Annotated in this window: 140 protein-coding genes and 1 rRNA gene (1 of these 141 only partly in view); 70 read left to right on the top strand and 71 right to left on the bottom strand. The window is 44.4% G+C overall.

Annotated features, from left to right (window positions below; genetic code table 11):
* The first annotated feature begins 31 nt into the window (after positions 1-31).
* The 7 genes from rrf to M1L62_RS09060 all read left to right on the top strand — a co-directional run bounded on the left by rrf (position 32) and on the right by M1L62_RS09060 (position 12,128).
* A 5S ribosomal RNA gene (rrf, locus tag M1L62_RS09090) occupies positions 32-143 on the top strand.
* Between the two features lie 627 nt (positions 144-770).
* A complete protein-coding gene (locus M1L62_RS09085; protein ID WP_254412723.1) occupies positions 771-2,684 on the top strand; it encodes a helix-turn-helix domain-containing protein in 1,914 nt (637 codons plus the stop codon).
* Positions 2,685-2,926: 242 nt separating this feature from the next.
* The gene (locus M1L62_RS09080; protein ID WP_254412722.1) at positions 2,927-8,434 is read left to right on the top strand and encodes a choice-of-anchor Q domain-containing protein; all 5,508 of its coding nucleotides are present in this window, start codon (positions 2,927-2,929) and stop codon (positions 8,432-8,434) included.
* 261 nt (positions 8,435-8,695) lie between these two features.
* The gene (locus M1L62_RS09075; protein ID WP_254412721.1) at positions 8,696-9,601 is read left to right on the top strand and encodes an ABC transporter ATP-binding protein; all 906 of its coding nucleotides are present in this window, start codon (positions 8,696-8,698) and stop codon (positions 9,599-9,601) included.
* Between the two features lie 2 nt (positions 9,602-9,603).
* Positions 9,604-10,374, top strand: coding sequence for an ABC transporter permease (locus tag M1L62_RS09070; RefSeq protein ID WP_254412720.1), 771 nt, complete (start codon positions 9,604-9,606; stop codon positions 10,372-10,374).
* A gap of 39 nt (positions 10,375-10,413) precedes the next feature.
* A complete protein-coding gene (locus M1L62_RS09065) occupies positions 10,414-11,445 on the top strand; it encodes a sensor histidine kinase (RefSeq protein WP_254412719.1) in 1,032 nt (343 codons plus the stop codon).
* On the top strand, positions 11,442-12,128 hold the full coding sequence (locus M1L62_RS09060) for a LytR/AlgR family response regulator transcription factor (protein ID WP_254412718.1): 687 nt from the start codon (positions 11,442-11,444) through the stop codon (positions 12,126-12,128). Before M1L62_RS09065 ends, M1L62_RS09060 begins: the two co-directional genes overlap by 4 nt.
* Before the next feature lie 143 nt (positions 12,129-12,271).
* Here M1L62_RS09060 and M1L62_RS09055 read toward each other — a convergent pair whose 3' ends face one another.
* The 4 genes from M1L62_RS09055 to M1L62_RS09040 form a co-directional block, all read right to left on the bottom strand.
* Positions 12,272-13,021 (bottom strand): response regulator, encoded by a 750-nt coding sequence (locus M1L62_RS09055; RefSeq protein ID WP_254412717.1) that lies wholly within the window; start codon positions 13,019-13,021, stop codon positions 12,272-12,274.
* 230 nt (positions 13,022-13,251) lie between these two features.
* Positions 13,252-14,358: a hypothetical protein gene (locus M1L62_RS09050; RefSeq protein ID WP_254412716.1), complete on the bottom strand. Its 1,107-nt coding sequence runs from the start codon at positions 14,356-14,358 to the stop codon at positions 13,252-13,254.
* A 39-nt stretch (positions 14,359-14,397) separates the two neighbouring features.
* Positions 14,398-15,108, bottom strand: a complete 711-nt coding sequence (locus M1L62_RS09045) for a hypothetical protein (protein ID WP_254412715.1) — start codon at positions 15,106-15,108, stop codon at positions 14,398-14,400.
* A 31-nt stretch (positions 15,109-15,139) separates the two neighbouring features.
* The gene (locus M1L62_RS09040; protein ID WP_254412714.1) at positions 15,140-16,012 is read right to left on the bottom strand and encodes a hypothetical protein; all 873 of its coding nucleotides are present in this window, start codon (positions 16,010-16,012) and stop codon (positions 15,140-15,142) included.
* Positions 16,013-16,261: 249 nt separating this feature from the next.
* Between M1L62_RS09040 and M1L62_RS09035 the strand changes: the two genes are divergently transcribed.
* Both M1L62_RS09035 and M1L62_RS09030 read left to right on the top strand, forming a co-directional pair.
* On the top strand, positions 16,262-18,010 hold the full coding sequence (locus M1L62_RS09035; protein WP_254412713.1) for a histidine kinase dimerization/phosphoacceptor domain -containing protein: 1,749 nt from the start codon (positions 16,262-16,264) through the stop codon (positions 18,008-18,010).
* Between the two features lie 102 nt (positions 18,011-18,112).
* A complete protein-coding gene (locus M1L62_RS09030; RefSeq protein WP_254412712.1) occupies positions 18,113-18,328 on the top strand; it encodes a RhiA family protein in 216 nt (71 codons plus the stop codon).
* Positions 18,329-18,456: 128 nt separating this feature from the next.
* Here M1L62_RS09030 and M1L62_RS09025 read toward each other — a convergent pair whose 3' ends face one another.
* Together M1L62_RS09025 and M1L62_RS09020 are read right to left on the bottom strand one after the other, a co-directional pair.
* The gene (locus M1L62_RS09025) at positions 18,457-19,254 is read right to left on the bottom strand and encodes an SDR family NAD(P)-dependent oxidoreductase (protein WP_254412711.1); all 798 of its coding nucleotides are present in this window, start codon (positions 19,252-19,254) and stop codon (positions 18,457-18,459) included.
* 42 nt (positions 19,255-19,296) lie between these two features.
* Positions 19,297-20,112, bottom strand: a complete 816-nt coding sequence (locus M1L62_RS09020) for a helix-turn-helix domain-containing protein (RefSeq protein ID WP_254412710.1) — start codon at positions 20,110-20,112, stop codon at positions 19,297-19,299.
* A 498-nt stretch (positions 20,113-20,610) separates the two neighbouring features.
* Here M1L62_RS09020 and M1L62_RS09015 point away from each other — a divergent pair, with 498 nt between their 5' ends.
* From M1L62_RS09015 to M1L62_RS08980, 8 genes are all read left to right on the top strand, one after another.
* Complete coding sequence (locus M1L62_RS09015) at positions 20,611-20,784, top strand: hypothetical protein (protein ID WP_254412709.1); 174 nt, start codon at positions 20,611-20,613, stop codon at positions 20,782-20,784.
* 78 nt (positions 20,785-20,862) lie between these two features.
* Positions 20,863-21,894 (top strand): alpha/beta fold hydrolase, encoded by a 1,032-nt coding sequence (locus M1L62_RS09010; RefSeq protein ID WP_254412708.1) that lies wholly within the window; start codon positions 20,863-20,865, stop codon positions 21,892-21,894.
* 430 nt (positions 21,895-22,324) lie between these two features.
* Positions 22,325-23,659: an NAD(P)/FAD-dependent oxidoreductase gene (locus tag M1L62_RS09005; RefSeq protein ID WP_254412707.1), complete on the top strand. Its 1,335-nt coding sequence runs from the start codon at positions 22,325-22,327 to the stop codon at positions 23,657-23,659.
* 82 nt (positions 23,660-23,741) lie between these two features.
* The gene (locus M1L62_RS09000) at positions 23,742-23,927 is read left to right on the top strand and encodes a hypothetical protein (protein WP_254412706.1); all 186 of its coding nucleotides are present in this window, start codon (positions 23,742-23,744) and stop codon (positions 23,925-23,927) included.
* Positions 23,928-24,004: 77 nt separating this feature from the next.
* Positions 24,005-24,355 carry a YciI family protein gene (locus M1L62_RS08995; RefSeq protein WP_254412705.1) on the top strand — a complete coding sequence of 117 codons (351 nt, stop codon included), beginning with the start codon at positions 24,005-24,007 and terminating at the stop codon, positions 24,353-24,355.
* 86 nt (positions 24,356-24,441) lie between these two features.
* The gene (gene ligA / locus M1L62_RS08990; protein WP_254412704.1) at positions 24,442-26,598 is read left to right on the top strand and encodes an NAD-dependent DNA ligase LigA; all 2,157 of its coding nucleotides are present in this window, start codon (positions 24,442-24,444) and stop codon (positions 26,596-26,598) included.
* 68 nt (positions 26,599-26,666) lie between these two features.
* Positions 26,667-27,494: a helix-turn-helix domain-containing protein gene (locus M1L62_RS08985; protein ID WP_254412703.1), complete on the top strand. Its 828-nt coding sequence runs from the start codon at positions 26,667-26,669 to the stop codon at positions 27,492-27,494.
* Positions 27,495-27,565: 71 nt separating this feature from the next.
* Positions 27,566-28,381 (top strand): oxidoreductase, encoded by an 816-nt coding sequence (locus M1L62_RS08980; protein ID WP_254412702.1) that lies wholly within the window; start codon positions 27,566-27,568, stop codon positions 28,379-28,381.
* A 21-nt stretch (positions 28,382-28,402) separates the two neighbouring features.
* Here the strand turns inward: M1L62_RS08980 and M1L62_RS08975 are convergent, their stop codons facing one another.
* A complete protein-coding gene (locus M1L62_RS08975) occupies positions 28,403-31,018 on the bottom strand; it encodes a histidine kinase dimerization/phosphoacceptor domain -containing protein (protein ID WP_254412701.1) in 2,616 nt (871 codons plus the stop codon).
* Between the two features lie 109 nt (positions 31,019-31,127).
* Complete coding sequence (locus M1L62_RS08970) at positions 31,128-33,176, bottom strand: sigma 54-interacting transcriptional regulator (RefSeq protein WP_254412700.1); 2,049 nt, start codon at positions 33,174-33,176, stop codon at positions 31,128-31,130.
* Positions 33,177-34,052: 876 nt separating this feature from the next.
* Between M1L62_RS08970 and M1L62_RS08965 the strand changes: the two genes are divergently transcribed.
* The 5 genes from M1L62_RS08965 (at position 34,053) to M1L62_RS08945 (ending at position 42,043) form a co-directional block, all read left to right on the top strand.
* Positions 34,053-36,752: a sigma 54-interacting transcriptional regulator gene (locus tag M1L62_RS08965; RefSeq protein ID WP_254412699.1), complete on the top strand. Its 2,700-nt coding sequence runs from the start codon at positions 34,053-34,055 to the stop codon at positions 36,750-36,752.
* A gap of 177 nt (positions 36,753-36,929) precedes the next feature.
* Positions 36,930-37,928 (top strand): alpha/beta hydrolase, encoded by a 999-nt coding sequence (locus tag M1L62_RS08960; protein ID WP_254412698.1) that lies wholly within the window; start codon positions 36,930-36,932, stop codon positions 37,926-37,928.
* Between the two features lie 38 nt (positions 37,929-37,966).
* A complete protein-coding gene (locus tag M1L62_RS08955; RefSeq protein WP_254412697.1) occupies positions 37,967-38,761 on the top strand; it encodes an alpha/beta fold hydrolase in 795 nt (264 codons plus the stop codon).
* A 180-nt stretch (positions 38,762-38,941) separates the two neighbouring features.
* Entirely contained in the window at positions 38,942-39,394 is a 453-nt protein-coding gene (locus M1L62_RS08950) for a carboxymuconolactone decarboxylase family protein (RefSeq protein ID WP_254412696.1), read from the top strand.
* A 240-nt stretch (positions 39,395-39,634) separates the two neighbouring features.
* A complete protein-coding gene (locus M1L62_RS08945; RefSeq protein ID WP_254412695.1) occupies positions 39,635-42,043 on the top strand; it encodes an ABC transporter permease in 2,409 nt (802 codons plus the stop codon).
* Between the two features lie 245 nt (positions 42,044-42,288).
* Here M1L62_RS08945 and M1L62_RS08940 read toward each other — a convergent pair whose 3' ends face one another.
* From M1L62_RS08940 to M1L62_RS08930, 3 genes are all read right to left on the bottom strand, one after another.
* On the bottom strand, positions 42,289-42,531 hold the full coding sequence (locus tag M1L62_RS08940; RefSeq protein ID WP_254412694.1) for a hypothetical protein: 243 nt from the start codon (positions 42,529-42,531) through the stop codon (positions 42,289-42,291).
* A 717-nt stretch (positions 42,532-43,248) separates the two neighbouring features.
* Positions 43,249-44,445, bottom strand: a complete 1,197-nt coding sequence (locus tag M1L62_RS08935) for a sensor histidine kinase (RefSeq protein ID WP_254412693.1) — start codon at positions 44,443-44,445, stop codon at positions 43,249-43,251.
* Between the two features lie 60 nt (positions 44,446-44,505).
* A complete protein-coding gene (locus tag M1L62_RS08930) occupies positions 44,506-45,156 on the bottom strand; it encodes a response regulator transcription factor (RefSeq protein WP_254412692.1) in 651 nt (216 codons plus the stop codon).
* A gap of 1,005 nt (positions 45,157-46,161) precedes the next feature.
* Between M1L62_RS08930 and M1L62_RS08925 the strand changes: the two genes are divergently transcribed.
* Together M1L62_RS08925 and M1L62_RS08920 are read left to right on the top strand one after the other, a co-directional pair.
* Positions 46,162-48,192, top strand: a complete 2,031-nt coding sequence (locus M1L62_RS08925) for a T9SS type A sorting domain-containing protein (RefSeq protein WP_254412691.1) — start codon at positions 46,162-46,164, stop codon at positions 48,190-48,192.
* Between the two features lie 355 nt (positions 48,193-48,547).
* The gene (locus tag M1L62_RS08920) at positions 48,548-49,300 is read left to right on the top strand and encodes a GntR family transcriptional regulator (protein WP_254412690.1); all 753 of its coding nucleotides are present in this window, start codon (positions 48,548-48,550) and stop codon (positions 49,298-49,300) included.
* Here M1L62_RS08920 and M1L62_RS08915 read toward each other — a convergent pair.
* The 10 genes from M1L62_RS08915 to M1L62_RS08870 all read right to left on the bottom strand — a co-directional run bounded on the left by M1L62_RS08915 (position 49,294) and on the right by M1L62_RS08870 (position 67,240).
* Complete coding sequence (locus M1L62_RS08915) at positions 49,294-50,004, bottom strand: SGNH/GDSL hydrolase family protein (RefSeq protein WP_254412689.1); 711 nt, start codon at positions 50,002-50,004, stop codon at positions 49,294-49,296. The genes M1L62_RS08920 and M1L62_RS08915 overlap by 7 nt on opposite strands.
* Positions 50,005-50,055: 51 nt before the next feature.
* Complete coding sequence (locus M1L62_RS08910; RefSeq protein WP_254412688.1) at positions 50,056-50,775, bottom strand: SGNH/GDSL hydrolase family protein; 720 nt, start codon at positions 50,773-50,775, stop codon at positions 50,056-50,058.
* 9 nt (positions 50,776-50,784) lie between these two features.
* The gene (locus tag M1L62_RS08905) at positions 50,785-53,310 is read right to left on the bottom strand and encodes a hypothetical protein (RefSeq protein ID WP_254412687.1); all 2,526 of its coding nucleotides are present in this window, start codon (positions 53,308-53,310) and stop codon (positions 50,785-50,787) included.
* 18 nt (positions 53,311-53,328) lie between these two features.
* Positions 53,329-54,834 (bottom strand): glycoside hydrolase 5 family protein, encoded by a 1,506-nt coding sequence (locus M1L62_RS08900; RefSeq protein WP_254412686.1) that lies wholly within the window; start codon positions 54,832-54,834, stop codon positions 53,329-53,331.
* A gap of 20 nt (positions 54,835-54,854) precedes the next feature.
* Entirely contained in the window at positions 54,855-56,471 is a 1,617-nt protein-coding gene (locus tag M1L62_RS08895) for a RagB/SusD family nutrient uptake outer membrane protein (protein WP_254412685.1), read from the bottom strand.
* Between the two features lie 18 nt (positions 56,472-56,489).
* Positions 56,490-59,507, bottom strand: coding sequence for a SusC/RagA family TonB-linked outer membrane protein (locus tag M1L62_RS08890; protein ID WP_254412684.1), 3,018 nt, complete (start codon positions 59,505-59,507; stop codon positions 56,490-56,492).
* 24 nt (positions 59,508-59,531) lie between these two features.
* The gene (locus M1L62_RS08885) at positions 59,532-61,181 is read right to left on the bottom strand and encodes a RagB/SusD family nutrient uptake outer membrane protein (RefSeq protein WP_254412683.1); all 1,650 of its coding nucleotides are present in this window, start codon (positions 61,179-61,181) and stop codon (positions 59,532-59,534) included.
* A 9-nt stretch (positions 61,182-61,190) separates the two neighbouring features.
* Positions 61,191-64,325: a SusC/RagA family TonB-linked outer membrane protein gene (locus tag M1L62_RS08880; protein WP_254412682.1), complete on the bottom strand. Its 3,135-nt coding sequence runs from the start codon at positions 64,323-64,325 to the stop codon at positions 61,191-61,193.
* Between the two features lie 88 nt (positions 64,326-64,413).
* Positions 64,414-65,916 carry an L-fucose/L-arabinose isomerase family protein gene (locus M1L62_RS08875; RefSeq protein WP_254412681.1) on the bottom strand — a complete coding sequence of 501 codons (1,503 nt, stop codon included), beginning with the start codon at positions 65,914-65,916 and terminating at the stop codon, positions 64,414-64,416.
* Positions 65,917-65,998: 82 nt separating this feature from the next.
* A complete protein-coding gene (locus M1L62_RS08870; protein WP_254412680.1) occupies positions 65,999-67,240 on the bottom strand; it encodes an MFS transporter in 1,242 nt (413 codons plus the stop codon).
* 591 nt (positions 67,241-67,831) lie between these two features.
* On the opposite strand from M1L62_RS08870, the gene M1L62_RS08865 reads away from it, so the two are divergent.
* On the top strand, positions 67,832-70,270 hold the full coding sequence (locus M1L62_RS08865; RefSeq protein ID WP_254412679.1) for an ABC transporter permease: 2,439 nt from the start codon (positions 67,832-67,834) through the stop codon (positions 70,268-70,270).
* A 111-nt stretch (positions 70,271-70,381) separates the two neighbouring features.
* On the opposite strand, the gene M1L62_RS08860 is transcribed toward M1L62_RS08865, so the two are convergent.
* Together M1L62_RS08860 and M1L62_RS08855 are read right to left on the bottom strand one after the other, a co-directional pair.
* Entirely contained in the window at positions 70,382-70,756 is a 375-nt protein-coding gene (locus tag M1L62_RS08860; protein ID WP_254412678.1) for an ABC transporter permease, read from the bottom strand.
* A 115-nt stretch (positions 70,757-70,871) separates the two neighbouring features.
* Positions 70,872-71,345: a hypothetical protein gene (locus M1L62_RS08855; RefSeq protein WP_254412677.1), complete on the bottom strand. Its 474-nt coding sequence runs from the start codon at positions 71,343-71,345 to the stop codon at positions 70,872-70,874.
* A gap of 232 nt (positions 71,346-71,577) precedes the next feature.
* On the opposite strand from M1L62_RS08855, the gene M1L62_RS08850 reads away from it, so the two are divergent.
* The 8 genes from M1L62_RS08850 to M1L62_RS08815 all read left to right on the top strand — a co-directional run bounded on the left by M1L62_RS08850 (position 71,578) and on the right by M1L62_RS08815 (position 85,265).
* On the top strand, positions 71,578-73,116 hold the full coding sequence (locus tag M1L62_RS08850; protein ID WP_254412676.1) for a redoxin domain-containing protein: 1,539 nt from the start codon (positions 71,578-71,580) through the stop codon (positions 73,114-73,116).
* A gap of 12 nt (positions 73,117-73,128) precedes the next feature.
* A complete protein-coding gene (locus tag M1L62_RS08845) occupies positions 73,129-74,055 on the top strand; it encodes a TraB/GumN family protein (RefSeq protein ID WP_254412675.1) in 927 nt (308 codons plus the stop codon).
* Positions 74,056-74,266: 211 nt separating this feature from the next.
* The gene (locus M1L62_RS08840; RefSeq protein WP_254412674.1) at positions 74,267-74,881 is read left to right on the top strand and encodes a RhiA family protein; all 615 of its coding nucleotides are present in this window, start codon (positions 74,267-74,269) and stop codon (positions 74,879-74,881) included.
* A gap of 353 nt (positions 74,882-75,234) precedes the next feature.
* The gene (locus M1L62_RS08835) at positions 75,235-75,822 is read left to right on the top strand and encodes an RNA polymerase sigma factor (RefSeq protein ID WP_254412673.1); all 588 of its coding nucleotides are present in this window, start codon (positions 75,235-75,237) and stop codon (positions 75,820-75,822) included.
* A gap of 86 nt (positions 75,823-75,908) precedes the next feature.
* Positions 75,909-76,991 (top strand): FecR family protein, encoded by a 1,083-nt coding sequence (locus tag M1L62_RS08830; protein ID WP_254412672.1) that lies wholly within the window; start codon positions 75,909-75,911, stop codon positions 76,989-76,991.
* A 182-nt stretch (positions 76,992-77,173) separates the two neighbouring features.
* Entirely contained in the window at positions 77,174-80,020 is a 2,847-nt protein-coding gene (locus tag M1L62_RS08825; RefSeq protein ID WP_254412671.1) for a TonB-dependent receptor domain-containing protein, read from the top strand.
* A gap of 82 nt (positions 80,021-80,102) precedes the next feature.
* Positions 80,103-81,749: an alkaline phosphatase PafA gene (gene pafA / locus M1L62_RS08820; protein ID WP_254412670.1), complete on the top strand. Its 1,647-nt coding sequence runs from the start codon at positions 80,103-80,105 to the stop codon at positions 81,747-81,749.
* Positions 81,750-82,145: 396 nt separating this feature from the next.
* A complete protein-coding gene (locus tag M1L62_RS08815; RefSeq protein ID WP_254412669.1) occupies positions 82,146-85,265 on the top strand; it encodes a sensor histidine kinase in 3,120 nt (1,039 codons plus the stop codon).
* A 63-nt stretch (positions 85,266-85,328) separates the two neighbouring features.
* Here the strand turns inward: M1L62_RS08815 and M1L62_RS08810 are convergent, their stop codons facing one another.
* Entirely contained in the window at positions 85,329-85,973 is a 645-nt protein-coding gene (locus M1L62_RS08810) for a LuxR C-terminal-related transcriptional regulator (RefSeq protein ID WP_254412668.1), read from the bottom strand.
* A gap of 732 nt (positions 85,974-86,705) precedes the next feature.
* Between M1L62_RS08810 and M1L62_RS08805 the strand changes: the two genes are divergently transcribed.
* The 11 genes from M1L62_RS08805 (at position 86,706) to M1L62_RS08755 (ending at position 97,732) form a co-directional block, all read left to right on the top strand.
* On the top strand, positions 86,706-87,308 hold the full coding sequence (locus tag M1L62_RS08805) for a LuxR C-terminal-related transcriptional regulator (RefSeq protein WP_254412667.1): 603 nt from the start codon (positions 86,706-86,708) through the stop codon (positions 87,306-87,308).
* Positions 87,309-87,493: 185 nt separating this feature from the next.
* On the top strand, positions 87,494-88,129 hold the full coding sequence (locus M1L62_RS08800) for a response regulator transcription factor (RefSeq protein ID WP_254412666.1): 636 nt from the start codon (positions 87,494-87,496) through the stop codon (positions 88,127-88,129).
* Between the two features lie 1,072 nt (positions 88,130-89,201).
* Complete coding sequence (locus M1L62_RS08795) at positions 89,202-90,020, top strand: phage tail-like protein (RefSeq protein WP_254412665.1); 819 nt, start codon at positions 89,202-89,204, stop codon at positions 90,018-90,020.
* Positions 90,021-90,188: 168 nt separating this feature from the next.
* On the top strand, positions 90,189-90,878 hold the full coding sequence (locus M1L62_RS08790) for a hypothetical protein (RefSeq protein WP_254412664.1): 690 nt from the start codon (positions 90,189-90,191) through the stop codon (positions 90,876-90,878).
* Positions 90,879-90,963: 85 nt separating this feature from the next.
* Positions 90,964-91,653: a hypothetical protein gene (locus M1L62_RS08785; RefSeq protein ID WP_254412663.1), complete on the top strand. Its 690-nt coding sequence runs from the start codon at positions 90,964-90,966 to the stop codon at positions 91,651-91,653.
* A 108-nt stretch (positions 91,654-91,761) separates the two neighbouring features.
* Positions 91,762-92,400 (top strand): hypothetical protein, encoded by a 639-nt coding sequence (locus M1L62_RS08780; protein ID WP_254412662.1) that lies wholly within the window; start codon positions 91,762-91,764, stop codon positions 92,398-92,400.
* 103 nt (positions 92,401-92,503) lie between these two features.
* The gene (locus M1L62_RS08775; protein WP_254412661.1) at positions 92,504-93,163 is read left to right on the top strand and encodes a hypothetical protein; all 660 of its coding nucleotides are present in this window, start codon (positions 92,504-92,506) and stop codon (positions 93,161-93,163) included.
* Positions 93,164-93,234: 71 nt separating this feature from the next.
* Positions 93,235-93,969: a hypothetical protein gene (locus tag M1L62_RS08770; RefSeq protein ID WP_254412660.1), complete on the top strand. Its 735-nt coding sequence runs from the start codon at positions 93,235-93,237 to the stop codon at positions 93,967-93,969.
* A gap of 143 nt (positions 93,970-94,112) precedes the next feature.
* Complete coding sequence (locus M1L62_RS08765) at positions 94,113-95,375, top strand: hypothetical protein (protein WP_254412659.1); 1,263 nt, start codon at positions 94,113-94,115, stop codon at positions 95,373-95,375.
* Positions 95,376-95,388: 13 nt separating this feature from the next.
* Positions 95,389-96,810, top strand: a complete 1,422-nt coding sequence (locus tag M1L62_RS08760) for a T9SS type A sorting domain-containing protein (RefSeq protein ID WP_254412658.1) — start codon at positions 95,389-95,391, stop codon at positions 96,808-96,810.
* Positions 96,811-97,117: 307 nt separating this feature from the next.
* On the top strand, positions 97,118-97,732 hold the full coding sequence (locus M1L62_RS08755; RefSeq protein WP_254412657.1) for a response regulator transcription factor: 615 nt from the start codon (positions 97,118-97,120) through the stop codon (positions 97,730-97,732).
* Between the two features lie 365 nt (positions 97,733-98,097).
* Here the strand turns inward: M1L62_RS08755 and M1L62_RS08750 are convergent, their stop codons facing one another.
* Both M1L62_RS08750 and M1L62_RS08745 read right to left on the bottom strand, forming a co-directional pair.
* Complete coding sequence (locus M1L62_RS08750) at positions 98,098-98,532, bottom strand: carboxymuconolactone decarboxylase family protein (RefSeq protein ID WP_254412656.1); 435 nt, start codon at positions 98,530-98,532, stop codon at positions 98,098-98,100.
* Positions 98,533-98,645: 113 nt separating this feature from the next.
* Positions 98,646-99,311, bottom strand: a complete 666-nt coding sequence (locus M1L62_RS08745; RefSeq protein ID WP_254412655.1) for an FMN-dependent NADH-azoreductase — start codon at positions 99,309-99,311, stop codon at positions 98,646-98,648.
* A 77-nt stretch (positions 99,312-99,388) separates the two neighbouring features.
* On the opposite strand from M1L62_RS08745, the gene pdxR reads away from it, so the two are divergent.
* Both pdxR and M1L62_RS08735 read left to right on the top strand, forming a co-directional pair.
* Entirely contained in the window at positions 99,389-100,852 is a 1,464-nt protein-coding gene (pdxR, locus tag M1L62_RS08740; protein WP_254412654.1) for a MocR-like pyridoxine biosynthesis transcription factor PdxR, read from the top strand.
* Positions 100,853-100,936: 84 nt separating this feature from the next.
* Positions 100,937-101,386 carry a GNAT family N-acetyltransferase gene (locus M1L62_RS08735; protein ID WP_254412653.1) on the top strand — a complete coding sequence of 150 codons (450 nt, stop codon included), beginning with the start codon at positions 100,937-100,939 and terminating at the stop codon, positions 101,384-101,386.
* 190 nt (positions 101,387-101,576) lie between these two features.
* On the opposite strand, the gene M1L62_RS08730 is transcribed toward M1L62_RS08735, so the two are convergent.
* The 10 genes from M1L62_RS08730 to M1L62_RS08685 form a co-directional block, all read right to left on the bottom strand.
* A complete protein-coding gene (locus M1L62_RS08730) occupies positions 101,577-103,238 on the bottom strand; it encodes a DUF4932 domain-containing protein (protein WP_254412652.1) in 1,662 nt (553 codons plus the stop codon).
* 81 nt (positions 103,239-103,319) lie between these two features.
* Positions 103,320-105,965: an ABC transporter permease gene (locus M1L62_RS08725; RefSeq protein WP_254412651.1), complete on the bottom strand. Its 2,646-nt coding sequence runs from the start codon at positions 105,963-105,965 to the stop codon at positions 103,320-103,322.
* A complete protein-coding gene (locus tag M1L62_RS08720; protein ID WP_254412650.1) occupies positions 105,965-106,297 on the bottom strand; it encodes a PadR family transcriptional regulator in 333 nt (110 codons plus the stop codon). The genes M1L62_RS08725 and M1L62_RS08720 overlap by 1 nt, the downstream gene beginning before the upstream one ends.
* Positions 106,298-106,601: 304 nt before the next feature.
* Positions 106,602-108,005, bottom strand: a complete 1,404-nt coding sequence (locus M1L62_RS08715; protein WP_254412649.1) for a TlpA family protein disulfide reductase — start codon at positions 108,003-108,005, stop codon at positions 106,602-106,604.
* 272 nt (positions 108,006-108,277) lie between these two features.
* Positions 108,278-108,781, bottom strand: a complete 504-nt coding sequence (locus M1L62_RS08710; protein ID WP_254412648.1) for an FKBP-type peptidyl-prolyl cis-trans isomerase — start codon at positions 108,779-108,781, stop codon at positions 108,278-108,280.
* Between the two features lie 184 nt (positions 108,782-108,965).
* The gene (locus M1L62_RS08705; protein ID WP_254412647.1) at positions 108,966-109,292 is read right to left on the bottom strand and encodes a DMT family transporter; all 327 of its coding nucleotides are present in this window, start codon (positions 109,290-109,292) and stop codon (positions 108,966-108,968) included.
* Entirely contained in the window at positions 109,292-110,155 is an 864-nt protein-coding gene (locus tag M1L62_RS08700; RefSeq protein WP_254412646.1) for an SDR family oxidoreductase, read from the bottom strand. The genes M1L62_RS08705 and M1L62_RS08700 overlap by 1 nt, the downstream gene beginning before the upstream one ends.
* Positions 110,156-110,228: 73 nt before the next feature.
* A complete protein-coding gene (locus tag M1L62_RS08695) occupies positions 110,229-110,792 on the bottom strand; it encodes a Crp/Fnr family transcriptional regulator (protein ID WP_254412645.1) in 564 nt (187 codons plus the stop codon).
* Positions 110,793-111,050: 258 nt separating this feature from the next.
* Entirely contained in the window at positions 111,051-111,686 is a 636-nt protein-coding gene (locus tag M1L62_RS08690) for an FISUMP domain-containing protein (RefSeq protein ID WP_254412644.1), read from the bottom strand.
* Positions 111,687-111,808: 122 nt separating this feature from the next.
* Positions 111,809-112,327, bottom strand: coding sequence for a hypothetical protein (locus tag M1L62_RS08685; RefSeq protein WP_254412643.1), 519 nt, complete (start codon positions 112,325-112,327; stop codon positions 111,809-111,811).
* A 291-nt stretch (positions 112,328-112,618) separates the two neighbouring features.
* Between M1L62_RS08685 and M1L62_RS08680 the strand changes: the two genes are divergently transcribed.
* Positions 112,619-113,209 (top strand): HD domain-containing protein, encoded by a 591-nt coding sequence (locus M1L62_RS08680; RefSeq protein WP_254412642.1) that lies wholly within the window; start codon positions 112,619-112,621, stop codon positions 113,207-113,209.
* A 76-nt stretch (positions 113,210-113,285) separates the two neighbouring features.
* Here M1L62_RS08680 and M1L62_RS08675 read toward each other — a convergent pair whose 3' ends face one another.
* Positions 113,286-114,299: a ScyD/ScyE family protein gene (locus M1L62_RS08675; RefSeq protein ID WP_254412641.1), complete on the bottom strand. Its 1,014-nt coding sequence runs from the start codon at positions 114,297-114,299 to the stop codon at positions 113,286-113,288.
* A gap of 481 nt (positions 114,300-114,780) precedes the next feature.
* On the opposite strand from M1L62_RS08675, the gene M1L62_RS08670 reads away from it, so the two are divergent.
* On the top strand, positions 114,781-115,986 hold the full coding sequence (locus M1L62_RS08670; RefSeq protein ID WP_254412640.1) for a cytochrome-c peroxidase: 1,206 nt from the start codon (positions 114,781-114,783) through the stop codon (positions 115,984-115,986).
* Positions 115,987-116,027: 41 nt separating this feature from the next.
* Here M1L62_RS08670 and M1L62_RS08665 read toward each other — a convergent pair whose 3' ends face one another.
* On the bottom strand, positions 116,028-116,930 hold the full coding sequence (locus tag M1L62_RS08665) for a PhzF family isomerase (protein ID WP_254412639.1): 903 nt from the start codon (positions 116,928-116,930) through the stop codon (positions 116,028-116,030).
* An 849-nt stretch (positions 116,931-117,779) separates the two neighbouring features.
* Between M1L62_RS08665 and M1L62_RS08660 the strand changes: the two genes are divergently transcribed.
* The 4 genes from M1L62_RS08660 to M1L62_RS08645 all read left to right on the top strand — a co-directional run bounded on the left by M1L62_RS08660 (position 117,780) and on the right by M1L62_RS08645 (position 127,148).
* Positions 117,780-120,830, top strand: coding sequence for a SusC/RagA family TonB-linked outer membrane protein (locus M1L62_RS08660; RefSeq protein ID WP_254412638.1), 3,051 nt, complete (start codon positions 117,780-117,782; stop codon positions 120,828-120,830).
* A 24-nt stretch (positions 120,831-120,854) separates the two neighbouring features.
* Complete coding sequence (locus M1L62_RS08655) at positions 120,855-122,396, top strand: RagB/SusD family nutrient uptake outer membrane protein (protein ID WP_254412637.1); 1,542 nt, start codon at positions 120,855-120,857, stop codon at positions 122,394-122,396.
* A gap of 68 nt (positions 122,397-122,464) precedes the next feature.
* The gene (locus M1L62_RS08650) at positions 122,465-124,750 is read left to right on the top strand and encodes an arylsulfatase (RefSeq protein ID WP_254412636.1); all 2,286 of its coding nucleotides are present in this window, start codon (positions 122,465-122,467) and stop codon (positions 124,748-124,750) included.
* A gap of 118 nt (positions 124,751-124,868) precedes the next feature.
* Complete coding sequence (locus M1L62_RS08645) at positions 124,869-127,148, top strand: arylsulfatase (protein WP_254412635.1); 2,280 nt, start codon at positions 124,869-124,871, stop codon at positions 127,146-127,148.
* Positions 127,149-127,274: 126 nt separating this feature from the next.
* Here M1L62_RS08645 and M1L62_RS08640 read toward each other — a convergent pair whose 3' ends face one another.
* Complete coding sequence (locus tag M1L62_RS08640; RefSeq protein ID WP_254412634.1) at positions 127,275-128,801, bottom strand: sulfatase family protein; 1,527 nt, start codon at positions 128,799-128,801, stop codon at positions 127,275-127,277.
* A gap of 56 nt (positions 128,802-128,857) precedes the next feature.
* Positions 128,858-130,390, bottom strand: coding sequence for a sulfatase family protein (locus M1L62_RS08635; RefSeq protein ID WP_254412633.1), 1,533 nt, complete (start codon positions 130,388-130,390; stop codon positions 128,858-128,860).
* Between the two features lie 202 nt (positions 130,391-130,592).
* Here M1L62_RS08635 and M1L62_RS08630 point away from each other — a divergent pair, with 202 nt between their 5' ends.
* Both M1L62_RS08630 and M1L62_RS08625 read left to right on the top strand, forming a co-directional pair.
* Positions 130,593-132,164 (top strand): sulfatase family protein, encoded by a 1,572-nt coding sequence (locus M1L62_RS08630; protein WP_254412632.1) that lies wholly within the window; start codon positions 130,593-130,595, stop codon positions 132,162-132,164.
* A gap of 73 nt (positions 132,165-132,237) precedes the next feature.
* Positions 132,238-133,134, top strand: a complete 897-nt coding sequence (locus tag M1L62_RS08625) for a TolB family protein (protein ID WP_254412631.1) — start codon at positions 132,238-132,240, stop codon at positions 133,132-133,134.
* A 33-nt stretch (positions 133,135-133,167) separates the two neighbouring features.
* On the opposite strand, the gene M1L62_RS08620 is transcribed toward M1L62_RS08625, so the two are convergent.
* The 9 genes from M1L62_RS08620 to M1L62_RS08580 all read right to left on the bottom strand — a co-directional run bounded on the left by M1L62_RS08620 (position 133,168) and on the right by M1L62_RS08580 (position 146,907).
* Positions 133,168-134,013: an alpha/beta hydrolase gene (locus M1L62_RS08620; protein WP_254412630.1), complete on the bottom strand. Its 846-nt coding sequence runs from the start codon at positions 134,011-134,013 to the stop codon at positions 133,168-133,170.
* A gap of 145 nt (positions 134,014-134,158) precedes the next feature.
* A complete protein-coding gene (gene metQ / locus M1L62_RS08615) occupies positions 134,159-134,980 on the bottom strand; it encodes a methionine ABC transporter substrate-binding lipoprotein MetQ (RefSeq protein WP_254412629.1) in 822 nt (273 codons plus the stop codon).
* 264 nt (positions 134,981-135,244) lie between these two features.
* A complete protein-coding gene (locus tag M1L62_RS08610) occupies positions 135,245-136,729 on the bottom strand; it encodes a sulfatase family protein (RefSeq protein WP_254412628.1) in 1,485 nt (494 codons plus the stop codon).
* Positions 136,730-136,739: 10 nt separating this feature from the next.
* A complete protein-coding gene (locus M1L62_RS08605) occupies positions 136,740-138,644 on the bottom strand; it encodes a sulfatase-like hydrolase/transferase (RefSeq protein WP_254412627.1) in 1,905 nt (634 codons plus the stop codon).
* Complete coding sequence (locus tag M1L62_RS08600) at positions 138,641-140,089, bottom strand: RagB/SusD family nutrient uptake outer membrane protein (RefSeq protein WP_254412626.1); 1,449 nt, start codon at positions 140,087-140,089, stop codon at positions 138,641-138,643. Before M1L62_RS08600 ends, M1L62_RS08605 begins: the two co-directional genes overlap by 4 nt.
* A 12-nt stretch (positions 140,090-140,101) precedes the next feature.
* Positions 140,102-143,566 (bottom strand): TonB-dependent receptor, encoded by a 3,465-nt coding sequence (locus M1L62_RS08595; protein WP_254412625.1) that lies wholly within the window; start codon positions 143,564-143,566, stop codon positions 140,102-140,104.
* A 200-nt stretch (positions 143,567-143,766) separates the two neighbouring features.
* On the bottom strand, positions 143,767-144,825 hold the full coding sequence (locus M1L62_RS08590; RefSeq protein WP_254412624.1) for a FecR family protein: 1,059 nt from the start codon (positions 144,823-144,825) through the stop codon (positions 143,767-143,769).
* Between the two features lie 91 nt (positions 144,826-144,916).
* Entirely contained in the window at positions 144,917-145,507 is a 591-nt protein-coding gene (locus M1L62_RS08585; RefSeq protein ID WP_254412623.1) for an RNA polymerase sigma factor, read from the bottom strand.
* A 152-nt stretch (positions 145,508-145,659) separates the two neighbouring features.
* Positions 145,660-146,907: a DUF2927 domain-containing protein gene (locus tag M1L62_RS08580; RefSeq protein WP_254412622.1), complete on the bottom strand. Its 1,248-nt coding sequence runs from the start codon at positions 146,905-146,907 to the stop codon at positions 145,660-145,662.
* A gap of 355 nt (positions 146,908-147,262) precedes the next feature.
* Here M1L62_RS08580 and M1L62_RS08575 point away from each other — a divergent pair, with 355 nt between their 5' ends.
* Both M1L62_RS08575 and M1L62_RS08570 read left to right on the top strand, forming a co-directional pair.
* On the top strand, positions 147,263-148,135 hold the full coding sequence (locus M1L62_RS08575) for a helix-turn-helix domain-containing protein (protein ID WP_254412621.1): 873 nt from the start codon (positions 147,263-147,265) through the stop codon (positions 148,133-148,135).
* Positions 148,136-148,281: 146 nt separating this feature from the next.
* Entirely contained in the window at positions 148,282-149,124 is an 843-nt protein-coding gene (locus tag M1L62_RS08570) for an SDR family oxidoreductase (RefSeq protein WP_254412620.1), read from the top strand.
* A 192-nt stretch (positions 149,125-149,316) separates the two neighbouring features.
* Here M1L62_RS08570 and M1L62_RS08565 read toward each other — a convergent pair whose 3' ends face one another.
* Genes M1L62_RS08565 through M1L62_RS08555 form a run of 3 tightly spaced genes read right to left on the bottom strand, consistent with a single transcriptional unit; the run spans position 149,317 to position 155,220 of the window.
* A complete protein-coding gene (locus tag M1L62_RS08565) occupies positions 149,317-150,849 on the bottom strand; it encodes a hypothetical protein (protein ID WP_254412619.1) in 1,533 nt (510 codons plus the stop codon).
* A 20-nt stretch (positions 150,850-150,869) separates the two neighbouring features.
* Positions 150,870-151,784: an SDR family NAD(P)-dependent oxidoreductase gene (locus M1L62_RS08560; protein ID WP_254412618.1), complete on the bottom strand. Its 915-nt coding sequence runs from the start codon at positions 151,782-151,784 to the stop codon at positions 150,870-150,872.
* A 58-nt stretch (positions 151,785-151,842) separates the two neighbouring features.
* Positions 151,843-155,220 carry a ThuA domain-containing protein gene (locus tag M1L62_RS08555; RefSeq protein WP_310589964.1) on the bottom strand — a complete coding sequence of 1,126 codons (3,378 nt, stop codon included), beginning with the start codon at positions 155,218-155,220 and terminating at the stop codon, positions 151,843-151,845.
* A 267-nt stretch (positions 155,221-155,487) separates the two neighbouring features.
* Between M1L62_RS08555 and M1L62_RS08550 the strand changes: the two genes are divergently transcribed.
* The 4 genes from M1L62_RS08550 (at position 155,488) to M1L62_RS08535 (ending at position 160,722) form a co-directional block, all read left to right on the top strand.
* Positions 155,488-156,216 (top strand): NUDIX hydrolase, encoded by a 729-nt coding sequence (locus M1L62_RS08550; protein WP_254412616.1) that lies wholly within the window; start codon positions 155,488-155,490, stop codon positions 156,214-156,216.
* A 307-nt stretch (positions 156,217-156,523) separates the two neighbouring features.
* On the top strand, positions 156,524-157,996 hold the full coding sequence (locus M1L62_RS08545) for an ankyrin repeat domain-containing protein (protein ID WP_254412615.1): 1,473 nt from the start codon (positions 156,524-156,526) through the stop codon (positions 157,994-157,996).
* Positions 157,997-158,001: 5 nt separating this feature from the next.
* Complete coding sequence (locus tag M1L62_RS08540) at positions 158,002-158,496, top strand: DUF2271 domain-containing protein (RefSeq protein WP_254412614.1); 495 nt, start codon at positions 158,002-158,004, stop codon at positions 158,494-158,496.
* Between the two features lie 27 nt (positions 158,497-158,523).
* A complete protein-coding gene (locus M1L62_RS08535; RefSeq protein WP_254412613.1) occupies positions 158,524-160,722 on the top strand; it encodes a PepSY domain-containing protein in 2,199 nt (732 codons plus the stop codon).
* Positions 160,723-160,757: 35 nt separating this feature from the next.
* Here the strand turns inward: M1L62_RS08535 and M1L62_RS08530 are convergent, their stop codons facing one another.
* The 4 genes from M1L62_RS08530 to M1L62_RS08515 all read right to left on the bottom strand — a co-directional run bounded on the left by M1L62_RS08530 (position 160,758) and on the right by M1L62_RS08515 (position 165,481).
* Positions 160,758-161,753 carry an FAD:protein FMN transferase gene (locus tag M1L62_RS08530; RefSeq protein ID WP_254412612.1) on the bottom strand — a complete coding sequence of 332 codons (996 nt, stop codon included), beginning with the start codon at positions 161,751-161,753 and terminating at the stop codon, positions 160,758-160,760.
* Positions 161,754-161,861: 108 nt separating this feature from the next.
* Entirely contained in the window at positions 161,862-163,388 is a 1,527-nt protein-coding gene (locus M1L62_RS08525) for a capsule assembly Wzi family protein (RefSeq protein ID WP_254412611.1), read from the bottom strand.
* A 777-nt stretch (positions 163,389-164,165) separates the two neighbouring features.
* Complete coding sequence (locus M1L62_RS08520; protein ID WP_254412610.1) at positions 164,166-164,564, bottom strand: Dabb family protein; 399 nt, start codon at positions 164,562-164,564, stop codon at positions 164,166-164,168.
* 44 nt (positions 164,565-164,608) lie between these two features.
* On the bottom strand, positions 164,609-165,481 hold the full coding sequence (locus M1L62_RS08515) for a 3-keto-disaccharide hydrolase (protein WP_254412609.1): 873 nt from the start codon (positions 165,479-165,481) through the stop codon (positions 164,609-164,611).
* A gap of 120 nt (positions 165,482-165,601) precedes the next feature.
* Here M1L62_RS08515 and M1L62_RS08510 point away from each other — a divergent pair, with 120 nt between their 5' ends.
* Positions 165,602-166,438: a helix-turn-helix domain-containing protein gene (locus M1L62_RS08510; RefSeq protein WP_254412608.1), complete on the top strand. Its 837-nt coding sequence runs from the start codon at positions 165,602-165,604 to the stop codon at positions 166,436-166,438.
* Positions 166,439-166,487: 49 nt separating this feature from the next.
* On the opposite strand, the gene M1L62_RS08505 is transcribed toward M1L62_RS08510, so the two are convergent.
* A complete protein-coding gene (locus M1L62_RS08505; RefSeq protein WP_254412607.1) occupies positions 166,488-167,486 on the bottom strand; it encodes a helix-turn-helix domain-containing protein in 999 nt (332 codons plus the stop codon).
* 175 nt (positions 167,487-167,661) lie between these two features.
* Here M1L62_RS08505 and M1L62_RS08500 point away from each other — a divergent pair, with 175 nt between their 5' ends.
* The 4 genes from M1L62_RS08500 to M1L62_RS08485 all read left to right on the top strand — a co-directional run bounded on the left by M1L62_RS08500 (position 167,662) and on the right by M1L62_RS08485 (position 172,709).
* Positions 167,662-169,998: a TonB-dependent receptor gene (locus M1L62_RS08500; RefSeq protein ID WP_254412606.1), complete on the top strand. Its 2,337-nt coding sequence runs from the start codon at positions 167,662-167,664 to the stop codon at positions 169,996-169,998.
* A gap of 22 nt (positions 169,999-170,020) precedes the next feature.
* Entirely contained in the window at positions 170,021-171,229 is a 1,209-nt protein-coding gene (locus M1L62_RS08495; RefSeq protein ID WP_254412605.1) for a DUF4374 domain-containing protein, read from the top strand.
* Positions 171,230-171,310: 81 nt separating this feature from the next.
* On the top strand, positions 171,311-172,486 hold the full coding sequence (locus tag M1L62_RS08490; RefSeq protein ID WP_254412604.1) for a PepSY-associated TM helix domain-containing protein: 1,176 nt from the start codon (positions 171,311-171,313) through the stop codon (positions 172,484-172,486).
* A gap of 37 nt (positions 172,487-172,523) precedes the next feature.
* The gene (locus tag M1L62_RS08485) at positions 172,524-172,709 is read left to right on the top strand and encodes a DUF4925 domain-containing protein (RefSeq protein ID WP_254412603.1); all 186 of its coding nucleotides are present in this window, start codon (positions 172,524-172,526) and stop codon (positions 172,707-172,709) included.
* A gap of 100 nt (positions 172,710-172,809) precedes the next feature.
* Here M1L62_RS08485 and M1L62_RS08480 read toward each other — a convergent pair whose 3' ends face one another.
* The 7 genes from M1L62_RS08480 to M1L62_RS08450 all read right to left on the bottom strand — a co-directional run bounded on the left by M1L62_RS08480 (position 172,810) and on the right by M1L62_RS08450 (position 181,762).
* Positions 172,810-175,179, bottom strand: a complete 2,370-nt coding sequence (locus tag M1L62_RS08480) for a TonB-dependent receptor (RefSeq protein ID WP_254412602.1) — start codon at positions 175,177-175,179, stop codon at positions 172,810-172,812.
* Positions 175,180-175,451: 272 nt separating this feature from the next.
* Entirely contained in the window at positions 175,452-177,008 is a 1,557-nt protein-coding gene (locus M1L62_RS08475; RefSeq protein WP_254412601.1) for a sulfatase family protein, read from the bottom strand.
* 636 nt (positions 177,009-177,644) lie between these two features.
* Entirely contained in the window at positions 177,645-178,532 is an 888-nt protein-coding gene (locus M1L62_RS08470; RefSeq protein WP_254412600.1) for a PhzF family protein, read from the bottom strand.
* A gap of 42 nt (positions 178,533-178,574) precedes the next feature.
* Positions 178,575-179,894: an APC family permease gene (locus M1L62_RS08465; RefSeq protein WP_254412599.1), complete on the bottom strand. Its 1,320-nt coding sequence runs from the start codon at positions 179,892-179,894 to the stop codon at positions 178,575-178,577.
* Between the two features lie 2 nt (positions 179,895-179,896).
* Positions 179,897-180,697 carry a mycofactocin-coupled SDR family oxidoreductase gene (locus M1L62_RS08460; protein ID WP_254412598.1) on the bottom strand — a complete coding sequence of 267 codons (801 nt, stop codon included), beginning with the start codon at positions 180,695-180,697 and terminating at the stop codon, positions 179,897-179,899.
* 3 nt (positions 180,698-180,700) lie between these two features.
* Positions 180,701-181,240: a carboxymuconolactone decarboxylase family protein gene (locus M1L62_RS08455; RefSeq protein ID WP_254412597.1), complete on the bottom strand. Its 540-nt coding sequence runs from the start codon at positions 181,238-181,240 to the stop codon at positions 180,701-180,703.
* 84 nt (positions 181,241-181,324) lie between these two features.
* Complete coding sequence (locus M1L62_RS08450) at positions 181,325-181,762, bottom strand: hypothetical protein (RefSeq protein ID WP_254412596.1); 438 nt, start codon at positions 181,760-181,762, stop codon at positions 181,325-181,327.
* A gap of 236 nt (positions 181,763-181,998) precedes the next feature.
* Here M1L62_RS08450 and M1L62_RS08445 point away from each other — a divergent pair, with 236 nt between their 5' ends.
* The 3 genes from M1L62_RS08445 (at position 181,999) to M1L62_RS08435 (ending at position 186,489) form a co-directional block, all read left to right on the top strand.
* Positions 181,999-183,021: a redoxin domain-containing protein gene (locus M1L62_RS08445; protein ID WP_254412595.1), complete on the top strand. Its 1,023-nt coding sequence runs from the start codon at positions 181,999-182,001 to the stop codon at positions 183,019-183,021.
* Positions 183,022-183,168: 147 nt separating this feature from the next.
* Positions 183,169-183,927: an AraC family transcriptional regulator gene (locus tag M1L62_RS08440; RefSeq protein ID WP_254412594.1), complete on the top strand. Its 759-nt coding sequence runs from the start codon at positions 183,169-183,171 to the stop codon at positions 183,925-183,927.
* 99 nt (positions 183,928-184,026) lie between these two features.
* Positions 184,027-186,489: a TonB-dependent receptor domain-containing protein gene (locus M1L62_RS08435; RefSeq protein ID WP_254412593.1), complete on the top strand. Its 2,463-nt coding sequence runs from the start codon at positions 184,027-184,029 to the stop codon at positions 186,487-186,489.
* 98 nt (positions 186,490-186,587) lie between these two features.
* Here M1L62_RS08435 and M1L62_RS08430 read toward each other — a convergent pair whose 3' ends face one another.
* The 3 genes from M1L62_RS08430 to M1L62_RS08420 all read right to left on the bottom strand — a co-directional run bounded on the left by M1L62_RS08430 (position 186,588) and on the right by M1L62_RS08420 (position 192,884).
* The gene (locus M1L62_RS08430) at positions 186,588-188,240 is read right to left on the bottom strand and encodes an alpha-L-rhamnosidase-related protein (RefSeq protein ID WP_254412592.1); all 1,653 of its coding nucleotides are present in this window, start codon (positions 188,238-188,240) and stop codon (positions 186,588-186,590) included.
* A 90-nt stretch (positions 188,241-188,330) separates the two neighbouring features.
* A complete protein-coding gene (locus M1L62_RS08425; RefSeq protein WP_254412591.1) occupies positions 188,331-189,824 on the bottom strand; it encodes a RagB/SusD family nutrient uptake outer membrane protein in 1,494 nt (497 codons plus the stop codon).
* An 18-nt stretch (positions 189,825-189,842) separates the two neighbouring features.
* Entirely contained in the window at positions 189,843-192,884 is a 3,042-nt protein-coding gene (locus M1L62_RS08420; protein ID WP_254412590.1) for a SusC/RagA family TonB-linked outer membrane protein, read from the bottom strand.
* A gap of 153 nt (positions 192,885-193,037) precedes the next feature.
* On the opposite strand from M1L62_RS08420, the gene M1L62_RS08415 reads away from it, so the two are divergent.
* On the top strand, positions 193,038-194,066 hold the full coding sequence (locus tag M1L62_RS08415) for a GntR family transcriptional regulator (RefSeq protein WP_254412589.1): 1,029 nt from the start codon (positions 193,038-193,040) through the stop codon (positions 194,064-194,066).
* A 20-nt stretch (positions 194,067-194,086) separates the two neighbouring features.
* On the opposite strand, the gene M1L62_RS08410 is transcribed toward M1L62_RS08415, so the two are convergent.
* On the bottom strand, positions 194,087-194,806 hold the full coding sequence (locus tag M1L62_RS08410; protein WP_254412588.1) for an NUDIX hydrolase: 720 nt from the start codon (positions 194,804-194,806) through the stop codon (positions 194,087-194,089).
* A 293-nt stretch (positions 194,807-195,099) separates the two neighbouring features.
* Between M1L62_RS08410 and M1L62_RS08405 the strand changes: the two genes are divergently transcribed.
* Complete coding sequence (locus M1L62_RS08405; RefSeq protein WP_254412587.1) at positions 195,100-197,664, top strand: TonB-dependent receptor; 2,565 nt, start codon at positions 195,100-195,102, stop codon at positions 197,662-197,664.
* A gap of 135 nt (positions 197,665-197,799) precedes the next feature.
* Here the strand turns inward: M1L62_RS08405 and M1L62_RS08400 are convergent, their stop codons facing one another.
* From M1L62_RS08400 to M1L62_RS08390, 3 genes are all read right to left on the bottom strand, one after another.
* Positions 197,800-199,089 carry an alginate export family protein gene (locus M1L62_RS08400; protein WP_254412586.1) on the bottom strand — a complete coding sequence of 430 codons (1,290 nt, stop codon included), beginning with the start codon at positions 199,087-199,089 and terminating at the stop codon, positions 197,800-197,802.
* A gap of 162 nt (positions 199,090-199,251) precedes the next feature.
* Positions 199,252-199,656 carry an RrF2 family transcriptional regulator gene (locus M1L62_RS08395; RefSeq protein ID WP_254412585.1) on the bottom strand — a complete coding sequence of 135 codons (405 nt, stop codon included), beginning with the start codon at positions 199,654-199,656 and terminating at the stop codon, positions 199,252-199,254.
* 13 nt (positions 199,657-199,669) lie between these two features.
* Positions 199,670-200,952 carry the 3' portion of a hypothetical protein gene (locus M1L62_RS08390; RefSeq protein ID WP_254412584.1) on the bottom strand. Its footprint extends 106 nt past the window's final position, so 1,283 of the gene's 1,389 nt are visible here — the last part of the coding sequence; its start codon lies beyond the right edge, outside the window — the gene reads right to left on this strand; the stop codon is at positions 199,670-199,672.

Raw genomic sequence — 200,952 nt, 5'->3', positions numbered from 1 at the left:
CTTCTCATACCACAAATCAACAGAAAATCTTGTTGGTGGCTATTGGCCCGGTGTTCACCTCTTCCCATCCCGAACAGAGAAGTTAAGCCCGGAACCGCCGATGATACTTGGGTCAAACCTGGTAAAGTAGGTAGCCGCCACAATACTATTATACAATCCCATCTTATATAAAGATGGGATTTTTTGCGTTTGCACCTCTTCCCATCCCGAACAGAGAAGTTAAGCCGGGGGCGCCTAGCCCGGAACCGCCGATGATACTTGGGTCAAACCTGGTAAAGTAGGTAGCCGCCACAATACTATTACACAATCCCATCTTTATATAAGATGGGATTTTTTTGTTTTGGGGATACGGATTTTATACTCATTACACTTCAAGGATCGCAATGCTCGTGCCGCCGATGGTTTTACCAGTCTATAAGCTGTATCAGTAAGCAGAAATGCAATATTGTAAAAAAAGATTTTTGAATCTGGAAGGCCAGCTGGATTCAAGCAACACTTTTCAAGGACATTGATTTTCGAAGATGTCAAAATTATCTTTAAAAACATTATCGCTATGTACGTTTAGCAAGAAGAGTTAGGGAACTTTCAACGTGTTGGGTCAGCGAATACTGCAATTGTCCAAACGAATAAATCACCCAACTTCAACCATATACGAAAAACAGAAATTTACGGTGACGGAAAAATAATAGGAGAGGTGTATATTGCATTCAGTTTAACAGTATGAAACAGAAATCTGGTTACAACAGTAGTTGTTTCTGAGCAAAAAACGAATGCGAACTGCGGATACCTCCTTTAAAATAGAGAAGCTTAATAAGATTATCGACGATAATTTCGACCAATCTGAATTCGGTATTGACAACATTTGCAAGGATTTAGGCCTTAGTCGGTCTCAACTTTACCGGCAGGTGAAGGAATACACCCAATTGTCGATCTCTCTTTACATCCGCAAAAGGAAAATGATTAGGGCGGCTGAACTGCTGAGATCGTCTCAGATGAAAACATCCGAGATTTCCTATTTGCTTGGCATCGACAGCCCGCAAAGCTTTAGTAAATACTTCGCGCAGGAGTTTGGTGTATCGCCGACAGCTTACAGGCGACAGGAAATTGTGGAGATGGAGGGTATCTCCGAGGAAAAGACAGTGATATTGCCGTTCGCCGCTCCGCTGGAAAGTGTGCTGTCAGAAGACACAAGGCCTCGTAAGATACCTGCCGCCATTTTCGGTAAAATCCGGCTAACGTTTTTAATACCGTTGCTCTTGGTTGCATCTGGTGCCGTTTTCTGGCTTCAAAATAGAGAGGTTGCGTGGGACTCGGAACAAGGTGCCACAATTTTCGAAAATTCCATTGCCGTGATGCCTTTTAAAAACCTGGGATCAGAAAAGACCGATTACCTGTGCGTTGGTGTACGCGACCAGATTCATGGATCCCTGGCACTGATTGAGAAGCTTAAGGTTATTGCCACTTCTTCCTCCGACCGTTATAAAGACACCCATACCCCCGTCGATACCATTGCCCAGGAGCTTGGGGTTAACTACCTGCTCGAGGGCTCGGTGCTCGTTGTAGATCAACAGCTCAGGATCAGACTGGAACTGGTCAGCACCATTGATCGTCGTACGGTATGGACAAAAACCTACGATAGTCAGATGACCGCCGTGTTCGGCCTGCTCAATCAGGTAGCGAAAGAGGTGAGTTTTGAGTTGAAACAGAAATTAAACGAGAATTTTGAACGCCAAAAGAATAGAAAAACAACAAATAATCTGTTCGCTTACAATGAATACCTGAAGGGGCGCCAGCTTATTCTTTCCCGGAAAAAAGAACAGTTGCTGGCCAGTGTGGTGCATCTGAACCGTGCGATACAGGCTGATCCCGGGTTTAGCGATGCTTTCGCTCAGCTAAGCGTTGCATACCACCTGATGGCAGAAAATGGCGTCATGCCGCGTGATTCCTGCATAAAACTTGGTGAGCGATACGCATTGACAGCCATCAGGATGGATCCGGACTGCGGGATGGCTTTTGCCGGCCTGGCCAACCTGTACCGTGAGCAACAGAAATGGGAACAAGCAGAGGCCGCGTACCGGATAGCACTGAGGCATCAACCCAATGATGCGATGATCAACTACTGGTTTAGCCTGCTGTTGCGGACGACGGGTAATGTGGATGAGGCCATGCGGTATAGCCTCAAAGCTGTTATTCTTGACCCATTACACCCTGTCATCCACGGCGGACATATGCTCAATTGTTTGTACGCAAAAGAAACCGGGCTTGCGCAAAAATATATAGACGAAGGAAAAGATCTTTTTGGGGAATCGTTTGCCTACCACTTGGGGTGTACCATCTTTTACACTGCCAGATTCGACTACAAAAGAGCCATGCAACATGCTCTCGAAACGGAACGTCTTAATCCCGGTGTAAAAATGGAAAACCAGATTATGTTCCTGAGGGCACGTGAGGGACGGACTGACGAAGTACTTGCTTATCTGAAAGCATTACCCGAAAGGTCAGAGAATGATGTCGCACGTTCCATAATTTATTCGGGATTGCGCGATAAAGAAAAAAGCATCCATTATTTGCTGAAAGCTACCACTAGCGGCCGCATTCCCGGTGACATCAAAGTTTCCCCTTTTTTCGATGTCATAAGGGGCGATCGGCGGTATCTGGTGACACTGAGAAAATTCGGACTGTAACGGGTGCGCCGTGCTGGTTGAGCTTTATCGAAGCTCTTTTTGACCAAATAGCCTAAATCTGCAATAATAACACACGTTTTTGGTCAGATAAGCCACATGTGAAAACCGTGTGGCCGGTACCTTTGCGTGTTCATTTTAAACCCAAGAGCACGTTCTCCCTCATCACGCGTAACTGGACCAACCCGACATAACCTCCTTCTGCCGAGGTTCAGGCCCAGGCGCGAACCATTGAAAAACTTTATATGAAAAGAAAAATTACACATTCCTTCCTGACAGCAAGTCTGCTGTTTTTTACACTGCTTGGGGGCACTCCTGCATTTGCCGACACCCGCTATGTGGATGCAGGCACTGGAAATAACGCCAATAGCGGAACCGCCTGGAACCAGGCCTACAAAACGCTTGCACATGCCATTCGAGAAGCGCACCAAACGCTTTCTATAACGGAAATCCGGGTGGCGAAGGGGATCTATTATCCAGAGGACAAAGCCGGCAATGGAACCAGTGACCGGCACAAAGCTTTTACGATTACCCGCAAGGGATTGGAGCTACTCGGCGGTTACCCGACAGGTGGTAACGGTTCGCGCGATTCAGATGCAAATCCAACGATCATGAGCGGGAATCTGGGTGCGCAAAATAACAACGCCGATAATGCTTACCACGTACTGATTACTGTTGGATCCGATATTGATGCCAGTCTGAAACTGGATGGTTTTACAATCAGAGATGGAAATGCGAATGGAGCATCAGGCGATCGAATTAATGTAAACGGTTATGATCTGATCCAGGATGCTCGTTCCGCGGGATGGTTTAATGTACATGGAAGTCCTGTACTGAACAGAATGAAAATCATAAATAACCGTTCTAACCAATGGGGTGGAGGAGTTTTAAATGTTGGGGGGAGCCCAACCGTAACCAACACGAGAATCAGTGAAAATTCCGCAGATATCGGTGGCGGATGGGTTAACAATGGAGGGAATCCCATCTTGAAAAATGTAGAGATTCGCGGAAACTCCGCTTATTTGGGAGGGGGGTGGTATAGCTTTGGAGGAAATCCTGTGATGCAGAATTCTCTGATTACTGAAAATTCAGCGGAACTAGGGGCGACAGCCTGGGGGCATAAAGAGGGTAGCATGACTCTGCTCAACTGTACGGTTGCCGGTAACATTGGCCCATATTCAATCAATCTTGAATCAGGTAGTATTGATATCCGCAATAGCATTATATGGGGTTCAAGCGACAAAGACTTTGCGAATCTCCCCGGGATTTCTTATACAAACTGTATTGCCAGAGGCAGTAAAAGTAGCGTCAATTGGAACGAATCACCGGGCAACAAAGGTGGAAATCTGGATATCGACCCATTGTTTGTGAATCCTGCTGCCGGGGACTACCGATTGCAGTTCTGCTCACCGGCTATCAATAGAGGTAAAACCTCATTGATTACGGATCAAAGCTTCCCAGACCTGGCGGGGAACGCCAGGGTTATCGGCTCAAACGTTGACATAGGAGCGTACGAGTATCAGGGCTCGCATCCTGGCCCAGGGACTATCTACGTGGATGCATCAGTGACTGCGACCGGAAACGGTGCCAGCTGGGCAACTGCTTTTCGATCTCTGGCAGAAGCCATTAAGCTGGCTCACGAGTCCTGTTTTGGCATAGATAAAATTCTCGTAGCAGAAGGTACCTATTACCCCGAGTACAAAGCCGGCAACGGCACCAGTGATCGCCACAAAGCTTTTACGATTACCCGGAAAGGGCTTGAACTGCTGGGCGGATATCCGGCGGGCGGCAACGGCACTCGTGATCCTGATGCGCATCCTACCATCATGAGCGGGAATTTGGGTGCGCTAAATAACAACGCCGACAATGCTTACCACGTACTGATTACTGTTGGATCCGATATTGATGCCAGCCTGAAGTTGGATGGTTTTACGGTTAGAGATGGAAATGCAGACGGAGGCTGGAAAGACTTTATCTCGGTAAACGACTTCGCTTCTGTTGGTAATTCCCGATGCGGAGGGTGGTACAACGTTCATGGTAGCCCCCAACTGAACAAGATGAAAATTACAAACAACAGTTCCTATGAATATGGAGGAGGCGTTTTAAACGAAGGAGGGAGCCCAACTGTAACCAACACAATTATCAGCGACAATATGGCGGAGAGGGGTGGCGGATGGTACAACTATCCGGGCAACCCCATCTTAAAAAATGTAGTAATCAGTGGGAATTTCGCGTCAGATCAAGGTGGGGGATGGTACAACAATGGAGGAAATCCTGTCATACAAAACGCTCTCATCATTGGAAACACAAACGGAGCCTTGAATAATAAAGGTGCCTCTGGGAACCCATCTTTACTAAATTGTACGATTGTCGGCAACGTGGGCAGTGGGAACTATTTTCAATACACGAGTGTCGCTAACAGCATCCTTTGGGATCTGAACAACAATTATGGTGGCACTCCTTCAAATAATTCTTATAACAATAGCATCTTAAGAGGCAGCGGAGGCAGCAGTCACTGGATGGGGCCAGTGGGTAGTGACAAAGGCGGTAACCTGGACATAAATCCCTTATTTGTGAATCCTGCTGCCGGAAATTACCGATTACAGCCCTGCTCCCCGGCCATTGAGGCAGGTAAAACTTCATTGATTACAGATCAAACAGTCCCCGACCTGGCGGGAAACACGCGTGTTATTGGCGCAAACGTGGACATGGGAGCGTTTGAATCGGTTGTTGCATTTTCTGGTGTGATTTACATAAAAGCCGGTGGAACGGGCAATGGAACCAGCTGGGACTGCGCAATGGGTGATCTGCAAGCTGCCATCAACTTGTCGTCAGGAGGCCAGCAGGTATGGGTAGCAAAAGGCACTTACCGACGGCCAAACAGCGGTGAGTATTTCCGGATGAAGGATAACCTGAAGATCTATGGTGGCTTCAATGGAGATGAAACAAGTCTCACGCAGCGGGATTTGACCAATATGTTGAATGCCAGTATTTTGCAGGGCCATGATACCCATGTGGTGTATAATAATGGAGAGAACGTTCAGTCATCCGCACTTTTGGATGGGTTTACCATTACCGGCGGGGGAGGCAATTTGGGCGGTGGCATCCGCAATCATGGTGCTTCGCCCACGATAAAAAACTGTGTGATCACTGGCAATACGGTGGGCTATCAGGGGGCTGGAATATTTAACTTCGCTTTTTCATCTCCCACTTTTATCAACTGTATTATCAGGGACAACAGGACATCCGTTGGCGGGGCTAGCTACAATTCCAACTCAAGCCCGAGGTTCATCAACTGCATCATCAGCAACAACACCGCTGAAAACGGCGCTGGTATATATAGTTTATCTTCTACTGTCACGGTTATCAATTGCACCATCGCCGGCAATGGTACCAGCGCTATATCCAGCACTGTTTCAACGGTTCTCGTACGCAACAGTATTGTCTACGGAAATGGCAGCGGGATCAATGCGGGCGATGTTCAATACAGCCTGGTGCAGGGCATGACCGGTACGGATAACCACAACTTGCCGGGTGATACCGACCCGCTTTTTGTAGACGCTGCCAGCGGCAACTACCGCCTGCAAACGTGCAGTCCGGTGATCAACAGGGGGAATAACGGTTACTATGCTACCGGACAAGATACCGACTTGTCAGCCATCACGACAGACCTGGATGGCAAAGCCCGTTTTTATAACGATCGCATTGTCGATTTGGGGGCCTATGAGCTGGAATACAGTACGGCTATCATTTACGTAAAGGAGGGTGGAACGGGCCCGGGAACACGCTGGGCATGCGCGACCGGGGATTTGCAAGCTGCCATTAAATCTGCAAATAGCGGTGATCAGGTATGGGTTGCCGGTGGGACGTATCAGGGCTCATTTAGTATGAGCGAAGGGGTGAAGATCTATGGTGGTTTCAAAGGAGATGAAGAAAGTCGCACCGAGCGGGATTTGAGAAATACTGCCTATTCGAGCACTTTGAATGGTGGTGGGACTCATTATGTAGTTTATAATGAACGGAACAACCTTACTTTCGAATCTGTATTGGATGGCTTTACCATAACCGGCGGTTATAAAAGCGGGATCTATAACTGGTCAGCCTCTCCGTCGATTGTCAATTGCATTATTAAGGGTAATTCGGCCGGGAACAACGGTGAGTATGGCGGTGGGATTTACAATCAGGAGTCATCGCCTTTTATTACCAACTGCCTTATTATCGGAAACAGGGGCCGCTACGCTGGGGGTGGCATAGCCAATATCAATTACTCCTCGCCAACACTGACCAACTGCACCATTGCCGGCAACTGGGCAGCGGGTAATAGTGGGGGAATCTACAACGAAACAGAATCATGGCCGGTTGTGCGCAATAGTATTGTTTATGGCAATTCCGGCGGCATCAACAGCGACAATGGTTCCGGTTATGAAAGTTATCACAACCTGATACAGGGAGTAACCGATACGAGCGACGGCAACATTGCCGGCTACGCCGATCCGCTGTTTACTGACGCTGCTAACGGCAACTATCGCCTACAGGCATGTAGCCCCGCTATCAACAGGGGGAATGACGACTATTACCGTGAAATACGCGGACAGAGGCCCGACCTATCGTACATCACAACCGACCTCGCTGGGGAAGTCCGGATATACAACGGTACGGTTGATATCGGTGCCTACGAATTTACAGGCACCCCAATAGCACCGGTACTTGCTGCTAACAAGGGTGAATTTATTGGGCAGATTTCGGGAAATACCCTGCTTGGTGTAAATGGTTCTGTCTGTACGGTGATTGCCCGTCTGATACCCAACGGTTCCTCGGCCGTTTCCGGTGAAGTAGCCGCGAAAGTTTGGGTAGAAACCAATCAGCCACAAAATTTCTTGAAAAGACATTACCAGATAACACCGGCGACGAACGCCCAGGCAGCGACGGCCCAGCTAACACTCTATTTTACCCAGCAGGAATTTGATGACTTCAATGCAGCGAATTCCATTAAGCTGCCTCTGAACGCGCTGGATGCGGAAAATTACAAGGCCAATCTTCGTATTGAAAAACGTTCGGGGACCAGTAACGATGGCTCGGGTTTGCCGGCATCCTATAACGGAACTGTGGTAACGATCAATCCACTGAACTCCTCGTTAAACGGAAGCATCGCCTGGAATACCTACGCCAGTCGTTGGGAGGTGAGTTTTGATGTGACCGGTTTTAGTGGATTTTTTGTGAAAACAACCGATACGCCTTTGCCGCTAAAATTGCTAAGCTTCACCGTGACCGAAGAGAAAGGCGCTAACCTGCTCAACTGGAAAACGGCGAGTGAAGTAAACACGCTGAATTTCGAGGTGCAACGCAGCGCGGATGCAAAAACGTTTACCCAAATCGGAACTGTCAATGCCCATGGTAACGGCAATCACCAGTACAGCTATCAGGACGCCACAAGTTACTACGGCAACGTTTATTACCGGTTAAGGATGAACGACATCGATGGTTCCTTTGCTTACAGCAAAATCATTTCGATAACGAATGGTGAAGCAAGTCGAGTTATGGTTTATCCTAATCCGGCAATCGAATTAATTGATTTAAAAGTTCCGCAGACGTTAATCCAAAGCAAAGCCACCTTGTACGATGTAACAGGAAGGCCACTCCAAAGTATAACCATTACCGGCAACATGCAACAGGTTTCCATAAAATCTCTCCGTAGCGGAGTTTACATTTTGAAGTTTGCCGATGGTACGGCGGAACGATTTGTAAAGGAATAGAGCACTTTCTACTGTGGCTGACCCATAAAAGGCTTTGGCTTTTTGGTCAGCCACAGTAGTTACGTAGGCATGCTGATATCATTTGTGGTAACTCAATAGTACTACACATTTGGAAGTTTAAGTCGATTTCACCGATCTTGATAAATTGCCTGATCCAAATTTTAACGCTTTGCAGATTGTTTTGCTCATTTGGCAGAATTTCGGGAGGTCATGTGATTTCACGTTTCTAATTTTAAGACGTTCAACCAAACAATTTTCAGCATGAATATTTTGGAAACGAATGGCTTATACCATCAATATGGTCGTGAGGAGCATGTTATCAACGGGCTTAACCTGTGCGTTCCACAAGGTAGCATCTACGGATTTTTGGGTCCAAACGGTGCTGGAAAAACAACAACACTGAGGATTATTCTCGGACTGATCAAGTGCGAAGTTGGGCAGATCCATATCTTTGGGAAGTCACTTGCGCATAACAGGGAGGTGATTTTGAAAAACATTGGTTCACTGATCGATAGTCCCTCATTCTATGGACATCTTACGGCTGCCGAGAATTTGCAGGTTTTTCAACGCATCTATCAATGCCAGAGATCCAGAATTAATGAGGTCCTGGAGGTGGTGGGATTGGCTCGCACTGGTAACAAAAAAGCAGGTCGTTTTTCGCTTGGTATGAAGCAAAGGCTGGGCATCGCCATTGCACTCTTGCACAATCCCAGGTTTTTGATCCTGGACGAGCCTACAAACGGACTTGACCCTAACGGGATGATCGAGATCCGCGAGGTGCTCCTTAACCTAAACCGGCAACAAGGGATTTCAATACTTGTTTCGAGTCACATACTCGCTGAAATGGAGAAACTGGTAAGTCACGTTGGAATCGTCAATAAGGGACAACTGATCTACGAAGGTTCACTTGGTCACTTGATGAATGAAAGACAACAAGGGTTGCAAACTATTTGGGAAACTTCTGACTCGGTTAAGGCAATGGAAATCCTGGACGGCAGGTACAATGCAAAGAAGCTGGACGAGAGCAGGCTGGTGATCAATGAACTGAACAGACTGGAAGTCAGTTTCGTCAATCGAAATCTGGTAGAGGCAGGTGTCTCGGTGTATGAGATAAACAGCAATAATAAAGACCTTGAAAGTATTTTTATTAACCTTATCGGCGATTAGTAATGGTTATTTTACACAGCATCCAAAGCGAGTGGATTAAGAAAAGTCATAGTTCTGCATCGTGGCTGACGGTATTTGGCGCCTTTTTTATACCCGTTATTGTCCTCGTCAGGAGAATATCAGATCCCCACAACTTGTTCGCAGCAAATGCTTCGGACAAAATTTGGAATATCCTGTATGCCCAATGCTGGCAGTATATGTCTGTTTTTGTGTTACCAATGGGGATCATCCTCACGGCCAGCCTGCTTGCCCAGATTGAGTTTCGAAATAATTCATGGAAGCAATTGCATACTACACCACAGAGCTTAACGGTAGTGTTTGTATCTAAATTTTGCATTGCAATCATGATGTTGATCCAGTTCTTTTTGCTTTTCAACGTCGGTATTGTACTCACCGGCGTTGTACCCGCGCTTTTTTTTCGGGATGTGCCATTCCCCGGCCAGGATTTTCCTTTTCAAGATTTTGTGATCGGGAATGCCAGGTTTTTCCTTTACTGTTTGCCAATCCTATCCTTACAATATCTGCTGAGCATCCAGGTCCGTAATTTTATGATCCCAATCGGTGTTGGTTTCGCATTGGTGATTGCGTCATTGATCGCAGTATCGTGGAAATATGGATATTTTCTTCCCTACACGTATTGTTCAAAGCGGTTTTTGCAAAATGACAGCCGTATTGATCCGGAAATCAATATTAAGATCTGGGCGATCGGATATTTTGTCCTATTTACCGTTTTAAATTATATCATATATATTAGGCGAAAGAATAGGGGATGATTTTTTGACGACCCGTATCAAATTGAAGCTGACAATCAAATGAAAAAACAGTTTAGCAAGTTGCTTCAACTAGGGTATTGGGGCTTGTACGCTATACTTCTTACGGTGTTATTCCTGCTTCTGACTTTTTTCCAGAAGCCACCGATGAACTTTATTTATTGGTGGCGGATCATGCTCGGTTTCGCCGTGCTTCCCGGGGTGATCGCTTTTTACGCCTCCCATACATTCCTGTTCTCTGTTTACCTGCGAACAAGAAACGCATTTTTGTTATTGCTGCTATTTATCCTTGCGGCGCTGATCGCTACGTTTGCCGGAATGACTGTCCTGACCCTGGTCATACATACAACTTATCTGACCAACGACGGAATACAGGGCGTCCTTGGTTTGGCTATTCCAATCGCATTTCTGGCATTGGTGAATGGTTTAATCGGATTTGTAATCAAGGGATTTGATTCCTGGTTCCACGATATTGAACTTAAAGAGGAACTGAATCAGAAAAATTATGAAATGGAGCTGGAACTTATTAAGTCCCAGCTCGATCCGCATTTTCTATTTAACACCCTTAATAACATTGATATACTGATCGAAATGGATAGCGCAAAAGCGTCCGGCTATCTCAACAAACTATCCGATATCATGCGATTTATGTTGTATGATTCAAAAACAGACAGAATACCCCTGACTAAAGAGCTGGACTACATTGAGAAATACATTGCGCTGCAAAGAGTTCGGACCTCCAATGATAAAGCCATAAATTACCTGGTAACAGGGGAGCCCGGATCAAAAATGATTGCGCCAATGCTGTTTATTCCTTTCATTGAAAACGCCTTTAAACACAGCAATTTGAGAGCTGTTGGCGCCGTCGATATAGGGTTTGTTATTGAGGAAAGAAAAGTGGTATTTACTTGCGACAATCTGTTTATAGCAAATGGGCCTTTTCAAAAGCGAGTGGGAGGACTAGGGAAAGAGCTGGTGGAAAGAAGGCTGGCCCTGCTTTATCCGGGTAAACATAATCTCGTGATTGTGGTTGATGAAAGTTATTATAGAATCAAACTTGAAGTGGAAGAATGAAGATTAACTGCATTATCGTAGAAGACGAGCCGTTGGCCATGGCGCGTTTACGGGATTACGTACATAAATTACCGTTGCTCAACTTGGTTGGAACGTTCGAAAACGGCGAAGATGCTTTTACTTTTTTAAAATGCAACGATGTAGATTTGGTCTTTCTGGATATCAATCTGGGTACGTTCTCGGGAATAAACCTGTTAGAATCTACGCGCATGGATTGCCAGGTGATTATCACCACTGCTTACCACGAGTTTGCATTAAAGGGCTTTGAATTGAGCGTAACCGATTATCTGCTCAAACCATTCACGTTTGAGCGGTTTGTCATGGCAGTGGATAAGGTCGTGTCAAGATTGGGGAAAATTATACATTCAGAAAAGAAGGGAATATTTGTAAAAACGGAAACCCGCCTGGACAGAGTGCCTCTGGATGAAATCCTATACATTGAGGGAATGAGGGATTATCGGCGGATTCATACCGTTAGAAAGAAGATTATGACGTTGCAGACCTTTACCGATTTTGAAAAAGAGATTCCGGCTCAAATTATTTGCAGGGTACACAAATCCTTTATGGTGTCCATAGATAAAATCGAATCGATAGAAAAGGAAAAAGTCAAGATCAATAATATTTTCATACCGATTTCGATTACTTATCGCAACAGTTTTATGAAAGTGATTAGACATTCATAATTTTATTGAGTTGGCGCAATGATAGCCTGCATGGCCACCATGATTTTAGTTTACCAGAAAATTCTACTCCCGGTGAGCTTATCATGTGGATGAAGCTGTTGCATTCCTCGCGCAGTTTTTAATTTTTCACTGTGCGCAATGAATTACTTCGTTCGAACCACTCTAAGCTTACTCATTAATTCTTTACGACCTGAGGTAGGTATACGGATTGGTTCATTGCTGCCCGCCATATACAAATGATTACTCTCCAGTCGGTCAAGATATCGTAAATTAATGACCAGAGATCTGGATAAACGATAAAAATCCGTAGTCATGAAATATTGAACCAGGTTTCCCAAATTTGTACTGATCAAATAAGGCTTTTCCTTACCCACCATAAATATGTAAACATAAGATCCCTCTGCACTTAAATACAGAACATCGTCGCGATTCACTTTTTTATAGCCCTTGTCTAAGGGAAGGTAAATGAGGTCGGACTCGTAATTTTCAAAGCCATTTTTTAACGGCGCCTGAAAATTATGATAGGCCATTTCAATCTGAAATATAAGCTCATCGGCTCTGAAGGGTTTGAGTAAATAAGCGGCCGGTCTTGTTTCTTTTGCCACCAAAAAGGTTTGCTTGTCAGAATTGGCGGTCAGGTATATGATTGGCATTTTATGAATGGAAAGTATTTGTTTGGCGGTATCAATACCATCCCGCACCGAATCCTTTAACCGGATGTCTACCAAAGCCAAATCAGGAGGCGTTGTGCTGACGATTTGGATAGCCTTGTCAAAGTTAGGAGCAACGGCAACTACCTCATAAGCGGCTTCTTCCAGTGTTTCCCGAAGATCCATGGCAATGATACCGTCGTCTTCGATAATGAGAATTTTAATGGGATGTTTTGGTGGCATGGATTGAAGAGGGGAGCTGATGTTAGTCTATAAATATAGAATATTATTACTTAATTATTTTGTTAAGTGCTGGGTTAATGAGCAGTGTATCTAAACTTTACGATGTAATGTTCCTAAAAAACATGTACCGGTGCCACTGAACTGATATCCGTACCCAAGTAGCTATTTTGTATATGGATGACCGTCTAATGCCCAATAGGCACCGGTTTTATGTTGCGTTTTATGTTCGATTACATCTTTTTGAGATTCGCAAATTGGCCTGCGACCGTGAGGTCATATTTCCCGCCTGAAGTACTACCGCCGAGGGTACCGCTGGGCCTTACCTGAATTCTGTAACTTCCCTTCGGCAAATCTTTACTAAGGTAAAACTGGGATTTTTGGGCGCCATATATTCCACCAATGTTATCCCCGGACTTGTCCTGAAGTTCGATCACTACATTCACGTCAGGAGAAGCGAGCTCTATGTCCAGTGGTGAATTCGCATCCGAGGTAATATCTATGCTATATATATGGAGTATCTCGCCAATTTTGCCGGCGTTCCATTTTTCCGATTTTGTTTCAGAACTGGAACTTACCCTTTTTAAATTTTTTGTTTTTCCGAAAATGTGCAGGTTGTAATTTCCTACACTACCTCTGCTGTCGGTACCGGCCATAACGGTATACACTCCCTTTTTGACAGCATAAAGAATGTACTCATACCGGCTCGATTGTCGTGCGGTAACGAGGGCTCCCAGGTTATCGTATAAAAAGAGAGACACCTCAGTGTCCGCGGACAACAATTCGATATCAATGGCAGAATTATCCTCAACTACTTCAAATGTATAAAAATGATTTTTAAAAGTTTTCTTGCCGGCCCCGCCTCCCAGAGGTCCCCAGTTTTGGGTCTCAGAACGGAGGGCTTGAAATGAAACGGGTTCAATTCCGGCTTTTGTTCCGGTTACTTTAAGGGAGAATTTTCCAATGGCCCTCCGGTCAGCACTTACGACAATTCGATAGATTCCGGGAGATTTAGCCGTGTAAGGCGAGGAAATCTGCCTGCCCTGCGTACTCGTTTCCACACGGTTGCCAATTGGATCAAACAAGGTATATTGTACATTGATATCCCCGGAAATCAACTCAAAGCTTACTACCTGATTGGCTGCGGCTACTTCAAATGTATAGAGGAAATTCTTGAACGAAGTATAATTCTCAAATCCCCCGGCCGTAGAGGCTGATGACCACTCACCATTCGCCAGGCCATCTTTCAGCTTGGTTTCTACTTCTTCAATGGGATCCTCTTTCCCCGGACAGCCCATTAATACCGTTGCGATTAATAACAAAAGGAATAAATTTTTCATAAAATATCAATTTGAAAATGAAATGAATGGCACAGGTAATTACAAGGCGTGATAGATAAGGCCCCGCACAATCTCTTTTTCAACCCAGGTAGGCTCGCGTTGATAGGTTCGTCTGACATTTACTTCCCAGGACCCTTCCCTGGAACCGGACACCAACCGCGGATTGTCGGAATTCACAAGGCCGGGTGTCCATACGACATCAAATGTTTTTCCGGGGCTTACAAATTGGTATCCCGGGAAAGGAGTGAAGCTGTCCGGTTCCTCCAAAGAGATGATTTTCAATTCGTCATAGCGTATTCCGGGGTCCCATTCTGTGGCCACAAACGTATCTCCTTCGTACACGAATTTATATCCGGTTGCTGGAATCCACAGGCCTTCGCCGGTATCTGACCAAGCTTTAAAATCAGGATGAAGCAGCCCGGGAGTCCATAATGTTTCTAGCCCTTTGGTCTGGTCGACAAACTGATAGCCGGGCATTGGAATCCAAACGCCCACTTTATCGGAGCTTTGAAGCTTATACTTCGGATGAGCCAAACCTGGCTCCCATGCTACGTCCAGATCCCGGGCTAAAAACCGGCTGTCTTCCGTTTTGCTATCCTGCCACAAAAAGCCAGGTTTGGGAGTGGCCATAAAAGGAGCAGACAAGGCAACATCCGATTTGAAAAAAATGATTAAATGCCAGCCGACAAGGATCAAAAAAATCAGTATCAAAACGCGCGTTGGATTGAGATCCAGTTTTTGAGACTTCATGATGTATCGAGGGTTTATTTGCTGTGATCACTTAGAATTTAAAGGCGATACCAACCCGCGAAGAAGATAGTCCGGTATATCCAAGTTCAGCGAAGGCAGCTACCTTTGGAACGAAATAGAATTTGGCTCCAACGAAGTAATTGGCAAAAATCCCGCTGCTGTAATTGTATCCGTAACCATAGCTACGGTCGTTCCAGCTAAAACTTTGGTAGCCCAGCCCTACGCCGGCATAGAGATCAACTTTACCAGATCTGATTTTAAGTATTCTGTTAAAATGGTAAGAACCACGTACTCCCAAATAGTAAGCTTTATAGCCCCAGTGTGAGCTGCTGTAATAATAATCGTTGTATCGTCCTGAATTGTAATCCAATTGGCCTCCCACCGAAATGTCTTTGTGGACGCCCGTTTCGAAAGAAACCCCGATCGGTGTGCCGTAATAATAGGAAGACAAACCAAGACCTACGTTTAACAATTTAGCTCTCTTGTTAAAACCTGAACCATAGGTTTTGGATGGTTGGCCGCCAGACTTTGAGGGGGTGGTTTTTTGTTCAACTGCCTTATAGTCGTTGGTGGGTGACGTCGCTGTTTTCTTAGGAGTATTTTCCTGTGATTGATTCTGAGGACCGATGGACTTCGGTGGAACGGGTTTGCTCGTTACAGCTTGTCCGCTTGTGCCCGCCGGCGCTTTCGAGATAGCAGGCTTTGCGGTACTTTTTTTTGCGGCAGTAGACTTACCCGATTTTGCCGCGGCAGGTTTCGCTGTGGAGGTTTTTGCCGCAGCCGGTTTTGCTGTCGATTGTTTAGCAGCTGCTGGCTTGGTTTGTGCATCAGCTTGATTTACAGCCGAACATAGAAACAAGCCCAATGCTAGTGTAACAGAGAGTGTGCAGAGATGTATTTTCATAGTTGAATAGAGGAAGAGGTGTGATCGGATGAGTCGACAATTAACTTTAGTAAACTTCTGCATTTAGGTGTTGTAGATCAATTCTGGATTGACGAACGGAAGGTTTCCTCCAACCAAGCCTGGTTTTCTTCTCATAAAGCCAGCATCGTTTATAGAAGTGTTAAGAAAAGCTGGTTCTATTTTCTATTTAATTTTAAAGTAAATCGCTGGTACTTCATATATTGGGGTGTATTTTTTCAACCCTTCTTCATGCATAGAAACCGTTCATTATCAGTGTTGTTGGGGCTATTATTGCTGATGCTTGCTCCCCTTTGTGCCCAGAAGCTGGAATACCCTAAAATAGCGCCCGATCGTTTGGCATTCATTCAGGGAGTATTGAAAGAAGCTGTTGCCAAAAAAGATTCACATATGTTGGCCGAAGCCTGGTATTTATTTGGAAAAACCTATGGCGGAGTTGGCGAGTACAGGGCGGCACAGCAATATTTTTTAAAGTCGCTTCAAATTCAGGAGCGTTATGGAGATTCATATGAACTTGGACGGATATACCTGCGCATGGCCGATGTTGAAGTATCCCAAAATCATTTGGAGGAAGCTTTGGACAATGTGAATCAGGCGCAAAAAATTTTCCTTCGGGTCAATTCGGAAAAGGGTATCATGAGTGTTTATGCATTGATGGCGAGGGTACAACGTTTGCAATGGCAGCAGGCTGCTACGCCCGATGCAGAAAAGTTGGATTCGTTACGCAGGCTTTATAAGACTGTTTTATCCATGGCGAATAAACAAAAAGATTCATTAATGATGGCTGAAATCGATCTGTATCTTGGGATTGTAGAAACTGAAAATAATCCTGAAAACGCCATTGTATTAATCAACAGAGCTTATAAATATTATTCTGTTAGAAATAAAAGTGGTACAACAACGGCGTTGGTCAGTGTAGCCCCCGCTTACCTTAAAACGGGCCAATATGCGTTGGCGTTGGATGCACTCACGAAGGCAAATACATTTTACAATGAAAACAACCTCAATGACCTGGAATTGCAGGTAGTCATTTTGAGAAATTATGTACTCTATTTTCAGACGATCGGGGATTGGAAAAATGCTTTTGAATATCAAACCAAATTGCATAAGGCAGAGAATAACAAACTTGTGGTGGACAGAGAAGGAGCTCTGGCCAGACTCAATATTGAATTCAATACCAAACAGCAGCAAAAAATGCTTGAAGTGCAACGAAAGGAAATAATACTTCGAAACACCAATCTTAAAACCCAGCAAAATTTAACTTGGGCGCTGTCCGCCTTACTGTTTACCGCCATTGCGGCGGGTACTGTTTATTTTAGGTTGTACAGGAAAAACCAAAGGACAAGCCAGTGGAATGCAGAGCTGCTTCAAGAACAGAATCACAGGGTTAAGAACAATTTACAGATTATTGCAAGCCTCTTGAATATGCAAGCCAAAAGGCTATCCGATGTTGCTGCTAGAAATGCTGTTGAAGAAACTCGTTTACGTGTAGAATCTATGGCGATTCTGCACCGTAAACTTTATGATGGTGAAAAATTTGCCGAAGTGGAACTCGATGGCTTGGTGAGTGAAGTAGTATATGGCGTCTTCAAATCCTACGGTTTTGAGGATATTAAACCAAGTTTTACTCTTGACACAATTACACTCCCTGCTGAGAAGGCAATCCGGTTTGGCCTTATTTTAAACGAACTTTCAACCAATGCCTGTAAATATGCATTCCCATATACCGAGCAACCGCAATTTAGGATCACTAGTGAATTGCTAAATAATAACCTTACGATTACAATTCAAGACAACGGTCCGGGTATTCTGTGGTCCGAAAGAGAATCAAGGCCTCTTATATCCGATACTAAAAAGGGGACGTTAGGAATGTCGTTAATTGAAACTTTGGTAACCCAGCTAAACGGGAAGAGTGAATTTAGAATTGCGAACCGTCAGGAAAACACCGGGACTGAGTTTTGGTTGAAGTTTAAATTGTAAACCTCCTGTTTGTATAAACATTTAATGCATGCTTCTTTTTTTAGTTAAAAACGTGACTTTACGTTTTTGATCTGTATTTGCCACCGAAATATCTAGTTTTCAATGGTCTGGTTTACGGGGGAGGTTAGTGTCCTGAGCGTTTCTACTGACACTACTACTGCTTTTAACCAGGCGAGTATAGGTATAGGCATGTCGGGTTCGGGCACGCTGGCGGTACAAGCTCAGCCCAACATGACTTTTTTCCATACGGCATTTTTTTCAATGAATGCCACAATTAATGAGGATGGTACCTGGACTGTTACGCAGGGGCTTGATTAAAAAATAGCGGTTGTATAGTATCACGGAAGTTCAGTGAATTTCAATAGATCGCCCTGCAAACAATAGTTGCGGGGCGAAATTCTTTTGACATATTGGGTACACGTATTGTATTATACGCGGTTATACCTTTATAAACATTTGATCGTCCCGCCATCAACCCGAAGGACGGCGCCGCTTATGTAGTTGGCAAACGGACTTGTGAGATAAAGGACGGCCCCCGCGACCTCTTCTGGAACGCCGAACCTTCCTGTGTCGTTTGGTATCAGGTCCTGCACTGCCCTGTATTTGATTTCTTCCAATTCTGTTCCCCAGCCAAACTTTGGCGCCGCATTCAGGAGCCAGTCTTCGACCATCGGGTTCATGATCGCACCGGGAGATACTACATTGGAAGTGATGCCCGTTTCTTTCAACTGACGAGCGAGAGATACCGACAAATTGTGCCTTGCAGCCAACGTGGCGTTGTAATGTGGCTGCTCTTTGATCGGCTGTATCGCGAGTCCGCCACCGATATGGATTACACGTCCCCATCCAAGTTCCTTCATTTGAGGCACGATACGGCGGATCATCCGGACGTAAGAGACCACATTCGCATTGTAGATATCCATCCAGTCATCGGACATTGCATCCGACCAGTTCTTGTGACTTACCGCACCGGCGTTGTTCACGAGGATGTCAATCTGGCCTCCTTGCAGTGCTGCCGAAGCGACCGCATCCGCACCCTGATCTGTGGAAAGATCGCCTATCGCGACTTCAGCCGAGCCACCAGCCTGTCTGATGCCTGTTGCGACCTCATTGGTACGCTGCTCGTTTCGCCCGTGAACCACCACCGAAGCTCCTTCGGCAGCCAGCATCCGTGCGATCGTCGCGCCCAAACCTGAACTGGCGCCTGTGATCAGCGCGCGTTTTCCTTTTAATTGTAAGTCCATTTTGTTTTTGTATTGGTAATAAAAATTGGTTTTAAAGTTGTGTCAGCCGGAATAGCCCTTCGTCGGTGCATTGCCAAACGCCTTTTTGTAAGCGAAGGAAAAGTGTGAGAGGTCGTTGAAACCGATTTCCAGATAAATGTCAGACGGTCTTTTGGCTTTTTCCTCGATCAGGTAATGCGCCTCTTGCAGTCTTTTTGAGACCAGCCATCGGCCGGGTGTCATGCCATAATGTTTGGCAAAATCCCTTTTGAAACCAGAAATGCTCCTGCCCGTTAAAAAAGCAAAGCGGTCGATGCCGACGTTATAGCGGTAATGTTTGTTCATGAAACCTTCCAGATCGATCTTTCCGGGCTGACTGAAATCAAAAAGCACATTTTTCAGTGAAGGATCGGTTTCCAGCAGGATCAGTACAAGCTCCCGGGCTTTCAGCTGGACCATCCTTTCCCGTAATTCATCATCGGCATGTATATAAGGGTCGAGCGAATCGATATATTTTTCTAAATACGGACTGGGTTTTAGCAGGAGTACATCTTCGCCCAAATAAGGGAAATCAGCAAATAGCTGATATTCCTGACTGATGCTCTTTAAAGTGTTTTGATCCAGGTGGATCGTCACAGACCGGAAACCTTCGCCGGCGGTTTTCTTGATATATCGGGTCAGCTGGTTTCTCCGAAAAAAACGATAGTCTCCGGGCTTAAATGAGTAGCGTTTGTCGCCCACCCAGATATCGTGCATCCCCGAGATGATGTAGCTGAATATATGATTAGAGACAAATGCTTCCCCTTCGATATTACCGTCCGCATAAAAGTTGTGAAATACACGCGGCCCGTTTTCTGTTGTCAAATTTTTTGTAGCCATTTCAATACGCATGATCAGTTCATAATCTTATTATGATTTCCAATACAAAGTTCGCTGATTGGGAGCATCTTTATTTTGCTGGAAAGTCCAATTTACTTTGTTCAAAAGTTCACGAAACATGCGTGGTAGGCGGCACGGATGAAGAGGTCTGGATTTTTCGGCATCCAAGTTTTCGTATTCACACGGTGAAAAATACCGAATTCTCCAATTACCGTGCATTCCTAAAACGAGTCCTTTGGATTACCTGGTAGTTCATGAAGACGAAACGTTGGGCCAATAGGAGCGTGGAGCGGTTTTTAGATTTTTCTGAAAATATGGACGTGCCCAACTCAGCCGGGAGGCTGTCCAAATCAGGTACAGATTTGCCGGATTGAAAGTAATAGGGCTGTTTATTTCTTGTCTCTGGTGATAGTTTTGAATCATCAAATCAGCAAAAAGAGCAGAAATAATGAAGACTGACAGAATATCCCGATACATCAAAATTAACCAACAGAAACCATGAAATGTGCTGCAACTAGTATCAGAAATCACCTGGCTGCTGGGTTTATAGCTTTTGCGTCGACAGTCTCCATTGCCACTGCAAAGTTTGAGCAGGATCAGCAAAGCTGCGGCATGATGATGGTTGAGCTGAAAGGCAAAAGAAACGAGTCGGATAAGAAAACGGACGATTGATGGCTTAGGCCAGGTCCCGCTTCGAGGTGATCGTCAAAAATGTATTATATCAAATTAACAGATAAGGTGAAAAAAATCATGAAAAATCAATTAACATTCAGTCGCAGTTTTCTGAAAAATATGGCTTTTGTATTCGCTGCGTTACAGCTCTTCGGATTGGCTTCGGTTTTAGCCGGACAGGTACAGGAGAATAATCAGGTGGAAAGTCCTTTCGATTATATCAAACAGGTGAATGCCGGCGTGCTTAACGTTGGGTATGTAGAAGCCGGCCCGGCCGATGGCGAACCGGTTCTGCTCATTCACGGGTGGCCATATGACATTTACAGTTATAAAGAGGTATCGGAAAAATTGGCGGCAAAAGGCTTCCGTGTGCTGATCCCTTATTTGCGGGGTTACGGAAGTACCCGGTTTCTGTCGCCGAATACGCCCCGCAACGGACAGCAATCGGCGCTTGCAGTGGATATGATCGCGTTTATGGACGCTTTGAAGATTAAAAATGCAATCGTAGGCGGTTTTGACTGGGGTGCTCGTACGGCAGATATCATGGCCGCGTTGTGGCCGGAAAGAGTGAAAGGGCTGGTTTCTGTAAGTGGGTATCTGATCGGTAGCCAGCAAGGCAACAAAGCACCTTTGAAACCGAAAGCGGAGCTGTCCTGGTGGTATCAGTATTATTTTGCAACGGATCGGGGAGCTGCCGGTTATGAGGCCAACACAAGCGAGTTTAATAAACTGATCTGGCAGACTGCTTCCCCAACATGGAAATTCAGCGATGAAACGTACAACCGTTCGGCCGCTTCTTTTGATAATCCGGATCATATAAAAATTGTCATAGACAACTACCGTTGGAGACTGGGCATAACAAAAGGGGAGGCAAAATATGATGCTCTGGAAAGTAAACTGGCGACGGCACCTGCGATCACAGTACCGTCCGTAACCCTTGAAGGAGATTCGAATGGCGCACCTCATCCTGATCCAAGTGCCTATGCGGTTCGTTTTAAAGGAAAATATGCACACCATACCATTACCGGTGGTATCGGGCATAACTTACCGCAGGAAGCGCCACAGGCATTTACAGATGCCATTCTGGAAGTGGCAAGCTGGACCAGATAAAGGATTTCTTTTTAGACACGAAAGCATCGGCAGAAACGCTGATGCTTTTTGTTTTTTTATTGATACGATAAACCCCATTCTCTTCTTTACAAATTAGTACAGGCTCTCTGAAAAATCGGCGGTATTTAGTGAACCTATAAGTTGTTCGACTGTATATGGTTAAAATAAAAAACTATGTAATTATGTAAGTCATTGTTGATGAGTTAGATACGATTCTGGCATACAGATTGTAATACTATATATACATCCGGCCTGGTATTCACTGGTGATACAGATCGATTTATCAGACCGATGTTACAACAACACGGATCAAGTCGGCTTAAAAATGACTTGCCCGTTATGTGAATCATGGTAAATCTTTTACCTGTAACGAGCTATTGAAATTAAAACAAGAGTTCAGGAATGATTGTAAACAAAAGAGATACTGAGAATGAAAACCGTTGATACATTCAAAAAACACATCGTAGTAATTGGGGGAGGGTTTGCCGGACTTAATCTGATCAGGCAGCTGTACAACAACCGTTTTTATCACGTTACTTTGATCGATAAAAATAACTACAATTATTTTACGCCACTGCTCTATCAGGTAGCGACGAGTTTTCTGGAACCTTCCAGTATCAGTTATCCATTCCGAAAACTTTTCAAAGGGAAAGATATTGCGTTCCGCATGGCGACGGTTATGGAGGTTGACACGGAAGACAATATTTTACATTTGAGTAATGGCAGTGAACTGCAATACGATTTTTTGATTTTTGCAGCCGGTACCAAAACCAATTTTTTTGGCAATGAAACGATCCGGCGAAATGCATTTTCTCTAAAAGGAATTGATGATGCTTTGTTTATACGGAACGAGCTGATCAAAACGATGGAGAAAGCTTCCCTTAAAACGGATCCGGTCGAAAAACAAAAGTTAATGACCATCGTGATTGCGGGAGGAGGACCAACAGGCGTAGAAGTTGCGGGCATGCTTGCGGAGATGAAAAGGCACATTCTGGGCATGGATTATCCCGAGCTAAATATGGAGGACGCTCAGATTTACGTAATTGACGGCTCGCCCTTTCTCCTGGCACCCATGAGTGACAAAACCCATGAAGCAGCTTATGAAGCACTCAGCAGCATGGATGTTCATATCAGATTAAAAACACAGGTTACACTTTTTGAAAACGATAAGGTTCACCTATCCAACGGTGAGATCATTGAGGCAAAAACTTTATTATGGGCGGCAGGCGTCATTGCTCACACATTTGAAGGAATTGATGAACACAGTCTTGGAAGGGGGAGAAGAATGGTTACCGATGCCTATAATCTGGTTCAGGGATATCATAATGTCTATGCTATTGGTGACATCAGCATCCAGTTTACCGACGGTGCTTATCCTGCCGGGCATCCCCAGCTCGCGCAACCGGCTATTCAACAGGGAAAAAGGCTTGCGAAAAACCTGCTGGCCATGGCCCAAGGAAAACCGTTGAAACCCTTTAAATACTTTGATCGCGGCGATATGGCGATCATCGGGAGAAGGTTTGCCTATGCTGATCTTTTCAAACATAAGTTTCATTTAGGCGGCCTGCTGGGCCTTTTAGGATGGCTGTTTATCCATTTGATATCACTGGTCAATTATGATAATATGCTCAAAACGCTTTACAGCTGGACGATTTCCTATCTCACATGTGATCAGTCTCTGCGTATGATCTTCCGGTCCGAAAACAGGGAGAACCGGGAAGTTTCACTAAGCGAACCGGTGACTGAACATAAGTTTACCACCTGAATTTTAGGTGCGTATATAATATTGCGTTATTTTTTTGGGTCGATTCAAATAACAGTTTCATTCAACTTTAAACTTCAATAAAATGAGCGATTTCCTATTATTCAGTGCCTGGGACCCGGCGAACGAAGATTCGGGTACACCAGGACATTTGGCAGCAGGCGCACAGCCATTTCATGAACAAAACACCATGGAAGGAAGTGAATTTATGGACGAGTCGCTCCGGATGACCGAGCAGCCACTTGCGCCTGATGAAGCGGAGCTTTTTTGAAAAGGACAATACTCTGAATGCACATTCTTTACCATCGTTACTCACAATCAATTTCTAACAATTAAACAATAATCAAAATGAGCGAATTCTTATTGGCGATCCACCGTGACATTACTCACCCGGACGCGAACCCTTCACCAGAACAAATGAAATCAGCCATCAAACCATATCAGGACTGGATTGCCAGCATTGCCGCTCAGGACAAGCTGATTGGTACGCCAAAACGTTGGGATGTGGACGGGCGTGTTATCAAAGCGGACAATGCTGTAACCAATGGCCCTTACGCAGAAGTAAAAGAATCCATTGGAGGTTTGTTCCTGATCAAGGCAAATGATTACGACGAAGCCGTAGAGGTAGCCAAAGGTTGTCCGATTATCCAGTACGGTGCCGTGGTTGAAGTCCGGATGGCCATTCCACCGGTGCAATAATAGTGCCCAGGTAATAATGTCCTGCTTTTTGACAGGACATTATTACCTGATTGATTAAATAAATTCCACTCTTATCTTTTGCCAGGATGAATCCTGAACAACGTATAAACGAGCTGGCCGGGCAGATCGACCGGTATAATTTCCAGTACTACCAGCAAAGTATTTCTGAAATTTCAGATATGGAATTTGACTTCTTGCTTAAAGAACTGGATGCGCTGGAAAAGAAATATCCGGAATTTAGACGTTCGGATTCACCGACGGCGCGGGTGGGAGGTACGATCACGAAAAACTTCAACGCGGTGTATCATCAGTTTCCGATGTTGTCGCTGGACAATACGTATAATGAACAGGATCTCCGTGATTTTGACGCACGTGTGCAAAAAGGACTGGCGGGCAAGTCTTACGAGTACATTTGCGAGCTGAAATTCGATGGTATTTCATTGAGTATTGCCTACGAAAATGGAATACTCGTAAGGGGTGTAACGCGCGGCGACGGCTTGCGTGGTGATGACATTACGAACAATGTTAAAACCATAAAGTCGCTTCCGTTGCATGTTAAAACAGAAAATCTGCCGTCGGCTTTTGAAATTCGCGGAGAGGGTTTGATGCCCTTTGGTTCTTTTCAAAAGCTTAATGAAGAAATGGAATCAACAGGCGAAAATCCGTATGCCAATCCAAGAAATGCGGCATCCGGATCGTTTAAATTACAGGATTCGGCCGAGACTGCACACCGGGAACTGGATGGCTATTTTTACTATTTTTTAAGTGCTGAAAATACCTTTAAAAGTCAGGAAGAAAGTTTACTTGTCCTACAATCCCTGGGTTTCAAGACTTCCCCCGGCTGGGAGAAAGTGACGGGTATTGATGCTGTGATCGGCTACATACACCATTGGGAGGCAAAACGCAGCACACTTCCCTTTGCGACGGATGGCATTGTGATCAAAATTAACTCTTTCGCGCAGCAGGAAGAACTGGGCATGACAGCAAAAAGTCCGCGTTGGGCAATCGCTTTTAAATACAAGGCCGAAAACAAATCGGCCGTTTTGAGATCGGTCAGTTTTCAGGTGGGAAGAACGGGAACCGTGACACCGGTAGCGAATTTATCAGCGGAAAGTGAGCGTACGGTGCCATTCGGCGAGGCTAAAGGCGTACACATTTCCGGAACTTATGTGAAACATGCGACGCTTCACAATGCCAATGAATTGCTTCGTCTGGATGTTCGGTTGGGTGATGTCGTTTTTTTGGAAAAAAGCGGAGAAATCATTCCTAAAATAACCCGCGTGGATGTAAACAAACGCAGCTTGTTCCAGACAGTACCAGTCGTTTTTCCTTCCTATTGCCCGGAATGTGGTTTCCCGTTGGTAAGGAATGAGGGCGAGGTTGCATTTTACTGCCCCAATGACAGCACTTGTCCTCCACAGCTCAAAGGCCGGATTGAGCATTTTGTAGCAAGAAAGGCCATGAATATTGATAGCCTGGGACAGGAAAAAATCGCATTGCTTTTTGATAAAAAACTGATCCGGAATTCGGCAGATTTATATGAATTGAGGTATGATCAGCTGATCGGTCTTCAAAAGGATATGAGTAATGAAGAAACGGGTGAGTCCCGCCCAATACATTTTGGGGTAAAAACGGTGGATAATATCCTGAAAGGAATTGAGCAGTCGAAAAACGCGGGTTTCAGGAATGTTCTTTTCGGATTAGGGATTCGTTTTGTAGGCGCAACGGTTGCCGCAAAACTCGCCGGCCATTTTAAAAATATTACATCGCTTCGGTCAGCAGGTTATAACGAGCTTATCGCCATTCCTGAAATCGGGGAAAGGATTGCACGAAGTATTCTTGATTATTTCACTGACACTGAAAACCTGCGGACCTTGGAACGTTTGCAAAAAGCAGGGCTGAAAATGACAACGGAAGAACAACCGGATCCGGCGGAGAGCGAAGTTTTGGAAGGGAAATCGTTTGTCGTTTCCGGCACGTTCGATGAATATCAGCGCGGGTCGTTGGTACATAAAATTGAAATGAATGGTGGACACGTTCAAAGCGGCGTTTCATCGAAATCGGATTTTCTGGTGATCGGAGAAAATTTCGGCCCGTCCAAACTTGAAAAAGCAAAAAAGCTCAACGTCTGGATCTTGTCAGAAAATGAATTTGGTGGCTTATTTCAACGATCCGGTGTCGGGACCCAGCGATATGTAAACAGACCGGAAACCGGGCGCAATTTTATGGACACAGCGATCTGAATATCTTCTTAGAAATATTTCCGTGAGCCGATGAGCGCAACAAATCATAGCAAACAGTATTTGGTGAAATGATGGGGCCTTCTGAAAACGCAGCAAAAACAGGAATCTTTTTTTCCTGCATTGAAAAAGAAAAACTGGTCACTGAGCAGCTTGTTCCGGAACATTTGTTGTTACATGTGTACACGGGAAAAATTACGATCACGACGGCGGATAAGTCCTATGTGCTCGCAGCGGGACAAACTGCCTTGTTTTCTAAAAATCAGCTGGCCAGGTTTACCAAAGAATCGGATGGCGAAAATACTTTCAAAGCAGTTACAGTTTTTTTTACGAAGGTGTTTTTACAGCAGTTTTACACAGGTTTTGCGCCATATCAGAAGACCAGTGATTTGATGATTTTGTACATTGAACCGCATGTTTTGCTGGACAATCTTTTTAAATCTGTTTCGCTCTATTCCGATTTGGAAGATGCGCTGATCTTCGATGAACTTTCCATGCTTAAAGTAAAAGAGGCACTCACCATCATCAGAGCGTTGAACAAAGACGTTGACATGCTGCTCTCTGATTTTTCCGAGCCCTATAAAATTGATCTTGCTGACTTTATGCTGAAAAATTTCATGTTTAAAATTTCAATTTCCAGGTTCGCATATCTTACGGGGAGAAGCCTCGCTACTTTCAAGCGCGACTTCGAGAAAATTTTCGGATATCCTCCGCAAAGGTGGTTAACCGAAACGCGGTTAAGGCATGCACATTTTCTCATTGCTGAAAAAAAAATGAAACCGTCGCAGGTATATCTGGAAGTCGGGTTTGAAAACTTTTCACATTTTACCTTCACTTTTCGAAAATTTTTTGGTTACACACCTTCTTCGCTTTTGAGCTCGCAAACACATAGTCTTTGAGCTTCTCGCCACAATGCGGCACCTGCATATCCTGTAATTTTGTTGGCATCAATACTAAAAACGGGATAAAAATGGAAGGGCAAGTTGTGTTAATCACCGGAGCATCTTCGGGTATGGGAAAAGAGACGGCTGAGTTGCTGAGTGCCAGCGGTTACAAGGTTTATGGAGCCGCCAGAAGAACTGAAATGATGCAGGACCTGAAAGAATCCGGCATCAAAATTTTGAAAATGGACGTAACCGATGATGTCTCGATCCGGAATGGAATCGATGAAATGATAAAAAGGGAAGGGCGGCTGGATATTTTGATTAACAATGCAGGTTTTGGTTTGTTTGGGGCGGTTGAAGATGTGCCGATGGATGATGCCAGATATCAGATGGAAGTCAATGTGTTTGGTCTGGCCAGGATAACCCAGCTTGTGTTGCCCTATATGCGGGCGCAGGGATTGGGCAAGATTGTCAATATTACTTCTACCGGTGGGAAATTGTCGAGTCCGCTGGGCGGATGGTATCACGCCAGTAAGTATGCGGTTGAAGCATTAAGTGACAGTCTGAGAATGGAGGTCAAACCATTTGGCATTGATGTCATCGTGATTGAGCCGGGCGCGATAAAATCGGAGTGGGGAGCTATTGCCATGGAAAATTTACAGAAGATTTCAGCCGGCAAAGCATATGAAGCACTGGCCGGGAAAATTGTAAAATTATCGGAAAAGCTGAAACCTAAAAATGAAGATCCGGAGGTAATTGCAGGACTGATACTAAAAGCGTTAACCGCGAGAAATCCACAAACCAGATATCACGCCGGGTATTTGTCGGGGACAATTTTATTTCTGAAAAAGGTATTGTCCGATAAGCAATTTGACATGCTGATGCTTAGCCAAATGAAGTAAAATTCTGTTCAACATCCCGTACTAGGTTTCGGTAACAGCCCGTGCGATTTTTTCATCAATAAATGTCAAACTGATTTGTACGCCACGATCCTGACTGATTTTCAGCGTCCCGTCAATCTGCTCACTCAAACCTTTGATCAGGCTCATCCCCAGTGTCCGGTTCTGGCCTGGATTCCAGTCGACAGGGAATCCGATGCCATCGTCGCCCACAATAAACTGGTACGTCTTATTTTCCTGTTCAACCAGTTCGATGTTTAGCATGCCAGCCCGATTGTCAGGGAAAGCGTATTTTAGCGAATTCGTTATCGCTTCATTGAGAATAAGGCCCAGAGGAACCGCCAGGGTAACGTCGAGGTCAATGGGAGATACATTGATGTTTTTATGGACGGTGTCAAACCGGTCAAAAGAGTTAATCAGATAATCGACGATTTCGTGGATGTAGCTGATCATGGGAATACTGGACTGCCGGTCGGTCTGATAGAGTTTCTGATGGATTACGGCCATGGCGTGCACCCGGTTTTGACTCTCCTGGATTGCCACCAATGCCTCCTTGTCTTTCAGGAAAGTACCTTGCAGATGAAGCAGGCTGCTGATGATTTGCAGATTATTTTTGACCCGGTGATGCATTTCCTTCAGCATCCATTCACGTTCTTCCAGAAGATGGTCTTTGTCAATAAGCAGCTGTTCTTTTTCCTGAACAACGAGTTCCAGCGAATAGTTTTTACGGTTTATCTCAATCTGTTTTTCCCGGAGCAGCTGGTTGCTCTGCTGTTTGATCTTGTAGCGGTTAAATCCCAGAGCCAGCAATAATGCCAGCAAAATGGCTCCCGCGATGATCGCGTTCCGCATGTTGGCCGCCTGCTGCAACTGATTTTGCTGGAGCTGACTTTGCTTTCGAAGCAGCTGAATATCCTGTTGTTTGAGTTTCAGATCCTGGTCCTTTTTCTCAGTTTCGTATTGAATGCTTAGTTGGGTAATCTGTTTACTGCGTTTTTCGTTAAAAATGGAATCGTTGAGTGTTTTGTATTGCTGGTAGTGCGCAATGGCCGACATATACTTGCCCTGGGCTGAATCTACTTTGAAACGCATCAGGTGAACTTCAATCTGATGGCTGGGTATAATCCGTTTCTGGGGAGCGGCAAGCAGTCGTTTTAAATACGGGTCAGCCTTGGTATACTGACCGCTCGATACATAAAACTGGCTGATTTTTCGCCAGGCGGTATACTGAAAGCGTACGGTAATCTGCTTGCTCCACGTAACACTTTTCAGATAATATTTTTCGGCCAGGTTGTATTGTTTCAAAGCACTGTAACAGGCTCCGTAACACTGCGCCATGAGCAGATTATCCTCGTAGGTGTATGGAATATTTTTGCGCGTAATATCTTCCAGAAACCACAGCGCTTCCAATGCTTTTCCCTGACTCAGCCAGGTGGTGACCATGCGGCTGGCCAATCCTACCTGAACGAATAACTTGCCCCGCTGCTGGCTGAGAAGCAAGGATTTCTGGTGGTAAGCCATACTTTTGTCAAATTGCCCCAGCTCGTAATACGCGTTTCCGAGCCGGTAATAGGCATAATCCAGCTCATCAGGCTGCCCGCTGCTTTCAACGCTTTTTACAACTTTCAGAATGTAAAACAGTTTTTGATTCAAATCGCCTTTGGCCTGGCTCAGGTCAGACATAAAATAATAGGCATTGGATAAATAACCGTACTCGCCCGGCATTTTGTAAACACTTTCCTCCGCCAGCTCGTGATAGGCTTTTGTCAACGGTTTGGAACCTATTTTTTCCTGAATGGCGAGCACTTCAAGCGCCTTAAGTTCGGCCTCTTTAGTGTCGCCTCCACTGAGCTGGAAATGTTCGTAACCCATTTCCATCAGGATAAGCATTTCCTGAGACCGGTCACCGATCTGACGGGAGATAGTCAAAGCTCGTTCCAGCGCCATCATATTTTCTCTGCAATCGTCACAGAAAGTAGTCGTAGCCAGTCGTAACAGTGCTTTGATTTCTCCGGTTTTGTCGCCTCTTCGCTGGCGGGCTTCAACAACCTTCATGAAGTAACTTTTACCCTTCTGCCAGTCGTTGCCCAGCAGATAAGCCACGCCGATCAGACACTCACTTTCTTCCATCCATTTTACATTGCGGATCGCTGCACTGGCCATTTCGGCCTGGCGAAAAAATGCAATTGCACTGTCCCGATCAGCCTTTTCCGTATAAGTTGGGCGGAGCTTATCCTTTCCGATTTCCAGTAACAGTTTGATGCTGCTGGTGTCACTCAACGTTTTCAGTAAAGGGAAAACCAGATTAATCTTCCGCTGTTTCGTGTAGGCTTTACCCAGAAGAAAAACGGCGTTATCGACGCCCTGATGATATTCAAGCTGATTACTTAAAGCAAGCGCCTGGTCTGCCAGGATAACAGCGCTATCCAGATCAAGTTTTGGGTCCAGGGTCCTGCTGGCATAGTAATCGCTCATTTTGAGCAGCTTTTGCACCCGGCTTGTTTCGTTCCGCTCGGAAAGTATTGATCTCATCACCCTGGCAGCCTCGGGTGTTGAGATCTTTTGTGCCTTTGCCGGACAGGCCAGGGAGACCAGCCACATTATCCCAAATAGCAAACAGATCGTTTTAAGATGAGGCATGGTTTTTAGTTAGGTATTCATACACAGAAAGCGTATTGCTCACCGATTAAACTTCCGGATGTTAATCCGGAAGGGTTATGGTTTGCCGGCAACCAATTGTTTTCGAAGATTAATAATCCGTTGGTCTCACGGTCAGCGTTTTCCGGATCCCCATTTTTTCAATGCGGTATTCCAGTGTCGTTGGTCTTAAATTCAGCAACTCCGCTGCGCCTCCAGGCCCGCGAATCCGTCCGTTTGTCTGATTAAGAATCGCCAGAATATAGTCTCGTTCGCTCGTTTTCTGCATCTCTTTCATTTCCGGTAAATCTTTGGGTAAGCTAAATGTGGGCAGCTGCCCGGCCGTATTATTTTCAGTTGGACTGGCCGGTAGATTCGGTGCAAACAAACGTTTTTGCAAGGGTCTGCCCAGGCTCAGAGGGGTTTGTCCGTCATTCAGAATGACAGCCTGCTCAATAACATTTTCCAATTCTCGGATGTTGCCCGGCCAGGTATAACTGCTGAGCTCGGACAACACGTTATCACTGAATCCCATAAACGATTTCTTTTGTTTCCTGGCCAGTTTCTGTGCGAAAAATTCAGCGAGCAGCGGTATATCCTCCTTGCGTTCGCGAAGCGGTGGCAAAGTCAATGGAAATGTGGCGAGTCGAAAGAAAAGGTCCATACGAAAACGGCCTTGTAAAACCTCTGTTTCCAGATTACGGTTGGTAGCCGCTATAATGCGAACATCAGTTTTGATTGACGTCTTTCCTCCGATTCGTTCAATTTCTTTTTCCTGCAAAACCCGCAGCAGTTTTGCCTGTAATTCCAGTGGCAGTTCTCCTATTTCGTCCAGAAATATTGTTCCCCCGTGTGCCAGTTCAAATTTGCCGATCCGCTTTTCGAAGGCACCGGTGAAAGCGCCTTTTTCATGACCAAACAACTCGGATTCGATAAGGTTCGCCGGTAGGGTGGCACAATTAATTTTGACTAAAATCTTCTCTTTTCGGGACGATTGGTTATGAATAGCCCGGGCAATTAATTCTTTTCCGGTACCGCTTTCACCCATAACGAGTACGGTTGTGTCGGTAGGAGCTACCTGCGTGACGAGTTTGAACAAATTCAATAGTCCTTCACTGGTGCCAACGATTTCTTCAAAGTTCACCAGTGTTTTTACTTCCTGCTGCAAATAAACATTTTCCTGTTTCAGTTTTTCACTGAGTCGTTCCACCTCTTCATAAGCCGCAACCCGTTCCAGGGTTAGCAGCAAGGGCTGTTCAAGCCTTTCGAGCAGAGCCTGATTTTGTGCGGGATAGGGTTCGGGAGTACGGTTTAAAAAACAAATGATAAAACTTTCGCCATTTCGAAGGGTAAACGGCAAAAGCAGGGAAGAGTTCAGCCGGAAGGTTTTTGACAGAAGCCGGAGGTACGGGTCATGCTCACCCCAGGCTTCCAAGGCTTCCTGCGCGAATCGGACAGGGCTCTTGGGCATGTTGTCGCCCAGTGGCAGTAACTCGAAAGGATCTTTCAATTTTGCCATTTGCTGTATCGCCAGCGGACTTAAAACCTGATATTCCTTGAACCCGACCCGGTAATAGTTGAAGGTTTGGATTACCTCCTGCCGTTGATGACGAATGTTCAGAAAATCGAACGGGATGTATTTCGAAAACAACTCTGCAGTGGTTAATAGTCTGCTCTCCCAGCTTCCTTTTTCAGATAAGGCTTCTGTCAGCGCGATCTGAAGGTTTTTTTCTTCCCGCAATTTCAGCTCAACACCATGCGAATGTCGGTAGCGACCGATTTCGAGCGCAGTTAGTACATCTTTTTCCCGAAAAGGTTTGACGATGTATCCGCTGGGCTGCGTGACTTTCACCGCTTCCAGTACACTCTGATTGTCATTGGCAGAAATGTAAATAAAAGGAATACTGATTTCTTCAAGCTGTTTGGCCAGATCAATACCAGTTTCGTTCCCTTTCAGATAAATATCAAGCAGGACCATATCAGGGCGTTCATTCCCGATAAGCAACAATGCCTTGGCAACCGAATTCGCGATTCCAATCACAGGATAACCAGCATTATGCAGTATGACTTCAAGATTGTTGGCGATGACATATTCATCTTCAACGATTAGAATCTTATAGTCAGAAGTCTGGCTGATCGAAGGATTGGATGATGGCTGCATAGTTTAAAAAATGTTACTGTAACACAAAATAACCATTTATGCGGCAAGAATTATACCTCATTCCTCCGTTTTCGAACCGCTGGGGGAATGTACGGCAGAATGGCCTGATGATTTTGTATGGTCAATGGCAAGCTAATTTACCAGTTTATTCGATGGAATAAATAGGTGCCGCTGCAAAGCATACAAGAAAGACCCTGAAATGTGCCGCCAGGCTGTATACAGGATCGTCAGGTATGTTATTTCTGAATAAGACGGGTTTAAATTAAAATTACTTCCCGTGCCGATTTTTGACCGGATTACAGATCTTATTCCCGGTTGTCTACCCGACAAATTCCGGAACACAGCGGAGACAAATAAAAATCATCACTACGGAGATTTGTGATAACTCCAGTTTTTTGGAGAAATCCAAAAAGAAGTTTCGTATCAGCGACCAATTGAAAGCTGCGGTGTATTTAACCAAAACATAATGCTCGCTGGTAACGGGTGACTGAGGAATGAGCAGCTGGGATTTTGTTAAAAAAGAGATCCGGCAAAACTGAAAACCTGCTAACTGTGGCGATTTTGGGCAGGTCGTATTCGGTTTATTGTCTGGCAGGTTAGCGCCTCCTTAGCACATATAATGGATGATGGATACCAGCGATTCCAACCTCCAGATTTTTGGACATCTTCGTGAATTTGGATTAATACAACGACTGGGGTTGTAAAATACCCCTAATAAGCGCCGTTTGGAGTGTTCAGGGTGATTTTTTATGATGGCATAAGCTTTGATATCTCTCGTTTGGTGAGGGTTTATTTGCAGTAACTGGAATTGAGCGTTGGTAAGATCTGATTCACCCCACATAGTCACGGTACCTCAAACAATAAATATGTTCTGAAATGAAAGGCTCAAAACGACCAGAGATTGACGGTGAAGACGAATTTACCGTTGTTTTAAAAGATCATTCGTCAGGCACGTTACATAATCAGATCGAATCATATGAAAGAGAGCGAAAAATTCTTCTGGATCTCAGCAATGACATTACAAAAGTCAGGGAGAAAAATGACCTGATTACGCTCTTTTCTTCAAGAATTAAGGGACTGTTCTATTTTACACATGCCATTGTCACTTTAATTGAGGATAACCAGCAGACCTACACACCCTTTCTTTTGGATCACTCTGCTTCGCCGATCAGAGATCATAGCGCCTATCCGGACCTTATTCATGCACATTTTCCTTTAAACGAGCCTTTTATCAGGCAGGTAGTAAATTCAGACGGGCCTGAATTTTTCCTGCTTGACGAGATCATGGACAAACCCGGGAGTCCCAAATTTTTAAGGATCAATCATGAAGCGGGGATAAGGGAAATCCTGATGACACCGCTGAGAAGCAAAATGCAGACCATCGGTTTTTTGCATATGTATTCCGACAGAAAAGACAGCTTTACCAGCGGGTTTAAGAACATTATCAAAGGGATAGCACCTCTGATTTCCAGTGGGGTTTCCAATATCATCAAAAATGAAGAGATCGCGTACAAAGAAAAAGTAAATGAGGTTTTGCTTTCTTTAAGCAATGAAATGGTCATGGTCCGCGACCGGAAAGACCTTTTGAAGGTGATCAATTTCGGGCTTAAAAAGTTAATCCCGTTCACCCATAGCGTCATGACTGTCCTGGACAAAACCGGCAGTACTTACAAGGCGTTTTTAACAGACGAAGAATCGCGGCTCAGGGAGTTTTCCAAATACAATGAGGCGATTTCCAATGCTTATCCGGTCAGCGACGGAATTTACGATTTGGCTTCGATGTCGGACAAGCCGGTTGTTTTCAACATGAAGTCTTTTGATATCAGCCAGGCTCCGCTATGGTTCCGCCTGAATTACATTGCCGGCGCGCGCGAAATGGTGATCAATATCCTTCCCGACGAGGGTGCGGGCAAGCACAGTCTGATCCTGTTCGCCACCCGGGAAAACACATTTGACGCAAAATCGCTCGATATCATCGGGCGTATTTCCAGCCAGCTTTCGATCGCGGCCAGCAATATTTCGGCCAATGAAGAAATAGTAAGCCGGGAGCAGGAAAAATCATTTTTACTGGATTTTAGCCAGAATATTGCCGGCGTTAAAACGAAGGATGAGCTCGAAGGCGTGATCACCAATGTGCTGCGGAATGTACTGAACATCAAGTTATCGGTCATCAGGGTCATCGAGGATGACGGGATAACGCTGAGCCCTTACATGGTGGGCAAGGACATGTTTTATGAAGAAGAGCCGGTTTTCAAGGAGCTTATTTCAAAAAATATAACCATTGATGAATACCTGACCGCACAGGTCCTCGGTAGTAAGGATCCAGTTATTTTCAATATCGAGGAGGAAGACCGCAAGGGTAAAAGCCCCAGGTATCTTTATTTATGGAAAAAAGCGGGTTTGAAAAACGCTTATGGAGCAGCGCTCCGTGTTGGTAATCAAAATGTGGGCACGCTGTGGTTATTGACCGACGAAGTCAATCTGACTCTGCTGAAAGGGATTTGTGCCCAGATATCCATCGCTATTTCCAACATCAGGGCCAACGAAAAACTGCTCACTTATAAGCAGCGGCTGGAAGTTGAAAATGATCATTTAAAGGAACAGATTCAGACGATCTACAATTTTTCCGAGATTGTCGGGAATGGCCAGGAAATGCAGAAAGTTTATCATCTGATCTCGCTGGTCGCGGAATCAAAGTCCTCGGTTTTGCTGCTGGGCGAAACGGGAACGGGAAAAGAACTGATCGCCAGGGCCATTCATAGCAGTTCGCCGAGGAAAAACAAGCTGATGATTAAGGTCAATTGTGCAGCTTTGCCGGCCAATCTGATTGAAAGTGAATTGTTTGGTCATGAAAAAGGAGCATTTACGGGCGCTACCGACAGGAGGATCGGGAAGTTTGAACTAGCCAATAACAGTACGCTGTTTCTGGACGAGATTGGCGAGATGCCTCTGGAAGCGCAGGTGAAATTGCTGCGCGTGATTCAGGAAAAGGAGCTGGAACGGGTGGGTGGTAAAAACACGATCCATGTTGACGTCCGTATCATCGCTGCCACAAACCGTAATCTGGAAGAAGAGGTAAAAGCAGGCAGGTTCCGGTCTGACCTTTTTTACCGGCTCAATGTTTTTCCGATCAGCCTTCCGCCGCTGCGTGACCGTCAGGAAGACATCGCTCCGCTGGCTAATTTTTTTGTTGGCCGGTATAGCAAGAACGCCGGAAGAAAAGTGAACGCGATTTCGCCCAAGGTTATCCAGGAGCTGAAAAGTTATCTGTGGCCAGGGAATGTCAGGGAGTTGGAGCATCTTATTGAAAGGAGTGTTTTGCTCGCGAGTGAGCCGATCCTGCGAGAGGTCCATTTACCAAAAGAAAGATCAGAAAAGAAAAATCCGGAAGTGGAACTTGTCAACAGAACCCTGGAAGAAGTGGAGCGGTCATATATTATCGATATCATAAAAAGATGCAGCGGGAAGTTGTCAGGAAGGGGAGGCGCAGCCGAATATCTGGATATCCCGGCCACGACTCTGCATTCGAAAATCAGAAAATTTGCTATTCAAAAAGTAGAATATTTTTCAAGCTAGATGGTAAGCAAAGGAGAATCACGGGCCGCAGAAACTTTCTGAAAACGGGTCGTCAGTGGCGCTCGATAAGGTTACGTTTAATGTTATGCGGTTCCCTGATCTCTTGTGCTTGTCCGTATCATCAAGGCTAATCTTTTTTATTTATAAATTTTATTTCACATCAAATCAAGTTGTTTTATGGATTCAATTAACAAGGCTGAACCGTTCAGCCTCGTCAACTATGCGGATGATCCGTACATTGACCGCAGTATAAAGGCATTTTTAAAAGTGTTGAATTCCGGTGGTGGGCCACCGTTGGAAAGTCTGTCTCCAAAGGAAGCGCAGTTAGGACTTGCCACAGCGCAGGCGTCCGTTGAAGTTGACCTTTCCGGCGTGGCAGTTACCCCGAAAACCATCACGTCTGACGGGTATGAAATCAGTTTAAATATTGTACGTCCGGCCGGGGTTACGGAGGTGTTGCCTGTGTTTATGTTTATCCATGGCGGTGGCTGGGTTCTGGGCGACTACCCGACGCATGAACGACTGGTACGTGATCTGGTTGTAGCGTCTGGTTTTGCAGCGGTATTTGTGAACTACACCCGGACGTCGGAGGCACAGTTTCCCGTTGCAATCAATGAAATTTATGCTGCCACCAAATGGGTTGCTGAAAATGGTTCAGAAATTAACGTGGATGGCAGTCGGTTAGCAGTCGTGGGTAATAGTGTGGGCGGAAATATGTCTACGGTTACGGCCCTGATGGCCAAGGAAAAAGGAGGGCCGGAGATTAAACTCCTGGTTTTGATGTGGCCCATCGTTGACGCCGATTTTGAAACAGATTCCTACCATCGTTTCGGCAAAGATCGTTTTCTGACTACTTCTCTGATGAAATGGATGTATGATTTATACATCCCGGATCCAGACAAACGTGGTGATATCCATGCCTCTCCGCTGAGGGCTTCGGTAGAGCAATTGCGTGGTTTGCCACCAACCCTGATTCAGGTGGCGGAAAATGATATTTTGCGCGATGAGGGCGAAGCATATGGCCGAAAACTTGACGAGGCAGGAGTTGTTGTAACGACCATCCGTTACAATGGTATGATCCACGATTTTGGACTCCTGAACGCCTTGGCGACGATCCCAACGGTTCGATCGCTGGTATTGCATGCCGCGGCAGAATTGAAAAAATACCTCAGTTAAATGATCAGGTCATTCTTTTATTTTTAATCAAATCAATCATGAGTAAATTAAACATCATTGCCAGCGGAATTCTATTGGGTTGTATTTTGAATGTTTCCCTGAGGAATCCGGTTCTGGCTCAGGCAAAAAAAGTTAAAAATGTGGTTTTGGTCCACGGGGCCTTTGCAGATGGTTCCAGCTGGGCAAAAGTTATTCCCCTGCTCGAAGCAAAAGGAATAAAAGTCATTGCAGTGCAAAATCCGCTTAGTTCATTAAAGGATGACGTGGCAGCCACCAAGCGCGCAATAGCGCTGATGACCGGCCCGGTGCTGCTTGTCGGGCACTCCTGGGGAGGTGTGGTCATTTCGGAGGCGGGTAATGATCCTAAGGTTGCGGGGATTTTGTACGTGGCTGCATTTGCGCCTGACAATGGACAATCGTTAAATGATGTGGCAAAAACCTCGCCACCGGCACCTGGAAATAACGAGGTCCGGCCGGACGCATCCGGTTTTCTTTCACTAACGCCAAAAGGTATTCACGAGGATTTTGCCCAGGATTTGCCAGAGGCGGAACGGAAGATCATTTTAGCGACGCAGGGAACATGGTCAGCCGCTGCGCCGGGCGAGAAAATTGATAAAGCAGCATGGAAAACAAAGCCTTCCTGGTACATTGTGGCTAAAAAAGATCGGATGATAAATCCTGATCTTCAGGTGAAAATGGCTAATAATATTAAAGCAACAACCATCGAGCTCAATGCAAGCCATATCCCGATGGTTTCGCAGCCGGGGAAAGTAGCATCCTTTATTATTGAAGCAGCAAGCGATGTAAGCAGAAAGGGGCTGGCTGCTAATTAATTTTCTGAAACAGCCGGGACATTACATATGTGGTTTCCGGCTGTTCTGAAAAACGCTTTTGAGGCCTTACGCATAATGATTTTTGGGGAACGAGGCATCCTGACATTGCTTTTCAGTCCGTCAAAAAATGACACGTTTATATTTCTACTAATAAATTTTTTACCATAACTATTCAAAACAATGGAACAACGACTTAATATTCAAGAAAAAGGACAAAATGCCCTTAAAACACTTTATGGCATTGGTAATTATTTAAAGAGAAGTTCAATTGAAATTGGACTCCAGGAAATAATTTGTTTTAGAGTCTCCCAGATCAACAGCTGTGCTTACTGTTTGGATATGCATTACAAAAATGCAAGGGCTAATGGAGAAACCGAGCAGCGTTTGTATGGTTTGAGCGCGTGGCAAGAAGCGCCGTATTATACGCCTCGTGAGAGAGCCGCACTTGCGTGGGCAGAAGCCGTTACAAAATGCGATGTCCCTGACCAGATTTATGGGGAAGCAAAAAGTCAGTTTTCTGACGAAGAGCTTATCGATCTCACAATTGTCGTCAGCAGCATCAATATCTGGAATCGAATTAACTTGTCTTTTCCAAATATACCGGGAACTTATCAGGTAGGGCAATTCGGTTAATAAGAAATTCGCTTATTTTTATCAATATGAATGCTCTTGTCGAATCAGTTTCTCCACGTCCCGGAACGGACATGCAGTGTCTGAAATCGAACATTTATGGAGAATATTAATTTACTAATAAATTAGTTGTCAGGTTTTTACAGATATTATTTTTCATGGCTTGGTTATTTGATAAATAAAATTGCTTTTACACACCGTGATGAATGTCATGGCAAAAGATTTGTAAATCGACCCGTTATTATGCTCCGCAACTACTTTAAAATAGCCTGGCGCAGTCTTGCCGGAAACAAGACCTACTCCGTAATCAATATTGGTGGACTTGCAGTTGGGATGACGGTTGCCATGTTGATTGGCTTATGGATTTATGATGAATTTTCATACAATAAGTGCCATGAAAATTACCACGGAATTGCGCGGGTAATGCAACAGCAAACATTGGATGGAGAAATAAATACGGGCGATAACGTTCCAGCCCCGTTGTTCAAAGCATTGCAAACTAACTTCGAAGCAGATTTTGGCCGTGTGGTGATCACCTCATGGCTCCAAAGACATGTGCTGACTTACGGGAGGTCCAGTTTTACAAAGCCGGGCAACTTCATGTCTGTTGGTGCGGCAGAAATGCTGTCTTTGAAAATATTGAGCGGGAGTTCTTCCGGGCTGAAAGATCCTGCGACGATTCTGCTCTCGGAATCAGTAGCAAAAGCGTTTTTCAAGGACGCCGATCCGGTCGATAAAATGATGAAAATCAATAAAGAGCTGGATGTCAGGGTGGTTGGAGTATACGAAGATATTCCTTACAACTCAGAGTTTCATGAACTTGCGTTTATAGCGCCGTTTGATCTTTTTGTCTCATCTACTCCTTGGGTGAAAGAGGCGGTAGAAAATGGCGAATGGGAGAGCAGTTCTTTTCAAATCTTAGTACAGCTGTCAAATAACAGCAATTTGAAATCAGTTTCAGATAAAATAAAACACCTTAAACTAAAAAAGACAACGCAAAGTGACTTAAAGTTTAAGCCACAAATCTTGCTGCATCCCATGAGCCAGTGGCATTTATATTCCGAATGGAGTGACGGAAGCAATACTGGAGGGCGTATTCAATTTGTATGGCTATTTGGCATAATCGGTGTATTTGTGCTGCTGTTAGCATGTATTAATTTTATGAACCTGAGTACCGCACGTTCGCAAAAACGGGCTAAGGAAGTGGGGATTCGGAAAGCAATCGGTTCGATACGGCTCCAATTGATAATCCAGTTTTTTAGTGAATCCTTTCTGGTTGTCTTTTTTGCTTTCATTCTTTCATTGGTGCTTGCCTGGCTGGCCATGCCAGTCTTCAACGAAATTGCCGACAAGCAAATGTTTATTCCCTGGGGTGACCCTGTTTTTTTGTTGAGCGGCGTCATGTTCACAGTGCTGACAGGGCTTATTGCCGGTAGTTATCCGGCGTTTTACCTGTCTTCATTTCAGCCAATCAAAGCACTTAAAGGTAAATGGAGTGCTCTGGGGTTGCGCGCGACGCTGCCACGGAAAATTTTGGTCGTTGTACAATTCACTGTTTCCATCACCCTGATCATCGGCACAGTTGTAGTATACAGACAGATTCTGCACGCAAAAGATCGTCCTATCGGCTACAACAGGCAAGGATTGGTGACCATGCTGGTGAACACCCAGGATATTCACAGACATTTCGACGCCGTACTGGACGATCTTGTAAAAACGGGTAGTGTGACATCCATAGCAGAATCGATTGCTCCGCCGACTGAGGTTTTTTCGGCAAATGTAGGTTTCAATTGGAAAGGCAAAGATCCTGGATTGAACTCCGAATTTGCAACAATTGGTATTTCACATGACTTTGGAAAAACCGTCGGCTGGGAGTTTATCGCAGGGCGTGACTTCGCCAGAAATTTCTCTACCGATTCTACCGGATTTGTGCTGAATGAAGCGGCTGTAAAGTTTATGGGTCTGGGGAATCGTGATGTGGAGGATGCCATCGGCGAAACGGTAACCTGGGATGGAAGGCAATTTAAAATTATCGGTGTGATCAGGGATATGATCATGGAATCGCCTTATGATCCGGTCAAAAAATCGATCTTTTTTATTCATCCAAAAGGAGGCAGGTTTATAACTACAAGGCTGAACCCTGGTGCCAATGCGGGTTCGGCAATAAAAAACATTGAAGCCGTATTTAAAAAGTACAGTCCTGATTCGCCATTCAATTACCAGTTTGTAGATCAGGAATACGCATTAAAGTTTGCTTCCGAAGAAAGAATCAGCAAGTTGGCAGCAGTATTTGCAGGTTTGGCAATTCTCATAAGCTGCCTTGGACTTTTTGGCATGGCATCGTTTATTGCGGAGCAGCGGACGAAAGAAATAGGTATTCGCAAAGTGCTGGGTGCGTCGGTCACCAACTTATGGCAGCTTCTTTCCGGCGATTTTGTAATTCTGGTTGTTGTCTCTTGTCTGCTAGCTACTCCCATCGCCTGGTATGCTATGGATCATTGGTTAGACAAGTATGCCTATCATACCCGGATTTCCTGGTGGATTTTTGCTGTCGCGAGCTTAGGCACACTCGCTATCACTTTCATTACGGTAAGTTATCAGGCTATTCACGCGGCACTGCTCGATCCCGTGAAAAGTCTGCGTAGTGAATAGAGTTCTCTCGTGTTTTTTGTTCATATCAATTCAAATTTTTTGGTGCGTAGTAAACATAATATTTTGAGCAAGAATCAAGCCAATCGGCGTTAAATTACGAGGTTGAAAAGAACCCATAGTAAGGCGTCCTTGTGTCTACACAAAAATGAGACTACAACATTTTGTAATCTCATTCTGAACTACCATTAAATAACAAAAATCGATATAATAAAAAGACACAATCGTTTTTTACAGACAATATCTAATTACTCTTCTGCCCGGCTCAAACCTGTTTTTACTTTTGTTTCTCTATAATTACGCATGGTAAGACGCGCCTTAAAAGAAGGTTCTTCTTTACTCGTTTCTTTTTCTTGCATCACCTCCTGATAAACAGTTTCTACCGGGTTTTGTGTGTTATCCGAATGTCTGAATTTGAGATCTTCAAAAGCACGGATTGAGGTTTTTCGCCTTGGTTTAGCGTCAGGAATTTGGGAATTGGTATTTTTCATATTACTACTTTATTTTAGTGATTTGTTAAAACATCATGGTTCTTCTTTGCTTTTGCGTGGAAGTATCAACATGTTCTGAACGTTCTGATACTTGTCATTTGGAGCTCTTATCATAGTTAGATGACATCTTATTTTGGGTGTCCCTTTCCCTGTTGAGTACAATTGAAACCCACTGTTAAGGTTAAAAGATGGGACTGCAAAAGCTTACAGCCCCATACTTATCACTCACACACTATTCTAGGTTAATTACGGTTACTATTTTCTTATTAATTTGTTGATAATCAGGTTTTAGTATTTCTGCGGTGAGTAGAGGATCGTTTGCATTTTTAGCCAAATGAGCCTACTGTCATTATTCAGACCGATAATAATTGTATCAATCTGTTGGTTGCACGGTACTTTTAGGCACGGGGAAATAAATTCCAGAAAATATTTTTCAAGAATTTATTTCAGCCCCAGGCACGTGCCGGGTGTTCATCGATTAATCCACATGTTGTCATATAATCATTTAGCTTGTTAGAATGTTTTTCTGCCCTGGGTACTTTTATTATCACAATTAGGAGAAATTTTTGGGTTTAGGATAGTCGGTTGGATGTGCCAAAAAAAAGAAATTTTAGAATTTGTAGAAAGAGCTGTGGGGCTACTTGTTCGTGGCTTTTGAGCTACAAGTTGTTTTGATTGAGCTACAAGCTGTTCTATAAGTTAAGCTTGTAATCGGGTCTAGCCTATGGTTAAGTTGCTTTGGGCGGGGAGAGCGTTTTTCATTATAATGCTAAAAGAGCTTCCTTTATCTAGTTCTGTTTTTATTTCCAGCCTGCCACCTATGTTCTTTAGCATTGAAAGAATTAAGATACTGCCGGTTCCCTTGACAATATCAGCCTTATTTTCGTCTAAAAAGTTGTCTATTTGTGCAGAACTGAGTCCTTGTCCGGTATCAGAAACTGTTACAACCAGTTCATCCTGATTGGCAAATGCGCTTAGTGTGATGATGCCGTTCCTCGTGAATTTATTGGCATTGTCGAGCAGATTGCGGATTATGCATGCAAATATTTGATAGTCCGTGTAACATGTCAGATGTGCCGGGAGAATAATCATTTCATTTCCTTTGATTTTGGCCAGCTCCTGATACAGATGAGTAACATCCGTAAAAAGATTATCAAGTTTAAAATATTGCTTTTGAATTTTAAAGGTCTCTCTTTGCGTATTAGCCCAGGCGAGAAAGAATTCCGTGAAATTTACCAGACTTTTTGCACCTGCTTTCAATTGAAAAAGGGTTTCGTTAAAGCTTTTAGCAGATATTAAATCCTGTCGATCAGCCAGATAACTGCTGATGGTGGCAATGAAGCTGATGGGGGAGCGAATGTCGTGTAAGATCATGGTGATAACCTGATCTTTCGTCTGATTACTTTTTAACAAGGCGATTTCAGATTGCCTGAGCACGTGGATAGTCTGGTTAAGTTCGATGGATCGCGCCGCAACCTGCCGTTCAAGAGACTTGTATTTTTCCGTTAAAGCTCTCACAAGCACAATGGTGATCAGGCAAGTTAATAAGCAGAGTGCCGCGATGGTATGCAGATAATTCCACCAACTATAACGCAGCCAGCGTGTTGTGAGAACAGGAGCAATGTCACCTTTCTGTCCACGGCTGTGTTGATCAAAGCGCTCCCGAAGTTGGATCGGGGAACCTGTTCGAAGGATTTTTGGGGATTCGATTTTAGTATTTTTTAAAAGCCGAAACCAATGTTGTTTTGTTGTTACGGTGTAGTTTATACGTAATTTTGTGAAGTTTTCTGACTTTACGCTTTTTGTCGGTATAACATTGTCAGTTACGCAATTTCTCAGGCGATAATCCGCATACAATGAAAAGAAAACGGTAATGGTCAAAATGGAAATTAGGGCAGTGACAATCAATTTCATACTAATCTTCTTGTGAACTGGAATTGGAAAAATCTCAGGTTGGAATTTAATTTTTTCGAATCAGCCAATCTGCCTGTGTATAGATTTTTGCAATGAGTCTTTTAAATCGACCAGTGTTGTAATTTTTAATTTCCGAAACAAGCTTTTCTTGATGGTACTGATTGTCGATGCCTTTCGTTGTAATTTTTTTGAAATCTGAGAAACGCTGCATCCGTTAATCAGGAAATTCGCTATTTCAAATTCACGGTGTGTTAACGTGATTTCATTTTTTGGGGCAGAATCGTCGCCTGGCGATACCCATTTGGGAAGCAGTACGTCCAGTACCTCGTTGCTAATATAATTTTTCTCATTCTGAACATCCCGGATACATTTTAGCAGTTCGTCCATATCCGACTGCTTGGTCAAGTAGCCAGTGACACCGGATTTAAAGTATAAGGACACTTTCAAAAAATCAGGATCCTCGTCATAGATAATGAACTTCGGGGGATGGTTTTCTAACTGTAACTCCATAATAAATTTGCACTGAGTGCTTGGCAGTTCCACGGTATTACCAACAATGAACAAATCCGGGTAGTCCTTAAAACCTGCCTTGTTGAAATGATAAAAACTCTCAAACTCATGTATGGATACTTCGTTAAAATTGGTTTTGATAAATATATCTAAGCCTGCCCGGACAATGGGGTGTTTATCGATAATTGCAATTGTTTCCATAACGAGATCTGTTGAGGGAATTAATTCATGAGATCACTTTATAGTGCTCTCTTTATTCAAATAATTTTGGTCAGTGAATAAATTGGATGTCATAAAAGTCCGGTATTTATCGGGCTGTTACAATCATTCAAATGAGGTATTTTTCTACTATAAATGATCAGAAAACTACTGTAATTATAGTAATTTGTTCCGTTGCTTATAACCTTCCTTTGCCTGAAAGTCGTACAGTTTCTGCTACAAATATCACCGGCAACCGGAAGCGTTTTTGATGTCGAAGTCAAATCTAAACGGTTGGTTTGCAACGGCTAAAAAACGGGGCTAAGGAATTGAACGGTTCTGTGGAAACAACTTCGTTCGCCTGGGGTTCATTTCCGTGATCAATAACGCTGGAAGCAAACGATATTACTCAACCATCAGGATTTCGGTTTCCATATTTTCAACAGCCGCACCATTGTAATCAAAATATTGCCGATCATTCTTCCCGGTAAAATTATACTCTTTTGACAGGTAACATCTTGTAATCTCCCGACGGGTATGTAAAAATATTGCATATACCAGACCGATTATCAAACGAATGCAGACGGTTCTACAACGCAATCTACTATGATCGTGGTAGGTTGGTACCAATTTGTAGTAGAAAAATACCATTTTTAGATGATTGCCATATCTTAAAAAACGAAAGACCTTTGGGTATAATTTAGTCATTACAGTCATGGAGACTTTTTATCGACATTCTCAAAAATGCAAGAGGCTTATGGCAGGGCTTTCAAACCATTAGGTATTTAATCAACGGGACAGAATTTTTCCACTGGTAATACGCAGATAGGATTGGAAGAAACAAAAGATTGCGGCCTACCCTTATATCCTCCTTATTATCACAATTTCACATCAGTAAATCATAGGATCCTCATAAGGCATTTTTCCAATTTTAAATAAATAACTACCTGTAATAAAGAGAATTGAATGCTAAAATTCTATCAAATAATTAACCAAAAAACTCATCGGATGAAAACTTTACTAAAAGTGTATTTATTGTTTGTGCTGATCGCATTAAGCTGTTGCACAACTATTGTTAACGCTCAAACGTGTGCTACCGTTGAGCGTTTTCAAACCACGACGTTTGCAAGACTTGTTTCCGGGCCTGGTGCCAATGTACCTATTGCGACTTACAGTCAAAGTGGATGGCAGGGCAGTGGCTCAGGCAACATTGATAGAGGGACTGATAATGTTTACTTTAGCGACAATACCAATACGCAAACATTTACACAGGCTGTAACAAATGTAAACCTGAAAGGTACGGGAGCAACATTCAGCATGAGTTTTGCTGCCTTTAATGGTAACTCACTTAGTTTTCCTTATGATGGAAACCAGTCCGATTTAAGAATTAGCTACGGCGGTGTTTTGTATGCAACAATATCCACTTCCAATGGCACTGCAACAACAGGCGCCGGTACTATAAGTTTTTCCAATGGAGCAGTAAACTCTGTTGATGGCTCAGCAGCATCTTATACTTATAATCTTACCCCAAATACTGGTGGCGGCGTGGTGGACGTCTCTCTTGTGGTCAAATTACCAGGCACTATTCCAAACTCGGGAAATTTTGCGGTATCATTTGTGCCAAATGCCAATACCGTAGATCCGAGAAGTTTTGCAGATGACTTTAATGTATATACTGCCTCATTATTATCCTGCCCGATAGTGTATTCGGGTATTGTTTTAAATGATGCGAATGGTTCATCAGATAATCTCGTAAACGGAACACCCATCAATACGGCAACGGTAAGTGGCTTGCAAGTGGCTTTGTACGATGGATCAGGCAACATTGTTCCCGGTACTACAACAAATTTAAATGCTGATGGTACGTATAATATTTCTTATATAGGAACCGGAACATATACAGTACGTTTGCTGAATAAACCCTCAACTTATGTTAATACCGGAGAGTCGTCCAATGGAACTGGTACTACCCCTGACGGCGCTGTTGATGGCATCGTAAGTTCATATACCATATTGAATGCCAATACAAATACTGATAAACCCAACGGCAATATTGGAATCGAGCAAACTCCGATCGCCGATGATAAGACCATAATAAATCTGCCAAATTCGACTTTCAGTTCAACACCGCCTTCCGGATTTCCTCTGGTGGCTGGTTATTCGGCTGCTCAAATGAATAATCCGGCGCTGCAGACATTGAGCGGCAGCGACGCCGAGGATTGTGCTGCAACGTCATCCTGCACCAGCGGATCCACCTTTATAGTCGAATCAATCAAAACGAGTAATACAAAACTGTACTATGATTTTCCCGGTATAGGTGTTCAGGAAGTTGTTCCGGGTACCGCTACTGGTACGATCACAGGTTTTGATCCCGCGAAAATGGTTATTTACGGTGCTATCGGATCTGGCGGTTCCGGTAATCCGTTCGGGTTTACCTATCAGTTGGTAGATGCTGCTGGTGTTGCTTCGGCCCCGGCTACCTATTCGGTGTCGTCGCAAACGCCCCTTCCGGTTGTGCTTACAAGCTTTGTTGCTAAAAAAGGAGAAGGCCTTACCGCCGCACTGGATTGGATCACTACCACCGAGAGCAACAGTAAAGAATTTGAAATACAGCATAGCATTGATGCGAAGAAGTGGAATGTAATTGGTACTGTCGACGCAAAAGGTGAAAGTAAAAAACGGGTCATTTACAGCTATACACACACTACACCCGTTGCAGGAGAAAATCTATACCGTCTGAAAATGATAGACCTGGATGGGACATTTGCTTACAGCAGGATTGAAAGCGTGAGCCTCGCGATGGCTTCATTGTTTCCTAATCCGGCGTCAGATAAAATAAAAGTCAGTCTGCAGGGAGCAGTTACGGGTGATGTAACGAAGATAAAACTGATTGGCCTGGATGGTACGGTTGTTTATACGGCGAACAAGCTGGAAGATGGTGAAATAGACGTTACAAACATTAGCCCCGGCGCCTACATATTAGCTATTTCGCTAAAAAACGGGACAATACGAAATTCGAAAATTGTGATTGTTAGATAAGTGAACTGGCGTTATGTGATATAATTATCCTTCTGGGAATTTTCAGGGGGATAATTTCTTTCTTTAGGTGTTTATAGCGGTGTAATTTAAATTTATAATTACCTCCGCATTTTTAAATTAATTCCTGGCTTTTGTGATAGAAATTCTCGTGATCCGAAATATCTATGCAATATTTTAGATGCCTGCTGTCTTAGATGTTATTGTTCTGATATTGAGTAGGGTAGTGATCATCATAGGCGAAACCGACTTCTTCGAAAACCGGTATAGAAAAACAACAATTCGAATATTTTTTAGGACGCGTCTCAATTATTTTTTACTTTGAGCTTTTTACTGTTTACCGTGCACGTGATTGAAAATGAGACCGAAATTTCTGAGTATTAGTGATGCTGTTATCGAAAAAATAAAATCCGGAGAGTTACAGCCGGGGGATAAGATACCGTCTGAAAATGAGCTTATTAGGTATTATGAAGTAAGTAACACCACAGCCCGGAAAAGCCTGCTCGACATTGAAAACAGAGGATGGGCGAAAAGAATAAAAGGGAAAGGAACCTTCGTTTTAAACCGCACCGTAGACCACAGACTAACGAGGACGCTGGGCTCGATTTATGCCACACGCCGTGGGTTTCATGAGAGTTTGCTGGCCGAAGGTTTCAAACCGCATAATCTGGTTTTGGAAAAGACGGTAATGGATGATGGTATTTCGTCTGAAATTGGTGGGAAACATTTTATTATTGAGGGGCCGGTATTGAAAATCCACCAGCTCCGTTATGCGGATGATGAAATTATCAAAGACGAAACAAAATACATTTCTCTAACATTATGCCCGAAAATCAACCGGATGCCGACGGAGATTTCGTATTTTAAAGTGTATGAAGATACCTACCATTTAAGAATCGACGAGGTCAAGCAAACGCTAAGTACGGAGATCGTCGAGCCGGATTCGGAATTGAATAATTTTGAACTGACAAAATCTACACCCATGTTTATTCTCGACAGCGTGGTGATCTGCAAGGATGAGAAAATTGTCGAAATGGAGCGTTCTTTTTATCGTGGTGACAAATATAAGTTCGCGATTATTGCCAGTCCTGATTACAATGATGTTCAATAAAAATAGGGTTTTATCGCTTCCACAATGATCATGTGCCCGTCTTTGTTGGGGTGATTTATTGAAGCCATATAACCGCTCACGTTGCCTTCCTTTACGATTTTCTTGAAAGGTGTGTAGGGATCCGCAAGGCCGGTTTTGTAATCTTTTGCAAGTGATTTTATCTGTTCTGAATAAGGGTCAAGCGGATTTGCCGGATCGCCAATGTCAATCCGTTGATCTGGCGTAGGCGTCAGCAGGATAACTTTTATGTTTTTAGCCTGTGCCGATTGTATCATCTTTTCCCAGGCCTCCTTCACTTTTTCAAGCGGAGAAAACCGGTCGTTTAAGGCATAGTCAATAAAGATCACATCCGGTTTATGGGTGAGGACATCCTGCTCAAAACGAGCCTGGCCGCGAATAGCGCCTTCGCCACCAATGGCGGTCACAATCACATTGATTACTGCGTATGGATACTTCTCTTTCAGTGTTTTCAAAAGCAAGTTTGGATAAGCTTCCAACGTGTGTACTTCGTGATTGTCGCCGTAACCGGACGGCACAGAATGACCGTGAAAAACAAGATTGATTGTCCGGTTTTTAGGCCAGACTGCATTTAATTCCTTTTTTACGTCGGAAAGATAATCCGCCGGGTCGGCGATCTGTGCATGAGCTTGTGTGTAAAAAACGGAGAGAATAAACAGGATCGTTTTGACGGTTATATTTTTCATATTTTGTGATTGTCTGGTTAAGGGTTTCTTGTGAGGTAATCTTTCGTACCGTTATTTCTTCAACCATTCAAAGATTTCGGTAGCATAAATCTCATGGCCTTTTTCATTGAAATGATTAATACTGGCCATGTAGCTGGTAACAAAACCGGGCTGTTTGACCAGCTTTTGAAAGATTGTAAATGGATCCGCAATACCCACATTATATTTTGTCGCAAGTGCCCTAACCTGTAAAGCATGTTGCTGATAGGGGTTGTCAGGACTATTTATGTCGATTCGCTGATCGACACCCGGTGTTACGAGAATAACTTTAACATTATTTTTTAAAGCCATTTCGATCATCTTTTCCCAGGCTTTTTTTGATTTTTCAAGCCCTGCCCCCGTATCGTTTCCGGTATAGTCAATCACGACAACATCGGGTTTGTGTGTCAATACCTCACTTTCGAAACGTGCAGCACCGGAAATAGCATTTTCGCCACCGATCGCGGTCACAATGATATTGATTACAGCCAAGGGATAAATCGCTTTCAGCTTTTTCAAAACCTGGTTTGGGTAAGCTTCCAGCGTATGCACCTCATGGTTGTTTCCAAAACCGGCCGGTCCGGAGTGACCATGAAATACCAGATTGATGTTACGGTTTTCAGGCCGTTCTTTTTGAAGCTCGGTTTTTATTGACGACAAGTAAGTCTTATCGAATGCCTTTTGCAGCTGACTGAACGCGTTAAAAACGGGGAGCACTGAAACAAACAAACTTAAAATCAGATTTCTCATCATCTTTTTTATTTACCAGGAAACGGTCAGATTTCCGGTTACGTTTTCAACAACAAAATGTTTTCCCAGTTTAGGATCACCTTTTTTAGCCGTTATCCTGCCGGTTTTCCATGGATAATCGGAATTGACATAAGCGTTGAAGTTTTCGGCCGTTACGTCGTCAGCAGCGTAAATTCGGACCGTTGCATTTTTAAGTCCCGAAATCTGATAACGTTTGGAGATATCCTTTTGACCGGAATGAAGCTCTTTGCAGGAAACAATGCCTTCGTTTTGTTCGATAAAAATCCGGCATTCCCGGTTCCAGGAAGTTGGGAGTTGATAAACGGAATTACTCACATCCAGTTTTGTCTCCAGGCCTAAAAGCAACGGAGCACCCTGAGGAAATTTGAAATGGTTGGTAATCGTGGTATTAGGATTGTAACCTGAAAATATAAAGGCATTGTTACTTCTTGAAATAGTCATCACCGGATTTTTTACCGACGGATTTTCTTTTTCAATCTGTGACGTAATGCCGAATTCACGCAGCGCGAATCGAAGCAGCAATGGACCGGTAAAGAGTTTGGAAGGATCGTCGGGATGCAGCAGTTTTCCGCCATTGAATTTACTGGAATTCGTGCCCCTCAGGTAAACCACCTTTCCTCCGTTCCATTCAGGAAGTTGTCTTTCCAGAGCCACCTCGCGTGACTGATCGGCTTGTTGCATCCGGGCCAGTATTTTTGTATGCTGGTCGCTGCTGTTGTTAATCTGTGTACTGATTCCTCCACCCGAAAAAAGTGCATTGTGTTGTATTTTATCCGGGTAAGGATTCGTGAGCAAATCGCCCTGATAGTTGGTTGAAATCTTAAATTCACCTTCCAGCGGTGTCCCATTTTTTATATTCAAAAGGTCAAGAAATGCTTTTCCTGCATGATCGGTCGGGCCGTAGACCATCAATTTTCCACCGTTTTTTACAAAATCAATAAGGGCTTGTTCCATATCCGAACCTGCATCCGGAGCAGTCGCGACAAGAATGGATTCGTTAAAAAAGGCCGGTTTATTTTTTATCACCTTCTGAAACGATCCTGTGGAAATGACGGTATTCAACGGAAATCCATTATTGATAGCCTGCCGGATCAGCCAGTCGCCGTAGTAAATTTCCGGTAAGCGGTCCTTGTAACGATATGCCCAGTCGTGGTATTCATCAAAAGGATAGACCCAAACCAGCGGCCCCGGGGCGGTTGGTGCATCATATCGTGCCTTGAGAATGTTGGGGGTTACCTCGTCCGGAACCTGCGTTGGCATGTTACCGTAAGCGTCATCAATACTCAAAAGACTTAAATGAGACGGCAGTTTCACCTCACCTTTATTATTGATTCTGGAAACCGACATAGGCAGGTAAATATCGTGCGGCTCTCTGCCATATCGATCCAGCCAGGGACTATTTAGCCACCAGGGATCATGCGTATAAAAGCGAAAAAGATAGTTTTCGCCCGGTAACTCGGCCATGCGCGACATGTAACCTACCATTTCCAATCCGAAATCTCCATCGAGCGCTGCCCACGGAGAATTAGGTGGAGGGAGCAGGTTTTTGTCCTTGTAAATGGCTTTCAAATTGACGCCGTCGCGTGCAAGATCGGCGCCGGTTGAAAGATTTGTTCCCCGGGTCTGGATCTGAATATCCGGACATTCTGCGCGGAAGTACTTCCAGAAGCCAGCGATTTTATCTTTGGTATCTTCCAGTTTGGCCTGGTCAAATCCTTTGCCGTTAAAGATGGCTCCCGTAGAAGACCACCCCTCGACTCCATAACCAAAACCATTGCTAAGCCAGATAAAATCAAAACCCATATCTTTCAAAAAGTGCTTGCTTTGCCTCCCGAGAAATGTGCCAAAAGGCGTGTTGGCCGGAATCCCTTTTGGAAAACCTGCGTATGCTTCCTTGTCTGCATTTAAAACCGAATAACAGCTTACCATGGTATTGTGCCCCATAGCACTTCCCCCCAGAATTTCGCGATGCTTTTTGTATTTGAAATCCGACTTGGCAAATTCAGGCCCGGGATCAAAAGTTTCTCCAATACGAATGGGTTTGCCTGTCACTTTGGCCCCCTCTTCTTTCAGGGTCTGAACTATAAATTTCAGATCGGCATAGGTGAATTTTGGCGGGTTATCCAGATATAAATACGCCCGCTCATGAATGGACAATTCCTTCGGGCCTGAATTGACTTCATGTTCTGTGTTGGGGTTTCCCATGTATCGCGCCCATTCCAGCGGCTGGCTTCCGGGCCCTTTGTATTCAAGAATTTCCGAGCCGTCACCAGTCCAAAGCATGACCGAAACCGTGTCGGCATGGCGCAGTAACGCATGCCATTGTACAAACATTTCCTTTGCCACTTCCCGGATATAGGCTTTATCGTTTTTCTTGAAAGGTTTGAGCGATGCTTCAAGTGTGATGTTGTTGAACGATTTGCCCTTCAAGGTGGAAAGAGCGTAAGGAGACTGGGCAATGGCTCGTCCGGTGACTCCGGCGAGCAGAAAACTTAATAGTGCTATTTTAAATTTCATAGGTAAAACGTGCTAATGTCAGTTTTTCATTGTGGTGTAAACAGCCACGCCACGCGCAGGGATGCGATCTGCCAGACGGGTGTTTATCTTTAATCTTTTGTCAAAAGGCAGCATTAGTTTATTTGCTGTATGCGTTATTTTTACGGGATCAAAAAGGTATCGGGCTACTGACTGATTTATTTGTTTTGTGAAGTTCAGCTGAAACTTCCTGTCGGTATGCGCTGCATTGACGACCATGAACGAAATTTCGTTTGCAGAAGGCTCGGTTGCAACCACATACAGGCTGTCGCTGCCTTTGGTTTTAAATGTTTTGGATCCGTTCCTGCCACCCAGATATTTGCTCATCAAACTGAATGCATACCACGACGGATAAGGATCTTTTGGGTTTGCTATACTGTCCTGTGGCGATTTTGTTAACCCCCAGCGTTGTACGCCTTTGTAAAAACTGTCTTTGTTGGTGACTCTGGAAGCCGGGTATTTTTGATCAAACAGGATCCACAGAAGAGAGGTCTGGGCACCGCTGTTGATAAAAGCTGCTACACATTGCGCCAGATAATTTCCGTAGTCTGCTTTAAAACGAACAGATTCATCGGGTTTGTTGGCACCATACTCATCGATCCAGAAAGGTTTGCCGGTTTGTTTTATTTTTTCTTTGCCTACTTCTGCAATCTGCTTCCAGCCCTCATATTCCAGCGGCGGGTTGGTATTGAACTGTTTGCCATTGTAACTGTGCCAGCTATAAATGTCAATGACATCGTTCAGGTTGTTCACGCTCCAACCTACGTAAGCGGCCGTATCTGTCGAGCCGCTGTTTGGCCCGACCAGTTTTACGGCAGACCGCAGATCTGATTTTCGTAATTCACTGTCAATCTGCGTGCAAACTTTATCATAATATTCTGGTTCTGTAAATCCATCGGGGATAACCCCGGAGCGGTAATTGAGCGGTTCTGTAAAAAGCACCAGGTATTTTATGTTGGTATATCCTCTGATTTTTATGAGTTGATAAAGCGATTCGCTGACCCAATTGGCATAACGTGCCGGATCTTTTTCAGGATCCGGCTTTGATTGATCCGCCGGAACCCTGGTGTTCATATAAGTGTCGCGTGTAAACCACCAACCGGCCTGAAGAGCCACATCAACCTTTAAGGCTTTCATTTTATCAAGCCACTGATAAAACGCCTTCATTCGCTCAGACTCCCAATCAAAATTATTATAAAGGCTGGCTCCGCAGGCCCAGTCGGGGCGATACCATGTTCTGGCAATTTTCAGATCCATCGCTGCAACTCTTGAAAACTCCAGGTCACGGTCCTGTGCAGTCATGGGTTTTACGTCGGGATCTTCCATGTAAGCAAACCCGTGATAAACACCGTTTACGCCCAGAAAATTATCTGACAGAATGGAATCAGTGTACACAAATAATTGTGCAGTGTTTTTCTCCAATACCTTTCTTTCAGTAAAACTGCTGTAAAAAACAGACGTCAGAATTAGCACTAAAATGGGTAATGGGCCGGATTTTTGTTTCATAGGATGGCGTGCCGGTTATTTTAGTAACCCGGATTCTGCTGCAATTTCGGTGCGTTATTGATCTCCGCTTGCGGGATCGGATAACGGTACATTCTTTCATTGAAAACGCGGGTTTCAACTGTAAAACGTTCGTAGGAATTGGTTGTACCTGTGTTAGCGATCCGCATCCCGGTTATAGCTTTTCCTAAATCAGTTTCTCCTGTTTTCCATCGCCTTACATCAAAAAAACGGTGCTCCTCAAAAGCGAGCTCGACGCGTCTTTCATTTCGGATACGCTGGCGCATCTGGTCTTTAGATAGTCCTTCGGGAAGATTGGCAATGCCTGCCCGTTTCCTGACCTGGTTGATCGCATCATAAACGCTGGCATCCGGACCAACAGCCTCATTCTGCGCTTCTGCATAATTCAGCAATGTTTCACCATAGCGGAAAATAACCCAGGGGCGACGTACGGTTGCATTGGTTGTCTGGTTCCAGCTGGCCGATTCGCTCAGAAATTTACGCATGTAATAACCCGTTTTGGTGGCATTCACACTCTTGCCGATCCCGTCTTTTCCGTCCACGGCCGTGCTCACCGCCGTGCCTTTAAAAAGCGCACCGTCATAAATAACTGATAACGCAAATCTTGGGTCCCGGTCTTTGTAGGGATCGGCTGGGTTGTAGCCGGAAGCAGGGTCGGTTATGAGTAGTCCGTTTTTCATTCCATAAGCGTCAACCAGCTCCTGGGTAGGATTGGTTAGTCCTAATGCTCCGTTGTAGCTGATCGGCGCATTATTTATTTCAATATCGTTCCGGAGCGTAGCTGCTGTGGCAAAAATGACCTCACTGTTATATGCAGCCGTCGTGAAATTGAAAATATTGGCATAACTCGCCAGGAGGCTGTGTGCTTTTGTATCCATCAGTTCCTTGGAAACGGCGGCTGCTTTTTGCCATAACGTGATATCGCCTGACGGGTTGTTCAGAGGACTCGCAGCGTAAAGTAAAGCTCTCGATTTAAGAGCCAATGCCGCCGCTTTTGTGGCGCGCCCCTTATCGCCGGCTCCATATTGTGTTACCGATAAAGGCAGGGTGGTCGAAGCAGAATCGCAGTCTTTAAGAATCTGGTTCAGTGTTTCCTGGGACGTGTTACGGGGAAGGTCCAGGTTGTCCGTAGTGGTAAACACGTGGTCTGCGATAATGATGCCGCCATACCTTTTCCATAGTTCAAAATGAAAAAATGCGCGCAGGAAGAATGCTTCTCCCCTCAGCCTGGGAATATCAGTCAGCGGGACAATATTCGCCCGATGACTATTCGCCAAAAATACGTTAACCTGCCGGATGCCATTGTAGTTGATGGCATAGTTATCGTCAAGTGTTCGGAGTGAGCTCCATGTGCCGTTATTGAAAATATTGACTGCCGAATTCAGGTTTGAGTTTACCGCTTCGTCGGAACCTGCCGCCAGCATGGCACCGTTGTAGCGGTTGTATCCGTCCTGCAAAAATGTATAACCCAAATTCAGTTGCCCGCGTGCGGCACTGTTGAGGTTCCAGTACTGATCTTCGGTTACCGGCCCGTCGTAATAGTCAAATTTAAGAAATTGGGATTCCTTGCAGGAGATCAGAAGCAAAGCAGGAACCAGAATGTTTAATAATCTTTTCATGATATGGAAGATTAGAGATCAGAATTTCAAATTGAGTCCGGCCGTCAGCGTGCGCACATAAGGATATGCGTTGTATCCTGAAAATGGCATTTCCGGATCTACGTTCAAACCTGTTTTGTTGAAATTGAGCAGATTAAATGCGTTGACATACACACGAAGGCTGCGGAGATTTAACTTTTGCATCAAATCAGCCGGCAGGGTGTAACCCAGCTCCACGGACTTTAACCTGAAATAATTTCCCGATCGCAGCCAGAAGTCAGAATCAGCAATATTGTTGCCCCGGTCAGAAATTCCAAGACGTGGATACGGTGCTGACGGGTTGTTAGCGGTCCAGGCCTCCGTGCTGAACTGGTTAATGTAACCGGTGTTGTTGGTACCAGCCATCACCAAAGTACGGATGTTAATGGTGCGGCCACTGACACCCTGACCAATCAGCGAAAAATCAACGGATTTGTATTTTCCTCCTAAATGTACGCCGTAATACGTGTTGGGCGTATCGTTATAATCAGTGGTTTTACGGTCATAATTATCGATGATGCCATCACCGTTGATATCTCTGTATTTGATGTCGCCTGGCTGTAATTTGGCGGCAAACCGTTGTACCGGACTTGCATCGATTTCCTGTTGGGTTTTAAAAAGTCCATCGGAAACCAGCATTAACTTTCCAAAATCGGTAACGCCGCCAATATTATGTCCCGCCTGTTTTTGATAATCAGCCAGTCCGGCAGATTCTGTAATGCGGAGTATTCTGTTTTTTGCATAGGTAAAATTACCGCCGAATGAGAGCGTAAACGCTCCGAATTTCTGAGTGAAATCAACCGAACCTTCAAACCCGCGCAGACGCGTTTCACCGCCGTTGATCCGGTAAGTTGCCAGTCCCAGAATGGAGGCATAGGTGGGGTTGGTCAGGATGTCTTTTCTGGACTCATTAAAGTAATTGGCATAAATGGAAAGGCTGTTTTTGAACAGTTTCGCATCCAAACCCAGGTCCGTTTTATACGCTGTTTCCCAGGTGATATCGGGATTGGGCAATGTACTTTCTGCGGCTCCTGCCTGGCCGGCGAAACTGGTTCCAAAAGGGTAACTTCCGGTTGCCGGATTGTACAGCGCAGCATAAGGGAATTTGTTAAGCTCTCCCGTCAGACTGTTTCCTGCTTTTCCGTAGGCACCTCTTAATTTCAGATAAGTCAGGATAGGAATGTTTTTCAGGAAATTTTCTTCTGAAATTACCCAACCTGCTGATACGGCCGGGAAAAATCCAAATTGCTTTCCGGGCCTGTAATTATCCGAGCCGGTATAACTAGCGACGAAATCTGCATAATACCGGTTATTGAAGGAATACGACGCCCGACCTGAAAACCCTTGTCTTTTGTCCTGCAAACGGGTTGGGTTGAACGTTACAGCCTGCTGGTAACGTGTTGTGACTTTGATCTGATGTTTTCCAAAACTACGGTCGTAATCCAGGCCAGTCCAAAGCTCGTTGGTGCGGATATTGTCAGCAAAGGTGGCAGCTACATAACCCAGTGGTGTTTGCGTGCCAAAGCGACTGAGTGTGCCGGTTGCAGAACGCTCGTAAACTTCGTATTCCTGGCTCCGGCCGCTAACGTAACGTCCCTGAATATCAAAGGTGTAAAATACATTCGCGCTTAATCCTTTTAACCAAAAATCCAGCTTGTGGGTTGCATTCAGTGTTCCCAAAAGTACCCGCGTTACCTCGCTGCGGTTTCCCTGGCTGTTCAGCTGTGCCAATGGGTTGCTTCTGAAAAGATTACTTCCCCCGTAGGACCCGTCTTCATTTTTCAAGGCAAAAGCATTGGCAGGCGTTCCAAAAACGGTGTTTAAAAATGTGGTGCTCGTACTGCCTGGTTCACGGCGGTCTTCAATGCGGCCGCCCATATCAAGTTGTACCGTCAAAAGCGGCGTAACCTGAATATCCAGGTTTGTCCGGAGGTTATACCGGCGGTACCCGACATTGGAATTAAAAAGCGGATTGTCGGTATGATTAAAAAGTCCGCTCTGATTGAAATAACTCAGGTTGGTAAAATACCGAACGGCCTTTGAACCTCCCGAAGCCGTCAGTACGTGGCGTTGTATAAGCGCATTATCTTTGAAAAAATCCCGCACAAAATTGTTATTCGGAAACTGATAAGGATCTGTCCCGCTTTTGTAGCCATCCAGTGCCTGCTGCGAGTACAGAGGATTAAAACCATCGTTTTTTAGAGCCTGGTTATACAGTGATGCAAAATTGTAGGAATCCAGCGGTTTGGCCAGGACGGTTGGTTGCTGTGTGCCGATCTGCATATCGTAGGTAAAACGGGTCTGCTCGGCGCTTCCTCTTTTGGTGGTGATTAACAGCACGCCATTGGCGGCACGGTTTCCATACCAGGCCAGCGAGGCCGCATCTTTTAAAACATTAATCGATTCGATTTCGCTTAAATCCATATCTGAAAAATCCCTGGCTACGCCATCCACCAAAACCAGCGGTACATTGGTACCGGCAAAAGAGGCCCGGTTACGGATGACGATCGTCGTTTCATCACGTCCCGGGAGTGTTCCGGTTTGCCAGACATTGAGTCCGGGTAGTTGTCCCGCAAAAAGATTCGTCAGCGAACTGGACGGAACTTGCGGTAACCTCGATGCTTTAAGCGTAGAAACAGCCCCGTTAATTTCTCTTCTTTTTCGTATGCCAAAAGGTATCGAAACGTCGTCCTGCATCCCGGCTTCCGGCATGGTTTTGTTTAACTGCAATTTGACAGCATCTCCATTGGCAACGGTATGGTAATAAGTCAGGTAGCCGGGTTTGGTAAAAATCAGCACGTCGCCCTTCACAGCCACGATTTTGAATTTTCCCTGCTCATCCGTTGTCGTCTCGATACCGGCCTCCTGAACCGAAATGTTTATGCCGGAAACAGGTTTTTTATCCATATCTTCAACCGTACCTGCCAGCTCGGCCGACGAAGTATTTTGTGCTTTCACCTGACCAATCAGCAGCGGAAGCAGGGTCAAAAGCCTGAAAAGTATATCAGAAAATTTCATAAGTTTTGAGATTTAGTGCTTTGATTACCATCCTGGGTTTTGAACCAGCTTTTTACTTTTCTGAACCTCATTTCTTGGAATGGGATAAAGATGCATATGCTCCTCGTATACGCGCTGGAAGGATTCAGCCAACGGAACTTTGGTATAGGTAAAACTGCCGTCGCCGTTTTTGACCACGTTCATTGCATACATTTTCTGGGCTACAAGTTCCTTGCCTTTTTTCCACCGCATGATATCATACCAGCGATTATCCTCAAAAGCAAGTTCAACGGCGCGTTCATTGTAAATTCTTGTACGCATCTGATCTTTTGTCAAACCCGTAGGAAGGTTGGGCATTCCTGCTCTTTTGCGAAGCTGGTTGATTGCGTCATACACGGTTGCATCGGCGCCAGCTGCCTCGTTTTGTGCTTCTGCATAATTAAGAAGGATTTCGCCGTAACGGAAAAAGATAAAATTGACAAAGGCAGTCTGGGTGCCGGGTGTCTGATAAACTTCCGGCCATAGTTTTTTCCCGTAATAACGGGTGGCGGTATAAGCTGAGCTGGTAGAGCTGTAATCCGCGCCGCCATCCCACATCTGCATTTTTCGTCCCTGCCAGGGCGCATCGTTGTAGAGAATGTTGGCATAAAAACGAGGATCCCGGTTTTTATACGGATCATTCGGGTTATAGCCGGACTGCGGATCCGTTATCGGCAATCCATTACTCATTTCATACAGATCGACGTGGTTCTGCGTGGGGTTGTAAGTACCGATCCTGCCACCAGATCCCGGAGACATGATCGCCTGAATAGCCCAGTTAAAACTGCGTGGCGGCTTGATTTTGATCAGGATATATTCATCGATGGTGCCGTTGCCTGAGGGCGAGACAATCTCATCATATTTTGGATGAAGCTTATACTGATTCATGTTCATGACCTCTTTGGCTGCGTCCGCAGCGGCTTTCCACTTCGCTACATCATTACCGGAATTGTGAAGCGGACTTGCCGCATAAAGCAGGGCGCGACTTTTCAAAGCCCGCGCCGCACCAATCGTTGGGCGGCCGTAATTTGCGGCATCCTGCTCCACCGGAAGAAGCGTTACAGCCTGCGCAATATCAGCCAGAATGAAATTGATACATTCTTCGTAGCTATTTCGGGGCAGGTCAATATCTTCAAAAGCGGTATAAGCTTTGTCAATAAGTACCACCCCTCCGAATCGTTTGATCAGCTCAAAATACATGAAAGCACGCAGGTAGTACATCTCGCCTTTGATTCCTTTCGGGTTTTGATCGGGTTTCCATTTCACTTCATCCATCCGTGCCAGCATTTTATTGACCACTCTGATACCCGCATAACAGCGGTCGTAGATACCGGAAATGTCATTAACGGCAAGCGTCGTAAAAGCCGAGTGGTCGTGGTATAAACCTTTGGCGAGTGTATACAGCATCGGATTGGTCACGTCAATACCAACGGCTTCATCGGATGCCTGTGCTACTCCGTTTCCTTCGTTGAAACGCAGATAATCGTCGGGCAAAAAACTGTATGCATTATCTGCAAACTGGGCAGCCATGACCGGATCTGCAAAAACCTTCTCTTCATTCAAGGCCACATCAGGTGCTACATTCAGGAATTTATCGTCGCAGCCAGAGAAAACAAACAGCATACCGGCCAGCAGGGGAATTGTATATTTTTTCATAGCAGTAGATTAGAAATCAAGGTTAATGCCAAGATTGTAAATGCGTGAAGTGGGGTAAACGTTGTAAGCTGCCTGAGGTGCCCGTCGCTGAAAATTCTCAGGATCGCGGTATAAAACTTTTGTCCAGGTCACCAGATTTTGTCCGGAAAGGAAAACCCGGATTCCATTCAGACCAACTTTTTTTGCAAATTTTGCCGGGATCTGATACGCAAGTTGTGCGTTACGGATTTTCAGGTATTTCGCGTTGGTAAGCAGAAAATCATTGGTGGCATAACTCATGAAATTACCCCCAACGGCCGGCTGTAAAGATGGCCAGGTTGCATTTTTTGCATTTTCAGGCGTCCAGCGACCCAGCATATTTTCATACATCTGGTTGCTGCTCAGGTTTCGCTGGTCAAACTGGATATCCGAGCTGACATGGCCAACGCCCTGAAACATTACGGAAAAGGAAAGACCATTGTAGCTGATGTTCGGCTCGAAACTGTATGCGTATTCGGGAACATTTGAATAACCGATCGGTGTGATGTCATCCGTTGAAATTACCCCGTCCTTATTAATATCCTTGAATTTAAGATCACCGGGAATCGGCTTTCCGAGAAGATTGGGAAGATACGCATTGATATCATCCTGCGACTGATAGAATCCGTCGGTCACGTATCCCCTGTACTGGCCGATCTGATAGCCGGCTGATTTTTGATAGGCAGGTCGTCCGACAGGCTCGTCCAGGTTAATGATTTTGTTACGGGCGAAACTCAGTTGCGCGTTGAAACCATATTTCCAGTTTCCTGCCCGGCGCTGATGGCGGAGTTCGATTTCGTAACCACGGTTATGTACTTCTCCGTAATTGACACTCGGATAAGCCTCTCCGTACGTGGTCAGACCGGATTGTCTGTTTAGGAGGATGTTCGTCCGTTTTTCGTCAAATAGATCCAGATTCAAAGAAAACATATCATTGAAAAAACTACTTTCAAAACCGATGTTTCTTTTGGTGGAAGTTTCCCAGGTGATGTCCGGGTTTCCTATGCGCGAATGGGTGATAACGGGATAAGTGCTGATTGCCGTTGGAAGGCCAAACTGTGCGGCTGTATTTGGTTTTGCAGTAAGGGGCAGGTTTGAACCGCCGGGATATAAAGCCGACGTCCGGGTGTACTCGTCCAGGTATAAAAACCGGTTACCACCAATTTTGTCAAATCCAATCCTGCCGTACGATCCTCTGATTTTCAGATAACTCAGCCAGCCGACGTTTTCCATGAAAGTCTCTTTGCTGACCGTCCATCCGGCAGAAACAGCCGGAAAAAAACCATAACGTTTCCCGGAAGCGAAGTTTTCTGATCCGTTATAGGCGCCGTTGAACTCAGCGAAATACCGGTCTTTGAAACTATAAGTAACCCTGCCGACAACACCCTGCGAAGCATATGCAGGCTGCGCGCCGATCACACGTCTTGCCTGACGTTGGAACAGTCCAAGTCCGGTGACCGTATGTGGTCCAAAACTCCTGTTGTAATTCAGGCTGCTTTGTAAATTGTAGCTGATCGTCCCGTCATAAGTAGCCGCGATCGGCCCCAAAGGTGTGTCCGCATCACTGAATGAGCTGTTTCCTTTTACAATTGCATCGGTCTGTTTATTGATATAATATGCGGTGAAAGTTCCCGCTTGTCTTCGGTTGGCAATAAAATAAGCATCGTAGGCATACTGTGTTTTAAATGATAAACCTTTTAAAAGTTTATGCAGATCATAGTTCAGCGCGAGGGTGCTTTCTATCGAATTATTTTGTTGAATGTAATAACCCGACCGACTGATCCAGCCTAATGGATTGGTCAGATTTACACCTGCATTCGGATTTTCCATAAATCTTCCGTCGGGAAGTGTGGGCATATAGGCATACGCAGGTATCCCGTTAATTCTGGAAAGCAGATACTCAATTTCTGCATTGGCATAGAAGGCGGCCGCTGCGGGCGCGTAACGTTCTTCCAGTCTACCACCCAGTTTTACAGAAACTGTAAGGTCTTTACTTAAATTCAGGTCAATATTAGAACGGAAATTATAGCGGTCATATTTGGGTGTTGTAGAATAACCGTATGGATTATCGAATTTTTTCAAGATCCCGTCTTCAAAAAGATAACCCACCGACACAAAATATTTGGCGATCTTGGTTCCACCAGAAACATTCAGATTGTGCTGAGTCTGTGGATACTGTTTTCTCATTACAAAATCAAACCAGTTGAAATCCGGATATTTATACGGATCAGAGTGATCCTGAAATTTTTGCAGTTCTAAATCGGTGAATGCGGGCGCTTTACCGACATTTTTGTTCGCCTCATTCAAAAGACTCGCGCTGGTAAATGCATTCAGAATTTTGGGTAAGGCGGTGTAAGACTGCATGGCCACATTCCCCGTATAACTAATGCGCGGTTTTCCCTCCTTACCGATTTTCGTCGTAATCAAAATAACGCCGTTCCCTCCCTTGATACCAAACAAAGCGGTTGCGGAAGCATCTTTTAACACGGAAATGTTTTCAATTTCATTCGGATCAATATCACCAAATGATTGCCTTTCAGCGCCGTCGACAATGATCAAAGGTGAAGCATCGCCGGTTGTAGCACGGCCCCTGATGAAAATGTCGGCCTGGTTATCTCCCGGTTTTCCGCTTCGCTGCACCACAAAAACACCTGGCATACGGCCCGTTAGGCTATTACTGACGTTACTTGTGGGCGCCTTGATGATGTCATCAGATTTTACCGTTGTGACAGCACCTGTAAGTGTTGATTTTTTCTGGGTACCATATCCCACAACCACGACGTCCTGCAATTGTTGCTGGTCTGCTTTGAGTGCGATATCAATCACGGAGCGGTTATCAATTTTGATTTCCTGAGGAATGTAGCCGATAAAGCTGACAACGATGCTATTACCTTTCGAGACGGTAAGTTTATAATTCCCATTTGCATCCGACGACGTACCGTTAGTGGTACCTTTCTCTGCAATGGTGGCGCCAATAAGGGCTGATTTTTCTGTTTCCCCGGTAATTTTTCCAGTAATTGTCAGTTTCTGGCTCGTCTGAGCGTGCAGATCCCGGACACTCAGCAGAACAAGGAACATCAGTCCCATCATCCATGGCGGCCGCACTTGGAGTAAAATTTGTTTCATTGAAAATTGAAATTTAGGGTTAATCCTGAGATTTTACGCTAAGCAGAAAGAGGGGAAAAGATGACTTTCGCCCCCTTTTTGCCGAATTTTACGCTTTACTGTCGATGATTACTGCTTCAAGATTCAAATAATTAGCAATTTTTTTGATGGTTTCTGCGTGGTGGCCTACACCCAGGGCAAAATGGTGGGTAGGGCCTTCTTTCATCCATCTTTGCAAAAAAGTTCTGACATCAGGTTTGAAAAAACCGCGGGTATTTGTGTTTCCCGTAGGAGGAATCGGTCCTTCGACGGACTGTCCTTCGGCGATCACAAATTTAAATTTTCCGTCAAAAGTAGAGTTGATACTCAGCATCGTAATCGGGCCTTCCTTGATCTTAAATTCAACACCAGCACCGAATCCAGGTTTTCCGTGGTATTTAAGCAGACTTCTTAATATAGGTTTCCCTTCCGCAATGGCCACATTATGCGGCCCGTCGTGGCCAACCAATACGAAGCCTTCTTTAAAATCTACGGGATGGAATTCGGCAAAGCTACCGCCTATACCTAAACGTTCCATGATCAGCATTGCAAAACAGGTTTTAAGATCGGATTCTCCACACATGGGAAAACCTGCACCGGTTAAAAGAGAATTGCCAACGATCAGGTTTGACATAACGGTCCGGGTCTCACTGTTTTCCGGACCTTCGTAGTAATATGCCAGTCCGTCGAGTTGTTTGGCTTCAATAAACTTTTCCAACGCAACTGTGACCCTGGCGGCAGTTTCAAGATCAGAATCCTGTAACTTTTTAGAAATTGGATCTGAAACGGGATCAGGCGTATCGAAAAAATCCAGAATTCTGTCTTTTACCGGATCAATCTGATCGCTAACAGCACTTTGATAAAAGGAAACGATTTCATGCGCCTCACACTGAACGATATGTGCTCCAAAATGCGCCGTCAGCATGGTTGAATCCGAGTGCATATCCAGCATAGCCTCTATGGGGTGGCCGATATGACCAATCCTGGACGTTTTCAAATCATGTAAAACGGCAGCGATCCTGCAATATTCTTCGATTTGCGCGTCAGCGGTCGGGTCATCATGTAATGTTCCAATGATCATGTCAGGCACCTTTTTCCCCATTCGGGCAGCGACACCCGCAAATTCGGGCAGCGAGCAAATATCATCGTTATAAAGCTGCATGTAGGTGGAAGCCTGTGAATAATCCATGGCTTTGTCCGGCTGCAACGCCACCAGTACTATCGGAATATTCATATTTCTGATCACAACCCCGAAGGTGTTGGATGTGGCATAGGTCAGCATGTCGCAAAAGATCAGATCCAGATTTGCTGCATTTAACTGTGGCACGAGCTCATAGGCTTTCTGAACATTGTCAACCAGCCCGAAATCAATTACTTCGGCATAGGATCCGCTTTGGATTCTTTCGATAAAAACAGCCTGTTTGGCAAGCATATCATCAAGCAAACCGTCAAACTGACTCCAATACTTATAATAACCAACCCCAAAAACGCCAATTCGCGGTCGTGTAGGATTACGTTTTTCAATAATAGGAGCCGTGGCGGTGTCTTTGTCAGCGGACGGGGAATTTCCCATAAAAGATTAAATTATGTTTGTAATAAATATCTTAACGCACTAAGTAAAATAAGGTAAAATTTTTTATCTGTCGCAATCCGAATCAGGCAGTTTCGGGTTGTAAAATATCTTTTTTCTCGCTGAACAGCGGTTGTATTTTTGGTATAAATAAAACAAAAATCACAAAAGCCAAAGGATATAAAATGCCCGATGCAAGCCACATAGGTTTGTAAGAATAATGTTGTACGATGTTGCCAATCAGAGGGTTAAGTATTAAGCTTGATATCGCTCCCGCCGTCCCGGAAAGTCCTACCACTGTGGAAGTTGCGCGCTGTCCGAACACATCGGATATGCTCGTAATGTAGTTGGTGATCCAGCATCCATGAGCAAACATGTAAAGCGCCATCAGGGCAAGTGATGCTTCAATGGTGGAAACATATTCAGCAAAAGGAACCACCAAAGTTAATGCTGCGGCAATACCCATGACCGTTTTTCTGGCTTTGTTGATGGTGAAATTCGATTTGATTAGTTTATCGGAGAATAAACCTCCTAAAATGTTTGATATACCAAGGGCCAGAAAGGGAATCCAAAGCAGATTTCCGATTTCCTGATATGAGACATGGCGTACTTCGCTAAGATATTTTGGAATCCAGAACATCATAAAATACATGACCGGGTCCAGAAGAAATCGGATCGTGATAAACACCCAGGATTGCCGGAAAGAAAGTATGGTAAGAAATGAAACCGGCTTCTGGCTTTCTGGTTTTACATCATTTGAAACAACTGGTTTCCAACGAATTAAAAGCCAGATGACAACCCAGGCAATCCCGGCAATACCGGGAATAACAAAACCTGCTCTCCATCCGTAAAAATTTGATATCCAGATTGTTAATGGCGGAGCTATGACAGCCCCAATGGCAGATCCACCGATAGCAATGCCGTTTGCCAGCCCTCTTTCTTTTTTATCAAACCAGTCGAACACCGTTTTGGCGGCTCCGGGAAAACAGGCGCCTTCTCCCATTCCCAGGAAAAATCGGAAAGTAAGAAGCTGAGGCAGACTATTCATAAATCCATGAAAAATATTGGCAACCGACCATACACCCACGGCTACGGCTAATCCTTTTTTCGCCCCGACTTTATCGATAAGCCAGCCGCCAAGCGTAAACATTATTGCATAACTTAATAGAAAACTCGTATTAACCCATCCATATTCAACGTCACTGAAATGAAACTCTTTCTGTATTTTGATAATGGCAATCGATAAGACCTGGCGGTCCAGAAAGCTCAGACCGGTAGCCAGAAACACCATGAAAACAACAAACCAGCGGATAGAGTATTTTTTCATATAACTTAACGCACTAACTAATTTTATTTCAAAAATAAAACCATAAAATACCAAATGCAAGTATTTGTATTAAATTATTGAAAATTAATATTAAATCGTGTTTGTTCCGTATGGCTTCGCATCAAATGTAACAACTATCGATGGTTTCAGATGATATCAACTTATTCAAAATTGGCGGTGGAAATAGGTTGTTTTTTCGTTCGCAAGCGTGTACGGTTCCGGTGTAATTGTTCATTATCGGACAGTTGAGGTAATGGCTTAGTTACTAATTATTTGATTTGTAGAAGCTTGTAATCCAGGCATGAATATTTTGACTATTTAAGCTGAAGCATATCAGACATTATCACGAATTCTTTATAATGCTTTCGGCAATCGGCAGCCAGCTTTCAGATTAATGCCAGGAACAAAATTTTAGACGGTTGCTGATAGTCGACCGCAAAACTGTCTTACAAAATAATTCGTGATAAGGTCTATTGATATTCATTATTTGCTTTAAAAACTGGCCCTTCAAAGCTAACCAGGCTAATGCAATACAATCTTTTAATTAAACCGGATTTATACTTTACGAACAAAAAATTGTAGACCTTGACCATGATCGGAAGTTACTTCAAAACATCGGCACGCAGTTTAATGCGTAACAAACTCTTCTCGTCCATCAATATTGTCGGCCTTGCCATCAGTATGTCTGTCGGTTTATTGCTGATTTCGTTCGTGCTCGACCTGCATTCGTACGACAAGTTTCATAAAAATGGTGAAAGGATTTACCGGATCACCAGCGAAGCGACTTTCAAGGGAGAACAGGGCGGTAAGTTTGCATCGGCATCCATCAAGACAGGAAGGCTTATCCGGCAAAAAGTGACCGGCATTGAGGAAGTGGCTATTTTGCGTAATGACTTTTCGCAGGATGTGAAAGTTGGAGATAATGTTCTTCCGATCAAGGGCTTCTGGGCCGAACCGTCCCTGCTTAAAATATTTACCTTTCCAATGCTGGAAGGCAATCCGGAAACGGCATTGAAAGATCCTTATTCGGTTGTTCTCACAGAGACTGCGGCAAAAAAGCTGTTTGGCAATAAATCTGCACTCGGCAAGCCAATCAGATTTGACACCACGGATTACCAGGTGACGGGTATAATGAAAGACGTTCCCTTCTTTTCGCATATCAACTTCGAAGCACTGGTATCGTTATCTACGGCTGAACAGGCAGGTAAAAGTGATAAAAATTTTGGGGCATGGACAAATATGTATACAAACTCAGTGTACTTGCTACTGCCGGAAAATGCTGACATATCCTCAATCCAGTCGCAGCTTGACGCAATTGCAAAGCAGGAAAATCTCGCAGAAGAAAAAACCAGGATCCGGCTTGAACTTCTCCCTTTATATGACATTGTAGTCGGAGAAAGTCTCCGTTCCGGCTCCATGAGCGGCTCGGTAGGTCCCCACATGCCTCCGGTAGTGCTCTGGATACTTGCTGGCCTTGCAATTGTTGTAATTTTGTCAGCATGTTTCAACTATACCAATCTGTCGATTGCTCGTGCTATGCGCCGCTTCAAGGAGGTGGGACTTCGCAAAGCGATCGGTGCCCAGAAAAGTCAGATATGGCAACAGTTTCTGGCGGAAGCAATCATAATTTCCCTTGCGGCCCTTCTTTTGTCATTCTTCATATTTCTGGCATTACGGCCTCAGTTAATAAGCATGGCTCCCCAGATGCAGCGTACGGTGAAGCTTGATCTCACTCCATCTATGGTTGTAGTTTTTATCGTCTTTTCTGTCGCTGTTGGCGTAATTGCCGGCTTGATGCCCGCAGTATTCTTTTCCAAGGTCAGTGCAATCAATGCGCTAAGAAATGTGTCCGCTCCGGTGTACCGGTCGGTGAAAGGATTCAAACACGGAACACTCAGGCGTGTCCTGGTGGTGATTCAGTATACGGTCACACTGATTTTTATAACAACAACCGCCATTGGTTATGTACAGTATAAAAACATACTGGCGTTCGACCTGGGATTCAACACGGAAAATATTCTTAATATTAATATGCAGGGAAATAAACCCGATGCGCTTCTTAAAGAACTGAGCCAGATACCGGAAGTCACTGCACTATCCCGGTCGCTGATTGTTACCAGCGTTGGAAATGCCTGGGGTGGCCATATGAAATATAAAGATTCCAGAGATTCTGCGCTGGTGCTGACCAACCATGTCGATGAGAACTATTTATCTCTGCATGGGTATAAACTCATCGCAGGCGGAAATTTTATTACACGACCTACGACAAACGAGGCTGTCAGCGAGGTGATCGTTAACGAGCAGGTTTTAAAGCGATTCAATATAAGTGCCGATAATCCCGAGAAAGCAATCGGTAAGATGGTTACATTCAGTAGTTTTCGAATTAAAGCACGCAAGATGACCATTGTTGGCGTAATGAAAGACTTTCACTATGGAAAAGTCGACAACCTCATCGAACCTGTGGCATTCATGCCGTGGACACCTGGCGACGAGGCAGTCGTCAATGCCAAAATACAAAGCACCGATATGCTGGCCGCCAGAGCCAAGATCGAGTCCACATGGAAGAAGATCGATCGGGTGCATCCATTCAAAGCTGAATTTTATGAAGAAGCAATAGAAGATGCTTACAGCGAATTTTCAACCATGATCAAGATCATCGGCTTTCTGTCCTTTCTCACTATTTCTATCGCATCGATGGGGCTATTCGGAATGGTAGTGTTCACCACCGAGACAAGATTAAAAGAGATCGGCATCCGAAAAGTAATGGGCGCCAGCTCCAGAAGCCTGATATATTTATTGAGCCGCGGTTTTCTTTCATTACTCTCAATATCAGCACTTATCGCGCTGCCTGTGACTTACCTTTTCTTTGAAAACTTTGTGCTCACGAATTTCCCCTATCACACGCCTGTGCAAATCGCCGAGCTGTTTGTTGGCTTGCTGACGGTGTTAGTGATCGCATTTATTATGATCGGTTCGCAGACGATGAAGGCAGCGAGGAGTAACCCGGTAGACGTTTTGAAGAGTGAATAAGGAGCAAATTCTTCGCTCCCGGGCTCTTTTTTACAGTCTCGATTTCGTGTTCTGGTGGCAGAGCGTTGAGAATCCTCATAAATCATTAGAACTTTGTTGGAACAGACGTTTTTACTCACTCTTTAAACTCTTTACAGGATTCGTAAGTGCAGTTTTCAGGCTTTGCTTGCAAATTGTAATGAGCGTTAATATCAACAGTAAAACTGGCGGAATGATGAAAACAGAAAGCCCGGGCGTTATGTGAAATGCATAATTTTCCAACCAGGCATTGGATAAATAGTAAATAACCGGAATGGAGATAACCGATGCAATGCACACCATTTTTACAAAATCTTTGGAGATCAGGACAAGCAAACCGATCACAGAAGCTCCGAGTACTTTACGAACGCCGATTTCTTTTGTTCTGAGTTTAATGACAAAAGTGGAAAGTCCCAGTAAACCAAGGCAGGCAACGATAATGGCCAGAATGGAGAAGAGACCAAACATATTACTGAGGCGACCGTCTGTCCGATTTATCAATATCACTTAAAAACCAACTCAATATCCGCGTCGTTTTTTCAAAGACACCAGAGACCAAGTTTTAGGTATTAACCCCCTCCATTCAAATCTCCAACATGAGCAATGGCTTGACATCTGATTTTGGACGTACAATTTTATGCACTATGCCTATACAGTCTTTAATTGCCTGGGTTGTGTGAGCCTGATCACCAAAGTCGGCGTAGTTTGAGAGTTTGATTGTTTTTCGGATACTTCCATTTATAAATTGTATTTCGTAAAAGTTGTCCCCAAGGCGTTGTTTGCCTGACGGCTCATAGTACGTTGGGAGTTCCTGTAATAAATTCCAGGGTACACTTTTGAAAATTATATCTGATTCCACGGAATCCAGCATAAAGGGGACATCGCCAACATCGTGACGATTATGGTATTCGATCAAGCCTCTGCGCAAGGAAATACGATCGCCTTGATCCGAAGATGTCAAAACTATATCAAAGTTGTTTGCTCTGGTTATAGGCTCTTGCTCAGGTGTACATCCGCGAATCAGTAAAACTGTGATAATTAGTAAGGATATTTTCATGTATATATTATTTAAGTTACCAATATATAATAAACTTTAATAAGTTATAAGTCGTACAGAAATTTAATTCGGCTGTTTACCAAACACGCTGTTGCAAACGACTCCTGTACAATGATTTACACAAGAATTGATATGTGATAAATTGAATATTTTTTTTTAATATAATAAGTTGGAGTAGTAAGTAAACAGGCGGTATATTCTGCTTTTGAGTATTCAACAGAGGCCATGATACATGATGAATGATCTAAGAATAAGGATTGAAAAGAGAGCTCAGTCAATTGCGATTTTATTGATGCTGATTTGTATTTCAGCCCAGGTTTTGGCGCAAATTCCGAAGCGTATGGGACCCGGAGCGGCTGAGGACATAAAAAAAGCCTTCGTAGTTGTAGAAGCTAATTTGGATAGCCTGAAAGCCCACCGGAAATATATGTATGAGATGGGGTATAGTAACCCTGCTCTGCTGACGCAATACGATTTGTGGATGAAGAAGTATCCGAAAAATGTGAATATTCCATTGGCCATCGGTACAATTTATCACAATGCAGAAATGCCGCAGGCGAAGGATTTTTTGTTAAAAGCTGCTGCAATGGATCCAGAAAATGCGAAGGTATGGGCTATGCTTTCGGCAGATGCGAGCAGGTGGGGACAAGACGATTTGGCGGCTGAATATATAACAAAGGCAACGCTGGCAGACCCTTCGAATGCCGTGTATGCTTACGGTTTACTTGCAACTTTTGAAAATGGCGATCGGAATACTTTCGAGAAGAAAGTTTTTGATTTTGCACAGCAGTTCCCGGAAAATGACCTTGGAGGACAGGCTTTGTATTGGTTAGGCGAGCACAGTACCAACCTTCATGACAAGATTCGCTGTCTTGAAGCGCTCCGGGAATTGTATCCCCCGGAAAAATTCGCTAAAACAACATTCCGGCTGAGAGGATTGGCGGATGCCTATTTGCAAACAAATCCTGAAAAGGCCTTGCTGTTAATCAACGAGGTGGGTAACGATACCGACTGGACGTCCAGAAAAGAAGTGGCTGAATCATTAATTAGGGCTGACAAACTGGAACAGGAGCAAAACTACAAAGGTGCCATTATTGAACTTGATCGGATGAAACTTCCCGGGTTTAATTATATTGACGATTTTATCACCCTAAAAAAAGCGTCGTTGCAAGAAAGAGCAGGTGGCGCACGAGAGGCTTATGACGGCCTGTCTGTAAAGTTTGCGAAGCGGCCCAGTGACCCGCTTCACGATGCACTTGAATTGTATGGAAATAAAATAGGGAAGGATAAGGTGCATATTGTTGAAGATATCGAAAGGATAAGGAATAGCACAGCCACCGCTGCTTATCCGTTTGAATTGGGCCTCTATACCAGCAACGGAACATTAAGGTTGGATGAGCTGAAAGGCAAAGTCATTCTGCTTACGTTCTGGTTTCCGGGATGTGGTCCCTGCAAAGCTGAATTTCCGCATTTTCAGTCGGTGGTGGATTCGTTCAAGGGCGACAGTTTGGTATATCTTGGCATTAATGTGTTTCCGTCGCAAGACGGTTATGTGATTCCATTCATAAAAAACAATAAGTATTCGTTTATTCCATTGCGCGGTGACCCAACTTTTGCGAGCCAGAATTATGGTGTATATAGCCAGCCTACCAATTTTTTGATAGACAAAGACGGAAAGATTATTTTTAAAAACTTTCGTATTGACAACAGAAATCGCCGGACCCTGAAATTGATGATATCTTCCTTATTAGAAAAAGGACCGGAAAAATAAGTATAACGTACCATGAAAATCAGCGCATTATATTTTTTTATTACTTGTTTGTTGATCGTAAATTGTTCGTGGGGGCAAAGGAAGGATGCGGTTCCGGAACCGGTTCCTGGTACCATACTCTGGAAAATTTCAGGAGGTGACTGTCTCAAACCATCTTATATCGTGGGGACATTTCATCTGACGGAGGCCGACTGGCTGTTAAAATATCCTGAAATGAAGGAAGTGATTGACAGCACCGAGTTTATTCTGAACGAGGCTTATACTTCGAAACCTGCTTCACCGGCTAAAAAGGAAAAGCCGTTGAAAGCGCTGCCTTTGCTTGATAAAAGCCAGTTCAATTACCTGGATTCATTTTTTGTGGCAAGAGTAGGGGAAGGTATCCGGAACAATCCTGAGGCGGAGGCTATGACCATTGCCGAAATGGAAGCGGCGGTTGTCACAACATTAATTTCCGGAAGTAGCGGTGCGAACGGGATCACCAGGTTGATGGACAAAGATTTATTTGACCTTTACATAAAGCTTGGCAGGGAAGGCGACCGTTTGGACCGTGTGGCAACGACTGAATTCGACTCGTCGGAGATTGATCATGCAAAGCAATACCTTTTTCGCGCCATCAACCACATAAAAAACAGTGACAAGCCGGATTGGAATATATATCAGACAGAAGGGATCGAAGATGCGGTTTTAGATTACAAGCAAATGAAAATAAACTATCGGCTGGATGAGTATCCGGTGAAAGTGCAACAGTCTGACGACTTCGACTTTGTGCCGATAGAACAGCGAAATAAAAACTGGATGCCCAAAATGACGGATCAGCTATCCCGCAAGCCATGCCTGATAGCCGTTGGACTTGGCCACCTCTATTACAAGACCGGAATCATCATGTTATTGAGGTCGAAAGGTTACACGGTTGAACCGGTTTTACTCCGCAAACCCTAGTTCATTCGCTGTTTTTCGCTGGTTACTCATCCATCATAATTTTGGGCTAAAATCTACCAGAAGAATCTGATTGTATCTCAAATTGTTACAGCAGTATTTCTTCGTATCAGTTTCCTTCCTTACATTTTTTAAATAAGCAAGTAAGTCATTGGTGATAAGCTGCTTTTAAACAGTAATACCCAAATCTATCACATTAAACCAAGAAGCAATCATGCCAACTTACACCATCAATTTTCTCAACAATTCAAGCTCCCCCGGAAACTTTTGCATATTCCAACAAAATCCTAACAATCCAACCCCCGGCAGTTTTCCCCTGGCTTGGCTTGTGCAGTCTGCAAACCCACACGCCAAGGTGCCTATTTCGTGGAATACTGATTTTTATTTTTTTTGGGCCAAAACGGGTGAATTGAGGCCGGGGGGCATTTTTAATGCCGGCGAAGCTTTTCTGACCAGTCTGGCTGAAAACAATGCAATAACACTTACAAAACAGGACAATAATTACAAATTTATAGATCAAAAAAGTGGGTATCAGCAAGGTGTCCTGAGCGTTTCTACTGACACTACTACTGCTTTTAACCAGGCGAGTATAGGTATAGGCATGTCGGGTTCGGGCACGCTGGCGGTACAAGCTCAGCCCAATATGACTTTTTCGTTTTCTCCTATCCAGGGATATTGGATAACGTTTGGGGAGTTTAAGCAGGGCCAGGTACTAAATCAATCTGAAATACCTAATGCAGTGAAGATTGTTTTTCCACATGGCATTTTTTCAATGAATGCCACAATTAATGAGGATGGTACCTGGACTGTTACGCAGGGACTTGATTAACAGGCGTGACTGTAAACGAAATTTTTAGGTAATTGAAGTTTGGTCTGCAAATTGAGTTTGACTGCTGCATGCTTTCCGAGGTCAAATATAGCAAGTAGGAAACTGCCTGGTTCTTAACCTCGATTGAACAAGATTGACGTCGTCATGGCGAAATCGCAACTTTATACCACATCGCCCTGCAAAACAATTATTTGCAGGGCGAAATTCTTTATGAGATGGCGTAGCAGTCCAATAACACTTTCCAGGGATATTGATTGCCATTTGTTTGCTTTAAGTATAAATAAATCTTGAATGGTTAATAAATTTGTTTCCACCTTTTAAATCAATTACTTTGTAGAAGACAGTATTTTACGATGAAATCATTTAAGGACCCAAAGCTGGTTAAAGACGAGTCTTTGATTTGGAAAGCTTTCAAGTCAGGAGATGAGTCGGCTTTTGGTGAAATATATGAAACACATATACAAGGCCTGTTGAATTATGGAAATAAGATCAATTCTAATCGTCAACTGGTTCAGGATGCCATTCAGGATCTTTTTATCGAGCTATGGAATAGCCGGGAAAGGCTGAGTAATACAGATTCTGTCAAATTCTACCTCTTTCGTTCGTTGCGAAATAAGCTTAGTAAATTCTCGAAGGACATTTCGCATATCCCGCTGGACAACGCCTTCGAAACGTTGTCAGATCCTTCTGTTACCTTTCATTTTTTCGATGAAGAGATTGAATCGGAGCGTATTGAACGGCTGCAAAAAGCTATTTTGAAATTGTCCAGACGCCAGCAGGAAGCAATAAACCTTCGGTATTTTCACAATTTTAGTAACGAAGAAATAGCCGAAATGATGAGCCTCAACTATCAATCAGCCTGCAAACTCATTTACGGTGGTCTTAAATTTCTAAAAGAAAATATAAAATTATTTATAATTATCTTTCTCATTTTCAGTTGATTCAGAATTTTTGTGATTTTTTATCAAAAAAAATGGATTAAAAACGGTCGGTTTCTCCATTAGGTGTTAAATGAAACATTTAGCCCATGAAAGAAGACCGCTCCCTATACCAACTCAATGATTTTATAGCAGATGATTCTTTCAAAGAATGGGTCCTGAGGAAAAGTACCTCTGCTTTTTGGGATAATTATTTAGCGCAATATCCCTCGCAACAACCGGTAGTCTCGGATGCAAAAAAACTGATATTGTCGTTGAAGGCTTCTCAGCAAAGTGAGGAAGACGATCGGGTCGTTGAGGAAATCTGGAAAAACATTAAGAAGGGAACCGTCAAGAAATCCAGGATTGTAGTTTTAAGGCCTGTATTTTTTAGAGTTGCCGCCGCAATTGCTGTGTTTGCAATTTGTTTTATCGGTTACCAGCTTTCTGAAAAACGGAACACCATGTTCAGATGGGCTGGCGATATAGCCGGCTTGTCGAATATGACCAAGGAAATCAACACGTCAGGAAAATCGAAGAACTTGGTGTTATCAGATGGCAGCGTTGTCGTTTTGGAAAATAACAGCAGCCTCAAATACAGTCAGGATTTTAACTTGAAAACCAGAACGGTCTATCTGCAGGGAAAAGCCTTTTTTGATGTCGCTAAGAATGCTGAAAAACCTTTCATAATCTATTCCAATGGGCTGGTCACCAAGGTTCTTGGGACGAGTTTTACGATAACTGCCAACGAGGATGATAAGGATGTGACGGTGTCGGTAGTTACGGGGAAAGTAGCGGTGTTACTACAAGATCAATTTGAAACCATACCTGAAAAACACAGCTCCGTACTTTCAGGCCTTTTGCTAACGCCAAATCAAAAAGCTGTTTACTCCCGGAGGAATGCACATTTGGCCAAGACGCTGGTTGATAATCCTGTTTTGGTAGACAAGGCTTCGAAGACGCGTGATTTTACTTTTGAAAATACGCCTGTTAATGAGGTGTTTGAGGTATTGTCCAAAGCTTATGGTATCAATCTGGTTTATGATAAAACAATTTTTGAAAACTGTTCGCTGATCGTTGGGCTGGAAGATGAAGGTCTTTATGATAAGCTTCGCGTGATTTGTAAAACGCTCAATGCAACCTATAAAGTGATGGGAAGCGAAATTCTGATCGAAGGCAAAGGATGTAAATAATATAATACCAGTGTAAAAAAAAGTCGGAAATGCTCGCAACATTTCCGACCAATAATGCCCTTTTCTTCTCCCTCGCAAGGATAGGAAAGGTGTAGTTCGTCAATCGTTTCTTAATTAATTAACAAAACCAGTTCAAATTTATGGAAAAATATCGACAATTTTTCTCTTCCCTATTGACAGTTATGAAAATCACTGTACCGCCGTTGTTTGTTGTCTTGCTTACCTTTGGCCTGAGTCTGGCCAAGGATGGGTATAGTCAGGATTTACTGAAAAGGCGACTGAGTATTGATGTAACCAACCAGGAATTCAGGGATGTGCTTTCGAAGATCGAAAAAAGAGTGGACGTCAAATTTAGTTTTGTTCCGCAGCTGATATCGGCGCACGAAAGAGTCTCGGTGTCAGCAGAAAGTGAGACGCTTGCCAGTGTATTGAACGAAGTGTTGTCCCCACTCAAAATCAGCTATGAAATATCCGGTAAATACATCGTGCTTAAAAAGAATGCAGTGAGTATTATCACACCATTGGCTATTCCGCGACCCATGATAGAGGGAAGTACAATTCGTGGAAAAGTGACTGATGTGAAAGGCGATCTTCTGATCGGAACCACGGTTTTTCTGAATCAAACCAGAAACCAGATCGTGGATCAGGATGGCATGTTTACTTTCAATAATGTTGTTGATGGCAAACATACCATTCAGTTTACAAGTGTAGGATTTAAAAGTCTTAAAAGGGAAATTGAAATAAGAGGTGGTGATGTGAAGCTGGACATTGTGTTACTGGAAGATAATTTACAACTCGATCAGGTAGTGGTAACGTCAGGCGGCTCACCCAAGAAAAAGATAGAGTCAAGTGTTGCCATTACCACGATCAGTGCTAAACAGTTGACCCAGAGGCCTCCCTTAAACAGTACCGATATGCTTAAAGCTATTCCTGGTCTTTCGGTGGAAAGCAGTGGGGGAGATGGCCCTGGCAGTGTCCGGGTGCGAGGTTTACCGGGCGGAGGTTATGTGTTTATGGGTGTCATGGAAGATGGCTTGCCTGTACTTCCGACGGGATTCAGTACCAGTCCATCTGCTGATCAGTATTATAAGGTTGATTTAACCGTAAAAAATGTGGAAGCGGTCCGGGGAGGAAACGCAGCAATAATTTTGGCAAATACACCTGGTGCGCTGATCAACGTTTTGTCTCATACTGGTGGCGATAAGTTTGGAGGGAAGGTGAAGTATACGCGGGGTCTCTCTCAAAATGCAAACCGGTTTGACCTTAACATAGGAGGCCCTTTAAGCTCAAAAGTCAAATTTAATGTTGGCGGATTTTACAGGGCTGATGATGGTATTCGTCCACCGTCTTACCGCGCCAATGAGGGTGGGCAGGTAAAAATGAATCTTACTTACCAGTTTAAGCCCAACAGCTACATCCGCTTTTATGGCAAATATCTGAATGATAAAACGACGTGGCTTGTGCCGTCTTATTATAGCTATGATGGTTCGGGGCAGGGCAAGGCATTGCCTGGATTTGATCCTCTGACACAAATTCTGGCAACAAGAGATACGAAAGTGGAATTAACAAGCCCAGACGGACAAAAACGCAGGTACGATTTTGCCGATGGTGTTCACCTTAAATCGATCTCGGCAGGTGCTGAATTTAAGCATACTACCAAAAGTGAATGGAGCTTTAAAAACAACCTGCGGTATCAGAGTACGAATGGCGGTTTTGTAGGAGCTACGGTAACGGCTTCGTCTGCCTACAAAAGTTCGGTAAAATATTACTATCCTGGGGGCCAGGAACTTGCCAGTCCAACTGGCTTTTACACCGGTCAAAACTTTGCAGGTACCACCACCAGTGACAAGCAATTTGTGGATATTCTGGATGTAAGCAAACAGATCGGACGGCATTCATTGTCTTTTGGCGGCGCATTTCATTCCTATGACGTAAAGACTTTTTCGCTGGGAGCGACATTCTATACAGAAATTAAGGATAAGCCACGGACGCTACTTATCGGCGCCAATACAGGTAATGGTTACAGCGGTGTAAACATTGCTACATTTCGTGACGGTCTGACGACGATTTCTTCTGTGAGTGCTGCTGATGAAGTCAATTTCGGAAAATTAACAGCTGATCTGGGTTTGAGAGTCGACAGGTTTCATGTGAAGGGAAAACGACTTCAAAATGTAGCTCCTTTTACAAATTACACGTCGTTTGACGAAAACAATACCTACATGACCGGGTCGTTGGGGCTGAATTATAAAGTTAACGATCAGCATGCATTATTTGCAAGAGCCACCAGAACTTACAGTGCGTTGAACATTGGAGATTATTCAAATTTTAATTTCAATGCGGCAAATGTTAAAGACAGAGGCGTATTTATGGCAGAAGGGGGCTATAAGGTAAATACCACCAAGTTTGCCTTATTCAGTTCGCTGATCTATGCAAGGCTGACCAATATTGCGTCAACCATGGCAATACCCAACACGACCGCAGGATTTATAAACATCGCGACGTTTGCATCCAGCCGTAATTTAAGCGCGGAGATCGAAGCGACTTATACGCCATCCAAAGAATTGAATTTCAGACTTACTACTACATTCCAGAACAGCAAATACACCAAGTATGAGGTAACTGCACCGGATAATGCCCGCGAGGATCTGGCTGGAAAACCATACATATGGTCGGGAAATTATGCTGAACGCGTACCGAATTACATTATGGAGCTGTCGGCCAGCTATACTTACAAAATTTTCGATGCGTTCGTCAGTTTCCGACAGATTGGGAAACGGTATACTTCACCAAGCAACGTATACCGTTTGGGGGGGTATAATGAGATTTCGGCCGGACTTGACTGCAAAATTACAAAGGCGATCGGTTTGAGAGTTTGGGCTGATAACCTGGCAAACAGCCGTGGCCTCACCGAAGGGAACATTCGGGGAGATCAGTTCCTGGCAAACGGCACTTTTGAAAATGGCTCTTTGCAGATAGGCCGTGTTATTTTGCCGAGAAGCTTCTGGACCGCCCTGACTATTTCATTCTGATCTCTTCTTTCAACGTGACTCCAGCCAGTCAAAAATTTGGTGACTGGTTGGAGTCACTACTCCTGATATCTCACTGCTTTTTATGAAATATATAAAATTTGCGTTCGCAATTGCCGGACTGTTGTTCTCCAATTTGAGCGACGGCAAAAATCTTGAAAGTGTAGTTCCTGTAAAACGGCCAAAGTTGGTGGTCGGTATCGTAGTCGATCAAATGCGCTATGATTATCTATACAGATTTTACGACAAATATTCCGAAAGAGGTTTTAAAAGGATTCTCAATCAGGGCTTTAATTGCCGTAATCATCATTATCATTACGCGCTTACTGTCACAGCTGCTGGCCACGCCTCCGTATATACCGGATCGGCACCATCGGTACACGGAATAGTTGGCAATGACTGGTTTGATACACATATGAATAAAAGAATGTACTGTGTCGGAGATACCAGCGTTGAAACGGTTGGAAGTTCAAACCCCGTTGCAGGCAAAATGTCGCCCAAAAACATGCTTGTCAGTACGATTACCGATCAATTGCGTTTAGCAACTAATTTTCGTTCAAAAGTTATTGGTATTGCGTTGAAAGATCGCGGGGCTATACTTCCCGCTGGTCACACCGCGAATGGAGCCTATTGGTTTGATAGCAAAACAGGGAACTGGATTACCAGCAGCTTTTATACAAAAGAATTACCTGAATGGGTAGCTGGCTATAACGCCAGGAAGCGTCCTGCTCAGCTCATTTTGGAGGGGTGGAAAACGCTTTTACCCTTGATGGAATATACAGAAAGTACCTCTGACGACCAACCCTACGAAGCAAAATTTCCACCCGCTAAAAAATCAGTTTTTCCGTATGACCTTGCCGGTACGGCCGGTGACGCCTTTGGAATTCTCTCATCAACACCGCATGGAAATACCCTTACAAAGGAAATGGCACTAGAGGCGTTGGAAAAGGAAAATCTGGGAATGGGAGCTGCGACTGACTTCCTGGCTGTGAGTTTTTCGTCACCGGACTATGTCGGTCACGGTTTTGGGCCCAATTCTGTGGAAGCTGAAGATATTTATTTACGGCTCGATAAGGATATCGAAGAAATGTTAAGTAAGCTTGATAAAAAACTTGGTAAGGGTAATTATCTGTTTTTTCTAACGGCTGATCACGGTATTATGGATGTCGCTGATTTTTGGAAAGAGCATAAATTACCTGCCGGTCGGATCAATTATATGCAAATGAATACGGACGTAAAAGCGGCCTTGAAAAGTAAGTTCGGGGAAGGCGATTTTATCACCGCGAGCGAAAATTTTCAGTTTTATCTTAATCACAAATTGATTGACGAAAAAGGAATTACGACATACGCCGTCTTTGAGGTAATACGTAAAACGCTGCTTGGCTTTGAAGGGGTTGCTAATGTTTTAAATCTTAATGAATTATACAAATCGGAGCTGAATGAGTATCAGACAACCTTGTACAAAAACAATTATCATATAAAAAGAAGCGGAGATATTCAAATTGTTGTCGAGCCAGGTTGGATGGCAGGGCCCATTGCTGCAAATCACGGTTCACCTTATAACAACGATACGCATGTACCGCTTTTGTTTTATGGATGGGGAGTAAAACCAGGAGAAACATTCCAAAGAACTTCAGTTGCCGATACAGCACCAACAATCGCTGCTTTGCTGAGTATTCTGGAACCAAATGGAAATATAGGAAAGGTCATTGAAGAAGTGATGGGTAGGTGAGAGAATGTAATAATTAGGGTTGCAATTATTTTCACCCAGATCAGGAGCGTGAAGCTGACATGTATGTCCTTCTTGTTCCTGATCTGGGTGACGTTTTTTGCCACAATCAAAGAAGGCAGTGTAGATTTTAAATGTGTTCAGTGCCATGTATAAAAGTTATTTTTTATTAGCTTGCCTTAAAATTACATATCTAATACCGGATCTTTAAAATCGAGATCGGTACTTTGTAATTGTACTGCCATTGAATACATTAGAAATCACGATTTCAAATAATTTATACATTCACAGCACTAATTAATTGGGCTTCGGATATTATTGTGTCCGATGCCAGGTAAGGAACATTTTATGGGCAGAGTTTATCTTCGGTACATTTTTCTACAATGTATCTCATTATTGATGGTATCAGGGCTTGCATCGGCACAAAACAATTATTCGGAAAGCCACTATACAGATGAAAACGGACTTCCTCAAAATAGTATAAAAGCAATTGTTGCCGATAATTTGGGATATATCTGGCTCGCAACCGAAGACGGTCTTGTTCGCTATGATGGAAACGAGTTTTATATCTTTAATAACACAAACATTGATGTTGTTAATAATCGTTTTGAGTTCATCTTACCGTCGATTGTTAATTTGGGACTTTATTCGGAGTCGCAAAGTTCCCCCGTGAAAAAACTAAATATTACAAAGGATGATATTTTTGCCGTTACCGGTAGTGGAGAACTGATAAGGATAAAAAGTGGGAATGCTGTTCGGGAACAGTCGTTTAGCTATCAAAAAGTAACAAAAACGCTAGGTTTGGATGGAGATAAGACCTTTGTTGGAACTGGAACTCCGAGTCCGATCAGTTCATATGAATATCCTCATAAATATATTTTACCCGGAGAAACCGCCACAGAATCGTATTATATCATCGATAACGCAAAGATTCGTTTTTTTGCAGAAGGAAAAATGCAGTTTGAAACGCCATCCAAGAAAACACTTTGGAATTTTTTTAAAATGGGGGCGGGGTTGTATTACTTTGAAGCAAATCGTATCATTCATAAAATGGAACATAATAAAAGCACTGTGCAGATCTTTTGTGGAGATATATTAAAGGATAAAAATTATTCTACAAAAGTGCCTATGCAAGTTCATTGGAATGGATTTGCAAACCAGTGTTTCATTCTCTTAGGTAAAAATTTATATTTGATAGAAGCGCAAACCGGTGATAAAATCTTTACAACGTTAATCATCGAAAATTTTGATCACAACGTTGTGCATAAAATGTATTTTGATAAAAATAGTCAGAAACTTATGACGGGAAGCGTTACTGAAGGATTATTTGTTTTGAGTAGGCACTCGTTTCGGACGTTAAGTTCGCAAGTAAAACAAGCGGATAATAATTTTTATGCTCAAATTCCTTTTTCGGAAAACTCGGTGCTAACGCCAAAAGGTCAGGAAATAGGAATAGAGCCGACTACTCAGAAATCTTTTTTTAGGTTGAATACATATCTCGCCAAAATTAATCATTCGGATCAGCGAAGTGGAATCAGAGATTATGCAGGTTTTCTTTGGATTAAAATGGGCTTTTTTTTGAATAAGCTGGATAAAGCAGCATCAAGAACCATTAGGAGATGGGAATTCAAGGAAGAAGTAAAACATGTTTATCAAGGCATGGATGGGGATATTTGGGTTGGAACAAATACAACCGGGTTATATAGTTTAGATACTAATGACCCGAACGCTAAGCCAAAACATTTTATAAAAGGGGTAAAAGTTACGTATATCCAATCCCAGACCAAGGATAAGTTACTGGTGGGGACGACAAGTGGATTGTATGTCTTAAATATAGCGAAAAGGACTTATCACTTAGTTCAGCAAACAAGGGGGATATTTATAAAAAGCATCGCAGTATCTGATACCAATCAAATTTGGCTGGCGACCGCAATAAGCGGTTTGCTTCACTACAATGGTCTAAACAAAGTAGTTACTTTTCCTTTGGACAAGTATGGTTATCTGAGCAGCGCCCACTGTGTCATTGACGATGGATACGGTTTCCTGTGGCTACCCACTAATAAAGGGCTTTTTCAAATGTCGATCCAGGATTTATTATTTTATGTCAGGGAATCTGACGTGAAAGATAAATTACCCAAAGAGATGTTTTATATGTATCATGCCAAGAGCGACGGATTCAACACGAATGAATTCAATGGCGGATGCCAGGCCTGTGGACTTAAAATGGAGAATGGGTATATCTCTTTTCCTTCAATTAATGGACTGGTTTGGTTCAAGCCAGAAAATGTTATTGTGGATCTTCCAGATAAAAATCTTAATATCGATCGGTATGAAACACAAGGTCATGTTAAATTTATAAAAACAGATACTGTTCACCTGCCTCTTGACCCCAGGCAAGTTAGATTTCATGTGTCCACACCATATTACGGTAAAAGAAACAATCTGTATATTTCATATGCTATCTCCACCAAGCAGAATTCAACCATTGATAACTGGATTCCGCTAGATCCTTTTAATCATGAAATAAGTTTTTCGCAGCTGAATTCAGGAACCCATTTTCTGACGATTCGCAAAATGAATGGCTTCGGAATTAATAACTACACAATTAAGCAAGTCGTTATTATTGTTCCTGAACATTGGTACGAGAGCCTGTGGGTGAAGTTTTTAACAGGTTGTGTGATTGCCATAGGTATATATTTTTATATCCGGTTCAGGACAAACAGCCTTATTGCGGAAAATCAACAATTGGAAGAAAAGGTATTGTCGAGGACTGCCAATTTGCAGGACGCACTTCTTACCATACAAAGCTCAGAAAAAGAACTGAGCAGGCAAATTCATATCCAGTCACGTCTTGTGGCTTCGATAAGCCATGATGTAAGAACCCCGGTAAAATATTTTGCAATGTGTGCAGATCGTATCGTGACCCTTATAAATAGACGGGAATACGATGAGGCAAATGAGATGATCATGAACATTGGCAACTCTGCAAATCATGTTCACCAGTTGTTGGAGAATATGATCACTTTAAGTAAGTCGCGGTTTCAGGGAGAGCACCTTAAATTTCAGAATATTGAGCTATGTAAGGTTGTTGAACAAAAATGCGCGATGTTTGAGCCCATTGCGAAGCAACGATCAAATAAACTTTTTAACGAAGTCAGTACCGGCATTTCTGTAACTACCAGCTTTCAAATGCTGGGAATTATTATTCAGAATCTTTTGGATAATGCCATCAAATTTAACAGCAACGGCATCATCCGAATTTACACAATAAGTTATGCTGACAGTATTCATCTGGTTATTGAGGATAACGGTCCGGGTTTGCCATCCAATTTAGTCGACTGGGTAAATGAGGATTGGGGAAATCCTGACGCCGGCGGCAATATCCCGGCGTCACAGGAGTATAGAGGGCTTGGCCTACTGATCGTAAAAGAAATATCTAAAGTGCTTAAAATAAAGGTGTTTGTGGAAAACGGTAAAGTGACAAAGTTTTCTTTGATTTTTGACTCCGTTAACATGTAACGTACCAATAAAAGATATTTGATTTCGACGGCTGTGTATGGATCAAGTATTTGTTTCAGCCATTCAGCTATCTAACTTCATTTTTTTAAAGAGATCAATGGTGTTAGTAACATTCATTTTTTCAAAAATACGTGCCTTGTGTGAGCTCACCGTAGTTTTTTTTAGATTAAGCTCCCGAGCGATCAGATTGCTTGATTTGCCTTCAAGAAGCAGATTTAAAACTTCTGTTTCCCGGGGCGAAAGAATCATACTTTCAAATGCTTTCACAGGACCAGACTTTTGAAAAAAGCTTTCAGCGAGCCTTTGCTGCACTTCATAGGTCATATATTTTTTATCTTTCATTACTGTTGAGATTGCAAGACCAATCTCTTCTATAGGGGCATTTTTTGAAAGATATCCGCTTGCCCCGGCGCTCAGAAAATTTAACGCGTGATGCTCTTCTTCTTGCGAGGTAAAAACCAAAATTCTTACGGCAGGCTGAATCTTGCGTAAAATAGCGATCATTCCATAAGATTCGCCCCCTGGCAGATTAACATCTAAGATGATCAGATCGAATTGTAGTCCGTCACGCATCCTTGCCAGGCCGGCTGGAAATGATTTTTCCTTAACAATGGCAACATTTGCGATATGCTCTTTTAATAGAGAGGCCAGCATGGATGACACAATATCATGGTCTTCCAGTACTAATACTTGTGATGTTAAATTCATATTCTATGGAGGGTTGTAATAATTACTGTTTAATTCAAAAAAATACTAAAAAATCTATACCAAATTAGTTTAAAAATGTAGACAATGAAATTTCACTTTGTAGTAAAAGTACGATTAACAACATGGATTAGTTCTTACGAAATTATTTGGCAAGTACTTACATTTGTATATCAACAATATGTCATTTTGTGGCCTAAATACTCATCAGAATAACGATTCGTAGCATTTTGAAATAATTTCCAATCTCGTAATACTACCCGAGATATAAAGAAAATTCGATAACTGAGAAGTCGCAATGCCTCAATTGTTATGAGAGAGATTTCGATCGCCAAACGCGCGCACTAATATTTATAAACACCAACTAAAGCAATAAACGGTCATTGTATCATTTACGCCCTGAGGGCTCAAAATTGCCCGCACATCTATTACACACACCAAACCTTATGTATTTACTAATTTGATTTTTATGAAACCAGACAACTATTTATGAAACCAGGTTCCGTGGCGATCTTCGCTGTCGGTTTGTCGAAAACTTCTCTCGTTGGTATAGGGGTATAAGCTCAATTATGATCAGACGGCTACAATTTGTGGGGTAAGTTTTTGAGTAAAATTGATGATCGCTTACTGGCAGGAAACTTAGCAATTATTGTTGCAATTAGCATCACCTATTGAAATGTGAGATTTTGATCAGTAAATTAAACAATACGTAATTTGTACTTTACAACACACCATATGAATCGGACAATATTGTTGATGAAAAACAGTTTTATGCGGATCGGCATAAAAATCGCGCTGGATAAATTTATATCAAACCCGGATATTGTCGAGGTGAACAGCTGGAGAGACGTCAGAGAAAATTTGGGGCAGGCTGTCAAAATCCTGATTGCTGATATGGAACTGACTACCCGTGACGATATCCAACAATTTAATAAATTTCGACGGGAATATCCGGGACTGAAAGTCTTATTTTTTGGAGAAGAAAATGATCAGCAAATGTCTGTTGAACTTCTAAAAAAGGGCGCGGATTATATTTGTCTTAAATCCGTAAGTATATCCGAGTTTGAATCCGTGTGTAAGAGAGTCCTCCTTGGACAGAAATATATTCCTGAAAGTATTAGCGATTTTCTATTGACTGATTTAAGGCGCCGCAGTGTGATAAAATCACTTTCGCCGAGAGAAACGCAGGTTTCATTTTTACTCCTGAGAGGAATGCGGACAGCGGAGATCAGCAAAGTGCTAAGTCTGGCTCCATCCACGGTCAGTACGATCAAATTCAATTTATATAAAAAGATGGAGGTCGATAATGTAATAGATTTATTGGCAAAAGTTTCCTGATTTAAAAGTCTTTTTATACTTGATTTGGGTTTCGTATATATACTAGGGTTAGTTATTTGAGAAGTTGTTTTAAGATTTTTCTGACGAAGTCCACAATTGAGCCTGGAAAACAAAATTTACCTTTTACAGGATGTTGAAAAGTTACTCTCTATCCGTCGTAAGACGGCAATTAATCAAACAAAATCATGAATGTAATTATTATTGAAGATCACCCCTTAGTTAGGTTTGCGCTTAAACATATGATTCACGAAGGATTTCCCAAGGCTGTGGTTCAAATGGCCGATACGTTTCCAGCGGGATTAAATTTATTGGCGACTGCAAAATCAGATATTCTTATACTGGATATTGAAGTGCCCGGTGGAGAAAATATCAGAATGATCGATATGATCCGTAAAAAACAACCCAATATCGTAATTCTAATACACTCAGGGCACGATGAGGAAGTTTATGCCTTACCATATCTTCAGGCGGGCGCGGACGGATATATTTCTAAAACTGCTTCGAGCGAAGAATTCCAGATTGCATTCAGGGCCATTGCAGACCAGGGGAAATATGTTAGTTACAATATTCAGCAAAGTCTGCTCAGGAATATAGGAAGTAAATCAAACAAAAACCTGAAAAATGCGGTAACTACGCTATCTCCGCGTGAAATGCGCGTCATGGAGCTGCTGGTTGAAGGTAAATGGACAAAGGAAATTTCCATTATCCTCAACCTTAAAGAAAACACAATAAGTACTTACAAAAGAAGAATTTTCGACAAGTTGAAAGTTGCTGACCAGATTGAATTGGCAAAAAAGGTCTCTTTGATAAGAGGTTACTGAGGTAAAAGAGGTCCGCTGCCCAGCAATTTGAAAAATATTTTGTAGAAGAAAAGGAGAAGGCAGGATATGTTTCAAATGTTTTAGCTTGACAGAAACCTGTTTTTAGCACCTCCCGATATTTTGTTATTTGTAAACGTCTGATTCAGGAGAGAATAGGCCTGAGTGACATGGCTGGCTTGTTTTTTAGGTTTCTTGTTGTTAGTGAGAATAACAAAATCCTAAAAATGACATTTGTCCATACCCTTCGACTCAAATATATACGCGGATGAGTGTAGTATTTATAGTTGAGATGAAAATGGCCTTTAAAATCGATTGTCGATAAATTTCTAATTTAAAGTACACCGGTCTCTATAAAAATTATTATTCCAACATTTCAACTTTACAGCCGTCTTAGGACTTTCATTCATACACTATTAAAAATCGTTTATATGTTTCTTTCACGCTCTTTTAAGGGTTTAGCCCCGGAAAAAATTAATCCGGAAACTTCGGATATTCGCCAAACTTATGGCTCCATATCGCGGCAGGATAAGGTATTTTGGCAAACAAGTTCAAAGTTCTACCACCCATTCGCAGGTACCTGGGATGGGTACGTTTATAAATATTTTCGACGGATTTGTCTCTATTCAAGCATAATTAAAGGCATTTGATTCAGATCTCTATATCGTTGTCGATATATTTCTACAACAGGCCGGAGGCACATCTATAAGCTTTGCTGTTTTTATTTCCAAATTTTGATATAGGAACTATTGAGGCATAGATATCTCTGATGTGACAATACGTGTGTAGTTAATATTTGTCTATATTATTTTAACCCGACTCCAAAAATTATGAGAAAAAAGATAAACGTTTAGACCCTCACGGCAATGATGATTTAACCTGTAATCATATTTTGTTTTGACTAGTCTGGTGGTTATTGCCAGCCGATAATGCGGGCATACCCGAAGGTTTTTGATAATTCTGGCTCTTCCCAAAGGGAATGAGCAGGGGACTCGTTTTGCCTGACAATTTACATCTGGTTGGTTCATTTTATCCGATATCAAACTTATTATTCACCAATTTTTACCTCATTTTAATGAAAAACAAACATTTAAAATCCAAAACATTTCGCTCGCTGCCACTCGTGGCGGTAATTTTATTAAGCATAAGCCAAGTTTTTGCGCAGGTGAAGGTGGGGGATAATCCTACGACGATTGCCGCCGGGTCCGCACTCGAAATTGAAAGCGGAACAAAAGGTTTAAGATTGCCACAAGTTTCGTTGACAAGTACGATTGTGTTTGCACCAATCGCTGGCAGCGGAACAGCAACCACCTCGCCAGGTATGCAGGTCCATAATACAAACGCTGGCATTACAGCAGGTAATGGAACAAATGGTAAACTGTACCCTGCCGCAGGAATTGGAGTGTATTACTGGGATGGATTTGGTTGGGTAAGTCAAAACCCACAAACTTTCAAAGGTTATCGTGTGGTCTGGGCTGGTAAGTCGCCTGGCCCTGTTTACTATTATAACAATGGTCCGGAAGATCAAATTGCTGCTACTGAAACTTTTGACTCTTACAATGCGGGATCTGGCGGTACCTACACAGCCCCTGTATCTGGATATTACACAAGCACTCAATCTTTCACAAATGGATTTTGGAATGGCGGGGGATATAGTGGTTCATTTACTTCGTACATTAATGTAACTCCTGTTGGTGGCACGATAGAGCAGAGAAGTCAATTCAATTACGGAGGCCCAACAGGATATCAGATTCCATTTAGCCATGCATTGACAGTCTATTTAAATGCAGGAGACAAAATCACCTACAGTGTTATACCGTGCCTGGGTTGCACAGCTGGTCTTTGGTACAATGTTCAAAATATCGTACAAACGATCAGCTTGTTTGAACAATAAAAACATTGTAAAAGCACACTAAAAAAGTTAGATCAAAGATGCCGCTTACCATGCTATAACACCGATTTGCAGTCGGTGTTGAATGGAGCTCCGACGCAACGCGATTTTAACAATTAACGTTGCAGCGCCCTCAAAACGCGATTTTAAAACACCCAAAACATTAAAACAATGAACATAAAATATACAATTTTTAAAGCGATTTATTCCGGGCTATTCGCAGGAGGGATACTTTTAGCAACTTCCTCTGTCTTTGCGCAGGTGAAAATCGGTACGAACCCTACAACGATTGACGCGAATAATAACCTGGAAGTGGAAAGTTCTATGGCCGGGAACAAGGTTTCCGTTCATAAAACCACAGGTAAAGTTACAATCGCTGATGGCTCGCAGGGCGATGGCAAGGTGCTAACGTCAGATGCGAACGGAGTGGCAACCTGGGCAAATGCTCCGGTGCCCGATTCACCTGTCCAGCTTTCCGCCTATTTCGGCAGTTTTTACAATCCGACAACGGCTACGGTCGTAAAGTTGAATTTCACTTCAGTACGATTTGACAAAAGCACCAGCCTAAATTTGGCAACTGACGAAGTTGTAATTCCGAAAACCGGTTATTATCAGGTCAGTGGGGCAATTACATCCTATTGGCAACCTACTGAGCAGGGGATTTACGTGCAGGCTTATGTAAATAACTTACCGCAAAACATTGTCATACAGGGGAATTCGCCAGCTTATGTTGGTACGTCAGCGAGTGGTGGCGCGCTGTTAAAATTAAACATGGGCGATGTGCTTGACTTCCGTTTTTCCGGCTCAATGGTCACCTCTGGGCCCGGGGGCGAGCTTACTATGAGCTACATTTCGCAATAGGCTGGGTAACACCAATTTGCTACCTGTGGTACAACTAACAAGGCGTTTGCAACATGATTCTAAACCATCCAAAAATAGTAAAGAAATGAACATAAAAAATACGGTGTCAAAAGCAATTTATCCCGCGCTTTTTATAGGGACAATACTTTTCACAACTTCCTCTGTCTTTGCGCAGGTAAAAATCGGCACGAATCCTACGACGATTGACGCAAATAATAACCTGGAAGTGGAAAGTTCTACGACAGGAAATAAAGTCTTTATCAAGAAAACGGGCAAAGTAACGATTGCTGATGGTTCGCAGGGTACAGCGAAAATTCTTACATCCGATCTTAATGGCGAGGCAACCTGGCAGACATTGAGCACGCTGAAAGTCCCGACAACGGTGTTTTTAGGTGAACAAGCAAGTGGAAACGAGTTACTGCAACATTCTAATGGTGGAGGTATTGCATCGCGTCATACCCTTGTTCCAGGTGCGGGTTACACAGGCTATGATGTAACAGAGCGCGCATATATAGTGCCCGAAGCGGGAGTCTACAATGTAGAAGTAGGCGCTCGATGTGGTCTTGTAAATACATACATGATTTTGGCTGTTCAGGGGACACTTGGTATTTCTACGGACTACACCACGAGTACAGGGAGCAGCGTAGCGCGGGTAATGACCCAGACTGCCAAGTACGCTGCCGGTGATAAGATTTACGGATTTCTTTACTCGTCGACCAACACAAACGCGTATTGCTGGAATGCTTACCTGAGGGTGACAAGAATTCCAGATTGACAAATATTATACCCGGGATAACATCAATTCACAATCGGTAAAGGCCTGGGTAACTTGATCACGACTAAGTTTTTACCACATTTCAATAACAACCAAAACTAATCAACAATGAATAAAACAGCTACATGCTCAAAGACGATTTATGCGGCGCTATTTGCAGGCGCCATGCTCTTAGCCACTTCTTCTGCTTTTGCGCAGGTGAAAATTGGTACGAACCCGACGGTGATTGGAACAAATAACAATCTGGAAGTGGAAGCGATTAATAACAAGAAGGTTATCGTAAATAAGGCGGATGGAACCGTTGTGATTGAAAACACTCCGACGGGCGCGACCACGGATAAGTATTTATCCATTGATGCTGCCGGCAATGTGAGAGCGTTGACACCACCCACATCTGAAATTTCGAAAATTCACATCGGAAGTGTACTTTCTCAGGTTGACATTGGAATCTGTCCTGCTGGTCCAATAACTGTTGGAGGATACTTTACAGGTGCAACCTGCTATTCTTATTATAGTGGTGTTTATGGAAAGACTATCCTAACAATGACCTTTCCTGATTTGGGAACTACCAATTATCAAGTTTTTACTTCAAGCAATTATAGTGGGACTGCACCTGACTGGGCAAATGACATATTACTCCCATTGGTTTATAATAAAACGTCAAATTCATTTAGTCTCTTTTTGGAAAAATCAAATGGTAGTACTACGGGGGGGATTGTCTTCTCTTGCCTGATTGTCCTGAATTAACCATTTAATAACAAGATAATAAGGCTTACATCAGTATATGAGCAACAACATAAAGACTGGTACTAATACAAAATTAACCTAAAATCTGCATAGAAAACACACAATGAAAACACACAAATTCTTCACACTAGTGGCTTTCTTTCTTGCTGCCACGCTGAGCGCTTCGCCCGTGTTCGCACAGGTAAAAATCGGTACGAATCCGACGGTGATTGATGCAACAAAAAGCCTAGAAGTCGAGGCTTCAACAACCGGAAGAAAAACGAGTATTAATAAGACAACAGGCCAGGTTACAATTACCGACGGAACGGAAGGAAATGGAAAAGTTCTTACCTCAGACGCTAATGGAAATGCAAGCTGGCAGCCATCGTATACGCTTATTTTAATGGCGAACAATCCCAATACGCTTCAACCGACCGGATATATGTGGTCACCACCAATTCCATATGTATCTGGTGACGGCTCCACCTACAACGCAACCAACGGAGAATTTACGGCTCCATCCGACGGGTTTTATCAATACAATTACAGTCTTGAAATTTTAGGAACGGCTGGTGAGCTATTTACCATCGAACTTAGTAATCTGGATATCGAAGATGGTGGTATTCGATACAGTTCTTCAACGTGGAACCCGCGTTCAGTCAATGGAATCAAATATCTGACAGCAGGGGAAAAAATCAGCCCCAAAATATACCGGGGAGGGGGCTTCAATTTTACGAGTGCCTGGAAAGTAAGGAAGCTGTCGGTTGTAGTATTCAAGCTATAAGGCGTTTTTTCTCAATTCTCACAACACTGTCTTCTTAATCCAGTAATCAACAACCGTAAACATTTTATTCAATGAACAAAAAAGAAATAGTTATAAAAGCTTTGACCGCGCCACCTTGGAGAGGACAAACGCTCAAAACAGCGGTGTTTGCATCCGCCATGTTATTAGCCTCTTCGACTTTGTTTGCACAGGTAAAAATCGGTACAAATCCGACGACGATTGATGCCAATAACAACCTGGAAGTGGAAAGTTCCACAGTTGCTAATAAGGTATTTATCAAGAAAACCGGGAAAGTCACTATTGCTGATGGGACGCAAGGAGATGATAGGGTTTTAACTTCGGACGTAAGTGGAGAGGCTAGCTGGAAAACGCCGGCTGCACAAAATGTTCCGGTTGTTTTTGCCGTAACAAAAGGGTCTACTGATGCGAATCAGACCATCTCTGCAAGCGTATTTAACAAGATAAAGTTCTACAATGCAACCTTTGATAAAAACACCACATTCGATTTAGTTAATGACAATTTCACCGTACCGTCGGGGGGAACAGGTTACTATCAGGTTAATGGTAACTTCACAACTGCAATTATATCCACTCTACAAGGTATATACTTCTACATCTATGTGAATGGTACCTTTTTACGTGAACTCTGTGTAGGGAATGCTCCGGCAGGGTCCGGCGTTGCAGCTTCCGGTTCAGCGATTGTTAAATTAAATGCGGGTGATGTCGTGGATGTACGTGTGAAGGGAAACGGTGTGAGCAGCGCTGTCACCCGAGCATTTTTAGACGTTTTCTTGATTTCAAAATAGACCTAGCACCACTATTTAAAATTGAACCTGGCTAACACCGATTTGCAATCGATGTTAAATGGAACGTTTGCAACGCGTTTTTAAAAATAAAGTGGATTCCAAATGCGGAACTTAAATAACATACACATTTAAAAATCAAACAAATGAATAAAAAATACAACAACATTGTATACGCCCGCAAACGGGATTGGATGCAGATTTCGGGACTCGTTATGCTACTGGGCCTGATGTTAATGGTTTTCGAGGTTCGTGCACAGGAAGGAAGCCAGGGTAATACCACCATTTTCGGCGGTGCCGAAATGACCTTTTTCGGTAACCATAATTTTCTGGCACCTGCGGGTGGAGCACAGCCTGGCGTAATCCTTACCGAGCGTGCTACTGCGACCATCAGTTATCTCAATTTCTTTGGCAACGGACTCACCAGCACAGGCGCGGACGATGCCAACTACGTGGATGGTTATGTGCGGAAATATGGAACAGGTCAGTTCATTTTCCCTGTTGGAGACAATGGCAACGTAGGGCAATTTGCAGCTTCGGCGGATGGTACCAATGGTGCTTATTTCCATGCAGATGCGAGTGTTGCTATCACCAATGATCTTTTTACCGGGGCTAATTATCCGGTGCTGCCAGCAGGTGGGTTGCCAGCTTTTCCAAGAACCAGCAAGCAAACCTCAATTGGGAATATTGACGCGGTTGAATATTGGGATATTAATGGTGCAAATGCGACCCCGATTACCCTTACCTGGGATGCGGGAAGTAATGTCGCAGCACTCACGTCTTCTACGCTGAGCAAGCTTGTCATAGTCGGATGGGATGCGACTGCATCAAGATGGGTAAAAATACCAGCCACTGTTGACGTGACATCAATTCTGGGTGGTGCGAGTAGTTTGACAGCCGGTTCTATTACCACCACTGCAAGTATTGTTCCTGATACTTACTCCATATACACGCTAGCCGCTGCGGTTCCGGACCTAACACCAACTTTGCGTATCACTCCCGCTCAAATTGTCGGTAATAATAAGCCGATCAATGTGCGTGTGGTCGTTGCGGAGATCAATGGGGTTCAAACGTCGGGTAACATCTTTGTAACCATCCCGGTATCATCACACTATACTGTGAATACCTACAATTCTGCTCAGACCACATCAACGGGATTGCCTGTTCAAAACACGCAGTGGGCCTATTTGGGGATTTCAGGTAGCAACCATGTTTTCAGGTATGGTGGAACAGCGGGCGTAACTACGCTTGCAGCAAGTGGTTCGAGTGCGTTCGGTTTCTCCCTTGCATACAGTGCTAATACACAGTCGGGCACAGAAAACATTGTCGTTTCGATTTTCGACGGCTCTGGTGGAGAACTGAACTTCCTCAATAACAAGGACAATGAAAATATCAACTTCAGCTATTAATCAGATGATTTCTATGAAAAAGTACATTTTATCCATTATGTTTTTTGGTGCATTGACGAGTGTTTATGCACAGGATCCGCAACTTTCTTCTCCGACAGTAAGTCCGGCCCCGGCAGTAAACGGGGGACCAATTACAGCTACACTTAACTTTCAAAATGCATCGTCTCTGCCGATCAACAACCCCGATCCGGTTAACAATATGACTGTTATCAGTATCAGTCTCAATAAGATGAAGCCAACGCTGGATGGTGACGGTTCACCCGTTGTAACTGGTGCTGGTGCTGCGTATTTCACCTGGGTAGCAGAATGCTCGGGTACCTGTGCACCAGACGGCTCCTCGGATGCGACAGATGTCTGGTCGGTTTCAGGTTTTCAGAATCAGGTTATTCCTGGTCAGCCGGATCCTTTTACAACAATAGGAGGGCCAATTCAGATTGCAGGGATCGTGACGGCACCTTCGACTCCTGCACAGGCCAATGCAAACAACGGCAGCGGTTATATTGCCAACATTACCCCTGGTGCAGGAGGTGATATCGATCTTTCTCCGGCAAGTAACTCTGTGTCAACCTATACCAACACGGTGGTTCCGCCTGTTGCGACGGCAGACGTTCCAACGACAGCGCATGACACAAATATCACAATTGACGTTCTTGCAAATGACACGCCTGGCGATGCTCCAATTGCTCCCGGTACGGTAAAGCTTATTGATCCGGTCAGCGGAAATCCAGTAACGACAGTCACAGTTCCCGGTGAAGGTGTTTATACGGTGAACGCGAATGGCACGATCACCTTCGATCCTGAGCCTGGTTTTTCGGGATTAGCGACCCCAATCAAATATACAGTAAGTGATACAAACGGACAGACGTCCAGCCCGGCAAATATAACGGTAGATGTAGGCGTTTTACCAGTGACATTGATTCGTTTCAATGCGGCAAAAGAAGGGAAAACGGTACAGCTTAGCTGGGCAACTACGGAAGAGACTAACAGCGACCGTTTCGAAGTGGAACATAGTCTCAGTGGAAAAGTTTGGAGCAGAATAGGAACGGTGACATCTCATGGGGAGAGCAATTCGTTGAAAACTTACAGCTTCCCGGATGCCCAACCTGCAAATGGAGATAACTTGTACCGTTTGAAAATGATTGATAAAGACGATACGTATGCATACAGCAGAATACAGAATGTGAAATTTAGCGGGCTCTCTGAGGCGGACCTTTCAATTTATCCTAATCCTGCAACAGATAAGGTCATTGTTCGTGACTTTGCTGCTGTTAAAGAGGTCGTATTAACTGACCTGAGTGGACGTGTAATGCTGAAAACAAATAGTCTTTCGAATGGAGAGATCAGTTTAAAGAACTTTTCAGAAGGTCTTTACATCGTTAAGATTACCCGCTTAGATGGTAGTATTTCAAGTCAAAAAGTAGTTATTAACAAGTAGTCAGGTTTCACACCATACCACATGTTTAAGTGATTCTGAAATGCTCTTCTGATTTTTTCGGAAGAGCATTTTTTACAGATATTTAATTTGTCGCAATTGACATTTGAGATGTAGAAAGTTTAGAGAATAACGCATCAGGATACTTTTAAAAATCATTTGGAGCCGGTTGTAATTTCGAATCAAAAAAGCAGCGGAAAGATCCTGCCTGCCCTATGATTTGGTGTAGCCATAAAGACGCCTACGGGCATACCTTGTTATCATTAAAGTCAATAATTGACCTATCCTTTCATTCAATATTTAAAAGAAGATGAGAAGAATAATGCTGTTTATCAAAAACGATTTTTTTCGGATGGGGATGGCAGCCTCAATAAAACAATATAAAAATAACACCGTCCTTCGGGAAGAGACGGAATGGTCGGGTGTTGAGGAAAATATTAACAACTGTGACATGCTCATTATGACATTTGAATTAGCGTGTCAGGATGATCTGAAAAAGACTGAAAATATTCGCAGAGCATACCCTTCGATTAAAATTGTTTTGATAAGTAATGAAAATGAAAAGGTTATGGCTTTGACATATATGAAGATAGGAATAGAAGGTGTCTGTCTTCAAACTATAAGTGAGGAGGAATTTCATTGGGCTTTGGATAGCATAATTGACGGTAATAAATATGTTTTCGAAGACCTGAACTACTACTTTCTGGATCTGATTTTAAACAAGAATTCGCTAAGGCTACTTTCGCTGAGAGAATCTCATGTGTTGCATCTGCTCTTAAAGGGACGAAGGACTCTTGAAATCTGTCGGGAACTCCAATTAGCCGCGTCAACAGTCAGTACAGTAAAACTTAGGGTATACCAGAAAATGCAGGTGAATAATGTGATTGATTTGGTTGAAAAGATGGCTTCGTATTCCCGATTTTAACAATTAAGAAGACTTTGGGACTTTCAATGGCTACCAATACAACCGGGAATTCCACCGGACGATTGATTTGATCCTGCTCCATCTTCGTAATTCAACTTCTTACAATTGCAGGAGCAGATATTGGCGACCAGTCTCAAATAAAATTTTGCGAGAGAGTTTAACCAGCATCTGAATTAACATTTAATGGTACATTTTGCAGGAGCACTTTAATTATCCAAAAAATGGCGGCAGAGATTATACCCATGCCGCCATTATGGATTACTACAAACAAATCAATTTTCTTTATCATGAACTCCGGATTTTTGACTGAATTCTTGCCGGAGAAAACAAAAGAAAAAGATATTTTCTTTGAACTGTACTATTTGTTAAGCCGGAATTAGTTTGGTGGAAATGCCGATTCTGTTCCAGACGTTGATCGTAATGATCGCCAGGATTACCTGGGCCAGGTAAGATTCTTCCAGCACATTGGCTGCTTGCTGATATGTCGCATCGCTTACATGATTGCTGATCAGGGTAACTTCCTCGGTCAGTGCCAGTATTGCTCGTTCTTCTGTGGAGAAAAATAGTGTGTCGCGCCAGGCGTTCAGCGCATAAATACGCTGTTCTGTTTCACCGGCTTTACGGGCTTCTTTTGTATGCATATCAATGCAAAAAGCGCAACCGTTTATCTGTGAGGCCCGAATTTTAATTAAGTCTTTATGCTTTCTTGTCAGCGGTGTGCTTTCAATGAATTTTTCCAATCCAAGAACAGCTTTGTATCCGGCTGGCTCTGTTTTTTCAATGTTAATTCGCGTTTCCATTTTATTTAATTTATTGTATTGATAACTGTTTGTGTTTTTAATCTATTGATAGTGAGGTTGTCTAATTTGTATTTGGTGTTCTCGGTCAATATTTCAGTTTCTCTGATGTGGGCTCATTTTGCTACATTTGAAAGCATATCGGATAGTTCTGTCTCAATCAGATTTCTGATGTTCTGGTGCGACGTATCGATGGACTGCTGAAATTTTTCACCGTCGAATGAAGCTCCGTTAACAGCAATCACATGAATATCGCTGACACCTATGATATTGAATACGGTCTTTAAATAGGTGCTCTGGAAGTTCATATGCTCGTTATATTCACCCTTTTCATATCCCTGTGCACCTCTTGTAAGCAAAAGCAATAGTGTTTTATTTTCGAGCAGACCAATGTATGGATTCTGCTGGTTGGCCGGGTTGATTTTCCAGGTTTCGTTAACCCTGAGAATCTGATCAATGTACGCTTTAAGGGCACTCGGGACAGACCAGTTGTACATAGGAGCTGCAATGACAATAACATCGGCTTCTCGCAGCTCGGAAATGTAAACATCGCTTGTTTTTAAAGCCTGTATTTCTTGTTCCGATCTCGCTGCCTCCGGTTTGAAAGCGGCTGCAATCCAGCCTTGATTAATATGGGGCACATCAGCGTTTCCCAGTTCACGAAACCGAATGACGGGATTGACATGGATACTTTTCCAGTGCTCAACAAATATTTCAGTGAGTTTTCTGCTTTGCGAATTAAGCATTCTGGCGCTTGAATTGATGACTAGTACTTTCTTCATTTCGATAATTTTTATACAAAAATATTGTCAGACTGGACTAAATTTGTAGACCAATTTGTATAAAAACTACCGCCCAGATGCTGCCTTATAAATCATTAATCCAGGTTGACCGAAAATCTTCTGTAACCCTGTATATTCAGGTTTGCAACAGGTTTATATCCCTGATCACAAACGGTACGCTCCGGCCTTCCGACCTGTTACCCAGTTCCCGAATACTGGCCGGATTAGTCGGAATAAACAGGCACACGGTAAGGCTGGCCTATGACGAATTGATCAGCCAGGGTTGGGCTGAATCCATTGAACGGAAAGGCATCTTTGTACTTTCCCGCCTGCCTGAACTCTCTAATGCTAAATTGCCGGACTCCGGTAAAAACAAAAACTCAGACGGCGCATTTATTTGGACTAACAAATTTGAACATGCGCCACCCAGTGAGAATCTGCAAAGAACCGGTCTGGCAATTGACGATGGTTTTCCTGATGTGCGGCTGGCACCGGTTGATCAGCTCATGCGGGAGTACCGGAGTATTTCCAGAAAATTTTATGGCAGAAACTTTCTGAAATATGGGAGTTCTCAGGGATCGGAACATCTCCGGGCTTCTATCAACAACTATCTTTCTAACACAAGGGGACTGGTGGTGCCTGTTGAAAATATACTAATTACGAAAGGCAGTCAAATGGGTATTTACCTGGCAGCCCGGCTGCTTCTTGATCCTTCTGATTATATCGCCGTTGGAATTTCAAATTACCGCACGGCTGATACTACTTTCAGGCACGTAGGTGCGAACCTTCTGCGGATTCCGATGGATGAGAATGGAATGGATATTGACTATCTGGAATCGGTTTTGCAGCATAAAAAAATAAAGGCGGTATATATCATACCGCACCATCATTGCCCGACGACGGTAACCATGAGTGTCGAGCGGAGACTAAAACTGTTAAATCTGGCCAAGGAATATCGCTTTGCAATAATCGAAGACGATTACGATTTCGATTTTCACTATGACAATAAACCCTATCTGCCGCTCGCGAGTATTGATCACAATCAAAATGTGATTTACATCGGTTCTATTACAAAAACATTTGCTCCTGCCATGAGGATAGGTTTTTTGGTGGCACCATCAGCCTTTATTCAAGCAGCCTCCGCGTTAAGAGAGCTTATCGACAGGCAGGGGGATACCTTGCTGGAAGAGGCATTTGCAGTCATGTTTGACAATGGAGAAATGGACAGGCATTTTCGGAAATCCCTGAAAATTTACAAGCAGCGCCGAAACCTGTTTTGCCAAATACTTAAAACGGATTTTGGTCAACAGATACAATTTAAAATACCGGAAGGCGGGCTGGCCGTATGGTCAAATTTTGATGAAAGCATTGATTTGGCGAAGATGTCTGCTGATGCATTAAAAAAGGGGCTTTACATCGGTGACGGGAGTTTTAATCAGAACGAGTCATTTGTTACAAATGCGATGCGCATGGGTTTTGCGTCACTGGATGAAAAAGAAATGGTGAGAGCGCTCGATATACTTAAAGGGATATTCCGGTAGTTTCCTGGGCCATCCTTTATTTGCAGATTGGTATATTTAACCGCGTTGTCCGTAGGCTAAGTTTGTGAAAAACAAATACAAATTATGGACAATACATATCAGGTTAAAATAGTTGAGACAGATGTTGAAATTCAACAATGCTGGGAAGTTGCTTTTTTATTAAGGCCCCACCTGGATAAAAACAAATGGTCTGCGACGATTTCGGAGATGATGAAAAATGAAAAGTACCGCATCGCCGGAATTGAGGATGGAGGTAAATTTGTTGCGTTTGCCGGATACCGTTTCATGACTTCGCTGCACAGTGGCAACATCATTTATATTGATGATCTGTGCACGCTGGAATCTCACCGAGGGAAAGGATTGGCTTCTGAATTATTAAGATTCGTGAACGCAATTGCTATATCAGAAAATAAGGATGCGGTGGTGCTTGATACCGATTTTCGTAACAATACAGCCCAAAAGGTGTATCTGAAACACGGGTTTGAGCTTGCCGCACTTCATCTGTCGTGCAGTATTAACCCAAATCAGCAATGAAGCGTTTATTTTACAGGTCAGATAATCGATCCGCTTAGGTTACATCCTTGTTTATTCGAATTGTCCGTAGGAAAGGAAATTTCCATACAGACAATTCGAAGATCACGAAAGTTGCTTTTGATCAGCCTGATTACATGAATCGTTTTTAATTGTAAAATGTTCTGTATCAGGTATTAAAATTATTTACGACCTAATATGCGACCCAAACCAAACCTCGTCTTTTAAAGGAACCCGTTTTTAAGGTAATGTAGTTTCTGAAAATATGATAATTACTGCCACCATTCATGACCCTGTTAAAATTGACCAGGTTATCCGGGTTTTGGGCGGTGTAAATGGTCATCATATTGTTTTTGTTGTAGGGATTAACCCAGGAAGTCAATACAGAATATCCTGTCCCTTTGTACTCGTTTTCGGCTATAATGGCATCCGGATTAATGCGAAGCGGTAACTGACCTAAATGTTTTTGTAAGAACAGATTCCCGGAAGGTGTTCCCCAAACAAAGAGGTTATAAGCCGAAACATCCATTTTTAAGGCAGTTGTATCGGCGACTATTGTGGCTTTGGCTAGGGACGGTATTTTGCTTTTGAAATCATTAATGAAATTTTTCAGTCGTGAATCAGCTGCCTTATCCGGCTCATGACTAGCCAGTATAAACAGGATGTTTTCTTTATCGTAAATAGCGCCGCTGACAGGTATTGTATTCACATTCGGCATCCTGAGTTCTTCGGTGTCTGCCATCCAGGAATCTATGTCCTGTTGCTTGATATCTTTAAGTGCCGCCACCACTTTGGGCATAAAATTATCAAGCGTTGGATAAATGTTACGGTTTGCTTCATATTCCTTCAATGCATGCAACAAAGGATTCAGGTAAATCCATCTTTTCCCTTTTTGTAAACGGACAAAATTAAGGTCTGCATACTGCTCGCCGAACTTTTCCGCTGCCAGGCGGCAGGCAATGGCTTCGGTCATATGTTCTTTGATAACCGACATCCAGGAGTGGTAAGCCTGCGCCTTCATAGACTCTTTGACAGGAGCCCACAAATATTCCAGCGGCACGAACTGTGATTCTATTTTTTCGACAGCCGGGTTGGCAAACGAGTGAGCGAATTCGTGCCATAAAAGATTGTATAGGTTAACCACATCAAAAGTCGGTATCCTGATCGCACTTTTTTCGGGAGCTATGATGGCATAAAATTCAGCGTCTTGTTTCTTAAATATCCTGGGACCAAAATTACCCCAGCCCAGGTAATTAATGATGACGTTAAAGTGGATATCTCTGCCGTTTTTTACTCCGCAGTACTTCAATAAGCGGTTTTTCTCATCAAAGTCAGGCAGGTTGTAGGCGAGAGTGGATAAAGAAACATTGTATAAATCCGCATTGGTATTAAAAAACTTAGCGTAGTTGGATCTTAGCGAGAGATCTTTCAAATGAACGCGCAGTGAATCAATGTAAGGATTTTTGGCATTCTCATAAGTAACATCCTTACGCCATTCAAATTCATTGGTGAGATGCAGCAAAAACCACATAGGTTCATCGATGGTCGTGAACAATTTTCCACTTCGCGAATGTCTCTGCATAAACGAAAACGCCGGATGGTTTTTGTAGGGAGCAAAATTGGTTTCTATTTTTTGCTTGTAGTCCAGTTCAATATGATTGATCAGTGGAATACCGGCAATCAGTTCAACGGCATGGTAAAGCTCCACGCGAGGGTCAACACTAAACTTCACGTCGTTTAGTTCAGTGTTAAATTCTTTGAATTTTTCTGGTTTTGAATAACTGGCGTTGGCATAAGACTGAAAATATGCGCATACGACGATCTGTAAAAACAAATGTTTGATTACTTGCTTCATGGCTAATAAATGATGTGAAAAACGATACTAAACTATTATTTTTAAGCTACATAAAATGCCGGTTGATGATATACGTACAACTTATTTGCTCTTAAGTACCCTGGCAGGATTGTTTCTGGCTGCTTTTGCAGTCTGAGACCCGATCAGAAGAAGGGCTAGCATCATAACCAGCAATACACCGCTAAAAAGTTCACTGATGCCGATGGGCTGGTGATAGGCAAAACGGGTCAGGACAATCTTGTCAAAGAACAGATAAGTCACCGGGAGTGCAATGAGGGCTCCAATACCCAGTAGTGCCAGAAATCCTTTGCAAAGAAGATAGACAAGCTCGATTTCACTTGCTCCCAGTACTTTACGAATGCTGATTTCATTAAGTCTGGTTTCGGTGGTGAAAACGACCATCCCTAATAAACCCAGCGAAGCAATACAGATCGCGAGTACGGCGACAAAACCGATGACCTTTACCATCGTGGAATACCGGCTATAAACTTTTTCGATCTGATTATTGTAGAAACGCGCTTCCAGCGGGTGTACTTTGTCAAAACTTTTCCACAATCTTTCGATTTTCGCCATTGTAGCTGCCGGGTCCTGAGAAACGATTTTAAGATTCAGGTAACCGTTCGGCTGACTTTTGGAATAACGGAAGACAACCGGTTCGATCTTGTTTTCGAGCGTGCCATAGTGGAAGTCTTTTAGTACGCCAATGATGGATAGCTTCTGGCCATCGACAGTAACAAACTGCCCCAGGGCTTTTTGCGGATCTTGCCCGGCGATGTTGAAACGTTTTAATACCTGCTGGTTTACAATGACTTCACTTTCGTTTTCTTTGCTGGGACGTAACAGGAAGTTGCTGCCTGAGACCAGGTTGTGCTTGTGGACGGACAAATAATGTTCATCGACCCTGTTCTGCCATACTATTGCAGAATCACCAGGTTTGTATTTCATCAGGGCTCCGTAAGAGGCCCCTACACTGGTAACCATCATTGACTGTGAGATGCCGGTTACCTCCTTAAGTTCTTCCAGTTCTTTTATCAGTACTGCGGGATCTGCTCCTCTCAGTTTAATGTTGAGTACATTCTGTGTTGAAAAGCCCAGATCAAAATTTAAGAGGCCTTTGTATTGACCGTAGCCGATCATCGTTGTAGCGATAAATGCGAGCGAGAGCGTGTACTGCAACACGATCAAGGTTTTACGCAACCCGATATGTTTGAAAAGTTTAAGGCCGGAGGCATCTTTCATCACGGATACTGCATTGATTCTTGACAAAAATACTGCCGGAAGAAACCCTGCGGCAAGGCCGGTAAGCGTAGCAAGGGCAACAAAACCAAGGATGGACTGAAGGGATAGGTCTAACGAGACGAGTTCGGAAATTTCGGGGCTCAGTGCGAGAAATTCTTTGCGTAAAAACAGATATAATCCGAAGGAAATCAGCAATGCAAGCAGGGCGATCATGACCGACTCAGCCATAAATTGTCCTAACACATGACTTTTACGCGCGCCCATGATCTTGCGCATCCCAACTTCACGTGACCGCCGTAGTGCCCGTGCAATGGAAAGGTTGGTATAATTGAAACAAGCCGAAAGAATGATCACGAAAGCCAGCCCGATCAGCACCCAGACTACGAGCGGACTTGTTGCTGCGCCAATGTTATTGGACAAATGGTTTCCGAGTGCAACATCTTTAAGCGGTTGCAGGGAGACCGTTACCTGCTGGCCTATCATGGCTTTGTTTTCTTCCGTGTTAAGTCTGTCTAATGCGCGCTGCGCGTCTTCAGGTGTTTCTCCTTTGGGTAAGGTCAAATACACGTAATTATTCCAGACATTATCCCAGGTGTAAAGATATTCATCTGTTTTTCCGAGTGTTGCATCGGCCGAAGCGAATGATATGAGCGCGTCGAATCTTAGGTGAGAAAGATGAGGAACGTCCTTCGCAATGCCGGTAACCACGTAATTGATGGTGTCGAAACGGACGGTTTGTCCCATCGGATCTGCATCAGCGAACAGCTTTTTTGCTGTTTTTTCAGTGAGTACCAGAGAATAAGGCTCTTTGAGTGCCGATCCGGGATCGCCTGTAACAAGTGGAAAGGTGAAAACCTTAAAAAATGACTGGTCGGCCCAGAGCGCTTCCAGCGGGAAAGCGTTTTGCCCAATTCGTGCATCGCCGGAAAATCCGCTGCGCATGATCGTGAAGTCCTCTACACCCGGGATGGTTTCCCCTAATTTTCGTCCGACCTTAATCGAAGTGGAGGCAACGTCAATCCCGTTTTGACCCGTGGCCTGCTGGTGCGTGATGATCCGATAGGTCCTGTCTTTCTTTTCCTGAAAATCGTCGTATGCATACAAATCGGCGAGAAAAGCGATAACCAGCAGTCCTACGGACATGCTAACGGCAAGGCCGATAATATTGATAAACGAGAACAGTTTATTACGGACCAGACTGCGACGGGACGTTCTGATATAACTGCCAATCATCAGGTAGTGTATCCACAGATTGAGAAAGTCTGGCTTTCTGACGGTGTATGGCCTGAAAAATTTAAGTACATCGATCATATACACCAAGCGTGCATATCTGGCGCCCTTTTTACGCAAATTTCTGTCGAAATATTCATTTAAATCCCCTTCCAGATCTTCTAACAAGCTGGGGCGACAGTACCAGGCCAGAAAAACCTGTGCCCAACGCGGAGGCTGTCCGTTTTCCGAGCTGCCTTTCTTTAGATTCGTTTTCATTAAGCAGTCTCGATGTTAAATCCGGGAATAATGTTCCATAAGCCATCGCGCACCTCTTTGGCGCGTATCAAACCTATTTTGCCCGCCTGTGTTACTTCGTAATAGCGCTTGCGTTTTCCACCTCTGGCGCTGGTAGCTTCGCCCATTCTGCTTTTCACAAGGCCCTTTTCTTCCAGCCGGTTTAGTACCGTGTGCACGACACCAAGTTTGGAAACCCTGCCTGTATGTTTTTCCAGCTCATCGCAAATAGCGACACTGTAGGCATCCTGAACCAATGCAGCAATGGTCAGTAGCACCAGTTCTTCAAATTCTCCCAGGTTTGTCCCCTTCATCAGGCTAGGTTTTCTGGTTATAAAATTTATTAATTACGCAAATGTATGTATAATCGATTTATTAATTCTTGTTTTGTATGTAAAATATTTTTTTGGATGGTGACTGGTTCGTGTTATTCTAAAAGATGGGAAGACTCGGGTTGTCTTTTAGAATGAAATTTTGGTTTCTCTCATTCGAACATCAGCAAGATGCTTCAGTCTTTTTAGGAAGTGTTTTGCAGTTGCTCGTCTGTTTTGTGGCTAATGCGAATATGTATTTTCCAGAATCAACCGAATGTCTGATTCTGGTACAGAATAGATCTGATTAATCAGCCTCAATATATTTGTTTACAAAACCAACCCAGTCTACTCCAAAGGGAACTGTGACATACTTACCAGTCGGGGTGATTAAAATCTTGGTAGGATATCCCTGAATTTTGAATGATTTTTCTACCTTTTTATCGGACATAGCTACCGGGAAATTATAGTTATTTTTACTCATGTAAGCCAGGACCCTGGACTCCGTATCGCGGCATGCAATGGTTAAAAAGGATAGTTTTTTTGACTTATCGGCTATCATCGACTCGTGAAATTTCTGCAAGGCAGGATGTTCTTCCCGACACGGACCGCACCAAGTCCCCCAAAAATCAACCAGAATCCATTGTCCCAAAAGTGATTTGCTTGAAAACGGGCTATTTCCTAAAACAGACAGAGCGATTGGTGGAGAATTTACGGCTTCTTTATCGATACCTTTTTGCCAATAATTATTAAAATTTGCACCGGGCATAACCTCCTGATGTACAGCTTTCAAGTTTTTCTTAAAGGAAGGTTCTACAAGCGCCATTTTCAGAAGCGTTGCCATTAATTGTTGCTTGTCGCTATTTGTGGTGATAAATGCCAGATACTCTTCCTGAAACCCATTTTTTTCTTTCCCCAAAAGCATGTGCATATCATAAAAATACCCGGATGCGTGATTCTTGTCGACCAGGTCCGGGCTAAATTCGAATGCAGCTTTTAGCAAATTTTCTTTTTGCTGCCGATCCTGCACTTGTTCCGATTTTATAAAGTTGACATAGGCATTCAAAAAACGGTACCATGCACGCTTATCCAGATCGGCTCTGCCCGATGAATCGGTTACAATCGGTTGGCCTGCTTTGAGGTTGGCCGCAAGCTTGTCCATCAGTTCTTCTTTCAGCAATTTGAATTCGGGATACTGATTTATGATGCCGAGAATCATTAAACCGTACCGACCTGCTCTGTATCTGTAAATGTCTTGCCCGTCAATTTCAGAGGTTATAAATTGATTGGTCAGACTGGCAATCTGTTTGGGATCATTGGGAGCTTCCTGGATTTTGGTTAGTATAAACAGCGGGCTGGCCTGCTTTCTCAGGATTACGCAGGTGTCGGAAATCATTTTAGCCAGAATTTGAGTTGCGAGGAGTCTTCGTTTTGTCCTCATTTCCAGCTCGGTTTTATCTTCAATGTGGCGCTCGATAAAGTCCTGAGCAAAGCTATTATGAATCAGCTCTGTTGCTAATCGTTCGTAAGCCGGATTGCATGCCAGTTGCTGCACGTTGGCAAACGCGGCGTTCACGTTCGGGCTTTTATTTGTAAACATTTGGAAGTTATTGAAGTAGTCACCTGCCGTGAGCTTTGGTAACTCGGTGTTCTGAGCTTCTGCAAACAGAAAAGCGAAGCAGGCCAGCATTGAAAATATTATTGTTTTCATTGATGAAATTTAATTTTAATAATTATTTCCAACGATGGCGCATTACACAATGACAAATTCCTCTTGCATTCCAGATCAATCTGACTTACAATTGATAGCAGATAATGTTCTGCGGACGGAATAAAGGGGCCTTCAATCTGATCTCTAATAAAGTGTAATCGTTTTGTGATTTACTGATTAGTGTTCCGATAAACTTTACGGAAAGAACCCCGGTAATGTCTTTCATTATCGGGGTTCTCCGTCAAAAATATGATTTTAGCAAAGCGTTATAATCAAAGAATTTTGTGCAAAATCAGTTTAATGACAAGGGTAGAGTCCGGGTGGACATTTGGTGGATATCCCTTTCTTTTTACCAAATTTGGGGAAGCTGTTATCTCTTTTATTTCCCCGACTTTCATACCCACCAGTGCCTCATCGACAGCCTGAGTGGCCTGATTCCCGCCAATAAGTACCTTGACCGGCGTTGTGGTATTCTCATTGGAATACAAAATAGTCCCGTTTCTGTAACGGGTAGTCTCGAAAAGCAAAATTTCCTGACCTGTTTTGGCTTTCGGCCCGTTTCCCTTTTTTAATCTTGTATACTGTAAACCTGAACGGGTGGTGATGACCTTTCCCGGTGAGCAGCCAACAAGCCATATCAATGAAAAAAACAGGAGAGAAATGGAGCAAAATCCACGAGTTCTTAAAGAGAGCTGATTAGCGTAGGAGAACATTTTTAAATCTGACATAGTGAATGATAAAACCGAAAGCTGATCAAATGAAAAAGGTATTTTCATTTGTCGGTTTTAAATCTATCAGGTTGACTTCACTTTGAGGATCTTGACTTGTAAAAGATTGTAAAGGGTTTGTAAAAGTTAAGATGGGATAATTGTATTGCCTGGATAGATATGAATAATGAATGAAGCAAGCACAAAAATGCTAGCGATCAAGATATGCGTGTCCATAATTTTTCCGGGATTTTCAGTGTGCCGTTTTTGAGAAGAAATTCATTATCACTACACCGGAAACAATAAATACGATTCCGATGATGGCTGGCATATCCAGGCGCTGTTTGAAAATAACTACCGAAATGATGGCGGTAAGGACGATCCCCAATCCTCCCCAGATGGCATATGCGATGCCCAGGGGAATGGATTTAAGTGCCAGTGACAAAAAGTAGAAACAGGATATGTAAGCCACAATAACAATGGTGGCCGGTAGCCATTTTGTAAAACCTTCGGAGGCCTTCATGAAACTTGAACCAATAACCTCCAAAATGATTGCCAGTGCGAGAAATAGATATTGCATTATTTCAAAAATGTTTCTTTGAGGTATGCGTCCAGACTTGTCGGTTTGTACCCCAATAGTTTTTCCAGATCTGAATCAGTAATGTTGTATTCGTTATTTTTGATGATTGCAGCAAGGAGTAATGAATACCAGATGTCGCTATCGCTGACGCCATATTCTTTAAGTTGTGCCTCGTATTCTTCGGGCTCCGGGCTGGTATAGGATACGTTTTTACCTGATAGTTCAGATAATATTTCAGCAATTTCTCTGAACGAATAGGAGGGCAGCGTGGTCAGCAGATAAGTTTTATTTTCATGTCCTTCACTTGCCAATACGTTGGCAATAGCTTCTCCCATTTCTGCCCTTTTGGCAAATGATGATTTCCCTTCGCCCGCAGGGAAACTGATACCTGTTTCTAAAACCTGTTCGCCTATGAAATAGGGAATGGTTTCGGCATACAAACCGTTTTGAAAAATGGTGTAGGTCAGGCCGCTTTCGATGATGTAGTTTTCCGTGGTGATGTATGAGTCTGTCAAAGGACCTAACTGCGAGTGCTGCACATTTTTGTTCAATGCTCCGCCGGTATAATAAATATGTTTTACACCCGATTCTTTGGCGGCATCAATAACATTTTTGTGCTCTCCCAGGGCATTTTCGCCATTACCGCTGACGAGAAGTAGTTTTTCTACACCTTTCAGTGCATCAAGGAGGGAAGCCTTATCTGCGTATTCGCCGATAAACACGGAGATCCCTTTTTGTTTCAATATTTTTGCCCTATTCGGATTTCTGTCCAACGCTGCCACTTTATTGGCCGGGACCAGTTTTAATAACCTTTCGAGTACTGCGGATCCTAAGTTGCCGGATGCTCCTGTTAAGAATATCATAATTTAGATTAACTGAATTTTATGATACAAAGGAACCTCGTAATTGAATTTTCTTTTTTGACAAAAGTCAAAATCAGTTACTTTTTCTGATCCGGCTCAGTGTTTCCTGCGTAATGCCAAGATAGGAGGCAATGTGGCCCAGAGAAATACGCTGAACGGCATCCGGCTGATCTCTTAATAACGTATTATAGCGTTGTTCAGCAGTTCCTGTTTGCAGAGAGGTAACCCGGTCTTCCAAAATTTTACAATATTCCTCCGCCATAATTCTGCCGATGGTATTCATATCATTGTACTTTTTGTATAACTCGTTAAGGTCGTTGCCAGAGATATAGTAGATCGTGGAAGTTTCCAGGAATTGGATATTCTCGAAAGCAGGCAGGTTATAAAACAGCGGCAACACCGAACCTAAAATAATATTCTCAAAACCAAACCAGGAGTTGATTTCACGGTCATCCTTGATGAAGTAGGAGCGTACCAGCCCTTCTTCAATCAGGAACAGACTGGATGAGGCCTGTCCCTTTTTGAGAAAAAAATCACCCTTGAGTCTTGTCTGAAACTTTATCCTTTTAGTCAGCTCGGTCTCAACTTCGGGGTCTATATGTCCGTATTCTTTGAATTTTCTGATAAGCGGATTCATCCTTTTATGTGACTTTGTAAGTGAACCGAGAGGAGAATTTCGATAAATTCGTAGAACCCGTCACTTTGTGGAATTGTCTGTAATAAATGTAGTCACTTCTCAGGTATTTATAATTGGTTGTAATACTTGATTTCGGAGGTATACATTTGACTGGCCCTGTATTGCCAACCTTCGTCATTAATGATTACACTTCCACCCTCGACAGTTTCCTGCGAGATTAATGTTATCAACAGATCAATCACCAACGCCTGCTATTAGCTATCTGTCTCGGACAAAACGGAGATTAAACCGATAGTCCGGACTGTTGCTGTTATTGTAAAAACTCAGGTTATGTGATTTGCCGCTGGCATTTTCCTGGATGCTGATCGTATTGCCTTCTACGGTCCAGAACTCAGCGATATCCCCGCCTTTTGGTTCTGAATTCTGGTATGAATATCCACCGGGCTGGGCATTAAATCCCGAGGTATTCGTTCCCGGAACCAATCGCCAATGATCGATCGAAGCCAGTTTTTTGATAGACTCTTGGGCCGTTGCCCGGTTCTGGCTGAAAACGACCCCTTGATTTTCAGCCAGGGTAATGTAGTCCTGCATCGTCGGAATTCGCCAGCCGGAAGGTAAACGTACCGCTTTTACCTCTTCAAACGTGTAATATTTTCCGTACATGGGTTTGTCGTTGGCTGTGTTGTAGCTTATACCACCCGGCCCGGCGTAGTTTATACTCGTCCATAGCTGTTTGCCGATCGCGATGGTTGTATATTTTTTCCCTTCGACGGACAATGTGTCGGCGATCTGGGGGATGGGTGTGGGTTGTTCCTGTGTATTTTTTTTACAGGCTGAGCATATGGCCAGTAAGAAGGCGCAAAATGCCAAAATCTTTGAGTTACGTTTTTTCATGGCTTGATAATTTTTTACACTAATCAGAATCAGTACCCAACCATCGTGACAGAGTGTGGCGGAGGCTGATCCCGGTTCCGATTGTACTGTGGAACGCAGTGCAAAAATGGATATTTTTACTTTTACCGGACGGGTATATCGAACGTTCCGCTAAAAGTGTTATTAACCGGTTCGCATTCATTCTCGCTATGGGCATCGAGCAGAGCACCTGAGAATGTACCCTTGATGTGTTGACCTGCTACATACTCTTCGATTTTTACCTCTCCGGGCGTTGAGTAATAACCTGTTTTATCCGGACAGATCTGAACGAAATAATTGTTAAATACCGTTTCTTTCGTTTTGTATTCAATCTGGCTTACCTGCTTATAATCATCGATCTTCTGTTTGTATGGATAGGAGCCTGCCTGCGTGCCAAAAACAGTGATCGACAGGTTGTCAGATGCCTCGGATCCTGCGTTAAAATTAAGACTTACGATTTCTCCGAGCTTTCCTTCTGAGACTCTTGCATCATTGTATACCTTGGTTTTTCCATCGAAAGTGACTGTTAAGGTGCCTTTGTCAGATTCAGATTTGTCACTTTTGTGACAGGCGAAAAGGTTCATTAGCAGGGCCAGGCAGGCGGCTGGTGTGATAAATTTCATACGGGTTGATTTGTTAAAATGATAAAACTTTCTGGCAATACCAGCAAAACGGTGTCAAGCGGACCTTGACTTTCGGGTGACAAAGGTGGTCGCTGATATGATTTGGAACAATCTGCTTAACTGCTAAGTGTAAAGAAGATGGCGTGAAATGTTAGTCTGAGCAGGTGAATTGATTTACGTAGCAGCACTGTTCACACCTGCCGGTAATGAATAATTTTATCAGGTTTTGATGAAAAATATGTTGATTGCCTGACGATCTGTTTTATTAATCAAATTGGAGCATTATTGACCATGACGAATCTCACCAGGGAAATTGAATTTATATCTGAGCTTGAAAAGCTCAAAACTGTGTATCGGTACAACAAGGTTATTGACCAAAGCAGACCCGAAAATAGTGCCGAGCATTCATGGCATATTGCGCTGATGGCACTGGTGTTTGCTGACCAGGCAGGATCTTCGGGTCTCGACTTACTGAAAGTGCTGAAAATGCTTTTGATCCATGATTTAGTTGAAATTGATTGCGGAGATACATTTCTGTATGACCAGGAAGGACGAAGCCAGGCTGTCATTACGGAGCGGGAGGCGGCTGTCCGTATTTTTGGCCTTTTACCGGATAATTTAGGCAATGAGCTATTTTCACTGTGGCAGGAATTTGAGGAAAGAGAGACTCCTGAGGCAAAATATGCTGCCAGTATGGACGCGTTGCAACCATTGATCAATCACTTGCTCTCGTGTAAACAGGATTTTAATCCCGATAATATGTCCAAATCGGCAGTGATTTCGAAGAAGGAATTTATTGGCGAGGTTTCTGCCAGTTTGTGGGAAATTGCGCAGGAGACAATCGACAAAAGTGTTGAAAAAGGATTGTATCATCCTTATTGATATCTGGCTTACAGGGCTGTTCAGACAGCAATAAGGCTTATGCAACCAGTGAGCCTTATTGCTATTCTTTTTAACTTTAAAAAGATACTTTCTGAATAATGCCGTCAAAAGTTTGGGCGATGTAATAGGTGTTCACTCCGCTTTTTTTGATTGAATTGGGGAAATTGAGTCCGCTAATCCACGTTGTATTTTTCCCATCAGCCGCGCTTACGATTGTTCCCGACTTTTCAGCAAATGTGTCTTTTAACCAGCTACCGTATTCAACTACAACTGGTTTTTTATCTATATCCAGTTCTATATCGGCCAGGCTTGAGAAGCCTGTCTGGTAAACAGATACCTGTCCGTTCAGGTCTACCTGATAAACAGGTGCTTTTTTAGCAGGAAACGGATACCCGCTAAAGCTGCATACCAGGAATTTCTGGCCATCAAAAACAATGCCCGTTGGCACCGGCTCTATCTGGGCCGGTTCTGCACCGGGATTGGCAATGGGCGGAATAACTGCAAAAATACTCAGCTCTTTCGTAGACGTTTTACGCCGGATAACCGCATTGGCGGCCGCATCGACAATAAACAGGTCTCCGTCGGGGCCGATGGTCAGATTAAACAGGTCTGATGCGTCGGTATCATGTTCAAAAACATGGGCTTTTACAAAAGAGCCAATATCTTCAAATTCCAGGTCCTGTGCTTTAAGTGGTTTATCACCGGGTTTGAAAGACGAAATATCCAGTTTATACAATCTACCTTCCACGCCATGGAGCATCCACAAGATGCCATTTTGAAGTACGATATGATTAAGCCCGAAAACACCACCCTCCGGACTGACCTCGGAAGTAAAACCTGTTACAACCGGAAATGCCTTCCCCTGCGTTGTAATGAGCGAAAGCTGTCCGTTGTTGGTTTTCCCGTCACCCGCCTCAGTTACCCATAATTGGCCTTGGGCATCCGCTTCCAGGCCCAGCGGAGCCGTTAAGCCGGATGCGTAAACAGAAACTGATATCGGCGCCGGAACATCATCTTCTTTTCTTGTACAGCCGGAACTTGCCAAAATTATAAACAAGAGAAAAGACGGGTACATGAATTTATTGGTCATATAGCAATGGTTTAGTTTTTGTTCAACATTGAGCAAATAGTAACTAAACCAAAAGTGACTTGGAGTGATGGAATGACCAAAAAATAGGGATGAACATCTCTGAAAAGGGACGAATGACAATAACTTTGGGAATTGAGGTAGTTATAAGTTAGAATAACTTTTGTTTACCATTTGTCGTTTGTCCGAATAAAGGGCCGATAGAATTGTCGGCATTTTCAGCATTGAAAATGACCTGATGAAAGTACGTTGCGGTTTGGTACAAATTATGTAAGCACCTGTTGTATGTTGGAACCTGAGATTGGTGCTGATACCTCGGCACTTATAACTTTTAAAACAAAAAAATAGCCGCAGAGTAGACTATTTTGATTAGAGTTTACAAAGTTTTCCCTTTGTAGTTGGTAGGGGAATATAACCATGCGTTATCATTGAAATGTTATTTTGATAAATCAATTGAAGTCAGACATCTAAGTAAAGAGTAGAAATGGGATTTGTTTCGAGAACGGCTTTTGAGAAGATGTACTACTTCCTATGGTTTATTTTTGCTGGATTTCTGTGCACGGGTTGTGGTAGCAGACAAGAACCTTTGCGAAACAAACAGGCTAAAACCATTGAAACGATTGCTGATCTGGGCGCGCTTCCGCTGTATGTTACCGACCCGAAGGACAACCCGTCGACTCCGGAAAAGGTGCATCTGGGGAGGTTATTGTTTTTCGATCCTGTATTGTCGGGTAATAAGGACGTCTCCTGTGCAACCTGCCATCAGCCGGAGTTCAATTATGCTGAATTTTTGGAAACTTCCATCGGTGTCAACGGGGTCGGGAATGGAAGCAAAAGGCGATTTGTTGAGCCCAATGATATCCCCTTCGTAAAACGGAATTCACAGAGTATTTTAAATACGGCATTTAACGGAATAAAAAATGATGAGATTTATGACCCGGAAAAGGCTCCAATGTTCTGGGATGTAAGGGCAAAAAGCCTTGAAATGCAGGCATTGGAACCGATCAAAACGCTTGAAGAGATGCGGGGCAATACGTATCATCAGGACAAAATATTGGATGAAGTAATTGCGAGGATCCGAAAAATACCGGTTTACAAAACCTTGTTCACAAAAGCATTCCCGAACGAATCGGAACCTTTAAGCCAGGTAAATTTGTCGAGGGCGATTGCTGCCTATGAACGGACGCTGATAGCCCCAAATACCCGGTTTGATCAGTATATGCGGGGAGACAGCAATGCGCTGTCTTCAAGTGAGAAGGATGGGTTGAACGCATTTTTAACAACAGGCTGCGTAAAATGCCATTCGGGACCGATGTTTTCCGACTATAAACTCCATGTTTTGGGTGTTCCCGATACGGGTAACAGGAAGGAAAGTGATTCAGGTGCCGATCAGCATTATGCTTTTCGTACGCCCTCGCTGAGAAATCTTCGCTTTACAAGCCCTTACATGCACAGTGGGAAATTTACAACGCTGGATCAGGTTTTGATGTTTTACGAAGATGTTGCGGGAGGAAAGCTATTAAATCCGAAGGTCAAGGCGCAGCAAATCGATACACTGGCGACGGATATGGATGTCAATTTTAAAGATATCTCGCGCATTGTGGAGTTTTTAAATACCCTCAATGACGATGCTTTTGATAAGACCATACCTGCCACCGTACCCAGTGGGTTACCGGTAGGAGGATTGTGAGCAGAACAATTGCGATTCACATGAGCCCGAACAAAGTTGCCTTAAAACTGAATTTCAGTTTTAAATATGGTCACCGCATTTCCTTTGATTTGAATTAGGGAAGGAAGGCCATTCTCAATTTCTACACGGACCGTTACAACTCCTTTTCGATCAATTTTCTCACCTTGTACGCCGTTGAACTCAAATGAATGATTGTCGTGATTGATGATTTTGTTTTGAACCAGATATCCGCCCAACGGCCCATGTGCATTGCCTGTCACCGGATCTTCATTTATCCCGATTGCAGGCGCAAACATTCTTCCGTAAGTCAGGATATCGTTTTGATCGGAGTCAAATGTAAAAACAAAGTAGCCATTGCAATGGATATCCTTGCTCAGCGCGGCCAATTCGGCAAATCTCGGGGACAGGTCATTTAATTTTTTTCTGCTGTTCATGGCAATCATTACCTTGGAGTGTCCGGTAGACGCAATCTGGATGGGGCAGTTTTGATTAATCTCCGAATGTTCAAGTCCCAGGGCAGCCAATAATTTTTGAACAGATTCTGTGTCAAGTGGAGCAGAAAGCTCAAAACGTCCCTGCGTCATGACGATCTCGTAGTCGCCTTCTGTTTTGATCATTTCAAGAGGAAGAATACCTACATGGGTTTTCATGCGTAAAATACAGGAATCCGGATTTTCTTCGGATGCTTTTGCATACATGGCTGCAATGGTGGCGTGCCCACATATGGGAACTTCGGTCGTTGGTGTGAAATATCGGATCATGCCGTCATAATCATCGCGGTCTGGTGAAAAAATAAATGCCGTTTCCGAATTATTTAACTCTCTCGCGATACGCTGCATTTCAATATCACTGAGTCCGTCCGCATTAATAACTACGCCTGCCGGATTGCCTTTGAACTTTTCTTTTGTAAATGAGTCAATTTGATATACGATCAGTTTTTTCATAACATTCTATCTACTTGCTTAAAGGTAACAGCAAGATGTACGGCTTGGTTTACAAAATCCACCAAAAAATAAAATTTCGCCTGGGTTATGCAAATGATCATTTTTGCTGTAAATGCTCAATAAAAACACTAAATAGTTATAATTTATTCCTGCCTTGTCAAAGACCTGTTTCCACTGATTGAAAACCGGCAGGAAATTGTATTAATAATTTGGTTATCCCCTTAACATTACTTTACTTTGTCTATCAGTCAAATAGAATATACTTTCTTTATTAACCACCAGTAAGGAGAGATTACCAAAGAGCTATTATACCAGGAATAATGATGACTTTACATTCTTCACAGGTTGTTGTTTCGTACAAAAGGGTGGTTACTTCTCATTTTTTGTCTTCTGCCGCACAGACTCATTGTTGAGGCTGTGATTTTTTTGGCTTGGACCTGGTCTTTCCGTAAAAATGGGCCGGTCTTTCTGTCATAGGCATCGCCATAACCTTTTGCTTTCCTGCTTACCGCGCATTGCTGATTTTTTTACCTATACAATTAATCTATGAACGCTCTTAATCTACCATCAATCCTATCTATGTTGAAATTTCCTTTAAGCAGGAGTGCACTTAAAAATGGCCGGCGCAATCTGTTGTTTGATTAATTCCTGGGAATTTTCCGGGTAAATTCCAGTCAATCCGTATGAAATCGTACGGCGTTTGTACAGAGATTCAAGTTGCGTATATAGTGAAAGGTTTTCCTTTCGCCGTGACCTCTTATGCCCTGACCTCTCAATATTATTTATCGAAACAGCCCGACGGACGTCCGGTCCGGGCAGTCATTTATTACTCACCTTAATGAAATTGAAGTGAAAAAAAGTTTATTATTTGTCATACTATCGGTATGCCTGCAAAGTTTGACTTTGGCCCAGGAAGTAGTTCACGGCCTTGTAAAAGATGACAGCGGGCAGACGCTCCCCGGGGCGACCGTCGTTCAGAAAGGTACCTCAAAACATGCCGTCACCGATTTGGATGGTAAGTTCAGCATACAGGCTGGAAAGGATTTACCATTTACACTTCAGGTCAGCCTGACAGGATACCAGCAGCAGGAAATTGAAATATATGAATTGTCTTCTGAGCCCGCCGAAATCGTACTGAAAACGTCCAATGTACTGGATCAGGTTGTCGTGATCGGTTATGGTTCACAAAAGAAAGGAGACCTGACGGGCTCTGTTTCTTCCATCGCAACAGCGGATTTAAAAGGCGTCCCGATAAGTTCGCTGGACCGTGCCTTGCAGGGACGTGCTGCGGGGGTGCAGGTAACGCAGTCGTCGGGTCAGCCGGGCAGTTCGGTCAGTATCAAAATCCGGGGTGGGAATTCCATCAACGGAGCCAATGAGCCTCTGTATGTTATCGACGGATTTCCCGTTTATAATAACAACAGTTATGCAGACGCCGGGGTTACCAACGGTCCGACCATTAATGCCCTTGCGACGCTGAATCCCAATGATATCGAGTCAATTGATATCTTGAAGGATGCCTCGGCAACCGCCATTTACGGTTCCCGGGGTGCCAACGGAGTGGTCATTATCACAACCAAAAAGGGAAAGACAGGGAAAAGTGTCATTACCTATGACGGTTATTACGGGGTACAGAAAGTACTCAAAAAGCTTCCGTTGTTAAATGCCCAGCAATGGGCTCTGCTGAAAAACGACGCGCTGGCGGATTCAAAAAAAGGAGCAGCATTTTCGCAGGCTCAGATTGATAGCCTCGGTCAGCCGGGGATTGGTTCCGACTGGCAGGATGCTGCATTCCGTCAGGCAGCTATCCAGAACCACAGCCTTTCCTTTTCGGGAGGTGACGAGAAAACCCGATTTGCGGTATCGGGTAACTACTTCAAGCAGAACGGTATTTTACAGAACAGTGATTTTGAACGCTATTCCTTTCGGGTGAATCTGGACAGGGATATGAACAAGCGCTTTAAACTGGGTTTCAACTTTACCGGCAGTAAAACGGCAGCACAGGTGGCCCCGGAAGCGGTTGTTCCCAATTTGCTGCAAATGCCTCCGACGATGCCGATTTATGATCCGGGTTCAGCAAACGGATTTACGCTCAGAAGTATTTACGATTCTCCACTGGCGAATCCGATTGCCACACTTTTTTTACAGGTGAATGAAACACATACCTTCCGTGGATTTGGGAATGCGTATGGGGAATATCAGATTGCCGAGGGTTTGAAAGCAAAGGTTTCGCTGGGGACCGACATATTGCTCAACAAACAGAACCGCTATCTCCCGTCTACGTTACAGGAGGGAAGCGGGCTTGGCGGACAGGGAATTATTGGAACAAAATTCACGATTGGCTGGCTGAATGAAAATACGCTGAGTTACAATAAAACCTTCAATGCGGACCATGCACTGGATGCCGTTGTGGGTATTACCCAGCAGGCTTCTACAACGGAAAATGTGGTGGCGCGTTCGGCGACATTTGTTACGGATGAATTTGGATATAACAATTTGGGCGGCGGTACGACATTTCAGAATGCCGGTTCCAATTATTTCCGGTGGACACTGTTGTCTTATTTGGGCCGTGTTAACTACACCTACAAAAGCAAATACAACGTGACACTCACAGCTCGTTCCGATGGCTCGTCGCGGTTGGGGAAAAATAACAAATGGGGCTTTTTTCCGTCAGCAGCATTTTCCTGGAATCTGGGCAGAGAAGATTTTATACGCGAGGTTCAGCAAATCAGTAACCTGAAATTCAGGGTCAGCGGCGGGATCACCGGTAATCAGGAGATATCGCCCTACACCTCTCTGGCTCAGGAATCCTATTACAGCTACATTTTTAATGGAAAGTTAGTAGCCGGTTATGCGCCAAACGGTATTGCCAACCCGAATCTGGGCTGGGAAGAAACGGCCCAGTACGATGCGGGTATCGATCTTGGTCTCTTCAAAAACAGGATCAATGTGACCCTCGATGCCTATCTGAAAAAGACTACAAAACTGCTGCTGGATGTTCCCTTGCCTTACACGACGGGTTATCCAAACGCGTTCCAGAATTATGGAAGTGTAGAAAACAGGGGGATCGAACTTGCTCTGAACACGGTTAATACGACGGGTGAATTTGGTTGGACAACCGATTTTGTGTTTTCTACGAACAGGAACAAGGTGCTCAGTCTGGGGCCGGGCGTGACTTCGGTGATTTCCGGTGTCTCGATCGCGCAGGTCGATGAAGCACTGGGATCATTTCTGGTACTGAAAACCAACGGAATTTTTCAAACCGGTGATAACATTGCCGAGCTTCCTAAATTTAATGCCAGCGACCGGGCGGGAAGCCAGCGTTACGTCGATGTAAGCGGTCCGGATGGAGTGCCCGATGGAACCATTACCCAGGCATACGACCGTGTTATAGTTGGAAATGCGCAGCCGAAGTATCTTTTTGGTTTGACCAATAATTTGTCCTATAAAAACCTGGACCTTAACTTTCTTCTGCAAGGCCAGAGCGGCAATAAGGTCTACAATGCCAATCAGGCCAATCTGGAACTCGGAACCGGGTATATCAACGGATCAACTACGTTGCTTGAACGCTGGACACCTACGAATCCAAGCAACGTCATTCACCGTGCGATCGAGAACCCGGCTGTGACCGTTTCTGACCGGTTCATTGAAAATGGTTCTTACCTGCGCCTGAAAAATATAAGTTTGGGATACTCACTACCAAAACATTTGATCTCAAAACTGGGGTTAAGTCAGCTTCGCTTTTATGTAACGGCCCAAAATCTGATCACCTGGACCAAGTACACAGGTTTTGATCCGGAAGTAAGCAAGAATGAACAGGCCACGCTTACGCAGGGAGTGGATAACGGCGTTTATCCAGCCGCTAAAACTTTCCTGGGCGGCCTGACCCTTTCATTTTAACGAAACGTATTAAAACCTGATGTTATGAAGTTCAGATTCAATAGTAAAACAATAAAAAAGATATTGGCTGCGGGCGTTTTTCCGGCGGTCCTCCTGGGGTGTGTAGATCTGGAAGAATCTCCCAGATCGTTTGTATCCTCGGATCAGTTTTTCAAGAATGAAGCAGACGCCATTGCCGGCGTGAACAGTATTTATTTCCGTTTAAATGCTTCCGGTCAGACACCCTATCTGGTGCTTTTTTCGACTGGGATGGATATGATGTCCGACGACGTGCAACCGGGTCCGGGAGCCACCAATGCTGATGTTCGGTCACAGGCCGTGTTGTCGCATTCTTCTACGGGACAGCGGGTCAGGGAAATATGGCAGCAGCATTATGACGCGATTAACCGTGCCAACATTGCGATTGAAAAAATTCCCGGCATCGTTAAAATCGATGAAAAACTCCGCGCCAGACTGGTTTTGGAAGCGAAGTTTTTACGGGCCTTGTACTATTTCAATCTGGTGCGGCTGTATGGGGATGTTCCGCTCGTTTTACAAGAAACAACAGGCCTGACACCGGAAGACCTGTACGTGGAGCGTGCACCTGCGGAGCAGGTTTATCAGCAGATCATAAAAGATCTTACCGATGCCGAGGGATTGCCTAATGAGCGATTCAGTAATGCGGCTGCCAAATATGCGGCTGGAGATGCAGGCCGGGCAACCGGAGGTGCGGCAAAATCGCTGTTGGCAAAAGTGTATCTGACACGATATGATTATGCCAATGCTATTGCAAAAAGCAACGAGGTGATTACCGGACCGTTTGGTTATGCGCTGTTTGCAGACTATTCACAGGTGTTTTTACCCGCTTACAAAAACGGAGTGGAACATATTTTCTCCGCACAGTTTGAGGCCAACGCCGATTCACACGGCAACAACCAGGCGCAGCGTGAGGCACCTACGGGGATCCCCGGTTTAAACGGAAACTTCGCGGAACAGCCGATGCCCGGAATATACCAGTTGTATTCCGCCAAAGACAAACGCCGCGATGTCTCGTTTATCACGTCCATTGTCAGTCCGTCGAATGGGCGAACCTATCAGCTGACGGTGAAAAATCCAGCTACGGGCGAGAATGTGCCCAATCCCCATTTTAATAAATGGTGGGATCCTGCCCAGGCTGGCAATCTGGCGCAATCTGCTGCTAATGTCTCGATCCTGCGTTTCTCTGACGTTTTGCTCATACATGCCGAAGCTGTAAATGAACAGGATGGCCCCACTTCTGCCGCTTATGCATCCTACAACAAAGTCAGGAAGCGTGCTGGTCTTGGCGATCTGACGCCCGGTCTGACGCAGGCACAGTTTCGGGATTCGCTGCGGATTGACCGTCGCCTGGAATTTGTGTTTGAATATTCCCGCTGGTTTGATCTGATACGGTATAAGCCGCTAACGGGTTCGGATTCTTATCTGATCAAATCCTTACACGCGGTCGGCAAAACCAACGCAGCACAAAAACATTACCTGTATCCGATTCCACAGCAGGAAATTGACAATAACCCGAAGCTGCGGGGGCATCAGAATCCGGGATGGTAATTCTGTCGCAACGATACAGTTAACGACTGGTTTTACTGAAATTATTTCAACACAATAATTGAAACAACATGAAACGAGTATTGACCAATAGAAAAATCAGGATTTTATATTTCACCTTTTTGCTGGGTGGCACAGCTTTGGCACAACATAGCCCGACGCCAGTTTTTGAGGGAAAAATCGGAAAGACGGTTGAAACAACCATTGAATCGGCCCCCAAAAATAATCCGAAAGCGCCGGCTGGTGCACCCAATATCGTATGGATTCAAATCGACGATATTGGTTATGGTGCCATATCTGCTTTTGGTGGATTAATTGAAACTCCCAATATCGACCGTCTGGCCAATCAGGGTTTACGTTTTACGAATTTCCATACAACAGCCTTTTGTGCGCCCACCAGGGCCGCTTTGCTGACGGGAAGAAATCAGCATTCGGTTCATTTCGGTTTCTTTGCGAGCAATTCGTACAACACGCCGGGATATGACGGCTACCTTCCTTTCGAAAAGGCAACGGTTGGAGAAATATTGCGGGAAAATGGATACAACACTTTTGCCGTCGGAAAATATCACCTTACACATCCGGCTGACGCTACTCAGGCAGGCCCGTTTAACCGCTGGCCGACGGGTAGGGGATTTGACCACTATTTCGGGTTTTCTCCGGAAGTTGCAGCAACGGACCAGTGGCATCCGATCCTGTATCGCGATACGCAGCGTGAGCCCGAAGATGCGAAGGGAAGACATGTAACGGAGCTGCTTGCCAATGAAGCGATCGGGTATATCTCGGGCCAGAAAGCAGCGGCACCCGATAAGCCTTTTTTCCTGTATTTCGCGCCGGGCGCGGTTCATGCGCCTCATCAGGTAGGTCAGGAATGGATCGACAAGTATAAGGGTAAATTCAACATTGGCTGGGATCAATACAAGGAGATTGTTTTAAAGAATCAAAAGGCACTGGGCGTTGTTCCGGCCAATACCAAACTGGGACCGAAAAATCCGGGCGTAAAAGACTGGAATGCACTGTCAGCGGATGAAAAGAAACTTTTTGAACGCTACATTGAAGTTTATGCAGGATTTGTTTCCCACACCGACCATGAGATCGGAAGGATCATCAACCACATTGAACAAATCGGGCAATTGGAAAATACACTGGTTGTGGTATTGGTTGGTGATAATGGAGCTGAAGGTGCCGGACGCGAAATCGGCCGTTTTTTAACAAACAAACGAGACGAAACGCCGGAGCAGACAGTATCCCGATATGTAAAAAATATTGACAAGTTAGGCACCGAAAGTTCGTCTGTACTTTATCCGGATGGCTGGGCGGCAGCAACCAATACACCCTTCCGTTACTACAAAAGTTATGGTAATTTTGAAGGAGGAACCCGTGATCCGCTCATCCTTTTTTATCCTGGAAAAATAAAGGATAAAGGCGGGGTTCGTCATCAATATTCGCACGTGAACGATATTCTGCCCACCACGCTTGAACTGGCAGGTGCCAGGGTACCGGCTGTGATCAACGGTTATTCGCAGGAGCCGATTGAAGGAGTCAGTCTGGCTTATGCGATCGATGCCGGCAACAAAAATGCGGCTGAGCGCCACAACGTGCAATACCATGAAATGACCGGATCTTATGCGATTTACAAGGATGGCTGGAAAGCATCATTCCCGCGCGACCGCTCAAAACGGATTCCGGAAAGCGAGGAAAAGTGGCATTTGTATAATCTCAAACAGGATTTTAATGAACTGGATGACCTGGCGGCTAAAAATCCGGAAAAGGTAAAAGAGCTTGCCGAGGTGTTCGATAAGGAGGCCTGGAAATACAATGTATATCCGCTGAAAGATAAATGGGAAACTGCCAACCAGAGTATTTTCGACGGCAGGAAAAAGGTGACATTGTATCCTGAAACACACTACACGGGTAGTTCTGCTTTTCGTTTTTCGAACGCATCTTACGCCATTTCCGCTCACGCGGTCATACCTGCCAAAGGCGCTGAGGGCGTTTTGCTGTCCTATGGAAATACGTTGTCCGGACTTAGCTTTTATGTGAAAAACAGCAAGCTTGTTTTTGCTTACAATTCGGAGGGCAAAGTGTTGGAACTGAGCTCGGACAAACCGATCCCGACCGGCGATATCACCTTTAAAGCCCAGCTTTTATACAGCGATAACAAGAAGGAAAAGGAAGTAACGCTGTATATCAACAATGAAAAAGCGGGAACGCTAAATCTCGGAGCCATTGCAACGGCAGGCAGCGGGTATGAGGGGCTGGAAGTTGGAAGTGATGTGGGTACCACGGTCACGCCGGCTTACAAAGCGCCGTTTAGCTTCACCGGAGTGTTGAAAGACGTAGTGATTGAAAAAATATAAAGGAAACATCATGAGCGGGAGACTGCAAACCGGCCACGGAACGCAGCCCTGCTCATGATCCGTTCTTCGCGATTAAATAACAAAGTCTTTGAGGTGACTTTTGAAAAAACATAAGAAAATGGAAAAACAAATGATCGGACTAAAACATCTGGCAATAGCAGTTGCCCTGGGATTGACTTTGAATACGCAGGAGGCCGCTGCGCAGTACACGCCTCAACAACCCTGGCAAGGCAAAATCGGGAAAACGGTTGCTGAAACAAAAACATCGCTGACCGAACATCAGGTTTTGGCAGCCAAAAACTCCCCGAACATTATCTACATTCTCATTGATGATATCGGTTACGGATCAGCATCAGCGTTTGGCGGACTTATTCCGACGCCCAACATCGATAGTTTGGCCAACAATGGATTGAGATATACCAATTTCCATACGACCGGAGTTTGCTCGCCAACCCGCACGGCTTTGCTGACCGGAAGAAATCATCATTCGGCACACGTAGGAAGCAACGCTGGTGCGGCTACGCCCGGTTACGATCGTGTGATACCATTTGAAAAAGGATTTGTCAGTGAAATTCTCAGGGAACAGGGGTATAATACTTTCGCGGTAGGTAAATGGCATTTGACGCCTAAAAGAGATCAGACGCAGGCCGGCCCCTTCAATCGCTGGCCCGTTGGCAGGGGCTTCGACAAGTATTTCGGCTTTATCGGCGGGGCTACGGACCAGTATCGGCCAATATTGTGGGAGGGAACCAACAAAATCGAGAAGGATTATGATGACAAAAAACTGTTGTCAGAGCTGATTACCGACCGCGCGATCACCTACATCGCAAATCAGAAATCGGCTGCACCTGAAAAACCTTTTTTCCTGTACTACGGGCCGGCAGCGACCCATTCGCCTCATCAGGTGGACAAAGTTTGGAGCGATAAATTCAAAGGCAAATTTGATAAGGGCTGGGACTGGTACCGTGAGGAAGTATTGGCACGTCAGAAAAAATTGGGCGTCGTACCGGCCTATGTCAAGCTGGCGCCTGGTAATGGTGGCGTAAAAAAATGGGATAGTTTGTCAGCGGACGAGAAACGACTTTTTATCCGTCATATCGAAGTTTATGCGGGTTATCTCGCCCATCTTGACCACGAGATCGGCCGTTTGGTCAAGTATTTGAAAGACATCGATCAGCTGGATAACAGTCTGATATTTTTATCCATAGGTGATAACGGATCGGCGCGGGCAGGCGGCGAAAATGGCCGTACCAATTTTGGTATCGGCGCCAATAACGCTCAGGCTGACGACATCAAAAGAGATCTGGACAACATCGATCTTATCGGAACAGCGAGATCGAATGTGTTGTATCCGATAGGCTGGGCACAGGCCACGAATACACCTTTCCGTTATTTCAAGGCCGAAGCTAACGGAGAAGGAGGCACGCACAACCCGCTGATCGTTTTCTGGCCGGATAAGATAAAAGATAGAGGAGGCATCCGTAACCAATATACCCACGTAGCTGATATTTTGCCAACCACGCTTGAACTTGTCGGGGCGAAAAAGGTAGAAACGATTAACGGCATTAAACAGGATTCCCTGGAGGGTATCCGTTTTGCTTCTTCCATCCAGAATCGCAATGCTGCCAATAACCATACCGTACAATATTATGAAATAGGAGGGACGCGGTCTGTTTACAAGGATGGCTGGAAAGCCGGTGCGTTTCATAAAAGGGGAGAGCCATTTGAAAATGATACCTGGGAATTGTTCAGGATTGAGGACGACTTTAATGAACGTGTTGATCTGGCCAAAACAAATCCGGAAAAACTGACGGAATTAAAAGCGGTTTTTGACCGTGAAGCCACGAAATACAATGTTTATCCCCTGCGAAGCGGAGGCCAAAATGAGCGGGATAAGGAACCCGATTTTTTTGAGGGAAAGAAACAGATTGTGCTCTATAACGGCCTTACACATCTGACCGAAGCGCCCGATTTTAACAACCGGTCCTTCACCATTACTGCCCATGTGGATGTGGCTGATGTAAAACAGGAAGGTGTTTTGTTTGCAATCGGCGGGCAATTCGGAGGTTTGAGCCTGTTTGTTCAGGACAGGAAATTACAGGCTGTCCACAATTTTTCGTCTGAAAAGGAGAGTGTAAATTCAGGTACGCAAAGCATACCGGTTGGCAAGTCGACGGTCAGGTTTGTTTTTCAGGCCAACAAGGCGACCAAAAATGGTGTTGCCTCCATTTACATCAATGACCAGAAAGTCGGAGAAAAACAATTTGTCAATGCCACATTTAAAGATGCTTGGGACGGGATATCCGTTGGCAAAGATGACAATACGGCGGTATCAGACAGCTATAAGTCACCGTATCCTTTTGCAGGTAATCTGAAAAAGGTAGTGATTGATTTTTAGTGAATTCTTCAATGAGTGAAATTCGTTCAGACGAAGAGTATTTCCAAAAAGATTAAAAAAGGGGCAGGGATACTTCCTGTCCCTTTTTTAAGGGGTTCCGCTGATTGTTTGGAAACAGCTATGGTTTCATTTTGGTGCAGGAAAATTACGGATCTCGCCATTCAATCGGGGAAAGGAATCGAGATAATCGCCGTTACCGGTTTCGCGTGGATCTTTGGTTGTTCGCTGATAATCGGTCAGTTTGCTTCTGAGCTTACCGATTTGTTGGAGATACTGTTTGTCGCCGATCAGATTTTGCAGACAGCCCGGATCGTTCACAATATCATAAAACTCCTCGGCCGGGCGCTTATCCGTTGCCAAGTGGAAATAAGGCGCAATCTTCGGGTCCCTCCATTCACGGATCACGATGTTGTCGGCAGACTCGTCTATGTCATGAAACGCTGTGTTTGGCGCTTCCAGCTTTCCGTTCGCATCGATTTTTTGCGGATCACCAGCCGGCCAGCGATCCGGTTTATAGTTTTTGATAAACAAATATTGCGCAGTTCTGATGCTTCGCTGCGGATAACCCAGGTTGTTGTAACGGGACGATGAATGCCGTTCACGGGAGGAGAATATCGCTTCGCGGTTACTTTTTCCTGATTTCAGCAAGGGCAGCAAACTCTTGCTTTCAATAGGGTAGGCAGGCAAAGCGGCTTTCCCGACTTCAAGAAAAGTAGCATAAACGTCAATCAGGCTTACCAGATCATTTGTTTTGAAACCTTTCCGGATTTGATTCCCCCATCGTATCGCCAGCGGCACGTGGATTCCGTATTCATACACATTGGCTTTCGCACGGGGAAAAGACATGCCGTTGTCGGCAGTAACAACAATCAGTGTATTGTCAAGTTCTCCGGATTGTTCCAGCTGTTTGAGCACTTTCCCGAGTTGGGTATCAAACCATTGTATTTCATACAGATAATCCAGAATGTCGCTGCGTACTTCGGGCACGTCCGGCAAAAATGGCGGAACTTTTACTTTATTGCTATCAAAACCGTTGGCGGCACCTATACCTTTTTGATAGGTGCGATGTGGCTCATGTGTTCCCAACCAGAAAAAGAAAGGTTTGTCTTTCTCTTTTTCGTCATAAAATGTTTTAAAGTTTCCTGCATAGTCGACATCAGAAATGCCTTTCGGACTTTGTTGTTTTTGGTCCAGAAAAGCATCCCCCGCAGGATTTCGGCTTCGGCCCGATGCTTTGAAGTCACCCGGGCTCCATCCCTTACCCGTATACCCGACCTTGTATCCAGCCTTTTCAAGAAGGTCAGGAAACACCTGAAATTCCGTTGGGAAACTGCTGGCATGGGTTCCGGCTTCCTTAATTTGCCAGCAATTGAGGCCGGTGAGAATAGCCGCCCGGGATGGACTGCATCCCGGCGACGCGGAAAATGCATTGGTGAAAAGCACACCTTCGCTGGCAATCCGGTCAAAATGAGGTGTCCTGGCAGCCTGATATCCATAAGCACCGGCATGAGGGTAGGACTGGTCATCTGCGATGACGAAGAGAATATTGGGCCTTTTTTCCGGGGCGTGGTCCGAATAGGCTTCACGAGGTTTCACACTGTAGACCGTCAGAACGACCGTGATCAGAACAGTAAAACATTTGAATACTGACATAAATTGAGTTTTTCTTTATCAATGATTTCTTGCTCCCAGAACCTCGAATCCTATTGTTATTTCAGATAGTCATATTCCTCTTTCAAATTCAGGAGCTCTATGGCGTGCTTACCCGGTCGTGGTTTTTTATCACGGTCGTTATAATAGGGAGCTGTGTCCCAGATTATTGCAGTATGTAAAGCTCGGGGATCTTTAGTGTTGGTCAGGTATTCCTCCATTTTCTGGCTCAGCTCATTTTGTATCGTCTGATAGCCGGGTTTTCCTGCCACATTTTTTAGCTGGTCGGGATCTTTATGAAGATCGTAGAGCTCATAAACCGGACGCCTGGCAAAACCAATATCAAAGAGTGGTTTTACAGTATTTTCATCCTTGTTTTTAAGCATGAATAACTTGGTGGGGGCGGGATAATGGAGCATGTGCGCATCAAGGTCACCGTACAGGGGCGGGTCACCTGCCGGCCAGCGGTCAGGCTCGTAATTTCGGATGAACAGGTAACGTCGGGTGCGGATCGCCCGGGCAGGATAACCAAGACCGTTTTGGCGGACGAAGGCATGCCTCTCGCGGGCCATCACAATGAAATCATCGTGAAGAGTTAATTTACTGTCCTTCGTTTTCCCTCGTTCCAACAGGGGAACGATACTTTTGGCAGTCATGTCTCTGGGAATTTCCAGCCCGGCGATTTGCAGAAAGGTGGGAGCAAGGTCATTCAGGCTTACCAGTTCATCAACGATTCCGGGTGTTTTGATTCTTTCCGGCCAGGCGATAATCAGCGGAACACGGGTCCCGAAGTCGTATAAATTGGCCAGTCCGCGGGGCATTTGCCAGCCATTGTCACTGCAAACGACGATCAGAGTATTTTCATATTCACCGACGGCTTTCAGTTGTCGGATCAATTCTCCCACCTGTCTGTCAAAATGCTGTATCGCGGCGTAATAATCTGCAATGTCTCCCCTTACTTCCGCATGGTCCGGCAGATAAGCCGGCACTTTTATACGATCAGGATCAATGCCGGCTCGTTTGCCTGAACCGACCTCGTAAGGCCGGTGCGGATCTTTGCTGCTAAACCAGTAGGTCCAGGGTTTTCCGCCGGAAGCTTTATTAGCACTAAGAAAACTTTCGAAACTTTTGTAAAGATCGCCGCCGGGGTTTCGTTTTCTGCCGGCTGCCTGATAATTGCCGGGTCCCCAGCCTTTGCCCTCGTAGCCGGTTTGGTATCCATTTTCTTCGAGCAGGTCAGGGTAAACCTTGAATTCGGCGGGCAGTGTTCCCCACAGGTTAGCCCCGTCTTTCAGCCGCCATACTTCCTGTCCGGTCAGCAAAGCCGCCCGGGCAGGTGTGCACGACGGAGACGCACAAAAGGCATGTGTAAACCTGATTCCCTGACTGGCAAGTTTGTCGATATTGGGTGTTTTAACAATTTTGTCGCCATAAGCACCTACATGGTTCCAGGAGTGGTTGTCTGACATAATCAACAGGATGTTTGTCCTTTTCTGCTGCCTGGTAAACGACATAACTGGCAAAAGCAAAAGGGCAAGCCCCGATACGATAATGAATGAAATAAAAATAACTGCTTTGCGACCTTGTGGCATAATGACCCGCTTAAAATGCTCCTTACTGAATCAGTTTTGCAAATTAATAGATTAAAACTTTACTTTATCGATCTATTTAATAGACTATTTTGATTTTCTTTGTTGTATTTGAAAAAAAACAATTGCGGATCGAAACGCCGAAGCGTGACACAGATGCTTTGTTTTGAGCGTTTGCTTATTTCGGTTGCTTAAAAGTTATTGCATGAAAAATAGTTTCCCCTACACCCTCATTGCTGCACTGCTGTTATTGGTTTCTGCCGGATTTGTCGTGCAAAATACTTTTGAACCCGTTGAAGTAAAACGGCCTAACATCCTGTTTTGTATTGCCGATGACGCCACTTTCAGGCATTTAAGCGCTTATGGCTGTAAATGGGTACAAACACCGGCCTTTGACCGGGTGGCAAAAGAGGGGTTACTTTTTACAAATGCCTACACACCCAACGCCAAATGTTCACCATCGCGTTCGTGCATTCTTACCGGCAGAAATTCATGGCAACTGGAAGAGGCCGCCAACCACGTACCGGATTTTCCTGTCCAGTTCAAAACTTTTGTAGAGGTGCTGGGGGAAAATGGATACGAAACAGGTTTCACAGGAAAAGGGTGGGCGCCGGGGAATCCTGGTCAGATAAACGGTAAAGTCCGACAGCTAACCGGACGGGTTTTCAATAACAAAAAACTGGACGCCCCCACGACAGCCATTTCCGCGACAGACTATGCGGGTAACCTGGAAACCTTTCTGAAACAAAAACCGGCAGACAAACCATTCTGTTTCTGGTACGGAGGGCATGAGCCCCACCGGTCATACGAATACGGATCGGGTGTTGCAAAAGGCGAGAGAAAGCTGAGTGATATTGACGAAGTGCCGGCATTCTGGATGGACAATGAGGTGGTGCGAAATGACATGCTGGACTATGGTTACGAGATTGAATATTTCGACCGGCAACTGCAAAAAATACTGGACATTCTTGCAAAAAATAATGAGCTTCAAAATACGCTGGTTATCGTGACATCGGACAACGGAATGCCTTTCCCACGCGCAAAAGGCCATGCCTACGAGTATTCAAATCATTTGCCGCTGGCTGTGATGTGGAAAAACGGCATTAAAGATCCCGGACGGAAGGTGGAGGATTATGTCAGTTTTATTGACTTTGCCCCTACTTTTCTGGAACTCGCCGGCATTACAAAAAGCGTGATGAAACCCATGGCGGGAAAATCATTGACGGGAATTTTTAAACGGGCTAAACAGCCTCGGCGCGACCATGTGCTGATTGGTAAAGAGCGTAACGATGTGGGAAGGCCGGACGATCAGGGGTATCCGGTCCGGGGCATTGTAAAGGATCATTTTCTCTACATCAGAAACTACGAACCCGACCGCTGGCCAACGGGAAATCCAGAAACCGGTTATATGGACACGGACGGAAGCCCTACCAAAACAGCAATTCTTAACGCTGGCCGGGTTGACAGAACGGACCAGCTTTGGAAGTTATCCTTCGGTAAACGTCCTTTTGAAGAACTCTATGATTTGAGAAAAGATCCCTATACTGTTGTGAATCTGGCGGATAAAAAGGATGTGCAACAGATGAAAATCAGTTTACGCACCCAAATGGAGCAGGAGCTGAAAGCACAGCAGGATCCGCGTATGTCGGGTAAAGGTTATCTTTTTGATCAATATCCTTACGCCGAGTCCAAAGTGCGGGACTATTATAATCGTTTTATGCGGGGAGAAAAAATAAAAGCCGCATGGATCCAGGAGAGTGACTTCGAGGAAGATTAATAACCGGCATTCAAAAATTAAACAATCAAAATTATGCCCCCTGAGCGGGTTTTAATGCTAAGATCAGACGGCTATGAAAATTATCATGTTCCTTTTGCTGAGCGCAGTTTGCTTTGCACAATCAGAAAATATCCCTCAGTTTTTAACAGACGAAACCGGAACCCGGGATTATTGGCCAGGGTTTTCGAAGGACGGCAAAACGATTATTTTCAGTAGGCTGGAAAAGGGTGAAAAGTGGAAATTGTTTCAGGTGCCCGTTGACGGGGGCAAGGCGACTGTTTTCTGGGAAGGCGATGTTGGAGCAACCCGGGCCTCCGTTTCGTCAGGCGGCCTTATCGCTTTTACGGGCATTGTTCCCAAAGAAAATGCAGATTTATGGATTGTAAATCAGGACGGGAAGAATGGCCGTAAAGTCAGTTTGCATCAGCATACGGGTAATCCTTTTTATCCAAGTTGGTATTCTGATGAAAAACATCTGGTTTTGGTTGACTATCAGGGTGAAAAGGGCGGTAATCTGATTGATGTGGAGCTGACTTCCGGAAAGGCAGAAACCATCACCAACCCATCGGAAATTCGTTGCGGTATGCCGAGTGTATCGCCGGATGGTGATGCTATTGTTTTCGCAGGACAGAAGCCGGACGTGACGGATCAGTATGACCAGACAAAAAACGCCATTTGGCTTTTGAAAAAAGATAAATCACTTCGCCAGCTGAGTCCCGGGTTAGGGAGAGCCCCCTCCTGGTCGCCCGATGGCAAATGGGTGGCCTATGAGTCAACGGAGGGAAGCCCGGATGGCAAGTATGCGATCTTTATTGTTTCGGCAGATGGCAGGGAGACGCGTAGAATCTGTTCCTACGAATGGGATGCCAATCACCCGGTATGGTCGCCCGACGGAAAAACGCTGGTGATTTCGGCTCGGAAGCCAGGCTCAGGCCCAGAAACCAGAATTGCTTTGTTAAAAGTACCGTGAAATTGACGTTGTTTTTAGAAAATCCGGTTTCGTTTAAAGCGTTGGTTTGCCCTTAATGTAACCCAGCGATTCCAGGAAAATATCGGTCTCACGAAGTGTCTGGATGAAACTTTCCCCTTTATTAAAAAAGCCATGGACCTGGTTCGGGTACAGGAACAATTCGCAGCGGTTGCCCGCTTCGGTCATTTTGGTTTTGTAAGCCTCGGCAGCCGAAACGGACACAAGCTTGTCTTTGGTGCCCAAAAACACAATCGTGGGAGCTGCATTGCTGACAATATTGTGGTAAGGCGAAATTACCTGATAACGGTCCCCGATTCTGTCGTATCCATATTCTCCCGGTCCGTTGTTGAAAACGGGATTAAACAAAACCAGTGCATTCGGCCGTGAACTGATACTGCGATCTTCCGAAGGGGCGTCCAATGTGGTCAGATCCGTAGCGGCCGCGACGTGCCCACCCGCTGAACCACCTGCCGCAGCGATGCGTAACGGATCAATGCCAAGCTCCGCATGGTGCTGGCGAAGGTACCGGACAGCAGATTTCCCATCAGCAACAGCTTCAAAAGGTGTGGTGTGATGACGGGATGAAACCCGGTAGTCGGCCAGGATCGTAACCATGCCTCTCGAGGCCAGGTATATGGCCTGCTTTTGAAACTGGCTGATGTTCCCGTTGATCCATCCGCCGCCAAAGAAGAAAACGACGGCAGGATAACTTTTGGAGCGATCGAAGCCGGCGGGATTAAAAATACGCAGCTGGAGGTTTACGCTGTCTATCGTTTTGTAGGTAACAATAACGGGTATCGTATCAGCCTGTGCGTTTGCCATCAGGGCAGTTCCCGTGAGAATAAGGATGAGCAGGATTTTTTGCAATGATCTAATCATCAGGTTTATGTGTTGAAAGTCAGGTTGGCTGACGGATTGAATATTTAACAGAGAAATACCGGTTATTCCTTTATGAAATTCCGCTGATTTCTTCCCCATTCGATCGGTGACCGCAGGGCTACCCCAAAAGAATTAGAATAGGATGTTACCACCCTTTGATCGCGCCACCCTGAAATATCCGTTTCGCTGCCTCCTCGACCTCTTCGGACTGGTAGGCTTTTACGTAATTCCGGACCTTTTTATCGTCCTGGTTGTTTTCCCGGGCAACAATAAGGTTAACATAAGGTGACTTTTTGTCTTCAATCAAAAGCCCGTCGCGTGTTGAAATCAGGCCCACCTTGGCTGCGAAATTATTATTGATAATGGCCAGCGCAACATCCTTGTCGTCAAGGGCCCGGGGTAATTGCGGTGCTTCGAGTTCCAGAATTTTTAGTTTTCTCGGATTTTCAATGATGTCGATAACCTTGGGCAGCAATCCCACACCGGTTTTTAGTTTAAGCAGGCCGTATTTTTCCAGCAAAAGCAACGAACGCCCGCCGTTGGAAGGATCATTGGGGATCACCACAGTATCTTCCGGTTTTAACTCGCCGAGATTTTTTATCCGCCTGGAATAACCCGCGATCGGATACACAAAAGTGTTGCCGACAATGGCCAGTTTGTACCCGCGCTGTCTGATCTGTTCATCCAGATAAGGTTTATGCTGAAAAGCATTGACGTCGACATCGCCCTGATCCAGCGCCTCGTTGGGCATCACATAGTCGTTGAATGTGATCAGCTCAACTTCCAGGCCATATTTATCCTTGGCTACTTTCTGTGCAACCTGAGCGACTTCATACTCCGGGCCGACGGCTATCCCTACTTTAATATGGTTCGGGTTATCTTCTTTCTTCGCATTGGTATTGCAGCCAGACACAGCAATGACCGCCGCAAAACCAAGAAGGCTGAAAAGGTACTGAGGGGATTTCATAGATAGCATTTTTTAACTTGACGTATGAATCATTAAGTTGAAAGCGGACGGTTAAGACGCCATCATTTTTTTCTCGCATCTGTCTAACGTGGATGGATTGAATCAGACAAAAAACCGAACTCATCCGGCCGTTCTTACAAAGTTAAGTGACAGAATCTGCTTAAAGACTATTTACTATATCTATTTTATAGAATTATATATTTTAACTGATTTTTTGTAAAAATAAAACCCACTGCACAAAGGCAGCGGGCCGGTATTTGTAATTCAGAATGGTCCTTTTTTATTTATGCGGTCCGCCTTGTTTGCTTTTCCCGGCATTTCCTGCCGCTTTCCCTGAGCGGGCAAAGCGGTCCCGTTTTCGCGGTCATACCAGTCGGGGGTGAGGTTTTTAGGAGCTGTATCACCCGTTTCGGTTTGCCATTGGCTGAGCACTTTTTTTAAGCCGGCGACCTGTTTTTTATAATTGGGATCGTCGATCCGGTTATGTGCCTGCAACGGGTCTTTGCGATTATCATAAAATTCCTCCACAGGGCGTGGCGACAGAAAAATTTCTTTCTGATACGCCGTGATGCTTCCATCCGCTTTTGCCTTTTTCAATGCTTTTGCAGAAGGACTTTGATTGGCATCGATAGGACCTTCATTTGTGAGCATGGGGCGTGCATTGGTTAAATACAAATAATCCGGTGTTCGCACCGATCGTTCCAAACCTTCATAATCATGCCAGTTGTGTTCGCCAAAAACGTAGTTTCTAAACACGGCACCGGGATTTTTTAAAAGTTTGGAAAAGCTTGAACCCTGTATCGTTTCCGCAGGTTTTACGTCCGCGATTTCCAAAAGGGTGGGCGCAATGTCGATGCTGCTCACAAGTCCCGAAACATGTTTTCCCTGCGCTTTTATGCCTTGGGGCCATTTAATCACAAAAGGCGTTTTCAGGCCTCTGTCCAGCACACGTGTTTTGGCGCCGGGAAAAGGTCTTGCGTTATCTGCCGTAAAAATAATGACCGTGTTATCGGCAATTCCCTGCCGTTCCAATTCCTTCACCAGCTCACCGATATAATGGTCTATGCGGGAGATTTCGTTGTAATAATAGGCAAGGTCCTGGCGGGTTTCTTTAGTATCGACCAGCGTGGGAGGGACGATAACCTCCTCCGGTTTATACGGATTTTCAAATGCTTCATTGGCTGACCATTCCCGGTGCGCATCGTAAGGTGCCAGCCAGAAAAAGAATGGTTTGTCAGCGGGCCGGGATTTGAGTAAGCTGATCCACTGATTTTCACCACCTTCGCCATTTATTTTTTTATTCGTCAGGAGCGTGTCATAGGCGCGGCGGGAATTTTCTCCTTCATGCCATTTACCAGCAAGGGCGGAGTAATATCCGTTTCTTTTAAGTACTTCCGGGAAATACGTCAGATGCTGCGGCAAAGGCGTGTGCAGCTCTGCGGCGCCGGTGTTATGCGGATAGCGCCCCGTAAGGATACTCGTCCGGCTGGGGCTGCATGAGCTGGCGGTCAGAAACAGGTTGTCAAATTGCAAACCTTCTTTCGCCAGCTGATCGATATTCGGGGTACGAATGGCCTTGTTGCCATAAACACCGATATCTTCCGCGCTGATGTCGTCACCAATGATGAAAATGATATTGGGTGATTTTACAGTGGAATCAGGTAAAAAAGCGCCGGCAGATAGGTAGCCGATGCCGATCAGTAAGAGCGGGAGAAGCCAGATTCTGTTTTTGTGAACTGTTTTTTTCATAAAGCATCTATTATTTTCCAATAGGTTCGTCCAGTTTTTCGATCAGAAAAGCGGCTGCGTTGGCGTCATATTCTGATTTTTTCTTTTTGACAATCTCCGCTAGTTGTGGTTTTATAGGCGCAAGTTCTGCCGGCGAGGCCGCTGTCAATGCGCTGAGGATTTGTACTCTCAGCATCGTATTGTCACTGCCCAGATTCAGGAAAAATACCGCGAGGGCCTTTTCCTTTTCTCCCAGATGATACAAGGCTTCCGCGGCGGCAATCTGCACATAATCCTGGGGATCGTCAAGCAATCCGGTTAGGTTTTTCGAGGCTGATTTTGCTTTGGCACCTAATATCAGGGCGCCCGTCGCTGCCCAGTACCGGATTACAGGATTTTTATCCTGCATTTTTTTGATCAGCAAAGGTAACTTCCGGCTGTTTCTTGAAGAAGCCGCTACTGCTGTTTCCAGAACCTTACGGACATCATACTGAGTCGATCTCACATAATCGTAAGGCGTGCCTGTTTTTGAGATTTCTTCCAGACCGGCCTCTGGTATAAAACCGGGATCGTTCAGGGTGATGATCTGGTCATAGGTCTGTTTTCGTAATTTTTCGAGGATCGTCCTGAACTCTTCCTTACCCGCCAGGTTGACAATATTATCGGGGTCGGCCGAAACGTTGTAAAGCTCTTCCGACGGTTTCTCCCGAAAGAAAGCCGACTGGATGTCATTGAGTTTTCCAGCCCGGAATTCTCTCTCCCATGACTGCATCGACGTAGCCATCCACATAAATTTGATGTGCTGTCCATAAATCCTATGCGGCATGAAGTTCGCAACATAACGGTATTTTTTGTCACGTACCGTGCGAACCAGATCTATGCCCGCGTCCATCCTGCCACGGGAGCCGAATGCAATTTTTTTCGCATCATCGGGTGTTGAGGCAGCGCCTAAAAAGGCTTTTCCTTGCAGGTGCTGCGGAATAGTTATACCGGCGAGACTCAGTACTGTTGGGGCAAAATCGACAAAGTCAACCAGACGGTCTGATACAGAACCGGGTTTCAGTGTGTTGGCCGACCGGTATTTTTCCGGGATTCGGATAATGAGCGGAATTCTTAGCCCGGACTCGTTCATAAACCGTTTGCTGCGTCCCAGCACTCCGCCGTTATCGGCGTAGTAAAAAACGATGGTGTTATCGGCCAGTCCGGCTTTTTCCAAATCTTTCAGCAACTTGTCTACCTGCGTATCCATTTCCTGGATCTTGTCATAATAAAGTGCCCAGTCATGTTTCATTTCCGGTGTCTGCGGATGGTATGGAGGAATCCGAACCTTTTCGGGGTCATGACGCAGGACAGGTTCGTCGAACGGAATTTTTTTGGCTGCGTCCGCTCCGGCAAACTGGCTGTACATTTCCCGTTTTGCGGCGGGAGAGAAAATGGAGCTTTCATGCGTCGTTTCCAAATTAAAAACGGCAAAGAACGGCTGGCCCGGTTTTCGGTTTAAATACGTAGCCTTGTTGCTGGATTCGTCCCAGGCTTGCAACTGGTCGATCGTGTTGTAATCTTTTTTTGCATTATTGGTGGTGTAATAACCCGTCTCTCTTAAATATCTTGGAAAAAATTTGACAAAATCGGGTACCGGATAGCTGCTGCGCATGTGTTCCGTGCCCAGAGATGATGGGTACATGCCGGTTATGAGCGTCGCACGTGAGGGCGCACAGACTGCCGCTGTACAAAAGGCGTTTTGATAAAGAATTCCCTCGCGGGCAAGCTGGTCTATGGCCGGAGTGGTGGCAAATTTATCGCCATAAGCGCCGATAAACGGACTGTTGTCTTCACTGACAATCCATAAAATATTAGGACGGTCGGGTGCCTGCGCGATCGCCCGGGCGGAAATCAGGACCGCTAAAATAAGCAGCTTAAATCGGATGTTCATCATGGGTTCTGGATTATGGCCGGGTTTACGTCAATGGCACTTTGCGGGATCGGGAAAAGGAGCTTGCCGGCTGAAACCGGGATGCCTTTACCCGTTAAAACGGCTGCCGCGCGACCGGTCCTGACAAGGTCAAAAAATCTGTGAAATTCGAAAGCGAGCTCAGAACGGCGCTCGTGTTCCAGGGCCAGCGCCAGGGTATTGTATTTTTCGGGATATCCACTTTGTCCAAAACCAGGCAAACCCACCCTGGCACGAACCTGATTCAGATAGGCGGGATTTTCGGTGGCCTCGGCGTAAAGAAGCAGGATGTCAGCGTAACGAATAATTTCGAAGTTTTGTCCCGCGTATCGCCATTGCGGATCAAAAAATTTAAGTGTGAACGGATAAGCGATAAACTGGTTGCTCTGCAAATCGGTATAACCCGGGTACAGGGAAAGATTTTTTCTCGGGTCTTTTTCTTCAAATTCGCCGATCAGATCGGGCGTTGGAGTATTTAGTCCGTCACCACGAAAAGTTTCTGTACTTGCAGGCAAATGAAAAGCAAAATGAAACGGTGTATAAGCTTGTTGGTGCAGACTGTTCACCTGGTTCTGACCTGCCAGATACTGCGCTTCGAGAATCGACTCTTTTGAATTTTTAGTATCAGCTTTAAAGATATACTCAAAATCCCTGGTATCGACCGCACCGTCGCGATTGGCATCGAGTGAATAGAGCCCGCTGTCGATAATCACTTTAAGTTCCAATGCGGCTTTTGTCTTGTCGCCCTGAGCCAGATATAGTTTTGCGAGCAAAGCGGATGCGGCATACCGGGTGGCCCGGCCAATATCCGTACCCGTATAACTTGCCGGCAGGACAGACTTGGCAGCACTCAGGTCGGTGATGATCTGCTGATACACCGTTTCTTTTTTTTCTCTTGCGTACTGATAACTTTCCGTTGGCGACACGACGGTAAGCGGAAGCGGAACGTCGCCCCAGGCCTGCACAAGATTAAAGAGGATCACGGCTCTTACCAGTCTGGCTTCTGCTTTCAGACGTTCCTTTAACGCTGGCTGGCTGAATGTTACTTCGGTTTTTTCCAGTTGAGCGAGCACATTGTTGGTGATGTACAAACCATTGTACGCGGTTTCCCAGGCAAGTTTCAATTTGCCGTTATCCGGCAGAATTTTATGTTTGTTAATTTCTTCCGGGAACGCATTGGCACCGCTGGTGAATTCGATATAAACGTTGTCAGAAAACAGCTCTCCGTAGAGATCGGGAATACCTCCGGCATCATAGATACGTCCCAGTTGCCGGTACACATCGTTTGTAGCCTGGATAAACTGCGCTTCTGTTTTGTAAAAACTGCCGTCTGTGAGCCTTGTTTCGGGGTAAAGGTCCAGCAGGTTTTCCGAGCAGGAAGTCAGTAAAATGGTAAGTGAAATAGCAAGATATCTTTTTATATTTTTCATAAATCCGTCAGATTAAAGGCCGATATTGATACCGAATGAATAGGTTTTGGCAGTAGGATAGGGATTGGCATTGACGCCGCGCCGCGATGCATCGGTCATATCCCCGCTGAAATTTTCCGGGTCGTACACGGGGATGTCTTTGTGAGTGAAAAGATTCTGGCCTGTCAGATAAACCCTCAATGACGAAACCCTGATTTTTTGCAGAATTTCCGCCGGGAAGGTATAACCCAGCGTCAGACTTTTTAACCGGAAATAAGAACCGTCATTGATCCAGTAACTTGAAGGTGTTTTTTCATAACCGTTCAGGTCAACTGATAACTTGTAATGATAACCGTCACCAGGTTCTGCTTCCGACCTCCATCGGTTTACAGCACTTTTGTAATAATTACGTCCTTCGTGATAAAGCAGGGAACGGTGAATGTTTTCATCCAGTACATCCGTTCCCTGCACACCCTGGAAAAGAAAGCTGAAGTCAAATCCCTTGTAAGAGAGATTGTTGGTAAGTCCCCAGATAAAGTCGGGGTTGTAATTTCCAATCTGGGTGCGGTCATTCGCGTCAAGTTTGCCGTCTCCGTTGACGTCAGCGTATCTTCCGTCGCCCGGTGTGGCCGTGCTGTAATGGGCGGGATCAGAATCAATTTCGCTTTGATTTTTGTAGACCCCGTCATATTTGTAGCCATAATAACTAAAAATAGGGCTGCCTACCTGATTGATTTTCTGCATACCGCTGAACACGGCCGGTGTAAAAATCATCGGGGCGTTATCGGGGCCAAGGGCAAGCAGCTTATTACGGTTCCCGGAAATATTGAAGCGTGTACTCCACCTGAAACTTCCTTTGGATATGTTGTGTGAAGTAATGCTGAGTTCTATACCCTTGTTTTCCAGTTTTCCGATGTTTTTGAATACGCTGGTAAACCCGGATACGACGGGTACGGGGACATCCAGCAATAGTCCGTCCGAAACAGATCTGTAAAAGTCTCCTTCGACATTGATCCGGTTGTTAAGTAATCCCAGGTCAAAACCAATGTTAAACTGCTGCGTGCGTTCCCATTTCAGATCGGGGTTCGTGATCGCCGAAGGGTAGTAGGAAGATCCCAACGTGTTTCCAAAAGCAACGCGGCCCTGTTGTACAGAGCCTATCCAGCGGTAGTCGTCAAAGCGGTCGTTTCCGGTAAAACCATAACTGGCGCGGAGTTTAAGCTGGCTGATCTCGGGGATGGATTTAAGAAAATTTTCCTGCGATAATACCCAGCCAGCAGAAACGGCAGGGAATAACCCCCATTTGTTGTTGGGTGCAAACCGCGAGGATCCGTCACGCCGTAAACTTGCAGACAGCAGATATTTTTCTTTGAAATTGTAGTTTAAACGACCAAAATAGGAAATGAGTGCACTCTTGTTTTTGTTATCCATCGACTGGAAAACCGTTCTTCCGGCACTTAATGCTTTTAATTCGTCATTATCGTACCCACGCCTTTCTTGCAGGGTGTAATAATAATTGCTGCTGTTGTACTCGGTACCGGCCAGGGCAGAGAAATTATGGCTTCCGAAACTTTTATCGTAGGTCAGAAGATTCTGATAAGTGAAATTCAGCGTTCTGGCGTTTGCTACGGACATGCTGCCCTCGGTGTAATAGGCGGGGCCGAGCTGATGATCTCTGGCTGCATACGTATCGTCGTCCGTACGGTTGTAAAAGTAATTTAGTGCCGTTTTGAAATTCAACCCGGGCAAGAGCTTTACGCTTGCGAACATATTTCCCAGTGCGTTAAATCTCCGGTGCCGTATATCATCCGTAATCCGGTACAACGGGTGTCCGTTTTGCGGGCGAAAAAGAATGGCGTTGTAATTTTCAAAACCCGGCTGATTTGCAGGAGCGCCCAGATAACCATTTGCGCTGTAAACCGGATAAATGGATGGATACTGCACGGCCCATTCTGCAATCCGGTTGAAGGGTTCACGTTCCTGATCCAGTGCCAGATTGACCGAACCGCCAATTTCAAGCCAGTCAGTCACCTTCGTAACGGTGTTTAACCCCAGCGTGTATTTGCTGTAATCGGATGTCTGGATAATGCCTTTTTGTTTTACAAAACCGCCTGATACCAGATAGTTGGATTTATCGGTTCCACCGCTTACGCTGAGATCCACTTTGTTTATGGGGGCGATGCTGTAAATTTCATCCTGCCAGTCGGTATTAACCAGTGTTTTTGGGTCGTCAAAGGCCGCAGGCCATGTGTACCGGTATTGTTTCCGGGCTGCAAGGGTGTTGGGTGCTGACGGATCGCCGCCGCTTTTTATCCAACCGTTTTGTGCTGCGTCTATCGAAGCCTGAGCGTATTCGGCGGAGTTCATCACCGGGATTTTATCAATCACCTGCTGAATGCCGGAGACAAAATTGATATCCAGTTTGGCGTGTCCGGATTTTCCTTTTTTGGTGGTGATCAGAATGACACCATTTGCGCCCCTTGAACCATAAATCGCGGCGGATGAGGCATCTTTCAGCACCTCGATGGATTCGATGATCGCCGGGTTGATCAGATTGAGATCATAATTTGGTGTAGGCAGGCCATCGATGACGATCAATGGTGTGCTGCCCGCAGAAACAGAATTGATGCCACGTACCTGTATGGATGTTGAAGTCCCAGGTCGGCCGTTGGCCGTGATCACCTGAACGCCCGAGATTTGGCCATACAATGCCTGCCCGATTTCGGGGGATGGCCTTCCGGCAATTTCCCTGTCTATTTTTACAGTGCCCACAGATCCCGTGATATCACCTCTTTTCTGCGTTCCGTATCCTACAACGACTACTTCATTCAGTTTTTGCAGGTCACTGCGAAGGGTGACATTGATGACAGACTGGTTCCCGGCAATGATTTCCTGTTTGATAAACCCGATGAAGGAAAATACCAAAACCGTGTTTTCTTCGTCCACTATGGCCAGGCTGTAATGGCCATGCTGATCCGTCACAATACCTTTTGCCGAGTTTTTGACCAGAATGCTGACACCGATCAGGGGCTCATTTTTTTCATCGGTAACCTGTCCTTTTATAATTCTTTCGACAGGTCTGGCAGGACTTAACCCAACCGGCTCTTCAGTCTGCGCGGCAGAAGGATTCGGCTGCTGGCCAGTGCTCAAAACGATTACTTTGGAGGTTGCCTGATAGTTGATGCCCAGCGGCTTAAGATAGGTATCCAGAATCGTGCCGATTGGTTCATTGGCCGCTTTAACGGAGACCTTGCGATTGGAGTCAATCACTTTGGGGCTGAAAACAAACCGGACGTCAGCCTGTTTTTCGATTTCCTGTAACAGATGACTGATTTTCTGTTCCTTTATATTCAGCGAAATCCTTCTGTTCAGCAGGTCCTGGGCATGAGTTTCACTGGCAAATGCACCTTGTAAAAAGACGACGGTCACCAGGAATTGTACCAGGCCGATTTTCATAAGACGGATCCATTGATTGTGAGCAAATACACTTTTTTGCATACCTTTAAGGGGTTTTGTTATGGTAAAACATGTGATGAAACTTTCCGGAAGAGTCTCTCATTCTCGAAAACTGTAAGACTTTCCGGGCAACTTTGGGCCGGCGTTGTTGCAAGCAACGCTGGCTTTTTTATTGATTAATCTGGGTATTACTGACTGGTTTGAAAATCCTGATTTGTATTTTAAATTGTATGATCCCATGATCAGCAACCGTCGCCGTTAATGGTCACCTTTCCTCTGTGTATGGTATAAGTGGCGTTAATGGCCAGACAGATAGCATCCAGTTTTTCAAGAAGATGCAGACCCGTGAGGTTGGCCAGTACGGTGCAGTTTCTCAATTTTTGCGTGTCAAATTCAATCTGTACACCATAAAACTTTTGCATCCCCTTAAATAACTCGGCTACGTTTCTTTCTGCCTGCTGCCCGGTCGGATTAGTATTTTCGCTGTAAAATGAATCGTCCGTATTGCTTTTTCTGAAACTGTTGTCTTGTTTGGTCAGTATAATCTGCTCGTTGGGTTCGAGTATATTCAGTGCTGGCTTTTCAAGGTTTTCAGGTATTTTATCTTCGAAATAAACAGCCACTTTCCCGGTTTTTACTTTGACGGTAATGGCGTCATCAGCTTCAAAAGCGCGGACATTAAAACTCGTCCCCAGGACTTTGGTAACAGACTTGCCGGCATATACGAAAAAGGGGCGGTTGGGATTCCGGCTGATTTCAAAAAATGCTTCACCCGTGAGCTGGACAAGCCTTTTTTGTTTGTCAAAATGTTTTGGAAACGTGATGTTGCTGCCTGGTTTGAGTACCACAGCGCTTCCGTCTTCAAGGCGGATGAGCTGAGCAACACGACTATGATTGGTTTGGCTAATATTTTCACTTTTAGCTGTCTGTATAAAGCCGGATGGTACATTCAGCATTCTTTTCCCAACGATCATTAAGCCAGCGACCAGTATCACCGAAGCTGCCACGCGCATCAGCGTTGTCAAGGGAAGCATGGGTGCTTGTAGGACTGGTTTACGGGATGTATTGGAAAAAATTTGCTCCATTGCTTCGAGTCGGTCTCTTTCTGGTAGCTGGTTTTTGTCGGTTTTTACAGCACGGATAATGTCCTGCGCTTCCAGAAAAACTTCTGCCTGGTCCTGATGATTGGCCAGCCATTTATTTTTTGCGAGTTCCTGTTCAGGTGTAGGATGAAGGATCAGTTTTCTGAAACTGTCGTCCCATAATAGCTGCTCCAATGTGTAATTGAGGTATTTCTCCATGTCTGTAAAATTCTCTTTCAAATGACATTAGACATGGCCCTTTTGGGCATACCCTGTTTTTGTTAAAATATTTTGCAGGAATTTTTGATCGCTAGAAGAGGTAGTCGAAAAAGACGGTCAGGGAAACGGACACCTTCGATACCCAGCTGTTTCTGATGAAGTGAAAGGATTTCTGCAAAAAGTTAGACACGGACTGCGGTGTGATCTGCATGATCTCCGCAATTTCGCTACGGTCCAGATCCTGGAAAAAACGCAGATAGATCACTTCTTTCTGTCGCTGAGGCAGTTCATTCAATAAGGTGGTGATTTTACGTGTGAGAAAAACACTCTCTTCACGAACGATCATCGAATCTTCAATGCTGAAAACAGTCTCAAACAAGCTTTCCGGTAAGGAAGTCTGTAAATCGATCAAATCATATTTAACTTTCCGGTGAATCCTGCGGCGTAATGACGACAATAGGTAGGCGCGTACCGGAATGGCACGGTTCAGGGACTGCCGTTTTTCCCAGACATTTAGAAAAACATCCTGGATACAGTCTTTGACAAGATCTGTATTGCGGGTGAATTTTGAACCATACTGATACATCAAAGCGTAGGTCGTGTCTACCAATGCTTCAAAGGCTGCGGAATCGCCCGCAATAAATAAATGCCATAGTTCCTCTTCGGATAGAGATGCGGCCATGGATTCTCTTTTAATGATAACTCGGGCATGTTTAAAATCCCGGGAGATGCAAATATAATCTTTAATTTATTTTGTCCATAGAATTTATAGAGTATATTTCACTGCAAACTTATTTACTGTGAATACGGTTGTTAGCCTATTCAAATGGATCCCTACATCGATTTGGCAGCTCTGAATTCATTTAACGCAAGCCCATCCAGAAATTCATTCGAATAGATTAATTTCAGAAGATCAGTGTAACGCTTGTGAAAATGAATAACACCGGCCTTGATTTCAAACAGTTCCCCCTCGTCTGTTTGGCGTTTTGGTCGTGTCAATAGGCTGAAATACAGGGCATCCACGATGCTTTGCTGTCTTAATATCCTGCTTCGCGCGCTCTTGTTAAAGGATAGGGAGATTTTGCTTTTAATCAGTTTCGGGAACATGCAGCTTTTGCCCATACTGACTTCATTGCTAAGCCGTATTGCTTCCTTTTGCTGATCCGATTCGTTAAAGGTCAGCACAACACCATGATCGGGCTCAAAAGCAGTCCGCCGTGCTAGTTTGAGGGTCAGGTTTGGGGATATTTGGTTGAGCGAAAAAATGACCCTGGTGATCGTAGCGGAATCCTCTTTATCGACGGATCCGTATAGATGTATATTTGTTTCTTTCGGGTGTTTTAACAATCCCGCTCCGGTAAAACATCTTTCTACCTCACTATCGAGGTCTCTTGGAAATTTCTGCCATAGGTTCTTAATTTTTTCAGCTGTATTGACAGCATAAAGTACATCCGAAAAGTCAGTTTCAAACGACTTTCTGGGGAAGTTGACGGGTATTGCGGGTTCGTACAAGAGCGACAGGAGCTGACGATCTAAATTGGTAAAAGATTTTTCCGGATTGTAATTTTGAAAAAAAAGACTGCGCGGATGGGTATAGCTATCGCCACCGATACCGAGTGACTGCACGATTTCCTCCAATACAACATTTTGCCTGCCCAAATGCGCGGAGTCATTTTTATTGTAACAAATCCCGATACCTGCCTTGCTTATTTCGCCATCCTGGCTGGTCACGTGGCCAATGCCAAAATGTGCAGAAGTATCGATTTCACTTTTTAAACGGTTGTCCAAATTAAGATAGGTGCTCACTTCTTCGAAATTTCCGAATAGTATATTGATTGAGCCAGAGTCTCGTGGCTCGCCCAATATACATTCGATGGGGAGATTTAATTTATTGATCTCTGCAATCGACTTCTTCACGTATTCTATTTCTGAACTGGACGGATGACCAAGCAACACGATTTTAGGATTTGATTTCCATTTTGAAATGTTATCGAGTTTTATTTTACTATAATCTTCATGAAAGACCGTTTCGTAGAAATAATTGATTGCCTCGGTATCATATTTACTCTTTAATTTCGCCAAATTTTCAGAACTGATCGAATCATCATTCTTATTTAGACAACCTGAGAGTAGTATGGGTATGATCCACATCCATAAAGACTTCGACTTGAAAAATGATGGCATTGGTCAGGTTTTGTAAAAGTTGGAGTTGGTATTACATTCTTTTTCTCACAGATGATCTTTCTCTGGGTCAAATTATTAAAATTGCCTGAAGTTTCAAGTTTCTCTGTGAACTTGTTTTTTGACGGAGCGCTATTATGCCCTGGAAACCACAAATAAGATTTCTGGCAAAATGTGCTTTATCACGAAAGGCCCTAATAAACCACCATATTAAATTGTATTGTTTAAAAAACTTTGTTTTTCTTAACTTTACAGAATGGGTAATCACAGTATAAATACGCCTGATTTCAATAGCGAGATAAAGTTAAAGGGCTTTAAAATATATAAAACCGATAGCAACGCAGCTGGGCATAATTACAGCCGCAAAGATTTCTATAAAATCAGCCTGACTTCGGGAAAGTATAGTTTTCATTATGCGGACAGAAGTTTTGAGACTGACGGACCGATATTGTTTTTTGGAAACCCGCGAATCCCTTATTCCTGTGAAGTTCTGAGGGCAACTACCGATGGTTATGCATGTCTTTTTACTGAGGAGTTTTTGAAATTAAACGAGCGCTCTGAGAGCCTTCTCCAATCGCCGCTGTTTAAAATAGGCGGTACACCTATTTTTTCATTAAACCATAGTCAAAGTGATTCTGTTGCGTCTATTTTTGAAAAGGTGCTAATGGACCAGGATTCTGACTACATATTTAAGGATGAGTTGATTAGGAATTATATTAGCCTGATTGTTCATGAAGCACTGAAAATTCAACCGGCAGAAAATTATTCTAAAAACAAGAACGCTGCACAGCGTATCACTTCGGTTTTTCTCGAACTTCTGGAAAGGCAGTTTCCGATTGAAAACGCCGCGCGTCCGCTCGAATTGAGGACAGCACAGGATTTTGCCGGGAGTTTGTCTGTGCATATTAACTATTTGAACAGTTCAGTAAAGCAAGTTACTGGTAAATCTACAACGACACATATTGCTGACAGGGTTATCAGCGAGGCAAAAGCGCTGTTGCATCATACGGATTGGAGTGTTGGGGATATTGCCTATGCTTTGGGTTTCGAATACACCACCTATTTCAACAACTTCTTTAAGAAAAGAACGGGACAAGCACCTAAGTCTATCAGGACTCTCAATCTTTGATTTTCTTATATTTCTCTTTGTTTTTCATTATTTATCGCCCGGAGGAACACAGACCTTTGTATCCTGACAGCCAAAGTGTCAGAGCGAGGTTCAGAATAGATGTGTGCATAAATGAATAAACTGAAATTATAGAATAAGTAAAATCAATGGAAAATTATAAAGTTTGGCTTGTAACCGGCGCAGGGCGCGGTATGGGTGTGGATATCGCAAAAGCGGCTCTTGGAGCTGGTGATAAAGTTGTCGCAACCGGGCGTAATACGGAGAAAGTGGCCAAGGCCATGGGAGAATCAGAAAACCTGCACATAGAGAAGCTGGATATAACCGATACGGCTGATGTGGCGTCTGCGATTCAAGTTACGATCGAGCGATTTGGTCGCATTGATGTGCTGGTTAACAATGCTGCCAGCTTTTATGCCGGGTATTTTGAAGAGCTGACTCAGGAGCAAATCGAAAAGCAGATCAAGACGAGCCTTTATGGGCCAATGAATGTGACACGTGCTGTCTTACCGCATATGCGTAAACAGGGTTTTGGACATATCATCTCGATTTCTTCGACCGCGGGTCTTGTCGGTTTTGAATTTGGAACCGCTTATGCTGCATCCAAATTTGCTCTTGATGGCTGGATGGAGTCTCTTCAGGCGGAGGTTGCACCATTTGGCATTCATACTACTATTGTGAACCCTGGCTTTTTCAGGACAGAACTTCTTACCAAGGAGTCGACAAATTATGCTACCTCATCCATAGAAGATTACGATGAGCGCAGAAGACAACAAATGGATTTTTGGAAGGGTGCGAATGGTCAGCAGTCAGGTGATCCTGCCAAACTTGCTAAAGTGCTGATTACCATTGCAAATCTGGAAAAACCACCGTTACGCTTTATTGCCGGTGCTGACGCAATCGGTACTGCTGAACAAGTGATCGCAACACTTCAACAGCAGGTCGATGCTCACCAGGATCTATCGATTTCTTTGGGTTATGAAAATTCTTAGTGACAGGTACGGAGATATAAGGATGTTTATCAAGACTATCCTTATATCTCCTCGTGATGCCGGCAGATTATCCGGAAAAAAAATCTGACGATTTTATCTGTTGAACTCATGATAAAAGTCTAGTTAATACCGCGTTTCGTCGGGCGTTTACAATCCTGGTCAGTTACGACATTTTAGATCGGTTCAATCCCTTCACATCTTTTTGAAAGTAAGAAACATGATACTGTGAGGTGGCATTTCAAGTGCTCCTGATTTTACTTTTTTGCCTTTTATAGCTGGAATGTCGTTTTTCGCGGTGAGTGAAAGCACTGTTCCGTTTAATTTTACTTTTTTGGTAATTAACTCGTCGGCGGTGAGCAGGTACTGTTCAGCGTCCGCCGGGATGCTTATTTGTGTCGCAGAATTGTTGGTGTTTAATATCAAAACGGCTCTTCCGTCAGCATTGTTTTTAAGATTATGGGCAAAGATATCTACCCCGGTTGTCAGGCTGCCGGCATTGTAAACCCGGGTTCCCATAAACTTGTTCCACAACAAAGCCGACCAGTAGTTAGGCCTCGGATTATGGGTGTCGTGATCCAGCAAGGCATATTCGCTTCTTGCAAGGGTATTGTGCATCACCACCTGAACTCCTTTTTTTGCAAGCCGCCCAAGCTGCTCCAGGTATCGGAAGCTGTCAATATAGGTGGCTGCCCAAGGATTGCCTCCGCAGGCACTTTCAGCGGTTTCAGTGAGCCAGATGGGTGCGCCGGGAACATATTTGTCTCGTGCATTTTGATAAAATTCGAGACCTTTTTCAGTCTTGGCAAGCCACTCGGCCGACAAAGCGTTTTCGGGTTTTTGACTGCCCATGCACCGTTGTGACACCGTGCCATAGTAATGATAGGTAAAAACATCAAATTTCGGATTGGGTGAACTACCCAAAAGTTTGTCTATGGAAATATCCAGTCCCGATGGCAGTATACCACCTTCTCCGGTGGAGCCCGGACCGATGATTTTCATTTTGGGCGCGGCCGTTGACGCGAAATTTTTAAACGCCTCAAAGTCCCGGGCAAAGTTTGCTCCGTTGTATCCTTTTGGCGCATCTCCGTGGTTGGCATGGGATGGCTCATTAAAGAGTTCGGCGGCAACAATTTCACCTCCGATCGAATTGGTATAATCTAAAATCGATTGCACCTGATCGGATTTCCAACGACCATTCTGGTCTTTCATTCCTTCACTGATTGGAAAAGACGTCACCAATTTGCCGTTAACGGTTTTACAGAAATCGATCACACCTTTCCATTGCGGGCGGGTCAGCACATTTTTAAATCCGGTAGGAGGGGTAGTCAATGTGGCTTCGTCATTATTCTGAAAATAGATGGCATTGGCCCAGGTGCCGCTTACCCGCACGTAGGTAGGACCCAGGGCAGATGCCAGGTTTCGCAATTTCTGTTCGTACAGATTAATCGGTTCTATCTTCCATTTTAAAGCCGCAAATCCTTTTTTATCAGAATGTTTTTTGACTGAATCGATCAGTGTGTAGGGAATCCAGAAATCACCGCCAATGACTTCGCACATCTCCACATTAAACGACTGGAATCTCTCATCCACTGTACCGATAAAACTCATTTGCTTTAAATCAATTTTATTTTGCTTAGATCCGTCGGCAGCGGGCTTTTGGCCAAATGAAGGAGTGGTAAAGCCAATGATCAAGGCCAAAAGCGGATGGAATGGTTTTATTTTCATGTGACAGGAGTTTTTGTATTTTACATCACCACTTTTTTCATCATCTTGCCAATGATGTTGGTCGAAAATTTCGGATTGAAGCGGTAGAGCAGGTCCAGTATTGCAGCATCTTTTCCCACCGTTGCACGAAACTTATTTTTCTCCATGGCCGCGATGATTATCTCGGCAGCCCTTGTCGGAGATAATGCCATTTTGCTTGCTTTACCTGCATTTTTTGGATCGCTCAGGTCTATTTTGGGTTTTCCCAAACCTGAATTTTCGGTGATATTGGTCGCAACGGCTCCCGGGTGTACAATCGTCACTTTTACCGATGTATCTTTGAGTTCGGCATAAAGTCCCTCTGTGAAAATTTTAACCGCCGCTTTGGCTGCACCGTATATCGTCTGTTTTGGAAAAGGAATAAAACCTCCCATGCTTGAAATATTGACAATATGCGCTTCCGGCCGTGTTAAAAAAAAGGGCAGAAATACTTTGGTCAGATAAACCGTTCCATAGAAATTCACATTCATAATCCTCGTTATTTCCTCGATCGTCAGGTCATTGACGGGAATGAATTTCTGGATAATGCCAGCATTGTTGATGATGCCATCAACCGAACCAAAATGCCTGATTACCTCGTCGGGCAGGGCCATGACTTTTGCCTGATTTGTGATATCGAGTTCAAAGGCCTTGAAGCGGTCATCGCCAACGTCGGCAATTCTTTGTGTTTCGGTGAGCGCATTCAAATTGATATCGATACCGACAACACGGGCTTGCTTTTGCAATAATTGAAGGCTCAATGCCCTGCCAATACCACTTCCTGCACCTGTTACTACGATTGTCTTGTTATTTACCTGCATATGAGTATGCCCCAGTGTTTTAAAGGAGATAGTTCTGGCGCAAGAAGTTTTTTCGTGAGGGATAAACTTCTTGCGGAACTTTACTGCCTTGCCCAACGGGAGATTAATTTGGATGAATAGTTTCTCTGCTTCATTAAGGGGACAATGACCAGGCTTATTCGAGTTTAAATTCCACTCCAAAAACCAGCATCAATGAAAGTTGTTCCGGGCTTGGATTTACGAAAGTCAGATATACGTCATGTAGCTCGTTTTGGTCATTTTCTGGTATTTTGATCGGGATTTTTGCCGGTTTCATGCTGCCTCCCGCTTCGATAAACGGCGACTTTCCAATGAGAGCGCCCTTGGCACTGTCTAACCTGATTTCAACCGCTCCGCCTTTCATAATCACGCCTTGTTTGGGCGCCATCGCGGTTACAATGATCTCGCTGACGTGCTGCATATCAATTTGTCTGAGCACTACAAAAGCGCCGTCTTTGCCGGGGATAAGCATGTTGTTATTACCGGAGGCGACTTTCCTGACTTCCTCATAGGCATCGAAGGCGGTCAATCCTATTTTTGAATTTTTCAGCACCAGTGTTTTTTCATCTTTCAGAGCGGGCAGTCCCTTCGTTCCCTGATCCTGATAGGCTGCCCTGACAATAAATACGCCTTGCCCTTTGTCTCCATCCGGAAGTTTCGCTACAAAATTACCTTTGGCAAGCAATGATGTTGTTGCCTTTTCATCGGCGATATTTAAAATGTATTTGACGATTTCCTCTGCGTTTGCCTTCGAAATCTGCGGATGAGCGGCCATCGCAGTTTCGCCCCAGGTACCGCTGCCGCCGTTGATAATTTTCGCGGAAAGTTTTTCAATCGCCGTGTCGTTTCCCTTGTATTTCTGTGCAATGTTCACATAAGTCGGCCCGATCGATTTTTTATCACGACTGTGGCAAGCCATACAATCGCTGGCGTCCATCAGAATTTTGCCTTTTGCGGTAAAGGCCTTCATATCGGCGGTTTGGTGACCTTGGGCCACGGTGATTTTGTCGTATCCTTCGGCCAGATAATCAATAGTGACGGCAACCCGGTCTGCACTTATCCCACTGCCCAACTTACCATCTTCTTTGTCTGTTACGTTTACGTCGTAGGTAAAGGGCTTATTGGCAGCGTAAAAGGATTTGTTGCTTCCTGGCATATCAACCTTAACAACAGGAGCTTCATTACCGGCAGTGATTTCCAGGCGCTGCGTGCTAATACCTCCTTTGCCATCACAAACGGTGAGCGCGGCGGTATAAACGCCTTTTTGTGCGAAATTGATCGCGACATTTTCCGTTTCAAATGACTTGTTGAAACCGTTTTTAGAAGTGATTTTCCAGTGATATTTTACCGGATCTCCGTCGGCGTCCGTTGTACCTTTTGCAGATAATTTTACGTTAAGCGGTACAGAACCACCCATTTTATCGGCTGCCAGTTTGATTTGCGGTTTGCGGTTTCCCGCGTTGTATTCGATCCGTGTCAGTCGTGCATCATCGTTCTGAGCAAACCACCCCGCGCCGTATTCGAGCATGTACAAATCTCCGTTGGGTGCAAATTCCATATCCATGGGGTTGCTGAATTTCTGACCGGGCATAAAACGTTCCATGGATTCATATCCGCCATCTTTGTCCATTGTTACCGCCATCACCCAGCCGCGCATCCACTCGTAAATAAATAATTTTCCGTCATAATATTTTGAAAATGAACGGGGTGCATTTTTGAACTGGTCGCTATAAAAAACGGGCCCCGCCATGGCATTGCGGCCTCCGTTTCCCATCAACGGAAACTCTTTTGACTCGCCGTAACCATACCAAATAAACGCCTTTTGTGCGGCAGGAAGAACCTTTAACCCGGTATTATTCGGTGAATTGTTGGCGGGTGTAGCAGCATCCCAGGCCGGTCCTGATTTTTTGGTTTCAAAATCGTATTTTAAATAGGGCTTATTTTCTCCTACAAAATATGGCCAACCAAAATTTCCGGCTTTTCGGGCCTGTCCGATTTCATCAGCGCCCTCAGGTCCCCGGCTGGCATCCGCTTTTGAAGCATCGGGACCTACCTCACCCCAGTATACGTATCCGTTTTTCTGATCTACCGAGATTCGATAAGGGTTACGATGCCCCATGGAAAATATTTCCGGGCGGGTCAGGGGAGTGCCTTTTGGGAATAAATTACCCTCCGGAATGGTGTAGCTGCCATCGGCGGTTGGTTTGATCCTTAAAATCTTGCCCCGTAAGTCGTTGGTATTGGAAGCTGATTTTTGGGCATCCCATGGCCCTCTGCCTTCGCGTTCATCGGTCGGATTATAACCATCGATTCCCTGTGGATTGGTGTTGTCGCCGGTGGAAAGATACAGATTGCCATCCTTGTCAAAGGCAATCGAGCCTCCCGTGTGGATGCACTCCTGCCGTTGTACAGGAATTTCCAGTAATACCTTTTTTGATTCGATGACTAGTTTGTCGTCCCGGAATTCGTAGCGGGTCAGGACATTTTTGGGTTCATCGGGTAACGAATAATACAAATAGATCCAGTGGTTTTGAGCAAAATTAGGGTCTTTTTGAAGTCCCAGCAGCCCATCCTCGGAAATTGTACCACCACATTTCAGGCAAACAGGTATGGTAGCAATGGTTTTTAGCTCTTTGGTTTTGTCATTATATAACTTCACTTCTCCTTTCCGCTGAATAAACAAGACACGTTCGTTATCCAGTATCGTCAGTTCAGTGGGTTCGTCCAGTTTATCTTTCAACACCACTTTCGTGAACCGGTTTTCTTCAGGCCTGGCTTTGGTATAATCCAATGGTTTTGGTGCATCACCGCCAGCGGCATACTTAATACCTGCGTACAGATGGTTCAGGAACAGCGGGTCGGAAAAAGTTTCGTCCGTATGCCCCATGGCGGTATAAAAAGAACGGCCTCCGTCAAATTCCTGATACCAGCTCATGGGGTGAGAATCGCCATTTTTACCCCCTTGATAGCTTTTTTCGTCAAGTTTAAGTACGACGTTTATCTTGGGAGAAATGTCTTTGAAGTTGTAAAATTCGTCTGTTTTCTCAAACGTGTCTGGCATTTCTTTTGTGAGCCAGTGATTTTTTTGCGTTACAACAAATTTGCCATTCTGAATATTGTTGGGTGTCGGATGGTCAAGAAATACCGCACCCGCTAATTTGCCATACCAGGGCCAGCCGTATTCGCAATCGGTGGCGGCGTGAATACCCACGTAACCGCCTCCAGCCTGAATAAACCGCTCAAATGCGTCTTGCTGGTTACTATTTAACACATCGCCGGTTGTGTTTAGGAAAATGACAGCATTATAGTTTTTAAGATTTTTATCGTTGAATTCAGAAGACTCTTCTGTGAAATTTACGGAAAAGCCTGTTGTTGCGGCCATCATTTCTAATGCCTTTTTACCTGCCGGTATTGATTCGTGCCGGAATTCTACCGTTTTACTAAATACCAGTACTTTGGTGGCCGACTGTGAAAAACACAGAAGTGGAAGGAGTATGCATAAGATTGCACTCAAAAATCTCCTTGATTTAGCTATCATCCTTTTTACTTATTTAAATATTTCAAGACAAAGTTAGAAGAATAATTTTTATTGTATATAAATTAATACAATAAAAATTATAAAAAATATTAATTTACTATTGACTAGTTAAAGGATTCTCTAAATTCGCTTTATAAATGAAAAGGTGAAATTTATTAAACCGGCGTTGAAGTGCTGTAAGGTGAATTTTTTACTAGTTTTAACTGAAAATAATTTGTAATGCCTGATTCCGGACAAATAAGTATGAAAAAGTTGCCCATCAGCGATTATATTTCTCAAATCGGAATCGATTGTGTGATATTTGGCTATGAGAAAGAACAGCTAAAAGTTTTAATAGGAAAACTGGATTTTGAAGGTGATTTCTATGCTTTGCCGAGCGGATTTATTGGTCAGGATGAAGATATAGACGATGCCGCCCAAAGAATTCTTAAAGACCGGACCAGTTTGAATGATGTTTACCTGGAACAATTCCATGTTTTTGGCAAGGCGAACAGAAACACGAAGGATTTTCTTGATAAAGTGATTGCATTAAATTCAAGGCTTACACCCATTGAAAGTGAGCTTTCCGATCAGTATCAATGGTTTATAAAGCGTCAGATTTCGATTGGCTATTATGCTTTGGTCGATATAAAAAGTGCAAAACCCAGCATCAGTGAATACGATCAGTCGATAGGATGGTATGATATTCACGATCTTCCCCCAATGATCATTGATCATCATGCTATTATCATGGAGGCCCTGAAGGCTTTGCGAAGTGATATTGGCGAAAAATTGAACGCCTTTAATCTGCTGCCCGAAAAGTTCACGATGAAGGAAATTCAGGAAATTTATGAAACCATTAATGAAAAGACCTACACCCGCACCAATTTTCAAAAGATGATCTTGGAGCTAAATGTTTTGGAACGACTGGAGAAAAAATTTACCGGCGCAAAAAACAAGGCGCCGTATTTATATCGGATGGCGCAGAAATAGATCGACTACGAATCTGTCTTTTCTGGTACTTGTATCTTCCTGATCTTTCTAATTAACTTTTTTCACCCCACAACTAGGACTTACACGCCCTTTTTTCGACTACCTCTGTAAGCACGGTGAATCACGCGCCTTAGAAACCGACGTGATCACTGTCCGCTCGAATATCGTCCGGGGATCGCTCAAAAAAATGAGGTGAAACACCGGTATTAAAAATGTATAAATAATTAATAAACAGACTGAATATAATTAAGTTTGTCTATTGATAAAGGAAAGGTCAATTTAGAGTTTCTTAATAAATGATGCTTATATGAAAAAACTGGTTATTGCCGCTTTGGCGCTATTTTCTTTGACCGCGCAGGCGCAGCAAAATGCTCTCCTGGAGCAATCGTTCTGGAAAACTTCTCAGGACGTAAATGCTGTCAAAGCGGAGATTGAAAAGGGAAGTAATCCTGCTCAGCTTAACAGCAATAGTTTTGATCCGACTGTGATGGCGATCAATGCCAAGGCGCCTGTGGAAACGATCAAATTTCTTTTATCTCAGCCCGGAAATGGTATCGAAAAACTGACTCACGATTCCCGTACCTATTTGCATTGGGCGGCAAATGCGGGCAATATCGAAATCATGGAATACCTCGTTGCCAAAGGTGCGAAGGCCAATGTAATCGACAGCCATGGTGCTACCGCGCTGAATTTTGCCGCTGGCAGCGGACAGCAGAATACGAAAATTTATGATATCTGTCTGGCAAATGGTGCGGACATCAAAAAAGACCTGAACCACGATGGTGCCAATGCATTGCTGATTGCCATTGCCAACGATAAGGATCTGGCTTTGACCAATTATTTTATTTCGAAAGGTCTGGACCTTAAAAGTAAAGATGCGGTGGGCAACAATGCATTCAGTTATGCGGCCAGGGCCGGCAATATTGAGATGTTAAAAACACTTTTGCAGAAAGGCGTTCCGGCGCAGGATAATGCGATGTTGATGGCTGCGCAGGGATCCCGCCGTGGAAGTAACGGTCTGGAAGTTTACCAGTATCTGGAAAGTCTGAATATGAAGCCTGGTGTAATTGGCAAAAGCGGCGAGAACGTTTTGCATGCACTGGTACGCCGACCCAAACAGGAGGAAATAATTACCTATTTTCTTTCCAAGGGCGTAGATGTTAACAAGGCTGACGAGGACGGAAATACGCCTTTTATGAATGCGGCGGCTTTCAACCGTGAGCCTGCGTTGCTGGATCTTCTGGTTCCGCATGTGAAAAACATTGATCAGGCTAATAAAAAAGGCATTACCGCGTTGGCAATGGCTGTTCGTGGCAATTCTGCGGAAGTTGTGAGTTATTTGATTGGGAAAGGTGCTTCTTTAAACGTGACTGATGGCAATGGCGATAATCTGGCTTATTACCTTGTACAGTCTTACAGTCCGCAAAGAGCTGCGGATTTTGAGGCGAAACTGAAAGTGCTTCAGGACAAAGGTTTCAAAATTTCACAGCCACAGAAAAACGGGAACACGTTATACCATCTGGCAGTTGCTAAAAATGATCTTTCGCTGGTAAAACGTCTTGAATCCTATCAGATCGATGTCAATGCTAAAAATAGTGAAGGCATTACCGCGCTTCACAGGGCAGCCATGATTTCGAAAGACGATGTGATGCTGAAATATCTGATCTCCATTGGTGCGAAAAAGGATATCGTAACCAACTTTCAGGAAACTGCCTTTGATCTGGCTGGTGAAAATGAATCTCTGACCAAAAATAATGTAACCGTTAACTTTCTGAAGTAATATTGATGTCTAACTTATCTAAAGCAGCACTGTTTTTGATGGTGCTTACGTTTGCCAGTCCGGTAAGCACATTTGCACAAGGTACGGGTACGAGCAAATATAAATGCATGATCCAGATGACCAACTATATGGGAGAAGGTGCCTATGTAGTGATTTCGCTTATCAATAGTAAAGGTGCTTACGACAAAACACTGTACGTGCTCGGATCGGATAAAAAATGGTACAAAACTCTGAAAGAGTGGAATAAGTTTTACGCCAAAAAACCGTCTAATATCAGCGCAATCACCGGAGCATCTGTGACGGGAGGTGACAGAAGTGTGAATGTTTTCGAGATTGAAACCTCAAAAATTAATGCTGGCTACAAGCTGCGGTTTGAAAGTGCGGTGGAAGACAAAAATTACAACGTGAAAGACCTGGAAATACCACTGACAACAGAAACACTTTCCGGAAAAAACGAGGGTACAGGATATATCCGCTATGTCCGGTTTAGTCCAAACTAGTGTCTTTTCATCATGTTTTGAGTATTTATGACCATTTCGATATGGAGATACAGCCATTTGGCCTTGGCTGTATCTTCTTTTCTTTTGTTGACACTGGCGTCCCTCACCGGCGTTATCCTATCTTTTCAGCCTTTATCCGAAAAGGTTTATGCTTATCGTGCCGACAAGTTTGACGAAATAACTCTTGCCCAAACGCTACCCGTTTTAAAACAGAAGTATCCTGAAATCAGCGAGCTTTCTGTCGACGCTAACCAGTTTGTTCAGATCAAAGGTACAGACGCCAATGGGGAAAAATTATCAGCCTATATTGATCCGCGAACCGGTGAGATCCTGGGGCATCCTGAAAAAAAGAGTGCATTTTTCGAATGGGTTACGGCCTTACACAGGTCTCTTTTTCTGCATGAAACCGGTCGTTTTTTTATCGGACTGACGGCTTTCCTCTTACTGCTGATCAGCATTTCGGGTACCATTCTCATCATTCAGAGGCAACGGGGCTGGAAACGTTTTTTTACTAAAATTGTCAGGGAGAATTTCGCCCAGTATTATCACGTGGTACTTGGCCGGCTGTCGTTAATTCCGATTTGTATTCTTGCCTTAACAGGTACCTACCTCTCATTAAATCGTTTTGGGCTGATTGAAACGCCTCAGGTTTCTTCTAAAATAGATTTTGACGCCATTAGGTCGGCGCCTGAAAAACAGATCGAAGATTTTGACATTTTTAAGAACGTAAAGCTTTCACAGGTAAAAACCATCGAATTTCCGTTCTCGGAAGATGTCGAAGATTATTATACGCTGAAACTGAGCGATAGGGAGGTAACCGTCAATCAGATTACCGGTGATATTCTCGGTGAAGTAAAATATCCTGCGACTGCCGTGTTTACAGAATTCAGCCTCGATCTGCATACCGGAAGGACAAGTGCTTTGTGGGCGATTGTACTGGCGGTGGCGTCCGGAAATATTCTGTTCTTTATTTATTCAGGTTTTGTCATCATGTTCCGGCGCAGACGGAATCGTGCTAAAAATAAATACACGGCGAAGGAAAGCGAATTTATCATACTTGTAGGTTCAGAAAACGGCAGCACTTTTGGTTTTGCCAATTCGGTTTATCAGCAGTTGATCGCCAATGGGAAAACGGCTTATATGACCGAACTGAATGCTTACAAGGATTTTCCAAAAGCATCGCATATCATTGTCATGAGCGCCACGTATGGGATGGGCGACGCGCCGACCAACGCAAATCATTTTGCGTCGTTGCTCCACAAGTATCCGCAGGAACAGCCGGTGCACTTTTCGGTATTGGGTTTTGGCTCGCACAGTTATCCCGACTTTTGCCAATTCGCTTTTGAGATAGACAATTTACTTTCTAAGGAAAAATGGGCGGTCCCCATGTTAGAAATCCATACGGTCAATGATAAATCGCCGCAGGAATTTGGCGAGTGGATCACGACCTGGTCGCAGCATGCCGAAATCCCGCTGACGGTTTCAGCCGGGTTTCTGCCCGTCAGACAGGAACGGGAAGAAGTTCTGACAGTGATTGATAAAACAGAAGTTTCCGGGCCGGGAGAAGATTTCCTGATCCGTCTGCGGCCAAAACGCGGGACAAAATTTACGTCTGGGGATTTGCTTGCGATTTATCCGGCGAACGATCACCGTGAACGGCTTTATTCGATTGGTAAAGTGGGTGGCGAGATACAGTTGAGTGTGAAACTGCACGACAAGGGGCTCGGTTCAGATTACCTGTACCGTCAGCAGGCCGGAAGTGTTGTCAGGCATGCACGTATCGTTGGCAATGCGCATTTCCATTTTCCTGAGAAGGCGTCTCCGGTTATTATGATTTCCAATGGAACCGGTATTGCACCTTTTCTGGGGATGATCTACGAGAGACGTCCCGGAACGGATTGTTATCTGTACTGCGGTTTTCGGGATCAGCAATCCTTTTCCGTTTATCGGCAGGCCCTTGACCAAAATCTGGAAGAAAAAAAACTGGGTGGCTTGCAGGTTGCCTATTCACGGGAGGGAGCAAGGCAATATGTGAAAGATCTGCTTGCCAGAGATGAAACTTTTGTTGCTGATGCACTGGTGAAAGGAGGGGTTATCATGCTTTGCGGCTCGCTGGCTATGCAGAAGGATGTGGTCAGTTTACTGGAAAATATTTGCCAAAGTCATCTGAAAAGGAGTCTCAGTTATTACCAGGCACGCAGCCAGGTGGTCATGGATTGTTACTGAGCAGGAGGGAATGAAACTTATTGGCGGGGTAGTTTTTAAAGCTGTCCCGTTTTGTATTTGGAGAGATCCATATTCGGAGACGAAAACACCTTGCCGTCGTCCGTTATCATGATGCAGCGATAATCGGGCAACTGGCTGATGAATTTCAGTCCTGAATGTTTACCAAGCACCATCAGCGATGTGCTGAAACCGTTGGCTTGTTCCGCGCTGGGGCCAAAAACCGTCACACTGGTAAGGCCCGTGGCTGGATAACCGGTAGCAGGATTTATGATATGAGCATATCGTTTTCCGTTGAAAATTACAAATTTTTCATAACTGCCCGAGGTGACCGCCGCGCCCTGACGAAGCGGAATTACGGCAAAGACTTCCGCCTTGCGGGTCGGGTTTGTAATTCCGATCATCCAGTCAGAACCATCGGGTTGTTTACCCCATACACTCATATCGCCGGAGCCGTTGACGATTCCTGCATTAACGCCTCTTTTCAGCATCATCTCCCGACACCGATCGGCAGCATAACCTTCTCCGAGCGCGCCAAATCCGATTTTCATTCCTTTCAGTTTCAGGAAAATGGTGGAATGTGTCTTATCCAGAACGATGTTTTGATATCCTACTTTTTCAACGGACTTTTTGATCGCAGCCGGTGTGGGCTTGACCGTCATGGAGCCGTCAAATTTCCAGATACGATCCATGGCAGCAAAACTGATATCAAAAGCGCCATCGGTCAGTTTCGAAAGTCGCAGTGCCCTTTCCGTTATAGCAAAAACCTCCGGATCGACCTGAACGGGGCCTATACCTGCATTCGAATTGACCTGAGAGACTTGCGAAGTTGGTTTCCAGTCTGAAATCAGGTTTTCAATCCGCGTAATTTCCTGAATAACCGTGTCGATATTCATTTCCGCCGTCAGTGAATCTTTCGCTACAATGGTGATGTCGAACCGTCCACCCATGAGCATGGTTGTTCTTTTTCGTAGAATCTGCGCATGAGTTATCAGCTGAGACAAGACTAGAATAGTGGTCAGAAACGTTTTCATTGGGTTGAGTGATTACAGAAAATGGCGATTCAGCATGCAATTTAGTCATAACAAGGCAAGATGCCCGCCCATTACCTGAAACTTGCGGGCGCACACGTTTCAAAATCACTAGCGTAAGTTTCGGAATAACTGATTGGCGGCGAAGTCCTTTCTGATACCCATGCTGACGCCGAAAGCGGGACGGTAAAGCTGACCAATATCGGCTGCAAAAGCACCGGTGATCATGACTCCGCCCAGGATATCAGATTTTCGTTGTACGGATAACAGACCCGAAAATTGTTTGACCGTTGAAGAAAATGGCATATCGTACGTACCGATGTTGGTCGAATAGGATAGTTTGGAGGTCCAGATAAATTGCCGTAAAAACAGTCCTTTCAATCCTATGTGACAGACGGACACCCGGTTGTTGCTGGTAAAAGAATCGGCGTATCGGGGCCATCTGAAATCGGTATCAGAGGTTGGCGTAATAAAAGGAGTACCAATCGTCCGGTTAAAATAAGACCAGCCATCCCGGATCTGCGCATTATTAAAGTAATTGTCTCTCCCAAAATTACCACGCCTGGCTACATAGTTTTCCAGACTGAAATCCGGGCCGCCCTGGTTTTTAGTAAACAAAAATTCAAACACCGCTTCTGTAACCTCGAACAAAGGGGCGTAGGAATTTTTATGTCTTATCCGGATTCCGTTCAGCCCGTCTTTGATGTTGCTGAGCGCGTAAAGTGACCCGTCTTCATAAATATTTTGTCGGTACAAAAAGTAAGTGTATTCGTAGGTGTCAATTTCCATACCAAGGTCAATGGTGCCCAAGTGGTTACCAACCCTGTTCCCATTATCAAATTCATTGACCACCTTACTCGCATCACCCGGCTTGCCGGTTATAATATGAAAGTAATTTTTGATTCCGTTTGGCATTTCTCCGTTAAGGGTTTGGTAAGGAGATTTTCCTCCCCACTGCACCTGATGGTTAAACCCGCCATAAAATCGCAGACGGGAAGCCGCTCTGCCAATCCTGAAATAAATCATTTTCTGATGCAGTTTCAATTGACTGGTAACTGACCGGCTGTTTTCAAAAAGCCCCTCAGAATAAAAACCATGAAAAGATAACCAGCCGCCCGTAAACGGAACCGAAACGAAGTTACGGGTGCCAATCTGGATTTTAGGAATCGGCATGGCATTGGTCGACCAGCTGTAAGAGCCGCTGCCGATTGTAGAATCTGCCAGGCCCACCCACTGTTTTTTACGGCCTGCAAATAACTCCCAGTGTTTAAAACGCAGGGTGATATTAGCCTGAGGAATAAGGAGATTGGGGTGATGGGAAACGTTAGCGGCCAATTCAATCGTTGCGCCGATCCGCCAGTTACGGTTCTGGTTTGATTTTAGGGGGCGGTAATGTTCGATCATGCCATGCAGGTTCGCGGCGGGCGCGGATGATGAAATAATCCCAAACTGGTTGGCCTGAAACCAAAAAGGTGTTCGGGAAGAGGAGCTGATCTGGGACGAAATTTCGGCAAAAACAAGGGTGGAATCCTGGAACTTATCCGGTTTGTGATAGGGCGTTTGTCCCAGGGTTTTTGGAGCGAAGCTCAACGCATAGAGATATACGAAACCCAGGATGAAGACTTTTCCTTTGATCATGTGTGTAATAATTATCAGGTGTAATTTTTGAAAAGGGTTGCAAAGTCTGATCATATAGCCATATCCGGCATAGGGTAACGCATCGGTTCAAATCCCGGCTAAACTGTCAGGTTTGGGTATATGATTTGTTACTTATAATAATGCTATTTGAAATCTCACGAATGGAGGCTGTCAGTACCAGCTTGTGATCGATTACAAAAATAAATTGTACCGGAGAAGTAACTACTAGAAATGCTTCGATGGACTTGTAGAAATGTCCACGGTGCCTGCTCGATAAAACGTGATTTTAAAGCATCCAGGGTGACTGTTCTGCTCATTGTTCAGTAGCCAGGCGATTGATCCGGGGCGGTATCTCCCGGTTATTACTCACTTAACAACTTAGTGGAACGGCCGGATGTAGCGGTCCACCGGACTTGTACGGACAACAACACCTTATGGGGAGAAACAAGTAAACAGTTTACTTGCAAGGCTACGATTTCTTATCAGAACAGGATATTCCTGGACCGTAGCCAATTCTGATCTGCGCGTTTATGCTGCCAATCAGAATTATGTAACAGCGACTGCTGACTGGAATACAGGATGCAGTAACCGAAACTGATTCTGTTACAGACCGGAAACGAATTGTAGATTAAAGGAAATGGAAATACAATCAAACCCCTCAGAAAACCTGAGGGGTTTGATTGTACCATTCCGGATTCAGTCGCCGTTGATGCAACTGCTGGCTTTAAACAGATTTTTGTCCGGCCCGAATCCTTTCGGAGCCGGTAAATAATTTCACTACCGCTTAGGTCCGACTGAATCGTAAATAACCACCTTTTCCCACAAATGGGCATAGTTGTTTCTAAAATCGTCGTGAATCGGGTGTTTCTGGTACGCCTCTTCGTCGGCCGGGCTTTCGAAAAAGCATAACCATGAGTAAGCATATTTACGGTCGATCACTTCGCGGTTTGTTGCGGCCGGTGTGCCGATGTGAACCATTTTGATCGTTGGACATTTAGCCAGTTTATTCAGCCCTTCCAGTAATTTGGCTTCATCTGCCTTGTTTTCAGGGTTTTTGAGATAGAAAAGAACGTGGTGTACAAATACTTCTTTCGCAGCTAATTCACCGGTTAAGTGGAAACCCAGGCCTGCCGCAACGCTGCTTTTGACAAAATTTCTTCTTGTTTGCTCTTTCATTGTTCGTTTTAAGTTAATAATACAAATGATGTTTTATAAATATTTTACAGGAATAACTGGTCATACTCTTTCGGCAGGCTGGTTAGTGGTCTGATACGAATATCGCGGTAAAAAACTTCTGCTGCTTCGCTTTGTAACTGTATTTTACCGCTGGTCATGGGAACTTCCTGTCCGTTTTGACTAATGTAACGAGAGTTTTTCAGTACCATGACGACGTGACCGTTTACGATGTGAAGACTTTTTCCTTCGAAACAAATCAGTTCCAGCGTGGTCCATTCGCCTGCGGGACTTTCATGATTGGCAGAACGCATGCAGTAGAAATCCGAGCCGGTTTTGAAGGTGCCAAAAGGCTGTTTTTCATCGGCGATCCGGTTCATGATGCCTTCGGATTGGAAAGAACGGATGTCGATGGCTGAATTTGCCTGACACCAGAAATCGCCCATATGCCCTTCCATGATCTGGAATTCCTGTGAAAGCATCCACGAACGCCAGTATTCTACGCCGGCTTCTCCAATGGAGTGGTATAATATTCCTGAATCGCGTAGTTTGTTTTGCCGTGGTTCGTATTTTTTATCACCCCATTTGACCTGAAGTTTCACGTGATAGTTTTGGTAAGCTTGCTTCGTAAACAGACAGCCGTAGGTTTCGCCACTGATACGGAGTACCGGACCGTCAGCTTCATTTAAGATGGAAAATACCTGGTTATGGTCTTTATTGTAGCCAATAGGAGGGAGAGCCAGACCTGAGGCATCTTTCGGTATTTTTCCATTGTATCCCGACTTGTGTGCATAACTCAGATAATTTTCCCATTGTGTAAGATCTTTATCCAGCAGTGGTACCCACGCTTCGTGACTTCGCATGGATAAGAGCACGGTAACCACAATTAAGCCAATACTTTGAAGAAAAATACGTTTCATTCTTGCAGTTTTTCAGGAGTGAGATTAATTTGATAACAGCAAAAATAGCGTAGCTTGAAATGGATGACGTTGTAAAAATCCATTATTTATTGGTAGGTTTATGATCCATTTTTTCTTTTTATGAAGCGATACATCCTCCATACCCCCTTTAGTATTTACCAATTCGAGGCCAGCACCTGGATGCATTCGGTTCATAAGCATACCTATTTCGAGATCATATTTATATTGAAAGGACGAGGTTTTCATCATATCAATGGCAATACGTTTGATTATATCGCTGGCGACGTATTTCTGCTTGGTCCGGAGGATTTCCATGACTTTGATATTCAGGAAGTAACAGCGTTTTGCTTCGTTCGTTTTAATGAATCGATCCATAAGGAATATCCGGGAGATAAGGATCGCCCGTGGCAACCTGTTATCAGGACATTACTTAATACTTCGTCCCAAAGCAGGGGATCCATCGTTACCGATAAAGACGAAAAGCAAAAGCTGCACCATTTGCTGGCTGTTTTGGAAGCAGAGTGTGCAAATGACCAGTCGCAATATTTTGATATGATCCGGGACAGCCTGATGCGCAGTATGATGGTTATCCTGGCCCGGAATCTGTTCAGTCAGACACCCGCAAAACCTGTTCTGAAAGACTCTGCGGAAGCAATTCTGATGTATATCAGACAGCACATTTATCAGCCTGAAGACTTAACGATCGAGCACCTGGCCAGTACTTTTAATTATGCTCCTGCCTACATTAGCTTATTTTTCAAGAAGCAAACGGGTGAGTCTCTGAAACAATACATTATCAGACATAAAATAAAACTTATTGAAGCCCGCTTACTTTACAGTCAGCTGACCCTTATGGAGATAGCTGATGAATTTGGGTATACGGATGAAAGTCACCTTTGCAAACAGTTCAGGAAGTATACGGGTACCACACCGACAGCTTTCAGAAAGAGGATGTAAAGAAAAATCGTTCCTGGATAAATAGCCTTTTTTCGAAAGTACCAGTATTTCAGGCGCCCTTTGTTTCCTTCGGCAGGTGTCCGTATTTCTTTTTAAAAGCGGCTGTGAAATGTTGTGGGTTTTTGTACCCTGCTATGCCTGAAACTTCGGCAAGGGTGGTATACTGGCCGTTGATAATCAGTCTTCTGGCCTCGGCCAGCCGGTTGTCAGAAATACATCCGAAAATTGTTGTCCCAAACAGTTTTTTGAAACCCTGCTGTAATTTGGTCCGGTTAATGCCGGCGATACGGGCCAATTCTTCAATGGAATAGTGGCTGTTCAGGTCTTTTTGTAAAAGGTCTTTAACATGATGAAGCCTGTCAATATCACTTTGCCGCAGCGTCGTGGTGCTGGTTTCAAACATATTGATCTGACTGATTTGCAAGGCCAGCAGCTCCGTCACCTTTGCCTCGACGAAGATTTTTTTTAACGAACCCGCGTAAGAACAGTTCCTGATTTCCAGGATAATTTGCTTCATTGCAGGGGTAATCGGGTAGCTTTTACCACCCATGATGGACGGCAGGTTGCGCTCGATATTTCTGCCGAATTCTCCAAGCACTTCCAGGTCACCATGAAATATTCTACGGATGAAATCCAGGGATAATTCTATTTCAACACTGAAAGAATTGGCTTTTTTAAGATAATACAGCTTGCCTTTCAGCGAGGGATAAAAAAGCAGCGAATGCATCCCTTTGTAGATAACGGTTTCCACCTCTGCTTTTGCCTGGGGCTGGTAGAGACATCCGGTTGTCGAGAGTTCAAAATGCATTTGCAGGTAAGGGAAATCACTTTCCAGGATTTGAACGAGGTCTTTTTCCAGCGAACCTTCGGCCAATGAACAAATGATACCGGGACAATAGATTTTATGGTTTCTGGATCGGATGCCCATATAATCCACTTCATAAACGGACTCACTGATCCCTGATTTTTCGGCCACGGAAAAACCTTCCTCATAATTTCGGACAAAATTCAACTCAGCAAATTCTTCGGACTTAAATACAATCTTCATACAATTCCTGCTTCTTGCGGCATTTTTGCTGCATCCTGCGTTACAGTGGCTCTTACCGTTTTTCTACTTTTGTGGTTTATTTATAATTAGTCCTAATAATAAAACTACGATAGAATTCGTGTATTTTAAAATCTCTACCTGTTTTTTTTATTTTCTTTTTATTCTGATAACCTCCGTGGCATCTGCGCAAGGAGTCGTTCAGGGTGATATCTTACGGGGAACTGTGTTGGATGCCAACGGACAGGTACTTGCCGGGGCTGTGGTTCAGGTGAAGGGAACTGAGAAAAATGCAATAACCGACAGTAAAGGCAGGTTTGAGCTTTCGGGTATTTCGGCAGGTACAACAACGCTGACGATTCAGCATATCGGTTTTAAAATGCTGACGGAAACAGTGAGCGTTGACGGAAACAAACGGGTATTCAGCTTTGTCATGAATGAAGAACAAACACAACTTTCCGAAGTCCAGGTGGTGGGCAGATCAGAAACGCAGCAGGCTAAATTGCAGCCGATTAAGGCAGAGGTGATTAATACCAAGGCTGTTCAGGAACAGCCATCTACGCTGGTTGAGCTGATGAACAGGTCGGCCGGGATCAGAATACGGCAAAACGGAGGACTTGGTTCAAATGCCGGTTTGATGATGAATGGATTTCAGGATCGTGCGGTGAAAAATTTCAAGGACGGTATTCCCATGGATTATCTCGGCGCAGGATACAACATATCCCTGGTGCCGGTGAACATGCTGGAACGGGTGGAGGTTTACAAAGGCGTATTGCCTGCCGGATTAGGCGCTGACGCCCTCGGTGGCGCCGTGAATATGGTCACGAAAAAATCGCTTTACCGTTATGCGGAGGTCTCCTACGAAGCAGCTTCTTTCAATACACATAGGGTATCGCTGAACACCCTGTACAGCGATACGGCAAAACACTTTTTTGTCGGCGGGGATGCTTTTTTGAACCGCTCGGATAATGACTACAAAGTGAATGTGACGGTAACCGACCAGGAAACGGCGGCAAGAAGCGAAGCCAGGGTGCGTTTGTTTCACAATCGTTTTACTAATTATTACACGGAATTATACGGTGGGATCAGCAATACCCGGTGGGCCGATGAATTGCGGGTAGGGGTGACCTGGTTTTACATTAACCGGCAAAATCAGTACGGTGCCTCGATGTCCCAGCCTTTTGGTGCGGCGGTCAGCAAACAATACTCCATAATACCCACACTGCGTTATCGGAAGACATTCGGGAAATTTGGCCTGGATCAGTTTCTGACGACCAGCACCATTCATGTACAGCAGATCGATACCGTTCGTGGTCTGTACGATTGGTATGGCAAGTTTATTCCTAGCCCTTCAAGGCAGGGGGAGATAACCACACGAGGTAGTCTTTCCGATATTGCGTTTTCGTATTTCACTTCCAGGACCTATTTTTCCTATGGGCTTTCCGACCGGCACAAGCTCGAATTAAACGTCGTTTCGACCAATATTGGGCGAAAGGGTGAAGATCCTCTGGGACTTACACTGCCGCAAACCGGCCAGGATATTCTCTCGCTTCCTGCCAAATATTATAAAGTGGTTGGCGCGGCCGGTATCCAGTCGGAGTTACTGAATGGAAAGCTGACCAACAATTTGATTGGTAAGTTTTATCACTATAATACCTCCACAATCAATGTCGATGTATACGGTACTGCCCTTGGTGAGCACCGTTATGCCCGTTCCGATAACTGGGGGATTGCGGAAGCACTGAAATTCTCACTGACGGGTCATACGTTTTTCCGGTTTTCGGCAGAGGCCGCAACACGCTTGCCAGAACAGGATGAAATGTTTGGCGACGGTAATTTTCACAGGTCCAATTTTCTCTTGAAACCTGAGAAAAGTATGAACATAAACGCCGGATTTCGTACCGAAAGGAGAGGTTCTTACAGTCTGGAAATCAATTCTTTTTACAGAATCACCAGAGACCTGATCCTGAAAGTGCCGATTGATTTCCTTTTTACCCAAAACCAGAATGTGAGCAAAGTAAAGGGTTTAGGGGTGGAATCGGATCTGAATGTGACGCTGAACAGGTGGCTGCGGGGCAATGGCAATTTTACCTATCAGGATTTTCGCCTTTTTGATACAGGTAACCGTCTTACCGAGGGGGCGAGGTTGCGCAACACCCCGTATTTCTTTGCCAATCTCGGGTTAAATGGTACGGTTAACCGCATAGGCAACCAGGGCAAAATCCATCTGTACTATTACTTCACATTTGTGCGCGAGTACTACCTGGATTACGTTCCCAAATCACTGGAACCCGAGGGGTTTCTTGGGCTTTGGGGAAAGGCACAGTTTGATGCGCCCAACATCATTCCCAGTCAGGCGCTTCATTCGGCAGGTTTTACCTACAGTCCTTTCAATGAACGCTTTTTCATAGGGTTTCAGGCAAAAAATATATTTGACACCAAAGTCTACGACAATTTTCGAATCCAGAATGCTGGCCGGAGCCTGCATTTTAAAGTGAATTACGTGCTTAAATAATCAATATTTTTAATCCAGTTTTATGAAAAAAGTACTTATACAATTTCTGTTTTCCTGTCTTGCCGTCGGATATCTGGCAGGATGTTCTTCCGACAGCGAAGAAACACCGACTCCCACACCGGTTGAAAAATCCAAATTTGTGCTGATGACTTCGATTGAACGGTTTGGTGCCGGATATTTCACCACACTCGACAGCCTTCCAAAGGGAACGATAGCGAACACAAATCCGAAGTCATTGCAGATAAAAGAGGCATTTGGGTTTCGCTCTTTTGGAAAATGGTTCTTCAACCGATCCAATGCGGCGGGTGAAGCCGGGTTGCAGAAATACAGCAGAAACACCGACGGATCTGTTAAAGACGAGGGTTTTATTGCTGCGGCTACGCAATACCTGGTGGTCAGTGAAACGGTAGGGTATTACCTGGACGAAAACCGGGGATTATTGAAATTGCAGAAATTTAACCCGACAACGATGCTTCGTACAGGTGAGATAGACCTTTCGGTCGTGAAAAAAGAGGGTGTAGAATACCAGGTGGTTGGCAAGCACACTATCGCGGCAAAGGACGGCAAGCTCTTCGTCGGCATATCGTACGGAACAAAGGCTGCTGCGGGTTATGGCGACGATGTGTTCAATGCAATCGAGTTTGCCGTGGTGGATCTGGCAACAGATAAGTATGAAAAAACAATTAAGTATGATGGTTTGAAAGGTGTTGGCTGGGGATCTTCCGGCAATAAAATGTGGTCTGTGGGTGACGACGGAGCTTTGTATTTGTACAGCACAGGGTTAGGCAACACGGGTTTTGCCAATCCGACGATCATTCGTATCAGGAAAAATGAAACGGATTTTGACCGCACCTGGTCGTTTTCAACTAAGGATTTGCAGGCGGGAAACTCGCTGGCCATCGCACTGATCAAGGACGGCAAGCTTTATTTCGAAATGGCTTCAACTCCTTTGAAAGCGGATTATTCAAATTTGACCAGCACCATATTTGAATATTACGTGCAGGATATGACCACCAAACAAGTCACGAAAATCTCGGGTATGCCGATCCATGACTACGCCTACGCAAACGACCAGGCCATCACGAGCATTGATGGCAAGGTGTATCTGTGGGTGAAAAACGGTGCACAGAAAATCGACGGATATTATGTGGTGGACGGTACAAAAGCCACGCAGGTATTCAATGTGGCTCTGGACGGTGCCATTCAGGGGTTTGTGAAACTGGCAGACTAAGGGGAATTCAATTGACAAGCATTGCTGTCTGCAATACCCCTGGGCATTGCAGACAGCCTTTTTACATTTAACAAACGCACCATGAGCTCTGTAAAAACAATTAAAGCATGGTTTCAGATTCACAAGTGGACCAGTCTGATTTGTACGGCTTTCCTTCTTATGCTTTGTGTGACGGGCTTGCCGCTCATCTTTCATGAAGAAATTGAAGCGCTTGAGGGCAAACCCAGACTGGCCAGAGCAGTAGCGGAAGGAACACCCAAAACCTCCCTTGATCTGCGTGCTGAACAGGCGCTGAAAAAGTATCCTAAAAAAGTAATCCGTTTCGTTTACTGGGACGAGCACGAGCCCAATACCACTACGTTCAGTCTGTCGGACTCGGTTATGGCTCCGCCGGATAGTTACACCACGGTTATCGTGGATGATCATACGGCGGAAATTCTGGATGAGCCCAAAACGCAGGAGGGTTTTATGTATGTGATGCTGCAATTGCATACGGATATGTTTATGGGAATCGGTGGTAAGTTATTCCTCGGTCTGATGGGATTGCTGTTTGTTGCCGCCATTGTTTCCGGGATTATGCTCTATGGCCCGATTATGAAAAGGTTTGATTTCGGAATGATCCGGACGCAGCGCTCAACGCGCCTGAAATGGCTGGATATGCACAATCTGCTTGGGGTTGTGACCATCGCCTGGGCGACAGTGGTAGGCTTTACAGGGGTAATCAACACCTTATCGGAGGTGGTTTTGGGCCTCTGGCAAATGGGGCAGTTGGCAGAAATGACGGCACCTTACAAAAATGCATCCCCGCTCACAGGCAAACTGAGTTCACTGGATGAGGCCATGGCGATTGCTGCCAAGGCAGCACCGGATATGGAGCCTTCAATCATCACCTACCCCGGAACGATGTTCACGAGCAAACATCATTATGCCATTTTTGTAAAAGGTAAAACGCCATTGACGAAACGGATTATCAAGCCCGCACTGATTGATGCAAAAACCGGAAAGCTTACGGACATAAGGGCTATGCCGTGGTTTGTGAATGCACTGTTTATTTCAGAACCGCTGCATTTTGGTGACTACGGGGGATTGCCGTTGAAGATCCTCTGGGCCTTGTTTGATATAGCCACCATCATTGTGCTGGGTAGCGGACTTTATCTGTGGTTTGCCAGAAACAAAGCGACCAAAGCACATCTCGCGAGGATGGATGAAAGTCAGAAGGAAATATTAACCCTCATTACGCAGGACGGAAAAATCTAGTTTCAACGGTTCCGCTTTGTAAATAAATCAAATTGATATGCAAAACGTTTTTTGGAAAGTCTGGCAGATCCCGCTTTTGTTATCGGTGTTGTCGCTGATCGGATTGATTTCAGCATTAACGGGGGACGAGTTCTGGGATTTGCTTTCGTGGCTGACACTAGGAATTCCGATGCTCGTAATCGTATTTTTTGCCGTAAAACATGGCCGTGCTGTGAAGAGATAGGAAGGCAGTTAAGGAGATTGGTTCAATTTATATGGCCTGAAAATCAAAAGCCGTTTCGGATTCCCAAATCCGAAACGGCTTTTGACAATAACGTTAATCATTAAAATTTAAAGGTAATATTCCCAGTCACTTTCAGCGGGTTTTGGGCTGCGAGACGATACGACCAGTATTTTTCACTTGTCAGGTTATCTGCTTTGAGTCCTATTCTGAATTTAGGCTTGTCGTAAAAAACAGAAGCGTCTAACACGGTATAAGACGGAATGGTAAACGAAAATGTTTTGGTATTGCTCTGGAACGATTCACTGCCATAAATTCCCCCGAAACCGATACCCAAACCTTTGGCAGCTCCTTTGATCAGTCGGTAGCTGATCCAGAGGTTGGCCATACGCGGAGGCCCTGCCGTGGTCGGGCGATAGCCCTGAATGCTCTCGTTACTTTTGGTGTACTTGCTGTCGTTATACGTATAACCGGCAACAATATTCAGGCCGGGTGCAGGATTGGCAATAATTTCAGCTTCAAAACCTTTACTAAGCTGCGTACCATCCTGAATCGAGAAATTCACATGGTCCGGATCGTCGCGCGTCACGTTGGTAACGGAGATATCATAGTAGCTCAATGTAGCGGTCACGAAACTGTAATCCAGTTTGACACCGCCTTCAAACTGATTCGCCTGATTGGGTTTGAAGGTATTACCGGCAAAATCAGACCCGCTTACGTTGCTAAAACCATTCATGTAATTACCAAAGATGGATACCTTGTCTTTCACGATCTGATAAACGATCCCAAATTTCGGCGACAGTGCAGTTTGTTTGAATGCACCGGCTGTGGAGTCGGTGTTTGGGAAGTAAGTGCCAAGATTGGAATAACGGTCGATCCGAAGACTGGCCATCGCAAGTAAACGGTCGGTAATGTTAAGCACATCCGAGGCATAAGCGCTGTACGTCCTTTCGTTAATTGAAGTAAAATTGGTAAAAGTAGCCGTCGAGAACAGGGGCGCTACCTTGGTCAGGTTGAAATTGTTATAGGCATTTCCCGGCTTCTTGAAATTGATGGCGGGCATATTGACGGATGCATCATTTCGGGTCGCACGCAGACTGTACACATCAATACCGGCAACGATACGGTTTCTCAGCGGACCAAGGTGGAAATCGCCGATGAAATTCTGTTGGAAATCAGTTCCGTAATATGGATAATCCTGGTTGGTGACGGTCTGTCTCAAAGTGGAATCGGTCAGGATCGTGAGGCCTACGACATATCCGTCAGCCGATGATCTGGTTCGTGATACGATGGTTTGTGAAGTCCATTGGGGCGATAATTTGTATTTGATTTGCCCGAATACATTGTATTGCTGTCCTGCATAATTGATCGTATTGTTGGCAAAAGACAATTTATAGGGTAATCCAAGTTCGGTAATGCTTCTGGCTTTTCCTTTGGTTGCAGGCGTAACGCGCATCGGTGATACGGATTTATAACCACTGAATTCTACATCCAAAAGCAAGGTAAGGCGGTCATTGACGGCATAAGAAAAGCTGGGTGCGATCAGAAAGTTTCTTGCAAAACCGGCGTCCTGAAAACTTCTCTCGCTGTGTAACGCGGTATTTATACGCAGCAGCGCAGATTTGTCAGCATTTAATGGCGTATTGATGTCAGCCGTCAGACGGTTCAAGTCCCAGCTTCCCGCTGAAAATGAAATTTCTCCCTTAAAAGTATCAAAAGGTTTTTTGGTAACCCTGTTAAACAAACCGCCGAATGACGACAATGTGCTTCCAAACAAGGTGGCCGACGGGCCTTTAATCACTTCAATGCGTTCAAGATTGGCAGGGTCGATGGTTGAATAGGTAAAACTTCCTACGCCATTGCGAACAAGCTGCGGCGTGGCGAAACCTCTTGAAATAGAAGTGGTTCTTCCCTGGTTTCTTACCTCGGCAATACCTGCACCGGGTACATTTTTGAAAGCACTGTTGTAGTCCGTAACCACTTGCTCTTTCATCAACTCTTTGCTTACTACGCTGTAAACCTGAGGGTTTTCCATGTTCGAGATCGGCATTTTTGATACATCATCACTTTCTTTTTTAGCGAACCTGTTACCGCCGCTGCTGATGATCACCTCATCAAGTTTCCGGGAAGAGAAATCAAGTTGCACCGAAAGATCTGCCGTCGGTTTGGCCTCGGTAATTAGGGCATCTGCGGTTGATGTTTCGTAACCCATCATGGAAAATTCTACGGTATAGGAACCTGATGGAAGGTTTTTAAATTCAAAACCACCGTTGGTGTTAGTGATCGTACCTTTCGACGTATTTTTAAGTTTAACAGCAATCCCTTGCGCAGGTGCTCCGTCAATCGTAGTGACAATACCTTTGATCACGCCTGTTTGATGCGACTGCGCATTGGCAGTCAGCGCCGGAATGATCAGAAGTATGGTGAGCGAAATGGATAAAAATGACTTTTTTAAAATTAGAGGTACTATCATAAAACTGGGCTGAAAAAATATCTATATTATTTAGACTAATTACAAAGTAAATACAAAAAGCGCTATACTGTGCAATCAACCAGTATTTTAATTTTTCAGAGTCCAGAAAATTTTAATATCGACTATTTGTGTGTCGTGAAAATGAGAGGATTGACAGGTTTATCAGTAAAAACAGGACAGGGGCAGAGTTGATCTTGAACAGAAGGTACGGGTACATTAGGCCTTAAAAAACCATAGCGAGCCCTTTTCAGAGCCCGCTATGCTGGCAAACATTATCCTGCCTGATTACTTTCTACCGTGACGATACTGCCCAGTTTTTCTTTTTCAAGCAGCAATAGTTTGGTATGAAGTCTTTTTCTTTCTGCCGCGATGAAAGGATCATGGTATGCCGGATTGTCTTTATTGGCAAGGTTGTTCACTTCCAGCCGGTCGTTTTCGAGATCGTACATCTCGTATTCCCGCGGGTGGCTCTGCGGAGGATCCTGTTCAGGCGGGGCGATGTAGAAATAATATCCGTATTTCCAGCGTTTTTCCCGGATCGCACGTATGCGGTTAGCAGCAGGCAGCGGGTTGATGCTGTTACCGTTTCCTGCGCGGAAATCGTCAAACGTGAAAAGGATTGAATCCTGTATTTCCGGCGCAGTCCTCGGATTTTTGATGACCGGTGAAAGATCACTTCCCCGAAAGGTATAATCCAGCGGATTTTCCAGTTTTAAGAGTCCGTTTATAGTAGGCATCATATCGACCAGCGAGAAAAGCTGGCTGCTGACTTCGGGATTGGGAAACAGGATAGGGTTGGAAATCACGAGCGGAACGCTCAGCGTTTCTTCGTACATGTTGAATGCTTTTTGCCGCAAACCACCATGCGTCAGTCCCATTTCTCCGTGATCAGCGGTGCGTACCACAATGGTATTATCAGCCAGCGAGCGCCCCGTTACCGTGTCGTAAACCTGGTAAAGGACATCCAGCACGGTGTTGATCTGCGTGTCCATATGGGCGATCAGGTTTCCATAGAAATTCAGATATTGCAGTTTCAGTTCCTCTGTATTGAGCGGACCGAGGCCAATTGCAAAATACGGAGCCAGCATTTGCTGGACTGTCGGTTTCAGCGTTTTATGCAGCTGCTCGTCTACCGTGGCAGGTAGCTTGATATCACCGATCAAAAACTCGGGAGCAAAGTCGTCCTGCCAGCTGCCCGGAAAGGCCAGTACATCGTGCGGGTTCACCAGAGAAAGAAACAAAGCAAAAGGTTCCTCGTTATTGGAGCGCTGCACCTGATAAAGAAAATTAAGTGCTTCGTTGATATAGTTCAGGTCATTATTTGCGTGCCCGGCTCCAAAATGGTCTGGTGCAGTATCTTCGCCAGCATCCGGCGGTGTCCAGCCGTTAAAGCCATAGGCCTGCAAATCTTCCGGAGTCAGACTTTCAAATCGTCCGTCTGGCCCTTTTGACAAATGCCATTTGCCAATATAATTTACGTCGTATCCGCCAGCTGTCAGCATTCGTCCCATATTTTGTATGCTGGTGGATAGCGTAGGTTCCTGATCGGAATAAGTCATGTCCTGTGTTAACGTCAGAGTTACGTCATGCTCGGCCGGGTACATCCCTGTAAGTAAGGTCCCACGGCTGGGAGAGCACATGCAGGTGCTGCAAAAGGCATTCGTGAAAGTGATCCCGTTGGCCCTCAGACGCGGCATGGCAACAAGGTGCTGTGCTTCCCAGCCCGGAGGAAAATGCATGATTCCTCGGTCCTGATCGGTTATGATGAACAGCAGGTTGGGTTTTTTAGGTAAACTTAAATTTTCGGAGGTAAGCTTTTTTTGATGCATTTGTTGAGTGTTTAATGGTTTAAAAACAGTTTATTAAGAGGTATTTATGGGCATTAAAAAGAATTCTATTCTGACACTTTTATAAAATGCTACTATTCAAAACCGTAACTTTTAATGAATTTTGTTTTACAGTCCTGTTTGATATTTAACAGCATTATTTTGTTGTATTTTAATAAATTTTGTAGAACTATGTAGTAAAGTTTATGGCGAATTATTACTACTTTTTTGACTTATTTAACGGTAAATTGGATGGAGAAGGAAGAGGTTTTTTTCAAACTTGACGTGCTGGATAACCCTGCGTATAACCAGTTACGTAAGAACTTACAGCGGGACTTCCCGGGTGACAGGAAGGCTTATTTCGGGTAAACGCTGTGTTGAAGGATAAGAAGACCGCTGTGTAAAGCCGGAAGTTTTGTATGCGAAAGGCTTGCTTTTGCTTCCGTGGTAAAGGAAGAGTTAAAACGACGATACACTTTGGTGTATTCGCGACATCGTTTTCATGGGTCAATAAACTGAAAGGTAAAGGCGAATGAAATCATTTTTTTAAGAAAATTTGCTTGATTCCTATGTTTTGCGATTTGTATCGAATCAGGAATGTAACCTTGCTGTAAATAGCTTTTAAATATTGCTCGGTCATTACAAAAACAATACACCCTCCATCACAATAACCGACGAGCCGCTGATCCGGATACTGTCACTTTTTACTTCGAACTGAATGACGGACGGGCGTTTCATTTTCTCGCCTTGTAACAGTTGATAAACGGAGTCCTGCTTAATCCGGTTTTTTTGAAATAAAAGTCCGGCCAGTGGGCCGGCGGCACTGCCGGTTGCAGGATCTTCCTCAATACCGATGCCGGGATTAAAAAATCGGGTCTGTGCAAAATAATCCGGATGCTGGCTGGTGATGGCAAAACAATAAACACCCTCAAAACCATACTTTTCGGCGGTACTGATCAGTAAAGATTTATCCGGGTTCGCGTTGTTTAAAGCTTCCGTACTGACGAGCGGTACCATCAAATGGGTCACTTCAGTTTTCACAACAACCGGAACCAGGTCACCCGTTAATATATCCTCCTCCTTCAAATTCAATGCCTGTGCAAGTATTTGCGGGTCTACATTAGTGAGTAACGTTGCAGGATCTTGTCTCATGCCCACAAAAGGCAGCTGGTTTTTCGGGTGATGAACCGAAAGTTTGATGACTTCATCTTTCATGATCACAAAACGCTCGTTTTCTTGTGCCTGAAAAATATCAAGATTGATTAAAAGTGCCAGACAGACAGCGCCTAACAGGTTATGCCCGGCCCCATTCACTTCAAAACCCGTTGGGGTAAATGAACGTACTTTTAAGGCTTTGTCTTTTTCGGAATAGTAAATGAATGAAGTTTCTGAGTAACCAAATTCGCTTGCGATCTTCTCATAAGCAGGAAGTTCAAGATCCGAATCGGTCAGGACCACCGCCAGCTGATTACCGCGATACCGCTCACTGGTAAAAACATCAACGACATAATATTTTAAACTTTTCATCCGGTATTTTTAAATAAAATAATTGATAGCTAGCCTGACTCCTTACTTACGAAAAAACCTGACCAGCAGATAATACATTGGCAAACCAAGAAGAAACAGGAAGAGACCTATCAATGCCGTCTGTGGTTCGAAATACATCACACTGAAATTCACAAGGGCATAACCCAGGATAAAAATGAGAGTCAGCCAGGGGTAAAGTTTCATTCTGTAAATGCCCTTGTCTTCCTGTCCGCTCAGCTTTTCCCTGTGTCTCAGAATGAAGACTGCCGAGCACGCTGCAATAAGACCTATGCTGTCAAAAAACATTACATAACTCAGGATTTTCTGCAAGGAAGATAAAGCGAAAAGAAACAGTACAATGATGGCTGTGTAAACGGTAAGCGCGAGTTCCTGCGTCTGGGTCTTTTGATTGACCGTTTTAAAAATTGCGGGAAGCACATTTTCCTGTGCCATGGCATAATAAACCCTTGGATTGGAGAGCAACGAGGCATTGACATAGGCTAAAACGGCCAGGAACATGATAACCGATACAACCGTTGACGCGGCATTACCAAAAATGCGGGCCGTCATATCTGCGGCCAAAGCAGGGGAATTTTTCAGGCCTTCAAAACCTAAAACTCTCACATAGGAATAATTGACAAAAAGGTAAAGTACAAGAACGGCGCCCATGCCAATAAAAATGGATTTTGGTATAACCTTGCTGGCATTGGGAACATCGTGTCCGAAGTTCATGGTCTGGTGGTAGCCGCCGTAGGTGAAAAAAATAGGGACGAAACAGAGCCAAAAGGCTTTGAAGCTGTCTTTCTGGGAAAGCTCTTTGGTGACCTCCGTGGCGGATTCAGATGGGAGAAATGCCGTACTGATCAGTAAGATAAGCATCGCTATTTTAATGATCATCAAAATATTGAGCGCGTGTGAACCCATTTTGATCCCCAGCATATTGATGACGTACAAAAGACCAACCGCCGAGAGTGTGGTGATACGTGTGCCCAGTTCGGAGTCGAGCGTGGGAAATAGGAGCGGAGCAATGTATGCTGAGCCTATGATAGCCACTGAGGCACTGGATCCGGCATTGGCAATGATCGAGATCCAGTTCACCATAAAGGCAAATGCCGGGTGATAACAGTGGGAAAAGATCTTGTAAAATCCTCCCGCAGCAGGATAACGGGAACCAACCTCTGCCAGTGTAAGAGCGCCGAAAAGGCTGATGATGGCTCCGGCAATCCAGGCTGTGAAAAAAATGGAAGGCAATTCGGCTTTTTGCGCAATTTCGACCGGCGTCCTGAAAATACCGGTACCAATCACCACGCTGATCACGATCATCGTGAGGTCGAAGGTATTCAGACGCGGTTTGATAGGCATTTTTAACGTGTTAACAGACCTGCGTCCAGTACAAATTGGCTTCCCGTGACGAAACGTGCCTTATCCGAAACCAGATATAGAACAGCGTGGGCTACATCTTCCGGTTCGATCCAGGGTACGGGCAACAGGTTTCCAGCCGAGGCTTCGGCGATTTCCCGGGGTGTTTTTCCTTCCAATGCAGCCAGTCCATCGTTCATCGGGGTATTCACGCCGGTCGGGTGAATGGAGTTTACCCGGATGTTATGAGGAGCCAGTTCAATGGCCCATGACTTGGTAAGACCCACCAGCCCCCATTTGGAGGCTGCATAGTGGCTCAGCCGGTTCATTCCCCGGAGGCCGGCGATGGACGAATTATTGACAATGTTGCCTGATTTTTGCGCAATCATGACCGGAATGATATGGCGGGCAGCCAGCCAGGCACCTTTGAGGTTGATGTCGATCATTGCATCCCACTCTTCCTCCGGAAGCTCATGAACCAGTCCGTAGGCACATATGCCTGCATTATTAAAGAGAATATCAATACGGCCAAATTGGGAAATCGTTTCATAAACGGCGGTTTTAATGTCTGAATCAATTCTTATGTCTCCCTGGAAAACAAGGCACTTAACCCCGGTTTGCTGCACCTCCGACTGCAAAGAATGCAGGTCTTCGACCGAGCCTAGTGCATAACCCGGATAGGAGAGCGGGCGACCGATGTCAAATGCAGCAATATGTACACCTTCCTTGGCAAGGGCGAGTGCAGTTGCACGCCCCTGACCGTGGGCCGCGCCGGTAATGAAGGCGACTTTATCTGTTAACGACATATTTTAAACAGTCTGGTGCTGGGACAGATATGGTGTAAGATAGTCGTCAATTTCCGTGTGGATGACGTTATTGAAAATATTGGTCGCAATCATGATACCTGCAAAAGCGGTCAGAACGACAATTTCTTCATCGGAATAGTTAGTCCGGACGGGATTGTAAAGGTCATCCGGCACAAAGCCTCTTTGCTGTGCAATAGCCGCACCGAACGTCAGCAATTGTTGCTCTTCGTCGGTCACGACCAGGTCCTCCGGATTTTCTCCCGATTCGATAATAGACTTTCGGAAATAGGTGCTGCACAAAGGACAGTCTGATGCTTCGGAAACCGACCACGCGTATAATGTGGCAAGTCTGGAACCGAGCAGTCGTTTTACCTCCTCAAACAGGGGATACCACTGCATGTATACATTAAAAGCTACGGGAGAATGTCCCAGCGTGGCTTTCATGTTGGTGATCCTGCTGTTGTAAACAGTTTTATGCTGAATGAATGCAATTTTGATCTCGGTTGATTGTTCCCTTGTTTCGAGTGGCGATATTCTCGGCATGAATACGTGCTTGTTTATGTGTTCTGTTAACTTTGGTGTCTTTACAGTAAAATTCTGATGCGTTCGGGTGTCCCCTGGATATGGCTATTTATCCAGCTCCACAGTTTGCACCTGAACGTCCCAGTGGCCATCTAAAATTTCAAACCTGCGCTGTTCTTCTTTTTTCAATTTGTCGGCGTCCGGGTAAAGCGCTTTTTTATAGGGCGTTGTCAAATTAGGGTCGAAGGCGGCCTGGATATTCTTAAAAACCAGGGTCACACGGTAGTCCCAACGACTTTCCTCCGTAGCATGCAGACGTGGTTTTTCCGCTTTAATCGATAGGATATCGCCTTTTTCGAGCGCTTTTTTCAGGAGCGGGTAGTGATTCTTTTTAAACAATTCAATGAACTCATCGGCATACCCCCACTTGGCTTTGTAATAGCCCTCGATTGTAAAAGTCTGATCGTTGTTATTTTGCTGGGCGGAAACCTGGCCGGTTAGGGCTGTCAGCAGCAGGGCAGAAAGAATGTAGCGACGGATCATATCTGATTTGTTTAGAATGTGCTGTTAAAAATCAAATATCTTAAAATAATCTATAAAGTCTATGGATTTAAACTGATAATTATTTTTAGTAATGATTCAGATTGCTATTTTCTGCGAGAAGAGCGGTCTGAATGCCTTTTTAGGTAGGTATCCCGAAATATCTGCATTCAATTTGGTTCGCTTTCTGGTTTTAAATACATTTGACGATTAAATCTATAATTTAAATAGACTTTGCTGTGAAATCAAGAATATTTTTACTGTCAGCGCTTCTTGCGGGTAACACGTTGCTCGCCCAGACCAAGCCAGCCCCGGTTGTTATCGAAGGAGTAGTTCCCGGCGTGGCAACGGGTTTTGTTTATCTTCAAAAATTTGAGGAGAAAATTTTCCGGACAATAGATTCCGTTGCGATCGAAAAAGGGAAGTTTCATTTCAAATCGTCGATCAGGCTTCCTGAACTTTACGGACTCACCGTAGACAACAAAAAATCGCCCTTGTTTCTCTTTCTGGAAAATACAAAGGCCGTTAAAGTTACGCTGGATACCGCCGCGTATTATAAAAATAGCGTGGTTACAGGCTCTCCCGGGCAGGATTTGTTTGAAAAATACAAGCAAAGCCGGGATGTCAAAATTGATGAATTTATCAAGACAAATCCTTCGTCAATCGTATCGGCATATGTATTGTACCGTAACTTTTCATACCGGCTTACACCGGAAGAAATTAATCAGAATATCAATTTACTGGATGCGTCGCTGCATGGCACACCTTATGTAAAAACGCTCCGACAGTTGGTTGTGACCCTGGATAAAGTGGCGGTAGGCAAACAGGCGGTGGATTTTACGGCCAGTAATCCGGAGGGAAAACCCGTAAAACTTTCCGATCATTTTGGTAAATATCTGCTGATCGATTTTTGGGCCGCCTGGTGCGGGCCTTGCCGTAAAGAGAATCCCAATCTGGTAAATGCTTATCAAAAGTACAAGGACAAAGGATTTGAGGTGTATGGCGTCTCACTGGATAAGAATAAGGAACACTGGCTGAAAGCAATCGAAAAAGATAGCCTTGTGTGGACGCAGGTTTCGGATCTGAAATATTGGCACAGCGAACCTGCGGCACTTTATGGCGTCAGGGCAATTCCCGCCAACTTTCTTTTAGACCCATCCGGAAAAATCATTGGCAAAAACCTGAAAGGAGAGGAGCTGCATAAAAAGCTTGAAGAATTGTTGGGTGGGCAGTCCGGGTCCGTTTTGAAAAGTTCTAAATGACTCATAGAGTCGATTTAATTCATACAAAATACCTTAATTGAAAAATTAAGGTATTTTTCCGTTTAACAGAGGTTGTTTTAAATAGTACTGATGGAAATTCCGATCAAGAATAAACTTAACGTAAAGGAGCTCTTTAGAATAAAGAGAATGAAAGAGGTGATTAAAACGACCAACCCGCACGGTCACAAGGAATATCTTGAAATCATTTACCTGGAAGAAGGTGCGGGGATCCATCAGATTGACTTTAACCGGTTTTCTGTTAGCCCTCACAGTCTGTACCTCGTGATGCCCGGGCAGATTCACAGTTGGGCGCTCACCGAGATTCCGAAAGGGTATGTGGTGATGATCCAGAAAGATTTTTTGCTCGATCATCCGCTTTATGACACGTTGTTCCAGGCTTTCCCACTGTCTTTTCCTAATATTTTTCAACTCGCCGAGACAGAAGGAATATTCGCTGATATTTTCAGGAATATCGAAAAGGAGTATGTTCATGGGGAAACCAATTACGAGGCAGTGATCCAGACCTATCTGCTGCTTCTCTTCAATCTCCTCAAACGTCAGATCAAATCGGAGCAGGCAAATCCCAATCCGGCGCTGCTCAAAAATTTCTTTGCCATGCTGGATGCGGAATTCAGGGCGAATCATGAGACGGGATTTTATGCTGACCGGTTAAATACAACATCGAAGACGCTGAATACCACCTGTAAAAAACATTTGGGGAAGACAACCGGGGCGGTAATCAACGAAAAACTGACCGCAGAATCAAAAAAACTGCTCTTATATTCCCCTAAAAACCTGACCGAGATTGCCTTCGAGCTCGGTTTTTCGGATTCATCACACTTTAATAAATTTTTCAGGCGTCAGACCGGCGTGTTACCGGGTGTTTACCGCAAAGGAATTTCCTGAATGTACCAGAAATCGGAAGAGATGTACAAAGTCTACTGTTTTTGTAGGATTTAAATTTGCCATGCTGTTGTACTAATACAAACAGGCAATTTACTCAAGATGAAGATAGCAGTTTTTACAGTATTTTTCTTATCCCTTTTTGTAATGCCGGTTCAGGCGCAAAGTAGTTTCGTCCTGACCGGCAAGATAGTCGATAAAGAAACCGGACAGGCGCTTGCCCATTGTTCAGTTGCCCTTTTTAAAAGCCAGGACTCGACTTTGGCAGGAGGCATATTGACGAATGAGCATGGCAGTTATAAATTTGAGAACGTCGCTTTTGGACGATATTATATTCAAACGCAATACATCGGGTACGGCAAATCGGTTGTTGGCGTGCCGGATTTTACCTCCGAACGTACTTCCATTAACCTGGAGGCTGTTGCCATGGCACCTGATCCGAGGACACTCGATGCGTTGAACGTAACGACCGGACGGCAGATGGTAGAACACAAAATTGACCGTCAGGTGTACCGGGCAGAGAAGTTTCTCGGTAGTCAGGGAGGAACGGCTGTTGATGTGCTTAAAAACACGCCCTCCGTGACGGTAAACAGTGAAGGAGATATTCGTTTACGTGGCTCGTCCGGATTTTTGGTATTGCTTAATGGAAAGCCCGTGCAGGCGGATCCGGCAGTTATACTCAATCAGATACCTGCCAATACGATTGAAAATGTTGAGGTGATCACAGCACCGTCGGCACGTTTTGACCCGGATGGGAAAGCGGGTATTATCAACATCACTACCAAAACGGCAGTTGCGGGGAGCCGGTCTCTTACCGCCAATATTCAGGGCGGGCTACCTGCAGTTTACCGTTACAATAATCTTCATAATCCTTCACGATACGGCGCGGACCTGACATTTAACCTTCGTTCGGATCAATGGGATTTTAATCTGAGTGTCAATTATCTGCGGAATGACATCGCTGGCAGAAGAGTAGGAGATGCCAACACCACACGCGACGATGTTCGCACCTCATTTCCGTCTAGCGGTGAAAGAAGTTTTACCCGGTATAACTACACGGTGAGAAGTGCGGTTTCTTTCACACCAAACGTCAGGAATGTTTTCTCGGCTGGATTTTACAGGGGTTATCGCTCGCAATCGCGCCGGGCGGACATTGTTTACAATAATACAAAAACCGACCTGGCCACGGGCGAAGTGATCAGTAGAATCACTTATTTCAATTCAAATATTGCCCGTAAATCCGGCGGCATAACACTCGGGAACCTGGATTATACGCATACATTTATCAACAAATCGTTCATTGCCGTTTCTGGCCTTATTGAAAGGGCGGGTATGAATGGGCTGACGACCAATCAGAATCTCCGGGAACCGGGGAGAGAGGTGATCTTGCAAAGCACCCGTAACCCGAGTGAAAATCCCTTAACGGCTTACAGGTTCAGGGCAGATTATACAACCCAAATGGGCGGCGGTAAACTGGAAACAGGTTATCAATACAGAAATCAGGTTCAAAAAGGAAGTTTTCAATACCAGAATCTCGATCTTGAAAGCGGTGCGTTTCTTATTGTTCCGGAGTTCAGCAATGTCACCAAAGTCGTTAACCACATCCATTCGTTTTACGGGCAATATGGGGCGAAGTCCGGCAAGCTGGAATACACCGGGGGATTACGTTACGAGTATGCCACCCGGGCATTTGCAGCCGGTGCGCAAAATATCCGAAACCTTAATTTGTCTAATATCTTTCCATCGGTCAATTTACAATATCAGTTTAGTATCTCATTCAGGGCCAGGGTGGGATATAACAAACGCGTACAACGTTCGACCAACAATGAGCTGAATCCTTTTCCTGAGCGGGAACATTCGGAGACACTGGAGTCGGGTGACCCGGATATTTTACCCGAATTTATTGATCTGACAGAACTTGGAGCGGTCAGGGATTTTGAAAAGGGAAGCGTTTTTGCAACGATTTACAATCAGCGTATCAAAAATGTGGTGAACCGGGTGAACAGTGTTTACAATGACACAATCCTAAACCGGATTTATACAAACGCCGGCCTGGCAACCTCCTGGGGCCTGGAAACCGGAACCACCCTGAACCCGACCCGATGGTGGCAACTCTATGCCGGGGGAAATATTTACCATTATAAAATTAAAGGGGCCCTTTTCGCGGATCAGGTGAAGGTTAACACTTCCAGCCTGGTTTATTCGATCAATGCCAATACCACCTTCCGGCTTTCTCCTACCTTTCAGCTTCAATGGGCGCTGAATTATCTTTCAAAAAGGGTTACGGCACAGGGTGAGGATTCACGTTTAATTACCCCGGGTGCTTCTGCTAAAAAAACTTTTTTAAAAGGAAAACTGGCCGCAACACTTCAATGGCAAAACATAGATCTGGGCCTTTTGGGCAGCAATAGACAAAGGATTACAACATTTGGAAAGGATTTTTTTACGACGACAAATTACATTCAGGAAACGGATATTTTTCTCCTGAGCCTAAGTTATAACCTGAACCAGACTACCAAAAAATCCAAATTGCCGGCAAGTGAATTTGGCGAAAGAGAGTTTTAAATTTCTCGTTACATACCTGAGTTAATTGCAAAAAACCTCCGATAATTTAAGGCCGTAATCGGCAATAAACTATCAGAGGCCGTTATTGATAAACCCTGTTACTGAAAAATATCAGGATATTTCCGGATGAAATAAACCGGTGTGCAGCTCCATGCGTGGCAATAACTATTGATCGGGAAAAAATGGTAGGGAGATAGGTACGCATCATTGGGGTCATACACTTCCCAGAATGTATCGGCACCTTTTTTTACCATACCACCCCAATAGTTGATCAAAGCCTCCTTGGCTTCGGTTTTCAAGCCGCTTTCAATCAGCGCCGAGATAAAAAAGTGGTAAAGATAGGGCGCGCCGGGAATCACCGCTTCCTTATGACTGGTGATATTTCTTAGCGCCAGTTTGGCTTCCGCGGGGCTGGTGACATTTGCCAGCACCATCCATATCTGGGAGGCATATGAAACCTGTTTTTTGCTGCCGCTTGTAAAAAGGCCAAGTTTGCTGTCGTATAAATTTGTTCTGGCGGCCTGGCTCATTTTCCGGATCAGCTCCGGAAGTTCTTTCAGTTCGTGCTCCTTTTTTAAGAGTTTCGCGAGTTCATAGGTTTGTTTAAGTGTGTAAATGGTCAGTCCCTGCAACGCGGTTGATTTGTCAAGCTCTTCTTTCCAGTCAAAAAACAGCCACCATTCTTTTTTAGCCTTTTCAAAATCCATGAGCCCGTTTGGCAGGATATAACTTTTGGCAATCTCGGCCTGGACTTTCGCTACGGGCCATAAACTGTTCGCGGTCTGGTAGTCGTTGGTGGCTGTCAGGTACTCTTTTAAGGTGACATTGTAAAGAAAAGAATAATCCAGCAGATGTTGTCCAGCCTGTGGGTGCGGCTCCGGAGTTTCGAATACCGTACCGACCAGATATCCGTTTTTGTCGCTCAAACCCGCCAGTAAATACTGGCACCTTTTGGTAAGATCGTGATTTTTGAATGAGTAGCTGTTTGCCAGAGATTCCAGATACAGATCGCCGATCCATAACCGCCGGTCACGTTTGGGGCCATCTTCATAAACCGTTTGCATACACTCTTTTAAGGTATTCAGGCCCACGCTGTCAATTTTTTTAATCATGTCATGCGCGTTCGGCTGTAAGGCTGACGGTTTTGTTTTGACAGAGGATACGGCTCTGCAACGCAGGTTTTCAATTTTGAAATCAAAATACTGTGAGCTCCCAAGCAACTCTATTTTGACATAACGAAATGCCATTCTCCGGGATATGGTTACGAGCGATGGGATATCCATCACAGTGATATATTCGTCTTGCAGCCATGCCCTGCTCAAATCGCCTTTGTAAGGATCATACGGCGTTTCGATTTCCGACGGAACCTCTCCGAATGTCAGTTTGAATTTCAGCGGCGCATCCGGCGTTCCCTTTAACGTGGCGACATTGAAAGAAAAGTATCCGGTGATGTGTTTTCCAAAATCCAGTGTGACAGTTTTTTGGGTTTTGAAGGAAGTCGCGTACAAATCTGTTAGCGAACTGGCGGGAACGGTTTTCCAGCCCTGAAATGCATTTTGGTCTGTTATAATGTTGACCATGCGTTCTGGTGTTTCAATGGTTTCCGTAAGGGCCGGTTTTAATTCATCGGCGAGTTTCAGCCATTGTTGCCTCCATGGCGCATACACATCCTGGCAACTGCCGGTTTTTGGTAAAAACGATAACAGGAGAAACCAGGCAAAAAACTGATTTTTTTTGAAGAAAGTATTCATTACATCAACGGAATAATAGGAAACTGGACTGGTTATAGCGGATTAAAAAAAGCTACTGAACTGAAAGCCTCAATTCAGCAGCGATGTGGCTCAATACCCTGGATTTTGTTTTAAAAGCGGATTCAATCTTATTTCCCGTTGAGGGATAGGAAATAAAAGTTTGGTTTCAGATACATTGTAGGAAGCTGCCACTGGTGATATGCCCGCAGGATAATAGTAGGCCTGGGGATTGGCTTTTATTTTATTTCCCTGAGCAGTCATCACGGCCACGGCTTTCCCGGTCCTGACCAGGTCCGGCCATCTTTTGTTTTCGAATGCCAGCTCAATCTGACGCTCTTTCAAAATCTGCTCCCGAAGTTCAGTCTGGGCAGTGGTTGTGATGGGTGAAAGCCCGGTTCTGGGGTGGGCGTGTACGGCGTTCAGGCTGGTTAATGCAGATGGTTTTGCCTGTTCGTTCTGAGCTTCTGCAAGCATCAGCAGCACTTCTGCATAACGGTAAACGGGCCAGTTGTCATTTGTATTGGGCGCTATTTTTGCCCCGTGCACAAATTTTTTGGCATAAGGGCGGTTGACGTATCCTTCGCCTGTGTAAAACCCGATCGACGCGGCTTTTCTTTTATCCGCCGCCTCATAACTGTTGATGAGGTCAGGCGTTGGCGTGTTCCATCCTGCATAACTATTTGAGTTTCCGGACGGGAAACCGGAAATCACACCGGGATCGGCCAGAATAGGAAGAAAGTTATACCCGAAATTACTGGCTGCGGCAGCCGTGGGTTCATCCAGGTATTGCACCTCAAACAGCGACTCGGCATTATTTTTGTTGTTGGGATCAAATACCGAAGCGTAGTCGGGCAACAGAGAATATCCGGTGATTTTCGTTAATGCGGATTCTGCATTTTCCCATTGTTTAAGAACCAGATGCACGTTGCCCAGCAGGGCGTAGGCTGCTCCGTTCGCGACGTAACCCTTGGTCTGCGCCGATGCTGCGGGCAAAAGCGAGGCTGCCAGCGTTGCGTCCGCGATGATTTGTTTGTAAACATCTTCCCTGGGAGTCCGGGGCAGTGCAGTCTGTTCGAAACTTGTGGCTGGTTCAAGCGCCAAGGGGACGTCTCCGAAATATTGCACCAGATCAAAGTAACAGAATGCCCTTAAAAACAAGGCTTGTCCTTTGAAATTGTTCTTTTGTTTTTCATCAAAAGTAGCCGCGTCGATGGTTTTTAGCACCTGATTGGCCCGCCCGATAATGATGTAATTGCTGTTATATTTATTGGATGTGGTGCCGCTGTTGGCGTCATCCGTAAAAAGGTCTACATATTCTCTGTCCGCATAACCCCGGTTGGCGGCATTGAAGCTGAACGTGGTATTGTCGGACCGCATTTCGCCCATGGCCCAGGCGCCTACGTCCGCGAGTCCGGTGCCATACAGTGCTCGCAAAGGGTTATAGAGGCCAACAATGGCTTGCTGAAAATCGGATTCGGTCTTGTAAAATTCCGCCGCGGGCACGACAGTTTCGGGAGCTTTGTCTAAAAAGTCGTTTTTGCAGGACGAAAGTATTGCAAAAAGTATGAGTGCCTTCAATTTCATCGTCTTGATTTTTAACGGTTACAGATTAAAATTTACGCCCAAAGTGAATGTTCTCGGAACGGGATACGTGGTGTAATCGCTTCCGGAAAACAATCCCCCGGCAGCTGATACTTCCGGGTTACCGCCGGGATATTTTGTGAAGACAAAGGCCTGTTGAACGCTGGCATATACACGCAATCCATGGATGTATTTATTCTCTTTCAAACCAACCCGGTAACCAAGTGTGATATTTTTGATGGTAAAATAATTGGCACTGTACACAAATTTCGAACTGGCCCAGTCGCGTTCGTAGGACGTGGTATTGGCCTTTGATTTGCCATAGATACCGTCACCCGGATTTTCTTCGGAACGCCAGCGGCGGGAAACTCCTTTCAAAACATTAAAAGTGCCGTCGAGATTGGTTGTAAAACGCTCGCTCACATTGATGATCTTGTTTCCCAGCGCGCCTGATCCTACAATGGATAAGTCAAATTTGCGGTATGCAAAGGAGTTCGTAATCCCGAAAATCGCCTTTGGGGCGCTGTTTCCGACAACGGCCTTATCGCGGTCATCATTGGTCACAACACCGTCTCCGTTAACGTCTTTGAATTTTACGGTACCCACTTCTGCGTCGGCATATTTGGGCGACTGGTCAAAATCTGCCTGATTTTTGTACACTCCTTCCCACACGAGGGTATATAACTGCCCGAGCGGTTTACCGACTTCGGTAATGGTATTGTCTCCGAAAATAGCCGCATTGGCAGTACCCAAAGCCAGGGCCTTGTTTTTATTGAAGGAAATATTAAAGTCGGTATTCCACGATAAATTTCCGGCCAGATTCTGCGAACTCAGTGTAACCTCATGACCCCAGAAGGCCAGTTTGCCAATGTTGGTGGCATAGTTGAAAAACCCGGAAGAGATTGGAATGTCGACTGTGTAAAGCAGGTCATCGGTCGTTTTATGGTAATAATCATAGCCGAATTTTAACCGGTTGTTGAAGAAATGAATGTCGACGCCAAAATCCAGTTCCTTCGTATTTTCCCATCCAAGTCTTGTATTGTTCAACCCGGCGATACTTTTACCGGAAAGGTTCTGGTTGCCTACGGGGTTATTCGTAGCAACGACACTTGCATACTGCGTGTAATTTCCGACGTTATTGTTACCGATCACACCATAACTGGCTCTTAATTTAAGAAATGACACAGGTCGTATTCCCGACATAAAGGATTCGTCTGAAACGACCCATCCCGCTGATACCGAAGGGAAATTTCCCCATCTTTTATCGACGCCAAATTTGGAGGAACCGTCCCTCCTGATGGCAGCAGAAAGTATGTAGCGCTGCTTGAAGTTGTAGTTGACCCGCCCTACGAATGATAGTAAGGTCCAGCTTTGAATATCAGTAGTTCCCGTTATCGTTTTTGCAGCGTTCAGAGTCTGAATTTTATTGTCGGGGAAACCGGTAGCAGTAAATAAGCCCGTCTGGGCATGTGCCGTTTGGGATGTGTACCCACCAAGTAGGTCGAACTGGTGCTCGCCGATCGTTTTCTGAAAAGACAAAGTGTTTTCCCATAACCAGGAATAAGCCAGTGCGTTGCCGTGTGAGGCATTGATACGCGACGCGTCAGCTTCGTTGGGTGCGTTAAAAACGCTTCCGGCCGTTGACGGGTAAAAATAATCCGATACGGAATTTCCAAGATCGATATTGATGCCCGATTTATAGACGAGGTTGTTCACAGGTTCAACTTCAATAAATCCATTGGCGAGAAGCCCGCTGTTTCTTGACGTATTTTTAACCACCTGAATCTGGTTGTACCAGTTGGGAGCATCCGCAGAGCCATAACCGTTCGTCGTCAGCGGAATGGATCCGTCTGCATTTTTAAAGGGGGCCAGGGGAGAGGTTAAAATGGCCGACTGTACAATGCTGGGCGTGTTGTACCATATCCCGTCGCTTTGCGGCGTATGATTGTCCGTAAAAGTAGGCGCGGCATTGAACCCGATTTTAACCCGGTCGTTAAACTTGTAATCGGTATTGATACGCAGCGAGTACCGGCTGTAATCCGAGTTTAAAAGTACACCGTTCTGCTTAAAATAACCGGCAACGACGGAGGTGCTGAATTTGTCCTTGCTGCTGTTAAAAGACACGGAATAATTCTGGATCGTGGCCTGGCGTGTTACCGCATCGTACCAGTTGGTGCCGGCACCATATTGCTGCGGATTTTGGAACATGTCCGGAACCGTCTGACCATTTTCCAGCGCAACCTCCTTTTTAAATTGTGCGAATTCGGAGGCGTTCATCATATCCGGCCGTCCTTTCTCAGGAAGCTGCTGAATACCTGTGTAAGCGCTAACGCTGATGGTTGAAGTGCCTGCTTTTGCTCTTTTTGTCGTCACGATCACAACACCGTTGGCAGCTCTTGAACCGTAAAGCGACGTGGAAGAGGCGTCCTTTAAAACCGAGATGTTTTCAATTTCGTCCGGATTGATGTTTGCGATATTACCCGTGATCGGGAAGCCGTCCACCACATAAAGCGGGTCACTTCCGGCTGATATAGACGCCTGTCCCCGGACCCTTACCGACATGCCCTGGCCGGGAATTCCGGTGGTCTGGTTAATCTGGACTCCGGCCATTTTTCCCTGCAATTTTTGGGTAAGCTGGGCGGCAGGGAGGTCGTTGAGCTCTTTTTGATTGATGGTTTGTACGGCCCCGGTAATATTCCGTTTGCTCTGAGAGCCATACGCTACTACAATAACGTCACTCAGGGTTTGAGATAGTACTTCAAGCTGCACATCAATTTTAGTCCGGCCTTCTACCGGTATTTCCTTTGGCGAATACCCAATGAATGAAACCGACAGGATTGCATCGGCACTGGCCGACAATGAGAATGCTCCGTTCGCATCAGTTGAGACACCATGTGTGGTCCCTTTTACCGTAATCGTAGCCCCGGGCATGGGTGTGTTTTTTTCATCCCGGATGGTTCCTGAAATCTGTGTTTGCGCCAGCAAATCGCCTCCGCCAAACATAATCAGTCCAATCACCAGTGTTAAGAACCAATTGTAAGTCCCGTAAATGTTTGTTTTCATAAAAACATAATCGTGTTAAGTAAGATTGTTTTTCTTTCCTTGTTTATAATTTTTATTTACTTTGTATCAAAGTGAGACAAATGTAAATTATTACCATTTATCAACTGTCCCTATCTGTCCTGAGCTGATTTCTACTTTGAATTATATTTTTACATGAAAAACTACCTCCCTTTGCTGTCGCTGGATGCTTTTAGTATCACGCCTAAATATGTTCAGCTGATGAATGGATTTATGTCGGGTATAGAAAACGGGGCGATCCGGAAGGGCGATTTGCTGCCCTCGATCAATAGTTTGAGTTATGACCTGGACATTTCAAGAAATACGATTGAACGGGTTTACAACGAGCTTAAAAAAATCGGGATCGCCGGTTCGGTTCCGGGCAAAGGGGTGTATATCGTCAATACGGATTTTCAGAAAAACTTTAAAATTCTGCTTCTTTTCAATAAGCTGAGCAGTCATAAAAAGATTATCTATGACAGTCTGGTTTTTCACCTGGGGCAACAGGCAACCATCGATTTTTATGTATACAACAATGATTACACGTTGTTTAAAAAAATCGTTACGGAAAAACTGGGCAGTGATTATTCTAAATTTATCATTGTTCCGCATTTCATGGAAAATGCTGACAAAGCTCATGAAATAGTCAATCTGATACCGAAGGACAAGCTGATCCTCGTCGATAAACTCCTCCCCGCTGTCACTGGAATTTTCGGGGCGGTGTATGAAGATTTTAAAAGCGATATTTACAATGCCTTATCCAATCTTTTGGAAAGACTGAGCCAGTATCACACGATCAAACTCATATTTCCCCAAGCGACTTATCATTCCGGGGAAATTGTTGAAGGTTTTGAGGCTTTTTGTAATGATTATAATTTCAGATTCGAGCTGGTGCGGTGTTTGAAAAGTGAAACAATCTGCCCTGGCACGGTTTACATTAACCTGATGGAAGATGATCTGGTAAGTCTGATCGAAAAAATTCTTGATCTCAATTTAAAGATAGGCCGTGACGTGGGTATTATTTCTTACAACGAAACGGCCATCAAAAAACTGATCTTAAACGGCCTTACCACCATTTCAACTGATTTCGAATTTATTGGCAAAAAGACGGCTGATCTTGCTTTGAACAATAAAAGGGAGCGTTGCGCAGCACCTTTCACGGTCCATATCCGTAATTCCTTGTAAACCAAAATTGTAAAAAAGAATTATGTTCTCCGGAATTTGTACAAAAAAGGCGCCTTATGGGCATACTTAACGGGATCTTCGGCCCGTTCGAGAATGTCCAGACTCAGAATTTTACGCTGGAAGTTCGATCTGAGCAGCGGTACACCGAGTATGGTTTCATAGAGATTTTTTAACGTAGCCATCGTAAAAGTTTCCGGCAAAAGATTGAACCCGATTTTCTTATCCAGGTTTTCCCGCAGGACTTCCAGCGCTTTATCAGCAATTTGTTTGTGGTCGAGAATCAGCGGCGGGAGGTCATTGATATCATACCAGGTACAGCTGTCCGAAAGTGCATCAGTCCTGGGAATGGCCTTGGTGAAATCAACCAGTGCATAAAAACCCACAGAAAAGAAACGGCCCAGAATCCAGTGGTCGGGATCCGGCGGAATTCCCTGGCCCTGCATGATGACTTTGATGGTTTCGGGATTGTTACGGTCGTAATTACCGAAAATATGAAACTGATCCAAAAAGATACCATCCAGTCCGGTTTTTGAGGCTAAAATCCTTTTGGCTGCATCGTTGAGATCTTCTTTTTCATAAATATATCCGCCAGGCAAAGCAAACAGATTGGCGTCTCCATGCTCGATAATCAGGATTTTTAGCTGGTTGTTATGGAAACCAAAAATCACAGCGTCGATGGCAAGACCTTTTACAAAACCTTCACCATATTTGCTGATTTCACCGGGAACTGTCTGACGCATTAATTTAGATTAGATGGATAACAAATGTAAAAATACAAATTAGTAAATAACAAAAATGATTTAAACATCTGTACGAATGCTGCGTTGTTGACTGGTTTTGAGCATTTATTTTAAATTTTTATACCCTACAAAGTCTATATACTATATAAAATTCATACATTTGTTTCAAATCTAACAAAAACGTATCTGATGAAATCATTTTTCCGAATTGAAATGCTTTGTTGCTGACCTCAACCTATTGTCAAAAGCTTAACAGTAATTAACAAAACGTAGACATCACCAATCATAATTGCATGAAACAAATTTTAAAGACAGCCCTCTTAATAGGAGTCATTTTCTTCCCCCTATTGCTATCAGCTCAGGATAGACCCACAATCAATGCAACCATCACAGGAAAAGTCCTGGACGCACGTACCAACGAAGCCCTGACCGGCGCGACAGTTACCATTAAGGGCACGACAAACGGTGACGCCACCGACGTGAACGGAGAGTTCAGTCTGATAACAGGTCAGACCTTGCCATTTACGCTGGTCGTTTCTTACATCGGTTACCTGAAAAAGGAAGTGCTGATCAATGAAAGTAAAGTTGAAATTAAACTTGTACCAAACGATACACAGTTGGAGGACGTGGTTATTTCTTCCCGTCGTCGTCAGGAAACCGCACAGGAGGTACCCATCCCGATTTCCGTAATCGGGGGAACCAGAGCGGAAGATGCAGGTGCATTTAACGTAAACCGCCTTAAAGAACTGGTACCCACAGTGCAGCTATATGCTTCCAATGCAAGAAATACCACACTGAACATTCGTGGTCTTGGCTCTACGTTCGGTTTGACCAACGACGGTGTTGACCCAGGTGTAGGTTTCTACGTGGATGGAGTTTATTATGCCCGTCCGGCAGCCACAGCACTTGACTTTATCGATATCGAACGTGTTGAAGTATTGCGCGGGCCGCAGGGAACGTTGTTTGGTAAAAACACAACGGCCGGTGCGTTTAACATCACGACGCGTGCAGCCAGCTTTTCGCCTGGTGCCAATCTTGAATTAAGTTATGGTAACCTGGGTTTTGTGCAGGCGAAGGCTTCGGTAACGGGACCTTTGAGCAAAAAACTTGCGGCACGTCTTTCCTTTACAGGAACGCAGCGCAACGGTACGTTTTTCAACGAGCATACACAATTGCCGATCAATGACATCAACAACATTGGTGTCAGAGGACAAATTCTATACACCCCGACAGAAAATGTAAACATTACCGTTATCGGGGATATTTCTGATCAGAAACCGACTGGTTATGGATGGCCGGTAGCTGGCGTTGTGACTACTAAAAGAGCGGCATACAGACAGTTTGACGCAATCATCGCTGATCTGGGTTATAAATTACCTTATACAAGTGCCTTCGAACGTAAGCTGGATCTTGATACGCCTTCCAAAGCGGATAACCAATTGGGTGGTGTTTCTGTTAACGCCGATATTAAAATAGGTAATGGAACGCTGACGTCTACTTCGGCATGGCGTTACTGGAAATGGACACCGTTGAATGACAGGGATTATATCGGATTGCCGGTATTTACCATTTCTTCGGGTAATTCGAAACACGACCAATGGTCACAGGAAATACGTTACTCCGGAAAAATATCACCAAGATTGAGCGGAGTGGTTGGGGTTTTCGGTCTTTGGCAGGATCTTACCTCAGATCCCGTACAGACGGAGGAAGCGGGTTCGGCGCAATGGCGGTTTGCACAAAGTTCAACCAGTGCTTTATGGAAAACACCAGGTTTGTTTGACAACTTTGGTATCCGGACTACAAACGAAATCAAGAGCACCAGTTTGGCCGTATTTGCACAGGCAGACTGGGGCATAACGGATAAGATTCACGTGCTGCCAGGTGTGCGTTACAACTATGACAAAAAAGTAGTGGATTACAGCCGTGTAACTTATGGCGGATTGCAAACAACCGATGCAGCACTGCTTGCTTTGAAAAACGGTGTGTATACCAACCAGTCGTTTAACACAGATTATGCAAAGGGAAATTTCTCGGGACAGCTTTCGTTGCAATACAAAGCCAGCCGCAATGTGAACGCTTATGCTACCTATTCAATTGGTTATAAGCCTATTGGTGTGAATGTGGGCGGTTTGCCAACGGCAAATGGTCAGGTGTTGATTGATCTTGCTAATGTGAAACCTGAATACGTAGACCATAAAGAATTCGGTATCAAAACCAAGCCGACCAGCAATTCTGTTTTGAACCTGACTGTTTACCGTTCTGATATTAAAGATTACCAAACGCAGGTACAAACGCCGGAACCTGGTGTAAACCGTGGTTATCTGGCTAATGCAGAAAAAGTGCGTGTACAGGGTGTTGAATTGGATGGGAATCTTCGTCTTAAACACTTCACATTCAACGCGGCTGTGGCGTACACCGATGGAAAATATGTACGTTTTGCCAATGCGCCTGTTCCATTGGAAGAAGTTGGTGGAACGCAGGCTTTCAAGGATGTTTCAGGAGGAAGATTACCGGGTATATCCAAGTGGTCGGGCTCAGTGGGCGGCGAGGTTGTCGTAAAAGGAACCTTTGTTGGCTTGACAGGGAATTACTTTTTGGGAGTTGACGAGTTTTTACGGTCTGATTTCTCATCAAGTCCATCTCCTTCCCAGTACCTAAACATCGGTGGCTACGGACTAACCAACGCCCGTTTGGGTTTCAGAGCTTCCAACGGACTTTCGTTCTTCTTATGGGGAAGAAACATTTTCAACAAGAACTATTATGAGCAGTTATTGGCCGCACCGGGAAGTTACGGACAATATGCAGGTATCGTGGGCGACCAGCGTACCTATGGTGTAACGGTAAGATTCACATACTAATTAACCGAACTGGCTGAGAGATCAGTACGATCCGGTAAGGTTTAACAAAAGACAGCGGCAGACTTGGTTTGCTGCTGTCTTTTGTTTTAGAAGGTAGATGGTTTAATAAAGATATCTGTGAAAATTGTGTTTCCGTTATTTTCGGGAATTGTATTTTAAGTGCAGAAGGCGCGGCGAGTAGGAAATCATAAGATAACTCCAAACCGGGATTTTACCGGAATCAGGGACTTTTTTCAGAAGCTCGATACGTTTTGCCGTGTAGGCCGAGGAAAATCCGAATATGATCTCGACCTTTTTTACAGGTTTGAAATTCAGGGAAAGATCGTTTTCAAAGCCAAGATATTTTCCTGCCAGCTCCTGATCCGTTAAGGAATGCTGCGCGTAGAAAAGATGCGCATCTGCCCGTAATGATAATTTTTCATTGACCTGATAAATCAGAAAAAGATAGGGGTTAACCAGGCCCTTGTCGTTCACGTCGGCAGGAAACCGCGTAAACAGGTTCATGTTTCCCATAAATTTCCAGGCAACACCATAAAGAGGAACAAAGGAATTTGAGACGTTTTTCGGTATACTTGCTTTGTTGCCACTCAGGATTTCGGCTCCTAGCCGTACCGTTGCCTTTGTGAAAGTCGCACTTATTTCGGGTTGTACATAATAGGCATGTATCGTTTTTGCACTGGCGGTCTGTCCGTACTGGTAATAGGCGCTGACGGTTCCATACCACCATTGACGGGAATATTCCAGACGCCCGCCGTTGGTTATACGTTGGTAATATGCTCCTTCATTGCTGCTTTTTTCAAAAACTTCCAGGGTATTGATGGTCGTTATGGCAAGCTGATTTTTAAACTTGTGTTTCAAATGATGAACAAACAGGAGTTTATATTGGTGTGACGCTACCGGAGAATAGGCGGCGTCAAAATTCTTTTTGTAGGGACGCGTGAATGCGATGGTGAGATCCGTGGCTATCCTTTTGTTGTAAAACAATCGTATGCCTTCGTGTGCGCGGCTTTGCTGGCTCCAGGGAGCCGCAGAAAATATCCGGCCATTGTCGAGCGATAGCGCCTGCCTCCCGATTCTGGCGGAGAAAAACCTGTTTAATGACGGTTCAATGTAAAATTCGAATGCATTGATGTTACCAATACGGGAAAATCTCCCCGATTTACCCCAGACATGTATTTCCTGCGGAGAAGCATGAAATTTGAAATTTTTTGCGGTGTAGGTAAGACTAAGCCGGTTTCGCAGGCTCGCGTAAAATTCAGGCATGGTAGAGTCGGCTGGCGTCTGCATATAGTTGTCACTAAACTCAGCCCTGGGCCTGATTTCAAAATCAACGATGAGTTGCCGACGGAGCGTGTCACCGGATTGTGCGTATGACAGCTGGCTTTTCAGACCTACAATGAGCAAAAGTAATAAGGGGTAACGCACCGGTAATGTTAGTATAGTAAGCCCATAGAATACAAGAAAATGATTAAGATCGAAATTACGGAAATATTTGTTTCTATGATGTTAACTGAAGGATTGAATGTGTGTTCCGAACATTAAGTTTTATGCTTTGACTTTGCATTGCAAAACTTTCAGGAACTTGGCCTACAAAAGATCCTGAATGGTTGTTTTACTTAAAACTGATAAATTGACCGCCTGCCACTTTTCCAGCGCGGTTTTTAATGTACAAAGTTCGCCGGAAGCGCAGTCAGCACACTGCCCGGAAAAAGTGGAGGAAGCGCATTCAATCGCTGCAATGGGCGCGCCTGTTACTTCCAGCACAGTTAAAAAACTGATTTGATCGGCCGGGACTGCCAGTGAATATCCGCCTTTCCCCATGTTGCTTTCAATGAGGCCGCTGTGTGTCAGTTCGACCAAAATTGTTTGCAGATAACTTTTGGGGATGTTCTCCTGCGTAACAATTTCAGAAACAAATGTCGGGCCTTTCAGGTGTCTCGTTGCCAGTACTTTAAGTGCTTTTAGAGCATACTTGGTCTTTTTGGTTATCATGATGTCACGCTATTTAATAGTTGCCGGGCTGTAAAGTGCTTTCCGGTAACGTGTATTTTTTATCTGCTTTATCAAGTACCACATAAATCGAGTCGCGATTTTCGTTTAATCCGTGCAGGATGATCCTTGATTTGTCCGGTTTGTTGTAATGGAAAACCAGCCGCTGGGTTGTGTCCGGAATATTCTTGTTTTGCAGATACAAAACCTTGTTGAGCGTATCGGCCTGATAGGTGAAAAAATGCCGTCCGCCAGCCACACCAGCCATTTCAAAACGCCTGTCGACTTCTTTTTTAGGCCGTCCGCCACCACCTGAAACATCGATTTTGACAGGTTTGTTTACCTTAAAAGTAAAGGTGGCCCATTTTTCAAAAACGGCGTCCTGCCATCTCACCGTGTCCGCGGGGGAATACGGGATCACCCTGTTATTCAACCGGAATTCGGTGACGTGATAATAGCCGGCACTGTGGGCAAGCCCTTTGTTATGGGGAAGTTTATAAGGGTCATACCTGAAATTCTGATACATCAGATAAGAAAAAAGCCCTATGAAGATCAATAACGTCGCAGATTTTATGGTCACCCGGAGTGTCTGCCAGTGTCCGGAAAAGTTTGGAAAGAAGTTGTCGGGCGTCGTGAATTTTTCAAGGATGAGCAGATTGTAAAGTCTTGGAACATCGTGTGCGACGACAAACAAACCATATAGGCAGAGATAGGTCGAAAATAAATGTACTTCGCCGTCGTAGACAAAGTTCACAAAGACGATATCCCCGAGTGCGGCAAACAGTAAAATTCCTCCATAGAGTGCCGTAGGCCTGAAAAGGAGGAGAACACCTGCCAGCAATTCGATGAAACCCGTGAAGGATTCATACCAGGGAACACTGCCCACAGAGAGCCAGAAGACTTTCTGCGGCGTAAGATTGATAAAATCGGTATTCAGTATGCTGATTGACGGATAGGGCATCTGGGTCGGAAACAGCTTTGTAAATCCATAACCCAAAACCCCCACACCCGCTCTGTAACGTACCAGCGTGCGCAGCCAGTAGTATAGGGTATTATAGCTTTTTCTATGTTTGTCAAACAGGGTCCATACCAGTCCGCCGATTGTCGAAACGAGCAAAACAATAGCCCAGTTGACATAAGACTCAATTCCCCAATGCCCGCTTTCAGACTGAATTTCGACAAATTTGGGCGTGAATTCGCAAAAAACGTGCAAATGCCGGTATTCGAGTGTATCCCAGCGAATCGAGGCAATGTTTTTGTACCAGAATCCGTTCCAGGGAATGGACATGATCACGAAAA

Origin of the sequence: Dyadobacter diqingensis (genome assembly GCF_024220585.1) — a bacterium.
GTDB classification, from domain to species: Bacteria; Bacteroidota; Bacteroidia; order Cytophagales; family Spirosomataceae; genus Dyadobacter; species Dyadobacter diqingensis.
This window is presented reverse-complemented; position numbering and strand designations above follow the sequence as displayed.

Coding starts and splice junctions, on each gene's coding strand:
- M1L62_RS08465 (WP_254412599.1), bottom strand. CDS start 179,894: ATGCCTATCAAACCGCGTCTGAATACCTTCGACCTCACGATGATCGTG.
- M1L62_RS08955 (WP_254412697.1), top strand. CDS start 37,967: ATGAGTAAATTAAACATCATTGCCAGCGGAATTCTATTGGGTTGTATT.
- M1L62_RS08730 (WP_254412652.1), bottom strand. CDS start 103,238: ATGAAGCAAGTAATCAAACATTTGTTTTTACAGATCGTCGTATGCGCA.
- M1L62_RS08885 (WP_254412683.1), bottom strand. CDS start 61,181: ATGAAAAAATATACAATTCCCCTGCTGGCCGGTATGCTGTTTGTTTTC.
- M1L62_RS09050 (WP_254412716.1), bottom strand. CDS start 14,358: ATGAAAAATTTATTCCTTTTGTTATTAATCGCAACGGTATTAATGGGC.
- M1L62_RS08460 (WP_254412598.1), bottom strand. CDS start 180,697: ATGTCGTTAACAGATAAAGTCGCCTTCATTACCGGCGCGGCCCACGGT.
- M1L62_RS09065 (WP_254412719.1), top strand. CDS start 10,414: ATGAAAAAACAGTTTAGCAAGTTGCTTCAACTAGGGTATTGGGGCTTG.
- M1L62_RS09005 (WP_254412707.1), top strand. CDS start 22,325: ATGAAAACCGTTGATACATTCAAAAAACACATCGTAGTAATTGGGGGA.
- M1L62_RS08495 (WP_254412605.1), top strand. CDS start 170,021: ATGAAAAAAGTACTTATACAATTTCTGTTTTCCTGTCTTGCCGTCGGA.
- M1L62_RS08410 (WP_254412588.1), bottom strand. CDS start 194,806: ATGCGTCAGACAGTTCCCGGTGAAATCAGCAAATATGGTGAAGGTTTT.
- M1L62_RS08795 (WP_254412665.1), top strand. CDS start 89,202: ATGAAAAACAAACATTTAAAATCCAAAACATTTCGCTCGCTGCCACTC.
- M1L62_RS08720 (WP_254412650.1), bottom strand. CDS start 106,297: ATGAAGGGGACAAACCTGGGAGAATTTGAAGAACTGGTGCTACTGACC.
- M1L62_RS08440 (WP_254412594.1), top strand. CDS start 183,169: ATGAAAGAGGTGATTAAAACGACCAACCCGCACGGTCACAAGGAATAT.
- M1L62_RS08985 (WP_254412703.1), top strand. CDS start 26,667: ATGATGGGGCCTTCTGAAAACGCAGCAAAAACAGGAATCTTTTTTTCC.
- M1L62_RS08920 (WP_254412690.1), top strand. CDS start 48,548: ATGAGACCGAAATTTCTGAGTATTAGTGATGCTGTTATCGAAAAAATA.
- M1L62_RS08665 (WP_254412639.1), bottom strand. CDS start 116,930: ATGAAAAAACTGATCGTATATCAAATTGACTCATTTACAAAAGAAAAG.
- M1L62_RS08710 (WP_254412648.1), bottom strand. CDS start 108,781: ATGAAAATACCTTTTTCATTTGATCAGCTTTCGGTTTTATCATTCACT.
- M1L62_RS08435 (WP_254412593.1), top strand. CDS start 184,027: ATGAAGATAGCAGTTTTTACAGTATTTTTCTTATCCCTTTTTGTAATG.
- M1L62_RS08975 (WP_254412701.1), bottom strand. CDS start 31,018: ATGCCTCATCTTAAAACGATCTGTTTGCTATTTGGGATAATGTGGCTG.
- ligA (WP_254412704.1), top strand. CDS start 24,442: ATGAATCCTGAACAACGTATAAACGAGCTGGCCGGGCAGATCGACCGG.
- M1L62_RS08690 (WP_254412644.1), bottom strand. CDS start 111,686: ATGAAAAAACGTAACTCAAAGATTTTGGCATTTTGCGCCTTCTTACTG.
- M1L62_RS08515 (WP_254412609.1), bottom strand. CDS start 165,481: ATGAAACGTATTTTTCTTCAAAGTATTGGCTTAATTGTGGTTACCGTG.
- metQ (WP_254412629.1), bottom strand. CDS start 134,980: ATGAAATCCCCTCAGTACCTTTTCAGCCTTCTTGGTTTTGCGGCGGTC.
- M1L62_RS08630 (WP_254412632.1), top strand. CDS start 130,593: ATGAAAAATAGTTTCCCCTACACCCTCATTGCTGCACTGCTGTTATTG.
- M1L62_RS08540 (WP_254412614.1), top strand. CDS start 158,002: ATGTCTAACTTATCTAAAGCAGCACTGTTTTTGATGGTGCTTACGTTT.
- M1L62_RS08470 (WP_254412600.1), bottom strand. CDS start 178,532: ATGAAAAGTTTAAAATATTATGTCGTTGATGTTTTTACCAGTGAGCGG.
- M1L62_RS08870 (WP_254412680.1), bottom strand. CDS start 67,240: ATGAAAAAATACTCTATCCGCTGGTTTGTTGTTTTCATGGTGTTTCTG.
- M1L62_RS08550 (WP_254412616.1), top strand. CDS start 155,488: ATGAAAAAGTTGCCCATCAGCGATTATATTTCTCAAATCGGAATCGAT.
- M1L62_RS08840 (WP_254412674.1), top strand. CDS start 74,267: ATGCCAACTTACACCATCAATTTTCTCAACAATTCAAGCTCCCCCGGA.
- M1L62_RS08605 (WP_254412627.1), bottom strand. CDS start 138,644: ATGATGAACATCCGATTTAAGCTGCTTATTTTAGCGGTCCTGATTTCC.
- M1L62_RS08780 (WP_254412662.1), top strand. CDS start 91,762: ATGAATAAAACAGCTACATGCTCAAAGACGATTTATGCGGCGCTATTT.
- M1L62_RS09040 (WP_254412714.1), bottom strand. CDS start 16,012: ATGAAAATACATCTCTGCACACTCTCTGTTACACTAGCATTGGGCTTG.
- M1L62_RS08450 (WP_254412596.1), bottom strand. CDS start 181,762: ATGATCCGTCGCTACATTCTTTCTGCCCTGCTGCTGACAGCCCTAACC.
- M1L62_RS08680 (WP_254412642.1), top strand. CDS start 112,619: ATGACGAATCTCACCAGGGAAATTGAATTTATATCTGAGCTTGAAAAG.
- M1L62_RS08700 (WP_254412646.1), bottom strand. CDS start 110,155: ATGATATTCTTAACAGGAGCATCCGGCAACTTAGGATCCGCAGTACTC.
- M1L62_RS08395 (WP_254412585.1), bottom strand. CDS start 199,656: ATGATAACCAAAAAGACCAAGTATGCTCTAAAAGCACTTAAAGTACTG.
- M1L62_RS08475 (WP_254412601.1), bottom strand. CDS start 177,008: ATGCATCAAAAAAAGCTTACCTCCGAAAATTTAAGTTTACCTAAAAAA.
- M1L62_RS08995 (WP_254412705.1), top strand. CDS start 24,005: ATGAGCGAATTCTTATTGGCGATCCACCGTGACATTACTCACCCGGAC.
- M1L62_RS08590 (WP_254412624.1), bottom strand. CDS start 144,825: ATGGAGAAATACCTCAATTACACATTGGAGCAGCTATTATGGGACGAC.
- M1L62_RS08510 (WP_254412608.1), top strand. CDS start 165,602: ATGAAGCGATACATCCTCCATACCCCCTTTAGTATTTACCAATTCGAG.
- M1L62_RS09060 (WP_254412718.1), top strand. CDS start 11,442: ATGAAGATTAACTGCATTATCGTAGAAGACGAGCCGTTGGCCATGGCG.
- M1L62_RS08960 (WP_254412698.1), top strand. CDS start 36,930: ATGGATTCAATTAACAAGGCTGAACCGTTCAGCCTCGTCAACTATGCG.
- M1L62_RS08480 (WP_254412602.1), bottom strand. CDS start 175,179: ATGATAGTACCTCTAATTTTAAAAAAGTCATTTTTATCCATTTCGCTC.
- M1L62_RS09020 (WP_254412710.1), bottom strand. CDS start 20,112: ATGGCTACAAAAAATTTGACAACAGAAAACGGGCCGCGTGTATTTCAC.
- M1L62_RS08490 (WP_254412604.1), top strand. CDS start 171,311: ATGAGCTCTGTAAAAACAATTAAAGCATGGTTTCAGATTCACAAGTGG.
- M1L62_RS08880 (WP_254412682.1), bottom strand. CDS start 64,325: ATGAAACAAATTTTACTCCAAGTGCGGCCGCCATGGATGATGGGACTG.
- M1L62_RS08750 (WP_254412656.1), bottom strand. CDS start 98,532: ATGGAAACGCGAATTAACATTGAAAAAACAGAGCCAGCCGGATACAAA.
- M1L62_RS09085 (WP_254412723.1), top strand. CDS start 771: ATGCGAACTGCGGATACCTCCTTTAAAATAGAGAAGCTTAATAAGATT.
- M1L62_RS08420 (WP_254412590.1), bottom strand. CDS start 192,884: ATGAAAACAAACATTTACGGGACTTACAATTGGTTCTTAACACTGGTG.
- M1L62_RS08725 (WP_254412651.1), bottom strand. CDS start 105,965: ATGAAAACGAATCTAAAGAAAGGCAGCTCGGAAAACGGACAGCCTCCG.
- M1L62_RS08545 (WP_254412615.1), top strand. CDS start 156,524: ATGAAAAAACTGGTTATTGCCGCTTTGGCGCTATTTTCTTTGACCGCG.
- M1L62_RS09010 (WP_254412708.1), top strand. CDS start 20,863: ATGAAAAATCAATTAACATTCAGTCGCAGTTTTCTGAAAAATATGGCT.
- M1L62_RS08790 (WP_254412664.1), top strand. CDS start 90,189: ATGAACATAAAATATACAATTTTTAAAGCGATTTATTCCGGGCTATTC.
- M1L62_RS08670 (WP_254412640.1), top strand. CDS start 114,781: ATGGGATTTGTTTCGAGAACGGCTTTTGAGAAGATGTACTACTTCCTA.
- pdxR (WP_254412654.1), top strand. CDS start 99,389: ATGCTGCCTTATAAATCATTAATCCAGGTTGACCGAAAATCTTCTGTA.
- M1L62_RS08950 (WP_254412696.1), top strand. CDS start 38,942: ATGGAACAACGACTTAATATTCAAGAAAAAGGACAAAATGCCCTTAAA.
- M1L62_RS08900 (WP_254412686.1), bottom strand. CDS start 54,834: ATGAAACAAAAATCCGGCCCATTACCCATTTTAGTGCTAATTCTGACG.
- M1L62_RS08930 (WP_254412692.1), bottom strand. CDS start 45,156: ATGGAAACAATTGCAATTATCGATAAACACCCCATTGTCCGGGCAGGC.
- M1L62_RS08565 (WP_254412619.1), bottom strand. CDS start 150,849: ATGAAAATAAAACCATTCCATCCGCTTTTGGCCTTGATCATTGGCTTT.
- M1L62_RS09030 (WP_254412712.1), top strand. CDS start 18,113: ATGGTCTGGTTTACGGGGGAGGTTAGTGTCCTGAGCGTTTCTACTGAC.
- M1L62_RS08850 (WP_254412676.1), top strand. CDS start 71,578: ATGATGAATGATCTAAGAATAAGGATTGAAAAGAGAGCTCAGTCAATT.
- M1L62_RS08650 (WP_254412636.1), top strand. CDS start 122,465: ATGAAACGAGTATTGACCAATAGAAAAATCAGGATTTTATATTTCACC.
- M1L62_RS08655 (WP_254412637.1), top strand. CDS start 120,855: ATGAAGTTCAGATTCAATAGTAAAACAATAAAAAAGATATTGGCTGCG.
- M1L62_RS08415 (WP_254412589.1), top strand. CDS start 193,038: ATGAAAAACTACCTCCCTTTGCTGTCGCTGGATGCTTTTAGTATCACG.
- M1L62_RS09070 (WP_254412720.1), top strand. CDS start 9,604: ATGGTTATTTTACACAGCATCCAAAGCGAGTGGATTAAGAAAAGTCAT.
- M1L62_RS08805 (WP_254412667.1), top strand. CDS start 86,706: ATGAATCGGACAATATTGTTGATGAAAAACAGTTTTATGCGGATCGGC.
- M1L62_RS08785 (WP_254412663.1), top strand. CDS start 90,964: ATGAACATAAAAAATACGGTGTCAAAAGCAATTTATCCCGCGCTTTTT.
- M1L62_RS08815 (WP_254412669.1), top strand. CDS start 82,146: ATGGTATCAGGGCTTGCATCGGCACAAAACAATTATTCGGAAAGCCAC.
- M1L62_RS09045 (WP_254412715.1), bottom strand. CDS start 15,108: ATGAAGTCTCAAAAACTGGATCTCAATCCAACGCGCGTTTTGATACTG.
- M1L62_RS08905 (WP_254412687.1), bottom strand. CDS start 53,310: ATGAAATTTAAAATAGCACTATTAAGTTTTCTGCTCGCCGGAGTCACC.
- M1L62_RS08760 (WP_254412658.1), top strand. CDS start 95,389: ATGAAAAAGTACATTTTATCCATTATGTTTTTTGGTGCATTGACGAGT.
- M1L62_RS08895 (WP_254412685.1), bottom strand. CDS start 56,471: ATGAAAAGATTATTAAACATTCTGGTTCCTGCTTTGCTTCTGATCTCC.
- M1L62_RS08640 (WP_254412634.1), bottom strand. CDS start 128,801: ATGTCAGTATTCAAATGTTTTACTGTTCTGATCACGGTCGTTCTGACG.
- M1L62_RS08695 (WP_254412645.1), bottom strand. CDS start 110,792: ATGAATCCGCTTATCAGAAAATTCAAAGAATACGGACATATAGACCCC.
- M1L62_RS08635 (WP_254412633.1), bottom strand. CDS start 130,390: ATGCCACAAGGTCGCAAAGCAGTTATTTTTATTTCATTCATTATCGTA.
- M1L62_RS08705 (WP_254412647.1), bottom strand. CDS start 109,292: ATGCAATATCTATTTCTCGCACTGGCAATCATTTTGGAGGTTATTGGT.
- M1L62_RS08405 (WP_254412587.1), top strand. CDS start 195,100: ATGAAACAAATTTTAAAGACAGCCCTCTTAATAGGAGTCATTTTCTTC.
- M1L62_RS08530 (WP_254412612.1), bottom strand. CDS start 161,753: ATGAAAACGTTTCTGACCACTATTCTAGTCTTGTCTCAGCTGATAACT.
- M1L62_RS08940 (WP_254412694.1), bottom strand. CDS start 42,531: ATGAAAAATACCAATTCCCAAATTCCTGACGCTAAACCAAGGCGAAAA.
- M1L62_RS08430 (WP_254412592.1), bottom strand. CDS start 188,240: ATGAATACTTTCTTCAAAAAAAATCAGTTTTTTGCCTGGTTTCTCCTG.
- M1L62_RS09000 (WP_254412706.1), top strand. CDS start 23,742: ATGAGCGATTTCCTATTATTCAGTGCCTGGGACCCGGCGAACGAAGAT.
- M1L62_RS08645 (WP_254412635.1), top strand. CDS start 124,869: ATGGAAAAACAAATGATCGGACTAAAACATCTGGCAATAGCAGTTGCC.
- pafA (WP_254412670.1), top strand. CDS start 80,103: ATGAAATATATAAAATTTGCGTTCGCAATTGCCGGACTGTTGTTCTCC.
- M1L62_RS09075 (WP_254412721.1), top strand. CDS start 8,696: ATGAATATTTTGGAAACGAATGGCTTATACCATCAATATGGTCGTGAG.
- M1L62_RS08980 (WP_254412702.1), top strand. CDS start 27,566: ATGGAAGGGCAAGTTGTGTTAATCACCGGAGCATCTTCGGGTATGGGA.
- M1L62_RS08570 (WP_254412620.1), top strand. CDS start 148,282: ATGGAAAATTATAAAGTTTGGCTTGTAACCGGCGCAGGGCGCGGTATG.
- M1L62_RS09015 (WP_254412709.1), top strand. CDS start 20,611: ATGAAATGTGCTGCAACTAGTATCAGAAATCACCTGGCTGCTGGGTTT.
- M1L62_RS08875 (WP_254412681.1), bottom strand. CDS start 65,916: ATGGGAAATTCCCCGTCCGCTGACAAAGACACCGCCACGGCTCCTATT.
- M1L62_RS08770 (WP_254412660.1), top strand. CDS start 93,235: ATGAACAAAAAAGAAATAGTTATAAAAGCTTTGACCGCGCCACCTTGG.
- M1L62_RS08835 (WP_254412673.1), top strand. CDS start 75,235: ATGAAATCATTTAAGGACCCAAAGCTGGTTAAAGACGAGTCTTTGATT.
- M1L62_RS08455 (WP_254412597.1), bottom strand. CDS start 181,240: ATGCCGAGAATATCGCCACTCGAAACAAGGGAACAATCAACCGAGATC.
- M1L62_RS09080 (WP_254412722.1), top strand. CDS start 2,927: ATGAAAAGAAAAATTACACATTCCTTCCTGACAGCAAGTCTGCTGTTT.
- M1L62_RS08575 (WP_254412621.1), top strand. CDS start 147,263: ATGGGTAATCACAGTATAAATACGCCTGATTTCAATAGCGAGATAAAG.
- M1L62_RS08715 (WP_254412649.1), bottom strand. CDS start 108,005: ATGAAAACAATAATATTTTCAATGCTGGCCTGCTTCGCTTTTCTGTTT.
- M1L62_RS08620 (WP_254412630.1), bottom strand. CDS start 134,013: ATGATTAGATCATTGCAAAAAATCCTGCTCATCCTTATTCTCACGGGA.
- M1L62_RS08825 (WP_254412671.1), top strand. CDS start 77,174: ATGAAAATCACTGTACCGCCGTTGTTTGTTGTCTTGCTTACCTTTGGC.
- M1L62_RS08610 (WP_254412628.1), bottom strand. CDS start 136,729: ATGAAAAAAACAGTTCACAAAAACAGAATCTGGCTTCTCCCGCTCTTA.
- M1L62_RS08965 (WP_254412699.1), top strand. CDS start 34,053: ATGAAAGGCTCAAAACGACCAGAGATTGACGGTGAAGACGAATTTACC.
- M1L62_RS08925 (WP_254412691.1), top strand. CDS start 46,162: ATGAAAACTTTACTAAAAGTGTATTTATTGTTTGTGCTGATCGCATTA.
- M1L62_RS08845 (WP_254412675.1), top strand. CDS start 73,129: ATGAAAATCAGCGCATTATATTTTTTTATTACTTGTTTGTTGATCGTA.
- M1L62_RS08860 (WP_254412678.1), bottom strand. CDS start 70,756: ATGTTTGGTCTCTTCTCCATTCTGGCCATTATCGTTGCCTGCCTTGGT.
- M1L62_RS08810 (WP_254412668.1), bottom strand. CDS start 85,973: ATGAATTTAACATCACAAGTATTAGTACTGGAAGACCATGATATTGTG.
- M1L62_RS08745 (WP_254412655.1), bottom strand. CDS start 99,311: ATGAAGAAAGTACTAGTCATCAATTCAAGCGCCAGAATGCTTAATTCG.
- M1L62_RS09055 (WP_254412717.1), bottom strand. CDS start 13,021: ATGCCACCAAAACATCCCATTAAAATTCTCATTATCGAAGACGACGGT.
- M1L62_RS08425 (WP_254412591.1), bottom strand. CDS start 189,824: ATGAAATTGAAGGCACTCATACTTTTTGCAATACTTTCGTCCTGCAAA.
- M1L62_RS08945 (WP_254412695.1), top strand. CDS start 39,635: ATGCTCCGCAACTACTTTAAAATAGCCTGGCGCAGTCTTGCCGGAAAC.
- M1L62_RS08735 (WP_254412653.1), top strand. CDS start 100,937: ATGGACAATACATATCAGGTTAAAATAGTTGAGACAGATGTTGAAATT.
- M1L62_RS08525 (WP_254412611.1), bottom strand. CDS start 163,388: ATGATCAAAGGAAAAGTCTTCATCCTGGGTTTCGTATATCTCTATGCG.
- M1L62_RS08970 (WP_254412700.1), bottom strand. CDS start 33,176: ATGCAGCCATCATCCAATCCTTCGATCAGCCAGACTTCTGACTATAAG.
- M1L62_RS08830 (WP_254412672.1), top strand. CDS start 75,909: ATGAAAGAAGACCGCTCCCTATACCAACTCAATGATTTTATAGCAGAT.
- M1L62_RS08935 (WP_254412693.1), bottom strand. CDS start 44,445: ATGAAATTGATTGTCACTGCCCTAATTTCCATTTTGACCATTACCGTT.
- M1L62_RS08755 (WP_254412657.1), top strand. CDS start 97,118: ATGAGAAGAATAATGCTGTTTATCAAAAACGATTTTTTTCGGATGGGG.
- M1L62_RS08685 (WP_254412643.1), bottom strand. CDS start 112,327: ATGAAATTTATCACACCAGCCGCCTGCCTGGCCCTGCTAATGAACCTT.
- M1L62_RS08595 (WP_254412625.1), bottom strand. CDS start 143,566: ATGCAAAAAAGTGTATTTGCTCACAATCAATGGATCCGTCTTATGAAA.
- M1L62_RS08775 (WP_254412661.1), top strand. CDS start 92,504: ATGAAAACACACAAATTCTTCACACTAGTGGCTTTCTTTCTTGCTGCC.
- M1L62_RS08765 (WP_254412659.1), top strand. CDS start 94,113: ATGAATAAAAAATACAACAACATTGTATACGCCCGCAAACGGGATTGG.
- M1L62_RS08890 (WP_254412684.1), bottom strand. CDS start 59,507: ATGAAATTTTCTGATATACTTTTCAGGCTTTTGACCCTGCTTCCGCTG.
- M1L62_RS08585 (WP_254412623.1), bottom strand. CDS start 145,507: ATGGCCGCATCTCTATCCGAAGAGGAACTATGGCATTTATTTATTGCG.
- M1L62_RS08535 (WP_254412613.1), top strand. CDS start 158,524: ATGACCATTTCGATATGGAGATACAGCCATTTGGCCTTGGCTGTATCT.
- M1L62_RS09025 (WP_254412711.1), bottom strand. CDS start 19,254: ATGGACTTACAATTAAAAGGAAAACGCGCGCTGATCACAGGCGCCAGT.
- M1L62_RS08855 (WP_254412677.1), bottom strand. CDS start 71,345: ATGAAAATATCCTTACTAATTATCACAGTTTTACTGATTCGCGGATGT.
- M1L62_RS08675 (WP_254412641.1), bottom strand. CDS start 114,299: ATGACCAATAAATTCATGTACCCGTCTTTTCTCTTGTTTATAATTTTG.
- M1L62_RS08505 (WP_254412607.1), bottom strand. CDS start 167,486: ATGAAGATTGTATTTAAGTCCGAAGAATTTGCTGAGTTGAATTTTGTC.
- M1L62_RS08910 (WP_254412688.1), bottom strand. CDS start 50,775: ATGATGAGAAATCTGATTTTAAGTTTGTTTGTTTCAGTGCTCCCCGTT.
- M1L62_RS09035 (WP_254412713.1), top strand. CDS start 16,262: ATGCATAGAAACCGTTCATTATCAGTGTTGTTGGGGCTATTATTGCTG.
- M1L62_RS08800 (WP_254412666.1), top strand. CDS start 87,494: ATGAATGTAATTATTATTGAAGATCACCCCTTAGTTAGGTTTGCGCTT.
- M1L62_RS08600 (WP_254412626.1), bottom strand. CDS start 140,089: ATGAAAAATATAAAAAGATATCTTGCTATTTCACTTACCATTTTACTG.
- M1L62_RS08625 (WP_254412631.1), top strand. CDS start 132,238: ATGAAAATTATCATGTTCCTTTTGCTGAGCGCAGTTTGCTTTGCACAA.
- M1L62_RS08520 (WP_254412610.1), bottom strand. CDS start 164,564: ATGAAAGAGCAAACAAGAAGAAATTTTGTCAAAAGCAGCGTTGCGGCA.
- M1L62_RS08915 (WP_254412689.1), bottom strand. CDS start 50,004: ATGAAAAATATAACCGTCAAAACGATCCTGTTTATTCTCTCCGTTTTT.
- M1L62_RS08485 (WP_254412603.1), top strand. CDS start 172,524: ATGCAAAACGTTTTTTGGAAAGTCTGGCAGATCCCGCTTTTGTTATCG.
- M1L62_RS08865 (WP_254412679.1), top strand. CDS start 67,832: ATGATCGGAAGTTACTTCAAAACATCGGCACGCAGTTTAATGCGTAAC.